Genomic DNA, 230,686 nt, shown 5'->3' on the forward strand with positions numbered 1-230,686 from the left:
CTTTCCTGCTGATTGGCTTGAGTGGACGTCTTGATAAACCTGATCGCGTGGCATTTGAATAAGTAGCAGTAAGTGCTTGCTTACAAAACCAGAAAGCGGTTTCTCAGTAATTGCGTTGAAAGTGTGACCTAAAATCCCTATAACAGTAGAACCAGTCCGTTTTCCGGGCTGGTTCATGTTATAGAGGTCGTATCCAAAAGTGCGAAAAAATACCTATGCCATGCGCTATGTTGCCGGAATGCCAGCGGAGAGAATTTTGCCTCCGGGGTCGTTTGCGAGCCTCAGCCAGGCATTGCCCGCTGGTACACCGTTAAGCAGTGATGAAAAAATTCGCGTACTGGTCTGGAATATCTTTAAACAACAACGTGCGGAATGGTTATCTGTACTGAAAAACTTTGGTAAGGATGCTCATCTGGTCCTCTTACAAGAGGCACAAACCACACCTGAGCTGGTCAGATTCGCAACGACGAACTATCTGGCCGCCGATCAGGTTCCGGCATTTGTTTTGCCGCAACACCCTTCTGGCGTGATGACTTTATCAGCCGCACATCCGGTGTATTGCTGCCCACTGCGTGAACGTGAGCCCATTCTGCGCCTGGCAAAATCGGCACTGGTGACGGTGTATCCATTGCCTGACACCCGCCTGTTGATGGTCGTTAATATTCACGCCGTGAACTTCAGTCTGGGTGTGGATGTGTATAGTAAGCAGTTACTTCCTATTGGCGATCAGATAGCGCACCACAGTGGGCCGATCATTATGGCAGGGGATTTCAATGCCTGGAGTCGTCCGCGCATGAATGCGCTGTATCGCTTCGCACGCGAAATGTCGCTGCGTGAAGTCCGTTTTAGTGATGACCAGCGTAAGAAAGCCTTCGGTCGTCCTCTCGATTTTGTCTTCTATCGTGGTTTGAGCGTGCATGATGCTTCTGTGCTGGTGACACGCGCCTCTGACCATAATCCTCTACTCGTCGAATTCAGTCCCGGCAAGCCTGATAAATAATGGTGTGTCAGGTCTGCCGTGGGGCAGGCCTGTGGTGGTGCTGCCCTTTATCTTTCAATCAACCAAAGGACAGTACAATGACAACACACTCCCATCACGACAATGTCGAAAAACAGTTTGGCTCGCAGGCCAGTGCTTACCTGAGCAGTGCTGTGCATGCGTCCGGACGAGATTTAGTTCGTCTGAGCGAAAGGCTCTCCGCAGTCCCTGAGGCGCACGTACTGGATTTAGGCTGCGGAGCAGGGCATGCAAGTTTTGCGGCGGCACAGCAGGTTGCTCAGGTCACCGCGTATGATTTATCCAGTCAGATGTTGGACGTTGTTGTGGCGGCGGCAAAAGCAAAAAGTCTGAACAACATCACCACACGCCAGGGATATGCTGAGTCATTACCTTTTGAGGATCGGTCGTTTGATGTTGTCATCAGCCGCTACTCTGCCCATCACTGGCACGATGTGGGGCAAGCGTTAAGAGAAGTGAGGCGCGTGCTGAAAGCCGGAGGTATCTTTATCATTATGGATGTTATGTCTCCGGGACATCCGGTGCGTGATATCTGGTTGCAAACGGTTGAAGCGCTGCGTGATACATCACATGTGCGTAATTATTCCTGCGGGGAGTGGTTATCGCTGACTGCGGAAGCTGGATTAATTTCACGCTCGTTAATTACTGACCGTTTGCCTCTGGAATTTAGCTCCTGGATTGCACGTATGCGCACACCTGAAGCATTGAGTCAGGCCATCAGGTTGTATCAGGAGAGCGCATCTGCGGAGGTAAAAGCCTACTTTGAATTGCAGGAAGATGGATCATTTACAAGCGACATGATTATGGCTGAAGTGCAGAAAGCAGGATAAATAAAAAAGGCACCGGGGGAATCGGTGCCTTTTTTTATATTCAGAGTCTGTAATCAGGAATCTGGCGTTGTGCTGTTTTTTACAAACAGCGTCAGTTGATCGCCGGGTCGCAGGTTGTCAGTACCATTATTCCAGCGCATCACATCTTTGATGTTCACGCCGTGACGTTTAGCGATACTGGACAGCGAATCACCCTTACGTACGCGATAGGTAATACTGTCGCTGTTGTTGGCAAGACGCTGTGCGCTGCTACCCGCACCCACTGTCAGATTCTGACCTACCTTCAGACCCGAACTACGCAGATTATTCCACTGCTGCAGATCTTTCGCCGTCACACCAAGGCGTGAGGCAATGCCTGAAAGGGTATCACCCGAACGAACCTTATAGCTACGGCTGCTGACTGATGAGGCATCCGCGATCAGCGTTGACTGAACGGCTGCGATCTCACCTGAGGCTAAAGACTCACGTAACTGTTCAGCGTGTTTCTGCGGAACCATTACATATTGCGGGCCATTTGCACCCAACGTAGAGCCTTTAACGCCAGCATTAAAGGTCTTAAGCTTGCTGACCGACATACCCGTCATATCAGCAACCTGTTGTATTTCAACTGGGCTGCTGAGACGAACACGCGCTAACGCACGACTTTCGTCTGGTGTTGGCAGTTGTACGCCATAGCGTTTGCTATTTTTGAGTATATCGCTCAAAGCCAGCATTTTCGGTACATAAAGCTTGGTTTCCTGAGGCAGAGAGAGCGACCAAAAATCGGTGGGTTTACCACGCGCTTTGTTCGTTTTCATTGCCTTCAGTACACGACCTTCACCGCTGTTATACGCAGCGACAGTTAACAACCAGTCGCCGTCAAACATCTTATTCAGACGTTGCATCATGTCGAGAGCGGCAGTCGTTGAAGCGACTACATCACGACGCGCATCGTAGCTGCGGGTCTGTTTCAATCCATAATTTCGCCCTGTGCTCGGAATGATCTGCCAAATGCCTGCGGCATTGGCACCAGACGTTGCGTGCGGGTCAAAAGCGCTCTCCACTATGGGTAGTAGTACCAGTTCCATGGGCATGTTACGTTTCTTAACTTGCCCTGCTATCCAGTACATATACGGCTCTGCCCGTAAAGTTACATCGTGGAGATAGCTCTTATTTCTCAAATACTTCTGTTTCTGTTCGCGAATCCGGTTGTTTTCCGGAATTCCCATCTTTAGCTCGTCGCCAATAGAGGCCCACAAGTCTTGATCCTGCGCGAATGATGTCCCATCGTCCATCCATCGCGCCTGACTTGTAAACTTCCCTGCTTCCCCTTGACCAGCTGCAGAAAGGCTCTGTGCGTGCTGTTGTACGTTGCTGCCATTTTGTGACTGGCAACCTACAAGCAGGACAGAGGCGAGTAATATCGCTTTTGCCTTCATGTGTGTGTCAATAGTTGCTTAAAAGACGAGCGATGATAACGGCGAATTTTTGAAAAGGCAACCCGGAATTATCGGAAGTTATCTTTCTTTGACCTTAACCATGCGAATCGTTCTTGAGGTTGTTGCAAATTTGTTTCTTTGTTTATTTTTTCAATTAAATCAATATCATTCGTTCTTAAAAATAAATTAATTTCCCGCTCTCTTTTCAGAATTCCTGGCAGTGTTTTTTGGTTTTTTGCACGTAACTCCTTCACTTTCAGGTAATAATCTTGAATCGCCCGATCGTCAGGTAAGATGCTCGCTGAAAACTTCATGTTTGCTAATGTATATTCATGTGCGCAACAAATGAGGGTGTCACCTGGGAGCGCATTAATCTTCTGAAAAGATTGATACATTTGTGCTGGTGTTCCTTCAAATAATCTTCCGCAACCGCCAGAAAACATCGTATCCCCGCAAAAAAGATAAGGTGTGCTGTAGAAACAAATATGTCCTGAAGTGTGACCGGGAGTGGCAAATACGGAAAAATCCCACCCGAGTATGAGGATGTTTTCGCCCTCTTTGACTACTTGCGTTGTCCCCTTATCTTGTGTTTCCGCCGGGCCGTATACCACAAGATGCGGAAATTGATCCCGCAGGTCCGGAACACCACCGACATGATCGTTATGGTGGTGCGTGAGGAGAATGGCTTCAGGCTGCCAGCCATTTTCCGCAATAGCGTTCAAGACAGGGGCAGACTCACCGGGATCGACAATGATGCACCGACGATCATCGTTAACTAAAACCCAGATGTAGTTGTCCTGAAAGGCAGGAATACTGATAAGATTCATATATTACCTCTTACAACGTGGCGGATGTGTTGATGAAACCGGCAAGGATACCTCAGACTGTCGCAGCACCGGAACGTTGGGCGGAATTGCCCTGGGGTGAATACTATCGCGAAGCGTTAGAGCAACAGCTTAAGCCCTGGTTCGCGAAAATGTATGGTTTTCACCTGCTTAAGATTGGCAATCTCAGCGCGGAAATCAACTCCGAAAGTTGTGCCATTTCTCATCAGGTTAATGCCTCTCTTGATGGCTCTCCTGTGCAGGTTAAGGCCGATCCGTTGCATTTGCCGTTTGCCGAAAAATCGGTTGATGCATGCCTGCTGGCGCATACATTACCCTGGTGCAGCGACCCGCATCGCCTGCTGAGGGAAGTTGATCGGGTGTTAATCGACGACGGCTGGCTAATCATCAGTGGCTTCAATCCGTTGAGCCTGATGGGGTTACGTAAACTTGTTCCTGTATTACGCCGCACGCCACCGTATAACAGCCGTATGTTTACTCTGATGCGCCAGCTAGACTGGCTGTCATTACTAAACTTTGAAGTGCTCTGCTATGGCGGCTTTCAGGTTGTGCCCTGGGCGCGTAAGGGGGGCGTTTTACTCAGTACGCATCTGCCAGCATTAGGCTGCATGCAGTTTATTGTGGCGCGTAAAAGAACAATTCCTCTTACGCTCAATCCGATGAAGCAGAGCAAATCAAAAACACAGATCCGCCAGACCGTAGGTGCAACGCGGCAATACAAAAAACCGTAATCAGGATTCGGGTTGATAACCCACGTCGTCCTGAACGGGATTAGACGCGGCAGCGCGAGCCAGTTCGTCGCAGCGTTCGTTTTCAGGATGACCGGCATGGCCTTTCACCCATTCCCATTTGATCTCGTGCTGACCAATAGCGGCGTCCAGGCGTTTCCAGAGATCGACATTCTTGACCGGTTTTTTATCTGCTGTTTTCCAGCCACGCTTTTTCCAGTTGTGGATCCACTGAGTAATCCCCTGGCGAACATACTGACTGTCAGTGCTCAATACCACGTCACAGTGTTCCTTTAAAGCTTCCAGTGCCACAATGGCAGCCATCAGCTCCATTCGGTTATTGGTCGTCAGGTGATAACCTTCGCTAAAGGTTTTTTCGTGCTGGCGATAGCGCATGATCGCGCCATATCCACCGGGGCCTGGGTTGCCGAGACATGATCCATCGGTGAAAATTTCTACCTGTTTACGCATCTCTGGTAGACTTCCTGTATTTGAAACGTTCAGTTAAACGATAAGTCTGACATAAATGACCGCTATGAGCACTGCAATTACACGCCAGATTGTCCTCGATACCGAAACCACCGGTATGAACCAGATCGGTGCGCACTACGAAGGGCACAAGATTATTGAGATCGGTGCTGTTGAAGTCGTGAACCGTCGTCTTACGGGGAACAATTTCCACGTATACCTCAAACCTGACCGGCTGGTGGATCCAGAGGCGTTTGGCGTTCACGGTATTGCTGATGAGTTCTTGCTTGATAAGCCGACATTTGCAGATGTGGCAGATGAATTCCTGGAATACATTACCGGCGCTGAGCTGGTCATCCATAATGCATCGTTTGATATCGGTTTTATGGACTATGAGTTCAGCAAGCTCAATCGTGGCATTCCTAAAACGAATACCTTTTGCAAAGTCACCGATAGTCTGGCGCTGGCCAGAAAGATGTTCCCCGGCAAGCGTAACAGCCTCGATGCGCTCTGCTCGCGTTATGAAATAGACAACACCAAACGTACGCTGCACGGCGCGTTACTCGATGCCCAGATTTTGGCTGATGTTTATCTGACCATGACGGGTGGGCAAACCTCCATGGCGTTTAGTATGGAAGGTGATACACAGCAGATGCAGGGTGATGCAGGAATTCAGCGTGTTGTGCGTCAGGCAAACCGTTTACGGGTGGTTTTAGCCAACGATGACGAAATGGCTGCACATGAATCACGTCTGGATCTGGTACAGAAGAAGGGCGGAAGCTGCCTATGGCGCGCATAATGCGCGCAGCAATGCGTGTAAAATCGCCGCTTGGGTGATTTTTACAGCAAACGATTCAAAACTTGAGAAAAAGCGTTGACGAGTTCAGAGGCAATCCGTAATATCCGCTTCGTTCCCAACGGAACACAATGTGGAGCGGTAGTTCAGTCGGTTAGAATACCTGCCTGTCACGCAGGGGGTCGCGGGTTCGAGTCCCGTCCGTTCCGCCACTATTCAGAAAGCCTGAATCAGAAATGATTCAGGCTTTCGTCGTTTTATGTCTCGCATATTCTTATACCCCTTTCTCCCCCTCCCTCAGTGTGTTAACAAAAAGTCAATTACAATAGTGCAATTAATTAACAACTGCGCAGTTTTGGTGCGTTATTTGCACTTTTGTTGTGCAAATAATCTCCGTTTGTCCTGGTTTGTCATTTCCTTGTGTAACAATTATGTAAAAATAATTCACTGTAAATCATCCAGTTATCCACCATTTTCGTGAAAGCTCACGAACCAATGAATTATTGGTTCATTAATTGCTTAATCATTAGGGCGATAAGTTATTAACTATATCTATAAATTATTGTTAATAAAAATAAAGTGATGATGAAAGCGAGCGAACCAATATGGAAAAACCGTCACGGTTTCTGGCAAATTCCAGCACTGCGCTTGAGCAATTGCGCGGCCTTATCAATCAGCACGAGTCAACACCAGGCATTCCGTTGCCCACTGAACGTGAGTTATCGGAAACTCTCGGCGTAGGACGACGTGAAGTTCGTCGTGCGCTGGACGTGCTGGAGGAAGAGGGCCGGATCTGGCGTAAACAGGGCAAAGGAACCTTTATTGGTCCTGCTGCTCCGGTGGAGCCGCTGGCACTTCAGGGGTTGGTACAACAAACCAATTTGCTGGAAGTGATGGAAGCTCGTCTACAGCTCGAACCCGGCTTAGCCCGGCTTGCGGCACTGCGTGCCACCAGGGAAAACCTCGCGCTCATGCAGCGCATGCTGGAACGCATTAATAAGGTCAGCCCGGATGACCGCGATCTGAATGAATTGTGGGATAGCGCCTTTCACCGTGCGATTGCAGAGGCCGCGGGTAATCGTCTGATGCTCGGTTTATTCGATGCCATCGACGCCGTCAGACGCGAGCCAGGCTGGCAGCACCTCCGTGAATTAGCGCGTACACCCGAGCGTGTTGATCACTACAACGACCATCACGAAAAAATCATGTCTGCGATCATCCATCGCCAGCCTAACGAAGCAGCGACCGCCATGCGCGAACACCTGCTAAGCCTGCAAGCAGCCTTAATTCAGGCTATTCATCTTGAGGACGATTTCACGTTATGACGACCATTCCGTTCAAGGAAGCGGCGCCGGTACTGCGCCTGCAAAACCTCAACGTAAAATTCGCAGGCTCGCCGGTAAGCGTACTGGATGGGATCTCGCTTGCCGTGAAAGGGGGCGAAACATTGGCGCTGGTAGGTGAATCTGGTTGTGGAAAGAGCATCACATCCTTAGCGCTGATGGGATTGCTACCTGCCAGCGCTCAGATCGTGAGTGGTGAAATGCAGTTTCGCCGTCACGATCTGCGCAAACTCTCCCCGCGGGAATATGCCGACCTCCGGGGTAATGAGCTGGCGATGATTTTTCAGGAACCGATGACCTCGCTGAACCCGGCATTTACGCTTGGCGATCAGCTCAGCGAGGCTGTAATGCGCCACCAGAATATGTCACGTAGTGATGCCATGACTGCCGCGCTGAACATTCTGGAAAAGGTCCAAATTCCGGCCGCCGGGATGCGCCTGAAATCTTACCCTCATCAACTCTCCGGCGGGATGCGCCAGCGTGTGATGATTGCGATGGCGCTCATTAACCGTCCCCGGCTGTTGATTGCTGATGAACCAACGACTGCACTCGATGTGACAATTCAGGCGCAAATTCTGGCTCTCCTCAATACGTTAAAGGAAGAGACAGGCACTGCGGTGTTGATGATCACACACGACTTAGGCGTCGTGGCAGAAGTGGCGCAACAGGTAGCGGTGATGTACGCAGGGCAGGTGGTTGAGCAGGGGAGTGTCGACGCTATCTTCGCCGATCCTCAGCACCCGTACACCATTGGTCTGATGGGCTCCATTCCTTCGCTTGGCGCGCGTAAAGGTCAGCTTTCGACCATTCCGGGCTCTGTCCCTCTGCCAGAATCCATGCCTAAAGGCTGTCGTTTCGCGACCCGCTGTCCCTTCGCACAGACGCGTTGCCATGATGAAAAACCGTCACTTAACACGCTTGGCGCTGGTCATCAGGTAGCCTGTTTCCGTGTGCCGCTGGAACAACATATTGCGCTGGGAGAAATCGCATGACTACGCCCATCCTTGAAGCTCACGACCTCAGTAAACTGTTTCCCGGCCCCAAAAAACTTTTTACCCCCGCCCGCTTTGTGACGGCGGTTGACAGGGTTTCGCTCTCTGTTATGCCAGGTGAAACGCTGGCGATTGTCGGCGAATCCGGTTCCGGAAAATCCACACTTGGTCGTTTGCTGCTGCGCTTGCTGGCGGCAAGTGAAGGACGCGTGTTTTATCAGGGCGAAGAGATCACCCATGCCTCGGGTGCGCGCCTGAATCAACTCCGGCGTGAACTGCAGATTATTTTTCAGGATCCGTTTGCCTCACTGAACCCGCGTATGACGGTAGAGCAAATTGTCGGCGAGCCGTTGTGGTTACACCAGAATATGAAAAAAGCAGACCGCCAGTATCGGGTTGCCGAACTGTTGAAAACAGTCGGGCTGCCTGCCGCCTGGGCTGGGCGCTATCCGCATGAGTTTTCTGGCGGTCAGCGCCAGCGTATCGGTATCGCGCGAGCTCTCGCTTCCGGCCCAAAACTGCTGCTGGGTGATGAGCCGGTCTCGGCGTTGGATGTGTCCGTACAGGCGCAGGTAGTGAATTTGCTGGAAAGCCTTAAACATCAACTGGGGCTGACGATGATTATCGTCGCGCATGGTCTTGCCGTTATTCGGCATATGAGCGACCGCGTTGCGGTGATGTACCTGGGGCAAATCGTTGAACTGGCAACCGTTGACGAAATTTTTGATGCGCCATTGCATCCTTATACCCAGGCACTTATCGCCTCTGCCCCGCAGATGCAGCCTGGTGCACAACGGGATACGCCTCTGTTGCAGGGCGATTTACCGAACCCTTCAAACCCGCCAACCGGATGTCGTTTCCACACACGCTGTCCCTATGTTTCTGATGAATGCCGCCAGGTTGAGCCAATCAATCAGGTGCTGGATGGCGGACGTCAGGTTGCCTGCCATCGCTGGCAGGAGATTAATCGCGATCGCAGTGTTATTCAGATAGCACCGCCCTCTGCCGCATTTCTGCGTCGCCGCGCGCTGTTTGAACACGCGGCATCTCACTCCTCCCTTCCTGCAAGGAACTCATGATAATGACAATGCGTAATTCTCTTTTGACCGTACTGGGAAGTGTTATGTTGCTGGGTGCGGCGTTGCCCGCGCATTCGGAAAGTGTGTTGCGAATTGGTCTGGGGGCCGACCCGGATATGCTCGATCCGCATCTGGCGCGGACCTATTATGGCCGTTTTGTCTTCGCGTCGCTGTGTGACAGGCTGGTGGATGTCGATGAACATCTGAACGTTGTCCCAGGGCTGGCGAAAGACTGGGCCTGGAGCGACGATGGCAAAACCCTGACCATGAATCTGCGCGAAGGCGTGACGTTCCACGACGGCGAAAAATTTGATGCAACCGCTGCCAAATACAACCTCGACCGCGCCCTGACCTTAAAAGGTTCATTGCGTAAAAGTGAAATCTCTTCAGTCGAGTCGGTGGATGTGACCGGCCCGATGCAGATTGCCTTGCACCTGAAAAACCCGGATGCCGCGTTGCTGATGCAGCTCACCGATCGTGCTGGAGCGATGATGGCCCCGGAAGCGGCGAAAAAGCCGGATTTTGCCGCGCATCCGGTCTGTTCCGGTCCGTACAAGTTCGACAGTCGCGTATCGCAGGACCGCATTGTTCTGAGTCGTTTTGACAACTACTGGAACAAAGACGCCTACCACTTTGACAAAATTATCTACCTGCCGATCCCGGATGCCTCTGTTCGTCTGGCTAACCTGCGTGCAGGCGATCTTGACCTGACCGAAGGCATTGCTGCAAGCGACGTGAAAACGGTGGAAGCAGACAGCAAGCTGGCGCTGGCGAAAGTGACGGGTCTGGGTTATCAGGGCATTACGTTCAATATCAATAACGGCCACGTCCCGGCTAACGACCCGTTCAAAGATGCCCGCGTTCGTGAGGCTTTCTCTCAGGCCATCGACCGCGATGCGCTTAACCAGGTGGTCTTCGAAGGGCTCTACACTCCTGCTAATCAGGCGTTTTCGACCGTGAGCCCTTACCACGTTAATGTTCCGGTTCCCGCGCGTGATGTGGAGAAAGCAAAAGCCCTCCTGAAACAAGCCGGTGTGACGACGCCACTGAACGTTAACTTACTGGTTCCGAATAACCCAACGTCGCAGCAGGTTGGCCAGGTGCTTCAGGCGATGGTGGCCGAAGCCGGGTTTAACCTCAATCTGCAAATGACAGAATTCGCCACGCTGCTCGATCGCCAGCAAAGCGGTGATTACCAACTGAGCTTCTCTGGCTGGTCTGGTCGCCCGGACCCGGATGGCAGCATCTACGGCTTCATCAACAGCAAAGGAACGCTGAACGATGGCCGCTACAGCAATGCGCAGGTGGACGAATGGCTGACGCAGGCGCGACTGAGCACGGACCCTGCTGCCCGTCAGCCGTTGTATGACAAGGTTGTTCAACAGCTGCAGACCGATATGCCTATCGCTTACCTCTACTTTGAACCGCGTATTTTTGGTCTGAACAAGAGTGTGCAGGGCTTTAAACCTTACCCGGATGGCATTGTGCGTCTGGCCGGTTTGACGCTGGCGAAATAAATAAAGGCGTGAGGAGAAACCATGCTGGAACTGATTTGCAAACGTCTGCTGCTGGCTATCCCGACACTGCTGCTGGTGAGCATGATGGTGTTTGGGCTGCAAAAACTGCTTCCCGGCGATCCGCTGATCGCCATGGCTGGAGAGGAGCGCGATCCGGCGGTGATTGCTCAACTGCGTGCGGAGCTAAACCTGGATGCGCCAATCCCCGTGCAGTATTTCCACTGGCTGACGCGTGCGTTGCAGGGCGATCTGGGCGTCTCCTTACGTACTCATGAACCCGTGACATCGCTGATTGCCAGCAAACTTCCGGTCACGATGGAGTTGTCGCTGCTGGCGATGATCATCGCCCTGGTGTTTGGTATCAGCATGGGCATTCTGGCGGCGGTGAATAAAAACAGCTGGGTTGATCACGGGGCAAACTTTGTTGCGATATCGGGGATCTCAATACCGCATTTTTGGCTTGGGATCCTGCTGATACTGGTCTTTTCGGTCAATTTGCAGTGGCTGCCTGCATCCGGTTACGTGCCGTTTAGCGAAGATCCTATCCAGAATTTGCGGACCCTGCTGCTGCCTGCTTCGGTGCTGGGAACAGGCCTGGCAGCGACGCTGATGCGCCATACGCGAGCCTCGATGATTGCGGTATTAAAAGCCGATTACATCCGTACCGCGCGTGCAAAAGGGCTGTTGCCTAAGGCCGTGATCTTAAAACACGCCTTTCGCAACGCACTTGTACCGGTCATCACGCTTACTACGCTGTTGTTTGGCGAGCTGCTGGGCGGGGCGGTATTGACCGAACAGGTTTTCACTATTCCAGGCTTTGGCAAGATGATCGTGGATTCCGTTTTTAACCGTGACTATGCCGTAGTGCAGGGCGTGGTACTGATCGTGGCGATCGGCTTCCTGCTCCTTAACCTGCTGGCTGACGTGCTGTACGTCCTCATCAACCCGAAAATGCGAGGCTAATCATGGCAGAACTGACCACTTCACATGTTGTGCCAGCACTACCGCACACGCAAAACCGGGTGCTGAAGAAATTCCTCGCCAACAAAAGCGCAGTGATTGGTGCGGTGGTGGTGGGCTTCTTTGTCCTGCTTGCATTACTTGCACCCTGGATTGCACCCTTTGATCCGGTGAAAGCCAACTTCCTTGCAGTGCGCAAACCCCCATCAGAAATGTACTGGTTCGGCACTGATGAACTGGGGAGAGATATCCTCTCCCGTATTGTCTGGGGGGCAAGAACGTCGCTGATGGCGGGCTGTATGTCGGTGGTGATTGCCGTTGTGATTGGTGTGCCATTAGGGCTGGTGGCCGGTTATTTCCAGAAAATGTGGGATGGTGTGATCTCTCGCTTTATCGAAGCGCTGCTGGCGTGCCCATTCCTGATCATGGCGATCGCGCTGGGGGCGTTTTTAGGCCCGAGCCTGACCAATGCAATGATCGCCATTGGTCTCTCTGCCATGCCGATCTTCGCTCGTCTGACGCGCGGCCAGGTGATCGCTATTCGTCATGAAGAGTACATCGATGGTGCGCGAGCGATTGGCTTGCCGGATCGCTGGATCATTCTGAAATACGTGCTGCCTAACGTGATGTCACCGATTCTGGTGCAGGCCACGCTTGCTATCGCGTCGGCAATTATTGCCGAAGCCAGCCTCTCATTCCTGGGGCTTGGCCAGCAGCCGCCGAATCCGTCCTGGGGCTCTATGCTCAACACCGCGAAAGGGTTTCTTGAGCAAGCGCCGTGGATGTCTGTTTTCCCCGGTATCGCCATCTTCCTGGCGGTACAAGGCTTTAATTTACTTGGTGACGGGCTGCGCGATGCGCTCGATCCGCGCCACGACTAAGGAGTCATGATGACCAAAGCGCTTGATTTTACCTCCGGTTACGATTCTCGACGCCCGCCGATGATGGGCCATAACGCGGTTGCTACCTCTCAGCCGCTGGCGGCGCAGGCGGGTATGCGGATGCTGCAATTGGGTGGGAATGCCGTTGATGCGGCTATCGCCACGGCTATGGTGCTGACGGTGGTTGAACCGACTGGCAACGGCATAGGCAGTGACGCTTTTGCCATTGTCTGGGATGGGGAAAAACTTCACGGGCTTAACGCTTCTGGTCGCTCTCCGGCGAGCTGGCATGCAGATCTGTTTGCCGGTAAAACGGTCATGCCAGAGCTGGGGTGGGACGCAGTGACCGTACCAGGTGCAGTTTCAGGCTGGGTCGCACTGGCTGAACGGTTTGGCACATTACCACTTACGACGCTTGCGCAGCCAGCGATTGACTATGCCCGCAACGGTTTCCCGGTCTCTCCGCTGATTGGTCATCTCTGGCAGCGTGGTTACAACAAGCTGAAAGATCAACCCGGGTTTAGCGCCTGTTTTGCTCCGGAAGGCCGTGCGCCGCGCGTGGGTGAAATCTTCCGTAACCCGGCTCAGGCCAACTCGCTGGAGCTGATCGCGAAAACCAACGGCGAAGCATTCTATCGGGGCGAGCTGGCACAAAAAATTGCTGCTTTCGCGAAAGAGCACGGGGCGCACCTGACGGCTGAGGATCTGGCAAATCATCGTGCGGAGTGGGTGGAGCTGTTGTCGCGCGACTTTGCGGGTGGTTCAGTTCAGGAGTTGCCTCCAAATGGTCAGGGGATTGCCACGCTGATTGCGCTCGGGATTCTGGAGCAGTGCGGCATTGAGAAGCATCATCCTGATTCTGTGCAAGCGCTACACCTTTCCATCGAAGCGATGAAGCTGGCGCTGGCCGATCTCGATCGCTATGTGGCGGATGAAGAGCATATGGAGTTTGCGGCGAAAGAATTGCTAAGTGATGCCTATCTGAAGTCACGGGCGGCGCTTATCGACCACGATAGCGCCTCTGATTTCACCTACGGATCTCCGACGCAAAGCGGCACTGTCTATCTTGCGGCTGCGGACGCGAGCGGTATGATGATCTCCTTTATTCAGTCGAACTATATGGGCTTTGGTTCAGGCGTGGTTGTCCCGGGGACGGGGATCAGCCTGCAAAACAGGGGTTGTGGTTTTGTGCTTGATCCAAAACACCCGAATGCTCTGGCAGGCAACAAACGCCCATTCCACACCATTATTCCAGGTTTTGCGATGGACGGTAACGGCAAGCCGCTGATGTCTTTCGGTGTGATGGGGGGGCCAATGCAGGCTCAGGGGCACATGCAGATGGCATTGCGTATTATGTTGCATGGGCAAAATCCGCAAGCGGCTATCGACGCCCCGCGCTGGCGCGTGGTGCAGGGCAGGGAAGTGATTGTTGAGTCTTCGTTTGATCGCAACACCATTGCGGCACTGCGTGAGCGCGGACATAAAATTGTAGTGGAAGATCCGTTGCAGGATTACAACTTCGGTGGTGCGCAGGTGATTTACCGTCTGCCGGAAGGGCATTACGTCGCCGCGACGGAAAGCCGCAAAGACGGGCAGGCATTAGTGAGTTAATGCTTTACCCGGCCCTCACTTTTTGGGAGAGGGCCGGGTGAGGGGAAACATTTATTCAATGCTAAACGGATCTGCATCCTGCCACGCAGGAAACTTCTCCCGATACTCTTTCAGCGCCGTCAGCGATATCTCAGCGTCAATGCGTGTTGCCTGATGTGGTTCTGCGGTGGCGATAATTTCGCCCTGCGGATTAATGACGCGGCTATCGCCACGGTAGTGATGCCCATTGCCGTCAGTTCCTACACGGTTACAACCCACCACATACGCCTGATTCTCAATAGCGCGTGCAACCAGCAGAGATTGCCAGTGGAGTGAACGCGGCGCAGGCCAGTTGGCGACATACAGCGCCAGATCGTAATCGTTGCGGTTGCGTGACCAGACCGGGAAGCGCAGGTCGTAGCAAACCAGCGGCAGAATGCGCCAGCCTCGCCACTCAAATACCACCCGCTCATTACCGGCTTCATAGTGATGATGCTCGTCGGCCATGCGGAACAGATGACGTTTATCGTAAAAATGCAACTGACCACCAGGCTCAACTAGCAAGAAACGGTTTACCGGCCCACGTTCGGTTTGCAGAGCGGCACTGCCAGCAATTAACGCATTAGTTTGCTGCGCTTTACTCTGCATCCAGGCGACAACCTCTGCCTGCGGCATCGACTGTTTTGCCGCTTCCATGGCAAACCCGGTAGTAAACATTTCAGGCAATACGATGACATCGCGCCCGGAGATACCTTCCAGCTGACGATCAAAGTGGCGCAGGTTAGCCGGGCCATCCATCCACACTAAAGGTTGTTGTAAAATCGTAATCTTCAAACCAGGCACAGTTAAGACTCCTCGCAGGACAGCTTTTTGACACTGTAGCACGATGGAAAAAGAAAATGTGGCAATAAAAAACCCCGCACGCGGCGGGGTTTGTAAGCGAGTGATGCATCAGGCTGCTTCAGGTTTACGGACCTTCTCCGGCAACTTTACCGGCTGTGTCGCCAGCTCGTCTGGTTCGAAATCATCCACATTAATGCTACGTAAACGGCTCTCTTCCGCTTTCACCAGGATAGCCGCTTCATCTTTATCGATGATACCGCCTGACAGGGCTTGTTTTGCCAGCGCATCCAGGCGTGTAAACGGCAGATTTTTGCCCAGTTGTTTACAGATTTTCTGGTGAATTGGGTCGGCAGCCATGACATCCAGCAGCGCCTCTTCCAGCAGACCTACCGGGTTATGCTCTGTTGGCGTCAGATACTGGCCTCGACCAATACGCGAGCGGGTTGCACTCGGGACTTGCAGGATCTTAGCCACTTTATGATCCAGTTTGTCAGACGGCGCCAGATGATGACGGCCGGTCGGGAAGATCACCACACGCAAAGCGCCAGCCACAAAGCGGTTCGGGAAGTTAGCCAGCAGGTCGTCAATAGCTTGTTCTGCCTTATGCATTGCATCCTGCACGCCCCAATGAACCAGCGGCAGATCGGCTTCCTGGCGGCCTTCATCGTCGTAACGTTTCAGGACCGCTGAGGCAAGGAAGACCTGACTTAATACATCGCCGAGACGGGCAGAGATACGCTCGCGACGCTTCAGGCTACCGCCAAGCACCGCCATTGAGACGTCAGACAGCAGCGCCAGGTTGGCGCTCAGACGGTTCAACTGTTGGTAGTAACGACGGGTTGCGTCGCCGGTTGGTGTTGCGCTGGTGCGGCCATTGGTCAGACCTAGCCAGAAACTACGCACTTTGTTGCTCCCGACATGCCCGATATGTTTGAACAGCAGTTTATCGAAGGCATCTACGTCGTTATTCTGCGCGGCAGCCATCTCTTCCAGCACATACGGATGGCAGCGAATCGCCCCCTGACCGAAGATCATCATGCTACGGGTCAGGATGTTTGCCCCTTCCACGGTGATAGCAATCGGTGAGCCTTGATAACCACGCGCCAGGAAGTTGCCCTCTCCGAGCATAATGCCTTTACCGCCCGCAATATCCATTGCGTCAATGATGGACTGCTGTGCACGGTGGGTACAGTGGTACTTCACAATCGCTGACAGCACAGCCGGTTTTTCACCCAGCATAATGCCGTAGGTGATAAGCGATGCGGCAGCATCCATCACGTAGGCGTTGCCTGCGATGCGTGCCAGTGGCTCTTCGATCCCTTCCATCTTACCGATCGAAATTTTGAACTGACGGCGGATATGAGCGTAAGCGCCAATCCCCATAGCGACAGATTTCAGGCCACCGGTGGAGTTTGACGGCAGCGTAATGCCACGGCCAACTGACAGACATTCCACCAGCATACGCCAGCCTTGACCGGCCATTTTCGGTCCACCGATGATGAAATCAATCGGCACAAAGATATCCTGGCCGCGTGTCGGACCGTTCTGGAACGGAACGTTCAGCGGGAAGTGGCGACGACCAATTTCAACGCCCGGTGTAGAGGTTGGGATCAGCGCACAGGTAATCCCTGGTTCTTCCTCACCACCCAACAGTTTTTCCGGATCCGAGAGTTTGAAGGCCAAACCCAGTACGGTCGCGATCGGGGCCAGCGTAATGTAGCGTTTGTTCCAGGTCAGGCGCATTCCCAATACCTGTTCGCCCTGCCAGTCGCCCATACAAACGACACCCGTATCCGGGATTGCACCCGCATCTGAACCGGCTTCCGGGCTGGTCAGTGCGAAGCAAGGGATCTCCAGACCACGAGCCAGACGTGGCAGATAGTGATCTTTTTGCTCTTTAGTACCGTAATGTTGCAGCAGTTCGCCCGGACCTAAAGAGTTCGGCACGCCGACGGTGATCGCCAGGATCCCGGAGACACCTGCCAGTTTTTGCAGGACGCGAGCCTGAGCGTAAGCGGAAAACTCCAGTCCGCCGTACTCTTTTTTAATGATCATCGCAAAGAAGCGATGCTCTTTTAAGAATGCCCACAGCTCTGGCGGCAGATCGGCCATTTCATGGGTGATCTGGAAGTCGTTTGCCATGCGGCACGCTTCTTCTACCGGACCATCGATGAATGTCTGTTCTTCTGCTGTCAGGCGCGGCTGCGGATAGTTGTGCAGTTTTTTCCAGTCTGGATTCCCCTGGAAAAGATCGCCTTCCCACCAGGTCGTGCCTGCATCAATCGCTTCTTTCTCCGTACGCGACATCGGAGGCATCACTTTACGGAAGCCCTTGAATACCGGTGCAGAAATCATCGATTTACGCATTGGCGCGAAGTTGAACGGCAAAAGAATGATTGCCAGCGGGACTAACAGCCAGATATTCCAGAGGCCAGCGACACCCAGCGCCGCTGTCCAGGCCAGCAAAATCAGGCTGCTCAGGAATAAACCTATGCGGTGATAAAACAACACACCGAGCAGAACAACGGTTGCGATAATGCTCAAAATCATCATAAAGAAAAGCTCCCTGTCTTGTAGGAGGTCTGACCACTTGTGATGATATGGTTGTAGTGGATGTTATTTCTTTTAGCAATGCGTTCACAAAATAATTACAACCTGGTTCACATTGTTCAGGTTTTTGCAGGCACGAAAAATCAAAACAGCAACAGATTCGGCAGGCTTTAACTTCTCGCCTTTGCCCCTATCCGGTACACTGCATAGTGTTATTTTCATTAATGCTGAAGGATTATCCTCATGTACCAGGATCTTATTCGTAACGAACTGAACGAAGCGGCGGAAACGCTGGCCAACTTTCTGAAAGATGATGCCAATATTCACGCTATTCAGCGCGCGGCGGTCCTGCTGGCAGACAGCTTCAAAGCCGGTGGTAAAGTGCTCTCCTGTGGTAATGGCGGTTCTCACTGTGACGCAATGCACTTCGCAGAAGAGCTGACCGGACGTTATCGCGAGAACCGCCCGGGCTACCCGGCGATTGCGATTTCTGATGTCAGCCACATCTCCTGCGTCAGCAACGATTTTGGTTACGACTACGTCTTCTCCCGTTACGTTGAAGCGGTTGGTCGTGAAGGTGACGTTCTGCTGGGTATCTCGACTTCTGGCAACTCTGGCAACGTGATTAAAGCGATTGCCGCTGCGCGTGAAAAAGGGATGAAAGTCATCACCCTGACCGGTAAAGATGGCGGTAAGATGGCCGGTACTGCGGATATCGAAATCCGTGTTCCGCATTTTGGCTACGCTGACCGCATTCAGGAAATTCACATCAAAGTGATCCATATCCTGATCCAGCTGATCGAAAAAGAGATGGTTAAGTAAGACTTCGCTGGGGGCATATTCCCAAGGGATTTCGAGTTGCACTGCGGTGTGGGAGCTTGCATCAGAGCGAAAACGGCCAACAAAAGTGCAACCTGAAAGACGACGGGAGTTGCCCTCGCTGTTGTGGAGGTGATGTATGTGCGAATTGCTCGGGATGAGCGCCAATGTGCCAACCGATATCTGCTTTAGTTTCACCGGGCTGGTGCAGCGCGGTGGGGGAACCGGGCCACATAAAGATGGCTGGGGAATAACCTTTTACGAGGGCAAAGGATGTCGCACGTTCAAAGATCCTCAGCCTAGCTTCAATTCACCCATCGCCAAACTGGTACAGGATTACCCGATAAAGTCCTGTTCTGTTGTTGCGCACATCCGGCAGGCGAATCGCGGAGAGGTGGCGCTGGAAAACACGCACCCGTTTACCCGCGAACTGTGGGGCCGTAACTGGACTTACGCCCATAACGGGCAACTCACAGGGTATAAGTCACTGGAGACGGGGAATTTCCGCCCGGTTGGTGAAACTGACAGTGAGAAAGCCTTTTGCTGGTTGCTGCATAAGCTGACAGAGCGTTACCCGCGCACGCCCGGCAATATGGCGGCGGTGTTTAAATACATCGCGTCTTTGGCGCTGGAGCTTCGCGAAAAGGGTGTATTCAACATGCTATTGTCGGATGGACGCTATGTGATGGCGTTTTGCTCGACGAATCTTTTCTGGATCACACGGCGTGCGCCGTTTGGGGTGGCGAAATTACTCGATCAGGATGTGGAAATTGATTTTCAGACAGAGACCACACCTAATGATGTGGTCACTCTGATTGCGACGCAGCCGCTGACGGGCAACGAAACCTGGCAGAAGATTATGCCAGGCGAGTGGGCGCTATTTTGTCTCGGGGACCGAATAGTTTGATGCCAGTTGTGGGTGGACAACTTCGTGGCTCAGCGGTTTGCTAACGATGTAACGTCCATCCGCAATTGAGACCACCGGCGGTTTACGCGTTTGCTCGAAGTAGTCATAACCCGGTTTTAACTGTTTCCAGAAATCCGCGTAGACGGAGTATTTATGACGCTGCATATTGGCATCGGTCATGCGGAACGGGTAGATACTGACCTGAACACTGGACTGGCCAAAGACTAATGCCCCGGTCACAAACTGGAAGATCTCATCAATACCGGTGTCTGTCATTGCGTAACAACCGATAGACACACAAGCCCCGTGGATCATCAGATATTTACCTTCATACCCATGAGCACGGTCATAGGCATTAGGGAAGCCGATGTTAATCGCTTTATAGAAACGGCTATCGGGTTTGAGCTGATTACGCTGAACGTTGTAAAACCCTTCCGGGCTTTTGAAATCGCCCTGGCGCTGTTTAGGCCCCAGTCCACCGGAATAGTTACAAATTTTGTAGCTATCAAGCAGTTGATATGTCTCGCCCATTTTCACAAATAGATCGAGAGTGCGCTCTTCCTTGAAGATTTGAATATAAACCGGTGATCCCATTAACTGCTGCTTATATTCTTTGCTGACCGGCGTTGTTGCACTATTGCTGCTAAGCAGCCCGGCAAACGATACGCACGGAATCAGAAGCATCGCAATGAACAATGCGATTTTACGCATACTACTAGTTCCTTGATAAAGCTAAAACCAACTTGCCAGGACGGCAAAAGAGACCCGAAATCAGAATTATCTGGATTAGGAGCGCTCACATTAGCACCGCCATAGATTTTCGCAAGCGCCAACCTTTGAGTTTACAAATTAGTTTTACGTTATAACCCATCAAGAAGACGCTGGCTCCAGGAACTTTGCGTAATAGCTCGCATTTTGGCGTCTGCTGGAGCGTATTCCCTGCCCCCGAAAGGGCGAAAATGTTACACTTTGCGCATCTTGGTTTGTTGTTCATGGATACTTGTTAACCCCATGTTTAGAATAAAAAAAGGACTTAACCTGCCGATCTCAGGCGTGCCGGAACAGCACATTTCGGCAGGCTGTAATATTCGTCATGTTGCGATACTGGGCGACGATTATGTGGGAATGCGGCCCTCCATGATGGTGCAGGAAGGGGATCGCGTCGTTAAAGGACAGGCGCTGTTTGAGGATAAAAAAAATCCCGGAGTGATGTTCACTGCGCCTGCCTGCGGCACAATCGTGGCGATTAACCGTGGTGAACGTCGTGTATTGCGGTCAGTTGTTATCCGTATTGAAGGCAACGAGCAGCGTGAGTTTGCCCGCTTTGACTCCGCAGATCTCGCAACACTTCCTCGGGACGTGGTGCAATCTCAGTTGCTGGTGTCCGGGTTGTGGACGGCATTACGAACGCGGCCCTTTAGCCAATCCCCGGTTCCCGGTTCTGTACCTGCAGCCATTTTTGTCACCGCCATTGATACCAACCCACTCAGTGCCGATCCGCAGCCGATAATCCTGAAGCAACGCCAGGCTTTTGACGCCGGGCTGACTCTGTTAACTCGTCTGACGGAAGGGAAAGTGCATGTCTGTCAGGCCAGCGGCGGCAAACTGGGCGGTCATCCACAAGGTCAGGTGACGTTCAATCAGTTTGCCGGCCCTCATCCGGCAGGGCTTGTCGGGACTCACATCCATTTTCTTGAACCGGTTAGCCTGACAAAACAGGTATGGCATCTTAATTACCAGGATGTGATTGCTATTGGCCATCTCTTTACGACAGGCGAGTTGCGCCCGGACCGCGTGATCGCCATTGGCGGCCCTCAGGCAGTTCACCCGCGACTGGTTCGCACGATTATGGGGGCGGACATTAATGAATTGCTGGCAACGGAGACGAAAGAGGGCGAAAACCGCCTGATTTCCGGCTCGGTGCTCAGTGGCAGGCATGCTGCTGGCGCAGTGGCATTCCTTGGGCGTTTTCATCTGCAGGTCAGTGTGGTGCAGGAAGGGCGAGATAAAGAGTTGTTTGGCTGGGTGATGCCGGGAGCGGAGAAATTTTCTATCACCCGTACAACACTGGGTCATTTTCTGCGTCACAGGCTGTTTAATTTTTCCACCAGCACACACGGTGGCGAGCGTGCAATGGTTCCCATTGGGAATTACGAGCGCGTTATGCCGCTCGATATTTTGCCAACCCCACTGCTGCGCGATTTGCTGGCCGGAGATACGGAAAGTGCGCAGGCATTGGGTTGTCTGGAGCTGGATGAAGAAGACCTGGCGCTCTGCACCTATGTATGTCCAGGAAAATATGAATATGGACCCGTATTGCGCGAGGTGTTAACCCGCATTGAGCAGGAAGGATAACTGATGGGCTTAAAACACCTCTTTGAAAAACTGGAGCCGCATTTTACGCAGGGCGGTAAGCTGGAAAAGTATTACCCGCTGTTTGAAGCAACCGTGACCATTTTCTACACGCCGGGGCAAGTCACAAAAGGGGCGGCGCATGTGCGCGACGCCATCGACCTCAAACGCATGATGATTCTGGTCTGGTTTGCGGTATTCCCGGCGATGTTCTGGGGAATGTATAACGTAGGGTTACAGACCATTCCGGCGTTACACCATCTTTATGATGCCCCACAGCTCGCGCAGGTGATTCAGTCAGACTGGCATTATCGTCTGGCGCAGTCGTTGGGTGTTAGCTTTGCCTCTGACGCCGGCTGGATCAGCATGATGACGCTCGGCGCGGTCTTTTTTCTGCCGATTTATCTCACGGTCTTTATTGTCGGGGGCTTCTGGGAAGTCCTGTTTGCCATTGTGCGCAAACACGAGATCAACGAAGGCTTCTTTGTCACCTCCATTCTTTTCGCCCTGATAGTGCCCCCGACACTACCATTGTGGCAGGCAGCGCTTGGGATCAGCTTTGGTGTGGTCATTGCCAAAGAGATATTCGGCGGGACCGGGCGTAACTTTCTTAACCCAGCTCTGGCTGGGCGTGCGTTTCTGTTCTTTGCTTATCCTGCGCAGATCTCCGGCGACCTGGTCTGGACGGCGGCAGACGGATTTTCAGGCGCGACGCCCCTCTCTCAGTGGGCTGCACACGGCGGTGAAACGCTGGTCAATAATGCGACAGGCCAGCCCGTCACCTGGTTTGATGCCTTTATAGGCAATATTCCTGGCTCTATCGGGGAAGTGTCCACGCTGATGATCCTGATTGGCGGAGCCATCATCTTGTTCGGACGCGTCGCTTCCTGGCGAATCGTTGCTGGCGTTATGCTCGGTATGGCGTTAACCGCGTCACTCTTTAATCTAATAGGCTCCAGCACTAACCCAATGTTCTCTATGCCGTGGTACTGGCATCTGGTTCTGGGCGGTTTTGCTTTTGGGATGATGTTTATGGCGACCGACCCCGTCTCGGCTTCATTTACCGACAAAGGGAAATGGTGCTACGGCGTGCTCATCGGCGTGATGTGTGTATTGATTCGTGTGGTCAACCCGGCTTATCCGGAAGGGATGATGTTGGCCATTTTGTTTGCCAACCTGTTTGCGCCGCTGTTCGATTATCTGGTAGTGCGCGCCAACATCAAGCGGAGGAAGGCGCGTGGCTGACATCAAAAATAACGATAGCATCGGCAAAACATTGCTGGTGGTACTGGTGCTTTGCCTGGTCTGTTCTGTCGTCGTTGCCGGCTCTGCCGTAGGGTTAAAACCTTTACAGCAAGAGCAACGCGCCCTGGATAAGCAACGCAATATTCTGGCGGTTGCCGGGCTTATGCGGGAGGGGATGAACGCTGATGACGTATCTAAAATCTTTGCTGAACGTATCTCGGCCCGCCTGGTGGATTTAAAAACGGGCATCTTGCTGGATAAAGATCCGGCGAAATTTAACCCGTCACAGGCATTAAAAGATCCGCAGATGAGTCAGGCGCTTGAAGCCGCACAAGATCCGGCAGGTATCAAACGGCGCGCTAACATTGCCGAAATATACCTGGTTCGCGATGAGCAAAAACGTGTTCAGGAGATGGTGCTTCCGGTCTATGGCAACGGATTATGGTCGGTAATGTACGCCTTTGTTGCGCTCGACACGGATGGCCGTACCGTAAAAGGCATTACGTATTACGACCACGGGGAAACTCCAGGCCTGGGGGGCGAGATTGAGAACCCAGGCTGGCGGGCACAGTTTGTCGGCAAGAAAGTCCTCGACGATAACGGGCAGCCTGCGTTGAAAGTGGTTAAAGGCGCCGCGCGTCCTGGCGATCAGTACGCGGTTGACGGGCTTTCCGGTGCAACTCTTACGTCAAACGGCGTGCAGCACAGTTTTGATTTCTGGATGGGGGAGCTGGGTTTTGGTCCCTTCCTGAAAAATGTACGTGAAGGAGCGTTGAACCATGGCTGATGTGGGCGAAATGAAAGAAGTTAAAAAGGTGCTGATTGGCCCATTATTTGCCAATAATCCGATAACCCTGCAGGTGCTTGGCGTCTGTTCTGCGCTGGCGGTGACGACCAAACTGGAAACGGCGTTGGTCATGACGGTGGCAGTAACACTGGTCACGGCGTTTTCCAGCATGTTTATCTCCATGATCCGCCATCACATTCCGAACAGTGTGAGGATCATTGTGCAGATGGCGATCATCGCCTCGCTGGTGATCGTGGTCGATCAGCTATTGCGTGCTTTTGCCTATGAGACTTCAAAGCAGCTGTCGGTATTTGTTGGTTTGATCATTACCAACTGTATTGTCATGGGGCGGGCTGAAGCTTGTGCCATGAAAATGCCGCCGCTTGCGAGCTTTATGGATGGTATCGGCAATGGCCTGGGGTACGGTGTGATTTTGCTGACAGTGGGGTTCCTGCGCGAGCTAATCGGCAGCGGCAAGCTGTTTGGTATCACCGTATTAGATACCGTACAAAATGGTGGCTGGTATCTGCCTAACGGGTTGTTCCTTCTGGCCCCGAGCGCATTTTTCATTATCGGTTTGCTGATTTGGGCAATTCGCACGCTGAAGCCTGAACAGCAGGAAAAGGAGTAACCGACAATGGCTCATTACCTGAGTTTATTTGTGCGCGCCGTATTTGTAGAAAACATGGCGCTCGCGTTCTTCCTTGGCATGTGTACATTTCTTGCCGTATCTAAAAAAGTGTCGACAGCCTTTGGTCTTGGCGTCGCTGTGACCGTTGTTCTCGGGTTATCTGTACCGATTAACAACCTGGTGTACAACGTTGTGCTGCGTGACGGTGCGTTGGTTGAAGGGGTCGATCTCAGCTTTCTTAACTTCATCACCTTCATCGGTGTGATTGCGGCGCTGGTTCAGATCCTTGAGATGATCCTCGACAGGTATTTCCCGTCACTTTATAACGCGCTGGGGATTTTCCTACCCTTGATTGCCGTGAACTGCGCCATCTTCGGCGGTGTATCATTCATGGTTCAGCGTGACTACAACTTTAGTGAATCCGTTGTGTATGGTTTTGGTTCTGGTATCGGCTGGATGCTGGCGATCGTAACCATGGCGGGGATCCGCGAAAAAATGAAATATGCCAATGTGCCGGCAGGCTTACGCGGCTTAGGGATCACCTTTATCACCACCGGATTAATGGCACTGGGTTTTATGTCCTTCTCCGGTGTGCAGCTATAAGGGCAAATAGATGGAAATTATTCTTGGCGTGGTGATGTTCACGCTCATTGTTCTGGTGCTTTCAGGACTCATTCTGGCGGCGCGTTCAAAGCTGGTGAATTCCGGAGATGTCATTATCGATATCAATAATGACCCGCAAAACCAGATCCGCACTCCGGCGGGTGATAAGCTACTGAATACCCTCTCAGGTAACGGGATTTTTGTCTCTTCGGCGTGCGGTGGTGGTGGCTCCTGCGGCCAGTGCCGCGTGACGGTAAAAGAGGGGGGCGGGGAAATCCTGCCGACTGAGCTGGCGCATATTACCCGACGTGAGGCAAAAGAGGGCTGTCGTCTGGCGTGTCAGGTTGCCGTCCGCCAGAACATGAAAATTGCGTTGCCGGAAGAGATCTTTGGCGTCAAAAAGTGGGAGTGCGAGGTTATCTCCAATGATAACAAAGCCACGTTTATCAAAGAGCTGAAGCTACGCGTGCCGGAAGGGGAAGATGTTCCATTCCGTGCCGGTGGCTACATCCAGATAGAGTGTCCGGCACATACCGTCGCGTATGCAGATTTCGACGTGCCGGACGAGTATCGTGCCGACTGGGACAAATTTAATCTCTTCCGTTTTGTTTCTGAGGTCAAAGAGCCGACGCTGCGCGCTTACTCTATGGCGAACTACCCGGATGAGAAGGGCATAATAATGCTTAACGTCCGTATCGCAACGCCGCCCCCGAATGTGCCAGATGCCCCGCCGGGCGTGATGTCATCTTATATCTGGTCACTGAAAGCAGGCGACAAAGTCACTATCTCCGGGCCGTTTGGTGAGTTCTTTGCTAAAGAGACTGACGCGGAAATGGTCTTTATTGGGGGTGGTGCGGGCATGGCTCCGATGCGCTCGCACATCTTTGACCAGCTTAAACGGCTTGGCAGCAAGCGTAAGATCAGCTTCTGGTACGGCGCACGCTCGCTGCGCGAGATGTTTTACGGCGAAGAATTTGAGCAACTGGCACGTGAAAATCCAAACTTTACCTTCCATGTGGCCCTGTCAGATCCGCAGCCGGAAGATAACTGGACGGGCTACACCGGCTTTATTCACAATGTTCTGTATGAACACTATCTGAAGCAGCATCCTGCACCTGAAGATTGTGAGTTCTATATGTGTGGTCCGCCAATGATGAATGCGGCAGTCATCAGGATGCTCGGTGAACTCGGCGTGGAAGATGAAAACATTATGCTGGATGATTTTGGAGGCTGATGATGTTGACGTTTCTGGCGACCTTCTCAATATTCGTGCTGGTGGTGTTCGGTATGTCTTTAGGCTGGCTCATCAAGCGAAAGAGTCTTCAGGGTAGCTGTGGCGGTATCTCTTCACTGGGGATAGACAAAGTCTGCGATTGTCCGGAACCGTGTGATGCTCGTAAAAAACGGATGGCGCGCGAAGCACGACGGATCCTGTAAATCGGCTCTGCTATGGGTCTACGATCCTGTAGGCCCGATAAATAACATCCAGCCCGGCAATTGCTGCGCTCACTTCTCAACTCTGATTTTTTTACTGTATACTTATCCAGTGATGAGTGAGGGTTTACTATGCGCAAAATAATCCATGTGGATATGGACTGCTTTTTTGCAGCAGTGGAGATGCGTGATAATCCCGCGTTGCGGGATATCCCTATTGCCATTGGCGGCAGCCGTGTGCAGCGTGGTGTCATCAGTACTGCCAACTATCCGGCTCGCAAATTTGGCGTGCGCAGTGCCATGCCAACGGCAATGGCGCTAAAACTCTGCCCTCATCTCACGCTTTTGCCTGGTCGTTTTGACGCTTACAAAGAGGCTTCTCAACATATCCGGGAGATCTTTTCTCGCTACACGTCCCTGATAGAACCGCTGTCGCTGGATGAAGCCTATCTTGATGTGACCGATAGCGTGCACTGCCACGGGTCCGCGACGCTGATGGCTCAAGAAATTCGGCAGACTATTTGTAATGAACTAAATCTGACGGCCTCTGCGGGCGTCGCGCCGGTTAAATTCCTTGCCAAAATTGCCTCAGATTTGAATAAACCAGATGGGCAGTATGTGATTACACCGGAAGAGGTTCCTGCGTTTTTGAAAACGCTGCCGCTGGGGAAAATACCCGGTGTCGGTAAAGTCTCTGCCGCAAAGCTGGAAAGCATGGGGCTGCGTACCTGCGAAGATGTTCAACGCAGTGACCTGGCAATGTTGCTCAAACGCTTCGGCAAGTTTGGTCGCGTGCTTTGGGAGCGCAGCCAGGGGATTGATGAGCGCAGTGTAAATAATGAACGTCTGCGCAAATCGGTGGGTGTCGAGCGGACACTGATTGAAGATATTCATGACTGGGTCGACTGCGAAATCATTATTACTGAACAACTCTACCCCGAACTGGAACGGCGCTTAGCCAAAGTAAAACCGGACCTGTTGATTGCCCGTCAGGGCATCAAACTGAAGTTTAACGATTTCCAGCAGACCACGCAGGAGCATGTCTGGCCGCGCCTGAATAAAGACGATCTCATCGCCACGGCAAAAAAAGCCTGGGAAGAGCGCAGGGGTGGACGAGGCGTTCGACTGGTAGGATTGCACGTTACGCTGCTGGATCCGCAACTTGAGCGGCAACTCGTTCTTGGGTTATAAAAAAGCCCGGTAGCATTATGCTTACCGGGCGGTATTTTCACCCTCTCTTTGTGGGAAAGGGCTGGTTGACGGAATTACTTAGCTGGAATGGCTTTCAGCAGCTCAGTCAGCAGCGTCCAGTAATGGCCAACGCTTTCGATATGAACTTGTTCATCCGGGGAGTGTGGTCCGGTAATGGTTGGCCCAATAGAGACCATGTCCATATCAGGATATGGTTTTTTGAACAGACCACATTCCAGACCCGCATGGATCACCTGGATGTTAGGCGTGCTGTTAAACAGACGCTGATAAGTTTCACGCACCAGCGCCATCACAGGAGAACTTGCATCCGGCTGCCAGCCTGGGTAGCTGCCTTTGGCGGAGGTTTTCGCACCGGACAGTTTGCCCAGTGATTCCAGCATGCTCACAACATACTCTTTACCGCTGTCGATCAGTGAACGGATCAGGCAGATGATTTCAGCACTGTCGTCGCTCATGGTCACTACGCCCACATTCAGGGAGGTTTCCACCACGCCTTTTGCGACGTCAGAGTTACGGATCACACCGTTTGGTGTCGCGTTCAGCAACTGCACAAAGCTGTCGCGAGACAGTGTGGTCAGCGCGGCTTTATCTGTCGACACTGATTCCAGAACCACGGTCAGGTTCTTCTCTTTAACAGCCAGTTCGTTTTTCAGGATATCCAGATAAACGCCGGAGAGGGTTTTTAACTCGTCCGCTTTTGCTGCCGGAACGGCGACGGTGGCGAATGCTTCGCGTGGGATAGCGTTACGCAGTGTACCGCCGTTGAAATCAACCAGACGCAGATCCAACTCAGTGGCATGGCCTGCCAGGAAGCGTGCCAGCAGTTTATTGGCATTGCCCAGGCCTAAGTGGATGTCACCACCAGAGTGACCGCCTTTCAGCCCTTTCAGCGTCAGCTTGAAAGTCTGGAAGCCCGCAGGAATGGCTTCACGAGAAAGCGGCAGGGTAGAGATAAAATCAATACCGCCTGCGCAACCCATGTAGATCTCACCTTCTTCTTCAGAGTCGGTGTTGATCAGAATATCTGCCTGCAACCAGTTTGCCTGCAGACCAAATGCACCATCCATACCAGCTTCTTCGGTCATGGTCAGCAGCACTTCCAGTGGGCCATGCTCAACGCTGTCATCAGCCAGCACGGCCAGGGCGGATGCCATACCGATACCGTTATCTGCACCCAGTGTGGTTCCGCGAGCTTTCACCCACTCGCCATCGATATACGGCTGAATAGGGTCTTTGGTGAAGTCATGAACGGTATCGTTATTTTTCTGTGGAACCATATCCAGGTGCGCTTGCAGCACAACCGGTTTACGGTTTTCCATACCTGCAGTTGCAGCCTTGCGAATCAGAATGTTGCCAACCTGGTCACGCTCAGTGTGCAGGCCTTTTTCCTTTGCCCAGCCAATAATATGTTCGGCAAGTTGTTCTTCGTGGTAGGACGGGTGAGGAATAGAACAGATTTTGGCAAAAATATCCCACAGTGGTTGTGGCGATAATTGAGACAGTTCAGACACGATAAGTCTCCTTGTCGATGCGCTGCAAAGATTCATGCAGGTCACAGGGTTAGCAGGTTAATAGTTACCACAAGACAGGCTTGCGAGATGCAACTGAGAATACCACTTTCTCTGGTTGCTGGTAGCATAAAGCATGTAAAAACTCAGCCCTGAGCCGCTAAACACTGGTTTTTAGTGCGTCAGATCTCTATAATCTCGCGCAACCTATTTCCCCCTTGAACACTTTTTAAGCCGTATACAAACAGGCTGGGACACTTCACATGAGCGAAAAATACGTCGTCACCTGGGACATGTTGCAGATTCATGCACGCAAACTGGCTGCGCGCCTGATGCCTTCCGAGCAGTGGAAAGGCATTATTGCCGTTAGCCGTGGTGGCCTGGTCCCCGGAGCGCTGCTGGCACGTGAGTTGGGTATTCGTCATGTCGATACCGTATGTATCTCCAGCTATGACCACGATAACCAACGTGAGCTGACCGTGCTGAAACGCGCTGAAGGCGACGGTGAAGGCTTCATCGTTATTGACGATCTGGTTGATACTGGTGGTACTGCCGTTGCGATTCGCGAAATGTATCCGAAAGCGCACTTCGTCACTATCTTCGCTAAACCGGCTGGCCGTCCGCTGGTGGATGATTATGTGATTGATATCCCACAGGATACCTGGATTGAACAGCCGTGGGATATGGGGGTTGTTTTCGTCCCGCCAATTTCTGCTCGCTAATTCCGCAGAGAAATTATTTTTAACGCCCAGTTCAACTGGGCGTTGTTTTTTTTAGCCTGTGCCGCGTTACAATAGCCTCTATATGTCGTATCCATGGAGGCAGCGAAATGACTCAGGCGAACCTTTCTGAGACCCTGTTCAAACCCCGTTTCAAGCACCCCGAAACGTCGACGCTGGTGCGTCGCTTTAATCATGGCTCGTTGCCCGATGTGCAGTCTGCGCTGGATGGTAAAAATGTGCCGCACTGGTATCGAATGATCAACCGCCTGATGTGGATCTGGCGCGGTATTGATCCTCGTGAAATCCTGGATGTACAGGCGCGCATCGTCATGAGCGAGGCCGATCGTACTGACAGTGAACTTTACGACACCGTGGTCGGTTATCGTGGTGGCAACTGGATTTATGAGTGGGCCAAACAGGCGATGCTCTGGCAGCAGAAAGCCAGCCAGGAAGAAAACGCCGTGTTGAGTGGCCAACACTGGCTGCATGCCTCTAATCTCTACAGTATTGCGGCTTATCCTCATCTTAAAGGCGACGAGCTGGCTGAACAGGCGCAGGCTCTGGCGAATCGTGCCTATGAAGAAGCGGCTCAACGCTTACCTGGTCGCATGCGTGAACTTGAGTTTACTATTCCAGGCGGCTCGTCCGTGACCGGGTTTCTGCACATGCCTGAGGGTGAAGGTCCGTTCCCTACGGTCCTGATGTGCGGCGGTCTGGACTCTCTACAAATCGACTATTACAGCCTTTATGAGCGCTATTTCGCACCAAAAGGGATCGCGATGCTGACGCTTGATATGCCATCCATTGGTTTCTCTTCTAAATGGAAGCTGACGCAGGATTCCAGCTTACTGCACCAGCATGCGCTGAAAGCACTGGAAAATATTCCGTGGGTCGACCATACGCGGGTGGCGGCCTTTGGCTTCCGTTTTGGCGCAAATGTTGCGGTGCGTCTGGCGTATCTGGAGTCGTCACGCCTGAAAGCCGTCGCCTGTCTTGGCCCCGTCGTTCATGCTCTGTTAAGCGAACCGGCTCAGCAGGCCAGTGTGCCGGAGATGTATCTGGATGTCCTGGCGAGTCGTCTTGGCATGCATGATGCATCAGATGAAGCGTTGCGCGTGGAACTCAATCGCTACTCTTTAAAAACGCAAGGTCTGCTGGGACGTCGTTGTCCTACGCCGATGCTGTCCGGTTTCTGGAAAAATGATCCTTTCAGTCCGGAGGAGGAGTCGCGCTTAATCACATCGTCATCTTCTGATGGCAAGCTGTTGGAGATACCGTTCAGTCCCGTATATCAGAATTTTGACAAAGCGTTAAAAGAGATTACGCGTTGGATCTATCAGAGACTGTGTTAATAGATTGCTAAATTTTGATGGTTTGGTAAAACAGTGGCTTCACAAAAGGAGATCGCAATGACGTTACCGAGTGGACACCCGAAAAGTAGACTGATTAAGAAGTTCATGGCTCTTGGCCCGTATATTCGAGAAGAGCAGTGTGAAGAGAATCGCTTTTTTTTCGACTGCCTGGCTGTATGCGTCAACGTGAAGCCTGCACCCGAAAAACGTGAGTTCTGGGGATGGTGGATGGAGATGGAAGCACAGGAAAAACGCTTCACCTACAGCTACCAGTTTGGGTTGTTCAATAAAGATGGCTACTGGCAATCGGCCACCATCAAAGACCAGGAAGTTATCGACCGTCTGGAACATACGTTGCGAGAGTTTCATGAAAAAGCGCAGGCATTACTGGCAAGCCTGGAACTGAAACTGGAGCCTGCAGACAACTTTTCCAGCGAATCGGTAAAACTGACGGCCTGATCGTCATCTTTTCTCCTTCTTCTTCCTTCGGGAGAGCACCGGAGTGAAGGCATAAGACCTCTCTCACTTCTCCGGTAAAAAAAAAGCCTGGCATGAATCGCCAGGCTTTTTTATTTGGACAACATTAGAACTGGTAAGTCATACCCAGTGCAACGATGTCATCGTTGCTCAGACCCAGTTTGTTGTCGTCATCCAGTTGGTTGATTTTATAATCAACAAACGCAGACATATTTTTGTTGAAATAATAGGTCGCGCCAACATCGATATATTTCACGAGATCCTGATCGCCGATACCTTCGATATCTTTGCCTTTAGACTGGACATAGCCCAGGGATGGACGCAGACCGAAGTCGAACTGGTATTGTGCAACCACTTCGAAGTTCTGTGCTTTATTCGCAAAGCCACCTGAAATAGGGGTCATGTTGCGGGTTTCAGAATACATTGTTGCCAGGTAAATATTGTTTGCGTCGTATTTCAGACCAGTTGCCCAGGCTTCTGCTTTGTCACCCTGACCACGAGTCAGCAGGTTCTGATCATTGGTACGGTCAGAGTTGGTGTACGCGCCGCTGATCGCGAAATCGCTGCCGCCGAAATCATAGGTCAGAGATGTACCAAAACCGTCACCGTTTTGTTTCTTCGCGTCACGGTTCTCGTTTTTGCCCTGATATTGCAGGGTCATGTCCAGGCCATCAATCGCGCCGAAGAAGTCGGTATTACGGTAGGTTGCCAGGCCGCTTGAACGTTTGGTCATGAAGTTGTCGGTCTGACCAGAAGAGTCACCGCCGAATTCCGGGAACATATCCGTCCAGGCTTCAACATCATACAGTGCGCCCAGGTTACGACCGTAGTCGAAGGAGCCGAAGTTTTTCAGTTTCAGGCCAGCAAATGCCAGACGGGTTTTCTGAGTAGAATCGCTTTCGGCTTTGTTGCCGGAAAATTCTGCTTCCCAGCGACCATAACCGGTCAGTTGATCGTTAATCTGCGTTTCGCCTTTAAAGCCGAAACGAACGTAAGTCTGGTCACCGTCTTTGGTGGCATCATCGCTGATGTAGTGCATTGCTTTTACTTTTCCGTACACGTCCAGTTTATTGCCGTCTTTATTATAAACTTCGGCCGCGTGAACAGATGCAGAAGCAACAACGCCCATTACCACTAATGCCAGAGTACTCTTTTTCATTTTCGATCCTGATTTTTTTAAACGCGCTAAAATTCGCTGAACGATAAGCTCATGCTTATGTCCCGTGAAAAAACAGGAAGGGTTTTAACGTTCTGGAATTAAAGTTTTATGACAATCTAAGAATTATTTTAAAAAACTGTGATTTATTATTTCAGTAATAAAACTGTCAAAATATGCCGCTACGCTTCCTGATCCCGCGCAATAAAGTGTTTCGCTTTGTGCTAAGGCAGTTGGCAACGAGGCTGACTCCTGCTAAAACGTCTGATTGACATCATTTTCCCTTATTGTTGAACGGCAGAGAATCATGAGTGACAGCCAGACGCTGGTGGTAAAACTCGGTACCAGTGTTTTAACAGGCGGATCGCGCCGCCTAAATCGCGCCCATATTGTTGAGCTTGTACGTCAGTGCGCTCAGTTGCATGCCGCAGGGCATCGCATTGTGATTGTAACGTCCGGAGCAATTGCCGCCGGTCGCGAGCACCTGGGATACCCCGAACTCCCCGCCACCATCGCTTCCAAACAGCTGCTGGCGGCTGTTGGTCAAAGCCGGCTCATTCAGTTGTGGGAACAGCTGTTTTCCATCTATGGCATCCACGTCGGGCAGATGCTGCTGACGCGCGCTGACATGGAAGACCGTGAACGCTTCCTGAATGCGCGCGATACGCTACGTGCGCTGCTGGACAACAATATTGTTCCCGTTATCAACGAAAACGACGCGGTCGCGACAGCGGAAATTAAAGTCGGTGATAACGACAATCTCTCAGCGCTGGCCGCGATTCTGGCGGGGGCTGACAAGTTGCTGCTTCTGACGGACCAGCAAGGGCTGTTTACCGCAGACCCACGTACGAATCCGCAAGCGGAGCTGATTAAAGATGTTCACGGCATTGATGATGCGTTGCGTGCCATTGCAGGCGACAGCGTGTCTGGCCTTGGTACGGGCGGTATGGGAACCAAACTGCAGGCGGCTGATGTGGCGTGCCGTGCGGGGATTGACACCGTTATTGCCGCAGGAAGCCGTCCTGGCGTAATTGGTGATGTGATGGAAGGAATCTCTGTGGGCACGCGGTTCCATGCGCAAGAGTCCCCACTTGAGAACCGTAAACGCTGGATCTTTGGCGCGCCACCGGCAGGCGAAATCACCGTGGATGAAGGGGCGACGGCCGCAATTCTGGAAAGAGGGAGTTCATTACTTCCAAAAGGAATTAAAAGCGTGACAGGCAACTTCTCCCGTGGTGAAGTGATTCGTATCTGTAATCTTGAAGGCCGCGATATTGCTCACGGTGTGAGCCGCTATAACAGCGATGCGCTACGCCGCATTGCAGGCCATCACTCGCAGCAAATCGACGCTATTCTGGGCTATGAATATGGCCCGGTTGCTGTTCATCGTGACGATATGATCATTCGCTAAGGAGCCAAAAATGCTGGAACAAATGGGTGCAGCGGCCAAAGCTGCCTCTTACAAGCTGGCGCTCCTTTCCAGCCGCGAGAAAAACCGTGTGCTGGAAAAAATCGCTGACTACCTGGAATCGCAGTCCACTGAGATTTTGCGTGCCAACGAGCAAGACTTAGCCGAGGCCCGTGCTAACGGTCTGAGTGAAGCTATGCTCGACCGTCTGGCGCTGACGCCTGCACGTCTTAAAGGCATTGCTGATGATGTTCGCCAGGTGTGCAACCTGGCCGATCCTGTTGGGCAGGTGATTGATGGCGGGCTGCTCGACAGCGGTTTACGTCTTGAGCGTCGTCGCGTTCCGCTGGGCGTTATTGGTGTGATTTATGAAGCCCGTCCGAATGTGACAGTCGATGTAGCCTCTTTGTGCCTGAAAACGGGTAACGCCGCCATCCTGCGTGGTGGTAAAGAGACATGGCGTACCAACGCCGCGACGGTGAACGTTATTCAGCAGGCGCTGGAAGAGTGTGGCTTACCGGCGGGTGCGGTTCAGGCAATTGAAAGCCCGGATCGTGCGTTGGTGAATGAAATGCTGCGCATGGATAAATACATCGACATGCTGATCCCGCGTGGCGGCGCAGGCTTACACAAATTATGCCGCGAGCAGTCAACCATTCCGGTGATCACCGGCGGTATCGGTGTGTGTCACATCGTGGTGGACGATACCGCAGAGATTGCCCCCGCACTGAAGATTATCGTTAACGCCAAAACTCAGCGTCCCAGCACCTGTAATACGGTGGAAACGCTGCTGGTGCATCAGGACATTGCGAATACTTTCCTGCCTGCATTGAGTAAACAGATGGCGGAGAGTGGCGTGACGTTACATGCGGACGCTAATGCATTGCCACTGTTGAAAGACGGCCCGGCGTCTGTTGTTCCAGTAAAAGCCGAACAATACGATGATGAGTTCCTGTCACTGGATTTGAACGTGAAGCTGGTTGCAGACCTGGATGACGCCATTGCGCACATCCGTGAACATGGTACACACCATTCCGACGCCATTCTGACCCGAACGCTGCGCAATGCTGATCGTTTTGTGAACGAAGTGGATTCTTCTGCCGTATACGTGAACGCCTCGACGCGCTTCACCGATGGTGGGCAGTTTGGCCTGGGGGCAGAAGTTGCTGTCAGTACTCAGAAGCTGCATGCGCGCGGTCCGATGGGCCTCGAAGCGCTGACTACCTACAAGTGGATCGGCTTCGGCGATGATACGATTCGTGCGTAAATAAATCGCGGGTGATGTAAAAGTAGGCACTTGATTCATAAGCCCATTGACGCATCACCCCGTTAGATCTACTCTCTTGCCCCGTGGTTACACTCGTAACCGGCCTCTCAGGGCCGATATAGCTCAGTTGGTAGAGCAGCGCATTCGTAATGCGAAGGTCGTAGGTTCGACTCCTATTATCGGCACCATAAAAATCAATGTGTTATAGTTTTCCATCTGCATGTAATCCTACGGTTTTCTCCCCCGCGTACTTACTGGCGTACTTATTTAACATGACATAGCTGCGTGCCATGTGCTCGCTCTCAAACAGATTCTGGCCTTACAGACGCTTTTTCATCTCGAGGGCTGGGTGAGGTTCAGTTGCTGTTTTAAGCACAACAGATAAATGTGTTACGTCTGACTCTCTGGACCGGGTGTCGTACCGGTGAAGTCTGCAATATGGCATGGAAGGATGTTGATCTTGAAAAAGGCACTATTCATCTGCGAGAAACTAAAACAGGGATAGAGCGTTACGTACAGTTATCTGATCAGGCTATCGACTTTCTCAAAGTACTACGCCTCACCTCCGATAAATACTCATTCCCTTCACAGGCGACTAAAAAGCCTATCCAGCAGAAGTACCTGACTGAAAACTCATGGCGTTTACGTGAAAGCGGTCAAATGCTTGATATACCTCATTGGACCCCTCACGATCTGCGTCGTACCGTTCGAACGGGATTATCTCGCCTGCAATGCCCAAATGAGGTTGCAGGTCTGGTCCGATTATCTGGATGATTTGAATAAACGTACATTCGGTCATCTGTAGTTTACGAGACGACGATAACTCAGTCCTTTGGATGCCCCTGCGAAGCAAAAACATGATCGACCAGAACAGAATAAGCACGTTTTCGGGGGACTGATTTTGCCCCCCTGGCGTCATCGACCGGTCTGACCGCTTTCCCTGAATATTTCACATTACCCTGGCATCAAATTTCATTTTCAGATTTTTTAAAAATGCTTTTGATGTAAACAATGCTTATTAATGCCTTATATTAATCTGGTTATTTCGTTTTAAGGCAGATGGTATCTTTGTGTAAGGAGTTATGTTGAAATGGAGTTTCGCCATCCGTTGCGGATGTTCTCGCCCACGTTTTTCCTTTTGTGTCTCTCAGGCGCGTTGCTGTGCGTACTGCCTTCCGCTCAGGCTTCGCCCGGCGACGAACAGTTTATCCTGCAGCAACAACGCCAGCAGGCGCTGGAGCAACAACTGACCCCTCCGGCTCCTGATGTGCGTCTCTCACCTCCCGTCAGCCCTGCCGGACAGATCCTCTTTCCAGTGGAAACACCCTGCTTTACTATCCATGACGTCACACTGACGGGACAGGCTGATTTTCCTCGGTGGTTGCCGCTGCAACGCCTGGCAAATCAGGCGGCGGGCCACTGTCTGGGCTCGCAGGGCATTAATCTGTTGATGAGTACACTTCAGAACCGGATGACTGCTCACGGCTGGACCACGTCGAGGGTACTGGCACCCGCCCAGGATGTAAAAAGCGGTCATCTTCGTCTGACGATTGTTCCCGGTAAAATCCGGCATGTGGAACTGACGCCCGACAGCAGTCGCTGGCTATGGCTGTACAGCGCCTTCCCGGCCTGTGATGGTCATTTGCTGGATTTACGCGATATAGAACAGGGACTGGAAAACCTGCAACGCCTGCCCACTGTGCAAGTGGAGATGGAAATAGTCCCCGCAGACCAGCCCGGCGAAAGCGATATCATTATTTCCCGTCAGCAGAGTAAATTCTGGCGTATTGGTATGTCGCTTGATGATTCCGGTACAACATCCACCGGGCGTTATCAGGGGGGGCTGACGCTTTCTCTGGATAACCCACTGGCGTTGAGCGATTTGTTCTGGTTTTCAGTAAGCCATGACTTGCAAACCGGGCACGGGAAAGGTAACCAAAACCTCAGTGCCCACTGGTCTGTACCCGTGGGATACTGGTCATTTGCTCTCATCGGTAGTGACTATGATTACCATCAAACAGTTGCCGGGTATTTTGAAGATTACCGCTACAGCGGTAAAAGTCAGAGTCTCACAGCACAGCTGAGCCGGGTACTGCACCGCAATAGCGCGCAAAAAACGACTGCATCGTTTGACGTACAATCCCGCACCACCCGCAACTATATCAATAACACTGAAGTGGAAGTACAGCGCCGCCATGTCTCCTCGTGGAAAGCGGGCCTTCAGCACCGACACTATATTGGCCCGGCCACGCTGGATGCGGGGATCAGCTACCAGCGAGGTACTCGCTGGTTCGGGGCACAACCCGCACCTGAGGAGTTTTTTGCTGAAGCCACTGCACTGAGCCGTATTCTGCGCACCGATGCCCGCCTGAGTCTGCCATTTTCTCTCGCCGAACAAGCCTTCCGCTTTGATACCGCATGGCAGCGCCAAACCAGTAACACGCCCCTCACACCTCAGGATCAGTTTTCCATTGGCGGGCGCTATACCGTGCGGGGCTTTGATGGTGAGCGCACACTCAGCGCTGACCGGGGCTGGCTGGTGCGCAATGACCTTTCGTGGCAAACCCCCTTGCAAGGGACAGAGTTTTATCTGGCAGCGGATTATGGCGAAGTGGGTGGCAAAGGCATCGAATATCTGACAGGAACTCATCTGGCTGGAGGTGCGGCAGGACTGCGGGGACAGATCTGGAAAATCGGCTACGACATGTTTGCAGGCGTGCCATTCTCCCGACCAGACGGTTTTAAAACCAGTCCAGCTACTTTTGGCTTTAGCCTGAATATGGATATCTGATCATGCGCTGTGGTGACTTTGTGGTACAGGCTCCGCTTATCCTTGGTGGACACGTTTCAGAAGCGGAGATACTGGCTGTGGATGCATTCCCCCATGCACCGGGATGCACCGTTGAGTGTTCTGCCTACGGTGCTATTACCGGTCATCAAGCGGCAGCAATATGTGCTGATTTCACAGGGTGAGCACCCCGTCTTCTTTCTGAGCTGGATGTGGTTGAGCGAGGAGTCAGAAGCGCGCTATCTCACCGAGCCCTCGGTAATGATAAGGGATGAGGACTGGTGCTGTGGTGATCGAATGTGGTTTCGGGATTTTATTGCTCCATTCGGGCACGCCGGCGCCATGAGTCGCCTTTTACGTGAAGAGATACTGCCTCATTACTGCGCCCGTTTTCTCTGGCACCGGGGCGAGTCAATTCGCCCTTGCATCAAAACCTTTCGCGGTAACCGTATTTCACGAGAGGTGTTCAGGGCATGGAAGTTGCGTTCTCTTCCTCCGACAGGATTACGTCAGTACTGATTCCTTCGCTTAACTGACTCCGCTAAATACACAAATAACAGAACGATAAATATCATAAAGGAATTGTACCCATGAACAGGCTTTTATACCGCATCGTTTTCAACAAGGCCCGCGGCATGCTGATGGTCGTTGCCGAAATCGCCCGCTCCTGTTCAGGGTCATCCCCCGCTTCCGGCATCGGTCATACCCATTCGCGCATGACGGGTAAACTCAGCGCTATCAGTTTCAGCCTGTGGCTGGCTGCCGGAGTCATTCAGCCGGTACAGGCGGCGATCATGGCAGACAAATCCGCCCCCGGTAACCAGCAACCTACGATCATCGGGACCGCCAACGGTACGCCGCAGGTCAATATCCAGACACCTTCTGCCGGTGGCGTGTCACGCAACACATACCGTCAGTTCGATGTTGACCAGAAGGGTGTGATTCTTAATAACTCCCGTCAGAACACGTCCACGCAACTCGGGGGCATGGTCTCCGCGAACCCGTGGCTGGCAAAAGGCGAAGCGAAAGTTATCCTCAATGAAATCAATGCGCGCGATCCGAGTAAACTGAACGGCTATATTGAAGTTGCCGGACAAAAAGCGCAGGTAGTGATTGCAAACCCCTCGGGGATCGCCTGTGACGGCTGTGGTTTTATCAATGCAGGGCGAACCACGTTGACCACGGGTTCTGTACAGATGCAAAACGGCAGTATCTCCGGGTATCAGGTTGATCACGGTGATATCGTGATCGGTGGCAAAGGAATGGATTCCACGCGTCAGGATCATACCGATATCATTGCCCGCGCAGTGAAGATCAATGCCGCCCTTCATGCAAATGACCTGAAGATCACTACCGGACGTAACCGGGTGGATGCGGCGCATGAACAGGTGACGGCTTCTGTAGATAACGGGGCGGCTAAACCCCTGTTTGCGCTGGATGTGTCGCAGGTTGGCGGAATGTACGCCGGTAAAATCCGCCTGCGTGGTACTGAAAAAGGTGTGGGTGTACGCAATGCCGGGCACATGGGGGCCGCCACCGGCGAAGTGAAAATCACTGCCGACGGGATGATTGAAAACAGCGGAACCCTCACCGCCAGAGGAGATACCACGCTTGCCAGCAACGCCAGTGTGAACAACAGCGGTGCCATTTGGTCGTCATCCGATGCAAATATCACGGCAACAGACCATGTACAAAACAGTGGTTCTGTCGCGGCCTCCCGCCATACACGCGTGAATGCGACGGGTATCACCAGCACAGCAGCCGCTACGCTAGCCTCGGGGATTACGTCAGAGGGGAAAATCGGCAACAGCGGCGATTTAACCCTTACCGCATCAGGACAGCTTGAAGCGCACGGTCTGAATGTCGCCGCTGGTGATATCCACGCATCAGGTCAGGGACTGGATGTGTCAGACAGTCGGACACAGGCGAAAAATATCACCCTGGATGCCAGGCAGCAAAATCTCAGCACTGCCGGGGCGCGACTCATTGCCGACGGTACACTGCAAGCTACCACGACCGGAACACACAATAACAACGGAGGTTTGCTGGCTGGCGATACACTGTCGCTGACGGCAAAACGTCTTCAGAACCATCGGGGACAGATTGTCCAGAGCGGCAAACAGACGCTGATACTGAACCATCAGGATGGTATTGATAACCGCGAGGGAAGGATTGCGGCAAATGCCACAGACCTGACGCTTCAGGCCAGCACAATTGACAACCGTGACGGTGAGATTACCCATGCAGGCAACGGTACACTGACCATTTCCTCAGCCGCCTTCACCGGAGACCAGGGGAGTATTGCCTCGTCCGGAGCGCTCACGCTGAAGGGACGTGACCTGGTGCTGGACGGCAGTTCCACCACCGCCGAGGGGATCCACATTGATGCGGATAATCTCTCACACCGTGACGGTCAATTGATACAGACTGGTCAGGAGACGATGGTACTGGATGTACGCCACGCTACCGATAACCGTGGCGGGCTGATCGCAGCAAACGGCAATGTTGCCCTTAACACCACGGGCCTTGATAACCGGCAAGGACAGATCCTGGCGGCTGAGTCGGGAAGTCTTGTGGTCAGCGCATCAGGACCGACCGACAACCGGGAAGGTGTTCTGGCCGCCGCAGACAACGTGACCGTGACCACGGGTCAACTGTACAACGATGACGGGCAAATCAGTGCGGAGAAGGGAAAAGCGCAACTGAGCAGCACCGGACTGCTGAGCAACACCAACGGGCAGATAGCGGCAAATGGCGCACTGGACATCACTGCGGGCGGTCTGGACTCACGGCAGGGATTGCTTTTCGGTGAAACGATGTCCCTGTCTCTGGATAACCAGCGACTGAACAACCTGGAAGGGGTCATCGCTGCGCGGAAAAATATCACTATCAGCAGCGGAGCGCTCAATAACACCGCCGGATTGATCCAGTCTGGTGGCGATATGCGTATCAATACGCACGGTTACACTCTCAATAATCGTGACTCGCAAACGGCGGGGATCATCAGTTTCGGAAAACTGGATGTGGCATCCGGAGCACTCGACAATCAGAACGGATTACTGGCTGGTGGCGGAGATACCACGCTCACCGGGGCTACGGTGGACAACCGTAATGGCGTACTGGCCTCCGAGGCTGACCTGTCGCTGGTGGCGCAAAGCACCGATAACCATCACGGTACAATCAGTGCCGCACTGGATCTGACCCTGACATTGGCGGGTGTGCTGAACAACCAGCAGGGTGTTGTCAGCTCGGGGAAAAATCTGACCCTCACCACCTCACAACTGGATAATCTGCAGGGAGTGCTCGTCTCCGGTGCTGATGCAACACTGACCAGCACTCAGACAAGCAACCAGCAGGGGCAGATTGCCGCCCTGGGAAATCTCATGCTCACCGGCCAGACGCTGGATAACAATAACGGAGGTCTGGTACAAAGCGGCGCCGATATGACACTGGCCATCGGGGATATCAGCAACCGCAACAGCGGCGACACAGGCGGCATGACCAGCGTGGGGAATATGCAGATAACCGCTACTACCCTGCTCAATGACCAGGGATTGCTGTTTAGCGGAAAACAGATCACGCTGGACACGGGTCGTTTCAGCAATATCGCAGGCACCCTTGTTGCGCAGGAACAGCTCAGACTTTCTACCCGCAGCGATATCGATAACCGGGAAGGTTTACTCCAGGGAAATGGAGTTATTGTTAACACGGGTGACCATCTATTGGATAACCAGGATGGCACGATTTACAGTCTGGCCGCCATGCAACTGGCAACAGCGGGGTTGAACAATCAGAACGGAACGCTCGGAGCCAAAAGCGATTTTACCCTGAATGCCTCATGGCTTGATAACAGTCTGGGGGGCCGTATCGTAGGTGAGCAGGCATCCACATTTACCGTAAACCGCCTTGATAACCGCAATGGTCAGATTCAGAGCGTCGGCGGTCTGCTGATTAATGCGGTACAGGGTGTGATTGATAACACGCTGGGGCTTATCCGCAGTGGCGCGACGCTCACGTTAAGCGCCGCCTCGCTGATAAACCGCGATACACTGGCTGCAGAAAAAGGAATTGAGGGACTGGACGTCGAGGTTAACGGCCAGACGCTGGATAACACAAACGGCATGCTCCTGTCCGGACAGAATCTGACCATCAAAAATGCCGGTACACTCAATAATACCCGTGGCGAACTCGCCGCAGGCGGTGCACTGTCGCTAGGGGGAACCGCGTTTAATCTGGTCAATACCGCTGGCGTGGCGAAAGCGGGAGAAAATGCTACCGTTCAGGCTGACCGTATTAGTGGTGACGGCCAGCTACTGTCCCTCGGAGATATGGTGCTAAGCAGCCGTCAGGATATTATCAATACCAGGGAGATCGTTGCCAATGGCAACCTCACCCTCACCACGCCGGGGCTGGTAAGCAACAGTGGAAAACTGCTGGCAGGCGCTAAACTCGACCTCACCTCCGACAACTTGTACAACAGTGCCGCCGGGGAGATTGCCGCGGGCTACACCTGGCTGACGGTTGCAAACACGCTGACGAACTACGGCCTGATTGACGGAAACTGGACACTTCTCAAAGCAGGAACACTGACCAATACTGGCACCGGACGTATCTATGGGGATTACGTCGGTATTCAGGCCAACACACTCAATAACCTGGCCGAAAACAGCATAGCGGCCACCATCGCCGGGCGCGAGCGCGTGGATATCGGTGCGGGTACTCTCAATAACCGCGACCATGCCCTGATTTACAGCGCCGGTGACATGGTTCTCGGTGGCAGACTGGATGCAAACGGGATAGCGACCGGTCAGGCTGGCGTGCTGAATAACCACAGCTCAACTATTGAGTCTGCCGGAAATATGTTGCTCTCTGTCGGGCAACTCAACAACATCAATGACCATTTCAGCACTGAGGTGGTCGGGGTCTCCTCAGAGACTCTCCACGAATATCAGCATAACGGCTCCCCGAACCGCTGGGATGCAAATGCGGAAGGCGTGTTTGTTGACAGGAACTCCTCTGACAGTCTGCTTAACCTGAATACCCCAGAAGATACCGGACATAACAATGATAATTTCTATGAATATCAGTACACCAGGACCATCGAAGAAGAGGTAGTAAAGGAAAGCGATCCGGGAAAAATCCTTTCGGGTGGACATTTGTCTATTAGTGCAGACCATGTGCTGAATGACAAAAGTCAGATCGTGGCTGGCGGGACGTTGGGTATCCTGGCCGATACCGTGGATAACGTGATGCCGGAAGGTCGTCGCTGGATAACGGATGAAGGTACGGTAACGCACTACTCGCGTAAGACCAGTAAAGGTTCAGATTCACAGCGCAAAAGCACATCTGACTATGTTCCCCCTGTGATAATTCAGAGTATCAGCCTGCACCCAGGCAGACTGGAGGGAAACAGCACCATTAACGGTAGCGGGTTTCAGCTCGATTCCGTGACGCCGCAGGGAACCTCCACCACCATCAATGATACCGAAAGCATTACCGCGGGCGTTAGCGGGCGTGATATCAGCGTCGCAGACATTTCATCCCGTCAGCCTGTGGTGTTGAAGCCGGGGCTGCAGTTTGAAGTTCCTGTGAGCGGTGGTGTTTCCGATGACAACAATCATCAGACGGTGGTTCGCATTACCGGGCCGAATACGCAATTACCGGACAACAGTCTGTTCAGAACCCACCCTGAACCTGGTTCGGCGTATCTGGTGGAAACCGATCCGCGTTTTACGAATAACAAACAGTGGCTTGGCAGCGACTACATGCAGAATGCGTTCTCCACGGATCACGACAACATGCACAAGCGTCTGGGTGACGGTTATTATGAGCAACGACTGGTTCGCGAACAAATTATAGCCCTGACAGGTGGACGCTACCTCGGCGATCACCGGGATGACGAAACACAGTTTAAAGCACTGATGGACGCAGGGATTTCGTTCGGCCAGAAATACAACCTGATTCCCGGCGTAGCACTAACCGCAGAGCAGATGAGCCTGCTCACTGACGATATGGTATGGCTGGTAAATACTCAGGTACAGCTTGCAGATGGAAGCTGGCAGACAGTCATGGTGCCACAAGTCTATGTCCGCGTGAAACCGGGGGATATTGACGGCTCAGGCGCCCTGCTGGGCGGGCAGAATGTGGTGATGAACCTCAACAACAACCTGGTGAACAGCGGTACTGTCAGTGGGCGCGAGGGGGTTCAGCTCAGCGCTGACAACATCACTAATAAAGCGGGCACTATCCAGGGGGCTGATGTCAGCCTTCAGGCACGGACCGATATCAATAATATTGGTGGAATCATCAACGGGAATAACTCGGTACTGGCAAGCGCCGGACGCGACATCAATGTCACGACCACCACCCGCAGTGCACAGAGCGTATCCGGGAATAACAGTTTTGAGCGCACCACTATTGAACGCATGGGTGGCATTTATGTTCAGGCGGATGACGGCAAACTCTCCCTCGCAGCAGGTCGGGACATCAGCCTTACCGGGGCGCAGGTGGTTAACAATGGTAAGAACAGTCAGACGGTACTGAGCGCAGAGCGCGACCTGAATTTGAATACTGTCGCCACATCCGCCAGCGATAACATCACCTGGGACAAAAATAACTGGCTGAAACAGTCCGCCACGCAGCATACCGGCAGTGAAGTCAGCGGCGCGGGTTCAGTGGTGATGGTGGCAGGCCAGGATGTGAATGCACAGGCTGCCACAGTGTCTGCCGGTAGCAGTCTTGGCGTCGGTGCGGGACGGGATATCAACATTACCGCGGCAACTGACAGCAGTGAATTTGAATCCAGACACAAATACACTGGCAGTAACGGGGCGTTCTCGAAAACCACGATCACCACACATGATATGGTGAATAGCGAAACCGCACAGGGTTCGGTGTTCAGCGGTGACAATGTGAAGATGCAGGCAGGGAATAATCTCCAGGTACAGGGCAGCCATATCGTTGCAGACAACGATGTTCAGCTTAAAGCCGGAAACGATCTGATCATCACCACCGCCGAAGAGCGCAGTGCTGAAAGCCACCAGAAGCGGAAGAAAACATCGGGCCTCTCGGGGACAGGCGGTATCGGCGTGACTTACGGTAGCCAGAGTCTGAAGGTGACTGATACAGCACAGAGTGTGGCGCAACGAGGTAGCACCGTGGGTTCCGTTAACGGCAATGTCACCCTCAGCGCGGGCAATGACCTGAAGGTAAAAGGCTCTGATTTGATCGCAGGCAACAACATGACTCTGGTGGGTAAAAACGTCAGTGTTATATCAGCAACAGAAAACAGTCGCCAGACACACGAAGTGGAACAAAAGAGTTCCGGCTTCACCCTGGCCCTTTCTGGCGCGGCGGGCAGCGCCGTTAACAGCGCGGTGCAGTCCGCAAATCAGGCAAAAGGGAGCGATAATGACCGTCTTGCAGCACTCCAGGGGGTAAAAGCGGCACTCTCCGGCATCCAGGCGTCACAGGCAGTCCGTATGGATGAGGCTCAGGGAGACCGGGCGTCCAATAACAATACCGTAGGCGTCAGCCTTTCTTATGGCAGCCAGTCGTCAAAATCCACCCAGACCAGCGAGCAGACCACAGCAAAAGGCAGCAGCCTGACTGCCGGGAATAATCTGGCCGTCATTGCTACCGGTTCCGGCCAGAAAGGCCAGGACGGCGACATTCTGATACAGGGCAGCCAGATCAACGCGGGTAATGATGTCCTTCTGTCTGCGAACCGTGATGTGAACCTGTTTTCGGCAGAAAACACCTCCAGGCTTGATGGTAAAAATGAAAGCAAGGGGGGCAGCGTAGGTTTGGGTATCGGTGCAGGTTCCGGCGGTTGGGGAATTAATGTCTCGGCCAGTGTCAATGCCGGTAAAGGCAGCGAAAAAGGCAACGGCACCACCCACACTGAAACCACCGTGGAAGCAGGCAACAACCTGACTATCAACAGCGGACGTGATGCAAATCTTATCGGGGCGCAAGTCAGCGGCGAGAGCGTGACGGCTGATATCGGGCGTGACCTGACCATCAGAAGTGAACAGGATTCCGACAGTTATCACAGCAAACAGCAGAACGTCAATGCAGGTGCCAGCTTCAATTTTGGTTCGATGACGGGCTCTGCCAGTGTTAACGCCAGCCGTGACAAAATGGACAGTAACTATAAGTCGGTTAATGAGCAGAGCAGGATAACCGCAGGCAGCGGCGGTTATGATATTAAGGTTGGGGGACATACCCAGCTTGACGGTGCGGTTATCGCCTCTTCAGCCACTGATGATAAGAACCGTCTGGATACCGGCACGCTGGGCTGGAGCGACATCCACAACGAAGCGGAATATAAGGTTGAACACCAGAGCGTCGGGATGAGTACCGGCGGCAGCATCGGCGGGCAGTTCGCCGGAAATATGGCAAACACCCTGCTCAGCGGCGGAAACAGCAGTGGCAGCGCTGAAGGCACCACCTCGTCGGCCATCAGCGGCGGTAACATTATTATCCGGGATAAAGAGAACCAGCAGCAGAACGTGGATGACCTGTCCCGTGACACGGCAAACGCCAACGGCAGTATCGGTCAGATATTTGATAAGGAAAAAGAGCAGCAGAAAATACAGGAATCGCAACTCATCAGCGACATTGGTACCCAGGTATCGGATATCGCCAGAACGGAAGATGTCATTTCAGCCTCACAGAAAGCCAGCGAAAAACGTCAGAACGCCTCACAGGAAGAACGTGATGCGGCAAAATCCGAATGGGAAAAAGCGCATCCGGGTAAAACGGTGACAGGCGCTGATATTGGTGAAGTGATTTACCAGAATGCCTATGCTGACGCAATGAAGGATGCCACCAATGGCACTGGCAGCCGTACCCAGCAGGCTATTCAGGCGGTGACGGCAGCAGTACAGGGTCTGGCCGGTGGTGATATGAATGCGGCCATTGCAGGTGCGGCAGCGCCGTATATTGCAGAAGTGATTGGGCATCAGTCCGGTCTTGAAGGTATGAGTAAAGTGGCGGCTCACGCAGTGGCAAATGCGGTACTGGCGTCCATGCAGGGGCAGAACGCGCTGGCGGGTGCGGCAGGTGCCGCCAGCGGTGAACTGACCGGGATGATAGCCCTGGAGATGTACGGTAAACCGCTCAGCGAACTGAGCGAGACAGAGAAACAGACCATCAGTGCACTGGCGACCATCGCATCCGGTATTGCCGGGGGACTGGCAGGCGACAGTACCTCATCGGCACTGGCCGGGGCCCTGTCAGGCAAGACGACGGTTGAGAATAACAGCCTGGCGCATGTTCTGGCTGCGATAGAAGCAAATAAGCCGGGAACAGTTGATTCATGGACAAAAGAACAGCAGGCTGCAATTAAAGAAGCATGTAGTGGTGGTACACCTGTATCATGTGAAACCGTAGTGGCTGCTATGGGCAGTGCTATGGTATGGCCATTTTTACCGGAAATGATGGCAACAACCAGTCTTGTTGGTGCCGGGGCCAATGCCGGTGTTGGTTATACCATCAACGGTGAAATAAATCTTAATGATGTTATTCTCGGATACTGGACGGGTTTATTCACAGCAAACACCGGAATTTGGGGAACTGTAGCTATAAATGCTGGTAGTGGCGCGACATCAAGTTACCTTAAAGGTGATGACCCGTGGAAAGGCGGGGTAATTAGTGGCGCGGCGTCTGGGGTCGGTTATGGTATCGGAAAAGTTACACAGAACTCCCTTGATAAAATTTTTAACCCGATGAAGCCTTGGAAAGACTGGCTTTGGACGGATGTCGGAATGGGTATATCGAAACCATTGCCGTTAGATCCGTTGCCTGGAATGTTTGGGAATGCAGGTTCCAGCTTGACTACAGAAATCATAAATGATCAAGCAGGTAAAGTTGATCTCAACAAATTGAAGGGAGAACAGAAATGACCTTCAAGGGATTGATTTTAATGTATATCATTCTTCTTTTGACAAGCGTTTTAGCCTTAAATATTTTTTCGCTGTTGGTATTTCTTGGCACAAGGATATTTTTCTGGTTTGCATTCAATGTACCATTTGAACTACCAAGTGATGATTTGATCAAATATTGTAAAGCATCGACCTTTGCTGGAGTGGTGATCGCAACGGGCTGTTGGTGGATTTATTACCAACGTTTCAGACGAAATTACAAGCGAAAGTAAAGAAAGGTCTGTAGGCCTACAGCTACAGTTGAAAAGAGCAGCAGAAGATGCAGGAATCGCAGCTCATCAGCGACATTGGTACCCAGGTATCGGATATCGCCAGAACGGAAGATGTCATTTCAGCCTCACAGAAAGCCAGCGAAAAACGTCAGAACGCCTCACAGGAAGAACGTGATGCGGCAAAATCCGAATGGGAAAAAGCGCATCCGGGTAAAACGGTGACAGACGCTGATATTGGTGAAGTGATTTACCAGAATGCCTATGCTGACGCAATGAAGGATGCCACCAATGGCACTGGCAGCCGTACCCAGCAGGCTATTCAGGCGGTGACGGCAGCAGTACAGGGTCTGGCCGGTGGTGATATGAATGCGGCCATTGCAGGTGCGGCAGCGCCGTATATTGCAGAAGTGATTGGGCATCAGTCCGGTCTTGAAGGTATGAGTAAAGTGGCGGCTCACGCAGTGGCAAATGCGGTACTGGCGTCCATGCAGGGGCAGAACGCGCTGGCGGGTGCGGCAGGTGCCGCCAGCGGTGAACTGACCGGGATGATAGCCCTGGAGATGTACGGTAAACCGCTCAGCGAACTGAGCGAGACAGAGAAACAGACCATCAGTGCACTGGCGACCATTGCATCCGGTATTGCCGGAGGACTTGCAGGCGACAGTACCTCATCGGCACTGGCCGGGGCACAGTCAGGCAAGACGACGGTTGAGAATAACTCGCTCAGTGTTGTGATGCAGGGTGGAAAACTGGCTGCGCAGGGCTGCATGAAAATATCTGCCTGTCGTGATCGGCTGGTTGCCAGTGGGCTTGGGGCTCTGCTGGGCGTCGGAGCATCCACATCGGCAATGGATGCGCTGTCGAATGATGAGAAGATGAACCTGATTTATGTGGCATCGCTCAATGATCCTGCACAGCTCAACCAATTAAATGATGCTCAGAAAGCCGCCTATGAGTCCCTGACGGGTAAGACGATCACCAGTACTGGTGGTACGCAGGTTATCAATCCGGGGCCGTCAAACACCGGTGGAGACCAGACTGTAACCGGAAATGTGCCTTCCAACACAGGGAATAACCAGTCTTCAGGTCAGGGGGTACCCAATACAGGTAACACTGATGGCAATCCTGATACTGGTGGCATTACTACGGTTACACCGATTCCGGAAGGCCCAAGTAAAGATGACTTGGCTTATCTGGCCCTTAAAGGCAAAGAGGCACAAGACGCCGCTCAAAATTTAGGGTTCGATCGCAGAATTCCACCACAGAAAGCACCATTTAATTCTCATGGTCAGCCCGTTTATTCTGACGGAAAAAACTATATCACTCCTGACATTGATAGCCATAATGTAACAAATGGTTGGAAAATGTTTGACCGTAAAGGGAATAGAATAGGAACGTATGATAGCAATCTGAACAGGATTAAGGATTAATATATGTTTGGTATTTTCCCTGACGACAATCCGATGAATATTGATGGTGAACTTGTATTGCCTGCTTCTATTGTTATAGATGAATTCACGGAAAAGATGAATATTCCCTTAACATACTGGAGTATAGAAGATTACAAGCTATCTTGGCTAAGATCTCTTGAAGAAGGATTGATAACTAAAAAGCATGCTACTTTAGCGGTATCAATGTATGAATCTAAAAGTGTTAATTTCATATTCACATGGCTTTTATATTTTCAGGGGGATAAGGTTTTTATACAAAATAAAATACTTTTTCTTGACGAATGTGACGGTTTTACTGCTATTAGGATTAATGATTTTGTAGAACCACGTTCTATTTACACTGAGGATGGTATCAAAATTTCTGAATGGATTACTGATTTAGACAGTGTGATCGATTTTTATAAGGCCCTTAGGCAGTGGAAGACATCCCGCTGATAGTTGATGAGATGTTTGTTCAGATGTCTGAAAAGTTACTTTAGTTTCGATTACTGACGCCCCAGAAGATCATTGGGATTGGCGGGGCGGTAGCGTGTTCGGGCGAAAAAGGTGCGTTGGGATAAAAAGTTGGTAGGCAGGAAGTACAGCGAAAAAAATGGCTGTAACTCACTGAAATAACAGGGATAAACCGGATGCATTGCAGCAACCTGTGTCGGAAAGAGTTGTTGTTGAGAATAATAACCTCGCTGCCGTGCTGGCAGCAGCCGAAAAACAAAAACCAGGTACTGTCGAAAAATGGGAACAGCAGACTCAGGAAGCAATTAAAGAAGCCTGTAGTGGCAATACTCCAGTATCCTGTGAGCTTGCTGTAGCTGGTCTGGGAACAGTAATGTCTGGTGGTGTTTTGCCGGGAGCAATGGTTGCATCAGGAGCGGTAAGTGCCAGTGCCGTGACTGTTGTTGATTTATGGCTTAATGGGGAAGTTGATCCTAAAAACGTGATTGCAGCCTACTGGGCTGGAGCTGTAACCAGAGATATGGGATTCAAAGGAACTGTAACTGTAAATGCTGCCAGTGGAGCAGTAACTAATTATCTGGATGGTAAGAATCCTTTCCTTTATGGAACGATCAGTGGCGTTGGTAGTGCTATCGGTTATGGTATTGGCAATAAAATACTCGCGCCTAAGTTGGATGAATTTTTCAATCCAACATGGAAAACATTGAACTGGGATGACATCGGCATGGGGATATCAAGACCAACGACGTTAAGCCCTATTCCTTCTATATCAGGAACATTTGGTGGTGGGCTATCAAGTGAATACATCAATGTCATAACCTCGCCTGATAAAAAAATAGATGAGGCTAATAAATGAGAAATAAGAAACGTAAATATGTCTTGGCTTTTTTTTTCATAACTATATCAATGGCTCTGACAGGAGCAATTGTTGTATCACTAACTCATGCCGTAGCTAAGCTATATCTCTTTTTTAATTCTGGCATACCTTTATTCTCTCATCTACCTGAGTTTTACAAAGGTATAAAGGCAGGTATGTTTGGCGGGGCCATAGCAGGTTTTGGGTGTTGGTGCATATATTTCTGGAATAGAAAAAAATAGGAAATTGCAAATGAAAATTAAGTTACTGGCAGTATTACCGTTATCACTAATGGTAAGTGAGATTGTAAGCATCCCGGTAAACCGGACCATTCACATTTAGAGATCTTCCGGCATACTGAATATGTCCCCGGAGGAGATCGCCATGCGCAAAGCCCGATTCACCGAACACCAGATCATCGCCGTTCTGAAGTCTGTCGAAGCCGGACGTACCGTCAAGGATGTCTGCCGCGAAGCCGGTATTTCCGAAGCCAGCTATTACAACTGGAAAGCGAAGTTCGGCGGTATGGAAGCCTCTGATATCAAAAAGATGAAGGACCTTGAGGATGAAAACCGCCGGCTGAAACAGATGTTTGCGGACCTGAGTCTCGAATGCCGCGCCCTGAAAGACGTTATTGAAAAAAAGCTTTAAAACCAGCGATAAAGCGTGAGCTGGTCAGCTATCTGACCGCACAGTTTGCCATGAGCTTACGTCAGGCCTGCAGGACGTTATCGCTGAGCAGGACGGTATTTCGTTATCAGCCGGATACGCGACGTGATGAGCCGGTGATTATGGCGCTGACCGTGGCGGCTGAACGCTATCCGCGATACGGATTTAAAAAGCTTTTTCAGATACTGCGCAGGCAGGGCAACGCCTGGAACCATAAAAGAGTTCACCGTATTTACTGCCTGCTGAAACTGACTTTTCGCCGTAAGGGAAAACAGCGCCTGCCGGTGCGCAATCCGGCTTCGCTGGCTACACCAGAGGCGATGAACCAGAGCGGGTCCATCGATTTTATGCACGATGCGCTGGTGTGTGGCAGACGTTTCAGGACCTTCAACGTGGTGGATGATTATAACCGGGAAGCGCTGGCGATCGAAATTGACCTGAATATCCCGGCGCAGCGGGTTGTCAGAGTGCTGGACAGGATCGTGGCAAACCGCGGATATCCGCTGAAGATGCGGATGGATAACGGTCCGGAGCGGGTCTTGCTGACGCTGGCACAATGGTCAGAAGAGCATGGTGTGATGCTGGAATTTATCAGGCCCGGCAAGCCAACACAGAATGCCTTTATCGAACGATTCAAGCGGACGTACCGGACAGAAATACTGGATTTTTATCTGTTCAGAACCCTGAACGAAGCACGTGAAATTACAGAGCGCTGGCTGGCTGAATATAACAGCGAGCGCCCCCATGAATCCCTGAATAACCTGACGCCGGAAGAATACCGGCTGATGGCTGAAACCCCGGAAATCTCAAAAAGTGCGTGGAACTAAAACGGGTGCGCTGACAAGTTGGCCTGGTTTTCAAAAAATATGTGGAACTCAAATCGGTCTATTTACAATCGATAATAGCCAGAATATTTTCCATATCCTGTTATTTACTGACAGGTTCCATATCATAGACATAGTCGCCAATCACCGCTTTGATTGAAAATCCTGCACCAATATCTCGGGTCATGACCACAGCCTCAGGCATATAAGAATAGGCATAGTGATAAGAATTACAGGTTAGCGTCCAGCCATTGGTTAACGGTATTTTTTTATCGTAATCACAGCCTTCGAAATCACCGTCTACTTTTGTCACTTTTGCTACGGTATAGCCTTCTAAATCAGACAGGTTGCTGCCTTCCAGGGCATACGATGTGGGGGATAATGTGATTAAAGCCAGGAAAGAAAAATACAGTCCCTTCATTTTATTCCCTTTATTGAAAGATAAGTTGCCGAAGAGGGGGATTATACTCTTCAGAGCAGGAGCCTGAAAGGCGTTCTGCCTGGTGTGAGTCTTTCCCTTTGAGGCAAACAACGGGTTTTAACCACCTGCGTTACTCTGCTGCAACCATTTCTTATACTCTCCAGGCCATTCCACGGTCTCTGTACCCGTTTTTCCCATCCCGAATCCATGCCCTCCGGTTGGGTAGCGATGCATTTCCACCGGCACACCATGTTTCTGACAGGCGTCATACATGATTAACGAATTATGTGGATCAGAACGTGGGTCATCTTTGGCCTGCACGATAAAACATGGCGGCGTCTGGGATGAGACGTAATGTTGCACTGACCACGCTGCTTCTTCTGAAGCCGTGGCGTGTGGCCCAACGAGGATCCGATGCGTTGAGGTATGGGTATAGGGTTTTTCAAGCGTGATAATCGGGTAGATCAGAGCTGTGCGATCCGCGCTGGCAGGTAATTCATCAATCGCATCCTGGGGCGTATAAGCGCGATAGTCAGGCCGCGTTGCTGCCATTCCCAGCAGATGCCCACCTGCTGAAAATCCCAGAACGCTTACTTGTTTCTCGCGCTGGCGGATAATTCGCAGTGCCCGTTGAGCGTCCTGTAGCGCCACCTGGTTTCCGTCATGCCAGCCTTCGCCTGGCAGTCGGTAGTGAAGAATATAGGCGGTATAACCTCTTGCGATAAGCCACCGGGCAGCAGGCAAAGCCTCTTTGCCATCCTGAATCTGTTTGTAGCCGCCCCCCGCGGCAATCAACACGCCGTGGCCGATGGGGGAGGAGGGGAGCAGAATGCTCAGGCCCGGAACGGTGATGTTCCGCAGTGCGCCAGAATGAGACTGAATCACCCTCCCTTCAGGCCCGCCGCCACCGGGTGGGGGTCCTTTCCACAACGGGATGTTTATGGGGGCTATGAGTCCGGTAGAGGCAAAGGAAAGCCGAGCCGTCGCCATTGTGGCGGCCAGACCCATCAAAAAGTGGCGGCGGTTCATGCTGAGATCTCCGGGAAAACACCCGGATCATTAAAGCAGTTAAGCGGGGAGGATGAAGAAGTGGTGTAAAACTGTTTCATACCTGGTCTTTGCCCCATTAATTTTTAGTGTTGCGGCAATGTTAACTTTCTACTAGTCTTTCCGCTTTCGGAGAAACACGATGTCTGTCACCGATACCCTTCTGGCTTACACATTCGCCGCCACGCTTTTGACACTCACTCCTGGTCTTGATACCGCATTAATCCTGCGTACCGCCGCCGCGGATGGCAGTAAAAAAGCGGTTCATGTGGCTCTGGGCATCGACACCGGCTGTTTTATCTGGGGAGCGTTGGTGGCGTTCGGGCTCGGCGCATTGCTGGCCGTTTCTGAAGTGGCTTACTCGCTGCTGAAATGGTGTGGCGCAGCCTATCTTTGCTGGCTGGGTCTTCAGCTACTGATCCGCCCGCGCCAGCAGTTCTCTCTCTCATCTGATGGCACTACACGGAGCAGTAACGGTTTTTTGCGTGGCATGCTGGGTAATGTCCTGAACCCGAAGATGGGCATTTTCTATGTCTCGTTTCTGCCGCAGTTTATTCCGGCAGGTCATTCCCCGTTTGCCTGGACCTTTTTGTTGGTCGGCATTCATGTGCTGATCGGCACTCTCTGGTCGCTGACGCTGATTATGGCGACCCGCTATGCGGCGGAGGTGCTAAAAAAACCGGCGGTGGTGAAGTGGATGGACAGAACCACCGGCGTGGTATTTCTGCTGTTTGCCGTCAGGCTGGCGATGAGCAAGCGATAAAAAACGCCACCCGTCGGGTGGCGTTGGCGCTTAACTTAGTTTTTGATTCCAGTGAGTTGAATCATATTGAAATAGTCTCCGACTCCGGCCTCCATCATGGAGACCATTATCTCCTGCGCCATGTCGCATTCCATAAAGTCATCCCAGGCCTGCTGGCAGGTGTCCATTTCGCGAACTGTGTTAAGCGTGATGCCCGGCTCTTTTTCCCAGCATGCTTTCCACCAGCGTAGGGGATAGAAATACCATTCCGGCGTCCAGAACGGTTTCACCACGTCGGGGAGGTTGTGCTCGTCGTATTCGCCGATAAACCCAGGTACAGCAACTGCCACATATCCGCCCGTTTTCAGAAATGGCAGCAATGTCGCCAGCATGGTGTTGTTACTGCCGAAATACTGGTATGCATCCACACTGATAATCAGATCAAAGTAGTTGTGGGCAAAAGGAATTGGCTTTGTGGCATCGACCCGGAGTGGGAATATTTGCCTGTCCAGTCCGAGTGCGGCGAAGCGCTCTGCATTTTCAGTGGGTGAGATCCACAAGTCGGCGGCGAAAACGGTCGCATCATATTTTTCCGCCAGCAGGACAGAAGAGATCCCTTTTCCGCAGCCGAGATCCAGAATACGCATCCCCGGCGTTATTGGAAGCGATGCGACCAGCTCTTCGGTGAGTCGCATCGCGTTTGGCCCCATCATGGTATCGCGCAAAAATGCGTGGTCATAATTGTCTGTGTAAGGTGTCTTCATCCCTGCTCCTTAGCGATTATCCAACTGGGCGCGAACGTTATTCAGCCCGGTGGTGTTGATGTGATAGGGCTGGCCGTTAACAGAGCGGATCAGCTTTTTGGTCCGGAGTTTTTTAAAGACGGCGAGTGAGCAATCGCTGAGCAGCAGCCCCTCACGGGTGTAGCACTCAACGGAGGTAATGCGGCCAGCGTTGTTGCGGACGTGCACAATGCGTCCACCTTTGGCGAGAACGTGTAAGGTACGTTGTTCCTGACGGGATAAATTCATACTGGAAAACCTGTTTCATCATCATGCGTAAAAACGAGCCCACACCAGCAGGTGTGTGCGTAAGGTTTAAGCGCAGCGATAACCAGTCCGTCCTGTGAAGGGCGGGATACTGATTATCTGATGATGACATTCTCCAGCATCAAAGCCTCGGTGAGTGTTGAAAAGCATTTACGAGGTGAATGTTATCACGTAAAAAATATGTGGAAATGAAATGGTCGGAAAAGTGTGACGTTGAACAGGCAGGCTTCTCTGTACAGAGAAGCCTGAGAAGTGTCTCAGGCTTCTGTCGTGTGGATCGGGAGTTTTGATTTTCGGCGCATCAGCACAAATACAGCAATACCCGCCAGCAGAATACCGGGCGCATCCTTACCCCGCCTCCAGCATGCCAAAGCTCACTATTCGTGAGCGACCCAGTTCTTTCGCCCGATAGAGTGCGACATCGGCTGCGCGCAGCAGGTTATCGCCCTGGGCGTGTTCTGGATAGCTGGCGATACCGATAGAAACATCAACAGGGCCAATCTCAGACAATCCATAGCGTAATGACAGTTCATGGACTCCGTTGTAAATCTCGGTCGCGCAGCGGTGGGCTTCTTCTTCATTGGCTCCGGACAGGAGAGCCAGGAACTCTTCGCCTCCGTAGCGGAAGGCCAGTCCACTGTTGTGAACGGCACGCTGCACAATCGTCGCCACGCTTTTGATGACCTGATCGCCTGCCTCGTGACCGAAGCGGTCATTGATGTTTTTGAAGTAGTCGATATCGATCATCAGACAGCTCACCGGTTCGTCATTCCGCATCGCCTGGCTCATTTGCGTGCGTAGCGTATCGTCCAGATGGTGGCGGTTTCGCAAGCCTGTTAACGGGTCGTATAAGGCTTTTTCCAGCAAGGCATCCCGCAGGCGCTGGTTGGCAAGAGCCAGGCCCAGAGCTTCAGCCATTAATTCCAGATACGCACGAGATGGAGCGGTTTCGGACGTAATACCCTGGAATGAAAGCAGCCCAATGGCCTCGCCTTGAGCGATTAGCGGTACGCACAATGATTGCCCCGAGCAGGATTCCGGCAGGTGATAGCAGGCAATATCGGGTGCTTCATTCGAGGGCGGATGGCTTTGCCCCCGACGTACAGCCCAGCAATCATCGGGATGGAACGGCGAGTCTTCACCTTGCGGTGAAAGCCATTGTGCAGCACAGCGCATCTGCCAGGGATCGTGGTCCAGAATATAGAGCTGTCCGGCAATGCCCGGTGCAATGTTAGGGGCAAACAGTTGCGCGACATTAATGACGTCCGTAAAAGATTCACAGCCCTGCAGGCGTTGTGTCATACGAGCCAACAGCTCGCGGATTGCCCAGTCGGCATCGCGTTCCTTTTCCAGCCGTTGTCGCACAAGTCCGTTTTCGCGAAAGATACGAATGGCCTGCGCCATGTCGCCGATCTCATCAATCTGGTTGAAATTAGGGGTTTCGACTGCGTAATCCTGTGAGGCGAGCCGGTGTACGACATCGCTCAGGCGGACAACCGGGCGCAGTACGCGGCGCTTGAGGATAAAACCCAGCACAAACAAAAACAGCAGGGCGGTTGCCCCTACCATGACTTCAGATAATGTACGCAGTGTTCTGGAGGTATTGGTTGCCTCTTCGACGGCAGCATGCGCGCGGCGATCCAGCAACTGGCGGAAATGGTCAATCTGGTTTTGTACCCGGTCCAGCTCTTGTTCATAGGGTTTACCGTACAGCAATTGAACGGCCCGGGTCTCTTCTCCACGGGCTATACTGGCTAAGGCTGTCTGCTGCTCATCCTGAAGTTCATCAATGACCTGTAGCCCTTCATGCAGCAACGCCAGCTCTTCACCTGTCGCCCCATTGTCCTTCAGTTTTGCCAGTCGATGTTCGATGGTCTTTAATGAGGTCTCTTTCTGGCGATACTCGGTAAGGACATCGGGATCTTTATTGACGACATAGAGCCGCGCAAGGTCGGAAAGCGCCCAGGCATCAGTTTCAACATCTTCGGTGAGTTGATCAAATACCTGCCGCTGTTCGACAGCTTTACGCTCAACATTGTCGGCGTTCGAGGCCATAAGCATGACGATACCTGAAGCGATCGTCAGACAAACGGTGGCTCCATAGGCCCAGTTCGTGATGGTGGCAATTCGCACCTGTTGGATCCTTCTACGACTTTTGTGGGATAGCGTTGTTAGAAATTATAGAAAATGTTTGATTTCTGGCGATAAAAAAAGGCGGCGTAGCGCCGCCTGGTGTGTTGTTTATCGTCACCGCTTCACAAATCTGGAGGATTTTTGCCTTCTTCAATAAATTCCTCATCAAGCCCATCAGCATTACCCGCATGATCTCGCCCGGAGAACAGATTCCAGCAGGCGATAAACAGCGCGGCAATCAGCGGCCCAATGACAAAACCATTGATGCCATAAATTTCCATGCCACCAAGTGTGGCGATCAGTATCAGATAATCCGGCATTTTGGTGTCTTTCCCTACCAACAGCGGGCGCAGAATATTGTCGACCAGGCCGACAATGATCACGAAGAAGCCCACAATGAAGAACCCTTGCCACAGCTGATGCGTCGCAAACAGGAAGATGGCCGCCGGAACCCAAATAATGGCGGAACCTACGGCAGGGACGAGGGAGAGAAATGCCATCAGCGCGCCCCACAGTATGCTGCCATCAATGCCCACGATAGAAAAAGCAATACCGCCCAGCGTTCCCTGAACCACAGCCACCACCGCAGTGCCTTTCACGGTGGCTCTGGATACCGCAACGAACTTGGCGAAGAGATGTTGTTTAGCAAAATCGGTCAGCGGCAGGGAATCGAGGATCTGCCGCACCAGGAAAGGGCCATCTTTCAACAAGAAGAACAGCAGGTACAACATAATGCCGAAGCTGATGGCAAAACCAAATGTCCCTTTGCCGATGAGAAACGCACTACCTGCAAGATATTGTCCGCCTTGCAGCGCCACGTCTGAGAGTTTTTTCTGGATTTGCGCGGTATTGTCCAGATCGTGTTTGATCAGGAAACTGCTCGCCCAGTCGGGAAGATGTGAAAGGAGGCTGGCAAACACTTCCGGGAACTGCGCGGTGTTTTGCTGCAGCTTGGTGTAAACCACGTTGAGCTCGAGCGCCAGCGACGAGAGGATCACCGTGAGCGGGATGAAAACAATCAGGCAGATAATCCCGATGGTTAACAGCGATGCCAGCCCGTTGCGGTCACCAAGTGCTGTACGCAGTCTGTTTTTCACCGGGTTAAAGATAACGGTCAGAATAGCGGCCCACAGAATGGCGGAAAAATAGGGTGCAAGTATGTCGAAGAATGCCCAGGTCACGAGGGCGAGAATGAAGATGAAAAAACCTTTGGTCAGTCCGTTAAATCGCATCAGTGAGTCCTGGTAACTGAGAAACAGTGTCGACTATAGAACTGTTTTGGGGAATTACCAACGCTATGAATCGGGATTGTTCATGATGGAGGACCCTCCGGGACAGGCGGCGCGTCCGCACCGCCGGGTCATTACGCCTGACGCAGCAGCGGCAATGTGGCCAGCAGATTTTTCAGGTTGAGGGCATCCCACGGCAGATGTTCGGCAATGCCAAGCCCGACAACATCCGCCGCACGATCGGCCTGGGCGATAACGGCTGCGGCTTCCGAAAGCGTCAGTTTCCCCCTGGCAACCCCGTCCCATTTTTCTGGCGTATCGTCCGGGCGGGCGAACATCACCGCCCGGAATTGCCGGAAGTCCAGCACATCCAGATCAAAATGGATCGCCAGGTGGGTGATCTTTTCTGCTTTTATCCATTCGGCAATAGCCTGGCTGCCTTCGCGGATCGCCTCTGGCGACACCGTTCGGATCCCTCTTTCGCGAATAAAATCAGCTTCATACGCATTCGGTGAATGAAGCCCGGCGATCATCACGTTGCTGGCCGGAACAGGACGTTTAACGCGATGCGTGAGATCGTGGTCTCCGTTCCCCATCAGTGCGCCCAGAATATGCGCATGGGCGTTAGCGTACTGCGCGGGGGTCATGACATCTGGATGGGTATCGATCCACAGGATGCCAAATCCTTCGCCGTAGCGCTCGCTGAGCCAGGAAAAGGGTTCCAGATCGATCAGGCAATCGCCGCCCAAAACGGTGATGCGCTCAGGCTGATGTTTCTTGATGAGTTGGGCCGCATTGTCCAGATCTTGCATCAATTTACTGCGGCCTAAAATGCCCTCTTCAACATCGGGCTGGACGGTTAAGGGTGTGACCGGAACGAGCTCTACGGGTGATGGGGTATCAGGTGCAAGCCATGCCAGCATCTGCGCGCCAAAGTGATATTCACGTAGATTACCGCCCAGCCAGAGGGGAAAAATAAGCCGCAGGCTCTTGTCATCATTAATGCTCATGGTGCTCTCCTTATGATTGTTCCACGCGTAAGCAGCGCGAGAAATCGGTTCAGGATAAAGCAACGGGACGTCGTCACAAGACGCAAAACCTGACATCATTGTTCACCAATATGGATAATCAGGTGATGAACATGAATCAACTTCTGGCGATGCGTGCGTTTGTGAAAGTGATCGACACTGATTCGTTCAGCCGGGCCGCCGGGCAACTAGGGATGCCGCGTTCGACGGTGAGTAAGCTGGTTACCGATCTTGAGCGTCATCTCGGGACAACGTTACTCCACCGGACTACCCGTTCTCTTGCCGTCACGCCTGAAGGAAAGGAGTACTACCAGGACGCGGTGCGACTGGTGGCCGATCTGGACAGGGCTGACAATGCGGTACGACGTAACAAAGACAGCCCCGGCGGTATGTTGCGCATAGATGTTCCTGCTGTGTTTGCGGAATCCCTGCTTATTCCGGCACTGGCTGATTTCCATCGTGAGTTTCCCGACATCGCCATTTCTCTTGGTGTGAACGACAGAACCATCAGCCTGGTTGGTGAGTCCGTAGACTGCGTGATCCGTATCGGAGAACTGCTCGATATGTCGATGGTGGGGCGTAAGCTTTTTGATATGGCGTTCGTGACCTGTGCCACTCCGGGTTACCTTGCGGATAAAGGTATGCCGGGTACACCGCCGGACTTACGCGTGGGGCATGAGCTGGTCGGGTATTTTTCCGCTGGAAGCGGGCGTCCAGAGGGGCTGACGTTTATTAAGGACGAACAGCGTTACTTCTACGAACGCTGCGCATTTTCCGCAAATGGCGGTAGTGGTTTTATCGCCATGATCCGCGCCGGGCTCGGGGTGGGTCAGCCGCTGCAATGCTATGTTGAAGATGATCTGAAAAACGGTCGCCTGGTGGCGGTGCTTGAAGAATGGCAGCGTCCATCCGTTCCCGTACATGTTCTTTACCCACCTAATCGCCATCAGAATGCGCGATTACAGGTGTTTATTGACTGGCTGATTGCGCGATTTCGTAAGCAGGCGTAGGGCACGATCGCGATGCGTATATCGGGAGCTGGCTTGCCTGGGGCAAGCCGGAAATCATGAATTTCACTCATAACCACATCCTATTTCCTGCTCATTATTCATTACCTCATCTCGTCTATCATACGCAGCCACGCACACACCCGACCGGAATGCTATGACCGCACCGAAAACCACTGGCTTACCTTTTATCCTGATCCTCAGCGCGTTGATGGCCTTCACTTCGCTCTCCACGGACATCTATCTTCCTGCCATGCCTGTAATGGCAGCGGAACTGCACGGAAACGTGGAACTGACCATCACCGGTTTTTTAATCGGCTTTGCGATTGCCCAGCTTATCTGGGGGCCGATTAGCGACCATCTGGGGCGCCGTATTCTACTGTTTATCGGTATGACGCTCTTTATCATTGGTTCGGCAGGCTGCGCGCTGGCGACCGATATTACTCACATTGTCTTCTGGCGTGTTTTTCAGGCGCTGGGAGCGTGTACGGGTCCGATGCTGGCAAGGGCGATGATCCGCGATCTGTTTAGCCGTACCCGCGCGGCACAAATGCTGTCAACGCTGGTGATTGTGATGGCGATTGCGCCGATTGCCGGGCCGCTTATTGGCGGTCAGCTGATTAAATTCAGTTCGTGGCATAGCATCTTCTGGCTGCTGGTGGTGATTGGCGCACTGATGTTTGCCTCGCTATGGTGGTTGCCGGAAACGCTGGCGGAGGATAAACGCGTCAAAGCGTCTTTCGTCGGGGCGTTCAGGAACTACGCGGCGCTGCTGCGTAACCGCGTATTTATGCGCTACACCCTGAGTCTGACCAGTTATTACGTGGCGGCCTACGCATTTATTACGGGATCGCCGTTTGTCTATATCCGCTATTACGGCGTTGAGCCTCAGCACTATGGCTGGCTGTTTGCCGTGAATATTGTCGGCGTGATGGGGATGAGCGTGGTTAACCGCAGGCTGGTGAGCCGTCATGCACTGGAAAGTCTGTTAAAGCATGCCACGCGGGTCGCGGCAGCAGCGGCTGTGCTCATGGCGGTCTGCGTCTGGCTGAAGATCGGCGGTATTGTGGCGATTGTGGTACTGGTGTTTATCTTCTTCGCCATGAACGGGATTGTCGCGGCGTCCTCAACGGCGGCGGCGCTGGATGCCGTTCCTGCCAATGCCGGTTCAGCATCGGCACTGATTGGTTCCCTGCAATATGGCAGCGGGATCATCTCTTCCCTGCTGCTGGCGACCTTAAGCGATGGCACTCCGTGGACGATGGCGTGGATCATCGCGATCTTTACCTTTGTCAGTATGCTGCTGGCTGCGAAAAAAGAATGAGCTGTGCTATGTTTTGATGTGTTTTTAACCACTTTCAGGATGCATACATGGAAAAGGTGTTTTCGGGTGGATGTTTGTGCGGAGCGATTCGGTTCACGGCAACCGGTGGGGGCAATGCGCATACCTGCTCATGCGATATGTGCCAGAAACAGACTGGAGCACAAACCGTGGTGTGGATTGAATTTGCGGCGCAAAACGTGCAATGGACGGGCGAGGGCGGTTGTCCGGCTACGTGGCGATCGTCTGGCTACTCCAGCCGTGCATTTTGTCCTGTCTGTGGGAGTTCACTGGGGGCAATTGATGATTCTCCAACCATTGCGCTGTTTTCCGGCGTTTTTGATGAGCCTGACCAGCCCGAGTTTGCCCCCCGGCATCACGCGTTCGACGATATGATGCCCGCATGGTGGCGGCATCACCTCTGCAACCTCTGATCGTATGATGCCGGTTGTGGCAGATCCCACTTTCGACTGACCGAGGTTCTTTGTCTCTCACGCCATGCTGTAAGTATCTGCTTGTGGAGGTGCTTATGGCCTGGCGACCCATTCTGTATGTCATTTTGACACCCCATCCCCAGCTCTCTACCCGGCGTGCCCGGTTGCGTCTGGTGCATGGCTAGCTTTTTATTAACAATCGCGGTATAACAGACCTTCTTTGGATGTTTAGATGTCCATACGTTTAGAAGGTAATATGCAAACACAACAAGAAAATGGGCAGCTTAAGCGCACCATGAAAACTCGCCACCTGATTATGCTTTCGCTGGGTGGCGTGATTGGCACAGGGTTATTTTTCAATACGGGTTACATCATTTCCACCACGGGCGCTGCGGGTACACTGCTGGCCTACCTGATTGGTGCGCTGGTCGTCTGGCTGGTCATGCAGTGTCTGGGCGAACTCTCCGTTGCGATGCCGGAAACCGGCGCGTTTCATGTCTATGCTGCCCGTTATCTTGGCCCGGCAACCGGATATACCGTCGCCTGGCTTTACTGGCTGACCTGGACGGTTGCTCTGGGATCGAGTTTTACCGCCGCCGGATTTTGCATGCAGTACTGGTTTCCGCATGTGCCTGTCTGGGTATGGTGCGTGGTGTTCTGCGTGGTGATTTTTGCGCTCAATGTAATTTCTACGCGCTTCTTCGCAGAAGGAGAATTCTGGTTCTCGCTGGTGAAAGTCATCACCATCATTGCCTTTATCATTCTGGGTGGTGCGGCCATTTTCGGGTTTATTCCCATGCAGGACGGTGCGCCTGCGCCGGGGCTGACAAACATCACCGCTGAAGGTTGGTTCCCGCATGGCGGTTTGCCGATCCTGATGACCATGGTTGCGGTGAACTTTGCCTTTTCCGGTACTGAGTTAATTGGTATTGCTGCCGGGGAAACAGAAAATCCGCACAAGGTTATTCCCGTCGCCATTCGAACCACCATTGCCCGGTTGATTATCTTCTTCATCGGCACGGTATTTGTGCTGGCTGCGCTGATCCCGATGCAGCAGGCGGGTGTGGAAAAAAGCCCGTTTGTACTGGTCTTTGAAAAAGTGGGGATCCCGTATGCGGCTGACATTTTCAACTTTGTGATCCTGACCGCGATCCTCTCGGCAGCCAACTCCGGTCTGTATGCTTCAGGCCGCATGCTGTGGTCACTTTCAAATGAGAAGACGCTGCCGCGCTGTTTTGCCCGTGTGAATAAAAACGGCGTCCCGCTGACAGCGATTTCGGTGAGTATGCTGGGTGGTGTCCTGGCGCTGTTTTCGAGCGTCATCGCGCCGGATACGGTGTTTGTCGCGCTGTCGGCGATTTCCGGCTTTGCGGTGGTTGCCGTGTGGATCAGTATTTGTGCGTCACATTTTATGTTCCGTCGTCGTCATGTGCAGTCGGGGCAGCCGGTGTCCGCTTTGCAATATCGTGCGCCGTGGTATCCGCTGGTTCCGGTTCTGGGCTTTATCCTCTGCGTGGTGGCCTGTGTTGGCCTTGCGTTTGACCCAAGCCAGAGAATCGCCCTTTACTGCGGGCTGCCGTTTGTGGCGCTGTGTTATGGTGCGTATTACCTGACCCGAAACCTGACAACGCAGGAGCCTGAACATGTCGCAGAATAATCCGCTTACCTCCATCCTTGAAACTCAGCCCTTTGTGGTGCTCGATGGTGCGATGGCAACGGAGCTGGAAGCGCGCGGTTGTAACCTTGCCGATAGCTTATGGTCCGCCAAAGTGTTGGTGGAAAACCCGGAGCTTATCCGGGAAGTGCACCTCGATTATTTCCGGGCCGGAGCCCAGGTGGCGATCACCGCCAGTTATCAGGCCACGCCAGCCGGTTTTGCTGCGCGAGGGCTGGATGAAGCACAATCTCGGGTGTTGATTAGCCGAAGCGTGGAGCTGGCGCGTAAGGCGCGCGAAGCGTATCTGGCGGAAAACCCGCACGCCGGAACGTTGCTGGTGGCGGGGTCTGTAGGGCCTTACGGCGCCTATCTGGCCGATGGTTCTGAGTACCGTGGCGACTACACCAGAACGGCGGATGAATTTAGCGTATTCCACCGTTCGCGCATCGAGGCGCTGCTGGATGCCGGTGTCGATCTGCTGGCCTGCGAAACGCTGCCGTCGTTCTCTGAAATCAGGGCGCTTGCTGCGCTGTTGGCTGAATATCCTCGTGCCCGCGCCTGGTTCTCGTTTACCCTGCATGATAGTGAACATCTGAGTGATGGCACGCCACTGCGCGAGGTGATTGCTGAGCTGGCGCATTATCCGCAGATTATTGCGCTCGGCATTAACTGTATCGCGCTGGAAAATACAACCGCAGCACTTAAGCACTTGCAAAGCCTCACCACGCTGCCACTGGTGGTCTATCCCAACTCGGGTGAGCACTACGATGCGATCACTAAAACCTGGCATCATCATGGTGAAGCATGCGATACCCTGGCGGGATATTTACCGCAGTGGATAGCCGCGGGAGCTAAATTGATTGGCGGATGTTGTCGCACCACGCCAAACGATATCGCTGAACTGAACGCGCTACGATGAGACATCGCCCTCTCCCACAGGGAGAGGGCAGCAAACTGCACAAAATTCACTATCCTTTCCTGCTTTTTATCTAAAAACGATTCGGTATTAGCGATTCTTTTTTATTCCTTTATCAAAAATCCTGCGCCAGAAATACTGCCTCCATAACAAGAGAGGGGAGCAGACAGTATGGCAATTTCATCGCGTATTACATTACTCGGCGCACTGGCGCTGTGGGCATTTCAGGCGCAGGCGGTGGATGTCACCGTTGCCTATCAAACTTCGGCTGAACCCGCGAAAGTGGCTCAGGCGGATAACACCTTTGCCAAAGAGAGTGGGGCGAAAGTCGACTGGCGTAAATTTGACAGTGGCGCGGCCATTGTCCGTGCGCTGGCCTCGGGTGACGTGCAGATTGGCAACCTGGGTTCAAGCCCACTGGCTGTTGCAGCAAGCCAGCAAGTGCCTATTGAGGTTTTCCTTCTGGCCTCGCAACTCGGCAATTCTGAAGCGCTGGTGGTGAAAAAGAACATCACTAAACCAGAAGATTTGATCGGCAAACGCATCGCTGTGCCGTTTATCTCAACAACCCATTACAGCCTGCTGGCGGCGCTGAAACACTGGGGCATCAAGCCGGGCCAGGTGCAAATTCTTAATCTGCAACCGCCTGCCATTATTGCCGCCTGGCAGCGTGGCGACATTGACGGGGCATATGTCTGGGCACCAGCCGTGAACGAGCTGGAAAAGGACGGAACTGTCCTGACTGATTCTGAAAAGGTCGGACAGTGGGGCGCACCTACGCTGGATGTGTGGGTTGTGCGTAAAGACTTTGCCGAAAAACACCCTGATGTAGTGAAAGCCTTTGCTAAAAGCGCAATTGATGCCCAACAACCTTACATCAGTAACCCGGATGCGTGGCTGAAACAGCCCGCTAACCTGGAAAAACTCTCGCGCCTGAGCGGTGTTCCAGAGGCGGATGTGCCGGGGCTGGTAAAAGGCAATACCTATCTCACGCCAGTACAGCAGGTACAACAGCTGACTGGACCTGTGAACAAAGCCATCGTCGATACAGCTACGTTCCTGAAAGAGCAGGGCAAAGTTCCTGCTGTGGCGGCGGATTATAGCCAGTACGTGACCGATCGCTTCGTTAAGTAACAGGAGGCTGTGATGCTGCAGATAACAAACCTGTACGCCGATTACGGCGGAAAACCAGCACTGGATGATATCAACCTGACGCTGGATAGCGGTGAGCTACTGGTGGTGCTGGGGCCGTCGGGCTGCGGCAAAACAACGCTGCTGAATCTGATTGCCGGGTTTGTGCCTTACCAACGTGGCAGCATCCTGCTGGAAGGAAAGCGTGTTGAAGGCCCTGGCGCGGAGCGTGGCGTGGTCTTTCAGAATGAAGGGCTATTGCCCTGGCGTAACGTCCAGGAAAACGTGGCGTTTGGCCTGCAACTGGCGGGGGTTGGGCGAGAGCAACGGCTCGACACGGCGCGACAGATGCTGAAAAAAGTGGGGCTGGAGGGGGCAGAAAAACGCTTTATCTGGCAACTTTCGGGTGGTCAGCGCCAGCGCGTGGGCATTGCCCGCGCGCTGGCGGCTAACCCGCAACTGTTACTTCTGGATGAGCCATTCGGTGCGCTGGATGCGTTTACCCGCGAGCAGATGCAGACGTTGCTCCTGCGTCTGTGGCATGAAACCGGCAAACAAGTGTTGCTGATCACCCATGACATCGAAGAAGCGGTGTTTATGGCGACCGAACTGGTGCTGTTGTCTCCGGGGCCGGGCCGTGTACTGGAGCGTCTGCCGCTCAATTTTGGCCGCCGCTATGTGGCAGGTGAACCGGTGCGCAGCATCAAATCGGATCCCTTGTTTATCGAACAGCGTGAATACGTCCTGAGCCGTGTGTTTGAGCAACGGGAGGCGTTCTCATGAGCATCGTCTTTAGCGAAAAAACGCGGCGTACGCGGTTTGCCTTACGCTGGCCTTTCTCCCGTCAGATAATGCTCAGCGTGTGTACGTTGCTGATACTGTTGGCGGTGTGGTGGGCCGTTGCGGCACAGCAATGGGTAAGCCCGCTGTTCCTGCCGCCGCCGGGACAGGTGCTGGCAAAACTGATAACCATCGCCAGCCCGCAAGGATTTATGGATGCCACGCTCTGGCAGCACCTGGCGGCAAGCCTGGCCCGTATTCTGGTGGCGCTGCTGGCTGCGGTAGTTGTCGGGATCCCGACAGGTATCGCGATGGGATTAAGCCCAACGGTACGCGGCATTCTTGATCCGCTGATTGAGCTTTATCGTCCGGTTCCGCCGCTGGCGTACCTGCCGCTGATGGTTATCTGGTTTGGCATTGGCGAAACCTCAAAAATTCTGCTGATTTATCTCGCGATTTTTGCCCCTGTCGCTATGTCTGCTCTGGCCGGGGTGAAGAGTGCACAGCAGGTGCGGCTCCGGGCGGCGCAGTCGCTTGGTGCTAGCCGGGCTCAGGTACTGTGGTTTGTGATTTTACCGGGGGCGTTGCCCGAGATTTTGACTGGATTACGGATTGGATTGGGCGTTGGCTGGTCGACGCTGGTGGCCGCTGAGCTGATTGCCGCGACGCGAGGACTGGGGTTTATGGTGCAGTCGGCGGGTGAATTTTTGGCGACTGATGTGGTACTGGCAGGGATTGCGGTGATTGCCGTGATTGCCTTTGGTTTAGAACTGGGGCTGCGTGCGCTACAGCGACGCCTGACACCCTGGCATGGAGAAATACAATGAGCGAACGACTGACCATTACCCCGTTGGGTCCCTTCATTGGTGCACAGGTTTCTGGCCTTGATGTCACCCGGCCATTGAGCGATAACCAGTTTGAACAGCTTTACCATGCGGTATTGCGTCATCAGGTGGTGTTCCTGCGTGAGCAGGCGATTACCCCGCAGCAACAGCGTGCGCTGGCGTTGCGCTTTGGTGATTTACATATTCACCCTGTCTATCCGCATGCGGAAGGGGTGGAAGAGATCATTGTCCTGGATACCCATAACGATAATCCACCGGATAATGACAACTGGCATACCGATGTGACCTTTATTGAAACACCGCCTGCTGGCGCGATTCTGGCGGCGAAAATATTGCCGGAAACAGGTGGCGATACGTTATGGACCAGTGGAATTGCGGCATTTGAAGCCTTGTCTGCCCCTTTCCAGGCGTTGCTCAGCGGGTTACGAGCAGAACACGACTTCAAAAAATCGTTCCAGGAATACAAGTACCGTAAAACCGAAGAGGAACATCAGCGCTGGCAGGAGGCTGTCGCGAAGCATCCGCCTCTGTTGCATCCGGTGGTGCGTACGCATCCTGTAACCGGTAAGCAGGCGCTCTTCGTGAACGAGGGTTTTACGACGCGGATTGTGGATGTGACGGAGAAGGAGAGTGATGCCCTTTTAGGCTTCCTGTTTGCGCATATTACGAAGCCGGAGTTTCAGGTGCGCTGGCGCTGGCAGGAGAACGATCTGGCGATTTGGGATAACCGAGTGACACAGCATTATGCGAATGCGGATTATCTGCCTCAGCGTCGCATTATGCAGCGGGCAACGATTCTTGGGGATAAGCCGTTTTACCGAGCACCCTGATCCCTCTCCTAAAAGAGGCGAGGGGATTGCCCGTCGCGCGGTTTTTACCCTCTCCCTTTTAGGGAGAGAGCAAGAGGTAGGGTTATAAATGCGCTTCAATATACCGCTGATAGCGGTTGGCTTTGAGGTAGCATAAATCCACCAGAACCAGCCCATCCACGCAGTTATTGAACGCCGGATCGCTGCCAAAATCGATGAATTGCACACCGCCCGGTTCACACAGTTCTGAATACTGCTTGTAGAGGGGCGGAATACCGCAGCCCAGATTACCGAGCAGCGATTTTAGCTTTGTCAGGTCATCCACATAATCGACGCCGCCAAATTGCGCCAGCACCTCCGGCAACGAGGCCGGGTATGGTTGACGGGATGCGGCAAAGGGGTGGCTGGCCGGGAACCACAGACGGTAAAACGCGACCAGCAGATCCCGCGCCGCAGGCGGTAATCCTCCGGAGATGGATACCGGACCGAAAAGGTAGCGGTAGTGGGGATAACGCGCCAGATAGGCCCCAATTCCTGACCACAGATAATCCAGACCACGGCGGCCCCAGTAGCGCGGCTGAATAAAGCTGCGTCCCAGTTCAATACCGTGCTCCAGAACATCCTGCATCTTGTCGTCATAATGGAACAGGCTGTAGCTGTAGAGGCCTTCCACACCACGGTGGGCAATCTGTCTGGCGGTCGGCATAAAACGGTAAGCGCCGACGATTTCCAGATCCTCTTCATCCCACAGGATCAGGTGCAGATAATCATCGTCGTAGCTGTCGGTATCGCGACGTTTTCCACTGCCTTCTGCCACGGCGCGAAACGCGATTTCCCGCAAGCGACCCAGTTCACGCAGCAGCGGTGCGTCTTCTTGTCCGTTGCGTTGCCACAGGTAAATGGTTTTTCCGTCGCCGGTTTTCCCCAGACATTCTGCCTGAGCCAGTTCACGGCGAAGCGTGGCCCGATCTTCAGGACGCGCGATGGCACATTCCGTTTTGAATATTCCCGGCAGGCCTTTGCCAAGGCGCATCACATGCTGGCGGCACTGCTCAGCCATTTCTCGCGGAGACAACGTGGTGCTAAACCAGCTATTCCACGCAATTTGCTGACCAATTTTAATCGGCAGTTGGCTGTGACGGCGGCGGAACATCTGCTGCATGAGCAGCAGCATGGAAAGCGTGGGCGATACCAGCGTGCTGGCGTAAAACAACGCGCTGTTATGTGCCTGAATATGCATGGGAAGCAGAGGGGCGCGGAGTTTACTGGCAAGTTTGATAAAGCCGGAATGCCATTTTTTATCGCGAATACCCCTGCGCGTGGGCCGTGACACTTCGCCAGCGGGGAAGAAAATCAGTACGCCTGCGTTTTGCAGGTGCTGTTCCATTTGCACCAGGGATGTTTTCGCTGTCTTACCGCCCATATTATCGACCGGTATAAACAGGGAACTAAGCGGTTCAAGGTGCGTGAGCATCCGGTTGGTCACCACTTTGATATCACGGCGTACGCGTGAAACGGCATACATCAGCGCCAGGCCGTCGAGGGTTCCGGTCGGGTGGTTAGCCATAATGACCAATGGGCCATGTTCGGGGATTTGTTCAAGATCGCGGGCGGAAATGGTGCAGAGAATATCGAGATGTTCCAGAACTTGTTCCACCATATCCAGCCCTTTCAGGTGGCGGTGGGTGGCTGCAAACTGCTGGAATTCTTCTTCGTAGAACAGTCTTTTTAACAGACTTTTTTGCCAGGGTGCAGGCCTCGCCTGAGGCCAAAGGTCATCGAGAACACTGTCGAGACTAAACATGGTAACTCCTCCTGCCGTCTTGCGAAGACAGTAGAAGGGGCAGATGTCGGTTGTATTGCAGTTTGGTGAAGTTATTGCGTGGCTTCCCTCTCCAGGAGGAGAGGGAAAGGGAGGAATTAACGCAGAATTTTCTTCTCGGCCAGATCCAGCGCGAAGTAGGTGAAGATCAGATCCGCCCCCGCGCGTTTGATTGCGCCCAGGCTTTCCAGAATCACTTTCTCTTCGTCGATCGCACCGGCTTGCGCCGCGAATTTGATCATCGCATATTCACCGCTCACCTGGTATGCGCCCAGCGGCAACTGGGTGCGTTCGCGGATGTCGCGCAGGATATCCAGATATGCGCCAGCCGGTTTGACCATCAGGCAATCGGCGCCCTGAGCTTCATCGAGCAGGGATTCGCGGATCGCCTCGCGGCGGTTCAGCGGGTTCATCTGATAGGTTTTGCGATCGCCTTTCAGCGCTGTGCCTGCGGCTTCACGGAACGGGCCGTAGAAGGAGGAGGCGAATTTGGTGGAGTAGGACATGATGGCGGTATCTGTGAAGCCCGCAGCATCCAGCGCCTGACGGATCGCCTGCACCTGGCCATCCATCGCGGCGGAAGGCGCGATGAAATCAGCGCCGGCAGCGGCGGCAACGACCGCCTGTTTGCCGAGGTTCAGCAGGGTGGCATCGTTATCTACGCCGTGGTCGCACAGCACACCACAGTGGCCGTGAGCGGTGTATTCGCAGAAACAGGTATCGGACATGACAATCATTTCCGGCACTGTCTCTTTGCAGATGCGCGACATGCGTGCCACCAGACCGTCTTCCTTCCAGGCATCGCTGCCGGTGGCATCAGTGTGGTGAGAGATGCCGAAGGTCATCACGGAGCGGATCCCGGCATTGGCAATGCGTTCGATCTCACGTGCCAGATGCTTTTCAGGAATGCGCATAACGCCGGGCATTGCATCGATGGCTTTGTAGTCATCGATCTCTTCTTCAACAAAAATCGGCAACACCAGATCGTTTAAGGTCAGTGTTGTCTCTTCAAACATAGCGCGCAGAGCCGGTGACTTGCGCAGGCGGCGGGGACGAGCAATTAAATCGGTCATGATATGCCTGACGTTTGAGGAACAAAGAAGGGCGCAGTGTACCTCAAATTTAACTGGGGTGTTTCGCAAAACAGGCGTTACACCCCAGACTTGTACGGTCAGGAAGCCGGGACAACCTGTGCTTTGTTGTCGCTCAGTTCGGCAACGAGGTTATTTATTCCGTCACTCATATTGACGAATCGGGTATTTGGCGAGCGTGTTACGACAACAAATGCGCCCACGTTTGATTGCGGGATCATCGCCATATAGGTAATGAATCCACCACCACCACCGGTTTTCTGAATAATGCCAGGGTGTCCATTTTTCGGTGCGAGGTAGACCCAGCCCATACCCAACGCATCGGCTTTACCCGGCACATCCATGCCCACCACACGGTGCAACTGACTGCGTTGGTAGATCAACGTCTGCATGCGGTCAGCCTGGTTGCTGCGAGAATAGAAATCAGACGAGAGGAACTGCTGCATCCAGCGCATCATGTCGCCAGGCGTGGAGTAAACACCACCACTCCCGATGGCCGCCAGTGTGTTGTTGCACGGGCTGGCCCCTTTTTCTGCCACCATCAGGCGTTTGCATTGGTCGGGTGAGGGGGTGAACGTCGTGTCTTTCATGCCCAGTGGGCGCGTGATTTGTTCTTCAAATAGCTGGGTATAGGGCTTGCCAGATGCCGTTGATAACGCATCAGCCAACAAATCAAACGCCAGGTTCGAATAGGACGCCTGTGAGCCTGGCGCGGTTTTCAGCGAGGCGGTGTTCAGATAGCTCCAGCGTTGTTCACGGGTCGGCCAGACGAAGACCGCTCTGTGCGCCGCTCCACCGGGTTGTTCACGAGGCAGGGCGCTAGTGTGGGTCGCCAGGTTTACCAGCGTAATCGGTGCTCCCTGATACGTTGGCACGCGAGTACCAGGTGGAGCGTACTTACTCAGGGGATCGTTGAGTTTCACCACGCCCTGGTCGAGCAACTTCACCAGCATTTCACTGGTCATTAACTTGGTTAATGACGCAATTCGAATGACCGAATCCAGTTGCGGATGAACATTACTTCCTGGGCGCGTTTCGCCAAAACTGCGAAAAACACGCTGGTTGCCGTCGATGACCACTAATGCCATGCCGGTTGCACCGCTGCCGTAGTAGATCAAATTTGCGTAGCGATCGGCAATATCAGAGGCAAAAGCAGGGGCTGTCAGCGGCTGGGCTGCCTGGACCGTGGATAGGCTTACCGCACACAGCGCGGCGAAAGAAAACAGACAACGTTTCAACGAAAAGCATCCATGAAGTGAATGAAGGAAGTAATGGGTATTTATACTACTAAACGGTGCGGTGCAATGGCCTGAATTGCATAACGATAGCGAGAAAAACGTAACCATGGGTAAATAAGAACAATTTCATTGTTCACCGCCTCCCATTTTGTGACATCGGGCTTATGATAGTCGTTTGTTTCGCTCAATTTTTCGGAGAAGGGTATGGCTGAGAAGCGTGTGGTTATGGTTATCGATATGCAACAGGGTGTCTTCGCGACCCCGCGTATTCAGCGCGAACAATGTGTTTCGCACATCAATCAACTCACGCAGGCCGCCGATATGGTTATTTTTATTCAGCATACCGAAACCGGAGGGCTGGAAGAGGGGAGTGACGGGTTTGCTCTGCTTCCTGAATTGCACCAGCCAGCAGGGGCATTTTACGTGACGAAGACGGCTTGTGATGCGTTTTATCACACTGCGCTTGAGGCACTGTTGCGCGAACAGGAGGTCGGTCAGTTTGTCATGTGCGGTTGTGCGACGGATTACTGTGTTGATGCCACTTTCAAGAACGGTGTCAGCCGTGGCTACCATATTACTGTCGCAGAAGATGCCCATACCACGGCAAACCGCCCGGCCGCAGAAGCCAAAACACTGATACAGCATTATAACGACGTCTGGCGCACTTTTATTGCACCGGATAATCCGCCTGTTGTGAAATCCACCGAAACAATTCTCGAAAACTGGAAAGCGAACTAATAATAAACCATTGGGTCTGACCCTTTTGCGCAGGCCAGATTGCGGGCCTGTGGCTGCATTTTCGTATGGCGATGTGTTGAACACAGCAACAGCCATAACTACAAGAAGGAAGCATTATGTTTACGTCTTTTTTCCCAAAACCGGGGCCATTTTTTCTCTCGGCGTTTATTTGGGCACTGATCGCGGTCATTTTCTGGCAGGCTGGTGGTGGCGTCTGGCTTGAGCACATCACAGGGGCCACGGGGGATGTGCCAATTAGCGCCGCCCGTTTCTGGTCGCTGAGTTATCTGCTGTTTTACGCCTATTACGTTGTGTGCGTGGGGCTGTTTGCACTTTTCTGGTTTACCTATTCGCCGCATCGCTGGCAGCGGTGGTCGGTTTTGGGCACGTCATTGATTATTTTTGTGACCTGGTTTTTGGTGGAAGTGAGCGTAGCGATTAACGCATGGTATGCGCCATTCTACGACCTGATTCAAAAGGCACTTAGCGCGCCTCACAAAGTGACGCTTGGAGAATTTTACAGCGGGTTAAATATTTTCCTCGGGATTGCAATGATCGCCGTAACCGTTGTTGTTTTGAATAACTTCTTTGTTAGCCACTATGTCTTCCGTTGGCGTACCGCCATGAACGAATACTATATGGATAACTGGCAAAAGTTACGCCATATCGAAGGGGCTTCTCAGCGTGTTCAGGAAGATACAATGCGTTTTTCTTCGACGGTTGAAGATATGGGCGTGAGTTTTCTGAATGCGGTTATGAAACTGATTGCTTTTTTACCGATACTGGTCACGTTGTCGGCTCATGTACCGGAACTTCCTGTCGTTGGCCATCTTCCTTATGGCCTTGTGATAGCGGCCCTTGTCTGGTCCATTATGGGAACCGGAATGTTAGCTGTTGTGGGGATTAAGCTCCCGGGACTGCAATTTAAGAACCAGCGCGTTGAGGCGGCATATCGTAAAGAACTTGTTTATGGGGAAGATGATCCGACGCGTGCGAGTCCGCCAACGGTTCAGGAGTTGTTCAAACATGTTCGTTTTAACTATTTTAAGCTCTACTTCCATTACACCTATTTTAACATTGCGCGCATCCTCTATTTGCAGGCGGATACGGTTTTCGGTTTAGTCCTGCTGTTTCCGTCCATTGTGGCAGGTACGATTACGCTGGGATTGATGACGCAAATCACGAATGTATTTGATCAGGTCAGAAGTTCATTCCAGTATTTAATCAACTCATGGACCACGTTGGTGGAACTGATGTCTATCTATAAACGTTTACGCAGTTTTGAGCGTGAACTGGATGGACAGGATCTGCAGGAAGTTACCAATACCTTAAGCTAATACAGGGAGTTGCTATGCTGTTTGTCGTACCGCGTGTGTTACCGTTGTCCTTGCTGGCCGCCATCGTGCTTGTGGGTTGTGCTGAGAAAGGAGCGGTTCCGCTCAAACAGGGGGAAAAACCGCTGGATGTGGCGAGTGTCGTACGGCAAAAAATGCCTGCCAGCGTGAAGGAACGCAATGCGTGGGCCGATGCGTTAGCGAAAACTTTTGAAAGCCAGAAGATTGCCCCCACCGAGGAGAATATCTGCTCGGTGCTGGCCGTCGCGCAACAGGAGTCTATGTACCAGGCCGATCCGGTCGTTTCCGGACTGAATAAAATCGCCTGGAAAGAGATCGACCGACGTGCCGGGACGATGCATATTCCGGTTTTCCTGGTGCATACCGCGCTCAAAATCACGTCGCCAAACGGCAAAACATACAGCGAACGTCTGGATACGGTGAAAACCGAGAAACAGCTGAGCGCAATTTTCGATGACTTTATTGATATGGTCCCGATGGGGCAGAAGCTGTTTGGTTCGCTGAACCCGGTACATACGGGCGGACCGATGCAGGTCAGTATTGCGTTTGCGGAAAAACATACCGACGGCTACCCGTGGAAGATTGATGATACGGTGCGCAAAGAGGTCTTCTCCTTGCGCGGTGGGCTCTGGTTTGGGACTTATCACCTGCTGAATTATCCGGCAAACTACAGCGCGCCATTGTACCGTTTCGCGGATTTTAATGCCGGATGGTACGCCAGTCGTAACGCCGCGTTCCAGAATGCGCTCAGTCGTGCCAGCGGTGTGAAACTGGCTCTGGACGGCGATCTGATTGCGTACGGTAGCAGTGAGGCAGGAACCACAGAGCTTGCGGTGCGTAAGCTTTCGGCAAAACTGGGAATGAGCAACAGCGATATTCGCCATCAGCTGGAAAAAGGCGATAGCCTGGCGTTTGAGAAAACGGATTTATACCAGCAGGTTTTCAGGCTGGCGGAACAGAAGAGCGGGAAAACATTGCCCAAAGAGGTTTTGCCTGGCATCCAACTGGAAAGCCCGAAGATAACGCGTAATCTTACCACGGCGTGGTTTGCAAAACGGGTGGATGATCGTCGGGCACGTTGTATGGCGCTGTAAGGGTAAGACTCAGGGATGACGTCGCCAGCGCAGCACCAGTGCGACAATGCCCAGAATCATACAACCCGCAATAAACGGAATGAGCCCAAATACGGTGGCCACACCAAACCCCATCTCTACCTGTGGTCGACCAGAATCCTGCACTTGCATCAGGTGTTCATACACGCCTGGAGCGTGCACCAGGATGTTGAGAAGCTGTGAACCCGCCCAGAAGCAGAACAGCACAAACAGGGCATAAGCAATGTTGCCTGCGGTGGAGGTTTTTGGTTGTTTGCCGCCAAAAATCGGCTTTGACAAGGTAAAATCAGCCATAAAGACCTCCCGATAATTCACTCTGTTCAGAAACGCGTCGTACAGGGTGAGTTTGACAGGTCATCACGTTTGTCAATATCAGAATCGTGGTAATTTGCGCTAAGGCATTCTCCTGGATTGCTGATTTCTGCATCACATCACAGTTTTTTGACTTAAGTGAAACTGTCTCGTATTTAAGAATTACCGCATCCGCCACAGACCTGATTATTAAACTGTGAGAGGATGTCTTTTTTTCTGTCGGAGTTGCCATGAAGCTGTCTGCCAAACTACGCCGTGACTGGCATTACTATGCTTTTGCCATTGGGCTGATATTTATTCTTAACGGTGTTGTGGGGCTGCTGGGATTTGAAGCAAAAGGCTGGCAAACCTATGCGGTTGGACTGGTGACCTGGGTAATCAGTTTCTGGTTGGCAGGATTCATTATCCGCCGCCGGCCTGAGGACACGACAGCGGATGAGGCGGAAACGGTGAAGAAAAGCGATTAACCGTTTACCGAGCTTTTGAGGGCGCTATCGGCGGCATGTCGTTCCAGCGCCAGTTCGATCAAGCGGGTGATCAGTGCCGGATAGCTAAGGCCGCTGGCCTGCCAGAGTTTCGGGTACATGCTGATATTCGTAAAGCCCGGCAGCGTATTGATTTCGTTGATCACCACGTCGTTTTCCGGGGTTAAAAACACGTCGACACGCGCCATACCTGAGCAGCCCAGTGCCTGATAGGCCTCAACGGCGATCGCCCGGATCTTGTCATTGATGACCGAATCGATGGCCGCAGGAACTACAACCTGAGCGCCTTTGTCATCAATGTACTTGGTATCGTAAGAGTAGAAATCGCTGTTTAACACCACTTCACCGCAGGTGCTCGCCTGTGGGAAATCGTTACCCAACACCGCACATTCAATTTCGCGCCCTTTGATGCCTTGCTCTACCACCACTTTATGGTCAAATTCAAACGCCAGGCGGACGGCTTCGGTAAACTGCGTTTCGTTTGTTACTTTGCTTACGCCCACGGAAGAACCCTGATTTGCAGGCTTAACAAACAGCGGCAGGCCTAACCGGGCGCTGATCTGGGCGAAGCTGTGCGTAGTGCGGTTAGCACGGGTGAGCGTGACAAAAGGTGCGATGTTCAGACCTGCGTCACGCAGCAGACGTTTGGTGACGTCTTTGTCCATGCAGGCGGCAGAGCCCAGTACATCGGAACCGACAAACGGCAGGTTAGCCATGCGCAACATACCCTGCAAAGATCCATCCTCTCCCAGTGTGCCGTGCACGATCGGGAAGATCACATCAATTTGAGCCAGCGTTTTCGCGTTACCAGCGTCGATGAACTGCCCCTGAGTCACGCCTGGAACGGTTGCCACGCTGATTTCAGATGGATTGAGGGCGATATGGGCCGGATCGTTCGCATTCAACAGATACTGGCTGGTATCGTTAACATGCCATTGGCCTTGTTTATCAATACCCAACAGAACAACCTCGAAGCGGTTTTTATCAATGGCATCGACGATATTTTTGGCCGACTGCAATGAAACTTCGTGTTCTGCTGATTTTCCCCCAAAGACAATTCCTACCCGCTGCTTTGCCATCTCACTCTCTTCCAGTATGACTAAAAGCCTATAACATACCACGATGCCATGCGGGTTTCGCGGCCTTCTGCCATAATGTTTTGGTGTGGTTTTTAAAGCATAATTCACCGCCCCTCAGAGGAAAGCTTGTGACATATTTCACAAATATGATGACTGGGAAGATAAAACACCAAAGTCATTCATGCCGCATCTCTGGCGCTACGTAAATGCACGTAACTTGCTAATCTGTGGACGAATTCGCCTAAAAATGAAGATTGCGTCAGGTCAGTTATGGAATCCTGGAAAGTTAACCTTATTTCGGTCTGGTTTGGTTGTTTTTTTACCGGACTCGCCATCAGCCAGATTTTACCCTTCTTGCCTTTGTATGTGGCGCAGTTAGGCGTCAGCTCACACGAGGCGTTGTCCATGTGGTCGGGTCTGACGTTCAGCGTGACATTTTTGGTCTCCGCAATCGTGTCGCCCATGTGGGGCAGCCTTGCCGATCGTAAAGGACGCAAGCTCATGCTGCTGCGTGCCTCGCTGGGAATGGCGGTGGCGATTCTTCTTCAGGCGTATGCGACGAATGTCTGGCAACTGTTTTTACTGCGTGGCCTGATGGGGCTGACATCCGGCTATATTCCCAATGCGATGGCCCTGGTGGCGTCACAGGTTCCACGCGAGAGGAGCGGTTGGGCACTCAGCACGCTTTCAACGGCACAGATTAGTGGCGTCATTGGTGGCCCGCTGATGGGGGGCTTCCTGGCTGACCATGTGGGTCTGCGCGCGGTATTTTTCATTACCGCCATGTTGCTGGTGATCAGTTTCCTGGTCACGCTATTTCTCATCAAAGAGGGAGGGCGTCCACCTGTCAGCAAATCTGAGCGCCTGAGCGGTAAGGCGGTCTTTGCATCGCTACCCTATCCGGGGCTGATGATCAGTCTCTTCGTGACCACGATGGTGATTCAACTCTGTAATGGCTCGGTGGGGCCCATTCTGGCGTTGTTTATTAAGTCGATGGAGCCGGACAGCAATAATATCGCCTTCCTCAGCGGGATGATTGCCGCAGTGCCTGGCGTATCCGCGCTTATTTCCGCACCGCGTCTGGGGAAACTGGGCGATCGCATCGGAACCGCCCGGATACTGATGGCCACGCTTATTTTTGCGGTGGTGCTGTTTTTTGCCATGTCGTTCGTCACCTCGCCACTTCAGCTTGGGGTGCTCCGGTTCTTGCTGGGGTTTGCCGATGGCGCAATGTTACCCGCAGTACAAACCCTGCTGGTTAAATATTCCAGCGATCAGGTCACAGGGCGTATCTTCGGATATAACCAATCATTTATGTATCTGGGAAATGTCGCGGGTCCGCTTATTGGTGCATCGGTTTCCGCGATGGCTGGCTTCCGGTGGGTCTTTGCCGCCACGGCAGTGGTAGTATTGCTGAATATTATTCAACTGGCTATTGCATTGCGCCGTCGCCAGCAAATAGCAGAGGCAAAGGCTGAACGTTAATATCCAGACCAATGCATTATATATTCTTATGGCCACTATGTTTTTATATAACAAAAAATGCAGTGGCTTTTTTAATGATTTTACCGGGTGTGTTGATGGGTTTTAATAATAGAAAAACGTTTCGCTGATAAGCGACGGCGAATATTTACACTGTAAAGTGTTTTTTGCATAAGATAATACCTTTCACCTCTTTGCATTGTTGATTCAGAGTGCTAAGTTCAGCAGAAATCCCATAAGGAAATAGCACGATGAAAAATCTCATTGCTGAGTTGCTGGTTAAGCTTGCACAAAAGGAAGAGGAGTCAAAAGAACTGGTTGCCCAGGTTGAGGCGTTGGAAATTGTTGTCACAGCGTTGCTGCGACAAATGGCGAAACAGGATCAACTGGCATTGATTCAAAGCATCGAGGGCGCGCTCGATGATGCCAGACCGGATTCTCAGGTTCCTGTTCAGGATACGGAGATGCTTCAGCAATACGTAAAAAAGCTATTAAGGCATCCTCGCAACTAAACCGTCATCGAACATAACGGCTTGTCATAGAAATGTCATGCAGGTTGCCTATAGTCGCTCTGTTTTATTTTTATGTATTTTTACATGGAGAAAGTAAATTGAAACAGAGCGCACTTTTCATCGCATTAATACCCCTGTTATTTACCCCTGTAATTCATGCTGAAACCACGAATACCAGTGTACTGGATAATCGTGCAGCACAGGGCGATATCACCCAGCCTGGTGGCGCACGCCGGTTATCAGAAGATCAAACGGCTGCAATTCGTGCATCACTGAATGACAAACCAGCAAAAAATATTATTTTGCTGATTGGTGATGGCATGGGGGATTCTGAAATTACCGCCGCGCGAAATTATGCCGAAGGGGCGGGTGGTTATTTTAAGGGTATTGATGCATTACCCCTTACCGGACAATACACGCATTACGCACTGGACAAAAAAACCGGTAAACCGGATTACGTGACGGACTCTGCCGCATCTGCAACGGCGTGGACAACCGGCGTGAAAACCTATAATGGCGCGCTGGGCGTAGACATTCACGAGAAAGATCATCAAACCATTCTGGAAATGGCAAAAGCGGCGGGGCTGGCAACCGGCAACGTCTCTACCGCGGAACTTCAGGATGCAACACCTGCAGCGCTTATCTCACATGTGACATCGCGTAAATGCTATGGCCCGTCTGTTACCAGCGAAAAATGTCCGACGAACGCCCTGGAAAAAGGAGGTAAAGGCTCTATTACTGAGCAGTTGCTGAATGCGCGTGCAGATGTGACTCTGGGCGGGGGCGCGAAAACCTTCGCAGAAACGGCCACGGCGGGTGACTGGCAGGGTAAAACGCTGCGTGAACAAGCCCAGGCTCGTGGTTATCAGATGGTGAGCGATGCCACCTCTCTGGCGGCTATCACTGAAGCAAATCAGGACAAACCTTTGCTGGGACTCTTCTCTGACGGCAACATGCCTGTGCGTTGGGAAGGCCCAAAAGCCTCTTACCACGGCAATATCGACAAGCCAGCGGTAACCTGCACACCTAACCCGAAACGTAACGACAGCGTACCGACGCTGGCGGCCATGACGGATAAAGCCATCTCCCTGTTGAGCAAGAGCGAAAAAGGCTTCTTCCTGCAGGTCGAAGGGGCATCAATCGATAAACAGGATCATGCGGCTAACCCATGTGGTCAGATTGGTGAAACGGTCGATCTGGATGAAGCTGTGCAGAAAGCGCTGGAATTTGCGAAGAAAGACGGCAATACCCTCGTGGTCGTTACGGCTGACCATGCGCATGCCAGCCAAATCATTCCTTCTGACACTAAAGCTCCGGGCCTGACACAGGCGCTGAATACCAAAGATGGTGCAGTGATGGTCATGAGCTATGGCAACTCTGAAGAAGAGTCAATGGAACATACCGGCACGCAATTGCGCATCGCGGCGTACGGCCCACATGCGGCAAACGTGGTAGGGCTGACCGATCAAACCGATCTGTTCTACACCATGAAAGCGGCTCTGGGACTGAAATAAGAGACTCACCCGGCGGAAATTATCCCTGCCGGGTGGTTTTTTCTCTGCCACGAACCAGACTTACAGTGAATCTTCACAAAAGGATGGTGCAATGAAAATAACATTACTGGTTACCCTGCTTTCTGGCATGTTTCTGATCTCTTCAGTACATGCTGCCGAAAAAACATTAACCCCTCAGCAGCAACGAATGACCACCTGCAATCAGCAGGCAACCGCCAAGACGCTAAAAGGGGATGCGCGTAAGACCTACATGAGCGATTGCCTGAAAAATAGTGCGTCGAAACCGGATGAGAAAAGCCTGACACCACAGCAGCAAAAAATGCGCGAATGTAATGCCCAGGCAACGGAGCAATCGCTCAAAGGTGACGATCGCAGCAAGTTTATGAGCGGCTGTCTGAAGAAAAAAGCGTAGTCCTAACGGGTGAGCGGGCGTTATGGCTCACCCGAAATTTCATACTTTCCCCGCCCCCTCTCTCTCTATAATTGGGAAAATGTTTCAGAATATTCCCAAAAATGATGAATGATGAAAACTTTTACAATAAAGAACGCATTCGGGAAGAGTGGCATCAAAACCTTTCTCAGGATGACTCCCACCGCTCCGGTATTCGATTTTCCCGGCGGGTGCGTCTCGCTCGGGTAACCGGTCTGGCCGCCATGTTTTTCCCCATTGCGGGAGTATTGGTCACCCATCTGATTCCCGGCGGATGGTGGTTATTTTTGGTGGGTTGGGCGTTTGTCTGGCCTCACCTGGCCTGGCAACTTTCCTGCCGTTCACCTGACTCCCACAGCACCGAAATAAATAACCTGAAACTCGATGCGATCATCGCAGGAATATGGATTGGGTTGATGGGCGTGAATGTACTGCCAGCCGTGGCACTGGTCATGATGATTGGCATGAACATGATGGGGTCTGGCGGTTTTCGGTTATTTGTCTGCGGGATCACGATGACCGTGATTTCAACCCTGGTGACGCTACAACTGACTGGCAGAGTTGTGGCGTTTATGCCAGACCCGCTGGCATGGTGGCTGACGTTGCCTGTGATGGTCCTGTACCCGATGCTGTTTGCATGGGTGAGCCATGAGACTGCGATTAGGCTTGCTGAACACAAACGCCATCTTGAACTGATGAGTACCCGCGATGGAATGACTGGTGTATTTAACCGTCGTCACTGGGAAACATTCTTACTGAAAGAATATGAAAATTGCCGCCGTAGCCACGGTGATGCGGCTATTTTACTTATCGATATCGACCACTTTAAGAGCATCAACGATACGTGGGGGCATGACGTCGGCGATGAAGCTATTATCGCCATTACTCGCCAGTTGCAAATGACTCTGCGCGCAGGTGATGTGATTGGACGCTTTGGTGGCGATGAGTTTGCCGTGATTATGTCCGGGACGCCGGCCGAAAAAGCGATTGCAGCGATGTCTCGTGTTCATGAACGACTGGAAAAATTGTCGCTTCCGAGCGCACCGCAAGAGCGGTTGCATATTAGTGTCGGAATTGCGCCGTGGGGACCGCAGTTCGGACATCATCGCGAATGGTTAAAAGCGGCGGATGTTGCCCTCTATAAAGCCAAGAATGCCGGACGTGGCCGCACTGAAGTGGCGGCATAACGTCCGGAGGTACATCTTAAGATTTACTGAGCTTTTCTGATTTTTCCATGCATTTTGCCATCGCTTCTATGACGGCTGCGCGGAACCCGCGCTCTTCAAGTACACGCACTGCTTCAATGGTTGTCCCGCCTGGTGAGCACACCATATCCTTCAGCTCACCCGGATGTTTACCGGTTTCCAGCACCATTTTGGCTGAACCCATTACTGCCTGGGCTGCAAATTTATAGGCCTGGGCTCGTGGCATACCGCCGAGAACCGCGGCATCAGCCATTGCTTCGAGAAACATGAAGACATAGGCTGGCGCCGATCCGCTCACACCCACAACCGGGTGGATCATTGCTTCAGCGATCACTTCAGCTTCGCCAAAGCAGCGGAAAATATTCAATACATCCGCCACGTCCTCTGGAGTGACCAATGCATTAGGCGTTACAGAGGTCATTCCTGCATTAACCAGCGATGGCGTATTCGGCATGGCGCGGACGATTTTACGATCGTGGCCTAATGCCCTGGCCAGTTGATCCAGTGTGACACCTGCCGCAATCGACACAACCAGCGTATCTTTGTTCAGACTTGAGGTCACTTCACTCAGGACTTTGATCATGATGTTAGGTTTGACTGCGCCAAAGACAATATCAGCAACCTGGGCGACTTCCTGTGCGCTTTCCGCAGCATTGATACCGTACTCATCGCGCAATGCGGCAACTTTATCGGGCGAGGGAGTATAGACCCAAATTTGTCCAGGCAGAACCTGTCCACTGGCAATGAGACCACCAAGAATGGCTTTTCCCATGTTGCCACAGCCAATAAAGCCGATTTTCTTCTCCATCATGTCTCTCCGTTATTATGCGTTGTTGTCTCTGATTGATAGCTTTATAGCTTAACAATGAAAAGCAGGCGACAATAGCAATCAATGTCATCATGAGGAGACAACATGGCAATTTGGGTAGATGCGGACGCGTGTCCGAATGTGATTAAAGAAATTTTATTTCGTGCGGCTGAGCGCGTACAGATGCCGTTAACGTTGGTTGCCAATCAGAACTTACGTGTACCACCTTCGAAGTTTATCCGTTCGATGCGTGTCCCTGCCGGGTTTGACGTCGCGGATAACGAAATTGTGCGCCTGTGCAGTCCAGAGGATTTGGTGATCACTGCGGATATCCCACTGGCGGCGGAAGTACTGGAGAAAGGCGCTGCGGCTTTGAATCCACGTGGTGAGCGCTATTCACCATCAACAATACGCCAGAAACTGACCATGCGTGATTTTATGGATACCCTGCGGGCCAGTGGTGTTCAAACAGGTGGGCCAGACAGTCTTTCTCAGCGAGACCGACAACTTTTTGCAGCGGAGCTGGATAAATGGCTGCTGGAAGTGAAACGTCGTACCGCGTAATGATAAGCATTGCTAAATTGTGGTACAGTGTGGCAACTGCAGGGTTGTCATTGAGTACCGCTTTGCAGTAAAGTTAGCGCAACATCTACTGCAATCATTTCTTTACAGTCTTCACGCCGTCCGGCATCAAGGGGAACACCTGGTTATGACCCAACCCATCTTTTTAGTTGGCCCCCGTGGCTGTGGGAAAACCACCGTTGGACTGGAACTGGCACGCGTGTGTCAAAGTCAGTTTGTCGATACCGACCACTGGCTGCAAACGCATGCTGGCGTTACCATTGCAGAGATTGTTGAAAAGGAAGGCTGGGAAAGTTTTCGTGCGCGTGAAACGGCCACGTTAGAAGCGGTCACTGCTCCTTCAACCATTATTGCGACCGGCGGCGGTATTATCCTTGCCGAATGTAATCGCCAGTTTATGCGCGAAAAAGGCGTTGTGATTTATCTCTGCGCTCCCGTACCTACGCTGGTTGAACGCCTGGAGGCATTTCCTGAAGAAGGGCAGCGCCCTACGTTAACCGGTAAGCCGATAAGTGAAGAAGTGAGTGACGTGCTGGCTGAACGCGATGCGCTATACCGCGAAGCGGCGCATCATGTGGTTGATGCTTCTCTGACACCTGAACAGGTTGTCCACTCGATTACCACGGCGTTACGCCTCGCCTGCGCCAGCTAGCTGGCGTCTATACTTATAGTTCAGCCCAACAGCCAGGATGAACTATGCCAAACAGACCTCCTTACCCACGTCATGCGCGCATTATTACTGTAGAAAAAGGTCATCCAGGGCATACCGTGACCTGGTTTCAATTGCGTGCGGACTATCCCACTCCGGATTCGCTTATCAGCGAACACGAGACTGAAAATGAAGCGCTGGATGCCAAACAGCGCTACGAAGATCCCGAAAAAATCTGAACGACATCTCAATCTGTCCATAACTGTGCCCAAATCACACTTTTCACTCATCGGGAATGTTAAGCAGGAGTTAATATTTAGTTATTACAGGTAGATTCGGACAGGCCCGCCGATCTTTACATTTCGGTGTACAGATCACCTGCTACGCTTTTGTGCTGTTTCGTTGAAAACATGAACTGTGCAGCGTAGTGAGCCTGTACCTGTGTGACAGCTGTGGTAGTGATGAAAGGCGATCAAAATGAAGGCGACGTTGGCGATCCTCACCATTGGTGTGGTCCCTGTAAGCGAAGTATTACCGCTCTTAACTGAGCATGTCTCTGAACAACAAATCACACATCTTAGCTTGCTGGGTAAGATGAGTCGGGAAGAGGTCATGGAAGACTACGCGCTTGAAGAGGGTGAGGACCCCCTACCGACGTTATTAAGTGACGGTAAACTGGCGAATGTGTCACGTCAGAAAATCGAGCGCTCACTTCAGGGGGTAATCGAAGTGCTCGATAATCAAGGGTATGACGTTATTTTACTGATGAGTACGGCCCCGATTCAGGGCCTGCTTGCGCGTAATGCGATTCTGCTGGAGCCCATGCGGATTATCCCGCCGCTGGTGGCTTCGATTGTCGATGGACATCAGGTGGGGGTCATTGTCCCAATAGAAGAGCTTCTGGATAATCAGGCCGCTAAATGGAGCGCCCTTGAGCGCACACCATCGTATGCACTGGCTAATCCAGTCGGGGGTAGTGAAGCAACGCTTATTGCCGCAGGGCAGGCATTGCTCGATCAGGGGGCTGATGTGTTGATACTGGACTGTCTCGGATTTCACCAGCGACATCGTGATTTATTGCAAAAAGCGCTGGATGTACCGGTCCTGTTATCCAACGTGCTGATGGCACGTCTGGCATCAGAATTACTGGCGTAATGATTTTGCGTGACAGGTTATGAGCATGGCCCCTATAGTGGATTTTTATCCAAAGATATAAGGGCCAGTTCATGCTTCAAAGTAACGAATACTTTTCCGGTAAAGTGAAATCCATTGGTTTTACCAGCAGCAGTACTGGCCGCGCCAGTGTTGGCGTAATGGCAGAAGGGGAATATACCTTTGGCACTGCGGAGCCTGAAGAGATGACGGTGGTAAGCGGTGCGCTGAATGTATTGCTGCCAGGTGAGACTGAATGGAAAGTGTATGCTGCCGGACAGGTGTTCAACGTACCTGGTCACAGTGAATTTCATTTGCAGGTTGCCGAGCCAACCTCGTATCTGTGCCGTTATCTGTAAGATTGTTCCCCTCTCCTTTACGGGAGAGGGGAACAGCGTTAGCGCTGCGCTTCCCCGCCTAAGCCTTCTACCAGACTCTGAATCAAGGCCGCCAGTTCGCCAGTCATCAGGATAAAGTCCGCGTCAAAGCGTTGGGCAAAATCTTCGCGGTCGATATCTTCGTTCTGGTCACGAAGTTCGTCGCAGAACTTCAGACGTTTCACGGAACCGTCGTCGCACATCACAAACTGGATGCGTTGCTGCCAGTCCAGTGCCAGTTTTGTGACGACTTTGCCTGCTTCAATGTGTACGGCTATTTCGTCGCTCACCAGATCCTGTTTTTTCGCGCGGATCACGCCGCCATCTTCAAGCAGAGCTTTCAACTCCGCTTCATCCAGCAACTGGAAGCCCTGGGCAGCACTGCCGCTACGTACCCACTCGGTCAGCGTCAGCTCAATAGGCGTTTCCATTGCCAGTGGGACCACGGGTAAAGAGCCGAGGCTTTTACGCAGCAGAGCCAGGGTGTCTTCTGCCTTCTTGGCACTGGCGCAGTCGACCATGATCAACCCGTTTACGGTGTCGATCCACATCATGGTTTGATTGAAACGGCTGAAGGCACGCGGCAGCAGCGAGTGCAGAACTTCATCTTTCAGCGAATCTTTTTCGGTTTTTTTCAGCTTACGACCCTGTTCGGCCTCCAGCTTGAAGATCTTCGCTTCGAGCGCCTGCTTAACCACCGGCGTTGGCAGGATTTTTTCTTCTTTACGGGCGCAGACGATGATTTGACCATTGGTCGTGTGGGTCAGAGCATCGCTTTGTGAACCCATCGGAGGAACCCAACCGGTTTTGGCCATATCCTGGCTACCGCAAGGGGTAAACGCATAAGCGGCTAACTGTTTTTCCATCTCTTCTGCGCTCAGCGAGACGTCGCGGCTGAGACGGTAAACCATCAAATTTTTGAACCACAGCATGATAATTTCCACGGCCTTGTCGTTAAATCAGCGGGCATGATAACGAATTGTCGCATCGCTTGCATTGCTAATCGGGTAGCTGGCTTCTACTCTGTTGATAATCAAAATAAAGAGGAGTGCCTTGTGCGTATTGGTATTGATTTAGGCGGAACCAAAACAGAAGTCATCGCACTGGGCGAGCAGGGGGAACAATGGTTTCGCCACCGCCTGCCAACACCGCGTGATGATTATCGGCAAACCATTGAAACCATCGCATCGCTTGTCGACATGGCAGAAAAAGCAACGGGGCAAACAGGCACTGTTGGGATGGGGATCCCCGGCTCTATTTCGCCTTACACGGGCGTGGTGAAAAATGCGAACTCTACCTGGCTTAATGGTCAGCCTTTTGATAAGGATTTAAGCGCTCGTCTTAACCGTGAAGTCCGTCTGGCCAATGATGCCAACTGTCTGGCCGTTTCTGAGGCCATTGATGGCGCAGCGGCGGGCGCGAAAACCGTGTTTGCCGTCATCATTGGTACGGGCTGTGGTGCGGGGGTGGCGTTTAATGGGCGCTCGCACATCGGGGGAAACGGTACTGCGGGTGAATGGGGGCATAACCCTTTGCCATGGCCGGATGACGATGAGCTGAAATATCGCGCTGAAGTGCCGTGTTACTGCGGTAAGCAGGGCTGCATTGAGACCTTCATCTCAGGAACCGGGTTTGCTACCGACTACCGTCGCCTGAGCGGTCATCCGCTGAAAGGCAGTGAAATCATGCATCTTGTTGGGGAAAACGATCCCATTGCAGAGCGTGCGTTAAGCCGTTATGAGATGCGTCTGGCGAAATCACTGGCACACGTAGTGAATATTCTGGATCCTGATGTGATTGTGTTGGGCGGTGGGATGAGTAACGTCGATCGTCTGTACACCACAGTACCGAATCTGGTGAAACAGTGGGTGTTCGGTGGAGAATGTGAAACGCCTATCCGCAAAGCGGTCCACGGAGATTCCAGCGGCGTGCGCGGCGCGGCGTGGTTGTGGCCGGAATAAAAGCAAAACGGCAACATTTTTATGCCCTCTCCCAAAGGGAGAGGGCCAGGGGGAGGGCTGCAGACCGAACAGATCTACCCCACCATCACTCCACCGAAAACGCTTTATCCAGCTTGCTGTAACCTAGTCCGTTGATTTTTTTCACTTTGATCTGCACCGGAATGCGCTCTTTCATCGCCTCCACATGGCTGATAACGCCGATGGTTTTCCCGGTGGCGTTTAAGGCATCCAGCGCATCCAGCGCGGTGTCCAGCGTTTCGCTATCCAGCGTGCCGAATCCTTCGTCAAGGAACAGCGAATCGATCCGCGTTTTGTGGCTGACCAAATCGGAGAGTGCCAGAGCCAGGGCAAGGCTCACGAGGAAGCTTTCCCCACCTGAAAGCGTGCGCGTATCGCGAACTGCATCTGCCTGCCAGGTATCAACCACTTCCAGCTCCAGTGCATCGCTGGCTTTACGTTGCAGCAGGTAGCGCCCGTGCAGGCGGTTGAGCTGCTGGTTAGCAAGCCACACCAGGTTATCCAGGGTCAGGCCCTGGGCGAACTTACGGAAGCGATCGCCTGTGCTGGAGCCAATCAGCGAATTCAGATAGCCCCAGTCGTCGGCAAGGTGAGCGGCCTCTTCAATCTGTTGCCGTAACGTTTGCTGATGCTGGCGGTTATCACTGTCCTGTTTCAGTTGCTGGCGAATTTCACCCTGGCGGGTAGTATTTTCGCGCAGGGTGAGTGCGATGTGTTGTAACTGCGCTTGTAGCGTGACGGTGTCAGATTCCAGCGCATCAGGGCGATGCTGCTGATGCTCATGCAGCTGCTGATTCGCCTGACTGGAAAGTGCGGTGGCTTGCTGGAGTTGGTTATCCAGGGTTTGTTTTAGCTGTTCCAGACGGCGCAGGATATCGTCATCAAGCAGTGCTGCCAGGAAAGCCTCCTGATTGGCAAATACGCTTGCCGTAAGCGCCGCCGAAAACTGTGCCTGAGCGTGTTGAAGGCGTTCGCTTTCCAGATTTTCCTGCTGTTGCAGCGTTGTTAGCTGGCTTTGCAAGGATACGCACGTATTGTGGATCTCGCGCCAGTTCTCCGGGATATCGGATTCTGCTTCAGCGCTATCCCTCTCAGGAAGCGTATCAAGCAGCGGCGTCAGGGCGTCGATACGCGCTTGTATTGCGTTTTGCTGAGTTAGTTTTTCCTGCCAGCACGCAAATTCGTTCTCACGTTCTGCCAGCCAGGACGTTTCTGTGCCTTCGGCGGGTGCGCTCAGTGAAAGGGGATGCAGAGCCGTTTCCAGCGTAAGGCGGGTTGCCTCAATCTGTTGCTGGCACTGACGTTTCTGCGCTTCCTGTTCGTTGAGCTGGTTTTGCAGCCCCAGACGCTGGCTCAGCAGATAAAGCTGGCGTTCAAAGTGCTCCTGCTCATCTATCCAGGAGGCGATATCATCCTGAATATTCAGTGTAATATTCAGGCTAGCGCACGCCTCTAACCACTCCTTAGTGAGCGCTTGCTCTTCCTGAGAAAGCGTCTGTAGCTCTTCCGTTTCACGCTGGATCTGGCTGGTCAGGGCATTTACCTGCCCGAGTATCAGCAACCCTTCTTCTTTCAGGGCTGCAACCTCTTTCTCCATCGCATCACGGCGGCGCTGGTTTTCGGAAAGCGCCAGTGCCTGGTATTGCGCCACTGCCGGATGTTCGGTTGAACCGCAGAGTGGGCAGGGTTTCCCGGCCTCTAGCCGCGCCCGGTGGCTTTCAAGATCTTTAATTGTCTCTTCGTGCTGACATAACGTTTTAAGATCCTGGTAATGCTGGTTTTTTTCTTTGAATTGTTGTCGGCGTTGCGCCAGGGTTTCGTTAAGTTTTGTCTGTTCCGTCTGTGCTTTTTGTACACTTTCGCTGTTGTGGGCAAGGCGTTTTTGCAGTGGCTGATAGCGGGCATGAAGCGTAGTCAGTCGCTGGCGCGCGGCGCGGGACTGCGTTTGCTGCTCCATAGCGGCCGCAACGTCATCGGCTGACAACGTGAGAGTGTTTTCCGGTAACTCAGCGAGCTTCCGACGCAACTCCGCGAGACGACTGGTGATTGTCGTTAGCTGGTTTTTATCGCGATTATGCTGGGAAAAATGTGCCCGCCAGCCAGCAATTTCCTGTCCCCACAACCGGAAACGGTCATGCTCTGCGAGCCACTGAGTGAGTACGTTTTGCTCAGCCAGCCCTTGTTCGCGCGCGCGCAGCGCGCCGTGACGAATACGCGCCCGCCGTGCCACAGTGGACTGTAAGCGAGCATTTACTTCGGTAATTTGCTGTTTTGTCTGAGCAAGGCGCGTGGCTTGTTCTTGCTGATGCGCCCAAAGGGGACGTAATTGCGCAGCAGGTTGCGCCAGTTGTCGTTTTTCCAGATCGGGTGCGGCATCGGCGAGGGCCTGTTGCGCCTGTTGCTGCATTGCCACCGCCCGCTGTTGTTCGCGTAAAAGCTCGTCGTTACGTGTAAGCCATTGAAACGCTTTCTGTTGGCTTTGCTGCTGCGCCAGCAGGGTTTTCTCTTCGTCTGTAAGTACCTGCAAACTGTCCAGCAACTGCTGCTGTTGCTCCTCGCTTAGCAGCACCACACCCGCGGCCTGCGCTTCACGCAATTCAAGCTCACTGCGCGCTGCTTTGTGTTTCTCAAATACCATTGCGGAAATCTGGCCGTAGATCTCTGTGCCGGTTAACTCTTCCAGTAATTCGGCGCGCTCTTTTGGTTTGGCGTTGAGGAAGGCTGCGAACTGGCCCTGAGAGAGCAACATTGATCGGGTGAAACGACCATAATCCAGCCCGGTCAGCGAGGCGGTCAAATCCAGTTTATCTTTCACTTTATCGGCGAGGATTTTACCATCTTCACACTGTGCCAGCTCGACGCGGGGCGCTTGTAAGTTTCCGTCTGGTTGATTCCGCGCGCGGTTCTGGCTCCAGAATGCGCGATAAGCCACACCTTTCACTTCAAACTCGACTTCCGCCAGACATTCAGCAGTATCACGTGTCATCAGGTCGTTTTGCGATTGTGACACGGTATTCAGACGAGGTGTTTCGTGGTACAGCGCCAGGCAGATGGCATCGAGAAGGGTCGTTTTCCCCGCTCCTGTTGCGCCAGTAATGGCAAACAGTCCGTTGCTGGCGAATGGTTCGGCGGTAAAGTCGATTTTCCACTCACCTTTCAGGGAGTTGAGGTTTTTGAGACGCAGGCTGAGAATTTTCATGCGTTTTCATCCTCGTCATTAAGCGCATGCAGGGTATGGGTGAACAGTTCGTTGAGCCGCGCTCGTTTTGCGTCGTCGATCTCTTCCTGAGATAAACGTCGTTCAAACACCTCTTCAACCCGGAGTTCACTGAGCGTTTCACGTTGTGCACTTTGCAGTATTTTCTCGCGCTGTTCGCGGCTGCGACGCACCAGCAAAACCTCTACCGGCAGGTCTTCCGTCAGCGCCTGAATCTTACGCTGCATATCATGCAGGTAGTCATCGGTAGTGATTTCAATATCGAGCCAGACGGCAGGATGCTGCGCCACGCCACGCCACTGTTCCAGTTGAGCGGTGATGGCCGCCAGATCGCCTTTCAGCACGGCCAGCGGCTGAGTCACAGGCACGTCCAGCGTCTCAACAGCGCTGAGTTTGCCGTCGGAAAAGCTCACCAGGTGTACGGACTTTGCTTTGCCTGTTTCATCGAAACTGAGCGAAATGGGAGAGCCGCAGTAGCGAATGTGTTCGCTGCCGCCAATCATCTGCGCCCGGTGAATGTGCCCAAGGGCAATATAATCGGCAGGGGGAAAGTTTTGCGCCGGGAAGGCGTCGAGTGTTCCGATATAAATATCACGTACAGCATCACTTTTGCTGGCTCCGACGGTGGTCAGATGCCCGGTTGCAATCACGGGAATAGCCTGTTCGCCGCGCAGTGCGCAAGCCTCAATGTATTGCTGGTGATAGTAGTCAGTGATGGCCTGTAATAAATGCTGCTGCTTTTCGCTGCCGGAAAACCCGGCCTGGCTTTGTACGATGTCGCGCGGGCGTAAAAAAGGAATCGGGCACAGCACCGCACCTGGCGTACCGTCGCGTTTTTTCAGGATCTGCGGAGCGTGTCCGGCGTTTGCGACGACGGTCGTGTTCAGAAATGCGAGGATATCTCGCGACTCGTTGAGTGTGGCGACCGAGTCATGATTACCAGCGACTATCACCAGATGGCAGCCTGTTCGCTGGAGATGCACCACAAAACGGTTGTAAAGTTCTCGCGCATAACTGGGTGGGGAACCTGTATCGAAAATATCGCCCGCCACGATGATCGCATCCACCTCATGTGACTGGGCTGTGTCCAGCAGCCAGTTCAGGAACGCTTCATGTTCAGCGGCGCGGCTTTTGCTGTAAAAGTTTTGACCCAGATGCCAGTCCGAGGTGTGAAGTATGCGCATAACAGATCCATGGCGAAAAAAGGAATGGGCGATTATAAACTTTCAGGAGCAGGAAAATAACCGCTGTAATAAAACAACAGTTTGCCATTTGTAGTGGTCATGTTTTTCATAAATCTGTCATAAATCTGACGCATAATGACGCCGCATTACAAACTTGTAACTTACATAAGACAGGGCAAAGTATGGCGAGACGTATTCTGGTCGTAGAAGATGAAGCACCTATTCGTGAAATGGTGTGCTTCGTGCTCGAACAAAATGGCTTTCAGCCGGTTGAAGCTGAAGATTATGACAGCGCGGTGAATCAGCTGAATGAACCCTGGCCCGATTTAATTCTGCTTGACTGGATGTTGCCTGGCGGCTCTGGTCTGCAGTTCATCAAACACATCAAACGTGAAGCGATGACGCGTGATATCCCGGTTGTGATGCTGACGGCGCGTGGTGAAGAGGAAGATCGCGTTCGTGGTCTTGAAACGGGGGCGGATGATTACATCACTAAACCGTTTTCGCCTAAAGAACTGGTGGCACGCATCAAAGCGGTAATGCGCCGCATTTCACCTATGGCAGTGGAAGAGGTGATTGAGATGCAGGGCTTAAGCCTGGATCCTACTTCGCACCGTGTCATGACAGGTGAAAATCCCCTTGATATGGGACCGACTGAATTCAAATTATTGCACTTCTTTATGACGCATCCAGAGCGAGTATACAGCCGTGAGCAGTTGCTGAATAACGTCTGGGGAACTAACGTGTATGTCGAAGACCGGACGGTCGATGTGCATATACGCCGCCTGCGTAAAGCGCTGGAGCATAGCGGCCACGATCGCATGGTGCAGACGGTCCGCGGCACGGGTTATCGTTTTTCGACCCGTTTCTGAACAATGACAGGAGTGTGACGCGTGCTGGAACGTCTGTCATGGAAAAGGCTCGTTTTTGAACTGATCTTATGTTGTATTCCGGCCTTCATTTTGGGGGCTATTGTGGGCCATCTGCCGTGGTTTTTGCTGGCGGCAGTGACTGGACTGTTGATCTGGCATTTCTGGAATTTACTGCGTCTTTCGTGGTGGTTGTGGGTAGACAGGAGTATGACTCCCCCGCCGGGAAGCGGAAGCTGGGAACCTCTGCTTTATGGTTTGCACCAGATGCAAATGCGCAATAAAAAGCGCCGCCGGGAACTGGGAAGCCTGATTAAACGCTTTCGTAGCGGCGCTGAGTCGCTACCGGATGCCGTGATTCTTACCACCGAAGAAGGGACGATCTTTTGGTGTAATGGCCTGGCGCAACAGCTGTTAGGCCTGCGCTGGCCGGATGATAATGGCCAGAACATCCTGAACCTTCTACGTTACCCGGAGTTCACGCTTTACCTGAAAAAGCGTGACTTTACTCGCCCGCACAACCTGAAACTGAACAATGGCCGACATCTAGAGATCCGCGTGATGCCTTACAGCGATCAGCAGTGGCTGATGGTGGCGCGTGATGTGACCCAGATGCACCAACTGGAAGGGGCGAGACGGAACTTCTTTGCTAACGTAAGCCATGAATTACGCACACCGCTGACCGTCCTTCAGGGCTATCTGGAAATGATGCAGGAGCAAACGCTGGAGGGCGCGCCACGTGAGAAAGCGCTGCACACCATGCGTGAGCAAACGCACCGGATGGAGGGTCTGGTAAAACAGCTTCTGACCTTGTCAAAAATTGAAGCTGCGCCCTCGCTGGCGCTGAATGATACGATCGACGTGCCGATGATGTTGCGTGTGGTGGAGCGTGAAGCGCAGACCTTAAGCCATAAAAAACACCAGTTGACCTTTGAGGTTGATAACACGCTGAAAGTGCTTGGCAGTGAAGATGAACTGCGGAGCGCCATCTCTAACCTGGTCTATAACGCGGTGAATCATACGCCGGAGGGAACGCACATTGTGGTGCGTTGGCAGCATCTCCCGACAGGCGCTGAATTTAGCGTTGAAGATAACGGTCCGGGGATTGCGCCGGAACACCTTCCACGTTTGACCGAGCGCTTCTACCGCGTGGACAAGGCACGCTCCCGGCAGACAGGGGGCAGTGGCCTGGGGCTGGCGATTGTAAAACATGCGGTCAATCACCATGAAAGCCGTCTTGATATTCAGAGCACGTTAGGGAAGGGGACTCGCTTCAGTTTCGTCATTCCGGAACGATTAATTGCCAAAAAGAGCGCCTGACAGCAGGTGTGTCATCCTTCCTTTCCACGGGTCAGCTTATGCTGGCCCGTATGCTTTGCGGTCAAGCGAAACACGAATGAATTTTATACGGCTGATGGTTTTTTGTTCGCATTATTAGCCATGAGTTTTTCTTATCGTTGGTGCATTGTTCCAGTTCGTTTTCTCATGTTGGCATATTATTCTGGTTTTACGATCCCTCCTTGCCTTTAAACGTTATAAGCGTTTAAATTGCCCCCCATATACTGTCATACCGACTGTATTTGCGTGGTAAATCGAAAAACTATTCTTCGCCACGCCAGGACGGGAGCATATCCCGCTGAAATTGAGCAAATTTTCCGCTGTATTGTCCCGTCAGGGATGGCGAAAATCTCAACGTTTTCAACACCACATCCACAGGCAGTAAGGTTCTATGACCCATCACTTAAAATCGCGTGACATTATCGCGCTGGGCTTTATGACATTTGCGCTGTTCGTTGGCGCAGGCAACATCATTTTCCCTCCAATGGTTGGCTTGCAGGCGGGTGAACACGTCTGGACGGCTGCGATTGGCTTCCTCGTGACCGCGGTAGGTTTACCAGTGCTAACGATTATTGCCCTGGCAAAAGTGGGTGGCGGCGTTGATAGCCTTAGCTCACCAATCGGTAAAGTGGCGGGTGTTTTGCTGGCGACCGTGTGCTACCTGGCCGTTGGACCACTGTTTGCTGCGCCACGTACTGCGACCGTCTCTTTTGAAGTGGGGATTGCACCGCTGACGGGTGACGGGGCGATGCCGCTGTTTATTTACAGCCTGGTCTATTTCGCGATTGTGATTCTGGTTTCCCTCTATCCTGGCAAACTGCTGGATACCGTGGGCAACTTCCTGGCACCGATGAAAATTGTTGCGCTGATCGTGCTGGCAGTCGCGGCCATTATCTGGCCAGCGGGCCCTATCAGTGATGCGATGGATGCCTATAAAAACGCAGCCTTCTCGAATGGTTTTGTGAACGGTTATCTGACCATGGATACGCTGGGCGCTATGGTCTTTGGTATCGTTATTGTTAACGCTGCGCGTTCCCGCGGGGTGACCGAAGCTCGCCTGCTGACGCGTTATACCATCTGGGCTGGTCTGATGGCGGGTGTTGGCCTGACACTGCTGTATCTGGCGCTGTTCCGTCTGGGTTCTGATAGCGCGACGCTGGTCGATCAGAATGCCAATGGCGCAGCTATCCTGCATGCTTACGTTCAGCACACCTTCGGTGGCGCGGGTAGCCTCCTGTTAGCGGTACTGATTTTCCTCGCGTGCCTGGTGACGGCGGTTGGCCTGACCTGTGCGTGTGCTGAGTTCTTTGCCCAGTATCTGCCTCTCTCTTACCGCACGCTGGTATTTATCCTTGGCGGCTTCTCGATGGCAGTGTCAAACCTGGGGCTGAGCCACTTGATCCAGATCTCCATTCCGGTGCTGACTGCCATTTATCCGCCGTGTATCGTGCTGGTTGTACTGAGCTTTACGCGTCCGTGGTGGAATAATTCATCCCGAATTATTGCGCCTGCTATGTTTATCAGCCTGCTTTTTGGTATCCTTGACGGGATTAAAGCATCAGCGATTGGCGGCATGCTGCCTGCCTGGACACAACGTCTGCCATTGTCTGAACAAGGCCTGGCATGGCTGATGCCTACCGTTGTTGCGCTGATTCTGGCTGTTATCTGGGATCGTGCTGCAGGGCGTCAGGTTACCTCTAACGCGCATTAATCAACGGCAACAAAATGTTTAACCACGGGGCTTAAGGCCCCGTGGTTTTTTGTTTTTTTCGAGTTGAATGGCAAGATTTAAATGGAAAGCACTAACAAACTCAAACGTGGGCTAAGTACCCGCCATATTCGCTTTATGGCGTTAGGCTCAGCGATTGGTACTGGCCTTTTTTATGGCTCGGCAGATGCCATTAAAATGGCCGGTCCGAGCGTCCTGCTGGCCTACATCATTGGCGGTATTGCGGCCTATATTATTATGCGTGCGCTGGGGGAGATGTCGGTTCATAACCCTTCCGCCAGCTCTTTCTCCCGCTATGCACAGGAAAACTTAGGCCCGCTCGCAGGTTACATCACAGGCTGGACTTACTGTTTTGAAATTCTGATTGTCGCAATCGCTGATGTGACGGCCTTTGGTATCTATATGGGCGTCTGGTTCCCCTTAGTACCACACTGGATATGGGTGTTGAGCGTGGTGTTGATCATTTGCGCCGTCAACCTGATGAGCGTGAAGGTTTTTGGTGAGCTGGAGTTCTGGTTCTCATTCTTTAAAGTCGCGACCATTATTATCATGATCGTGGCGGGCTTCGGCATCATCATCTGGGGTATCGGTAACGGTGGTCAGCCAACGGGGATCCATAACTTGTGGACCAATGGTGGCTTCTTCAGCAACGGCTGGCTTGGCATGGTGATGTCGCTGCAAATGGTGATGTTTGCTTACGGTGGGATCGAAATTATCGGGATCACTGCGGGTGAAGCGAAAGACCCTGAAAAATCGATTCCCCGCGCGATCAACTCTGTTCCAATGCGTATTCTGGTGTTCTATGTGGGTACGCTGTTTGTGATTATGTCCATTTACCCGTGGAACCAGGTCGGCACTAACGGTAGCCCATTCGTGTTGACGTTCCAGCATATGGGGATTGCGTTTGCAGCCAGTATTCTCAACTTTGTCGTTCTGACGGCGTCACTTTCTGCCATTAACAGCGACGTATTTGGTGTCGGTCGTATGCTGCACGGAATGGCCGAGCAGGGGAGCGCGCCGAAAGTATTCGCTAAAACCTCACGTCGCGGTACGCCGTGGGTCACTGTTCTGGTGATGACCATTGCGCTGTTGTTCTCGGTCTACCTGAACTACATCATGCCAGAGAACGTGTTCCTGGTGATTGCGTCACTGGCGACTTTCGCAACGGTGTGGGTGTGGATCATGATCCTGCTGTCGCAAATTGCCTTCCGTCGCCGTCTGCCCCCTGAAGAGGTGAAAGCGCTGAAATTTAAAGTGCCTGGCGGCATTACGACAACGGTTGTTGGTTTGATTTTCCTGGTCTTTATTATTGGCCTGATTGGCTATCATCCGGATACCCGCATTTCACTGTATGTCGGTTTCGCGTGGATTGTGTTGCTGCTGGCAGGGTGGGTGTTTAAATGCCGCCGCGATCGCCAGTTGGCTGAAGCACAGTAAAACAGAGTCCCCTCTCTCGTCGGGAGAGGGGCAGAGTGAGGCATCAGGGTGTATTGATGCCTCCTCCCCCGTCCTCCTCCCCCAATAAACCTCTTCATGATGAGCTAACCTTAACAACCCTGTGGCAAGGTGACGTCAATTTCATCAAAGGGGATTCGTGATGTTAAATGCCTGGCACCTTCCGGTTGCCCCATTTGTTAAGCAAAACAAAGACAACCTTGTGATTACGCTCTGGCTGGCGGGAGAAAATCAGCCTGAACGCGTGACGCTACGCGCCGAAATAGATAACGAAGAGACTGCGCTGAAGATGCACAAACAGCGCAGCCAACCGCAGCCGGGGATCACCGCGTGGCGGGCAAATATTGATTTACGCAGCGGGCAACCGCGCCGCCGTTACAGCTTCAAATTGCTGTGGAATAACCGTCAGCTGTGGTTTACCCCGCAAGGATTTAGCCGTTTCCCTCCGGCACGGCTGGAACAGTTTGCGGTCGATTACCCGGACAACGGCCCGCAGTGGGTTAACGATCAGGTCTTTTACCAGATTTTCCCTGACCGTTTTGCCCGCAGCCAGAAGCGTACTGCGCAGCAGGATGAGGTCTATTACCACCATGCGGCGGGCCACGATATTATCCTGAAAGAATGGGCTGAGCCGCTGACGGCCCAGGCGGGAGGATCGACGTTCTACGGTGGCGATCTCGACGGTATCAGTGAAAAACTTCCGTACCTGAAAAAGCTGGGCGTGACGGCGTTGTACCTGAACCCGGTGTTTAAAGCCCCGAGCGTACATAAATACGATACTGAAGACTATCGCCACGTTGATGAGCATTTTGGTGGCGATGAAGCCTTACTGCGCCTGCGTGAAAATACCAAAAACGAAGGGATGCGCCTGATTCTGGATGGTGTGTTTAACCACAGCGGTGACTCCCACGTCTGGTTCGACCGGCATAATCAGAGCATGGGGGGCGCATGCCATAACCCTGATTCTGCGCAGCGGGACTGGTACAGCTTTAACGACGATGGTCGCGCGCTCGACTGGCTGGGTTACGCCAGCCTGCCTAAGCTCGATTTTCAGTCACCTACGCTGGTGAAAGAGATCTATGGCGGCGAGGAGAGCATTGTGCGCCATTGGTTAAAAGCGCCATGGAGCATGGATGGCTGGCGTCTGGATGTGGTGCATATGCTTGGGGAAGCGGGTGGGGCGCGGAATAATATTCAGCACGTTGCCGGGATCACACGTTCAGCGAAAATGGCCCAGCCTGAAGCGTTTGTTTTTGGCGAGCACTTTGGCGATGCGCGTCAGTGGTTGCAGGCCGATGCGGAAGATGCGGCGATGAACTACCGGGGCTTTACCTTCCCGCTGTGGGGATTTCTCGCCAATACCGATATTTCTTACGATCCAAATCATATCGACGCCGAAACCTGCATGGCGTGGATGGATAACTACCGTGCCGGTTTGTCACATCAGCAGCAGTTGCGGATGTTTAACCAACTGGATAGCCACGATACTGCACGTTTTAAATCACTCCTCGGTAAGGATGTGGCGCGCTTGCCGCTGGCGGTGACCTGGCTCTTTACCTGGCCTGGGGTTCCATGCATTTACTACGGTGATGAAGTGGGGCTGGATGGAAACAATGATCCGTTCTGCCGCAAGACGTTCCCGTGGAAAACGGAACACCAGGACGAGAAGTTACTCAGTCTGTATCAACGTCTGGCGAAACTGCGTAAACAAAATCAGGCATTGCGCTACGGCGGCTGTCAGGTGGTTTACGCCCACGATAATGTGGTGGTCTTTGCCCGTGTCTATAACCAGCAGCGTGTGCTGGTTGCGATCAACCGGGGTGAAGCCTGTGAAGTGGTGCTGGATGGCTCTCCACTGCTCAATGTGAAAGCGTGGCAGTTGAAAGAGGGTAAAGGTTCGCTTCAGGACGGAATACTCTCATTACCCGCGATTTCTGCATCCATCTGGTTCGGTAATTAATCCTCTTCTGCAACGGGTACTTATGCCGGTTGCAGAATATTCCCCTAAGTTGTTCGGTTAAATTCAACAGAGGGGACAAATATCTTTAATATCCGCTCAATCAAATCTCGCTATACTCAATTTGCTTTATCAGTCAGGGCCCTTTCTCATATAGCACACAAAATCGTTGGCTTTTAACATATTGATTAAAAGGTACTTTTATGTCTATTCGTGAACTGATTGACCCGTCTAACTCCGCGTTAATTTTTATCGATCATCAGCCGCAAATGTCTTTTGGCGTGGCCAATATTGACCGCCAACTTCTTAAAAATAATACGGTTGCGCTGGCGAAAGCCGGCAAAATATTTAATGTGCCGGTTATCTACACGTCAGTAGAAACCAAAAGTTTCAGTGGCTATATCTGGCCGGAATTACTGGCCGTTCACCCTGATGTCAAACCTATCGAACGTACGTCGATGAACTCCTGGGAAGATGATGCGTTTGTTGCGGCAGTGAAAGCAACGGGCCGCAAAAAACTCATCATCTCGGCCCTGTGGACTGAAGTTTGCCTCACCTTTCCGGCGCTGATGGCACTGGACGAAGGTTTTGACGTCTATGTGGTGACGGATACGTCTGGCGGAACCTCAGTGGATGCCCACGAACGCGCTATTGATCGTATGGTACAGGCGGGTGCTGTACCCGTAACCTGGCAACAGGTTCTGCTTGAATATCAGCGTGACTGGTCACGAAAAGGCACTTATGACGCAGTCATGGATCTGGTGCGTGAGCACAGCGGGGCTTATGGGATGGGCGTTGATTATGCTTATACCCTTGTTCACGGTGCGCCAGAGCGTAAAGCGTAATCCTTTGGGGGCGAGGTTCTCTCGCCCATCAATGACCAGGAAATCCTTATGGCGCAAACATCACATGTGACGCTGGTGATCACACATACGTTACTTCCGGGGCAGGCCGGGCGATACGAACAGTGGCTGGGCAAGATTATGCCCATTGCCGCTGAGTTTCCCGGCCATCTTGGCGCGAACGTCATTCGTCCCTCCGGCGAACAGGACCTGTGGACGGTGATCATTCGCTTCGACACCATTGAGCATCTTTATGCCTGGACGCAATCAGACACGCGTACGGTGCTGGTTAAAGAGATCGAACCGTTGCTGGCAGAAGGCGATAAAACTGAAGTGCGTACGGAAGCTGCCTTCTGGTTTACTCCGCCAGAGGTCCATGTACGTAAGCCAAAGCAGTGGAAACAGTTTCTGATTACGCTGCTGGTTATTTTCCCCAGTACCAACGTTGTACCGCTGGTAACAGGCGCGCTGCTTCCTGGCCTGAAAGGTTCTTTATTGCTGCATTTGATTAACGATGCATCTGTGGTCGCGCTGGTGGTCTGGCTGTGGATGCCCATCGTGACCCGTCTGTTTGCCGGATGGCTTAAAAAAGCCTGATCTGGCGTGAAGGAGTTCGTTATGTCTCAAACTGCCACACTGATCTTAACCAAAGGTAAGGTCCATACGCTCGATCGTGAAATGCTGCAAACTGAAGCGGTTGCGATCGCCAACGGCAAGATCCTTGCGACCGGAAGCCACGATCGCATCATGAGTTATGCCGAGCAAGGCACACAGATTATTGATTTGCAGGGAAGTACGGTGATCCCCGGTCTCAACGATTCGCATCTGCACCTGATTCGCGGCGGGCTGAATTATAACCTTGAGCTACGTTGGGAAGGTGTGCCCTCGCTGTCGGATGCGCTGCGTATGCTAAAAGATCAGGCCGATCGTACGCCGTCGCCGCAGTGGGTTCGTGTGGTGGGGGGCTGGAGTGAATTCCAGTTTGCCGAACGCCGGATGCCAACCATTGAAGAACTCAATGAAGCTGCGCCAGATACCCCGGTGTTTGTTCTCCATCTGTACGATCGTGCACTGCTTAACCGCGCAGCGCTGAAAGCGGTAGGTTACACCAAAGAAACGCCAAACCCGGCAGGGGGAGAGATCGTTCGGGATAATAACGGTAATCCAACCGGGATGCTGATTGCTAAACCGAATGCGATGATCCTCTATTCTACGCTGGCGAAAGGGCCGAAATTGCCACTTGAGCAGCAGGTAAACTCCACGCGACAGTTTATGCGAGAGCTGAACCGTCTGGGGCTGACCAGCGCCATTGACGCAGGTGGCGGTTTCCAGAATTACCCGGAAGATTACGAGATCATCGAGGAACTGCATGTAAAAGAGCAGATGACGATCCGCATTGCCTACAACCTTTTCACCCAGCGACCAAAACAGGAACTGGAGGATTTTGAGCGCTGGACCGATATGCTCAAGCCAGGCCAGGGGACCGATTTCTATCGGGCTAACGGCGCGGGTGAAATGCTGGTCTTTTCAGCTGCAGATTTTGAAGATTTTCTCCAGCCTCGTCCGGATTTACCCGAGGGGATGGAAGACGAGCTGGAACGCGTGGTTCGTCATCTGGTCGAGCATCGCTGGCCGTTCCGTCTGCATGCGACTTATGATGAATCCATCAGCCGAATGTTGGACGTGTTCGAGAAGGTAAACCGTGACATTCCGTTTAATGGTCTGCACTGGTTCTTTGATCATGCGGAGACCATCACCGAGCGCAATATCGAGCGTGTCAAAGCGTTGGGCGGCGGGATTGCAGTACAACACCGTATGGCTTTCCAGGGGGAGTATTTTGTCGACCGCTACGGTAAAGAGGCGGTGAAACATACTCCGCCGGTTGCCAAAATGCTGGAACTGGATGTGCCGGTCGGTTTAGGTACTGATGCTACCCGCGTGGCGAGCTATAACCCGTGGACGGCGCTCTACTGGCTGGTTTCAGGACGCACTGTCGGCGGACTGACAATGTATGACGATAATAACCGTCTGCCGCGTGATGTGGCGCTTGAACTGTGGACCGCAGGCAGCGCCTGGTTCTCCAGTGAACAGGGCAAAAAAGGGCGCATCGTGGAAGGGCAACTTGCCGATTTGGTGGTGCTCTCGAAAGATTTCTTCAGCGTGCCAGAAGAGGAGATCAAAGGCATTGAGTCGGTGCTGACGGTGGTAGATGGCAAAGTCGTGTATGCTGCAGGGCACTTTAGCCCACTTGCTCCGCCGCCGATCCCGGTATTGCCTGAGTGGTCTCCGGTCGTGAAGGTTCCGGGGCATTACCGTTCAGCGCCGCCAGCGGCCAGTAAAGTGGGCGCGGTGGTACAGATGCATCAGTGCATTGGCAGTTGCGGTGTGCATGGCCACGCGCATGGCATTGCGCGTCAGTCGGATATTCCGGTGTCGGATGAGCAGGCGTTCTGGGGTGTGCTGGGATGTTCGTGTTTCGCGTTTTAAATTAAAAAGGCCCGCATTAGCGGGCCTTTCTCGTCAACCGGCCGATTACAGGCTGGATACGTTCTCGGACAGGTATTTAGCCACGCCGTCTGGAGACGCGTTCATGCCTTCTTTGCCTTTTTCCCACTGAGCCGGGCACACTTCACCGTGCTCTTCGTGGAACTGCAGCGCATCAACCATACGCAGCATTTCGTCGATGTTACGACCCAGTGGTAGATCGTTCACCACCTGGTGACGAACGATGCCGTTAGCATCGATCAGGAAAGAACCGCGCAGTGCAACGCCAGCGTCCGGATGTTCGATACCGTAAGCCTGTTGAACTTCACGTTTGATGTCCGCAACCATTGCGTATTTCACCGCACCGATGCCGCCTTTGTCGACAGGGGTGTTACGCCATGCGTTGTGTACAAATTCAGAGTCGAAGGAAACACCCACAACTTCAACGCCACGTTTCTGGAATTCTTCGTAACGTTTGTCGAAAGCGATCAGTTCAGATGGGCAAACGAAAGTGAAGTCCATTGGCCAGAAGAACAGAACGGTCGCTTTACCGTTGGTGTGCTGTTTGAAATTGAAATTTTCAACGATTTCACCGTTGCCCAGAACTGCTGCAGCTGTAAAATCCGGAGCCGGACGAGTTACCAGAACCATATGATTCTCCTGTAGATACTAAGGTTATTTGGAACGCAACGCGAGCCAGTATAGAGAGTGTCAGACAGTAAGACAAAGAGGTGGTGACAATCGTTCCGCCAGCTTTTACCTATCAATGCCCTTTCTATACGCAAAATCCTTCAAGTTGCATCACGGCGGTACGTCCGGGGATCCCCTGGAGCTTACGTAGCTCAAGGACTGGGTGAGCGGACGTAGCCTGAAGGATGAAGCGTATTTAAAGTTGTTTGTTTTTCGCCTGTGCCATCATGCGCGGATAAAACTGCCAGAAGCGGGTCTCCAGCGCGTCATAATGGGTGTCCAGATCGTGCCAGGAATCGCGCAGGGCATCCAGACGCGGGCGGCGACTGGCCATGCCGTTGAGTACCCGCTGAATAAACGCCATCTCGCGATACCGCTCGAGCCAGCGCTCGGACCATAAATAGTCGTTCAGATTCACAAAGCGCGGCGGCGAGTCCGGCAAAATCGTGGCGATCTGCGAATGGGCATAGTGGACGAACTCAGGTAAAGGCAGGTCGGGTGACACGGCTTCCCAGTGCCGCGACAAAAAGTGATCCCACATAACATCCAGCGTAATGGGGGCAACCCGGCGTGTTTCGGGGCGAAACCACGCTTTCGCTTCGTTCACTTCAGGCAGATTGTCGGTCAGTACATCGATCCGGCGATGCATGAAAATCCCTTCGACCACTTCAGCAGGATAGTCATCTGCGGGATTACCGCGCACAAAATCGGCCAGCAAATTGCCGGAAAGAGAGCTGTTAGCAAGATGTGCGAGATGCAGGTGAGCGAGAAAATTCATGCGTTTTATTTGTCCAGATACGGCTAGTTGTTGCAGCAAAGGGGCGTGAGCACTAGACTATGCCGCCTGTTTTTAAGTCACGAGTATACGTCATGCGCGTCGCCGATTTCTCCTTTGAACTACCTGAAAACCTGATTGCTCACTATCCACAACCAGAGCGCAGCAGTTGCCGCTTACTGTCGCTGGACGGGCCAACGGGCGCGCTGACGCACGGTACTTTCACCGATTTGCTCGACAAGCTCAACCCTGGCGATCTGCTGGTCTTTAACAATACCCGCGTGATCCCGGCGCGCCTGTTTGGCCGTAAAGCCAGCGGCGGCAAGATTGAAGTGCTGGTCGAACGTATGCTCGATGATAAACGTATTCTGGCACACATTCGCGCCTCTAAAGCGCCGAAGCCAGGTGCAGAACTGCTGCTGGGCGACGACGAGAGCATCAAGGCGACCATGACCGCGCGTCATGATGCACTGTTTGAAGTGGAATTTAACGATGAACGCCCGGTACTGGATATTCTGAACGCCATTGGCCATATGCCGCTGCCACCGTATATCGACCGTCCAGATGAAGATGCTGATCGCGAACTTTATCAAACCGTTTACAGCGAGAAGCCAGGCGCAGTAGCTGCACCAACGGCGGGCTTGCATTTCGATGAACCCCTGCTGGCGGCGCTTCGAGAGAAAGGCATTGAAATGGCGTTTGTGACGCTTCACGTCGGCGCGGGCACGTTCCAGCCGGTGCGGGTAGATAGTATCGAAGACCACATAATGCACTCTGAATATGCTGAAGTGCCGCAAGAGGTGGTGGATGCTGTGCTGGCGGCGAAAGCCCGTGGCAGCCGTGTCATAGCTGTCGGTACGACCTCTGTGCGTTCGCTGGAGAGCGCGGCGCAGGCGGCGAAAACCGATCTTATTGAACCTTTCTTTGGCGATACGCAGATCTTTATTTTCCCAGGATATCAATACAACGTCATTGACGCTCTGGTCACCAATTTCCATCTGCCTGAATCGACTCTGATTATGCTGGTTTCCGCGTTTGCCGGGTATCAACATACAATGAATGCCTACAAGGCTGCGGTAGAACAAAATTATCGCTTTTTTAGCTACGGGGACGCGATGTTTATCACGTACAATCCGCAGGCTTTGAATGAGCGTGTCGGGGAATAAGTCCGCGACACCGTTTTACAACGTTGGACTGTTTTTCTGACGTCGGAGAAAAAATGAAATTTGAACTTGATACCACCGATGGCCGCGCGCGTCGCGGTCGCCTGGTGTTTGATCGCGGTGTGGTTGAAACGCCCGCGTTTATGCCTGTAGGCACTTACGGCACAGTCAAAGGCATGACGCCGGAAGAAGTGGAAGCCACTGGCGCACAGATTATCCTGGGTAATACCTTCCACCTGTGGCTGCGTCCGGGCCAGGAGATCATGAAGTTGCACGGCGACCTGCATGACTTCATGCAGTGGAAAGGCCCAATCCTGACCGACTCCGGCGGTTTCCAGGTGTTCAGCCTGGGTGACATCCGCAAGATCACCGAGAAGGGTGTGCATTTCCGTAACCCGATCAACGGCGATCCGATTTTCCTCGATCCTGAAAAATCCATGGAGATTCAGTACGATCTCGGCTCCGATATCGTGATGATCTTCGATGAGTGTACGCCATACCCGGCTGACTGGGATTACGCAAAACGTTCTATGGAGATGTCTCTGCGCTGGGCGCAACGCAGTCGTGACCGTTTTGACTCTCTTGAGAACAAAAACGCACTGTTCGGCATTATCCAGGGCAGTGTTTACGAAGATTTACGTGATATCTCTGTTAAAGGTCTGGTAGAGATAGGTTTTGATGGCTACGCTGTCGGCGGTTTGGCGGTGGGTGAGCCAAAGGAAGACATGCACCGTATTCTGGAACATGTGTGCCCGCAAATCCCGGCCGACAAACCACGATACCTGATGGGCGTGGGTAAACCGGAAGACCTGGTTGAGGGTGTGCGTCGCGGTATCGATATGTTCGACTGCGTGATGCCAACCCGTAATGCCCGTAACGGACATCTGTTTGTTACCGATGGCGTGGTGAAAATCCGTAACGCGAAGCATAAAAGTGATACCAGTCCGCTCGATGCCGAGTGTGATTGCTATACCTGTCGTCACTATTCTCGCGCGTATTTGCATCATCTTGACCGTTGCAATGAGATTTTAGGCGCGCGTCTCAATACTATTCATAACCTTCGTTATTATCAGCGCTTAATGGCTGGTTTACGTAAGGCTATCGAAGAGGGTAAATTAGAGAGCTTCGTGACCGATTTCTACCAACGTCAGGGTCGAACTGTTCCACCTTTGAACGTTGATTAATTTTAATAATGAGGGAATTTGAATGAGCTTTTTTATTTCTGATGCGGTAGCAGCAACAGGTGCTCCGGCGCAGGGCAGCCCGATGTCTCTGATTCTGATGCTGGTTGTGTTCGGTCTGATCTTCTACTTCATGATCCTGCGCCCACAGCAGAAACGCACCAAAGAGCACAAAAATCTGATGAGCTCCATCGCAAAAGGCGATGAAGTGCTGACCAATGGCGGTCTGGTTGGTCGCGTGACGAAAGTAGCTGAAACTGGCTATATCTCTATCGCGCTGAACGATACCACTGAAGTGGTTATCAAACGTGACTTCGTAGCTGCCGTTCTGCCGAAAGGCACTATGAAGGCGCTGTAATCCCAACTTTTCCCAAAGGGAACTGCCGTGTTAAACCGTTATCCTTTGTGGAAGTACATCATGCTGGTCGTCGTGATTCTCGTCGGCCTGCTGTACGCGCTTCCCAACCTGTATGGTGAGGATCCGGCCGTTCAAATCACTGGCGCGCGCGGTGTCGCCGCCAGTGAGCAAACGCTGATCCAGGTCCAGAAAACGTTACAAGAAGAAAAAATTACCGCTAAGTCTGTGGCACTGGAAGAGGGCGCAATTCTTGCTCGCTTCGACACCACCGACACGCAACTCCGCGCGCGTGAAGCGCTGATGGGCGTGCTGGGTGATAAGTATGTCGTGGCGCTGAACCTTGCTCCTGCAACCCCGCGTTGGCTGGCTGCACTGAATGCAGAGCCAATGAAACTTGGTCTTGACCTGCGTGGTGGTGTTCACTTCCTGATGGAAGTGGATATGGATACTGCTCTGGGCAAACTGCAGGAACAGAATATCGACGGCCTGCGTAGCGATCTGCGTGAAAAAGGCATCGCATACACTACCGTGCGTAAAGAAGATAACTACGGCATGAGCATCACGTTCCGCGACAGCGCGGCACGCGATCAGGCTGTTACTTACCTGTCTCAACGCCATCGTGATCTGGTTATCACTTCTCAGGGCAGTAATCAGCTGCGCGCGGTGATGACGGATGCGCGTCTGAGCGAAGCGCGTGAATATGCGGTTCAACAGAACATCAATATTCTGCGTAACCGTGTAAACCAACTGGGTGTGGCTGAGCCGCTGGTACAGCGTCAGGGTGCTGACCGTATCGTGGTTGAGCTGCCTGGTATCCAGGACACTGCGCGTGCGAAAGAGATTCTCGGTGCGACTGCAACGCTGGAATTCCGTCTGGTAAACAGCAATGTTGATCAGTCTGCTGCTGCCTCTGGCCGTATTCCAGGTGACTCTGAAGTGAAACAGACGCGTGAAGGCCAGCCTGTTGTGCTGTACAAACGCGTGATCCTGACCGGTGACCACATCACCGATTCCACTTCAAGCCAGGATGAGTACAACCAGCCGCAGGTTAACATTTCGCTGGATAGTGCGGGTGGTAACATCATGTCTAACTTCACCAAGGACAATATCGGTAAACCGATGGCGACCCTGTTTGTGGAGTACAAAGACAGCGGTAAGAAAGATGCCAATGGCCGCGCGGTTCTGGTGAAGGAAGAAGAGGTGATTAACATCGCCAACATCCAGTCTCGTCTGGGTAACAGCTTCCGTATCACGGGGATCAGCAACCCGAATGAAGCGCGTCAGCTTTCGCTGCTTCTGCGTGCTGGTGCATTGATTGCACCAATTCAGATTGTTGAAGAACGTACGATTGGTCCAACCCTGGGTATGCAGAACATCAAGCAGGGTCTGGAAGCCTGTCTGGCCGGTCTGGTAGTGTCTATCCTCTTCATGATCTTCTTCTACAAGAAGTTCGGTCTGATTGCGACCTCTGCGCTGGTGGCGAACCTGGTCCTGATTATCGGCATTATGTCCCTGCTGCCAGGGGCGACTCTGACTATGCCGGGTATTGCGGGTATCGTGCTAACCCTTGCGGTGGCAGTCGACGCCAACGTACTGATAAACGAGCGTATCAAAGAAGAACTGAGTAACGGTCGTTCTGTGCAGCAGGCGATCGAAGAAGGCTACAAAGGCGCGTTCAGCTCAATCTTTGATGCGAACGTAACAACACTGATTAAGGTTCTTATCCTGTATGCAGTGGGTACTGGCGCGATCAAAGGCTTTGCGATTACAACCGGTATCGGTGTCGCGACGTCGATGTTTACCGCTATTGTCGGCACCCGTGCCATCGTGAACCTGCTGTACGGCGGCAAGCGCGTTAAAAAGCTGTCTATCTGAGGAGTGCGTTGTGGCACAGGAATATACTGTTGAACAATTAAACCACGGCCGTAAAGTCTGGGACTTTATGCGCTGGGACTACTGGGCCTTCGGCATTTCAGGTTTTCTGCTGATTTTGTCCATCGTCATTATGGGTGTGAAAGGTTTTAACTGGGGTCTCGATTTCACCGGCGGTACGGTGATTGAGATTACGCTGGAAAAACCGGTCGATATGGACCAGATGCGTCTGTCGCTGCAGAAAGCGGGCTTTGAAGAGCCGCTGTTGCAGAACTTCGGCAGCAGCCGTGACATCATGGTGCGTATGCCTCCCGTCCACGATGCCAATGGCAGCCAGGAGTTGGGGAGCAAGGTCGTTAACGTGATTAACGAAACGACCAGCCAACATGCACTGGTTAAGCGAATTGAGTTTGTGGGGCCAAGCGTCGGTGCAGATCTTGCGCAGACGGGGGCGATGGCGCTGATGGCTGCGCTGATCTCCATCCTGGTTTACGTCGGTTTCCGCTTCGAGTGGCGACTGGCGGCAGGTGTTGTCATTGCACTGGCGCACGACGTGGTGATCACCATGGGCGTACTGTCACTGTTCCATATTGAGATTGACCTGACCATTGTGGCATCGCTGATGTCGGTTATCGGTTACTCACTGAACGACAGTATCGTGGTATCGGACCGTATTCGTGAAAACTTCCGTAAGATCCGTCGCGGTACGCCGTACGAAATCTTTAACGTATCGTTAACCCAAACGCTGCACCGTACATTGATCACGTCCGGTACGACCTTAATGGTTATCCTGATGCTGTATCTCTTCGGCGGCCCGGTTCTGGAAGGCTTCTCGCTGACCATGTTGATTGGTGTGTCTATCGGTACGGCGTCGTCTATTTACGTCGCGTCGGCACTGGCACTGAAACTCGGCATGAAGCGCGAACACTTGCTCCAGCAGAAAGTCGAAAAAGAAGGGGCGGATCAGCCGTCTATTCTGCCATAAGCAGACATCTGCTCAGTGAACTGAAATCCCGGTCAACAGACCGGGATTTTTTTGTCTGTATCTGGCAAACACTCCTGACAGTATGCTGTCAGGAGCCCTGTCATACACTCCTTCTGAACCCAAACAACTGTCAGGAGGATGTATGAAAAACGTCATTAACTGGTTTGAAATTCCGGTCACAGATATGGATCGCGCCATTAAATTTTACGAACCAGTGATGCAGGTATCGCTACGTCGCGAGAAAATGGATTGTGCCGAGCTGGCGGTTTTCCCGCATGAAGACCCGGCCACGGGTGGTGCGCTGGCAAAATTTGATGGTATTACACCGTCGCATCAGGGCGCTATTATTTACCTGCATACGGACAACCTGGCGGCTACGCTCGATCGTGTCGTATCCGCGGGTGGCAAGTGTGTCTTTGGCCCGCTGGAACTGCCGCAGGGGATTGGCACTATCGCGCTGTTTACCGATAGCGAAGATAATCGTCTTGGCCTTCATCAACCTGCCTGATACCCGGAGAATGTATGACCCGACGCGCTGACCGATTGTTTCAGATTGTGCAGATCCTGAGAGGCAGGAGACTGACAACGGCAGCGCATCTGGCGGACAGACTGAATGTGTCCGAACGTACTGTCTACCGTGATATCCGGGATTTATCGCTCTCGGGTGTGCCTGTTGAAGGGGAAGCCGGGAGTGGTTATCGGCTGATGTCGGGTTTTGATTTACCTCCTCTGATGCTGACAAACCGGGAGTCAGAGGCGTTGATTGTGGCGATCCGCCTGCTCAAAACCTGGGGCGGGGAATCTCTGTCACGCGAGCTTGAATCGGCTCAGGAAAAAGTGCTGGCGATCCTGCCGGAGGAGAGTCGCCGTAAGGCGGAGCAGACACGGCTGTTTGCTCCGGATATGGGGACTCAATTGCATTCAAAAAGCAACTTTGATGTGATCCATCAGGCCATTGCTTCCCAGCAAGTTTTGGCGCTGCATTATCGGGACGAGAGTGGTCAGCTGTCGTGGCGTGATGTTCAGCCCCTGGGCATGTTTTTCTGGGGAGAGCACTGGTTGCTGGTTGCATGGTGTGAACGTCGTGACGATTACCGTTGCTTCCGACTCGACCGGTGTTTGAATATCGCGGTGACGGACAGGCGATTTAGCGAGAGTACAGAGCGGTCTCTGGCTGATTTTCTGCGAAAAGTTAAGCAATAAAAAAGCCAGCATTACGCTGGCTTTTTTATTTGCGTCCTCTCCCGGGGGGAGAGGACGGGTGAGGCGTTAAGCCGCGAAACCCAGGTGCAAATTAGAAGTTGTAACCGACAACCAGGTAACCACCCCAGCCGGTAGATTTCACGCTGAAATCGCCGTTGCCGAAGTTCAGGCTTGCATCATCGTTCCACTGGCCACCGTTGTGCCAGTAACGTGCAACGACAGAATAGTGCCAGTGATCGTAGTTCAGTGCCAGAATGTGGCTGGACGCAATTGAGTTATTCGTACGCGCTTTCTTGCCGTTCAGGTCACGGAAGTCTTCGTTACCCAGATCGGAACCCCAGTCAAAGTTGGTGAAACCGATGTAGCTCAGGTTACCGCCCCACAGTTGGGTGATTGGCACGAAGTATTTCACTTTGAAACGGTAGCCATCCCACTCATTTTCGTTCGCTGCGCCGTAGTTCTGCCATTGGTATTTTGCATACACGTTCATGGACAGGCTCATTGGCAGACCGGTGTCGATGTCAGTACCCAGACCCATGTACCAGGTGCTCTGACGACCAGATGCGTTGCGGCCCATGTCGTAGATGTAGTTGTTTGCGATATACCACTCTTTGAACGGACCGAAGCTCAGGTCAGCACCGGTCAGTTTGTCGATAGAGAAGCGCGGTTCGATTTCCATAAACAGCGGAGAACCGTGGTTCCAAATACCTTTTGCATCGGTATTACCACCAAAGAACACTGGGGCATCCATATAGCCGTAGAAATCAAACCAGTCTTTCTTGGCGAAGGCTTCATATTCCAGATAGGTATCGTTGCGCAGCAGTGGTCCAAAACGGGTGTGGTAGCTACCTACCACGTTGACGCTCTGATGCCACCAGTCTGACAGATACTGAGGTTGATCCTTTTCCGCTGCGTTAACAGTGAAAGAGGAGGAAAGTGCGAGTACTGCTCCGGCTGCAAGTAATGTTTTTTTCATAATCATGCCACTGATTGAATTTCCCTTCCGGGAGTGAAAAATGCGCGATTTGCGTTTCAAAATATTTCGTATTTCTGCGGAGCCTATTATAGGAATCCTTGCTCACAAAAATATGTGTTGTTTCACATATCTCTCACACACGTAATCGATTGCGTTCACGTTTGCGTACTTTAAACGGCAGGGATTGTAACGGCAATCATTTATGTTGCCAATCTTTGCGGGATGTAAATGTCAGCGGAGTAACATCGCACTCCGCTTTTTAGGTGGGTTACTGTGTGACGGGCTGAATATCGTGGATGCGGACAAAACCTAACTGTTCGGGTGTAATGCCCGTCAACTGCAACGGAATATCGACATCGCTCGGCGCTAACACGCTTGCTGGTGCATTGATCAACTGGCTTTTAACATTCACTTCCTGGTAGCTGTCCGTCGTGCCCTGAATCTGGCCCCATTCGACCGTACCGCTGAAGGCGGGTAATGGATCGTTGGATTCACCCTGAATGCGCAATGTTACCCGTGTACCATCGGCGTTGGCTGCAACGTTGATGAGCGACATACGCAATGTTCCGATCTGACTGTTCAGACGAGCAGGTGTGTTTGAGCCAGGCAGCAGGTACACACCACTGCTTGATTTTGCATTCAGTGCATTTTGCTGGGTGATCTTGACCGTTTCCTTGTTCAGCTTGTCCATTGCGGCATTGAGCGTATTGACGCTTTGTTTCATCTGACGAACTTCGGTTTGCTGAGCACAGGCACTCAGGGTGAAGAGACTTCCCACCAGGAGAATTCTTAGGTAACGTCTTGTCATTGCGTTTATTTCCTTGAAACTACGGATTGTTGTAATGGTAGACGGCATCTTACCGTCTGGCATAGATCCTTTGTCTCAAAAAACCTCTTCCTTTGTTGTCAGCCCAGTTCAGGGTAAAATAGCGGGAAGTTAACCAGATAGTCAGGACACCGTATGCATTGCCCATTCTGCTCCGCTGTGGATACCAAAGTAATCGACTCTCGTCTTGTGGGTGAGGGGTCATCCGTACGTCGCCGTCGGCAGTGTCTGGTGTGCAACGAACGTTTCACCACCTTTGAGGTGGCGGAACTGGTGATGCCACGTGTCGTCAAAAGTAACGATGTACGTGAGCCCTTCAACGAAGAAAAACTGCGCCGCGGGATGCTAAAAGCACTGGAAAAACGGCCAGTCAGCGCAGATGACGTTGAAATGGCGCTGAATCACATTAAATCGCACCTGCGGGGAACCGGCGAACGCGAAGTGCCCAGTAAAATGATTGGCAATCTGGTGATGGAACAGCTGAAAAAGCTCGATAAAGTTGCCTATATCCGCTTCGCTTCTGTGTACCGCAGTTTCGAAGATATCAAAGAGTTTGGCGAAGAGATCGCCCGCTTACAGGATTAAGCTCATGCAGGATGAGATTTACATGGCGCGAGCGCTCAAACTGGCGCAGCGCGGGCGTTTTACCACACACCCTAATCCGAATGTTGGCTGCGTGATTGTCAAAGACGGTGAAATTGTGGGGGAGGGTTTTCACTACCGCGCAGGTGAACCTCATGCTGAAGTGCATGCCTTGCGCATGGCTGGTGAAAAGGCGCGTGGCGCAACGGCTTACGTTACGCTTGAACCTTGCAGTCACCACGGCCGCACGCCACCCTGTTGCGACGCATTGATTGCAGCGGGCGTTTCACGAGTCGTCGCGGCAATGCAGGATCCTAATCCGCAAGTTGCAGGGCGCGGACTGTATCGTCTTCAACAACAGGGAATTGACGTTAGCCACGGCCTGATGATGAACGATGCGGAAGCCATCAATAAAGGTTTCCTGAAGCGTATGAGAACAGGTTTCCCTTATATCCAGTTGAAACTCGGTGCATCTCTGGATGGGCGCACGGCCATGGCGAGCGGTGAAAGCCAATGGATTACGTCTCCGCAGTCAAGGCGCGATGTGCAACGTCTGCGCGCGCAAAGCCATGCTATTCTCACCAGCAGTGAAACAGTTCTGGCGGATGATCCGGCGATGACCGTGCGTTGGGATGAGCTGAATGCCGATACCCAGGCGCTCTATCCGCAGGAAAACCTGCGTCAGCCACTGCGTATTGTGATTGATAGCCAGAACCGTGTGACACCTGAGCACCGTATTGTGCAACAACCCAGCGAAACCTGGTTTGCCCGTACAACGGAGGACGACCGTTCGTGGCCGGAAGGTGTGCGCAACATCATGGTTCCTGAACACAATGGTCATCTCGATTTGGTCGTGCTGATGATGCTGCTTGGCAAACAACAGGTGAACAGCATCTGGGTGGAAGCCGGTCCTACGCTGGCGGGAGCGCTGCTCCAGGCCGGGCTGGTGGATGAACTGATTGTCTACGTTGCGCCTACACTGTTAGGTAGCGATGCGCGTGGCCTGTTTGTACTGCCAGGGCTTGAAAAACTGGCCGATGCCCCACAACTCAAATTTAGCGAGATACGCCCGGTTGGCCCGGATGTCTGCCTCCATTTAACGACAGCGTAATTGCTCCTGAAATAGGGAAGCAGTGCGCAAAGTATTATGATAAAATCCGCCCCCCTGCGGGGCCAAATGAACCCGTAAAGGAAGAGTATGAACATTATTGAAGCTGCTGTAGCTACCCCGGACGCTCGCGTCGCCATCACCATTGCGCGTTTCAACAACTTCATCAACGACAGCCTGCTGGAAGGTGCGATTGACGCTCTGAAACGTATCGGCCAGGTAAAAGATGACAACATTACCGTTGTATGGGTTCCCGGTGCATACGAACTGCCTCTGGCAGCCGGTGCGCTGGCGAAAACCGGCAAATACGACGCGGTGATTGCACTGGGTACTGTTATTCGTGGCGGCACTGCGCACTTCGAATACGTTGCGGGCGGTGCAAGCAATGGTCTGGCGCATGTTGCACAGGATGCTGAAATTCCTGTCGCGTTTGGCGTGCTGACCACTGAAAGTATTGAACAAGCTATCGAACGTGCTGGCACTAAAGCCGGTAACAAAGGTGCAGAAGCTGCACTGACTGCACTTGAAATGATCAATGTATTGAAAGCCATCAAGGCCTGATTTTTTGTAAGGGGAATTCCGTGAAACCTGCTGCTCGTCGCCGCGCCCGTGAATGTGCCGTCCAGGCACTTTACTCCTGGCAGTTGTCCCAGAACGACATCGCTGATGTTGAATACCAGTTCCTGTCTGAACAAGACGTTAAAGACGTTGATGTTCTGTACTTCCGTGAACTGCTGTCGGGAGTGGCGACTAATAGCGCGTATCTCGATGGTCTGATGAAACCTTATCTGTCTCGCCTGCTCGAAGAGCTGGGTCAGGTAGAAAAAGCAGTGTTGCGCATTGCGCTGTTTGAACTGTCTAAACGTGATGATGTGCCATACAAAGTGGCGATCAACGAAGCTATCGAACTGGCAAAAACCTTCGGTGCTGAAGACAGCCACAAATTTGTTAACGGCGTGCTGGATAAAGCCGCACCTGCGATCCGTCCCCACAAAAAGTGATCCGCAAACCGGAGTGTTGCATTGCATAACGTGCGGTGCAGCTCCGGTTTTTTCTTTATATTTGCTGAGGCATAACGTATGGCATGCGGCGAATTCTCCCTGATTGCCCGTTATTTTGACCGTGTCAGAACTTCTCGTCTGGATGTTGAAACCGGCATTGGCGATGACTGCGCACTTCTCAATATTCCTGAAAAACAGACGCTGGCGATCAGTACCGATACCTTAGTATGCGGGCGTCATTTCCTGCCGGATATTGATCCTGCCGATCTGGCATATAAAGCACTGGCGGTGAATGTGAGCGATCTGGCAGCGATGGGCGCCGATCCTGCGTGGTTAACGCTGGCGTTAACGTTGCCGAGTGTTGACGAAACCTGGCTCGAAACCTTCAGCGATGCGCTGTTCGAGCAGCTAAATTACTACGATATGCAACTGATTGGTGGTGATACGACTGCCGGTCCACTGTCTATGACACTCGCGATCCACGGTTATGTGCCGGTCGGGCGCGCCCTGAAACGCTCAGGCGCGAAACCCGGTGACTGGATTTATGTGACCGGTACGCCCGGTGACAGCGCGGCTGGTCTGGCGATTTTGCAGGATCGTTTAACCGTCAGTGATGCGGATGATGCGGCCTATCTGATTAAGCGTCACTTGCGCCCGACCCCGCGTATTTTGCACGGGCAGGCACTGCGCGAACGTGCGAGTTCAGCTATCGACCTCTCTGATGGTTTGATCTCCGATCTCGGTCATATCCTGAAAGCCAGTGGTGTAGGCGCTCGCGTTGATCTTGATACCTTCCCGCTTTCAGAACAGATGCGTAAGCACGTTGCGCCTGAGCAGGCGCTGCGCTGGGCACTTTCTGGCGGTGAAGATTACGAACTGTGCTTTACCGTTCCGGAATTACACCGCGGTACGCTGGATGTGGCGCTGGGAAATCTCGGTGCACCATTTACCTGTATTGGTCAGATCCTGCCGGAAAGCGAAGGAATGCAGTTTGTACAGGATGGCGCATCGGTGACGCTCGACTGGAAAGGGTACGATCACTTCGCGTGATACATTCAGTTCCCTCTCCCAGGGGGCTGAGGGATCCCAAAAAAAACCGTGTACGGACAGCCCCCTCTCTTTTTAGGGGAGAGGGCATCAGTCCGCATATTTTATTTAAATCCCACAACCGGATGCTGTTCGTACGGCGTTTCAAGTTCGGTAATCTGCTCCGGGGTCAGCGTTAAATCCACCGCATTCAGCAGCTCATCCAGTTGTTCCTCGCGGGATGTACCGATAATTGGGGCTGCGATCCCGCGTTTGCTAAGTAGCCACGCCAGTGCAACCTGCGCACGCGTTGCCCCTGTATCGTCAGCAATATTTGCTAAGCGTTCGGCAATCAGTGCGTCACTGGTCTCTGTCGCGTTGTACAGTGTCTTGCCAAATTCATCAGATACCGAACGGGCAGTGGTTTCTCCCCAGGGGCGCGTTAATCGGCCCCGTGCCAGTGGGCTCCATGGGATCACCGCCACATTTTTCTCATAGCAGAGCGGCAGCATCTCGCGTTCCTCTTCACGGTAGATAAGGTTGTAGTGATCCTGCATAGTGACAAATTGTGCCCAACCGTTCCGGGCTTGCAGATTTAGTGCGGAAGCAAACTGGGATGCATGCATAGATGACGCACCGATGTAACGCGCTTTACCCGCTTTAACGACATCGTTTAGCACTTCCAGCGTTTCTTCTATAGGCGTGTTGTAGTCCCAGCGATGGATTTGTAGCAGATCGACATAATCCATGTTCAGACGCCTGAGGCTGTCGTCAATGGAACGCAGGATCTGTGCACGAGAAAGGCCTTCAGGCAAGTCACCCACCTGGTGGTAAACTTTGGTGGCAACGACAACATTTTCACGACGGGCAAAATCGCGCAGAGCGCGGCCCACGATCTCCTCGCTGCTGCCATCGGAGTAACTATTGGCGGTATCAAAGAAGTTAATGCCACCGTCGATGGCATGTTTGATGATGAGGCGGCTGCTCTCTTCCGGCAGTGTCCAGGCGTGGTTGCCCCGGTCAGGCTCGCCAAATGTCATGCAGCCCAGGCAAAGCCGGGAAACCTTAAGGTCTGTTTTTCCTAATGTATTGTATTGCATGGTTCCACTCCTGCTGTTTTAAACATTACGTTTAAGCATAGCAGGAGCGGAAGAGGGGAGGTTTAGGCCAGCCAGGTGCGAATTTTAGCTTCGATACCTACTGCATCCAGGCCAATGCCTGCGCGGGCTTCATCCTGTGTGCCTTGCGGGATGAAATGATCCGGCAGGCCAAGGTTTAGCACGGGAACGGCTTTGCGGTGTGCCATCAGTACCTCGTTAACGCCGCTACCAGCACCCCCCATGATGGCGTTTTCTTCAAGCGTTACCAGCACATCATGACCTTCTGCCATGCTCAGAATCAGGGATTCATCGAGGGGCTTCACAAAGCGCATATCCACCAGTGTCGCATTTAGCGCTTCGGCGACTTTAGCGGCTTCCGGCATCAATGTGCCGAAATTGAGGATAGCCACTTTTTCTCCGCGACGTTTGACCAGCCCTTTCCCAATCGCCATTTTTTCCAGAGGCTGAAGTTCAATGCCCACCGCATTGCCGCGCGGATAGCGTACTGCACTTGGGCCATCCTGATAGTGGTAGCCGGTAAACAGCATCTGGCGACATTCGTTTTCGTCGCTCGGCGTCATGATCACCATGTCCGGGATGCAGCGCAGGAAAGAGAGATCAAATGCGCCCTGATGTGTTTGACCGTCGGCTCCTACAATCCCTGCACGGTCGATAGCAAACAGCACCGGCAGTTTCTGGATGGCGACGTCGTGGATCACCTGATCATAGGCGCGTTGCAGGAACGTGGAGTAAATTGCGACGACAGGCTTATAACCGCCGATTGCCAGACCCGCTGCGAATGTCACCGCGTGCTGCTCGGCGATCGCGACGTCAAAATACTGATCGGGATATTTTCTGGAAAACTCCACCATGCCAGAACCTTCACGCATGGCCGGAGTGATCGCCATCAGCTTGTTATCTTTGGCTGCGGTTTCGCACAGCCAGTCACCGAAGATTTTTGAATAGCTCGGCATACCACCGCTACTTTTCGGTAGACAACCGCTGGTCGGGTCAAATTTGGGTACGGCGTGGAAAGTAATGGGGTCTTTTTCTGCTGGCTCGTAGCCACGCCCTTTCTTGGTCATGATATGCAAGAACTGCGGGCCTTTCAGGTCACGCATGTTTTTCAGCGTGGTGATAAGCCCCAGTACGTCATGGCCATCTACCGGGCCAATATAGTTGAAACCCAGTTCCTCAAAGAGTGTGCCTGGTACAACCATACCTTTGATATGTTCTTCGGTACGTTTAAGCAGCTCTTTAATTGGCGGTACGCCGGAGAAGACTTTTTTTCCGCCTTCCCGCAGGCTGGAATAGAGCTTGCCAGAGAGCAGTTGAGCCAGATGGTTATTTAGCGCTCCGACGTTTTCAGAGATCGACATCTCGTTATCGTTAAGGATAACCAGCATATCGGGCTTGATATCCCCCGCATGGTTCATCGCCTCGAAGGCCATTCCAGCAGTGATTGCACCGTCGCCAATGACGCACACGGTGCGACGCTGTTTGTTTTCTTTCTCTGCTGCAACAGCGATACCGATTCCGGCAGAAATAGAGGTTGAAGAGTGACCGACGCTCAGGACATCAAATTCACTCTCTCCGCGCCATGGGAATGGGTGCAAGCCGCCTTTCTGGCGAATCGTTCCGATTTTATCGCGACGTCCAGTCAGAATTTTGTGCGGATATGCCTGGTGGCCTACGTCCCAGATTAGCCTGTCGAACGGCGTGTTATAGACGTAATGCAGCGCCACGGTCAGCTCCACCGTGCCAAGCCCGGAGGCAAAGTGCCCACTGGAGCGGCTTACGCTGTCGAGAAGGTATCGACGCAGTTCATCGCACAGCTTCGGCAGGCTCTCTTTCGGCAACAGGCGTAACTCCTGGGTGGAGTCAACTAACGCCAGTGTCGGGTGTTTGGCAATATCAAAACTCATCAAAGGCTCATCGAGATAGTGTGTTTATTTATCACGCTGGATTATATAGTCCGCTAGCGCTTCCAGTGCCGAGGTATCCAGTGATTGTGCGGCCAGTTGGTTCAGAGACTGGCGGGCATCGTCAATCAGGTCCCGGGCTTTACGCTGGGCTTGCTCAAGACCCAGCAGGGCGGGATAGGTGCTTTTGCCAAGTTGCTGATCTGCACCCTGGCGTTTACCCAATGTTGCAGTATCGCCCACCACATCCAGAATGTCATCCTGAACCTGGAATGCCAGACCGATACTTTCTGCGTATCTGTCCAGAATCGGCAGGGTTTTGCGCCCGCGTTCACCTGCGCTCAGTGCGCCCAGACGAACGGCTGCACGGATTAAAGCGCCCGTTTTATGACGGTGGATACGCTCAAGCTGTTCCAGATTAACCTGACGTCCTTCGGCATCCAGATCCAGCGCCTGTCCGCCGCACATGCCAGCAATACCACTGGCCATTGCCAGTTCGGAAACCATCGCCAGGCGATCGTGACAATCGACTTCAGCCATTGGTGCATCGCTTAAAATCGAAAAGGCCAGCGTTTGCAGAGCATCACCCGCCAGAATGGCATTGGCTTCGCCAAACTTAATGTGGCAGGTGGGTTGCCCGCGACGGAGATCGTCGTCATCCATCGCCGGTAAGTCATCATGGATCAGTGAATATGCATGGATACATTCAACGGCCGCCGCTGGGGCATCCAGCGTACTATTGCTGATGCCAAACATGTTGCCAGTCGCATAGACCAGGAATGGACGCAGGCGTTTACCGCCTAAGAGTGCGCCATACTGCATGGCTTCAACCAGTGGAGTGTTCTGAAAAGGTTGTGGTTCGATAAAACGACGTAACGCGTCGTTAGCACGCTCAACGCACGCCTGAAGCTGTGTGGAAAAATCCATTTACTCGGCGTCCGGTGTGAAAGGTGTGGTCGCGGCAGCTTCACTCTCAGAGAGCAGGATCTGCACGCGCTGTTCCGCTTGTTGGAGTTTGACCTGACCCTGACGCGCAAGCTGCACGCCACGTTCAAATTCATTGAGGGCTTCTTCCAGCGGTAAGTCACCGCTCTCAAGCCGGGTTACGATTTGCTCCAGTTCACTCAGTGCAGTTTCGAAACTGGCTGGTGCGTCATTTTTCTTCGGCATAGTGAATTTTGACTCTCATATTTTCAGCCCTGTCATGGTAACGGACTCGGGCGGATAAGCAAATAACGCGCAATGTGCACAGGATCCGCGCGATGGTGGTATACTTGCGCGCCTGGATGCAGCCACGGGTGTGGGCTGCTGTACACGTTATCTTTCAAGTTGCCTTTGCGTTGGCTACGTCTGCTTATCCCAGTGACTTATTTGAGTAAGCTCCTGGGGAGGCTCAGACCTGCCGCCTTGATGCAACGTGAATGATTGTTGTGTATATATCTTTTTCCATCACAAGCCTTAGCTGGCTTGCTAACGAAACATTGCCGCCATGAAGTTTATCATTAAATTGTTCCCAGAAATCACCATCAAAAGCCAATCTGTGCGTTTGCGCTTTATTAAAATTCTGACCGGGAACATTCGTAACGTTCTTAAGCATTACGACGAAACGCTTGCCGTTGTTCGTCACTGGGATCACGTTGAAGTGCGCGCCAAAGACGAAAATAAACGTCTGGATATCCGCGATGCGCTGACCCGTATTCCAGGTATTCACCATATCCTGGAAGTGGAAGATGTCCCTTTCACTTCGCTGCACAATATCTTCGAGAAAGCGCTGGAGCAGTATCGTGACCAGATCGAAGGGAAAAGTTTCTGCGTGCGTGCTAAACGTCGCGGTAAACATGAGTTCAGCTCGATTGAGGTTGAGCGTTATGTTGGTGGTGGTTTAAACCAGCACGTTGAGTCAGCGCGTGTGAAATTGACCAATCCGGACGTGACCGTCAATCTGGAAATCGAAAACGATCGCCTGCTGCTGGTTAAAGGCCGGTATGAAGGTATTGGCGGCTTCCCAATCGGAACGCAGGAAGACGTGCTGTCGCTGATTTCGGGTGGCTTTGACTCCGGTGTGTCCAGCTATATGCTGATGCGTCGCGGTTGCCGCGTGCATTACTGCTTCTTTAACCTGGGTGGTGCGGCACACGAAATCGGTGTTCGCCAGGTGGCGCATTATCTGTGGAACCGTTTTGGCAGTTCGCATCGCGTGCGCTTTGTTGCTGTTAACTTTGAACCTGTGGTGGGCGAAATCCTCGAAAAAGTGGATGACGGCCAGATGGGGGTGGTGCTGAAACGCATGATGGTGCGTGCAGCATCGAAAGTTGCAGAGCGTTATGGTGTTCAGGCACTGGTGACTGGCGAAGCGCTGGGCCAGGTATCCAGCCAGACACTGACTAACCTGCGTCTTATCGACAATGTTTCTGATACGCTGATCCTGCGTCCACTGATCTCTCACGACAAAGAGCACATCATCGATCTTGCGCGTGAAATCGGGACGGAAGATTTTGCCCGCACCATGCCGGAATATTGCGGTGTGATCTCGAAAAGCCCAACAGTGAAGGCGGTGAAGGCGAAGATCGAAGCAGAAGAAGAACATTTCGATTTTGCGATCCTTGATAAAGTGGTGGCTGAAGCGACCAACGTTGATATCCGCGAAATCGCTCAGCAGACCGATCAGGAAGTGGTTGAAGTCGAAACGGTGAACGGTTTTGGTGCGAACGATGTCATCCTGGATATTCGTTCCATTGACGAGCAGGATGCGAAGCCGCTGAAAGTCGAAGGCGTTGATGTGGTGTCTCTGCCTTTCTACAAACTGAGCACTGCATTTGGCGATCTCGATAAGAGCAAAACCTATTTGCTGTGGTGTGAGCGTGGAGTGATGAGTCGCCTGCAGGCGCTCTATCTGCGTGAGCAGGGCTTTACGAATGTGAAGGTATATCGCCCATAGCAGAGAGCGATAATCGTAAAAACGGCAACCCTGAGTTGCCGTTTTGCTTTTATTCGTAGTAGTTATAAATTCCCGCCGCCATCACTAGCGATGATGCGACTTCATGGGCTTTTTCACGCCCAACCAGCAAATCGATTATCTTCAGCGCAAAATCGATCGAAGTGCCTGGTCCCTGACTGGTGAGCAGGTTCACACGTGGATCCCAGACTATACGCTTATCAACCCACTGATCTTCAGGAATACGATCCTTCAATGTGGGGAAGCCTGTCATATTACCAACGGGGAAGAGATTGTGAGGAACCAGTACGGTTCCTGCCGCTGCACAGATTGCCGCGACGATACGCCCGGAGAGATGAAATTGTCTGACAGTCTCAACCAGAAGCGGGCTATCGCGGAAACATTCCGCCCCTTTCAGGCCTCCAGGGAGCACAATAATGTCATAGTCGCCATCGGCTACCTCTACCAGAGGGGCATCAGCGAGGATCTTAACCCCACGCGAGCAGGTGATTGTCAGATTACCGTCGCTGGCGACGCTGGCGGTTGTCACTTTAATGCCACCACGTACCATTAGATCAATGGTGGTGACAGCTTCCATTTCTTCGCTACCAGGGGCGAGGCATACCAGTGCCGACGCGCTCATACTCACTCTCCTTACGTTTAACCATGTCATACAAACGGGCGTTTTCCGGCACGCTTATACCGTGGGCGCGGGCGCGTTTTAACAGATAGCCGGTGATATAGTCGATCTCGGTATGCCGCAATGCGCGGACGTCCTGTAGCATCGAAGAGATATTTTCTGCCGTACTATCAATAACCTGCTCGACATAATAACGTATATCGTCTGCCGATGTGTGCAAGCCTTCGCGTTCAATGACACTGGCGACTTCAGCACACAGCACAGCCACTTCCTGCGGGTGATTCTTCAGCTCACCGTTCGGGCAGTTCCACAGTGCTGTTAAGGGGTTAATCACGCAGTTGACTGCCAGCTTGCGCCATAGCTGAGGGCGTATATTGTTGTGCCAGGCGACGTCCGGCAGCACGTTTTGCAGAATGTCCGCCAGGTAACTGTAATCACCATCCTGCTCACGGGCAGGGCCTATATGCGTCACACCGCTGGCGACATGGACGATGATATTGCCATCACGTCGTGCGGCGTGGGTTGTGGTCGCCATCAACAGCGGCTGAGGTATGCTCTTTAGCTCATCAATCGTCCCCATACCGTTGTGCAGCAGCAAAATGGGTGCTGTGTGGGGAAGGTGAGCGGCCAGTGCTTTTACCGCATCAGAGACTTGCCACGCTTTCAGCGTGACCAGCAGCAGATCGCTTTGTGCCAGAAAATCGGGATCGTTGGCGGTGAGCGATTCATTGAAGATACTGCCATCTTCATCAATCAGGTTTACACTGCAATACGGCTGTGGAACGCGTAGCCAGCCTTGTACCTCGTGTCCATGTTTGCACAGTGCGGTAAGCCAGAGCTGACCAAGCGCGCCGCATCCGAGCACAGTAATTTTCATTGTTCCTCCTCACCTGCAACTGCGCCAGGTGTTACGGCCTAAGTATAGCGCCGTCCGCTAAGCTTCTGTTGAGTTATGCCTCGTTGCGGGTATTATGCAACGCAATAAAAGTGAAGGGAGAAGAAAAGATGCCATCTTTCGATATTGTTTCTGAAGTTGATATCCAGGAAGTCCGCAACGGCGTTGATAACGCAAGCCGCGAAGTTGAATCACGTTTCGATTTTCGTGGTGTAGAGGCGACTTTTGAGCTGAACGATGCAAATAAAACGATCAAAGTACTGAGCGAGTCTGATTTTCAGGTAAATCAGTTGCTGGATATTCTGCGTGCAAAGCTGTTAAAACGCGGCATTGAAGGGACATCCCTTGATGTACCAGAAGAGTTCGTGCACAGCGGTAAAACCTGGTTTGTTGAAGCTAAGCTGAAGCAAGGCATTGAAAGCGCGATGCAGAAGAAAATCGTGAAGCTTATCAAAGACAGTAAGCTGAAGGTGCAGGCCCAGATTCAGGGTGAAGAGATTCGCGTAACGGGTAAATCCCGCGATGATCTGCAAGGTGTGATGGCGCTGGTGCGTGGCGGCGATCTGGGACAACCGTTCCAGTTTAAAAACTTCCGCGATTAAAATAAAAAAGCCCGGTTAAACCGGGCTTTTTTTACGCTTTTAGCGCCTGTTCTACTTCAAAGCGGTTTGTCACTTTGCTGTCTATTTTGACATAAGCGCTACGTTCATCCTGGACGATAAGTACTTCGTTCACGCCTTCTTTCTCTTCCAGACGTTGCTTCAGTCCGTCGTTAATTTCTACATCATCCGGGATTTCGACACGCAGACTACTGACATAGCGAGGCTCTTTCATGGTGCTGGAAACCAGCAGCCAGACCGTGGCCAGTAGTGCTCCTGCCAGGAATACGGTTTGCGAATCGAATAATCCATCAACCCAGCCGCCCAGTGCGCCACCGATCGCCACACCAATGAACTGGCTGGTGGAATAAATCCCCATTGCTGTGCCTTTGTAACCTGCCGGTGACTCTTTGCTGATCAGCGACGGCAATAGAGCTTCCATCAGGTTAAATGCCAGGAAGAACAACTGTACACCGGCCACCAGTTCCCAAAAGTGTGGACCAGATCCCCACAGAACGATCTCAGCGATGAGCAGTACAGCCACGCATCCGATGAAGACGCGTTTCATTCGGCGTTTCACTTCGGCGTAGATGATGAACGGCACAACAGAGACGAAGGAAATCAGCATCGTCACCAGATAAATTTTCCAGTGTTCGGCGGCAGGAAAGCCAGCAGCAGCCAGTTGGCCTGGCAGGGCGACAAACGTCGACATCAGCAGAATGTGCAGACACATGATGCCAAAGTTCAGCTTCAGCAGGCGGGGCTCCACAAGGACTTTGCTAAAGCAGCCTTTCACCATGCCGGATTCGCGGTTAAGTACGTGGTTTTTACTGTCCGGTACGACCCACAGTGTCAAGGCAATACCGATGGTTGCGAGCACCGCAATCATCCAGAACAGGGCGTGTAGACCAAGCGTATGCGTAATAATCGGGCCGAGAACCATCGCAATGGCAAAGGTCACGCCGAAGCTCACGCCAATGAATGCCATTGCTTTAGTACGATTTTGTTCGCGGGTTAAATCCGATAACAGCGCCATGACCGCAGCGGCAATCGCGCCGGAGCCTTGCAGGGCGCGGCCAAGAATAATACCCCAGATCGAATGGGAGAGGGCGGCTATCACACTGCCCAGCACAAAGACCAGTAGTCCACCGACGATCAGCGGTTTGCGACCGACACGGTCAGAAAGTAGGCCGAATGGGATTTGGAACACCGCCTGCGCCAGACCGTAGATACCGATCGCCAGACCAATCAGTGCTTCGCTGGCTCCCTGCAGCGCCATACCGTACGTGGTCAGAACAGGCAGGACCATAAACATCCCAAGCATCCGTAGCGAGAAGACAGTCCCTAAGCCCCAGGTCGCGCGAAGCTCGCCTGGCGTCATTTTATAATCGTTCATTACCACCTCAGTTCAAAAGCAGGCCATAGTGTAGTGCGGGGAAGGGGCGGGGTAAATAAAGGGTTATTTAACAAATATTACATGCGTTATGAATAAAATCAGTGAATAAAAAAGGGCGCCGAAGCACCCTTTTATTCACCTGGCGTGACTTACCAGACGTATGTCAGCAGGCTGTGTGAATCTGGAACCATAAAGTCTACGGACATCATGACGGACAGAGAGGTGATAGCAACAATCGAGAACACAAACAGTTTGCGCGCCCAGACTTTGTCATCTTCCACTTTGTAACCGCGCAGCGCCATACCGAGCCACCAGACGCTCACTGCAGCCGCGACAACCAGATATTTGTATCCAGCGTAGCCGCCCAGAGAGAGCATCAGTGTCGCCACAGCAAAGGCGATGATGTACAGCGTGATGTGGTTCTTGGCCACAGAGATGCCTTTCACAACCGGCAGAACCGGAATATTCGCTGCCTGATAATCCTTAAAGCGGAAAATCGCGATGGCGTAGGAGTGCGGCATCTGCCACAGGCTAAAGATAGCCAGCAGGATGAGCGCACCACTGTCGAATTCGTTCGTGACAGCACAGTAGCCAATCACTGGCGGCGCAGCGCCAGAGAGAGAACCGATCAACGTACCGTAGACGGAGTGCCGTTTCATATACAGGCTGTAGACACCCACATAGACCACGAACCCCATCACCCCCAGCCAGCAGGCCAGAGGGTTAGCACCAAACCACAACAGCATGAAGCCAGCAATACCCAACAAGGTGGCATACACCAGCGAGACACCTGGAGACATCAGGCCTTTAACCAGCACCCGATTCTTGGTCCTCTCCATCTTGCGATCGATATCCCTGTCGATGTAGTTGTTAAATACACAACCGGACGCCACGACCAGTGAGACCCCAATCAGCGTGAAAACGAAAAGGGTATAGTCGATGCTGCCTTTAGAGGCCAGCAGGAACCCTCCGATCACGGAGATCAGGTTACCAAAGATGATGCCTGGTTTCGTTACTTGCAGGTATTGCTTAAACATACTCGCCGCTCTTAGTGAACCATCATGTTGTAGTTGAGGTTCCACATAATCCAGATGGAACCGACTACAAGGATAGCGATGATAATCACGGTAAAGACAAAGGCCGTCATATTCCAGCCTTCATCGGACTTGGTGTTCATGTGCAGGAAGCAAACCAGATGCACCAGAATCTGTACCACTGCGGTGACCAGGACCGTACCCAGAATTGCCGCGTGAGAAGCAGAACCGCTCATCACCATCCAGAACGGGATTACCGTCAGGATGATCGACAGGATGAAACCTGTCATGTAGGTTTTTACGCTACCGTGGGAAGCGCCATGATCGTTTGAATGACTCATTACATCGCCCCCATCAGATACACTACAGAGAACACACAGATCCACACAACGTCCAGGAAGTGCCAGAACAGGCTCAGGCACATGATACGTGTACGGTTAGTGTTGGTCAGGCCGCGACGGGATACCTGGAACATCAGTACCGCCATCCAGATCAGACCCGAGGTTACGTGCAGACCGTGAGTACCGACCAGCGCGAAGAACGCAGACAGGAAGCCACTACGATCCGGGCCGAAGCCTTCCATAATCAGGTGATGGAATTCATAGATTTCCATCCCGATAAATCCAGCACCGAACAACCAGGTCAACGCCAGCCAGGAAACAACCTGGTTTTTGTTGTTTTTGTACATGGCGATAGCTGCCATGCCGTAGGTGATGGAGCTGAACAACAGCAGAGCGGTTTCAACCAGAACAAACGGCAGTTCAAAGATGTCCTTACCGGCCGGGCCGCCCGCTGTGCCGTTCACCAGAACGGCATAGGTTGCGAACAGACAGCAGAACAAAATGCAGTCGCTCATCAGGTAGATCCAGAAACCGAATACCTTCGTCGGTCCTGTATCGTGGTGCGCATGGTCATGCGCATGGGCAGTTGAGTGCGCCAAAGTATCAGTTGCCATTTTTCAGCCCCGCTTTAGAAATCTCATCGAAATGCTGGTTTTCCAGTTTTTCGACTTCACGGACTGGTACGTAGTAGTCCACGTCCTCGTCAAAGCTCTTCACAATCCAGCTGATGATGACGCCAGCGAAGCTAGCGATCGCAAGCCACCAGATGTGCCAGATCATTGCGAAACCAAATACCGTTGCGAACGCAGCAATAACAATCCCTGCACCGCTGTTTTTCGGCATGTGGATCTCTTCGTAATGCTCAGGTTGCTTGTACGCTTCACCTTTCTCTTTCATTTCCCAGAATGCATCACGCTCGTGAACGTGTGGCACAATGGCAAAGTTATAGAATGGAGGTGGGGAAGAGGTTGCCCACTCCAGCGTACGGCCGCCCCACGGGTCACCGGTCAGGTCGCGGTTCTGTTCGCGGTCGCGAATAGAAACGTAGAACTGAATCAGCTGACACGCGATACCACAGGCGATCAGCACTGCACCACATGCTGCAACAACCAGCATTGGGTGGAACTGCGGATCAATCTGTTGGCTCAGGCGACGAGTCATGCCCATGAAGCCCAGCACGTACAGCGGCATAAATGCGACGAAGAAGCCGATGATCCAGAACCAGAACGCGCGTTTGCCCCATGCTTCGTTAAGCGTGAAGCCGAACGCTTTTGGCCACCAGTAGGTTACGCCTGCGAAGCAACCGAAGACGACACCGCCGATAATGACGTTATGGAAGTGCGCAATCAGGAACAGGCTGTTGTGCAGTACGAAGTCAGCACCTGGTACTGCCAGCAGTACGCCGGTCATCCCACCTACAGAGAAGGTAACGATGAAGCCGATGGTCCACAGCATTGCTGAGTGGAACACGATGCGACCCTGATACATGGTGAACAACCAGTTGAAGATCTTCACCCCTGTCGGGATGGCGATAATCATGGTGGTAATACCGAAGAAGGCGTTTACGTTTGCACCCGCACCCATGGTGAAGAAGTGGTGCAGCCAAACGATAAACGACAGAACGGTAATACACACGGTTGCCCACACCAGCGAGGTGTAACCAAACAGACGCTTACGCGAGAAGGTCGCTGCGATTTCGGAGAACACACCGAAGACCGGCAGAACCAGAATATACACTTCCGGGTGGCCCCAGGCCCAAATCAGGTTGATGTACATCATCATGTTGCCACCCATTTCATTGGTAAAGAAATGAGTGCCCAGGTAGCGGTCCAGGGTCAGCAGCGCGACGGTGACAGTCAGAATTGGGAAGGAGGCAATAATCAGGATGTTGGCGCACAGAGATGCCCAGGTAAATACTGGCATCTTGAACATCGTCATGCCAGGGGCACGCATCTTGATAATGGTCACGAAGAAGTTAATACCGGTCAGGGTTGTACCAATACCGGAGAGCTGAACCGCCCAAATCCAGTAGTCGACACCAACGCCAGGACTGTATTCAATTCCCGAAAGCGGCGGATAGGCCAGCCAACCAGTCTGTGCGAATTCACCTACGCCCAGAGAAAGGTTAACCAGGATGACGCCGACAACCGTAAACCAGAAGCTCAGGTTGTTCAGGAACGGGAACGCAACATCACGCGCACCAATCTGCAGCGGGACAACAACGTTCATCAGACCAATAACCAGCGGCATCGCCACGAAGAAGATCATGATAACGCCGTGAGCGGTAAAGATCTGATCGTAGTGGTGCGGTGGCAGGAAGCCAGCTTCACCTGCCGAGGCAAGAACCTGCTGGCTACGCATCATGATCGCATCCGCAAAGCCACGAATTAACATGACGATACCGACGATGCAGTACATGATGCCGAGTTTTTTGTGGTCGACCGAAGTCAGCCACTCGTTCCACAGGTAGCTCCACTTACCAAAGTAAGTGATTAAGGCCAGTAAGGCCGCACCACCGATGATAATGGCAGCCACCGTAACCACGATAATGGGTTCGTGGTAGGGCACTGCATCCAGTGTCAATTTTCCGAACATTTTCTTCCTCGGCCCCTTAGTGAGCGGTTTCCGCGTGGCTCATGTCCATGCCTTCCATACCTTCGTGCGCGCTGTGCTCGCCTTCAGGTTGGGTCATGTTCATGCTCTTGCCGTGATCCATAAATTTGCCAACAACGTCTTTGAACAAATCAGGTTTCACGTTAGAGAAGTACTCCACCTTGTTGTATTCGCTAGGTGCAGCCACTTTGTCGAACGCCGCCATGTCAGACATGGTGTTCTGTGACTGTTTCGCTGTAGCAACCCATTGGTCGAAAGCGGCACGGTCCGGCGTAGCGATAGCTTTGAACTTCATACCAGAGAAGCCCTTGCCGCTATAGCTGGCGGAGATACCATCGTAGGTGCCTGCTTCATTCGCGATCAGATGCAGGTTCGTTTGCATACCGGCCATCGCGTAAATCTGGCTACCCAGACGCGGGATGAAGAAGGAGTTCATCACGGAGTTGGACGTCACTTTGAACTGAACCGGAGTGTTCGCCGGGAAGGCGATTTCATTCACGGTAGCAATGCCTTGTTCCGGGTAGATGAAGAACCATTTCCAGTCCATGGAGACCACTTCGATGGTAATCGGTTTTTCATCGTGAACCAGCGGTTTGCTTGGCTCAAGCGCGTGAGTGGTTTTCCATGTCAGTACGGCAAGGAACAGGATGATCAGAATTGGCACTGTCCAGACCACAGCTTCCACTTTATTGGAGTGTGACCAGTTAGGGCTATACTTCGCATCTTTATTGCTCGCACGGTACTTCCAGGCGAAACCAACAGCCATCAAAACGGCAGGAATAACCACAATCATCATCAGGCCAAAAGCCGTCAGAATCAGTGAGCGTTGTTCCAGTCCAATCTGTCCTTTGGGGTCAAGTAGTGCAGAATTACAGCCACTGAGTAATACAGTACCTGCTAATAATGACAACCATCCCAAACTTTTATTGTATTTCCTGAGTCTCATTTAACGACCTCAATTCCACGGAGTCTGGTGGCGTTTAAAGTGTGGGGGCATTTTACGGGAAGGTTACATTACTGTAAACATCATTAGGGCTGTGTCAGGAAGGTGTTACTGGGTTCTGCCGCACATGTCACATGTGTTGCAAATTATGTCGTTTTTTAAGGTGAAAGTCCCATGGGACGGGCATTATAACGAAAGGAATCTCAAGCATACCCTAAAAGGGGCAATTGGTATAACCATTGTCAAAAATACACAAATAATTAACAATTAAGCATCAATAAAAAGACAATTAAAAAACGAATATTCAATCTTTCCGGTGCTGAATCGTTTAATGAAAAATAGCTTACTAAAGCAGGCTCCAATAATTTCCAAATATTATTGCGCACGAAACAACAAATATTTTTTTATCGGATGGCGGTTATTTCACCGTTATAATTTCGCATGGTGATTACAACGGGAAATAACCTTTCGCTTTTTACTTCATGCCATCGGCGTTTTACGCAACGCCAGAAAATCGAGAGTGCCACCTGTCAGAATGCCAATGATGGCCAGCAGAGCGCCAATGTCCAGCAGCAGCGAGGAGAAAGGCAGTTCTGCGGAGGCTGTCGCGTTGATCGTCAGCACGACAAGCCACAACGCCAGCGCCACACAACCCATCATCAACAGACGCAGCGCAAAACGATAGGCACGTTGATATTCTGTCCGCGGTATAAAGTGTTCCGTTTTCTGCGTATATTCCAGTGTATGGCGACAAACCAGCAATAATACTATTCCTGGCACTGCTGCAACGACAGAAAAGAGATAAAACGTAGGCCAGCCATGTGCTTCAACAAACCAGCCTGCAATCGGGCCAACATAAACACGACCCACCGCTGAAAGTGCAGAGAGCAAAGCAAACTGGGTGGCGGAAAATGATTTATTACAGAGGGTCATCAGCAGCGCGACAAACGCTGCAGTTCCCATGCCGCCACACAGGTTTTCAAAGAAAACGGCGGCGGCCATGCTGATCATATGTTTGTCTGTGACAGACAACAGCCAGTAACCTGCGTTAGAGATCCCCTGCAAAATGCCAAAGATCAGCAGTGCGCGGAATAGCGACAGGCGCTGCATTAGCACGCCGCCGTAAAGTGCTCCCACGATAGTTGCAAAGAGACCCAGCGTTTTATTCACAACCCCCACTTCCCCGGCATCAAATCCGACACCGCGAATAAGAAAAGTGGTCGTCAGGCTCATGGCAAATGCATCACCCAGCTTATACATCACAATAAGCAGTAAAATCAGCCAGGCATTGTTACGGCCAAAAAAGTCCCGCAGTGGTTCAGCAACAGCCTGCTCCAGTGACCGTGGCACGGGAATAACATCGCTGGGTTCGGGAGCGAAAAAGGTGGCGATAATACAAGGAATCAGCAGGATGGCCATCAGCCAGTACATCCCCTGCCAGCCGAGGTATCTGTCGGCCAGCCAGAGAGCCAGGCCACCAGAGACCAACATCCCCAGACGATACCCCAGCACGCTAATTGCCGCTCCCGCACCGCGTTCTTCCGCAGGCAATACGTCCGTTTTCCAGGCATCAAATACGATATCCTGCGATGCTGAACAAAAGGCAATGACTACAGCAAGCGCCGCCATCCAGCGCAATTGCGTCGAAGGTTCAAGGAATCCCATTGCAGCGATGGCCAGCAGTAACAGAATTTGCGTCATCACTAACCAGCCACGACGACGCCCCAAAAACGGTGGCGTGTAGCGGTCCATAACGGGTGACCACAGGAACTTGAAGACGTAAGCCTGGCCGACGAGGGAGAAGAACCCAATGGTTTTAAGATCGATATTCTCGACGGTCATCCAGGCTTGTAATGTGCCGGAGGTGAGCGCGAGAGGTAAGCCGGAGGCAAAACCAAGGATCAGCAGAATGGCTGATTTAGGTTGCTGAAAAATGCGTAAGTAGTGACTGGACATGTTTTCTTAAGGCTGACCCGGCGAAGCGCCGGGTCAGAAAGCAGGATTAACGAGCGTTCTGCTTGATAAAGTCGTGGATGCTGGTGTCTTGCGCCATATCAGAGATGGTGTCGGTCAGCACACTGTTAACCGCGTTAGCAATATTCTTGTTGGTTGCCTGGAAAGCACCTTCAACAGAGTAGCTGGCACGATAATTTTTCGTCATTTTGTTGCCGTTCTTCGCGGTGGCGATGATAGCGATATCGGCTTTGGTCGAGATGTTGTAGCGCACGTTGCCCTGGGAAACGTCTGCATACAGGTTGTTCACGATGATTTGTAGATCAACCGCACCGCTTGGGCCAACCATATAACCGCGAGAGGTCATCTGTTTTTCCAGAACTTCTTGCAGCAGGAAACGCAGGTCGCGGGAGGCGGTCAGTGTCACTTGTTGGTTATCACGCACCACTTTTGCGAGCGCCTGATCCTGACGCTGATCTGCACCGTTAATGCTCACGGTAACGCCCATCAGGCTGGGGTCTTGCTGTGGCAGTGTGATCTTAGGTGACACATCAATCGTCGTTGGCGGGGTTGCGCAACCGGCCAGCATAAAAAGTGCTACCAACGGAAAGAAGATTTTTTTTAACATTTTCGGGTTCTCAACGAATCGTAAGCATTAGAGATAAAAATTGCCGCCATCATAACATCGCTAACGGCGAGGGGAAGTGGTCAACGCATGTAAATTCATCGCCTTGTCCGAAATCCGACCAGTTCATCTATTTTCTCAACGTATCAGAGCTAAAACGTATGAGGCTCATAGTGAACTTCATTCGTTTGGATGAGAAAATCAGACGAACGCTAAATATTTGTTGTCTTGTTGTAATGGAAACGGTAAAAGCGGCTAACATTTAAAGGGATGGGTGACATCTTAGCGTTGTCGGAGGAGTAATTTCATGATGATACGTGAGCAGATAGAAGATAAATTAAGGGCTGCGTTCAATCCCGTGTTCCTCGAAGTCGTCGACGAGAGCTATCGTCATAACGTACCGGCAGGGTCTGAAAGCCATTTTAAAGTTGTTTTGGTCAGCGATCGCTTCGCAGGAGAACGTTTTCTTAACCGACATCGTATGATTTACAGTACGTTGACGGCGGAACTTTCGACGACTGTGCACGCGCTGGCGTTACACACTTATACCATCAAAGAATGGGAAGGATTGCAGGATACGGTTTTCGCCTCCCCGGCATGCCGTGGTGCGGGCAGCATCGCCTGAAAATCGTATTTGCAACCGCTGGAGTTTTTCCAGTATGTTGCATACAGATTACGTCAAAGCGGCCTCCGGGCCGTTTTGTTTTGTCTGAGTTTTGAGCGGATGGTGCGTTTTTAAGGCTAAAAATAGCCTTAAATTGTGAAAAAAGCCGCAGCAACATGCCCCAACCGTTCTCGACTCACCTAAGTGATGCCGCTATAATGCCGCGTCTTAATGAATGTCTTCGGGATGATTCTGGCGACAGGGAATGTGATTCTGCTAAATATAGAGAGCATCCCGGTATTGCAAGGCAAATTCAGAGTTGACCGAGCACTATGATTTTTTTGAGGTAACAAGATGCAAGTTTCAGTTGAAACCACTCAAGGCCTTGGCCGCCGTGTAACGATTACTATCGCTGCTGACAGCATCGAAAACGCTGTGAAAAGCGAGCTGGTCAACGTAGCAAAAAAAGTACGTATCGACGGCTTCCGTAAAGGTAAAGTCCCGATGAATGTTGTTGCTCAGCGTTATGGCGCGTCTGTTCGCCAGGACGTTCTGGGTGAGCTGATGAGCCGCAACTTCATTGACGCGATCATCAAAGAAAAAATCAATCCAGCTGGCGCACCGAACTATGTTCCGGGCGAATACAAACTGGGTGAAGACTTCACCTACTCTGTAGAGTTTGAAGTGTATCCAGAAGTTGAGCTGAAAGGTCTGGAAACTATTGAAGTTGAAAAACCCGTTGTTTCCGTGACTGACGAAGACGTGGACGGCATGCTGGATACTCTGCGCAAGCAGCAGGCGACCTGGAAAGATAAAGAAGGCGCTGTTGATGCAGAAGACCGCGTAACTATCGACTTCACCGGCTCTGTAGATGGCGAAGAGTTCGAAGGTGGCAAAGCGTCTGACTTCGTACTGGCAATGGGCCAGGGTCGTATGATCCCAGGTTTCGAAGACGGCATTAAAGGCCGTAAAGCGGGCGAAGAATTCACCATCGACGTGACCTTCCCTGAAGAATATCACGCTGAAAACCTGAAAGGTAAAGCAGCGAAGTTCGTCATCAACCTGAAGAAAGTTGAAGAGCGCGAACTGCCAGAACTGACTGAAGAATTCATCAAACGTTTCGGCGTGGAAGATGGTTCCGTAGCAGGCCTGCGTGCTGAAGTTCGTAAAAACATGGAGCGCGAGCTGAATGGTGCTGTGCGTAACCGTGTGAAATCTCAGGCGATCGAAGGCCTGGTGAAAGCGAACGAAATCGATGTTCCCGCTGCACTGATCGACAGCGAAATCGACGTACTGCGCCGTCAGGCTGCACAGCGTTTCGGTGGCAACCAGCAGCAAGCGATGGAGCTGCCGCGTGAACTGTTCGAAGAGCAGGCTAAACGCCGCGTTGTTGTGGGTCTGCTGCTGGGCGAAGTGATTCGTACCCACGAACTGCAGGCTGACGAAGAGCGTGTGAAAGGTCTGATCGAAGAAATGGCTTCAGCTTACGAAGATCCGTCTGAAGTTGTTGAGTTCTATGGTAAAAACAAAGAACTGATGGACAACATGCGTAACGTGGCACTGGAAGAACAGGCTGTTGAAGCGGTACTGGCGAAAGCTAAAGTGTCCGAGAAAGCAACTTCCTTCAACGAACTGATGAACCAGCAGGCGTAATTTCGCCCAACGGTTTAAAGTTTGAACAAAAACCCGTTGCCTTTTGGCGGCGGGTTTTTTTTATCGCAGCAATAGCCCTGGAAGAGTGCTAAAAGGCCCTTTCAGTGTTAGCGTAACAACAAAACATTGTTATGCTTGAAATAGGGCGATACGAACCCCATAAGTGTGTAATCACGATGAATGAGACTGGCTGATAATCCGTCCATAAGGTTACAATCAGTACAGCAGGTGTTTTCAATTTTGATCCAGGAGACGGAAATGTCATACAGTGGCGAACGAGATAACTTTGCACCCCATATGGCTCTGGTGCCAATGGTTATTGAACAGACCTCCCGTGGTGAGCGTTCTTTTGATATCTATTCCCGTCTGCTCAAGGAACGCGTTATCTTTCTGACCGGCCAGGTGGAAGACCACATGGCTAACCTGATCGTGGCGCAGATGCTGTTTCTGGAAGCGGAAAACCCAGAGAAAGACATTTACCTGTATATTAACTCGCCGGGTGGCGTAATCACGGCTGGTATGTCTATCTATGACACCATGCAATTCATCAAGCCTGATGTGAGCACCATTTGTATGGGGCAGGCCGCGTCCATGGGGGCCTTCTTGTTAACTGCAGGGGCAAAAGGTAAGCGCTTCTGTTTGCCAAACTCCCGCGTGATGATTCACCAACCGCTGGGCGGATATCAGGGGCAGGCGACAGATATTGAAATCCACGCCCGCGAAATCCTGAAAGTAAAAGCGCGCATGAATGAACTTATGGCGCAGCATACGGGTCAATCTCTTGAGCAGATCGAGCGCGACACCGAGCGCGATCGCTTCCTCTCTGCACCAGAGGCAGTTGAGTACGGTTTAGTCGACTCCGTTTTGACCCATCGTAATTGATGCCCACGGCGCAAGTGTGCCGCTATACTAAGGTAGGGCGGTACGCTGCTTGATAGCAAGCAGCTTGCGTCTGAGAATGGCATTTGCGTCGTCATGTGCGGCACAAAGAACTTAAAAAGAGGTTTTGACTCATGACAGATAAACGCAAAGATGGTTCGGGCAAACTGCTGTACTGCTCTTTTTGCGGCAAAAGCCAGCATGAAGTGCGTAAACTGATTGCCGGGCCGTCCGTGTATATCTGCGACGAATGTGTCGATTTATGTAATGACATCATTCGCGAAGAGATTAAAGAAGTCGCGCCTCACCGTGAGCGTAGCGCGTTACCGACCCCGCATGAGATTCGTCATCATCTTGACGACTATGTTATCGGTCAGGAACAGGCTAAAAAAGTGCTGGCGGTGGCGGTATATAACCACTACAAGCGTCTGCGCAATGGCGATACCAGCAATGGCGTAGAACTGGGTAAAAGTAACATTCTGCTGATTGGCCCGACGGGTTCCGGTAAAACGCTGCTGGCTGAGACCCTGGCACGCCTGCTGGACGTTCCGTTTACCATGGCGGATGCGACAACACTGACCGAAGCCGGTTATGTGGGTGAAGACGTAGAAAACATCATTCAGAAGCTGTTGCAGAAGTGCGATTACGATGTGCAGAAAGCGCAGCGCGGTATCGTGTACATCGATGAGATCGACAAGATTTCCCGCAAATCGGATAACCCATCTATTACCCGTGATGTTTCCGGTGAAGGTGTTCAGCAGGCACTGCTGAAGCTGATTGAAGGTACAGTGGCGGCAGTTCCTCCTCAGGGTGGACGTAAACACCCGCAGCAGGAGTTTTTACAGGTTGATACCTCTAAAATCCTGTTTATTTGTGGTGGCGCATTTGCCGGCCTGGATAAGGTGATCTCACATCGCGTGGAAACCGGCTCCGGTATTGGTTTTGGCGCAACGGTGAAAGCGACGTCTGAGAAACCGAACGAAGGCGAATTGCTGTCACAGGTTGAGCCGGAAGATCTGATCAAATTTGGCCTGATTCCTGAGTTCATCGGCCGTCTGCCTGTTGTGGCAACGCTGAATGAACTGAGTGAAGATGCGCTGATTCAGATCCTGAAAGAGCCGAAAAATGCGCTGACTAAGCAGTATCAGGCACTGTTTAACCTCGAAGGTGTAGATCTGGAATTCCGCGATGAAGCACTGGATGCTATTGCCAAAAAAGCGATGGCGCGTAAAACCGGTGCTCGTGGCTTGCGTTCCATCGTAGAAGCCGCTCTTCTTGACACCATGTACGATTTACCGTCCATGGAAGATGTCGAGAAAGTAGTTATCGACGAGTCTGTGATTGGTGGCCAGTCTAAGCCACTGTTGATTTATGGTAAGCCGGAAGCGCAACAAGCATCTGGTGAATAATTAGCCAAATCATACAAGCAGTTAATCAAAAAGGGGGGATTTTATCCCCCCTTTACTTTTTCCGTATTCATGGCGTTGAATGTGTGGGAAACATCCCCATATACTGGTTACATGTTAATGGTTGCGTGAAGCACAGTCGTGCAACCTGATTACCTGGCGGACACTAAACTAAGAGAGAGCTCTATGAATCCTGAGCGTTCTGAACGCATTGAAATCCCCGTATTGCCGTTGCGCGATGTGGTGGTTTATCCGCACATGGTCATACCCTTATTTGTAGGGCGGGAAAAATCTATCCGTTGCCTTGAAGCCGCCATGGATCATGATAAAAAAATCATGCTGGTTGCGCAGAAAGAAGCATCAACGGATGAGCCGGGTGTAAACGATCTTTTCACCGTCGGGACCGTGGCCTCTATTTTACAAATGCTGAAGCTGCCTGATGGCACTGTCAAAGTGCTAGTAGAAGGCTTGCAGCGTGCGCGTATTACCACTCTGTCTGATAATGGCGAACATTTCTCTGCGAAGGCAGAGTACCTTGATTCTCCGCAGCTTGATGAGCGTGAGCAGGAAGTGCTTGTGCGCACCGCGATTAGCCAGTTTGAAGGCTATATCAAGCTGAACAAGAAAATCCCACCAGAAGTGCTGACGTCGCTTAACAGCATCGACGATCCTGCGCGTCTGGCGGATACCATCGCTGCACACATGCCGCTGAAGTTGGCTGACAAACAGTCTGTGCTGGAAATGTCCGACGTAAATGAACGTCTGGAATATCTGATGGCGATGATGGAATCCGAAATCGATCTGTTGCAGGTTGAGAAGCGTATTCGCAACCGCGTGAAAAAGCAGATGGAGAAATCCCAGCGTGAGTACTATCTGAATGAGCAAATGAAAGCGATTCAGAAAGAACTCGGTGAGATGGATGATGCCCCGGACGAAAACGAAGCGCTGAAGCGTAAGATCGATGCGGCGAAGATGCCGAAAGAGGCCAAAGAGAAAGCTGAAGCAGAATTGCAGAAGCTGAAAATGATGTCTCCGATGTCGGCAGAAGCGACCGTTGTGCGTGGCTATATCGAGTGGATGGTTCAGGTTCCGTGGAATGCCCGTAGCAAGGTCAAGAAAGACCTGCGTCAGGCACAGGAAATCCTCGATACTGACCATTATGGCCTGGAACGTGTCAAAGACCGTATTCTTGAATACCTTGCGGTTCAGAGCCGTGTGAACAAACTGAAAGGTCCAATCCTGTGCCTGGTAGGGCCTCCAGGGGTGGGTAAAACCTCGCTGGGTCAGTCCATTGCCAAAGCGACCGGACGTAAGTACATCCGTATGGCGCTGGGCGGCGTACGCGATGAAGCGGAAATCCGCGGTCACCGCCGTACGTACATTGGTTCTATGCCGGGTAAACTGATCCAGAAAATGGCAAAAGTGGGCGTTAAAAACCCATTATTCCTGCTCGATGAGATCGACAAAATGTCTTCAGACATGCGTGGCGATCCGGCGTCAGCCTTGCTTGAGGTATTGGATCCAGAGCAGAACGTAGCTTTCAGCGATCACTATCTGGAAGTGGACTACGATCTGAGCGACGTCATGTTCGTTGCAACGTCAAATTCCATGAATATTCCGGCGCCACTGCTGGATCGTATGGAAGTGATCCGTTTGTCCGGTTACACGGAAGATGAAAAGCTGAACATCGCTAAACGCCATCTGCTGTCGAAACAGATCGAGCGTAATGCACTGAAAGAAAGCGAGATTACAGTAGACGATAGTGCAATCATCAGCATCATTCGCTACTACACGCGTGAAGCGGGCGTTCGTAGCCTGGAACGTGAAATTTCAAAATTGTGCCGTAAAGCGGTTAAACAACTGCTGTTGGATAAAACCCTTAAGCACATTGAGATCAACGGTGACAACCTACACGAATACCTGGGCGTTCAGCGTTTCGACTACGGTCGTGCGGATAACGAAAACCGCGTGGGCCAGGTAACTGGTCTGGCATGGACGGAAGTAGGTGGCGATCTGCTGACCATCGAAACCGCCTGTGTTCCAGGTAAAGGTAAACTGACCTACACCGGTTCTCTGGGTGAAGTGATGCAGGAGTCCATTCAGGCAGCGCTGACAGTGGTGCGCGCGCGCGCGGAAAAACTGGGTATCAACCCGGACTTTTACGAAAAACGCGACATCCACGTTCACGTTCCTGAAGGTGCGACGCCGAAAGACGGTCCAAGTGCCGGTATTGCAATGTGTACTGCGCTGGTGTCTTGTTTGACGGGTAACCCGGTACGTGCTGATGTGGCGATGACCGGTGAAATTACCTTGCGTGGACTGGTATTGCCTATCGGTGGTCTGAAGGAAAAACTGCTCGCGGCACATCGTGGAGGAATCAAAACGGTATTGATTCCTCATGAGAACAAGCGCGATCTGGAAGAGATCCCGGACAATGTTATTGCCGATTTGGAGATCCATCCGGTGAAACGCATTGAGGAAGTTCTTACTCTTGCATTACAGAATGAACCTTCTGGAATGCAGGTTGTAACCGCAAAATAGTGACCTCGCGCAAAGAGCGTCAATAAAAACAAGGCTGGTAAGTCATTTCGGACTTGCCAGCCTTTTTTTGTATAGCTAATTTAGATTGCTGATTGGGTTAGCCATCAACAACGGGTGTTGTAAGGTCATGGCAGGCCTGATATAACTGCTGCGCGGTCGCGTTGTGAAGGATTCAGGCGCGATATAAATTATAAAGAGAGGAAGAGAAGAGTGAATAAATCTCAACTGATTGACAAAATTGCTGCGGGTGCTGATATTTCTAAAGCTGCAGCTGGACGTGCGTTAGATGCTTTAATTGCTTCTGTTACTGAATCTCTGCAAGCTGGGGATGACGTTGCGCTGGTAGGTTTCGGTACTTTTGCTGTTAAAGAGCGTGCTGCCCGTACTGGCCGCAACCCTCAGACCGGTAAAGAGATCACCATTGCTGCCGCTAAAGTACCTGGTTTCCGTGCAGGTAAAGCGCTGAAAGACGCAGTGAACTGATAGCTTTCTCGCTTCAGGGAAGCCGAAAAAGTACAAGGGCGCATCATTTGATGTGCCTTTTTTGTTTGTCCAGGCCTGATTTGTGCGAGTTTATGCGAGTTGTGGGCTGACAATTGCCCCGGTTTCTTGTCACAATACGTCTTTACGCGCGACGGTCAGGATTTTCCGTCAGCGTCAGGTAACCAGTCACCTACAGCGGAGTGTTGTTACACCATGATGGACAGCTTACGCACGGCTGCTAACAGTCTCGTGCTCAAGATTATTTTCGGTATCATTATCGTGTCGTTCATATTGACCGGCGTGAGTAGTTACCTGATCGGCGGTAGCAGCAACTACGCCGCAAAAGTGAATGGCCAGGAAATCAGCCGCGGGCAGTTCGAGAACGCCTTTGCTGGTGAACGTAATCGTATGCAGCAACAGCTGGGCGATCAGTTCTCTGAGCTGGCAGCGAACGAAGGCTACATGAAAACGCTGCGTCAGCAAACGTTGAACCGCCTTATCGATGAAGCGCTCCTGGACCAGTATGCTAAACACCTGGGCTTAGGCATCAGTGATGAGCAGGTCAAAAATGCCATCTTCGCCACTCAGGCATTCCAGTCTAACGGTAAATTCGATAACACCCGTTACAACGCCATCGTGAACCAGATGGGCATGACGGCTGATCAATACGCACAGGCGCTGCGCAATCAACTGACGACCCAACAGCTCATCAATGCTGTTGTGGGGACTGATTTTATGCTCAAAGGCGAAACGGACGAACTGGCTGCGCTGGTGGCTCAGCAGCGTGTTGTTCGTGAAGCAACGCTTGATGTAGATGCTCTGGCTGCTAAGCAACAGGTCAGTGATGCGGAAGTTAACGCTTACTACGAGCAGAACAAGAGTAATTTTGTTGCGCCGGAGCAGTTCCGCGTGAGCTATATCAAACTTGATGCAGCTGCGTTACAGGAAACGGCATCAGACGCAGATATCCAGTCTTACTACGACCAGCATCAGGATCAATTCACGCAACCCCAGCGTAATCGTTACAGCGTCATCCAGACCAAAACGGAAGATGATGCAAAAGCGGTTCTGGATGAGCTTTCAAAAGGGGCTGATTTTGCAACCGTAGCAAAAGCAAAATCCACTGATATTATCTCGGCAAAAAATGGCGGAGATATGGGGTGGCTGGAAGATGGCACGACGCCAGATGAGCTGAAAAATGCGGGCCTGAAAGAGAAAGGCCAACTGTCAGGTGTGATCAAATCCTCCGTCGGTTTCCTGGTTGCGCGCCTGGACGATATTGAAGCCGCAAAAACCAAGCCTCTGGCTGACGTTCGTGATGATATCGCGGCTAAAGTGAAGCAGGAAAAAGCACTGGATGCGTTCTATGCGCTGCAGCAAAAAGTGAGCGATGCCGCCAGCAATGATAATGAATCACTTGCAGGGGCAGAGCAGGTTGCTGGTGTGAAAGCCGTTGAAACGGGCTGGTTCGGTCACGACAACCTGCCGGAAGAGCTGAATTTCAAACCCGTTTCTGACGCCATCTTTAATGGTGGGCTGGTGGGCGAGAATGGCACTCCGGGCAGCAACTCTGACATCATTACCGTAGATGGCGATCGTGCCTTCATACTGCGCGTGAGCGAGCACAAAGCTGAGTCTGTAAAACCGCTGACCGAAGTGAAAGATCAGGTTATTGCACTGGTTAAACATAACAAAGCGGAACAGCAGGCAAAACTGGATGCTGAGAAAGTTCTGGCTGAGTTGAAAGCCGGTAAGGGCGATGATGCGCTGAAAGCAGTAGGCCTGAGTTTCGGGGAAGCGAAAACGCTGAGCCGTACGGGACAAGATCCTGTTAGCCAGGCTGCATTTAGCCTGGGGCTGCCAGCGAAGGGCAAACCGAGCTTTGGTATTGCCAGCGATATGAAAGGCAATGTTGTCCTGTTGGCCCTGGACGAAGTAAAAGCGGGCACAATGCCAGAAGAGCAGAAAAAAGCCATGGTTCAGGGGATTACCCAGAACAATGCCCAAATTGCTTTCGAGGCGATGATGAGCAACCTGCGCAAAGAAGCCAAAATTAAACTGGGTGACATTATTACCCAGCAGTAATCATTACGTGTCTGCTCGCAGATTTTCGTAACGCTCTGCAATATCTAAAGGCCGCTTTCGCGGCCTTTTCCATTTCTTCAATCTGCTGTTTGTCCCCGTTTCGTGGTATGGCTATCGTTGTGTGGCTGTCAACAAACAAGGAGATAACAGCATGAAACATGGAATTAAAGCCCTCATTATTGCTCTGACTATCACCAGCACTGGCTTCGTACAACCAGCATTTGCAGCGGTATCAGTGGCAAAAACACAATCAGTCCAGACAAAAGCCGAGCCTGCCGCAAATGCACAGGCGTCAGTGCAAGCAAAAGCGGTGGAGGGGGGGAATCATAGTGAAGACGAAGGAACCCGGGTCAGCATTAACTCTGCCTCGGCTGAGGATCTCGCTCGAGCTATGAATGGTGTGGGGCTCAAGAAGGCGCAGGCTATTGTCAGTTACCGTGATGAGTACGGCCCCTTTAAAACGATTGACGATCTTAAACACGTGCCAGGAATGGGCAGTTCGCTGGTTGAGCGCAACCTCGCACGCCTGACGTTGTAATCGCGTAATAACTTGCACAGTGGCAAAAATTTGCCAGGATAGAGAGGTCATACCAGTTATGACCTCTAATCCTATAACAACAGTAAAGGCTATTGCGCTATGCAGACAAAAATCAAAGTACGTGGTTATCACCTGGATGTGTACCAACATGTCAATAACGCCCGCTATCTCGAGTTTCTTGAAGAGGCGCGTTGGGATGGACTGGAAAACAGCGAAAGCTTTCAGTGGCTGACCGCACACAACATCGCGTTTGTGGTCGCAAATATCAATATCAACTATCGCCGTCCGGCGGTATTGGGCGATCTGCTTACGGTCACAAGCCAGGTGCAGCAGCTTAACGGAAAAAGTGGTGTGCTCAGTCAGGTGGTTACGCTGGAGCCTGAAGGACAAGTGGTGGCTGATGCATTGATTACCTTTGTCTGTCTTGATCTCAAAACCCAAAAAGCGTTGCCACTGGAAGGGGCGTTACGCGAAAAGCTGGAGCAGATCATCGTCTAACATTTTGTCTTTTATAAAAGATAAATATCATTTTCAGGGATAGAGCGATAAACAGGGATAACGTCGTTGAGCGTTACCGGACCCGGGACGGAAAGATCTCGTTTACGGGCAGGTTGAAAAAGATGAGTCGTAAGGATCCGGATGTGAGTCTCGGATCCTTGTGCGAGTTGACTGTGCAGAAAAGGGGAATCAGCAGCGGCGCAGAATCCTGCCAGATAACGGTAATCCGACGCTGATGGACGTCACCTGTGCTGCCAGCGTAAAACGGTTCGACAGCACGGCTAAATAAGACGGCTACTGCAAGCCCGTCTTTTTCTTCATGACGGTCATCACCGCCGCTTTATCTGCCAGATAGTGATTAAGGCCATTAGCCCGCAGATTACAGGCAGCACATTGACCGCAACCATCACCTTTGATGCCGTTATAGCAGGTCAGGGTTTCAGCGCGGACTACATCCAGTTTGCCCCAGTAGTCTGCCAGTGCCCAGGTCTCTGCTTTATCAAGCCACATTAACGGTGTTTCAAAGCGGATATCTTTCGCCATTCCAAGATTGACGGCGTGATTCAGCGCTTTGACGAACTCATCGCGGCAGTCCGGGTAGCCTGAGAAATCTGTCTCACAGACGCCCGTAATGATGGCTTCGGCTTTTACCTGATAGGCATAGATAGCGGTCAGGGTCAGGAAAAGGATATTGCGCCCCGGTACAAAGGTATTGGGGATCCCGCTGGCATCGGGTTCGTAATCTGGAACCGGAATACTGTCACGTGTGAGGCTGCTCACCGCCAGTTCATTTAACAGCGTAACATCCAGTACCTTGTGCGCACGTGCGCCCAGTTTCAGCGCCAGTTCGCGGGCAACGTCGATTTCAGCACGATGACGCTGACCATAATCAAACGTGACACAGTGCACTTCATCATATTGATGCAATGCCTGAATCAGGCAGGTAGTGGAATCTTGTCCTCCGCTGAACACGACGACGGCACGTTTCATAAATAGTCTCAACAGTAACGGTAAAAACGCCATGTTACCGCCTGACTACGACGGCGACCAGCTTCTTCACGATTTGGGCGCCGGAAGCCAGGCTTCTGTAAAATCAAACCAGCCGCGGGTGTTCAGCCGTATGCCATTGACTCCCGGCGGGGCGCTTATTTGATACTGATAGTTGAAAAGTGGGGTTAACACAGCACTTTCCATGAGTCGGGTAAAAATCGCTTTGAGCCCGGCTTGCCGGGCATGTTCATCGGACTGTGTTTGTACTGCATCCAGTGTGGCCTGTAAGTGAGCAAGCTGAGGGGCACTTAGCAGGTACGGCCAGAGAGCATCGCAGCGAAGCCACTGCTCAAGGGTATACTCCGGTGCTTCGCCTATAAGCCTGTCTCCCATCATGATATCTGCGTCAGCCAGTTTCTGGCAGCCATCCCAGGTCTTGGCATCGTGAAAAACCACCGTAAGCTGACAGCCTTGCTGTGCAAAGTAATGTTGTAGCTGGTTCGCCATGGTATGTAACTCCACGGGCAGGTGATAAACCAGCGTCAATTTCTCAGGAAGAGGAATGTCGGATACTTCCGGCCACTGGGGGATCTGCCAGCCAGGAAGGAGTTCCTGCGTTGGGGTGATAAGCCCTTCTTCCAGGGGAAGGGTGTGCAGAAGTGTGGTCCGATGGATGATGTTAATCAGCCGTCTGGCCTGAATTTCACTGAGAGTCGGGCTTTGCTTCAGGGTGAGATAACAAAAACCCAGGCTGGTGCTATTACTGACCAGGCGTAGGCTGGCAAGCTCATCCGGCTCGCCAATGGCAATCTGAACCGGATGCCGGCAACTGGTTCCCAGACCTTGCTCGAAGAGTTGCGGGGTGATCCAGTACTCAATGGCTTTCAGCAACGGGTGGCTAAGATGGTATTGCTCGTGGCTTTCGAGACGCACCAGATCGGGCTCAAACACAGTGAGTCTGAAGGGGCCGCTTCCAGTAAACGGTTGTTCTGGATGAACAAGACGGCTGCCATAGCTTGCCAGTCGGTGCGCCAGCCAGTAATCCGGTTGATGTAATACAAAGGTCAGACATTGTGGGTGAGTGACCTCGATGTGTTGGACACTGTTAAACAACTGGCGCAGGGCTGGCAGGGTAAAAAGTGCGACCAGGCTGGCGCGCAATTGGTCCGTTTCAACTTTGTCGCCATTGTGCCAGTGCAGGGTTGAACGAATGTAGAAATGCCAGCGTAATCCCTCTGAGGACACCTCCCAGTGATGGGCAAGATCGCCTGTGGGCTCACTGCTGTTACCGTGGAAGCGCGTCAGACCGGAGAACACATGCCCGACCAGATGTTGCTCCGCGCGTCCGGGTAAAAAGCCCGGCTTGAGTGGTTCGAGTGGACGATAGTAGGGAATGCGTAGCGTGGGTGTATCGTTTTGCCAGTGACCGCCAAGAAAGGGATGCAGCAACGCACGCAATGCCTGTGGTGCAAGCTGCGCCAGCTCAAGCGCATTGTGCTGTTGCCCACTTTTGAGCGCCTCTTCCATCATGCCATTACGCAGTGATTCCGGCGTAACATGAAACGTGAGTTCGCCTCTTTTCCCACGCCCGGATTGAGCATGCCAGCTTAACCAGCCAGCCTCCTGCGCCTGACGCAGCAATGTACGTATATGCCGCTCGCTGCAAAAACAACGGCTGGCAAGCTCGCTAACGGTGACCTGTTGTGGCGCACCAGAAGAGGGTTGCCACAGGCGTTGATATTGGTTGAGGCGGTTAAGCTGGCGCATGATAAACCCGGAACAATTATTGTCATCTATTCACTATTACTTCCGTATATCTCAGGCAATACTGTTGCACAAGTTAACCGCATCACACTTTCGGGAGTAATCATGGCTCGGCTGGCTGCATTTGATATGGACGGCACTCTGTTAATGCCGGATCACCGTTTAGGGGATAAGACGCTAAACACCCTGAAGCGCTTGCACGAACGTGATATCACGCTGACGTTTGCCACGGGTCGCCATGTACTGGAGATGCGTCATCTGCTTGGTGCGCTCTCACTGGATGCTTTTCTCATTACCGGCAACGGAACGCGTATTCACTCTGTTGAAGGCGATGTACTACACCGGCAGGATCTTGACCCGGAAGTTGCGGATTTGGTTTTGCATAGCACCTGGGATACCCAGGCCAGCCTCCACGTGTTTAACGATTCGGGTTGGTTCACGGGGCTCGATATTCCTGAATTACTGCACGCGCACGTCTACAGCGGTTTCAAATACCAGTTAACCGATTTGCGTCGCATCCCGGCGCACACTGTCACCAAAATCTGTTTTTGCGGCGCTCACGACGACCTGTGTCGTTTACGTGTTCAGCTTAATGACGTGCTGGGTAGTCGTGCGCATCTGACTTTCTCCGCAGTGGATTGTCTGGAAGTGCTGCCCGTAGGGTGCAACAAAGGTTCTGCCCTGACCGTGTTGAGCGGCCATCTGGGCTTTACCATGCAGGATTGTATGGCGTTTGGCGATGCCATGAATGACCGCGAAATGCTGGGTAGCGTTGGTCGTGGTTTGATTATGGGGAATGCGATGCCGCAACTGAAAGCGGAGCTGCCTCATCTGCCAGTTATCGGACACTGTCGTAATGAAGCCGTGTCCCATTTTTTGACGCATTGGCTGGACAATAACAACCTCCCATATTCCCCCGAATAGTGAGACCCTTCCAGCAAGCCAGACTTCGGTCTGGCTTTTTTTATTTCACCAGCTGTGCAATCTGTACTTTCCACGGCCCGATATCGCCAATATTCGCCTGTACCCACTCCGTATTGTAATAGGTGTCGAGGTAACGCTCGCCGCTGTCACACAGCAAAGTGACGATAGAGCCAGTGCGGCCTTCTTCCCGCATGCGTGCGGCCAGTTGCAGCGCGCCCCACATATTCGTTCCGGTCGACGCACCGACTTTGCGGCCAAGCTGTGTCTCCAGCCAGTGCGCCGTTGCCACACTTGCAGCATCCGGCACGCGAAGCATCTCATCCACCACATCAGGAATAAATGATGGCTCTACGCGCGGACGGCCAATACCTTCAATTTTACTGCCCACTTGACTGCGAAGGGCCGCATCACGGGTTTGCCAGTAGTCGAGGAAGACGGAATTCTGTGGGTCAACCACCATCAGTTGAGTGTCGTAACCCTGACAACGGATATAGCGGCCGATGGTGGCGGATGTTCCGCCTGTTCCTGCACTCATCACAACATATGATGGGACAGGATGTGGCTCATGGGTCATCTGACGGAAAATACTGTCGGCAATATTGTTGTTGCCACGCCAGTCGGTGGCTCGCTCGGCGAAGGTAAACTGGTCCATATAGTGGCCGTTCAGTTCGCGAGCCAGCATCTCGGAGGCGGCGTAAATTTCGCAGGCGCTTTCTACAAAATGGCAACGTCCGCCGTAAAATTCGATCTGTTCAATTTTACGTTTTGCGGTACAGGCAGGCATCACGGCGATAAATGGCAGGCCAAGCAGGCGTGCGAAGTACGCTTCCGACACGGCGGTAGAACCGGATGAAGACTCGATAATTGTCGTCCCCTCTTTAATCCAGCCGTTACACAAACCGTATAAAAATAGCGAACGCGCCAGGCGATGCTTCAGGCTGCCGGTTGGGTGGGTGCTTTCATCCTTCAGATAGAGCTGAATACCGGCAAAACCCGGCAGGGCAAGGCGAATCAGATGAGTATCAGCCGATCGTTGATAGTCGGCATTGATTTCGCTGATGGCATGTTTGACCCAGGTGCTATTCATCGTGTTTATCCGTTTGTCATTTTGTGCCCAGCATAGCGAAAAGCACAGAAAAAATTGTTGCTATCTGGCCTTTAAAATAGAATGTAAGGAGAAAATTTTTCTCTGTGAGGTGGGTATGTTAGATAAAATTGACCGCAAACTGCTTTCATTGCTGCAAAATGACTGCACCCTCTCTTTGCAGGCTCTCGCGGATGCCGTTAATCTGACCACCACACCTTGCTGGAAGCGCCTCAAGAAGCTGGAAGATGACGGCATTTTACTGGGGCGCGTTGCGTTGCTGGATCCAGAAAAACTGGGGCTTGGACTGACGGCGTTTGTTCTGATAAAAACGCAGCACCACAGCAGCGACTGGTATTGCCGCTTCGTGACGGTGGTGTCAGACATGCCGGAAGTGCTCGGTTTTTGGCGCATGGCCGGGGAATATGATTACCTGATGCGCGTGCAGGTGGCCGATATGAAGCGGTACGATGACTTTTACAAGCGGCTGGTGAACAGTGTTCCGGGTTTGTCAGATGTCACCTCGAGTTTCGCCATGGAACAGATTAAGTACACCACAGCATTACCCATTGAATAAATTGAACAACTTACCGGCGTGGCCGGAGTTATACCTTCAGGAAAATACCGCGTGCGATTATTTGCCCAACTAAGCTGGTACTTTCGTCGGGAATGGCAACGCTATCTCGGCGCAGTGGCCCTGCTTATTATCATTGCCATCCTGCAGTTGATCCCGCCTAAAGTGGTGGGATATGTCGTCGATGGCGTCACGGAACAGCATTACACCACCGCACGGGTGTTGATGTGGGTGGGCACGTTGGTGCTGACCGCCGTTGTTGTTTACCTGTTGCGCTATGTCTGGCGTGTGTTGTTATTTGGTGCGTCCTACCAATTAGCCGTTGAGCTACGCGAAGATTTTTATCGCCAGTTGAGCCGCCAGCATCCGGAGTTTTATCTTCGTCATCGCACGGGCGATCTCATTGCCCGTGCCACCAACGATGTTGACCGTGTAGTGTTTGCCGCCGGGGAAGGAGTATTAACACTGGTCGACTCCCTGGTGATGGGATGCGCGGTATTGATTGTGATGTCCACTCAAATCAGCTGGCAACTGACGTTGCTGGCACTGCTCCCAATGCCCATTATGGCGTTGGCGATCAATCGTTACGGTGAAAAACTGCATGAGCGCTTCAAGCTGGCGCAGGCGGCTTTTTCATCACTGAACGACCGTACTCAGGAAAGTATGACCAGTATTCGCATGATCAAAGCATTCGGTCTTGAGGACCGGCAGTCGGCGCTGTTTGCTGCTGATGCCGCCGATACGGGTGCGAAAAACATGCGGGTAGCGCGCATTGATGCGCGGTTCGATCCGACAATTTATATTGCCATTGGCATGGCTAACCTGCTGGCGATTGGTGGCGGGAGCTGGATGGTGGTGCAGGGCTCAATGACGCTCGGTCAGCTAACCAGTTTCGCGATGTACCTTGGGTTGATGATTTGGCCGATGCTGGCACTCGCATGGATGTTTAACATTGTTGAGCGCGGGAGTGCAGCTTACAGCCGTATCCGCGACATGCTGGCCGAAGCTCCGGTTGTTAACGACGGCAGCGAATCCGTTCCGGAAGGGCGTGGAGTTATAAAAGCGGACATTCGCGCTTTCGCCTATCCGCAAACCGCGCATCCGGTACTGGAGAACGTCAATTTTACGTTGCAACCGGGCCAGATGCTGGGCATTTGTGGTCCGACGGGCGCCGGGAAAAGTACGGTGTTGTCCCTGATTCAGCGTCATTTTGATGTGGGACAAGGGGATATTCGGTTCCACAATATTCCATTGACGAACCTTCTGCTGGATGGCTGGCGTAGCCGTCTGGCCGTGGTCAGCCAGACACCATTTTTATTCTCTGACACTGTCGCTAACAATATTGCCCTCGGTCACCCTGCGGCGACGCAGGAAGAGATTGAACATGTGGCGCGCTTAGCCAGCGTCCATGAGGACATTCTGCGTCTGCCACAGGGTTATGACACTGAAGTCGGCGAGCGTGGCGTAATGTTATCCGGTGGTCAAAAACAACGTATTTCAATTGCCCGCGCACTGTTGCTGAACGCCGAAATCCTGATCCTTGATGATGCACTTTCGGCTGTTGATGGCCGTACGGAGCATCAAATCCTGCATAACCTGCGCCAGTGGGGAGAAGGTCGGACGGTGATCATCAGTGCGCATCGTCTTTCGGCGCTGACGGAAGCTAACGAAATACTGGTGATGCAGCACGGGCATATTGCTCAGCGTGGGCAGCATGATCAGCTTGCGGAACAACCGGGCTGGTATCGCGATATGTACCGCTATCAGCAACTGGAAGCGGCGCTGGATGATGCGCCAGAGCTGAATGAGGAGTCCGCAGATGCGTAACTTTGGACAGCTGTGGCCCACTTTGAAGCGCCTGCTGGCTTATGGCTCACCGTGGCGAAAACCCCTGTCTATTGCGGTGGTGATGCTCTGGATCGCGGCGATTGCTGAAGTGACTGGCCCGCTGCTTATTAGCTATTTCATCGATAATATGGTCGCCAAACGATATCTGCCATTAGGGCTGGTGGCCGGTCTGGGCGTTGCTTACGTTGGATTGCAATTGCTGGCGGCCTCGCTGCATTACGCGCAGTCATTGCTCTTTAACCGGGCTGCTGTCGGCGTAGTGCAACAGCTCCGTACTGATGTGATGGATGCTGCGCTGCGCCAGCCGCTGAGTGAGTTCGATACGCAGCCTGTCGGACAGGTGATCTCGCGGGTGACGAATGATACTGAAGTTATTCGCGATCTCTACGTCACCGTGGTGGCAACGGTACTGCGTAGCGCAGCGTTGATTGGCGCGATGTTGGTAGCGATGTTCAGCCTCGACTGGCGCATGGCGCTGGTGGCGATCACTATCTTCCCGGCCGTCATGATTGTGATGATTATCTATCAGCGTTACAGCACGCCCATTGTTCGCCGCGTGCGGGCCTACCTGGCGGATATTAATGATGGTTTTAACGAAGTCATTAATGGTATGAGCGTTATCCAGCAGTTCCGTCAGCAGGCGCGGTTTGGGGAGCGGATGGGAGAGGCCAGTCGCTCTCACTATATGGCACGTATGCAAACGCTGCGGCTGGATGGCTTCTTGTTGCGTCCACTGTTGAGCCTCTTTTCGGCGCTGGTACTCTGCGGCCTGCTGATGCTGTTCGGCTTCACGTCGGGCGGAACGATTGAAGTGGGGGTGTTGTATGCCTTTATTAGCTACCTGGGGCGCCTTAACGAACCGCTGATTGAACTCACGACGCAGCAATCTATGTTGCAGCAGGCAGTTGTTGCGGGCGAGCGCGTTTTTGAACTGATGGACCGTCCTCGCCAGACCTACGGTAATGATGATCGTAGCCTGCAAAGCGGCGCAATCGCGTTTGATAATGTCTCCTTTGCTTATCGTGAAGATCGGCTGGTTTTGCAGGACATCAGCCTCGATGTCCCGTCACGTGGTTTCGTGGCGCTGGTCGGGCATACCGGTAGCGGGAAAAGTACACTCGCCAGTTTGTTGATGGGGTATTACCCGCTCACAAAAGGTGAAATCCGTCTGGATGGACGACCTCTCTCGACCCTAAGTCACGATGTATTACGTAAAGGCGTTGCGATGGTTCAGCAGGATCCCGTTGTGTTGGCTGACACGTTTTATGCAAACGTAACGCTGGGGCGACCGTTTACCGAAGCGCAAGTCTGGGACGTGCTGGAAAAAGTACAGTTGGCTGATCTGGCGCGAGGGCTGAGCGAGGGGATCAACACCAAACTGGGTGAACAGGGTAATAACCTGTCCGTTGGGCAGAAACAGCTATTGGCCCTGGCGCGAGTCCTGATTGAGACACCGCAGATCCTGATCCTGGATGAAGCGACGGCGAGTATTGATTCCGGCACGGAGCAGGCGATCCAGCAAGCGCTTGCCGCGGTGCGAGACCATACGACATTGGTGGTAATTGCGCACCGGCTTTCGACGATCGTTGATGCGGATACCATTCTGGTGCTACATCGTGGCCAGGCCGTTGAGCGTGGGACACACAGGCAGTTGCTGGAAGCGAAAGGGCGTTACTGGCAGATGTACCAGCTCCAGCTGGCGGGTGAAGAACTGGCTGCCAGCGCGCGCGAAGAAGAGACATTAAGCGCCTGATGCACCAAAATCAGGCAACACACTAACAGTCACTGCTGTTGGTGCAAAACATAAACGCACCTTGCACTGTCATGGTGCGTTTTTTTTCACCGGTTCTTATTCTGCGGGATTTTGCCCCTTTTTAGTCCTGCTTTTCCCCTTCATACATGGGCCTGGCATCTAAATTTTCATTTTTTCTCATTCTGGCACACCCCTTGCAATATCTCATACGTGTTAGCTGCGGCCATTACCGAATTCTGACTGGAGGGGATATATGAAGCTGGTTACGGTGGTAATCAAACCATTCAAACTTGAAGACGTTCGCGAAGCGCTCTCTTCAATGGGTATTCAGGGGCTGACGGTCACCGAAGTGAAAGGCTTTGGTCGTCAGAAGGGTCATGCTGAGCTGTACCGTGGTGCGGAATACAGCGTCAACTTCCTGCCAAAAGTGAAGATTGATGTGGCTATCGCTGACGATCAGCTTGATGAAGTGATTGATGTAGTCAGCAAAGCGGCCTACACCGGCAAAATTGGCGACGGCAAAATATTCGTTGCCGAGTTGCAGCGCGTCATTCGCATCCGTACGGGTGAAGCTGACGAAGCGGCACTGTAAGTAACTCCTGGCACACAGTGATAGGGATCGAGAAAATGAAGAAAGCAACAATCAAAACGGGTCTGGGGTCGCTGGCACTGCTGCCGGGCCTGGCGATGGCGGCCCCTGCGGTGGTAGACAAAGCCGATAACGCCTTTATGATGATCTGCACCGCACTGGTGCTGTTCATGACTATTCCGGGTATTGCACTGTTTTACGGCGGCCTGATCCGCGGTAAAAACGTCCTCTCCATGCTAACGCAGGTCGCAGTGACATTCGCGCTGGTGTGTGTGTTGTGGGTGGTATACGGCTACTCACTGGCGTTCGGTGAAGGCAATGCCTTCTTCGGCAACTTTAACTGGGTAATGCTTAAGAATATCGAGCTGACCGCCTTGATGGGCAGCTTCTATCAGTACATCCACGTTGCTTTCCAGGGCTCTTTTGCCTGTATTACGGTGGGACTGATTGTTGGTGCGCTGGCCGAGCGTATTCGTTTCTCCGCGGTGCTGATTTTCGTGGTGGTTTGGCTGACGCTTTCTTATGTGCCGATTGCACATATGGTCTGGGGTGGCGGTCTGTTGGCCTCTCACGGCGCGCTGGACTTTGCGGGCGGTACGGTTGTGCACATTAACGCGGCCGTTGCGGGTCTTGTGGGCGCATACCTGATTGGCAAACGTGTGGGCTTTGGTAAAGAAGCCTTCAAACCGCACAACCTGCCAATGGTGTTTACCGGCACAGCTATTCTCTACTTCGGCTGGTTCGGCTTCAACGCCGGTTCAGCAAGTGCAGCGAACGAAATTGCCGCTCTGGCCTTTGTGAACACCGTTATTGCAACGGCGGGCGCTATTCTCTCCTGGGTATTTGGTGAGTGGGTTGTTCGCGGTAAACCTTCACTACTGGGCGCATGTTCTGGTGCGATTGCGGGCCTGGTCGGTATCACTCCAGCCTGTGGTTATGTCGGTGTCGGCGGCGCGTTGCTGGTCGGTATCGTGTCTGGTCTGGCCGGTCTGTGGGGGGTTACAGCCCTGAAACGTGTTCTGCGCGTTGATGACCCTTGCGATGTGTTTGGTGTTCACGGTGTGTGCGGTATCATCGGCTGTATCATGACAGGTATCTTTGCGGCGAAATCACTGGGTGGTGTGGGCTACGCAGAGGGTGTCACCATGGCTCACCAGGTTCTGGTGCAACTCGAAAGTATCGCCATCACGGTAGTGTGGTCTGGTGTGGTTGCGTTCATTGGTTACAAACTGGCGGACATGACCGTTGGACTGCGTGTCCCGGAAGAGCAGGAACGCGAAGGTCTGGATGTCAACAGCCATGGCGAGAATGCCTATAACGCCTGATTGCAATGAGTTTCTCCTGTAGCAAGTAGCAAGAAAAAGCCTCCCATTGGGAGGCTTTTTTTATCCTCTCGTGTGAGAGAGCATCAGTCTTCGCGAGGCAGGGTTAACCCCGATTACGCATAACGCCTTCCTGAACCGTCGAGGCCACCAGTACGCCATCTTGCGTATAGAATTCACCGCGGACAAACCCGCGAGCGCTGGATGCAGAGGTGCTCTCAACGCTGTAAAGCAGCCACTCATTCATATCAAACGGACGATGGAACCACATGGAGTGATCGATAGTGGCGACTTGCATACCTTTCTCCAGGAACCCGACACCATGCGGCTGAAGAGCAACCGGGAGGAAGTTAAAGTCAGAGGCATAACCCAGCAGGTACTGGTGAACACGAAAGTCCGCAGGCACAGTACCGTTTGCACGCATCCACACCTGGCGTTTTGGTTCAGCCGTGTGGCCTTTCATCGGGTTATGGAACTCGACCGGGCGGATCTCCAGCGGTTTATCGCAAAGGAATTTCTCTTTCATCTGAGGCGGCAGAAGATGCGTCAGTGCGCGCGCAATATCCGTTTCGGATTTCAGGTCATCCGGTGCTGGCGCAGGAGGCATCTCTTTTTGGTGTTCATAACCCGTCTCAGGAGCCTGGAAGGAAGCGGTCATGTAAAAAATCGGCTTACCATGCTGTATTGCTGACACCCGGCGCGCGCTAAAACTGTTGCCATCACGCAGTACCTCAACGTCGTAAACAATCGGTTTAGCGCTGTCTCCTGGACGCAGGAAATAGCTGTGAAACGAGTGCACCAGACGGTCTGCAGGCACGGTCTCTTTAGCTGCGTAGAGTGCTTGCCCCACGACTTGTCCACCGAAAACCTGCCGTAATCCCAGGTCTTCGCTTTGCCCGCGAAAGAGTCCTTCCTCTATTTTTTCCAGATTCAGTAATGTCAGCAGATTGTTTAGTGCCAGACTCATAGTTGTCCTCAATATAAACGCCGTAGCGAAAGATAAGCAGAGTATAACGCAGAAATGAAAGTGGTCCGATGGGTAGAATAATCTGAATATCAAGCCAAAATTAGGCATTAATAGGTGATGTGTGCCACACTTGTTTACGTTATCTAAATGTTAACGACATCGGATGGGATCGATCCCGTCGATGCATTGATGATAAGGAGACTTCAATGAAACTCGTGCACATGTTAAGTGGTTTAGCGGTAGCGGTTGCCCTGTCTGCCTGTGCAGGTAAAAGTGCCGACACCCAGACGCCAGCGCCAAACCCGTATACTGCGGATGCTCTTGGGCAGCAAGCCACTCAGCAGCCAAGTGTTTCTGGTACGGTATGGATCCGTCAGAAAGTAGCCTTACCGCCTGATGCGGTGTTAACCGTTACCCTGTCAGATGCTTCCCTGGCTGACGCGCCATCCAAAGTGCTGTCACAGAAAGCCGTTCGTACTGAAGGAAAGCAAGCCCCGTTCAGCTTTGCGCTTCCGTATAACCCCGCAGAGATTCAGCCTAATGCGCGGATCTTGCTGAGTGCGGCGGTGACCATCAACGGTAAATTGACCTTTATTACCGATACGGTGCAGGAAGTGATTAACCACGGTGGGACGAAGGCAGACCTGAGTCTGGTTCCAGTTCAACAAACTGCAGTACCTGCAGCCACACAGCCTTAAGTGCTCTCTCTCAGTGCCCTCTCCAGCAGGAGAGGGCATCCGTTCTAGTAAACCCAGCGATATTTCTGTAAATCGATCTTCCCTGAGCCTGAAACCTGTACCCCTTCGGTGAGCAACGCCTGACGCTGACGTTGTAAATCCGGCCCTGTGAGGGAGATGGTTCCATGACGATTCACCACCCGATACCAGGGGAGCGTACTGCCTTCTGGTAAACGCTTAAGTACGCCGCCGACCTGTCGGGCCGCGCGTGGTGAGCCCGCCAGGCGTGCAACGTCACCGTAAGTGGTGACAAATCCCTCGGGAATAGAGGCCACAATTTGCCATACGCGTTGCGGGAAAGTGTCGTGTTCGTCCATTTATTGCTCCTGCCGGGACTTTTCAAGCCGGATATCTCCCTCACCGACATCCTGTGCATGTTTCCAGCCCAGGCGACGGTAAAATCCCGCTGCTCGTGTGTTTTTACCGGTTTCAAGCCAGATAAGCGGGTTGTCCCTGAACAGAGCCTGTTCCGCAGCGTGTACCAGTTTTTTCCCCAGGCCTTGCCCTTCATAGTGAGGAAGAACGAATGCCGCAAACAGACAACCATCTTCAGGAAGGATCATTGAAAACCCGACAACATGCTGATTCTCGGTAGCGACCCAGGCGCATTCTGACGCCTCAATCATGCTACAAACGGTTGCTTCCGTTATTCCGAGCGCTTGCATCTCTTCATATGTCATGGCGTTTTCGGTCACCGACGTACGGACAGCGAACAATCCCGGAACATCTTCAGGCATGGCTGGTCTAATTTTGAGTATCATCGTCGTCTCTTCCTTGTGCGATCTGCAATGTGAAACGGAGATAATACCTGATAGATCGCGCACTTTGCGCAATAAACCATCATACGGTCGCGGTTAACTTGCAATTGCGATCCTGTGCAGGGATAATGCGCCAGCGCGTTGGTTAACAACGCTCTCAATGGGGGCTCTGTTGGTTCTCCCGCAACACTACTCTGTTTACCAGGTCAGATCCGGAAGGAAGCAGCCAAGGCAGATGACGTGTGTGCCGGGATGTAGCTGGCAGGGCCCCCACCCATTTGTGCTCTCCTTGACGTTTCCTACGCTTCGTACGACCTGTACCTCTCTACGCCAACGACCTTATTCCACAGTAATCAAAAGGTAATAAGCGTGATATGTAATATATCATTCATCCAGATGAAATATTTTTGTCATAAACCTGTAATAATAGACTGGCATTTTATTATTGGGCATTTTCTCCTTGTTATAAGTAAAAAATATATATCTGGATTACAATGTTAACTTCGTGTATTAAATAAAGAACTTATTCCGAAGGGATGTGACGATCATGGTTACTGCGGTATTAAACGTTAAAATTGATGAAGCGCTAAAAGAAAGACTTCGCCATTACGCAGAAGTGAATAATGAGAATTTAAGCGTAACCACCGAGAAATTGCTGCTGTTGGCATTTGAAACAGTAGAAGAGGCGGGAGTATCGGAAGAGGATATTGATAATCAGCATACGGAAGAAGAGAGCGTAACTCCTTTTACTCCTAAAGAAATCAAAGCTCTACGTAAACTTCTGAAGAAGAGAAAATGAAACAACAACTGTCGACCGCCAACGACTACAAAGAGGCCTGCGATCTGCTTCGTTCGGGCTATGTGAAACATGTACGTCTTGGCTGGAATGTAGGAAGTGATGAGTTCTTTCGTATTGCGTCTGACTGGTGTGATACCGGTGCAAAAATAAAGAAAGAAGGTGAAAGTTTCGTTATTTCACTTAAGGGTTTTCCCATACCTCCTCAGCACTAAGCACTGACCTGTGAAAACTGCTGACTGCATGCATTACAGTCAGCAGTTTTTATTGTTTTTTTTCGCGAAATTATATGTGATTTTTATCACAATCATTATGCAAGTAATTAATATTGCAGCTTCTGATTTTTAATCTCCTGCCCATTACACCAGACTCTTTTTTACTGCCGGTGTGTTTTTATTTAGCGCGGCCCATAAGGGTTTGATTCTCATCAGTGCGCTTTCAAGCTCATCGGGCTCCAGTGAAAAGGGCATGCGTAAATAGCGGTCAAACGCCCCCGACAAACCAAAACGAGTGCCTGTGCCAAGATTGATCCCCAGCGTCTCAGCCCTGGCCGCAAGCTGTGTTGCCACCATTCCGGGCAATTCAACCCAGAACGACAGTCCACCTTCCGGCTCCCTGAACGCCCATTCCGGGAAATGTTCATGCAAAAGCTTACTGCAACGGTGACGGCGTTCACTCAGCATGTTCCGGCGCGCGGGCAGAAAATCGTGGCTATTCTCGATAAGCCAGCGTGTTGCCAGTTGTTCCAGAAGAGGAGAGCCAAGATCGAGGGTGTCGCGCGTTTGAGCCAGCGTGGCAATGGTTCTTGATGAAGCGCGGATCCAGCCAAGACGCAGCCCGCCCCAGAAGCTTTTCCCTGCGGAACCTAACGTGATGATGGATGCTTCAGGATTGAACGATGCCAGTGGCGGCGGCGGCGGGGAATCAAACCAGAGATCGACCATGGTTTCATCCACCACCAGCGTGGTACGGGTCTGAGCGGCGATGTCGGCTATTGTTTTACGGGTCTCACTCTCCATACAACGTCCCGTGGGGTTATGGAAATCTGGCATCAGATAGGCCAGACGCGGTGCGGTTTGTGCGAGCGTTGCGGCAAAACCATCTGTGTCCCAGCCCGTCTCGGGAAGTGCGACCCCCACTGGGCGACATAGCGCCCCCTGAATGGCGGCAATCGCCAATGGATAGGTTGGATGATCGACGACGACGCGATCGCCGGGGCCGGTCATCATTCGCAAAACCAGTGCAAAACCACTCACTGCGCCATTCACTACCATGACTTCATCTGCCCTGGTGGGAAGCTCGCGTGCGGTATAACGTGCGGCAATCGCTTCACGCAGCGCGATCAAACCCAGTTGGTCGTACCCGGTCAGGGAAAGATGCGGCGTGATTGCCGTCAGGGCATGAGTATACGCCTGGTGAATTTCAGGCCCGGCGTTGAGCGCGGCAGTAGAGAGATCCAGTGCCGCGCTGGCTGCTGAGAGTGTTGGGACGGCACGGGCATCGGGCAGTATCACGCGTGACCCGCTCCCGTGGCGGCTCTCCAGATACCCTTCTTCACGCAGGTGAGCCAGAGCCGTGCTGATGGTGGTCCGGCTCAGGTCCAGAGCTGAAGCCAGTTCCCGCTCTCCAGGCAAGCGCGTATCAAGTGCCAGTCTGCCGTCAAGAATTAACAGACGTACCGCATCTGCCAGTTGACGCCAGAGTGGCGTTCGGGATGGCGTTTGCTGCCAGTGACCTAATAAACGAACCAATGACTGACTACCAAAACGACGTGATGACATATGCAGTCCACTATTTAGAAACTGGACATTAATCATAAGACCATTTTCACCGAAGATGAAAGCCTGGATAACAGGAGAATAAAAAATGCTACGTCGCTTATTACAGCTTTACATCGGGTTGGTGCTCTATGGCCTTTCGACCGCCATGTTCGTTCGGGCGGATCTGGGGGCCGATCCGTGGAATGTGTTTCATCTGGGGGTAGCGAAACTGCTGGCCATGGATATTGGCACGGTCATGATTTTGACCGGGGCAGTGGTCCTTCTGTTCTGGATCCCGCTGCGTCAGCGTCCAGGGCTTGGGACGATCAGTAACGTGATTGTGCTGGGGTTGGCTGCGGATGCCTCGCTGGCGCTGATGCCTGAACTCACTTCCTTACCGGTACGTATTGCGCTGTTGATATCGGCTGTAATGGTGAATGCTATTGCGACGGGGATGTATATCGGGGCTGGGTTTGGCGCGGGCCCGCGAGATGGCCTGATGACGGGTATTCATGCGCGAATGGGGTGGTCGGTACGAAGTGTACGCACAGCAATTGAGGTCTCTGTGTTGCTGATCGGCTGTGTTCTGGGCGGAACATTCGGAGTAGGGACTGTGTTGTATGCGCTGACTATCGGGCCGCTAATTCAGCTCTGCTTACCGTGGTTTCGTCAAAAACCGCAGGTCATTGACGTTCCAGAGCCTGAGCGTGTTGTTTAATTCCGCGAAGCGCTCACATGTATTCGTATGCTGTCTGTGCCAGAATAAGGGAAATCCCCCTTTGCGATGCCCGAAAGCATGAAAGCTATCACTCTTTATGACGTAGCCCTCCTCGCGGGGGTCTCTTACCAGACCGTTTCGCGCGTGATTAACGATGCGGAGCATGTCTCTGCTCGTACACGGGAAAAGGTGCAGAAAGCGATGGCGGAACTGCACTATGTTCCTAACCGTGGTGCACAACAGCTGGCAGGAAAACGCACCCGAACGCTGGGGTTGATGACAACCGATCTGGCCTTGCATGCCCCTTCGCAAATCGTCTCTGCGGTTAAATCCCGCGCGGTAGAAAAAGGGGCGAGCGTATTAATCTCCATGGTGGAGAATGCCTGGCAGTGTCAGGCTGCTTTGCAGGAGCTGCTTGCCCAGCGTGTTGAGGCGTTGCTGGTGAATGTTCCACTTGACGATGCGCATGCAGAGCAGTTGCAGGCGCTGGCATCACCTGTTCCGATCTTGTTCCTGGACGTTTCTCCTGGTGCACAGGTGCACAGTCTGGTTTTCAGCGCGGAACAAGGCGCAGCACTGGGGGCGGAGCATTTGCTCTCTCTGGGGCATCAGCGTATTGCGTTACTCTGTGGGCCTGAAAGTTCGGTGTCCGCCCGTGCGCGGTTGGCGGGGTGGCAGGAGACACTCACCCAGGCTGGACTTGAGCCTGTCGCGGTAGTGAAAGGCGACTGGAGCGCCGCGTCCGGGTATGAAAAAGGTCATCAGATTTTATCGGGTGCAGTGCAGCCAGATGCCATTCTGGTCGCGAACGACCAAATGGCACTGGGTGTGATGCGGGCCTGCGCGGAAAAGGGGATTGCAATACCTGGGCAGATATCAATTGTCGGTTTTGATGACACGGCGGACAGCGCCTGGTTTACGCCCCCTCTCACAACGATTCGGCAGGCATTTCGTGAGGCTGGCGAGCAAAGTGTTGAGTGGCTGTTAGCCCCTGTAAGCGCCGGTGAACTCTGGCAGAAGCAGCTTCCCGTTACCCTGATTACACGACATTCCAGTGCACGCCATATTCCCCGTCAGGCTGACCGTGAGGATCTTGCCCGGCAGTTGAGAGCGCTGGCATTGCTGGCGGAACAGTTGGCGCGAGAATAATACTTTTGTGATCTGACTCGCTTCGCGGTAATCAGACGCTTTACCACAAGGTTTTGCCAGGGCATGTTGATTTAAATTGTGAGCGCTTCGCAAAGAGGTTGAAATGTCTGCCACTCCCCCGCTGATCCTCAGCACACTGTTAGCCCGTCGGGACTGGGAAAATCCCGGTGTGACACAATGGAATCGTCTGGCCGCCCATGCACCATTTCACAGCTGGCGCGATGAAGCGTCCGCAAGAGAGGATGTACCTTCGCAAAGCAGGCGGTCGCTTAACGGGGACTGGCTTTTCAGCTTCTTTTCTGCACCAGAGCACGTTCCGCAGGCATGGACTGAAGAGGATTGCTCCGACGCGATCCCTATGCCTGTCCCGTCGAACTGGCAGATGCAGGGTTTTGATACCCCAATCTATACCAACGTCACTTATCCAATTGCTGTTAACCCACCGTATGTTCCGGCAGAAAATCCAACGGGTTGTTACTCGCTCACATTTGAGATGGACGATTCGTGGCTGGAGAGTGGGCAAACCCGTATTGTGTTTGACGGGGTGAACTCTGCTTTTTATCTGTGGTGTAACGGTCAGTGGATGGGATATTCCCAGGACAGTCGCCTGCCTGCCGAGTTTGATCTTAGTGCGGTGCTACGGCCGGGCCAGAACCGCCTGGCCATCATGGTATTGCGCTGGTGTGACGGCAGCTATCTTGAAGATCAGGATATGTGGCGCATGAGCGGTATATTCCGTGATGTGACGCTGCTGCATAAACCTGAGACACAAATTACGGATTATCACGTTGTAACAGAACTGAATGCTGAGCTGGATCGTGCGACGCTGAAGGTTGATGTGGCGCTTGCGGGCACTGATTATGCCGGATGCGAGGTGGCACTGACTTTGTGGCGTAACGGTGAGAAATGCGCCAGTGCCAGTGAGCGGCCGGGATCGGTCATTATCGATGAGCGTGGTCGCTGGGCCGAGCGCTTAACGGTATCAATGCCGGTTACTGCGCCCGAATTGTGGAGTGCCGAAACGCCCGCTTTGTACCGGCTGACAATCGCGCTAATCAACGAGCAGGGTCGCGTACTGGAATATGAAGCTTGCGATGTGGGATTCCGGCGTGTGGAGATCCGTAATGGCTTGCTGAAGCTCAATGGTAAGCCGTTACTGATCCGGGGAGTGAACCGTCATGAGCATCATCCTGAAAATGGACAGGTGATGGATGAAGTCACAATGCGCCGCGATATTGAACTGATGAAGCAGCATAACTTTAACGCTGTGCGTTGTTCGCATTATCCGAACCATCCTCTGTGGTACACCCTGTGCGATCGCTATGGGGTGTATGTCGTGGATGAGGCCAATATCGAGACTCACGGTATGGTTCCAATGAGCCGTCTGGCGGACGACCCTCGTTGGTTGCCTGCCATGAGTGAGCGCGTTACCCGTATGGTGCAACGCGACCGCAATCATCCCTCCATTATCATCTGGTCACTAGGGAATGAATCTGGCCACGGTGCGAACCACGATGCCCTTTATCGCTGGCTGAAAACGACCGACCCGACCCGGCCTGTACAGTATGAAGGTGGCGGGGCAAATACCGCAGCCACTGATATTGTTTGCCCGATGTACGCCCGTGTCGATCAGGACCAGCCGTTCCCGGCAGTACCAAAATGGTCAATTAAGAAATGGATTGGTTTGCCTGATGAGACGCGACCGCTGATTTTATGTGAATACGCTCATGCTATGGGCAACAGCTTTGGCGGGTTCGCGAAGTACTGGGATGCATTTCGTAGCCATCCCCGTTTGCAGGGTGGGTTTGTCTGGGACTGGGTGGATCAGGCGCTGACGAAGAAAGATGAAAATGGCAATACATTTTGGGCGTATGGCGGTGATTTTGGCGATAAACCGAACGACCGCCAGTTTTGCCTGAATGGGCTGGTTTTCCCCGATCGAACTCCGCATCCGGCTTTATTCGAGGCACAGCGCGCTCAGCAATTCTTTACCTTCGCGCTGGTGAGCACGTCGCCGCTGGTCATTGACGTTCAGAGTGATTTTCTGTTCCGTCATACTGACAATGAGCATCTCAACTGGTCGATTTCGCGGGACGGAACGTTACTGGCAAGCGGAAATGTCGCGCTCTCAATTGCGCCGCAAGACAGGCAACGTCTTGAGATTGCTGCGCCAGAGCTGGCAGCAGAACCTGGAGAGATTTGGCTCAATGTGGAGATACTCCAGCCGCAGGCGACACCGTGGTCATCCGTAAACCATCGCTGCGCATGGGATCAATGGCCACTTCCAGCACCGTTATTTGTTGCTCCTGTGGTATCTGCTGGTATCGCGCCGGTGCTGACCGGGCATGATCATACTCTGGAGATCCGCCATCAGAATCAGCGCTGGCAGTTCGATCGTGCGTCAGGAAACCTGGTGCAATGGTGGAAGGATGGCGCTGAAACGCTACTCTCGCCGCTGACGGATAACCTCACGCGTGCGCCACTGGATAATGATATCGGCGTAAGTGAGTCGACACGCATCGACCCGAATGCGTGGGTTGAACGCTGGAAAGCGGCTGGAATGTATGATGTGTCCTCACGGATGCTGTTGTGCGAAGGGGAGCAACATGCCAGTGAAGTGGTTGTGACGACACTGCATGCCTGGGAACACCAGGGTAGGGTGCTGTTTCTGAGCCGTAAAGCCTGGCGGGTTGACAGCAATGGCGTATTGCATGGAGAGGTACAGGTTGAGATTGCTTCAGATATCCCGGAGCCAGCGCGTATTGGCTTAAGCTGTCAGCTCGCGCAAGTGCCAGATGCTGTGCACTGGCTTGGTTTAGGGCCGCATGAAAACTATCCGGACAGAAAACTTGCAGCCCAGCAGGGGCGATGGACGTTACCGCTGGAGGCGATGCATACTCCGTACATCTTCCCAACGGAAAACGGCCTGCGCTGCGATACCCGGGAGCTTGCGTTTGGTGCTCATCAGTTGCAGGGGCATTTCCATTTCTCCCTGAGCCGCTATAGCCAACAGCAGTTGCGTGATACCACTCACCGCCATTTGCTGCGCGAAGAGCCGGGTTGTTGGCTCAATCTTGATGCGTTCCATATGGGCGTGGGCGGGGATGATTCCTGGAGCCCGAGTGTGTCGCCAGAATTTATCCTGCAGACCCGGCAGCTACGCTATGCATTCAGTTGGTCGCAGAATTAAATTCCTTTCCTGTAACAGAGGCGGCCACGCAGGTGGCCGCACTGATTAACGTGGAATTCCTGTCAAACCGTGCAAGCTCATATAAATTCCTACCAGCGTGATTAACGCAACGGAGATCCACGGTGCTTTTCGCGAAAACTCACTGAACCCTGGCCAGCGTTTCGTTGCATGTTTGAGACTCAGTGCGGCAATCGCGCCGGAGGCAACCAGCGTTAGTGCCAGCCCGATACTGAAGCTGAACACCAGTGTTGCGCCGAGTGCGAAGTGTTTCAGTTGCAGGCAGATCAGCAATACCGTGATGGATGCCGGGCAGGGGATAAGTCCTCCGGTCAGGCCGAACATGGCGATCTGCCCGGTTGTTACGTTTTGTCCGCTGAATCGGTGGTTAATGTCCTGAGCATGCGCGCGTTGGTGGGCGTCCTGCCACTCTTCTTCGACGAGTGGGTGTGCATGATCGTGCTGGTGATCATGGTCATGGTCATGGTCATGTTCATGATGATCGTGTGGTTGGCTCGCTTTCCAGGTCCGCCATGCCATCCATAGGGCGATCACAATAATCAACATCCCGGATATAAGCTGGAACCAGGGTTCAGAGGTGTTTGCATCCCATCCCCGACCAAACCACAAACCCGCCATGGCAATGATCCACACCACTGCGGTGTGAGAAAAGGTGGCTGCCAGCCCGAGAAGGATCGCTTGCCTGAGCGTGCCGCGAATAGCCACGATAAACGCTGCCATCATGGTTTTTGAATGGCCAGGCTCAAGGCCATGTAGTGCGCCGAGCAGGATTGCGCTGGGCACAAACAGCCATGCGTTGCCTTGTTGCAGGAGAGAAGTGAAATCGGTCATTGGACGTTCCAGGGAAGGAAAAAGTGCATCGATACTACTCCCCCCCAGTAGTTTAATACTACCCCCCAGTAGAAAAATACTCAGAGGGAGTAGAGCATGGTATGCTTCAGAAGCAAAAATAAGAGGAATACTGAGATGTCACATACGGTTCGCCACAAGAAGATGTTATTGACTCGGCTGAAGAAAATTCAGGGGCAGAGCACTGCGCTTGAAAAAATGCTCAATAGCGATCATGAGTGTGCGGATGTACTGCAGCAACTGGCGGCGATCCGCGGTGCGGTGAACGGGATGATGATGCAGGTGATCGAAGGGCATTTAACCGATCATGTGGTAAAAGAACCCGAAGAAGATCAGCGCGAAGCCGATCTTGGCGTGGTATTGCAGGTGATCAAATCCTATCTCAAGTAAGGCGCAAACCTTACTCTGGATCGAGGTTGTGTTCGGCCCACAGAATGAATTCTACTTTTGGCAGCGCCTTGCTGAAAAACCAGCCTTGTCCGTACTGCACACCATGACGGCGCAGCCAGGTGAGCTGGCCTTCTGTTTCAATCCCCTCAGCAACCATCGCCAGATTCAGTGATTTCGCCATTTCGATAATATGCGGGGTCACATTCTTGTACTCCAGCGCATCTACAAAGGATTTATCAATCTTCAGCGTGTCGACATCTAAATCCTGAAGATAACTCAGGCTGGAATAACCCGTACCGAAATCGTCGATGTAAATGGCGTGGCCTGAACGACGAAACGCGGCAATCGCTGGCGCACTGACTTTGGGATCGGCAAAACCCCGTTCCGTTAATTCCAGCGCGATTTGCTGAGGAGAGATTTGCCAGCGATTCAGCAGTTGGCTCAGTAGTGGGGGAAGCTTGCCGGAAGTCAGATCGTCTGGCGAAAGGTTAATGGAAATATGGTGCTCAGGATGAAGATGCAACCAGTTACCCATATCCTCAAAGACTTTTTCAATCACCAACTGGGTGAGTTGTGACGTTAACCCCGACTGTTCTGCCAGTGGCACAAAAATATCGGGTGACAAGTTACTGCCATCTGGCTGTGGCCAACGCGCCAAAGCTTCTGCCCCTACCACTCTCCCACTGTTCAGGGCCAGGATTGGCTGATAATGCACGACGATATCACGGTTGTTAATCGCATCGAGCAGGCGGTTACGCGGAGACTGTATGTGGCGCAATATCCTCAATACAAAGATCGCAGCAAGCAGGCTGATCAGTGTGCCAAACGGAAGCCAGAAGAGAAGTTGCTGATGCCAGTCTTTATCCAGAGGTTGTAATGTTGCCCAGGCGACTACGGTAAAGCCCAGGTCGGGAACGGACCTTGTAATATACATTGAGCCGTTATATTGCAGACGCGAGATGTCCCTGTTTTTCAGGAGATTGAGGACATTCGGATCAAGCGCTGTACTGCTGGCGAAAACGAGATTATTGGTGTGACCAATCAGGGCTGCATCAACAGGCAGTGCGCCAAATGGTATCACGTCTACCAGAGACGCGGGATCAATCATGACCAGGTAATGCCCCCTGCCCAGTGCGGTCATATAGTGATTAAAGCCGATATCATTTTGCGGGGTAAGCCAGGCGCTGTAGCCATCTTTGGTGATGCGCATTGCTGGCGGAAAAGGGAGGGCATGGCTGGTTTGTTCCAGCGAAGAACAAACAGGTTTCAGGTTGTCGACATAGATAACTTCCTGGACATAACGCCATGAGAACGCTACCCGGCGCATTTCCCGCAAATGATCATGACTACAAGGAATGGCCTTGTAAGCCTGTAATTGCGCCAGTGCCTCTTTTGCCTGCTGAACAACTCTGTCGGTGCGGATCAACACACGAGATGAATAGTTATCTAGCGCATCAATAAATTTTTCTTCCGCCTGGCGATGCGCTAACCACACACTGAGACAAATCGGTATTAGTACTGCAAAGATCAATATTCCGGTAATCAGGCTGACTAAATGTCGGGTTCTCATGCCACTGTTTCCTTTCTCAAATGCCTGCTCCAGGGCACGGAGTCAACTCGCCGGAGTCAAAATATTTAATTGTGGAATGATACAGTTATAGCATGTGGCACGCGTTGATCTGATTCCGGTTACGGTGAATAAGAAAAAACGCCAGCACGCACTCCAGTTAGCGGGGGTTGTTTTTGCCGGATGACTCAGATATTATTTTGTTATGTTATAACAAAACACGAAGAGTCTGCGATGAAACCTGATATCCACCCAGCCTATCGCACGGTTGTCTTCCATGACACCAGTGCAAATGAATACTTTAAAGTCGGCTCAACCATTAAGACCGACCGGGAGATCGAACTCGATGGTGAGACGTATCCGTATATCACCATTGAAGTGTCGTCAAAATCACATCCGTACTATACCGGTAAGCAGAAAACCTTCTCGACAGAAGGCAGTGCTGCACGCTTCCGCCAGCGTTTTGGTGGCTTTATTAACGCGAAACGGAGCTAACCATGCAGGTTCTTAACTCACTGCGCAGTGCAAAACAGCGTCACCCGGATTGCCAGATAGTCAAACGCAAGGGACGCCTGTACGTCATTTGTAAATCTAACCCGCGTTTTAAAGCGGTGCAGGGACGCAAGAAAAGACGTTAATTAATTACTTCACGCCAACTTTCCAGGGATCTTATCTGCTTGCCGTCGGCGGTAAAATTGTCGGGGGCAAGCCAGTTCTGAAAGGCATATTCTAATGTTTGCCACTCGCTATCAATGATTGAAAACCAGTCGGTATCCCGGTTATGCCCTTTAATGACCAGTGCCTGACGAAAACGCCCTTCATACTGAAAGCCCAGACGCAGCGCTGCGCGACGCGAAGGCTCGTTCAGGCTATTGCATTTCCATTCATAGCGACGGTAACCCAATGTTTCGAACACATATCGCATCAGCAGATATTGTGCCTCTGTCGACATTGGCGTCCGGCTCAGTAACGGCGAAAAATGCACATGGCCAACCTCAACAACCCCGTTTTTAGGATCGATACGCATCAATGCGAGTGACCCCACCGGGGAGTCAGTCTGATTGTCGATCACGGCAAAATGAATGGGGTCGGATAAGTGGCAAACGCTTTCGACCCATTTCGTGAATTCACTGACTGTGGTATCGGGTTCACGTAACAACCATGTCCAGCTTCGCGTATCTTCTGCCTGTTGGTAGGCCGAAAACAGCGCTTCAGCATGTTCCACGCGCAATGGCTCAAGGCGACAATAATGACCATCGAGTTCCACACGAGAAGGGTGTGGTCGTGGCTGCCAGTCGTTAAGTGCTTTCCCTACGGGCTGACCAAACTGATTGAATGTGTTCATGTTAATTTCCGTGATGGTGTGAAGAATTTCAGAGTAGGGAAGAAGTGGTTCCTTAAAAAGAACCACTAAGGTATGTTTTTGTAGTACCACGGAGGAAAGCATGAACATACCCGGTGATGCGCTTTTTGCATTGATTGGCAGCGCGCTACAAAACCGCGGCGAAGAGACTCGCCAGCGTGCACTCTATCTTGCTCTGCGAGAAGCCATTCTGCATGGACGGTTGCAGGCAGACTGCCGATTACCGGGATCACGCGTACTTGCACAGCAGTTATCTCTCTCCCGCAACACCGTGAATGCAGCCCTGGAGCAACTCACGCTTGAGGGATATTTATTACGCAGTCGACAGGGCACGCGGGTAGCGCAGTTGGCGCATCAAAACATCGCGCAGAATTTACTGGAGCCTGTGGTGACACTGGCAAAACGGGTGGCGACACTGCCAGCACCGACCCCACGTGGAACACCCGTTCCGGCCTTCACGCCAGGCACGCCTGCCATCAACTATTTCCCTTTGCCGCTCTGGCGGCGTTTGTACGATCGCGTTCTGCGGGAGGAGGGAAGCGCATTGTTAGGCTATGGTGACCCTGCAGGGGAATACACATTACGTGAAGCTATTGCTCGTCATCTGGCGCTATCACGCGGCATCGACTGTGATGCCAGCCAGATCGTGATTACGGAAGGTGCGCTGGAGGGGGTGAAACTGTGTACTCAACTGCTGAGTGAGCCAGGGGATGTTGCCTGGATTGAAGACCCAGGTTATGCCGGCGCTAAAAGTGCTTTTTCGCAATCCAGCCTGACGATGCTGGGAATGCCTGTTGATGATGAAGGAATGTGCTGGGACGAGAAAAATGTGGCATCTCCGGCACTTATTTTTACTTCTCCATCCCACCAGTTTCCGTATGGAAGCGTACTCAGCGCTCGCCGGAGGCTGGGATTACTGGAGGTAGCCCAGCAGAATAAAGCCTGGATAATTGAAGATGACTACGACAGTGAATTTCGTTACAGCGGTGAGCCGGTTCCCGCCATGCTGGGGATGATAAAGAATGCGCCGGTGGTTTATCTGGGGACATTCAGCAAAACGTTGTTTCCGTCACTGCGCATCGGTTTCATGGTATTCCCGCCCGCGCTGGCGAAGGCCGTACAACCGGCCATTGGCTCACTGCTTCGCGGAGGGCACAGGGCTGAACAGCGGACGCTGGCGCTGTTTATTGAAGAGGGGCACTATGCGCGGCATCTTGCTGCTATGCGTCGGTTGTATCGTAAACGCTATCGGCAACTGCGTGAGATTCTCAGCTCTGAGCTCAGGATTGCTCATCGTGTTTTGGCGGGAGAAGGCGGGATGCATTTGACAGTTGCCATCGAAGGAATTGATGACAAAGCTGTTGTGCAACATGCAAAGGCATTTCAACTCGCACCCGCTGCACTGAGCGGGTACTACTTTGATGAGAAGCAACGGCAAACCGGCCTGGTATTGGGGTACGGTAATACCTCTGCCTCTCAGTTCGCCCCAGGGATAAGGCGATTGCAAGCCATTATTACGCAGCTACTGGGCGGGAAAGCGTAAAGACATCGTAAAACGATAACTCCCCTTTGGTTGACACCATTTTCTGCAATTTCTCTTTTTGCCCGTCGTCAACCGAGGGTGAATGCATAATGCTGTCGATAAGGTCAGATGGCACATAACGGGTGTTATACCATTCGCCGTTATAGCAAACGCGAAAATCAAGTACGTCGATATCTTCGTAACGGTAGCGCGGATGCACGTCGAAAAAGAAAAAGGCATTAAAGACGACAAACAGCACAACAAGTAGCCAGACGGAGTCGGCCAGCGTTTCGGATTGCAGCATCACGACCAGTGTTGCAAGCCAGGCGGCGTACATCGCAACAAACAGCCCAGGATGTTTGCGGATAAAGCTAATGCTAAAGCGCGGGCGATTGTCGCGCTTTTCGCGGGTGTTAAGATCATCGATGGTTGCGGTGAGCAGGCGCTGTATCTCTGTCATTTTATGCCTTCATGAATTTTGCAAAATACAGGGGGGATCTGCCTATTTTAAGAAACTGGGTCGGGTGAAAAAAGTAACAGTTACGCGTTGAAAGATCATAACAGTTACTGATCTCATCTTTTACAGTGTTTTGATGATCTTAGCCGGATTGCCGCCCACCACCGCATCCGATGGCACATCTTTGGTGACAACCGCGCCAGAAGCGACAACAACGTTATCTCCGATGGTAACGCCAGGGTTGATCACTGCGCGTCCGCCAATCCAGACATTATTCCCGATGGTGACCGGTTTGCCAAACTCAACGCCGCTATTACGTTCAGCTGCATCCAGGGGATGTGTGGCGGTATAGATATGAACGCCTGGTGCGAGCATACAGTTATCACCAATATGAATAGGACACACATCAAGCATTACGCAGTCAAAGTTAGCGTAGAATTCTTTTCCGAGAAAGATGTTATAGCCGTAATCGCAACGAAAGCTCGGTTCTATATAAGCACCTTCGCTTTGTCCCAGAAGTTCAGCCAGTAATAGCTGGCGTTCTTTTTTATCGTCCGGAGCGGTATGGTTATAGCGGTGAATCAAATGGCGGGCGCGTAAACGCTCTGCCCGTAACGTCTCATCACCGGGGCGGTAATGTTCACCTGCAATCATCTTTTGCTTTTCTTCACTCATGGCAACCTCACTGGTTCGGTTTATGACCTCAGAGTAAAGTGCTCCTGTCAAAAAGGGAACGTTCCCAAATTGCTGATGTGATTACTGTCACAACATTGTTGCTTAAGGGTTCATTTAACTCGGGGACCTGTCTGTCACACAGGGAGTGTAATGCGAAAGGTGAATTCAGCTTAGAAACTGCAGCACAGCCATTACAATCAATCCTCACGGATTAACGAACAAATTTCCACACAGAAGAAGGGATTTTGTCATAAAGCTTATTCATTGTTAACTCGGCAAGACGGTGGTCAGCTGCTGAATAAAATACCGCCAGTTCGTTATCGGACAGCTCGTATTTATTTTTTTCAATAACACGTTCGAGCGTGTCAATTGACTGACAACGTCTTAAGCGCATCAAATAATCGATCTTGGTTAATGGTTTATCAGACATAAATTCACCTTAGTCATTGTAATAATTTTAACAGGAGAGGCTAACAGGGTTAGCTCTACTCACGTTGACGAAACAGCGGAATAGCCGGTTTCCCGATTTACGCCATTTTTGCAAATCCTGCGCGTTAATGCCGTAGCTGCTGAACAACATAAAAGTGTCATCCAGGTATTCGTCAATTTGCTCAATCAGTTTATTATCTTCATTGTACTTAATTTTATAATTAAGTGCGAAGGTTGCTATATGCTCTATCAGCTCATTCAGCTGTAAATTGATGGCAGACGTCGGGTCATTAACCCAGCCATGGTTGCTTTCATCAAGATTGGCAAGGCAGTCATGGTACAAGGTTTCGCAGAGAAATTTCAACTGCGCGATATCATGCCTTTTTGGCGAGTACTCGTCCATAGCGCATCCCCTTTTGAGTGATTTCTTACTCACCGAGCATCAATGTCGGGATGGATACAACATACTTAGCCGCAACGGGTGCTGTTTTCCTGATATCTCTAACTATAAGCCACTCTGATCAAGATTTCACCGCGCTATTACGAAAAATTACAATTAAAAAGCCACGTTGCGAATTGTTACGCAATTATCTGTCAAAAGTATGGCGATGTTATCTTAATCCACCCTTATTTTTTACCGTGTCCTTACGATTCATTGAGTTAGCCATAACCTTCAAATGAAGTGTAGATTCAGGTCTTCAGGTCTCATATCAAAATAACTAGGAATATTCCTAATAACTTATGGGGGGAAATGAAATTAAAAAAACCATAAGTTCGTCGATTGAGTTAACGGATAAATATGGTATGTCTTATTACAATGGCAGAAAATAAATAAACCGACAATAAGCGTATTTTATGATTTTTACAGTGGAATGAAAAAGGCCGCTAATGCGGCCTTTTTATAGGGTGAAACCGGTATCAGTGGTGTTCTACTGAGTGATTATGCTCAACATCTTCACTTTTCCGGCTGAAGCGGCGGCGGACCACCACGAAGAACACCGGAACGAAGAAGATAGCGAGTACAGTCGCGGTAACCATCCCACCCATTACGCCTGTACCAACGGCATTCTGTGCACCGGAGCCTGCGCCAGAGCTGATTACCAGCGGCAGAACCCCAAGGATGAACGCCAGCGACGTCATCAGGATAGGGCGCAGACGCATACGAACAGCTTCCAGCGTCGCTTCAATCAGGCCCTTGCCTTCTTTGTCCATCAGATCTTTGGCGAATTCAACGATAAGTATCGCGTTCTTCGCCGACAAGCCAATGGTTGTCAGCAGGCCCACCTGGAAGTAGACGTCGTTCGTCAGACCACGGAACGTTGCTGCAAGCAGCGCACCGATAACCCCTAACGGAACAACCAGCATAACCGAGAACGGAATTGACCAGCTCTCATACAATGCTGCCAGACACAGGAAGACCACAATCAGCGAGATCGCATACAGGGCTGGGGCCTGGTTACCAGATAAACGTTCCTGGTAAGACATTCCCGTCCAGTCATAGCCGATCCCGGCAGGCAGTTTGCTTGCCAGCTCTTCCATCAGGTTCATGGCTTCACCGGTACTTCTGCCTGGTGCTGCCTGACCGAGGATTTCCATCGATGGCAGGCCGTTATAGCGTTCCAGACGAGGTGAACCGTATTCCCAATGAGAAGTCGAGAAGGCGGCGAACGGAACCATCTGACCATTACTGCCACGCACGTACCAGTTATTGATGTCGTTCGGCAACATACGGTATTGGGCTTCGGACATCACGTATACTTTCTTCACGCGACCGCGGTCGATGAAGTCGTTGACGTAACTACCGCCCCAGGCAGCGCCCAGCGTGGTATTGATATCACTAATGGAAACGCCCAATGCCTGCGCTTTTTCCTGATCGATATCGATCTTGTATTGCGGGGTATCTTCCAGACCGTTTGGACGAACACCGACCAGCAGGTCAGGGTGTTTTGCCACTTCACCAAACAGTTGGTTACGCGCTTGCGTCAGTTTTTCGTGACCCAGACCCGCCTGGTCGATCAGCTGGAAGTCAAAACCGGTTGCTGTACCCAGTTCAACAATCGCTGGCAGGTTAAAGGCGAACACCATCGCATCTTTAATCTGCGAGAAGGTTCCCATTGCACGACCAGTGATCGCTTCGACTTTGTTCTCTGAGCCTGGGCGTTCGCTCCAGTCTTTCAGGGAGACGAAGGCAATACCGGTGTTCTGACCACGACCTGCAAAACCAAAGCCGTTAACCGCAAACACGGATTCAACGTTAGCTTTTTCTTTCGTCAGGTAGTAATTGGTCACTTCATCCAGCACTTTCTGGGTACGTTCTTGCGATGCACCCGCCGGAAGCTGCGCCATGGTCAGGAATACGCCCTGGTCTTCATCTGGCAGGAATGAACTTGGCAGACGAACGAACAGATAAGCCATGCCGACCACGATGATGATGTAGAGCAGCAGATAACGACCGGTGCTGCGCAGGATATTGCCTACGCTGTCGGTGTAATGGTGCGTGCTCTTATCAAACATGCGGTTAAACCAGCCGAAGAAGCCTTTCTTACCTTCACCATGATCGCCTTTCGCGATCGGTTTCAGCATGGTGGCACACAGCGCTGGGGTCAGAATTAACGCAACCAGTACGGACAGTGCCATTGCCGACACGATGGTAATGGAGAACTGACGGTAAATCGCACCGGTTGACCCCCCAAAGAAGGCCATCGGGATGAATACCGCAGACAGCACCATCGCAATACCCACCAATGCGCCCTGGATCTGGCCCATTGATTTACGCGTGGCTTCTTTCGGCGGTAGCCCTTCTTCTGACATGACACGCTCGACGTTTTCCACCACCACGATGGCGTCATCGACGAGCAAGCCTATCGCCAGGACCATCCCGAACATCGTCAGGGTGTTTATCGAGAAGCCAAAGGCCGCCAGAATGGCAAATGTCCCCAGCAAGACAACCGGAACCGCGATGGTTGGAATCAACGTCGCGCGGAAGTTTTGCAGGAACAGATACATGACCAGGAAGACCAGGATGATCGCTTCTGCCAGCGTTTTCACCACTTCGTGAATAGAGATTTTCACGAACGGTGTGGTGTCGTATGGATAAACGATTTTCAGGCCGGACGGGAAGAAAGGTTCCATTTTCTTCAGTTCAGCACGAATAGCGGTCGCCGTATCCAGGGCGTTTGCACCCGTCGCCAGTTTAATACCCAGACCGGATGCTGGTTTACCGTTAAACTTCGCAATGATGTCGTAGTTTTCGCCACCCAGTTCCACTTTCGCGACGTCACGCAGGCGAACCTGTGAACCATCCTGATTCACTTTCAGCAGAATTTTACTGAATTCATCCGCTGAGGTCAGACGCGTTTGCGCGATAATCGAGGCGTTAAGTTGCTGGCCTTTCACCGGCGGCGTACCGCCTAACTGACCGGCTGCAACCTGGGCGTTCTGCGCTTTAATTGCGCTGATCACGTCAACAGGCGTTAACTGGAAGTTATTAAGCTTATTCGGGTCCATCCAGATACGCATAGCGTACTGAGAACCAAACAGCTGAACGTCACCTACACCAGAAGTACGACTAATGGCGTCCTTCATGTTTGCGCCGACGTAGTCAGAAATATCTTCCTGCGTCATTGTGCCGTTGGTGTTGATAACGCCGACAACCATCAGGAAGCTACTGGACGATTTCTCGACGCTCACACCCTGCTGTTGTACTTCCTGCGGCAGCAATGGCATCGCCAGCTGCAGTTTGTTCTGCACCTGTACCTGCGCGATATCCGCATCTGTACCTGACTGGAAGGTCAGGGTGATTTGGACTGTACCGGTTGAGTCACTGTTTGAGGACATGTACATCAGGTTATCGATACCGTTCATGTTCTGTTCGATAACCTGAGTAACGGTATCCTGCACCGTTTTAGCATCCGCCCCAGGGTAGGTTGCGGTGATCGAAACAGCCGGAGGCGCAATCGTCGGATATTGCGCTACGGGCAGTTTCAGGATCGCCAGACCCCCTGCGAGCATGATGATAATGGCAATCACCCACGCAAATATGGGGCGATCGATAAAGAAATTAGGCATGTCTTAACGGCTCCTGTTTAAGTTAAGACTTGGTTTGTTCTGACTGGCCATCAGCTGCGGCTTGTTGTTTATTGTCAGAAGCGACTTCCTGTGCTTTTACCTGCGCGCCAGGACGTACTTTTTGCAAACCAGTAACAATCACGCGATCGCCATCTTTCAGACCTTCCGTCACCAGCCACTTATCGCCAATCGCCTGCGATGCAGTGATATTACGTGTTTCGACTTTGTCATCAGCACCCACAACCAGCGCACTCGCATCGCCACGCGGCGTACGGGTTACACCCTGTTGAGGAACCAAAAGTGCGGTTGGGTTAGTCCCTTCTTCCAGGCGTGCGCGAACAAACATACCTGGCAACAACGTGTGGTCAGGGTTAGGGAAAATCGCACGTAAGGTGATGGAACCCGTGGTCTGATCGACAGTAACGTCAGAAAACTCCAGCGTGCCTGACTGCGGGAACTTGATACCGTCATTGGTAACGAGTTCCACTTTGGCTTTACCGTTTTCTTGTTTCAGCGTGCCATTCGCCAGCTCTTGTTTCAGACGCAGGAAATCGTTGCTGGATTGGGTTACGTCAACGTAGATCGGGTCAAGCTGCTGCACGGTTGCCAGCGCAGTGGCTTGTCCGTTCTGGACTAATGCGCCTTCAGTTACCGCAGATTTACCAATACGGCCGCTGATAGGCGAGGTCACTTTGGTATAAGCCAGGTTAATTCGAGCAGTTTCAACCGCAGCTTTTGCAGCGACGACGGCAGCATTGGCCTGTTGTGCATCAGCCACTGCAGTGTCGTAATCCTGTTGGCTGATATACTGCGTGCCCAGCAGTTTTTTGTAGCGATTGAGCGTCAGTTGCGAAATTTTGGCTGCAGCTTCTGCTTTCGCCAGATCGCCCTTAGCACTCTCATAAGCGGCCTGATAGGTTGCTGGATCAATCTGATACAGAGAAACACCCGCCTGAATATCACCACCCTCGGTGAAGTTACGTTTCAGGATAATGCCACTGACCTGAGGACGAACTTCAGCAACGCGGTAAGCACTTGTACGGCCTGGTAATTCTGTTGTTATCTGGAGAGGTTCGGTTTTGAGCGTCACGACACCAACTTCTGGCATCTGCTGCGCTCCTTGTTGAGCCTGTTTCTCATCACATCCTGTAAGCGCTAAGCCGCCTGAGAGCATCAGAACGATCGCCAGAGGCGTTAACCCTCTGTTTTTGTTCATATGTAAACCTCGAGTGTCCGATTTCAAATTGATCAATGGATCAAATGTCCAAAAACCCATTGCTGCGTTTATATTATCGTCATGCTATGGTACATACATTCATAAATGTATGTAAATCTGACTCCTGTAAAATCACTGACGTATGGCACGAAAAACCAAACAACAAGCGCTTGAAACCCGGCAACACATACTCGATGTGGCTATGCGTTTGTTCTCTCAGCAGGGCGTCTCATCAACCTCGTTGGCACAGATTGCTCAGGCCGCAGGCGTCACGCGGGGAGCGATTTACTGGCATTTCAAAGACAAGTCAGACTTATTTAGTGAAATTTGGGAGCTTTCAGAGTCCAGTATTGGTGATCTAGAGACTGAGTATCGGGCAAAATTCCCCGACGATCCACTCTCAGTTCTAAGAGAAATATTAGTATATATCCTTGAAGCTACAGTTGTTGAAGAGCGTCGCCGCCTGATGATGGAAATCATTTTCCATAAATGCGAGTTTGTCGGAGAAATGGCAGTGGTACAGCAGGCACAACGAAGCCTCTGTCTGGAAAGCTATGACCGTATCGAGTTGACGCTTAACCAGTGTATTCAGGCAAAAATGTTACCGGCAAATCTTCTGACACGGAGAACCGCAATCCTGATGCGTAGCTACATTTCGGGTCTGATGGAGAACTGGCTATTTGCCCCGCAGTCGTTCGACCTGAAACAGGAAGCACGCAATTATGTCGAGATTTTGCTCGAAATGTGTCAGTTTTGCCCAACTTTGCGCAGTGGGCCGACGCCTCTTCCTGCTTAAACCTGGCCAGGAATTATCCAGGACGTTTCTGTTCACGCTATTCTGCTCAGGGCTGACATGATATTCTTCGCGCACGACTATTCTCGGTCATCTTCTCACATCACATTCATGAATATGCAGCACTACACTCGATCGCAACACATTGTTTTTGCATTTCTTTTCTCCATGCTGTTTTTCTTTGCTACAGCGTCTGTTTCCTATGCTCGCGCGGATAATGCCAATGATATTCCAACGCGGGCTGACGTTCAGTCGCAGCTTGATGCCCTGAATAAACAGAAAAATTTGTCGGCTCAGGAAAAACTGATTCAGCAGGATTTGACAGAAACGCTTGAAACGCTAGATAAAATTGACCGGGTGAAAGCCGAAACGGCGCAGCTTCGTCAGAAAGTCACTCAAGCGCCAGACACTATGCGCAAGGCGATGGATGCGCTCAGTGGGCTGAGCGACGTTGATAATGATGATGAAACCCGCAAAACGCTGGCGACACTCTCGTTGCGCCAACTGGAGTCACGAGTCACCCAATCACTCGACGATTTGCAGACGGCTCAGGCCGATCTGGCAACCTACAACAGCCAGCTCGTGTCACTGCAAACCCAGCCTGAGCGTGTGCAAAACGCGATGTATGCTGCGTCTCAGCAATTACAGCAAATCCGTAATCGTCTGAATGGTACGAGCGTGGGAGAAGGGGCTTTACGTCCCACTCAGCAGACATTGTTGCAGATCCAGCAAACGTTGCTTAACGCACAAATAGAACAGCAACGTAAGAGCCTGGAAGGCAATACGGTGTTGCAGGATACGTTGCAAAAACAGCGTGATTACGTCACGGCTAACATTAATCGCCTTGAGCACCAGCTTCAGCTGTTGCAGGAGGCGGTAAACAGTAAACGTCTTACGCTGACGGAAAAAACGGCTCAGGAAGCCGTGTCGCCGGACGAGACAGCGCGTATTCAGGCTAATCCACTGGTTAAGCAGGAGCTTGATGTTAACCATCAACTCAGCCAGCGCCTGATTCAGGCAACAGAAAGCGGTAACACGCTGGTCCAGCAAAATATCAAAGTGAAAAACTGGCTGGATCGCGCGCTACAGGCTGAACGTAACATTAAAGAGCAGATTGCCGTCCTGAAAGGCAGTCTCCTGCTGTCACGTATTCTCTACCAGCAACAACAGACGCTGCCATCCGCGGATGAGCTGGAAGATATGACCAATCGTATTGCCGATTTACGTCTGGAACAATTTGACGTAAACCAGCAACGTGACACGCTTTTCCAGAGTGATACCTTTGTGGCCAAACTGGAAGAAGGCCACTCCAGCGAAGTGAACAGCGAAGTTCACGATGCATTGTTGCAGGTGGTCGATATGCGCCGTGAGCTGCTCGACCAGCTCAACAAACAGCTTGGCAACCAGCTGATGATGGCGATTAACCTGCAGATCAATCAGCAGCAGTTAGTCAGTGTGTCTAAAAACCTGCAAGAGATCCTGACTCAGCAAATCTTCTGGGTGAACAGTAACAAACCTATGGACTGGGACTGGATTAAATCTTTCCCGGAAACCCTGAAATCCCAGATCAAGAGTATGAAAATTACCGTGAACTGGGAGAAAGCCTGGCCTGCGGTCATGATCGCTTTCCTTGCTGGTTTACCGCTCCTGCTGATTGCCGGGTTAATCCGCTGGCGACTTGGTTGGCTGAAGCAATACCAGGCGAAGCTGGCCCATGACGTGGGACAACTGCGTAACGACAGCCAGCTCCATACGCCGAAAGCGATTTTAATCGACCTGATTCGCGCATTGCCGGTATGTCTGATTATTTTGGCTGTTGGCCTGATTCTGCTGACGATGCAACTCAACATCAGCGATCTGTTATGGGCATTCAGCAAAAAACTGGCGCTGTTCTGGCTGGTGTTCGGCCTGTGCTGGAAGGTACTGGAAAAAGATGGCGTGGCGGTACGGCATTTCAACATGCCAGAACAGCTGACCAGCCACTGGCGTCGCCAGATTGTGCGCATCAGCCTGGCGCTGCTGCCGTTGCATTTCTGGTCTGTGGTGGCAGAACTCTCCCCTCTGCATCTGATGGACGATGTGTTGGGACAACTGGTTATCCTGCTTAACCTGCTGCTTATTGCCGTCCTGATGTGGCCAATGTGCCGCGATAGCTGGCGCGATAAAGAGTCGCACAATATTCGTCTGATCACCGTTACCGTACTGGCGATTATTCCGCTGGCGCTGATGGTGCTTACCGCAACCGGTTATTTCTACACAACGCTGCGCTTGTCCGGTCGCTGGATTGAAACCGTCTATCTGGTGATCATCTGGAATCTGTTGTATCAGACCGTGCTCCGTGGCTTGAGTGTGGCTGCTCGCCGTATTGCCTATCGCCGAGCCCTGGCTCGTCGCCAGAATATGGTGAAAGAGGGGGCTGAAGGCGCAGAACCTCAGGAAGAGCCGACGATCGCGCTTGAGCAGGTTAACCAGCAAACGTTGCGTATTACCATGCTGGTGATGGTGGCGTTGTTCGGTGTGATGTTCTGGGCAATCTGGTCGGATTTAATTACCGTTTTCGCCTATCTTGACAGCATTACTCTGTGGCAATACAGCGGCACTGAAGCGGGGGCGGCTGTGATGAAAAGCGTCACAATGGGCAGTTTGCTCTTTGCGCTTGTTTCATCGATGGTCGCCTGGGCTTTGATTCGCAACTTGCCGGGCTTGCTGGAAGTGCTGGTGCTTTCTCGCCTGAATATGCGCCAGGGCTCGTCTTATGCGATCACGACTATCCTGAACTATGTGATTCTGGTCGCCGGCGCCATGACGGTCTTCGGTTCGCTGGGCGTATCCTGGGACAAACTGCAGTGGCTGGCCGCCGCGCTCTCTGTTGGTCTCGGTTTTGGTTTGCAGGAAATCTTCGGGAACTTCGTCTCCGGCCTGATTATTCTGTTCGAACGCCCGGTGCGTATCGGCGATACGGTCACCATCGGGACATTCTCTGGCACGGTCAGTAAGATCCGTATTCGTGCCACGACTATTACCGATTTTGACCGCAAAGAGGTCATCATTCCGAACAAAGCATTCGTCACCGAACGTCTGATCAACTGGTCGTTGTCTGATACCGTGACCCGCGTGGTGATCCGCCTGGGGGTGGCCTATGGATCGGATCTGGATAAAGTGAAAGAGGTCTTACTGCAGGCGGCGCAAGAGCACCCGAAAGTGATGCACGATCCTGCGCCATCGGTCTTCTTCACCACGTTTGGTGCAAGTACGCTGGATCATGAGTTACGGCTGTACGTGCGTGAACTGCGCGATCGCAGTTATGCGGTGGACGAACTTAACCGGACGATTGATCGCCTGTGTCGCGAAAATAACATCAACATCGCCTTCAACCAGCTCGAAGTACACCTGCGTAATGAGAAGGGTGATGAGCATACAGAAGTGAAACGCGACATTAAGGGTGATGACCCTCAGCCTAACGCTCTCTCATAAAGGGAGATGAGGAGCGTCAGGTGCGGGCTGGAGCGACTTTCTCCCTCTCCCTTAGGGAGAGAGGGGGGGAGGGCGTTTCCCTTCGAAATCCCGCTTCACAATTTCCAGCGCTTTTAGCACCGTTTCAACCGGGATTTCATGCTGCTCCAGCAGCATGATCAAATCAACGGCCAGTTTGACTTCATCTGGGGCATTTTCCAGCGACATCTGTGCTCCTTTTAGCGGGTCAGGCGTTCTATCACGCGTTCTATCTCATCCAGGGCCTGGCGGCAACGGGTGAGGCGTCCTTCCAGCGCGGCAATTTCCCGCATTAATAACTGCTGTTCTTCCAGTGTTTCAGCGGCATTGAGCCGTTTTTCGCGCTCACGTTTCATGTCAAAAAGACGGCGTTCAAACTCCTGGTTTTCAAGACGTTTACGCTGCCATTTTCGCACGCCTGGTGATGCATTATCCCAGGTACGTAGCGGCCAGGCGCTCATTTCGCGATGCAGGGCCGTCATCTGCTGGATAAGATGGTCTGCCAGCCAGGCGACCTGTTCCTGCTGTGCATTGGCGACGGCATGACGCAGCTCTTCAAGATTACCCTGCGTTTCATCAAGATAATCTTTTATCCGCGTACTGCGGGTTCGAAACAACTGGCGGTCAAAGCGCGGTTTCAGCGTCGCATGCGCCATCAGCGGTGTTGCCTGTTCGCGCAGCGCAGTTAGCTGATTTTGCAGGGTCTCTAAAAGCAAGGCTGTTTTCAATGCGCTCTCCAGTGGTAAAGTAGCCGTTCAGTTTGATAACGATTCGCATTATGCAGCGTATTATTTTAATCATCATTGGCTGGCTTGCGGTAGTGCTCGGCACGCTGGGTGTGGTTTTGCCATTACTGCCTACGACGCCCTTTATTTTGCTGGCGGCGTGGTGCTTTGCCCGCTCATCTCCGCGATTTCACCACTGGCTCATGTATCGCTCATGGTTTGGTGGGTATCTGCGCCATTGGCAACAATACCGGGCGATGCCGCCAGGCGCAAAGCCACGCGCTATTGGCGTGATACTGATTACCTTTGCGATCTCGCTCTGGCTGGTGAAAATGATGTGGGTTCGAATCCTGCTGCTGGTCATTTTAACCTGCCTGCTTATCTTTATGTGGCGGATCCCCGTCGTTGATGAAAAGCAACAAAAGCACTGAAGCATCATGAAGGCTGTTGCAATTCTTGCGCGCAGCCAGTAAATTCGACCGTTTTCGAGCACAGGTGCGCCTGGTTAAAGGTTAATCAATTGTTACCTTTGGCCGACTCTATATGCGCGCTGTGAGTCACACTGTTTCATTTAGGCACAAACCGATGACCGCAACTGCACAGCAGCTTGAATATCTTAAAAACAGCATCAAAAGCATCCAGGATTATCCGAAGCCTGGCATTCTTTTCCGTGATGTCACCAGCTTGCTGGAAGACCCAAAAGCGTACGCGCTCAGCATTGAACTGCTGGTTGAGCGTTATAAAAACGCCGGGATCACCAAAGTAGTAGGTACGGAAGCGCGTGGCTTCCTGTTTGGCGCACCGGTGGCGCTGGCGATGGGCGTGGGTTTTGTACCAGTACGTAAACCGCGCAAACTGCCACGTGAAACGATTGCCGAAAGCTACGAGCTGGAATACGGTACCGATCAGCTTGAAATTCACGTTGATGCGATCAAACCAGGCGATAAAGTGCTGGTGGTTGACGATCTGCTGGCAACTGGCGGTACGATTGAAGCGACGGTTAAGCTGATCCGTCGTCTGGGTGGTGAAGTGACCGACGCGGCATTCATCATCAATCTGTTTGATCTGGGTGGCGAGCAGCGCCTGGAAAAACAGGGCATTACCAGCTACAGCCTGGTGCCATTCCCGGGACACTAATCCCGGTTTTCACAACCTCGCTCAATGGGTGAGGTTGTGATAGCATTCCCCTCCATAAATTCACCTTCCAGCGTTGCAGAGCCTGCCCATGAGTTATCAGGTGTTAGCCCGTAAATGGCGACCACAAACCTTTGCTGACGTTGTCGGTCAGGAACATGTGCTGACTGCCCTGGCGAACGGCTTGTCGCTAGGACGCATCCATCACGCCTATCTTTTTTCCGGCACTCGCGGCGTCGGTAAGACCTCTATTGCCCGTTTGCTGGCAAAGGGACTGAATTGCGAAACCGGGATCACGGCCACCCCCTGTGGTGTCTGTGATAACTGCCGTGAAATCGAGCAGGGGCGGTTTGTCGATCTGATTGAAATCGATGCCGCCTCGCGGACAAAAGTCGAAGATACGCGCGATCTGCTGGATAACGTGCAGTACGCGCCAGCGCGTGGTCGCTTTAAGGTCTATCTGATCGATGAAGTGCACATGCTATCGCGTCACAGCTTCAATGCCCTGCTGAAAACGCTGGAAGAGCCGCCTGCGCATGTGAAATTCCTGCTGGCGACAACCGATCCGCAAAAGCTGCCGGTCACTATTCTGTCACGCTGCCTGCAGTTCCATCTCAAGGCGTTAGACGTGGAACAGATCCGCGCGCAGCTGGAACATATTCTGGATGAAGAGAAGATTGTTCATGAGCCGCGTGCGCTGCAGTTACTGGCACGTGCAGCCGATGGCAGTCTTCGTGATGCATTAAGCCTCACCGACCAGGCTATCGCCAGTGGCGACGGTAAGCTCTCAACGGAAGCGGTCAGCACCATGCTGGGCACGCTGGATGATGACCAGGCTCTGTCATTAATCGAAGCGGTCATTGAGGCTAACGGCGAGCGGGTGATGTCGCTGGTCAATGCGGCGGCGGCACGTGGCGTTGAGTGGGAAGCGCTGCTGGTGGAAATGCTCAGTCTGCTGCACCGTGTAGCGATGCTGCAGCTTTCTCCTTCGGCGATTGGCGCTGATATGGTGGCGATTGAGCAACGGATGCGCGAACTTGCCCGCATCGTTCCACCGACTGACGTACAGCTTTACTACCAAACCTTGTTGATTGGCCGCAAAGAACTTCCGTATGCGCCCGATCGCCGGATGGGGGTTGAAATGACCCTGCTGCGCGCCCTGGCGTTCCATCCGCGCATGCCGTTGCCAGAGCCTGAAGCCCCGCTGCACGCGTTTGTTCCCACTGCGCCACAGGCCGTGATGACATCAGCACCGGTTCCGCCGCCACAATCTTCGCCGCCGCCGCGGCAGGACGTACCGCTGTCGGATGCCACCAGTTCGGTGCTTGCCGCACGAAGCCAGTTGCAACGTGCGCAGGGAGCAACCAAACCAAAAAAGAGTGAACCGGCAGCGCCAGGAAGAGCGCGGCCGGTAAATAACGCCGCGCTTGAACGACTGGCATCGGTTACGGAGCGCGTACAGTCGCGTCCTGCACCGTCCGCGCTTGAGCAAAAAGCCCCGGCGAAGAAAGAGGCATATCGCTGGAAAGCAACCACCATTACCGAAGAGGTAAAGGAAGAGGTTGCTACGCCAAAAGCGTTAAAAAAAGCGCTGGAGCATGAAAAAACGCCTGAGCTGGCGGCAAAGCTCGCGGAAGAATCGATTGAGCGTGATGCCTGGGCCGCTGAAGTCAGCAAACTGCAGTTACCGAAGCTGGTGGAGCAAGTTGCGCTCAATGCCTGGAAAGAGCAGGAAGGGGAGCAGATCCGCCTGCATTTGCGATCGAGCCAGCGCCACCTTAATTCCCCTGGTGCGCAAAAAGTCCTCTCTGAGGCGCTCGCCACATTACAGGGTTCACCGGTTGAATTGACTATCATTGAAGATGATAATCCGGCGGTGCGTACGCCACTGGAATGGCGTCAGGCCATTTATGAAGAGAAGCTCGCGCAGGCGCGTGAGTCGATTATCGCGGATAACAACATCCAGACATTACGTCGGTTTTTCGATGCTGATTTGGATGAAGAGAGTATCCGGCCCATTTGACCGTGAGTCTGACTGACGGTTGTAATCATTAAACGTGAAAGAAGAGAGAAGCCTATGTTCGGTGGTAAAGGCGGTCTGGGTGGCCTGATGAAGCAGGCTCAGCAGATGCAAGAAAAAATGCAGAAAATGCAGGAAGAAATCGCTCAGCTGGAAGTGACTGGCGAATCCGGTGCGGGTCTGGTGAAAGTGACCATCAACGGTGCGCATAACTGCCGTCGCGTAGAGATCGATCCAAGCCTGCTCGAAGATGACAAAGAGATGCTGGAAGATCTGGTTGCGGCTGCATTTAACGATGCTGCGCGCCGTATCGACGAAACGCAGAAAGAGAAAATGGCCTCTGTTTCCAGCGGTATGCAACTGCCGCCGGGCTTCAAGATGCCATTCTGATGCAAACCAGTCCGCTGCTCACGCAGTTAATGGAAGCGCTGCGCTGCTTGCCGGGTGTTGGCCCGAAGTCGGCGCAACGCATGGCGTTTACGCTATTGCAGCGCGACCGCAGCGGTGGGATGCGCCTGGCGCAGGCATTGACCCGCGCCATGTCAGAAATTGGCCACTGTGCGGATTGCCGTACGTTTACCGAGCAGGATGTGTGTAACATTTGCTCGAATCCGCGCCGCCAGGAAAACGGTCAGATTTGCGTGGTAGAGAGTCCTGCGGATATCTACGCCATCGAACAGACCGGGCAGTTTTCAGGGCGTTACTTCGTGCTGATGGGCCACCTCTCTCCGCTGGATGGGATTGGTCCCGCTGACATCGGTCTTGATCGCCTTGAACAGCGCCTTGAGTCCGAGTCACTCACGGAAGTGATCCTTGCCACTAACCCAACGGTGGAAGGCGAAGCGACGGCGAACTATATTGCTGAGCTTTGCGGGCAATATGGTGTCGAAGCGAGTCGTATCGCCCACGGCGTGCCAGTCGGTGGCGAGCTGGAGATGGTCGACGGTACTACGCTGTCGCACTCTTTGGCTGGGCGTCACAAGATTATTTTCTGACCAAACGGAGGCTGCATTCGCGGCCTCCGCTTGAAATTCTCACCGTTTATCCCCATCTCTCCCTCAACGTTTTAAAACCCCATTAAATGGCATTGTTGAGGTCGACTTAAGATGAAAGGACAAGAAACCCGTGGTTTCCAGTCAGAAGTAAAACAGCTTCTGCACCTGATGATCCATTCCCTTTATTCCAATAAAGAAATTTTCCTGCGTGAGCTGATTTCCAACGCCTCCGATGCGGCGGACAAGCTGCGTTTCCGCGCGCTGTCCAACCCGGATCTGTACGAAGGTGACGGCGAGTTGCGTGTGCGCGTCTCTTTTAATAAAGAGAACCGTACCCTGACCATCGCCGATAACGGTATCGGTATGAATCGCGATGAAGTGATCGATCACCTCGGTACGATTGCAAAATCGGGAACCAAATCGTTCCTCGAATCCATGGGGTCCGATCAGGCAAAAGACAGCCAGCTTATCGGTCAGTTCGGTGTTGGCTTCTATTCCGCGTTTATCGTGGCAGATAAAGTTACCGTTCGTACCCGTGCGGCAGGCGATAGCGCTGAAAATGGCGTGTTCTGGGAATCTCACGGTGAAGGCGAATATACCGTTGATGATATTACCAAAGCCGATCGCGGAACCGAGATCACCCTGCACCTGCGTGAAGGCGAAGACGATTTCCTGAATGACTGGCGTGTTCGCTCCATCATCAGCAAATATTCTGACCACATTGCGCTGCCGGTTGAGATCGAAAAACAGGAAGAGAAAGACGGCGAAACCGTGGTCTCCTGGGAGAAGATCAATAAGGCTCAGGCCCTGTGGACGCGCAACAAGTCTGAAATCAAAGACGATGAATATAACGAATTCTACAAGCATATTGCTCACGACTTTACCGACCCGCTGACCTGGAGCCACAACCGTGTGGAAGGTAAGCAGGAGTACACCAGCCTGCTGTACATCCCGGCACAAGCGCCATGGGACATGTGGAACCGCGATCATAAACACGGCCTGAAGCTGTATGTGCAACGTGTGTTCATCATGGATGATGCTGAGCAGTTCATGCCGAACTACCTGCGCTTCACCCGCGGTCTGATCGACTCTAACGATCTGCCGCTGAACGTTTCTCGTGAAATTTTGCAGGACAGCTCCGTTACCCGCAATCTGCGAAACGCACTGACCAAACGTACCCTGCAGATGCTGGAAAAACTGGCAAAAGACGATGCGGAAAAATACCAGACCTTCTGGAAACAGTTCGGCCTGGTGCTGAAAGAAGGTCCGGCAGAAGACACTGCGAACGTTGAAGCCATTGCGAAACTGTTGCGCTTTGCCTCTACGCATACGGACTCTTCCGAGCAGACGGTGTCGCTGGAAGAGTATGTCTCCCGCATGAAAGAAGGGCAGGAGAAGATCTACTACATCACTGCAGACAGCTATGCTGCAGCGAAGAGCAGCCCGCATCTGGAACTGTTGCGCAAGAAAGGCATCGAAGTCCTGCTGCTGTCTGACCGCATCGACGAGTGGATGATGAACTACCTGACCGAGTTCGACGGTAAGGCGTTCCAGTCTGTGGCAAAAGCCGACGAATCCATCGACAAGCTGGCCGATGAAGTGGATGAAAGCGCGAAAGAAGCCGAGAAGGCGCTGGAGCCGTTCGTTGAGCGTGTGAAAACCTTGCTGGGCGATCGTGTGAAAGAAGTGCGTTTCACGCACCGTTTGACCGACACGCCGGCTATCGTGACCACTGACGCGGACGAAATGGGTACGCAGATGGCGAAACTGTTTGCCGCTGCAGGCCAGGCAATGCCGGAAGTGAAATACATTTTCGAGCTGAACCCGGATCACCCGCTGGTGAAACGTGCGGCTGATACGCAGGATGAAAGCCGCTTTGCCGAGTGGGTTGAGCTGCTGCTGGATCAGTCTCTGCTGGCCGAGCGTGGCACGCTGGAAGATCCTAACCTGTTTATTAAACGTGTGAATGCGCTGCTGCTGGCGTAATTAAACATCTCCCCCCACCAGACACCCTCTCCCTTACAGGGAGAGGGTGTCTGGGTTCCTTCTCTCCTGTGGAGAGAAGGGCAGGGTGAGGGGAAAACTCTGCACTATCCCAAATAATCTCCCTCGTTAACCGTTTCAGCCGTCCCGCCTTCCTTGAGCCAGATCCGTTCTGGTGGTATTGTTTAGCGCTTTTGAAAAATTGAACCAACTTTTGAGGGGATTTTCGCAATGCGTATTATTCTGCTTGGCGCTCCGGGCGCGGGTAAAGGAACTCAGGCTCAGTTCATCATGGAGAAATACGGTATTCCGCAAATCTCTACCGGTGACATGCTGCGTGCCGCTGTTAAATCTGGCTCCGAGCTGGGCAAACAAGCAAAAGACATCATGGACGCGGGCAAACTGGTGACTGACGAACTGGTTATCGCACTGGTAAAAGAACGCATCACTCAGGAAGATTGCCGCAACGGTTTCCTGCTGGATGGCTTCCCGCGTACTATTCCGCAGGCTGATGCCATGAAAGAAGCCGGTATCAACGTGGATTACGTACTGGAATTCGATGTACCGGACGAACTGATCGTTGACCGCATCATCGGTCGTCGCGTGCACGCCGCATCTGGCCGCGTTTACCACATCAAATTCAACCCACCTAAGGTTGAAGGCAAAGACGATGTGACCGGCGAAGAGCTGACCACCCGTAAAGACGATCAGGAAGAGACTGTGCGTAAGCGCCTGGTGGAATATCATCAGATGACTGCTCCGCTGATCGGCTATTACTCGAAAGAAGCGCAGGCGGGTAACACCCGTTATGCGAAAGTTGACGGCACTAAACCTGTCGCTGACGTACGTGCAGAGCTGGAAAAAATTCTCGGCTAATTGCACCTCTCTCACCCAGGTCCTCTGGGTGAGAGGAATTCTCATCTCACCTATCACAACAATGGGTTTCGTTTAAACGCATTTCCGCTACAATTGACAACCATTCAAATGGTTAAGAGGCGTGAATGAGTCAGGCGAAAACCGGTATCTTGCTTGCCAATCTGGGTACTCCAGAAGCACCTACTCCTGCGGCAGTAAAACGTTACCTGCGACAATTTTTAAGCGACCCACGCGTCGTGGATACACCAAGAGCGTTATGGTGGCCGTTACTGCGCGGTGTCATTCTGCCTGTTCGTTCCCCGCGAGTTGCTAAGCTGTATCAGTCTGTCTGGATGGAAGAGGGCTCTCCGCTGATGGTTTACAGCCGTCGCCAGGAAAAAGCCCTGGCTGCCCGGCTGCCTGATATGCCGGTTGCATTAGGGATGAGCTACGGTACGCCGTCGCTGGAAAGTGCGGTCGAAGAGTTGCTGGCACAGAACGTCGATCACATTGTGGTGCTGGCGCTTTATCCGCAATACTCTTGCTCCACGGTGGCTGCCGTCTGGGATGAACTGGCGCGCATTCTCGCCACTCGTCGCCGTATTCCGGGCGTGACCTTTATTCGTGACTACGCCGATAACGACATGTACATCAAAGCGCTCGCCAGCAGCGTTCGCGCCTCGTTTGAAAAACATGGCGAGCCGGATCTGCTGCTGCTCTCTTATCACGGTATTCCGCAGCGTTACGCTGATGAAGGTGATGACTATCCGCAGCGCTGCCGTGATACCACCCGTGAGCTTGTCTCCGTGCTGGGGCTACCGCCCGAAAAGGTGATGATGACCTTCCAGTCACGTTTTGGCCGTGAACCCTGGCTGACGCCGTATACTGATGAAACGCTAAAAATGTTGGGCGAGAAGGGCGTTAAGCATGTTCAGGTGATGTCGCCGGGCTTTTCTGCGGACTGTCTGGAAACGCTGGAAGAGATCGCTGTGCAGAACCGGGAGTTCTTCATTAAGGCGGGGGGGGTGAAATACGAATACATTCCGGCGCTTAATGATAATCCTGAACATATCGATATGATGGTGTCGCTGGTCAAAAACAGCCACTGATCGCGCTAAAGGCCGGGTTTGTGCTACCATTTCCGGCCCATCATTCATTCATAGCCCAGACCATGAAATTTCCCGGTAAACGCAAATCTAAACACTACTTTCCCGTCAACGCCCGCGATCCGCTGTTGCAACAAATCCAGCCTGAAAACGAAACCAGTGCTGCATGGGTGGTTGGTATTGATCAGACTCTGGTGGATATTGAAGCCAAAGTGGACGATGCGTTTGTTGCGCGTTACGGTCTGAGCGCCGGGCACTCGCTGGTGATTGAAGACGATGTCGCAGAAGCCTTATATCAGGAACTGGTTCGTGAAAATCTGATCACCCACCAGTTTGCCGGCGGTACTATCGGCAATACCATGCATAACTACTCGGTGCTGGCCGATGACCGTTCCGTACTGCTCGGCGTGATGTGCAGCAATATTGAGATTGGTGGCTATGCTTACCGTTATCTGTGTAACACCTCCAGCCGTACCGATCTGAACTATCTTCAGGGGGTCGACGGGCCGATTGGCCGCTGCTTTACGCTAATCAGTGATTCCGGCGAGCGCACCTTTGCTATCAGCCCTGGGCACATGAATAAGCTGCGCGCGGACAGCATTCCGGAAGAGGTGATCGCAGGTGCTTCTGCGCTGGTACTGACCTCGTATCTGGTGCGTTGTAAACCGGGTGAACCGATGCCTGAAGCCACCATGAAAGCCATTGAGTACGCGAAGAAGTACAATGTGCCGGTGGTGCTGACGCTGGGGACGAAATTCGTGATTGCCGATAACCCTGAGTGGTGGCAGTCCTTCCTGAAAGAACATGTTTCTATTCTGGCGATGAACGAAGAAGAAGCCGAAGCACTTACCGGTGAAAGCGATCCGCTGTTGGCCTCTGACAAAGCGCTGGATTGGGTTGATCTGGTACTGTGCACCGCAGGCCCGGTGGGGCTCTACATGGCGGGCTTTACGGAAGAAGAGAGCAAACGTAAAACGCAGCATCCGCTGCTGCCTGGTGCGATTGCTGAATTCAACCAGTATGAGTTCAGCCGCGCCATGCGTCACAAGGACTGCATCAACCCGCGGCGTATTTTCTCCCACATTGCGCCCTACATGGGAGGGCCGGAGAAGATCATGAATACCAACGGCGCGGGGGACGGAGCGCTGGCGGCGTTACTGCACGATATTACAGCGAATGCCTACCACAAAAGTAATGTTCCGAACTCCAGCAAGCATAAGTTCAGTTGGCTGACTTACTCGTCTCTGGCGCAGGTATGCAAATACGCGAACCGCGTGAGTTACCAGGTGCTGAATCAGCATTCACCGCGTCTGACGCGTGGCTTGCCTGAAAGAGAAGACAGCCTGGAAGAGTCGTACTGGGATCGTTAATCGTTAAAAAAACCTCTCGGCCCCTCCCCACAAGGGGCAGGGCGAGAGGCTCAGACCGCTTGTATTAACCTGTCACCACCTCTGCAACTGGCGGCCTCTCCAGCAACGCCAGCATAGTATTTGCAATTTCACGCTCGCCCATGACCACCTGATTAGCACCACGTTCGGTAATGTACTCCACCTCATCGTCATAGTGCGCGCGTGCGATGATTTCGATATGTGGGTATTTTTCTCGAGCCGTGGCGACAATTTCTCCGGCTTCGTAGCCGTTCGGAATAGTCAGCAGCAGCCAGCGGGCACAGTCCAGGTGAGCCAGATTCATAATTTCTTCGTTTGCAGCATTACCCAGGACTGCACGGATCCCGCGCTCACGCAGTTCATCGACACGGGTACGTGAGGTTTCAATCACCACCAGGGGAATGCCCTGCGCCATTAACTTCTCACCAAGCAAGCTGCCCACGCGGCCAAAACCGACCAGCAGTGCGTGGTTGCAAATATCCACCGGGATCTGTTTCTCTTCTTCGATGGCTTCTTCCAGCGTCTGCTCTTCCAGCGTTTCGGTTTTATCGAGGTATTTTTCCAGCAAGGCAAACAGCACCGGGTTCAGCATAATCGAGAGGATCGCCCCTGCCAGCACCAGGTTCTGCCCGGCCTGAGGCAGCAGGTTCAGGGCCATACCCAGGCCTGCCAGGATAAAGGCGAATTCACCAATCTGTGCCAGACTGGCCGCAATGGTAAGCGCGGTACGCGGCGAGTGCCCAAACAGACGGACCAGGAAGAAGGCGGCAACCGACTTACCAAAGATGATAATCGCCAGTGTGCCCAGAACAGCCAGCGGCTGCTCAATCAAAATCAACGGGTCGAACAGCATGCCAACGGAGACAAAGAACAGTACTGCAAATGCATCCCGCAGCGGCAAAGTGTCGTGCGCGGCACGGTGGCTCAGCTCAGACTCGTTAAGCACCATCCCGGCGAAGAATGCGCCAAGGGCGAAGGAGACGTCGAACAGTTCCACTGCACCAAATGCGATACCCAGCGCCAGCGCCAGGACGGAAAGCGTAAACAGCTCGCGTGAACCCGTTGCCGCACTGCGGGACATGATCCACGGAACCAGACGGCGTCCTACCAGCATCATGATGGCGATAAAGGCCACCACTTTACCGATGGTGATACTCATATCCAGCGCCAGAGAGGCAAAACCAACGTTATCTTTTTCAATCATTCCGGCGACGGCAGGAAGCAGTACCAGCGTCAGCACCATCACCAGATCTTCAACAATCAACCAGCCAATCGCGATTTGCCCGCGCTGGCTGTCGATGAGCTGTCTCTCCTCAAGCGCGCGCAGTAGCACCACGGTACTGGCGGTTGAGAGACAGAGACCAAAGACGATACCGGTCATAATTGACCAGCCAAGCAGTGCGGAAAGCGCCATCCCCAGTAACGTCGCCACCCCTATCTGGGCGATCGCGCCTGGTATGGCGATAGACTTTACCGCCATCAGATCCTTTAAGGAAAAATGCAGGCCTACGCCAAACATCAGCAGAATCACGCCTAATTCCGCCAGCTCCGGAGCCAGTTTGGTATCCGCCACAAAACCTGGCGTAAAAGGACCCGCCAGCACACCCGCTAATAAATAGCCCACAAGAGGAGAAATACGCAGTTTATTGGCAATCATGCCGAGGATAAAAGCGAGCACAAGTCCACCAACAATGGTGGTGATAAGCGGTGTGGCGTGATGCATTCCGTCTCCTTTCGTGGTGGGGTGTTCCATTTTTGGCGAAAAACCAAAAAGCCGAGTAATAGTTTATGACAATTTTCACCATTATGTTTATGAATAATTGTTGAAGTTTGAATAAAACAGCAATATGCGTGAAAAAAAGCAAATTTTGACAAGTTCATAAGAAAGAGTGAGAGCAAACCCTTATGGCATCAGGTGGGAAGGTCGCCAAAGTTTTACTTTGGCGACCGATAAATCACGCTTTATGACGATTGTCAGGCAGGAATATGGTCAACATACCAAGGAGAGGAAGGAAAGCGCAGATTTTGTAGACCAGGAAGATACTGGTGTGATCCGCAACCATCCCTAACACCGCTGCACCAAGGCCGCCCATGCCGAAGGCAAACCCGAAAAAGAGCCCGGAAACCATACCGATACGCCCAGGGAGTAGCTCCTGGGCATAGACCAGAATGGCGGAAAAGGCCGATGCAAGGATAAAACCAATGATCACGGTTAAAATGCCCGTCCATTCAAGGCTTGCGTACGGCAAAATGAGCGTGAAAGGGGCAACACCGAGGATAGAGCCCCAAATAACATATTTACGCCCTATCTTATCGCCAACAGGCCCACCAATCACAGTACCTGCGGCGACAGCAAACAAGAAAGCAAACAGATGAATTTGAGCATTTTGTACCGATAATCCGAATTTTTGCATCAGATAAAAGGTGTAATAGCTACTGATGCTCGCCATATAGAAGTATTTTGAGAAAATCAGTACCAGCAGCACGGATACCGCCAGGATAACCTTATTTCGCGGCAGGGGATTGATAATCTTCGCTTTAGGTTTGCCCTTATTCACACGATGTTGAGCAGCATACCAGCGGCTGATTTGCGCCAGTACGACAATCGCCAGCAGCGCAGCGAGCACAAACCACGCGACATTTCCCTTACCATACGGCGCGATGATCACCGCAGCCAGCAACGGGCCGAGCGAGCTACCAAAATTGCCCCCAACCTGGAACAAAGATTGCGCCAGTCCGTGGCGTCCACCTGACGCCATTCGCGCCACGCGGGAGGATTCCGGGTGGAACACCGAAGAGCCTGTACCGACCAGCGCAGCGGCGACCAGCACGGCCTCAAAGCTTCCCGCCATTGCCAGCAGTACCAGCCCACTTAAGGTAAAGCACATGCCAATAGGCAGTGACCACGGCATTGGGTATTTGTCTGTCCAGTAGCCGACGACCGGTTGCAGCAGCGAAGAGGCCAGCTGGAAGGTCAGGGTGATCATCCCGATTTGCACGAAGGTTAATGAAAATTCGGACTGCAGCAGCGGATAGATAGCCAGGATTAATGACTGGATCATGTCGTTGAGCAGATGGGAAAGACTGATTGCACCTAACACTTTAAATGAAGTGCGCGGTTTCGGCGGCGACGCCGGAGCGCCCTGAACGGACTGGGTTGATTCACTGATTGCCATAAATACCACGTCGTTTTGTTATTAGAAATGCAGGGTGTAATTATTATCCAACTAACATACCTGTCCGTGAGATTTGAAGAAAGTCGCGATTCTGAAAACATATTTGTCTATTCTTGTGAGTCACTGTAATTTTTGCGTTTGTCTATGGGTCAGGGAGAGAAGAGATGAAGTTAATGAAGCGTGGCGTCGCGCTGGCGCTAATTGCTGCGTGGGGGCTGACAAGCCTGCCTGCACAGGCGTATGAAAAAGATAAAACCTACAAAATCACCATTCTGCATACTAACGATCATCATGGTCATTTCTGGCGCAGCGAATACGGTGAATACGGTCTTTCAGCACAAAAAACGCTGGTGGATGGTATTCGCAAAGAGGTGGCTGCAGAAGGCGGTAGCGTGCTGCTGTTATCCGGTGGGGATATCAATACGGGTGTACCTGAATCAGATTTGCAGGATGCTGAACCCGACTTTCGTGGCATGAATTTAATTGGCTACGACGCGATGGCCGTCGGTAACCATGAGTTTGATAACCCACTGACCGTTTTGCGTCAGCAGGAAAAATGGGCCAAATTCCCGCTATTGTCCGCCAATATTTACCAAAAAAGCACAGGTGAACGTCTGTTTAAACCCTGGGCATTGTTTAAGCGCCAGGATCTGAAAATCGCCGTGATCGGTTTAACCACGGACGATACGGCAAAAATTGGTAATCCGGAATATTTTACCGATATCGAATTCCGTAAACCGGCAGATGAAGCGAAGCTGGTGATTCAGGAACTGAATCAAAACGAAAAACCGGATGTCATTATCGCCGCTACCCATATGGGCCACTACGATAACGGCGAACATGGCTCCAATGCTCCGGGGGATGTGGAGATGGCTCGCAGCCTGCCTGCTGGCTCTCTGGCAATGATTGTGGGGGGGCACTCACAAGATCCGGTCTGTATGGCATCAGAGAATAAAAAGCAGGTGGATTACGTTCCGGGTACGCCGTGTGCGCCAGACCGTCAGAATGGGATCTGGATTGTCCAGGCCCACGAATGGGGTAAATATGTGGGGCGCGCAGACTTTGAATTTCGCAACGGCGAGATGAAACTGGTGCATTACCAGCTGATCCCCGTCAACCTGAAGAAGAAAGTGACTTACGCAGATGGAAAAAGTGAGCGCGTACTTTATACCCCAGAAATTGCGGAAAACCAGCAGATGCTCTCCTTGCTGACGCCATTCCAGAACAAGGGCAAAGCGCAACTGGATGTGAAAATCGGCACACTGAATGGCCGCCTTGAAGGCGATCGCAGTAAAGTTCGTTTTGTGCAGACCAATATGGGTCACCTGGTGTTGGCGGCACAAATGGCGCGAACCAGTGCGGACTTTGCGGTGATGAGCGGTGGGGGCATTCGTGACTCGATTGAAGGCGGGAATATCACCTATAAAGATGTGCTGAAGGTACAGCCGTTTGGCAACGTGGTGGTCTATGTCGATATGAACGGGAAAGACGTTACCGACTATCTGACCGCTGTGGCACAAATGAAGCCGGACTCCGGGGCCTATCCGCAGTTCGCGAACGTCAGTTTTACGGCGAAGGACGGCAAGCTCAACGACCTGAAAATTAAAGGTGAGCCGGTGGATCCTGCTAAAACCTACCGTATGGCGACGCTGAGCTTTAACGCCACGGGCGGTGATGGATATCCGCACATCGACACCAAACCGGGGTATGTGAATACCGGATTTATTGATGCGGAGGTGCTGAAGCAGTTTATTCAGCAGAATTCGCCGATTGACGTGAATGCTTATGAGCCGAAAGGTGAGGTGAGCTGGCAATAACCACGCTATTTTGTTCGCGGACAGTGCCCGGAATTTTCACGTACTCTGTGTACGCTCCGGTTCCTGTCCGCGTCCAGACTGTCTTCACTAATAACGCGCTCTCCGGGAAATAACTAATCCCTACGCGCGATATCGGCAAATTTGGCATCGAGTATTTTGGCGAGATCGCTTGCTGCCAGTTCGATATCCAGCCCACGCTTTCCACCAGAAATATAGATGGTGGCAAATTCCTGAGAAGGCGCGTCAATCAGTGTCGGCAGACGTTTTTTCTGCCCCAGAGGACTGATCCCACCTACCAGGTAGCCTGTCGTGCGTTGCGCAACCATCGGGTCGGCCATATCGACCTTTTTTGCGCCAAGTGCTTTAGCGACTTTCTTCAGATCGAGTTGTCCGGCAACGGGCGTGACGGCAACAGCGAGGTGTTTCATATCCCCGTTTACCGCAACCAGCAGCGTTTTGTAGACCTGATCGGCATTCAGCCCCAGTTTGCGCACCACCTCGTCACCAAAGTTTGTCTCGTTTGGATCGTGATCGTAGGTGTGAATGTGGAAGGAAATGTTGTTTTTTTCGAGTAATTTAACGGCGGGAGTCATAGCTATCCTTCTTACGACAGACAATTAATGTGCAGAGCATACGCCTGACGTTTGTCTAAAAAATAGCACCATCTTGCGCAATAGTATTGGCAGTGATGGTCACTTTGAGCGACAATCGGCTCAACCGAAGGTCTCCTTCGGCATAATAATAACGATGAAATTCCTCTTTGACGGGCCAATAGAAATATTGGCCATTTTTTTACATCAACAGTGACGGCAAATTCCCTTCTCCGTACAAATGCAGTGCGCCAACCGCAACAACATAATTCCCCGCAGGCAGGGCATGAAGCGTGTGTCGCCAGGCCAGGTTGCGTTCGTTCATCAGGACATCATACAACGACTGGCTGAAGGTTGCGGGTAATTCTGGCTTACCGTTTGTTGGGGGCGTATCAAGCCACCAACTCACCATGACCTGCAATAAACGTGCGTTAGTGTGCCAGTGGGTCAGGGTGTCATCCAGCAGCAGCAGGCCGTCTTCCGGCAACTGACGCAATAGCGCGACCTGGCTCTGCGCCCCTTCCAGTTCAATGATTGGCAGGTTGCGCGCCCGGGCGGCATTCAGCAACTGATAATCAACCCCGTATTCGCCCCGCAACCCCAGCCGTTGCGCTTGTGTCGCCTGAAGCACCATAGCGATTTGCCACAAAGGCTGTGTTTCCAGCATGGAGATCGATAGTCCCAGTTCATCAGCGACGCGTTCCAGTTCAACACGCTGTGTATCGTTCAGGCGCTCACTCAGCGGTGGGGGAAGATCCAGGTCCGCAAACGGTGATTCACTGCCGGAGATATCGGCTTCGACAACCAGGGCGTCGGCTTTGCGCAACAATTTGAGCAAGGGAGGCGGCAGCGGCGACATATCACGAGTCCCCATATGAATGCTGCCCACCAGATGCAGATGTTGCCCGCCAGGCAGGTTAATATCCATTCCAGGCCAGGCGTAACGACGCGGGAATCGTGCGCGAAACGATGCTTTTATACGTTGAAACAGACTCATACGCGCTCCATGAATGGAAAAATTCATGCTAGCGCGTAGGAGAAGAAGGTTCAATCTTTCGGTTTAAACCGCAGTAAACGGTTTGCGTTACTGACCACGGTGATAGAGGAGAGCGCCATTGCCGCGCCAGCGACGACCGGATTGAGCAATGTCCCGGTCAGAGGCCACAGGATCCCTGCGGCAATCGGGATGCCAAGCGAGTTATAGACAAAGGCGCCCAACAAGTTTTGCTTCATGTTACGTAACGTTGCTTTGGAAATAGCCAGTGCATCTGCAACCCCCATCAGGCTGTGACGCATCAGAGTAATGGCAGCCGTTTCAATGGCCACATCGCTGCCACCGCCCATGGCGATGCCGACGTCAGCCTGTGCCAGCGCTGGAGCGTCATTGATGCCATCACCGACCATCGCCACCTGGTGACCCTGGCGTTGCAATGACTTAATGGCGTCGGCTTTACCATCGGGCAACACGCCTGCAATCACCTCATCAATGCCCGCTTCTTTGGCAATGGCATTGGCCGTGGTTGGATTATCACCCGTCAGCATCACCAGACGGTAGCCTGCGCGGTGCAAACGCTTCAGAGCTTTCACGCTGTCCTGGCGTAACGGATCGCGAATGGCGAACAGGGCTGCCGCCTTACCATTAACCGCCAGCAAAACGGGAGTCGCACCCTGCGCAGCCTGATTTTTGAGGACATCGTCCAGGGCCGCGGTATCAATGCCATTTTCATTCAGCAACGCCTGATTACCCAGCAGCAGTGTGTATCCTTCGGCTTCCCCACTAACGCCCAATCCGCGCAGGGTACGGAAGTTGCTTACCTGTGGAAGGTTAGACTCGTTCGCTTTATCGAGAATGGCGCGAGCCAGTGGATGGCTGGAACCTTGCTCCAGAGCAGCCGCAAGACGCAATGCCTCTGCTTCAGAAAGATCAATCGTGTTGACGGCCACAACCTGCGGTTTGCCTTCTGTCAGTGTGCCGGTTTTATCAAAAACGACGGTATCAAGCGTACTGGCGCGTTGCAGGGCGTCCGCATCACGAACCAGAACGCCAAACTCGGCGGCACGCCCGACGCCGGAGATAATCGACATTGGCGTGGCCAGCCCTAACGCGCAAGGGCAGGCGATAATCAGTACCGTGGTTGCAATTACCAGCGTGTAGACAATCTGCGGCGCAGGGCCGAAGACATACCAGATGGCCGCACTCAGCAGCGCAATGCCCACCACGACAGGGACAAAAATAGCGGAAATCTTATCGGCAAGCTGGCCGATCTCCGGCTTACTGCTTTGTGCCTGACGAACCATACGAATAATGCGCGACAGCGTGGTGTAGCTGCCCACGGCACTGGCGCGAAACAGCACGCTGCCGTCCTGCATAACCGTACCGGCGTGGACCGCATCCCCTTGTGTTTTTTGCTGTGGGATGGGCTCCCCGGTCAGCATGGCTTCATCAAGCCAGGCTTCGCCCTGGGTGATTTCACCGTCGACGGGGACGCGATCTCCCGTGGTCAGACGCAGCGTCATGCCGGGCTGAACCTCTGCCAGCGGCACGGTTTTCTCACCGTCTTCAGTTACGACACGGGCAGACGGTGGGGTTAAGTCGAGCAGGCGTTCCAGCGCTTTTGATGAGCGCTGGCGTGCGCGGGCTTCAAGCATATGGCCCAGGTTAATCAGGCCGATGATCATCGCGCTGGCTTCATAATAAAGGTGACGCGCTTCCATCGGGAACCACTGCGGCCAGACGTTAACGCTCATCGAGTATAACCATGCAGCACCCGTTCCCAGTGCGACCAGTGTATCCATGGTGGCGGTGCGATTTTTCAGGCTCTTCCAGGCACTGGCATAGAAATGACCGCCGGCGAAAACCATCACGCCAAGAGTCATCAAACCAATCACCAGCCACAGCGTGCGGTTGTGCTCGGTGACCATCATGTTGTCACCCATCATCCCCCACACCATCACCGGAATACCGACCAGCAGTGCGACAATTGCCTGCCAGCGGAAGCGTTTCATGGTGGCGACGGCTGTTTCCTGCTGACGTTCGCGGCGTTTGAGGTCATCTTCGATAGCCTCTGCGCCATAGCCTGCTTTTTCGACCGCCTGAACTAAATCTGCTGCAGAGGCACTGCCCATCACAAGCGCAGTACGCTCCGCAAGATTGACCCGTGCCTGTGCGACGCCGGGTACGGCCTGCAATGCATTCTGTACCCTGGAGACACAGCTGGCGCAGCTCATGCCGTTGATCAACAACTGTTGGCTGTCATCAATATCATCAGCTACCGGAAGCTCAGAAGGGGCCGCTGTCAGTGCTTCCGACGGGAGTGATGACTCTGCCAGCGGTTTAGCCTTTGGGTGGCTCAGCTCCGCTCCATAACCGGCTTGCTTGATGGTGTCGATAAGTGCATCGGCACTGGCGCTACCGGTAATTGCAGCGTGATCGATAGTGACATCTGCGCTCTCCACATCAGGGCGCTGTTCCAGGCTTTCTTTGACACGTTTGACACAGTGGCCGCAGGAGAGGCCATCCAGTGTCAGATCAATAGTGTGAGACATAACAAAACTCCCGTATAATGCGTTGGTCAGTTATTGACCGACATAATGTTTTTACCTGACAGTTATGAAGGTTAAACCTTCCATCAAGGGGAAGGTCAAGGGGGAAATGTGAATATCAGCGACGTTGCGAAAAAAACAGGGTTAACCAGCAAAGCGATTCGCTTTTATGAAGAAAAAGGGTTGGTGACGCCGCCACTGCGTAGCGAAAATGGCTACCGTAGCTATACGCAACTGCATCTTGATGAACTGACGTTACTCCGTCAGGCAAGGCAGGTGGGGTTCAATCTTGAAGAATGCGGTGAGCTGGTTCATCTGTTCAACGATCCAAAACGCCATAGCGCTGACGTGAAAAAACGCACGCTGGAGAAGGTGGCAGAGATCGAACGCCATATCACAGAGTTGCAGGCTATGCGTGAACAACTGCTGGGGCTGGCAGATTCATGCCCTGGAGATGACAGCGCCGATTGCCCGATAATCGACAATCTTTCCGGCTGCTGCCATCGTAAGGCAAATGCTTAGCAGGCTTTGACCCGCAGCGTAATGCCTTCTACGGCAATGACCTCGACGTGTGTGCCTGCGCTGAGGTCATCATCGGCCACCACTGGCCATGAACTATCACCTACGCGCATATGCCCACGCCCGTTAACCAGTGCTGTGTCCAGCGTAAAACGTTTGCCGATGATCTGCTGTCCACGCTGGTTGAGTCTGGCGTCTGCGGGTTTTTGCTCTTTCACCTGCCGATTCAGCCAGCGCCACCATAACCAGGCCGCTGCCAGGGTGAGTACGGCGAACAATGCGCCTTGCCATTCCCAGCCAAACGGCAACAGCCAGACTAAAAGCCCGGTGATCACCGCAGCCACACCGCTCCAGAGCAGGTAACCATTCCCCCCCAACATTTCAGCTGCCAGCAGAAGCCCCCCGAGGCTCAGCCAGAATGCATGCGGATGTGCGACAATCAGCTCGATCATTTTTTACGCTCGTTTCCACTGTCTTTGATCAGTTCAGCGATCCCGGCAATAGACCCCATCAGGCTGCTGGCATCCAGCGGCATCATCACCACTTTGCTGTTATTCGCAGAGCCAATCTCTTTCAGGGCATCAGTATATTTTTGCGCGACAAAGTAGTTAACCGCCTGGATATCGCCCGCAGCAATAGCCTCGGAAACCATTTGGGTAGCACGCGCTTCGGCTTCAGCAGAACGTTCACGCGCTTCAGCCTGTAAGAATGCCGACTGACGATCGCCTTCAGCTTTCAGTATCTGCGACTGTTTTTCCCCTTCAGCTTTCAGGATCTCAGCCTGGCGCACTCCTTCGGCTTCAAGGATATAGGCGCGTTTGGTTCGTTCGGCTTTCATCTGCGCGTTCATGGAGGCGATAAGTTCTGCGGGTGGACGCACATCGCGGATCTCAATACGGGTGACTTTAATACCCCACGGATTGGTCGCTTCGTCGACAATATGCAGCAGGCGGGTGTTGATGCTGTCGCGTTGAGAGAGCATTTCGTCCAGCTCCATAGAACCGAGAACGGTACGGATATTCGTCATTGTCAGGTTGACGATAGCCAGTTCCAGATTGCTCACTTCATACGCCGCTTTAGGGGCGTCGATGACCTGGATAAAGCAGACAGCATCAATGGTAACGTTGGCGTTATCCTTGGAGATGATTTCCTGGGATGGAATATCCAGCACCTGTTCCATCATATTGATCTTTCGGCCTATTCTGTCCATGAAGGGGACAATAATACTTAAGCCCGGCTGCAAGGTATTGGTGTAACGGCCAAAGCGTTCAACGGTCCATTGATAACCTTGAGGGACGATTTTGACACCTGCACCAACAATCACCAGCGCAACGAAAATAAGGACGGGAATAACAATGAGCATAAAAACCTCCTGTTTTGCATGCCGTGAGAAGATAAATATTGTGTGTGTTGTATGTCAGTATATCGGCTAATGGCTGGAAATTCGCCCCTGTAAAGAGGGGGGCGATAGGCCATGTTGTCCTTATTCTGATGATTCAGCGTTCAGGAGGAGTATAAGAAAAGTCAGTGATAAACGACTCGTCTGCCTCGGCGATCGCCCGGGATAAACCCTGATAATATTTTTCGAGTCCCAGGGCCTCAATTTGTCGGATCTGCTCGCGAATGGGGGCGCAAAACAGTAGCGCATTTCCCGCTTCCACGCGTTTGTTATTTGGCGGCAAATCGCCTGCGATGGCTTTAAACCAGGTTCTGATCCCTTGTTTTAACGCTTGTGGCGCTTTGGCTAGATTATTGATGCCTGTGAGTACCTGTAAGGTTGGGAACTGGTCGGCAAAAACCGCCTCTTTCATGCGTTCAAAGAATTGACGGAACAGTTCAAATGAACCCAGATCGACAATTTTGGGCTTGGTGGTTTTGCCCTTCTTATTGCCGAGATTGCTGGTCGTTGCAGGGACCGTTGGTACAACCCCCGTTTTATGTAGATCCAGTCCAAACAGTAAGTTGCAATGTGCGCGGCGCTCTTTAAGTGGAAAGGACATTAAGACATCAACAAATTCTGTGGCGTGAACGTCGGCGAGTTTATGGTTAATGAGCCACTGAGAACGTGCAAACTCGGCAGGGGAAACGAACCAATCCGGAACGTCGCTAAAACGCCTTGATTTTCCTTTACTGTCAAATTCAATAAAATGTGCGCCGTTATCAAAGGCAAACCGGCAATTCTTAAAGCTGCTAATGGTGGTATTAACGATCAACGCTTTTTTGACGAAATCGACAACCTCTGCACCTATGACAAAACGCGTGAGTTCCGAAGAATTGATGACTTCCATTAATGTTTCTACAGTAGGAACACCAGGTTTAAGTGAAGAGAACTCATAAAAAATATGTGTCATGCTGGATACTTCCTGTAGGGATAGGAATGACTATTTATCTGCGAAAATACTAACATTACTCATTGTCGGAGGCTATTCGCGCCACACCATATCGCTGTGGTACGATCACAAATAATGAATTTCATGTCAGTATGTTCAGGTGTGATAGATGTTTTACTGGCCGTTTTCCATAAGGGCACTGGGCTATCTCTTTCCTGAATCATTGCATTAACGTTACTTAAGTGAGACTGCCTGATGGATATGAAAAGGAAAATGGCGTTTAAGTCTTGAATAAGTCTTTGTGGCAGGTGTGGGTACTGGAAAAAATATGAACGACAAACAGGTCATTTTGCATATCAAGGATGTTGGATATCGTGTGGGCAAAAACACGATCCTGCAGCACGTCGATTTTTGCCTTTCACCGGGTGAATTTAAACTGATAACCGGCCCTTCGGGGTGCGGAAAAAGCACACTTCTTAAGATCATCGCCTCTTTGCTCAGCCCAACTGAGGGAACAATTCTCTTTGAAGGGAAAGATATTGCCACGCTTTCCCCGGAAAATTACCGCCAGCAGGTCTCCTATTGCGTGCAAACACCTTCTCTGTTTGGTGAGACGGTTTATGACAATCTGATCTTCCCGTGGCAACTGCGCGCTAAATCGCCCGAGCCAGAAAGACTGATTGCCGATCTGGAGCGATTTGGCTTGCCGTCGGACACATTGACGAAGTCTGTTACTGAGTTGTCTGGCGGGGAAAAACAGCGCGTCTCATTAATTCGCAACCTGCAGTTTTTACCGAAGGTGCTGCTGCTGGACGAAATCACCAGTGCATTGGATGACAACAATAAGCGCAATGTAAATGACATCATCCACCGCTACGCCCGTGAGCAAAACATCGCTGTGCTCTGGGTGACGCACGATTCAAACGAAATTACCCATGCGGATGATGTAATTACACTTCAGCCGCAGGGCGGGAAAATGCAGGAGGCGAACCGTGGGTGAGCATAATATAACCAACGAATCTCTGGCGCTGTCGATGGTGCTGGTGTTGGTGGCGATTGTGGTGAGTCATCGTGAGAAGCTGGGGCTGGAAAAAGACATTTTGTGGAGTATCTGCCGGGCGGTGATTCAGCTCATCATCGTTGGTTACGTGCTGAAGTACATATTCAACGTCAATCACGCGGTACTGACGCTGCTGATGGTGCTCTTTATTTGCTTTAATGCGGCCTGGAATGCGCAGAAGCGCAGCAAGTATATCGATAAAGCATTTATCTCTTCATTTATCGCCATCACCACAGGAACCGCGCTGACACTGGCCGTGTTGGTACTGTCCGGCTCAATTGAGTTTACCCCCATGCAGGTGATCCCCATCTCCGGGATGATTGCCGGTAACGCGATGGTCGCGGTGGGGTTGTGCTACAACAATCTGGGGCAACGTTTCAGCAGTGAGCAGCAGCAACTCCAGGAGAAGCTAAGCCTGGGGGCGACACCCAAAGTGGCTTCAGCACGGCTTATCCGCGACAGCATTCGTTCCTCGCTGATCCCAACGGTGGATTCGGCGAAAACGGTTGGTCTGGTGAGTTTACCGGGAATGATGTCGGGGCTGATTTTTGCCGGGATCGATCCGGTAAAAGCGATTAAGTATCAGATTATGGTGACGTTTATGCTGCTCTCTACGGCCAGCCTGTCGACCATTATTGCCTGCTATTTAACCTATCGGAAGTTCTATAACTCGCGGCATCAACTGGTGGTGACGCAGTTGAAAAAAACAGACTGATCGTCGGTTTTTAACGCCCGGTAGCGTAGCGCCGCCGGGCTTTTTTTATCAATAGAGCAGGGCGTACAGTTGACGACGGTATGTCGACGCCAGTGCATCGCCTGTACCAAGCGCAGCCAGGATCTCCTGGAACATCTTACGAGCCTGACCATCGGCTGCCGCCAAATCTTTCTTCAGGTGGCTGAACAACAACTCCAGCGCCTCTTCGTTGCGACCAACCTGATGCAGTTGCAGCGCCAGTTGGCTCGCCAGTGCAGCGTCATCCGGCTTGTCAGCAACCTGTTGCTGCAAAAGCTGAATTTCCGGTGTATCCGCGGCCTGTTTCAACAGCTCAATTTGCGCTACCAGTCCCTGATAACGCGTATCCTGATCCTGCATTGGGATCGTCTTCAGCACAGCTTCGGCATCGTCAGAACGGTGCAGCGCAATCTGCGTTTCCGCGAGCAACAGGCCAATCTGGCTATCCTGGTTCGACAACTGCCAGGCGTCTTTCAGCAGCGGCAGCGCTTCGTCGTGTTTGCCTTCCTGCATCAGTGCGAGTGCCTGCTGTGCTTTCAGCTCCTCTTCGCGCGGCAGTACTTTGTCCAGCAGGGCGCGGATCGCTTCTTCAGGTTGTGGGCCCTGGAAGCCATCAACAGGCTGACCATTCTGGAACACATAAACGGTTGGAATGGCTCGCAGACCAAACTGTGAAGCCACCATCTGCTCGGCATCACAGTCCAGTTTTGCCAGGATGAATTGACCATTGTACTGAGCGGCAAGACGTTCCAGCACGGGTGTCAGCTCCAGACAGTGCTGGCTACGTTCAGACCAGAAATAGAACAGCACGGGTTTTGTCATCGACTGTTCAAGCGTCTGATGCAGGTTCGCTTCGGTAATGTTGACAATATTCTGTACGGACATACGGCATTCTCAGTTATCAGTTTGATAAGTACATGGGGGTAAGGCGTGACGCTTCAACTCACCCGCGTAAAATTTTATCCATCATGCGGCCGGGTAACAGGCGCTTTAACAGGCTGACGGCATGGGTCACCAGTGTGACCGGATAACGCAATTTTGGACGTTCACTCTCAAAAGCATGTCGTACTTTGGCGACAACCGCCTCTGGCCCCAGGGTAAAACGTGCCGCAATGCCGGGATTTTCTACCGGGTTATCGGACTGAGTCTGGTTGACGTTGTCCGTAAAGCGCGTGCGGATAGGGCCTGGCTCTATCAGGCTCACTTTGATACCGCTATGGCGTAACTCCATGCGTAATGCATCAGACCAGGCTTCCAGCGCATATTTACTGGCGGCGTAAGCGCCACGACCCGGCGTTGAAATTAATCCCATCACGGAGGAGGTCATCACGATACGTCCTTCACCGTGCGGCAGCATGGCGGGCAGCAGGCGCATAGTGAGCTGATGCACGCCAAAGAAGTTGGCGGAAAACTGTTGCTCCAGTTGTTCACGGGAGATGGTCTGAAGTGGGCCGTACACGCCGAAACCGGCATTATTGAACAGGCCGAACAAACAGTTGTTGGTCAGCGCTATCACTTCATCGGCGGCACGTTCAATGCTTTCCGGGGAATCCAGATCCAGTAATACGCCCGTAAAACCCATGCCGTTCATGCGGTCGACGTCTTCGGGTTTACGGCAAGCGGCCAGTACCCAAAATCCCTGGCGTTTTAATTCAAGGGCGCTTTCAAGGCCAATTCCGCTGGAACATCCTGTTATTAAGACCGATTTTTGCATAACTTTACCTGTCAGGATCTCCACTGGATTAAGAGTCATGTTTAACTAAGGGAGCCAGTCGTGTCGCCATCCAGTCGGCAATAAACGGCTGAGCATCGCGATTGGGGTGAATACCATCGTCTTGCATCCATTGGGGTTTCAGATAGACCTCTTCCATGAAAAATGGCAGCAGCGGAATATCAAACTCTTTGGCAAGCTTAGGGTAGATCGCGCTAAAGGCTTCATTATACCGACGACCATAGTTGGCGGGCAGACGAATTTGCATGAGCAGCGGTTTTGCATTCGCCGCCTTAATATCCTGCAATATGGTGCGTAGCGTTTGTTCCGTTTGTTGTGGCTGGAAGCCGCGTAGCCCATCGTTACCACCTAACTCGACCAGCACCCAGCGCGGTTGATGTTGTTTGAGTAATGCAGGCAGACGTGACAACCCCTGTTGCGAGGTATCGCCGCTAATACTGCCGTTGACGACCGGTGTTTTTGCCTGCCATTTATCATTCAGCAGTGCAGGCCACGCCGCGTTGGCGGCCATCCGATAGCCCGCACTCAGGCTGTCGCCCAGAACGAGAATTGTGTCCGCAGCCGCCGCGCGGAAAGTCATCAGAATCAAAAACAGGAAGGGCAAATGCCAGCGGAAAACATTGTTGAAGTTCATCGTCTTAAGAAGTCCGTCGGTCAGGGTGAACACCAGCTTTCCATCCTCACCGGAGTTGAACTCGTTGTCAAACGCGCTGAAACCATCGCGCTGATAGGCGAATCCGGTTCCGGGAAATCCACCCTGCTGGCGATTCTGGCCGGTCTGGATGACGGCAGTAGCGGAGAGGTCAACCTGGTCGGCCAGCCGCTGCACTCGCTTGATGAAGAGGCGCGTGCCGCACTGCGTGCCAGACATATTGGGTTTGTCTTTCAGTCATTTATGCTGATCCCTACCCTCAACGCGCAGGAAAACGTAGAGTTGCCGGGCCTGCTACGCGGTGAAAATACCCGCCAGAGCCGCGATCACGCCAAAGCATTGCTGGAACAACTGGGTCTGGGAAAACGTCTTGACCATCTTCCGGCGCAGCTTTCCGGCGGTGAGCAACAGCGCGTCGCGCTGGCGCGGGCCTTCAATGGCCGCCCTGAGGTGCTGTTTGCCGATGAGCCAACCGGCAATCTTGACCGTCAGACGGGAGATAAAATTGCCGATCTGCTCTTTTCACTGAACCGTGAGCACGGCACAACGTTGATTCTGGTGACTCACGATCCACAACTGGCGGCGCGTTGCGATCGCCGTCTGCGGCTGGTGAACGGTCTTTTGCAGGAGGAAGCATGATCGCCCGCTGGTTCTGGCGCGAATGGCGCTCACCCTCGCTGCTGATTGTCTGGCTGGCGTTGAGCCTGGCGGTGGCATGCGTGCTGGCGCTTGGTAGCGTCAGCGATCGCATGGAGAAGGGCTTAAGCCAGCAAAGCCGTGAGTTTATGGCGGGAGATCGGGCGCTGCAAAGCTCGCGGGAAGTGCCGCAAGCCTGGATAACCGAGGCCAGCAAGCAGGGACTGAAAGTGAGCGAGCAGCTCAGTTTCCAGACCATGACATTTGCGGGTGATATGCCACAACTGGCCAGCGTTAAAGCTGTCGATAATATCTACCCGATGTATGGCGAACTGCAAACCAGCCCGCCGGGTCTAAAACCTGAACCCGGCACGGTGCTGCTGGCTCCCCGCTTGATGGCCTTACTGAACCTGAAAACGGGCGATAACATTGACGTCGGCGATGCCACGCTGAAAATTGCCGGTGAAGTGGTTCAGGAGCCCGACTCTGGTTTTAATCCGTTCCAGCTTGCGCCGCGTTTGCTGATGAACACGGCTGACGTTGCGAAAACCAATGCGGTACAGCCAGGAAGCCGCGTGACCTGGCGCTATAAATTTGGCGGTACGCCTGCACAGCTTGAATCTTATGAAAAATGGCTGTTGCCGCAGCTTAAACCGGAACACCGCTGGTACGGGCTGGAACAGGATGAGGGCGCGCTCGGCAAATCGCTTGAACGTTCTCAGCAGTTCCTGCTGCTCTCGGCACTGTTAACACTGCTGCTGGCGGTGGCCGCGGTGGCCGTTGCTATGGGACACTATTGCCGCAGCCGCTATGACCTGGTGGCAATCCTCAAAACGCTCGGTGCGGGCAGGGTGCAGCTACGTAAGCTGATTGTCGGCCAGTGGTTGATGGTGCTGGCGCTCTCGGCGGTTACTGGTGGGGCGATGGGGCTGTTGTTCGAAAATGTGCTAATGGTGTTGCTTAAACCCGTTTTGCCTGCGGCTCTCCCCCCGGCCAGCCTGTGGCCGTGGCTCTGGGCCATTGGAGCAATGGTGGTGATTTCACTGTTGGTGGGGTTGCGTCCTTATCGCCTGCTCCTGGCGACACAACCTCTGCGTGTTCTCCGCCGTGATGTGGTGGCGAACGTCTGGCCGCTGAAGTTTTATCTGCCCATTATTGTGGCTGTTTCGGTAGGGCTTCTGGCCTGGTTGATGGGCGGCAGCACGCTGCTGTGGGCTGTTCTGGCGGGCGCTGTCGTGCTGGCGCTGCTGTGTGGCGTGCTGGGCTGGATGCTGCTTAATGTGCTGAAAGGGCTGACGGTGAAATCGCTGCCTGTGCGTCTGGCAATCAATCGTTTATTGCGTCAGCCCTGGTCAACCCTGAGCCAGCTTTCGGCATTTTCCCTGTCGTTTATGCTGCTGGCACTGTTGCTGGTATTGCGGGGGGATTTGCTGGAGCGCTGGCAACAGCAACTCCCACCGGAGAGCCCGAACTACTTTCTGATCAACATTGCGCCCGAGCAGGTGACACCGCTGAAGGCGTTTCTCTCTGAGCACCAGATTGTGCCGGAGTCGTTCTATCCGATTGTTCGCGCGCGTCTGACGCAAATCAACGGCCAGACAACGGAGGGAAATCAGGATGAATCGCTCAACCGTGAGCTGAACCTGACCTGGCAGAGTCAGCGTCCGGATCATAACCCGATTACCGCCGGAACCTGGCCGCCAAAAGCAGGGGAGGTCTCGATGGAAGAGGGGCTGGCGAAGCGGCTGAATGTCGGGCTGGGCGACAAGGTGACGTTCACCGGAGATACGCAAGACTTTAGCGCCACAGTCACGAGCCTGCGTAAGGTCGACTGGGAAAGTTTACGTCCGAACTTCTTCTTTATTTTCCCGGAAGGGGCGCTGGACGGGCAACCTCAGAGCTGGCTTACCAGTTTCCGTTGGGAGAACGGCAATGGCATGTTGACGCAGCTTAACCGTGAATTCCCGACGGTGAGTTTGCTCGATATTGGGGCGATCCTGAAACAGGTAGGACAGGTGCTGGATCAGGTGAGTCGCGCCCTGGAGGTGATGGTTGTTCTGGTGACGATTTGCGGGGGGCTATTACTGTTGGCGCAGGTTCAGGTCGGGATGCGTCAGCGCCATCAGGAACTGGTGGTGTATCGCACACTGGGTGCGGGTAAACGCCTGCTGCGCGCCACCTTGTGGTGTGAATTCGCCCTGTTGGGACTGGTGGCAGGTCTGGTCGCGGCCATTGGCGCAGAAACGGCGCTGGCAGTACTGCAAACCAGAGTGTTTGACTTCCCGTGGGAGCCTGACTGGCGGCTCTGGTTTACCTTGCCAATCTGTGGTGCGGTGTTGTTGTCGCTGTGCGGCGGCTGGCTTGGCATCCGGCTCTTAAAAGGCAAGGCGCTGTTCCGCCAGTTTGTGAGTTAATTCCCATCCGTGATGATTGCGCGCCGGTTTATATACTGGTGCGTAATCATTTAGTAGCACAAATAGGTAATACCTCTACTTTTAGTAGCACAAATCATTAAAAACCCGCCCACACAGCCATATTATTTCCAGTTAATATTCACCTGCTAAATATTTAGCAGCGTGTCTATCAAGGAAATATAATGACTATAAAAAAAACAGCGCTGGCGACAACGATCGGCGCAGCAGTGGCATTGACGTCTTTCGCATCCCAGGCGGAACTCACTGTTCTTAAACAAGATCCCCAGGCAGGTAACCCGCTGAGCCGTCTGAACTTCACCGTTGGCGGCAGTATTCGTCCTCAGTTCAACATGATGACGGGCGATGGCGACAAAGGCTCCTACAAACGTAACGGTTTCGACGGCGGTACGCGTTTCCGTTTCGCAGCAGATTACTATCTGTTTGATGACATCAGCTGGGTAAGCTACTACGAGCTGGGTGTGAACATTCCTGCGCTGTTCGACTGGGATAACCACTATGCAGAAGGCGCAAACAACACTTCCCGTCGTATGCTGTACACCGGTCTGAAAAGCGATACCTGGGGTACGCTGACCTTCGGTCAACAGAACAGCGTTTACTACGATGTGGTGGGTGCGAAAACTGATATCTGGGACTACGACATGATTGGCCAGGCATCAGCTAACGGTATCAACGGCGACTACGACGGGACTTACCGTTCACGCCAGATGCTGAAATATAAGAAAACGGTAGGCGATGCAGACATCTATGCATCCTATCTGTTTGAAGACAGCGAATACCTGCCAGGCAATGGCCTGCGTTACAAACGTAAAGGCGGTGGTTCACTGGGTCTGGATTATCACCTGACCGATGATCTGACCTGGGGCGCAGCATGGAACTACACCCGCGCAGATATGCGTAACCCTGAAAACGGCGACAGCAAAACCTATGATCAGAACATCGTAGGTACTGCGTTGAGCTGGACACCAGATAACTGGACCTTCTCTGCTGGCGGCGGCTGGTATCAGAACTTCATGACCACCAAAAAAGTCTCAACGAATAACTACTTTGCTGGTGACGCATGGGGTATTGAATACTTCGCAGGTTACAAATTCCCAATCGGTCAGTATGCGGTTAAATCCATCCAGCCTTACTTCATGGGTGACCGTATCGAATATGCGAACGGTCGTAACTACCAGCGCATCGATAACGGCGTAGGTATCAGCTTCCAGCTGGATTACGGTTTCCGTGTGGATTACGAACACGTATTCACCTCCAGCACCGACGATCTGGGCGATATGAACCTGGTCCGTCTGCGTTACGACTTCTGATCCTGACCCTCTCCCTAAAAGGGAGAGGAAAGTCCTGCAGGCCGGATAAGCGTGAGCGCTTTCCGGCCTTTTTTATGTGCGATCGCCTTTCCCGAAGTATTGCTCTCTATTCCTGAAATTCGCATATCCCTTCTTCAGTACATTCAAAGACATATTCAGCAATATCATGAAATAATTTCAAGGACAGAGGTGTGCGATCTGTGTCATGTTAATGAATAACTGCGTCGCATCGTACGGCGCACCGCACACGCAACACAGCTTTGAAAGGGAGATGTTATGGGATTGCGCCACACACTTCGCGCCGCAGCCGCTGCGCTTTTACTGGTCTGCGGTTTGCAGGCTGCCCACGCTAACAGCGATCCACACACCATCGTGTTTGGTGTCGCACCAGGCCCGTATGGAGACATGGTCAAGCAGGCGATTGCGCCGTCTCTCAAAGAGAAAGGGTACAAGGTTGTGGTACGTGAGTTTAGCGACTACGTACAGCCAAATATGGCGCTGTCTAACGGCAGTATTGATGCCAACCTGTTCCAGCATTCACTCTATTTCGATAAATTTACCGCGGATAAAGGGCTGAAGCTGACGAAATTGCTGAGCGTACCGACAGCAGGAATGGGTTTCTACTCTCGCCAGATCAAAAGCCTGGATGAGTTGAAAAAGGGCGACATAATCACACTCTCAAATGATCCGACTAATCTGGCTCGCGGTCTGCGTTTCCTGCAGTCGCTGGGTCTTATCACCATCAAAGACAATATTGACCCAACGAAAGCCTCTGAGCGTGATATTGCCAGCAACCCGAAAGGTCTGGTCTTTAAGCCACTTGAAGCCGCGCAATTACCGCGTACGCTGGATGGCGTGACCGCTTCGCTGGTAAACGGTAACTTTGCGATCGCCGCAGGGCTGAAACTCTCCAGCGCGATTGCACAGGAACATCTCGACGAAAATCTGAAAAATATCATTGCAGTACGCAGCGAAGATGCGGATAAGCCTTTCGCGAAAGATATTGTCGAGGTCGTGAAGTCTCCGGCTTATCGCGCGGTCATCGACGATCCTAATAACGTGTACAACGCATTCCAGAAACCAGACTGGATGACGGCAAAGTAAGTATCACGCCGGTGTATAACAGGGCAGCAACGGCTGCCCTTTTGGCATTTCTGAGGTAGTCATGATTGAGTTAGACAAGGTGTGCGTCGATTTCCAGACAGGACGTGGGCCTTCCACCCGCGCGGTATCAGACGTCAGTCTGCGTATTGCCGCAGGGGAAATTTTCGGTATTGTTGGCACGAGCGGGGCAGGCAAAAGCACATTGCTGAGAACCCTGAATGCGCTTCAGCGTCCATGTTCTGGCAGCGTCAGTATCAACGGTGTGGAAATCTCTGCGCTGGATGGCGCTAACCTGCGCAAAGCGCGCCAGCGTATCGGGATGATTTTCCAGCATTTCAACCTGATGCATACCCGTACCGTGGCGCAGAACGTTGCGTTTAGCCTGAAGGCGGCGGGATGGGAATCCAGCAACATCGCGCCGCGCGTGGCGGAGATCCTGGCTCTTGTGGGGCTAAGCGATAAAGCCAGCCGCTATCCGGCACAACTGAGCGGCGGGCAAAAACAGCGCGTGGGAATTGCGCGCGCGATCGCGAATCATCCGGATGTCTTACTGTGTGACGAACCAACCTCGGCGCTGGATCTCGAAACCTCTGCCACCATTCTGGCGTTGCTGAAGCAGATCAACCAGCAGATGGGGATCACGATCGTACTGATCACCCATGAAATGAATGTGATTAAATCGATTTGCGATCGTGTGGCGGTCATGTCCGGCGGTGAAGTTGTGGAACTGGGAGATGTTTTCGACGTCTTCGCACACCCGCAGCACCCGTTTACACAGCAGCTGGTATCACACACCCTGAACCTGACCTTGCCGGAGCGTTTGCAGCAGCATCTGCCGGGTCAGTTGCTCAAGATTCTGTTTATTGGCGATTCAGCCGAGCAGCCGGTTTTGTCTGAGGTGGCGGTGAAATTTGGTGTGGCGGTGAATATCCTGCACGGCAAAATTGAATATATTGGCGAGCGTGCGCTGGGCATTCTGGTGGTGCAACTGACTGCGCCGCACAATCCGCCAGCCGTGGACGCGGCTGTCGAGCATATCCGCATTCGTACCGCGCAGGTGGAGGTGATCCGTGGATGATTTACTGGCCGATCTGGGTCTGGCGTTTAACGAAACCTTCCAGATGCTGAGCATCTCAACGGTGCTGGCGATTGTTGGCGGGTTGCCACTGGGCTTTCTGATCTTCGTTACCGACAGAAACCTGTTCTGGCAAAACCGGGCGGTCTATCTGGTGAGTTCGGTGCTGGTGAACATCATTCGCTCTGTGCCATTTGTGATTTTACTGGTGCTGTTGCTGCCGTTAACGCAGTTCCTGCTGGGGAATACCATTGGGCCGATTGCGGCATCCGTTCCCCTTTCTGTCGCCGCTATCGCCTTTTATGCCCGGCTGGTGGACAGCGCCTTGCGGGAGGTTGATAAAGGGATTATTGAAGCCGCAGAAGCATTCGGTGCAAGCCCGATGCGAATCATCTGCACGGTACTCTTGCCTGAAGCGAGTGCCGGATTGCTGCGCGGATTAACCATTACGCTGGTGAGCCTGATTGGTTATTCCGCGATGGCAGGGATTGTCGGCGGGGGGGGCGTCGGGGATCTGGCGATCCGCTACGGCTATTACCGGTATGAAACCCAGGTGATGGTGGTGACGGTTATCGCGCTGATTGTGTTGGTACAGATTGTTCAGATGGTTGGCGACTGGCTGGCGAAACGCGCCGACAAGCGCGACAGGCACTGAATATCAGGCCGCCAGCCAGGCGGCCACGTCGTTAAACGAGCCCCGAAAAACAATGTTGTTGGTTTTTTTCTCAAGCTGATAACGGTACATCGGGTCGTAATAGTCATTGAGCAGTGGCGCAAGCCAGGCATAGTGCGCCTCGGTACGGCCTGTGCGCTGCTGCTCGATGAGTGCGTCGTCTAGCCGTGCGCTCAGGTCAGCAAAACGCTGTAGCCCCAGGCGGCGGCGAATGGCAAACAGGCCGTGATGCAGGTAGTCGCTATACGCTGTCCAGCCAGCCTCTTCGCCATATGCGGAGGAAAATGCCTGCCACATGCGTTCGAAATACTCTTCACGCAGGCGTTCAAGGCGGATGTCGAACGGGTCTTCCACCACGACGATTGATGACTGCACCATGCGATCGCGCAAACACTCTGGCAGATGGTTAGAACCAATCATCCGGCCTTCATCTTCCAGCACCCAGCGTGCAGCATCTTTTTTTAACAGCGCCACTGCCAGCTGGTTTTCAAAACTCGCCTGCGACAGTTGCGGTGTCAGGGTGCGGCCAAACGACGAGCCCCGGTGATGGGCCAGCCCTTCCAGATCGATGCCGTCAACATGTTGCTTCACCAGCAGGGTTTTACCGCTACCGGTACAACCGCCAATCAGCACCATGGGTTTTTGCGTTTGCTCCTGCGTTACCTGAATGGCGGCCTGACGCAGGGCCTTATAACCTCCTGCAATCAGCGGGTAATGCACACCGGCTTCTTTCAGCCATGCCTGGGTAATATGCGAACGCTGACCGCCCCGTGCGCAGCAGAGATATCCGTCAGGATTCGCCAGACAGGCATCGCGCCAGGCGCTGATTCTGCTCTCACGGAGTTCCCCCTGAACCAGACTGTGGCCGAGAGCGAGGGCTGCTTCTGGTCCCTGGCGTTTATAGCATGTACCCACGGCGGCACGCTCGTCGTCGTTCATTAAGGGCAGATTGATTGCAGCGGGCATCGCACCCTGCGTAAATTCGATCGGCGCGCGAACGTCGATTAAAGGGGTATCGGATGCGAGGATCGCGCGATAGTCCGTTCCATCGTTCATGGTTCTTCCAGAAGAAAACTGAGCAACAATGGGCGGGAATTTTACGCCGGGGAAGGGGAAGATCAACTTACCCGTCATAATTCACGTTTCAAATGCGTTGGCTGCGCTCGTTCACCCCAGTCACGTATTTATTACGTTCCTGGGGAGCCACTCGCTTGTCGCCTTACTGAAACGCGAATTATGAGGGTAAGCGAACTATTTAAGCTTTGATTGAGCCCAGACAATACCGCTGGCGTACTCTGGCGGCAGCAGCGGGATAATGGCTTCCAGCGTAGCGCTCAGACGACCCGTGTCGATATCGTTCAGATTAAGGTGACCCACTTTCCGGCCTGGACGTACCTCTTTGTCGTACCAGTGCAGGTGTACCAGCGGTAACTTGAGCCAGTCATAATTCAGATCGGTTCCAATCAGGTTAATCATCACTGAGGGGCTATTTACCACCGGCTGTGGCAGCGGCAGGTCAGTAATGGCGCGCAGATGCAGCTCAAACTGACTGATGGATGCGCCATTTTGCGTCCAGTGGCCGCTGTTGTGTACACGTGGCGCCAGTTCGTTGATCAGCAGACCGGCGGGAGTGATAAAGCACTCCATTGCCATGACACCGACGTAACCCAGCTCATGCATGATGGCAGAGAGCATCTCTTCTGCCTGCGTTTGCTGTGCCGCATTGGCTTGCGGGAAGGCAACGCTGGTGCGCAGAATACCGTCCTGATGCAGGTTATGGGTCAGCGGATAGAACACGGTGCTGCCATCGTGGGCGCGCGCGCCTACCAGAGACACCTCGCCGCTAAAGTTGATGCCTTGCTCAACGATGCACTCGCCGTAGCAGTCGTCCGGGAGTTCGGCGGTTTCGTTCTCGCGTAAACGCCATTGACCGCGACCGTCATAGCCACCGACACGGCGCTTTACGATCGCCAGCTTGCCCAGCATGGCAAAAACGTCATTCCAGTCACTTTTGTCAGCCAGCAATTGCCACGGTGCGGTTGCCAGGCCTAATTTGTCGAACAGCTGCTTTTGCGTCAGACGGTCGGCAATGATTGGGAAGACATCGCGGTTAACGAAGGCATTGTGGCGTGCCAGTTCACGCGTCAGGGCGGTTTCCGGCCAGCGCTCGATCTCGGCGGTGATCACGCTTTGCTGAAAGGGAACGGCTTCGGGTTCGGCATCCAGTCCGACAGGCCAGACGGTAATGCCCAGTGGTTCACCGGCCTGACGTAGCATACGGCCGAGCTGGCCGTTACCGAGGACGCAAACCTGTTTCATGCCGCACCTCGTGGATCCGGGTTATCCAGCACGTCATCGGTCTGGGCTTTACGCCAGTCCAGCAGACGCTGATGCAATGCTTTGTCGCGCGTGGCGAGGATTTGGGCCGCCAGTAGGGCGGAGTTTGCCGCACCCGCTTTACCAATGGCCAGCGTACCAACCGGGATCCCGCGTGGCATCTGAACGATGGAGTAAAGGCTATCAACACCGCTTAATGCAGCGCTCTGCACGGGAACACCCAATACCGGAACCAGTGTTTTGGCGGCAATCATGCCTGGCAGGTGTGCTGCACCGCCAGCACCGGCAATGATCACTTCGTAGCCGTTCGCTTCTGCACTTTCGGCAAAGCTGAACAGCTTGTCAGGTGTACGGTGTGCGGAAACCACTTCAACGTGGTGAGGAACATCCAGGATTTCGAAGATTTCGGCGGCGAACTGCATGGTAGCCCAGTCGCTTTTGGACCCCATCACGATGGCGACACGCGCCGGATTATTGCGGGAAGACATGCGTCTTAAAACTCCTGTGGTGCGAAACACACTGCGTTGAGGGCACAGAGAATAGCATGTAATACAGGCAAGGAAAACGGTTGCGCGGTGAATGTTAGGGCGGAGTTGTCTTCTTTCCAATATAAAACTGACCGCAGTTGGGCGGTCAGTTCGGCTTGGGCTTATGCGGTTTTTACAGGAGATTGCCTGCAGTCAGGCTCTCTTTTTCGAAGGCGCGACTGACATCAATATGGTTCTGCACTGTGGTGTCAATATTCGAGCCTGCTTCAGGGGTAGAGAAGCGATGCTCTGCCGCTATCGCGCCAGTGGACAGGACTGCGGTCAGAAGCAGGGTGCTCACGATGCTGATGTTTTTCATTTTCCGTTCCTTACTCATCGTATTGTCGCTGTCGCGGGTCTGTTTACTGGCGGCACGGCAATCAGGCGTCTTATTTAGTCAGTTCTGCAGTCATGTGAACACGGTTGTTGAACTGGGCACTGGTGATTTTGTAAGACGCACCTTGTTCAGCAGCCTGGGCCGCAATTTTCGCTTCTGCACGGTCAAGCGTTGAGCCAGTCGCGCTGACGCTTTGAGCGAAAGAACCGAAAGAGATCAGAGAAAGAGTGGCAACTGCAACGAAAGTTTTGATGGATTTCATGGTCGTATTCCTTAAGTGTTTTGTCTGTGTTAGGGCCGTGTTGCCCTGATGTGATAAATAATAAGCCGACCACGGGGTGATTAAAATCGAAACAATTTGCGGATGTTATTCAGAAAAATAGAATGATTATTGACGGGGATGTGAAGCCGGTTTAGAACGGAAAGGCGATCAACTCAACGCCGTCTGGCGAGACTTTTACCATCGAGCCTTCGTTGTGCCAGGCACCTAACACGACACGGTGGGCTGGTTCGCCATTCGTTGTCAGAGTGTGTACATCTGGTCGATGGGTATGGCCGTGGATCAGCCACTGAACATGGTGTTTTTCCATTACGTCGACAACGGCCTGAGCATTCACATCCATTATCGCCATCGATTTGCTGCTGTTGGAGGCTTTGCTGCCTGCGCGCATTTTGGCGGCGATACGGTTACGAATAAACAGCGGCAGGGCCAGGAACAGCGTTTGGATCCACGGGGTATGGACTTTGGCGCGAAACGCCTGGTAGCCGGTATCGTCGGTGCAGAGTGTATCACCATGCATGATCAGTACCTTGCGGCCATAGAGGTCGAGCACCTGCTCTTCCGGCAGTAATGTCATACCGCTTTCACGGGCGTAGCGTGTGCCGATCAGAAAATCACGGTTACCGTGAATGAAGTAGCAAGGGACACCGGAATCGACCAGTGCTTTGATGGCGGCAGCCATTTCACGGTGGAGAGGATTGGGATCATCGTCGCCGATCCAGGCTTCAAACAGGTCGCCCAGAATATAGAGTGCGTCGGCGGTTTGCGCTTCACCGCGCAAAAAACGCAGAAAACCGGCGGTGATCGCCGGTTCTTCTGTTTGCAGATGCAAATCTGCAATAAAGAGTGTCGCCACGAATTACTCGCTGACGGTCACGCTTGTAATCACAACGTCTTCTTTAGGAACGTCCTGGTGCATACCGCTGCGGCCAGTAGAAACGCTTTTGATCTTATCAACAACGTCCATACCTTCAACCACTTCTGCGAATACGCAATAGCCCCAACCCTGCAGGCTTTCGCCAGAGAAGTTCAGGAAGTCGTTGTCAGCCACGTTGATGAAGAACTGTGCGGTTGCAGAGTGCGGCGCCTGAGTACGCGCCATTGCCAGCGTACCACGGGTGTTTTTCAGGCCGTTGTTCGCTTCGTTTTTGATCGCTTCTTTGGTTTCTTTCTGGTTCATGCCCGGTTCGAAACCGCCACCCTGGATCATAAAGCCGTTGATCACACGGTGGAAAATTGTGTTGTTGTAGAAACCTTCGCGGCAGTAGTCCAGGAAGTTTTTAACTGTTTCAGGCGCTTTGTCATCAAAGGTTTTGATTACGATATCGCCATGATTAGTGTGGAAAGTAACCATTTTTGCATCCTGTTCCGTTATTGTGGTGCGTCGACCCGTGTTCGAGTCACATATAGGGGCTTGTTATAGCATAACCACAGGATGCGATCACCTTGCATTGTGTGCTGCTTCAGGTTTGAATTACGGGTAGAATACCCGGTTTTCGTCCACACACGTGTTTACATGGAATCTTCGATGTTAAAAATCTTTAATACAATGACGCGCCAAAAAGAGGAATTTAAACCTATCCATGCCGGGGAAGTTGGCATGTACGTGTGTGGTATTACGGTTTACGATCTCTGTCATATCGGCCATGGCCGTACCTTTGTTGCCTTTGACGTTGTTTCGCGCTACCTGCGTTTCCTGGGCTACAACCTGAAGTACGTCCGCAATATCACCGATATCGACGACAAAATCATTAAGCGTGCTAATGAAAACGGCGAAAGCTTTGTCGCGCTGGTGGATCGTATGATCGTGGAAATGCACAACGATTTTGATGCGTTAAATATTCTGCGCCCGGACAGTGAACCGCGTGCGACCCACCATATTCACGAAATTATCGACATCACCGAAAAGCTGATTGAACGTGGTCATGCCTATGTTGCAGATAACGGCGACGTGATGTTCTCCGTGCCGACCGATCCGGCGTATGGCCAGTTATCCCGTCAGGATCTGGATCAACTGCAGGCCGGTGCGCGTGTCGATGTGGTCGACGTGAAACGTAATCCGATGGACTTTGTCCTGTGGAAGATGTCCAAAGAGGGCGAACCAAGCTGGCCATCCCCGTGGGGTGAAGGGCGTCCAGGCTGGCACATCGAGTGTTCTGCGATGAACTGCAAACAGCTGGGTAAACATTTCGATATTCACGGTGGCGGCTCTGACCTGATGTTCCCGCACCACGAAAACGAAATCGCGCAGTCTACCTGTGCCCACGGTGGCGAGTACGTTAACTACTGGATGCACTCCGGAATGGTGATGGTTGACCGTGAGAAGATGTCCAAATCGCTGGATAACTTCTTTACCGTGCGTGACGTGCTGAAATATTACGATGCGGAAACGGTGCGTTATTTCCTGATGTCTGGTCACTACCGTAGCCAGTTGAACTACAGCGAAGAGAACCTGAAGCAGGCACGCTCCGCTCTGGAGCGCCTCTACACTGCGCTGCGCGGTACGGATAAATCGGCTGCACCGGCGGGTGGCGAGGTCTTTGAAGCGAGGTTTGTGGAGGTGATGAATGATGATTTCAATACCCCGGAAGCCTACTCCGTATTGTTCGACATGGCGCGTGAAGTAAACCGTCTGAAGTCTGAAGATATGGCGGCGGCAAACGCGCTGGCCTCTCATCTGCGTAAGCTTTCTGCCGTTCTGGGTCTACTGGAGCAGGAGCCGGACGTGTTCCTGCAAAGCGGTGCTCAGGCGGATGAGGGTGAAGTCGCGGAGATCGAAGCCCTGATTAAGGCACGTCTGGAAGCGCGTCAGGCGAAAGACTGGGCGGCGGCAGATGCGGCGCGTAACCGTCTGACTGAGATGGGCATTATTCTGGAAGACGGCCCGCAGGGAACCACCTGGCGTCGTAAGTAATTTTCCCCTCATCCTGACCCTCTCTCTTTGGGGGAGGGGGCAAATACGAAAAACGGCAACCTGAGTTGCCGTTTTGCTTTTATCTCCGCTTCCACCATAACAGCCCCATCAACACGCCCCCCGGCAGCCAGACCCACAGTAATTCAGAGATAATCACTTGATGCCCGTACGGCGTGGCATAACGCGACAGGGCAAATGGCGCGACTTTAATCACCTGCCACGGCGCGAAGAACCGTTCATCTGACCACGGCCAAAGCCAGCCGACCCCTTTGCCGCCTGTCGTCACCGAATCGAGTAAGCTGTGAGAGAGCAGTGAGACCGTCAAAAACAGCCAGCAGCGCATTAGCCCGGCTCTGAACCACCGTCGACCGACCAGGACACAGAGAATTGGCACGATGAACGCAAACAACAACGAATGCGTAAACCCGCGATGGCCGAAAATATTGCCGTAGGCCACACCGAATTTAAACGCCAGAACATCGGCATCCGGCAGCATGGCAAGGACAATTCCGGCAAAAAGTAAACGAGGAGGGATCACTTTAGTGCCCAGGCCTAAGCCCAGACAAAGTGGTACAGCGGCGTGGGTGATAATGGTCGGCATCGTAATAATCCATGGTAAATCATGGAAATATAGCAGTTAATCGGCCTGGGTAACGCGTAGCTAAATCTGAAATTATGCGGATTCCCGTGCGATAAGCTGCCCGGAAAGCGTAATTCGCTGGGTTTGCAGTTCTGGCTCTTTCAGTTTACGAATCATCAGCCCGGCAGCCTGGCGGCCGGTCTCTTCACTGGCTGAAGAGACGTAGGTGAACGACGGAGAGGTGAGATTAACATGCAGCATATCTTCAAAGCCCACCAGTGCGACCTGTTGCGTTAAAAACACATCTTTCCCGACGGTGCGCCCCACATGATGGATCCCGGAAATGGAGCCGATCATCGCATCTGGTGAATGGCAAAGCAGGGCGGTGATGGTGTTGTTTTTCTCCAGCAACTGACGTGTCGCCAAACCTGCAGCCTGGGTGTCGTCGCTACAGGCCGGGGCTGACTCTTCACGATTAACCAGGCCGTATTGTGCCATTGCGCTACGAAAACCGAGCAGGCGCTGTTCGCGAATAAGGCAGCCTTCACGTCCACCAATGTAGGCAATATTGCGGTGACCGCGTTCAATAAGGTAACGGGTTGCCAGGCTTGCGGCCTGGCGGTTATCACGCATCACCAGATTGCAGGGCTCATTCAGCAGGGACTGTGAGACGGCAACCAGAGGTAACGGGCATTCACGGATTTGTGCGGGTAGAGAGGATGTGCGCGTATCCGAGGCCAGATAAATGACGCCAGCCACCCCTTGCTGTTTAAACGAGAGCAGGCAGCGTTCAAGATGTTCGTGGTCGTTAAGCGGTTGACCGAGAAAAACCATAAACCCTTGTTTTTCTAGCTCCTGCACGATGCTTGCCATCACCTTAATGGAGAAGCTGTCGCTGAAATCACGCAGGATAAGGCCGATAAGATTGGAGGTATTGGCGCGAAGATTCGCGGCGGCGACGTTGTGAACATACCCGAGCGTATTGATGGCAGCATGGACTTTCTCAATGGTCGCTTCTGAGATTTTCCCTTTCTGGCGGAGTACCAGCGATACGGTAGATACCGATACGCCAGCCTGCTTTGCGACATCAATAATGCTGACTTTCTTCAAAACCGCTCCCTGAAATTTACCGATTATCAGCCAGATAAGACAACGTCTCCCAGAGTACAGGAGACGTGTCAGTCCGGCATCTTATTATTTGCCGATCATGGTGGACATGGTTTGGGCGATAAACTGTGCTCTGGCTCCAAATATTACCTGGATGCCGTTGTCCCCGACAAAGACCACGCCGCGTGCGCCAAGACCGTTCAGACCATCCTTATCCACCTCATCGCTTTTTGCCACTTCAAGGCGCAAGCGAGTGATGCACGAGCCCACGGAGTCGATGTTCTTCGCGCCACCCAGCAGAGTGATAATCTCGGTCGCAATTTCGGTGTCGGTTTTATCGTCCGTGGTGGTGGTGACTTCAGTACGGCCCGGCGTTTTAACATCGAAACGGCGAATGACGTAGCGGAAGGTGAAGTAGTAAATCAGCGCCATCGGGATACCGATAATGACCGCGTTCAGGAAGTTGGTTTGATAGCCATTAAATGATGGCAGGATCCCAAACGACAGGTAGTCGATAAACCCGGCAGAGAACGATTTTGCAATGTGCGCATGCAGCAGGTACATCGTCATGTAGGCCAGGCCGGCCATAATGGCGTTAAAGACGTACAGGATTGGCGCAACAAAAATAAAGGTGAACTCGACTGGTTCGGTAATGCCTGTCAGGAAGCAGGTTAATGCTGCGGAGAACAGAATGCCGAAGGCGATCTTTTTGTTTTTGGTGTGAGCTTCGTGATACATCGCAAGGCATGCCGCAGGCAGTGCAAACAGCATCAGCGGGAACTCACCCTGCATGAACTTACCGGCATTCTGGTAGGTATCGCTGCTGAAGGATTTTGTCCCTTCTTCCAGCATTTTGAACCAGATAGTCTGGTCGCCATGGATCACCTGGCCTGCCTGGGTGGTGTAGTCGCCAAACGAGTACCAGAACGAAGGATACCAGATGTGGTGCAGGCCAAGCGGGATGAGTGCGCGTTCAACCAGACCGAAGATAAAGGTCGATGCGGCCTGATTATCTCCGTTAACAATAACGGAAAGCGCATCGATACCCGCCTGGATGTGTTGCCAGACGTAGGGCAGCAGCAGACCAAGAACGAAGGATAAAAAAGCGGTGGCAATGGCGACAAAACGTTTACCCGAGAAGAAGCCGAGGAATTCCGGCAACTGCATGGTGTGGAAACGGTTGTAGCACCACGCGGCGAGAATACCGCAAATCAGACCGCCGAAAACGCCCATCTGTAAGGTGGGGATCCCCACGACCATCGCGTATTTTCCACCCTGGGAAGCCATCTCTGGCGTGATGCTGAGCACCGTTCCGATGGTGATGTTTGTGACAAAAACCGACACCGCAGCGGAGAGTGCGGCGATACCGGATTCCGATGCCAGACCCACAGCAGAGCCGATAGCGAACAGCATCGGCAGGTTATCAAAAATGACGCCACCCGCGTTCATCATCAGTGGCAGATGGAATTTATCCCCGAAGGCCAACAGCAGACCTGCAGCAGGAAGGAGTGAAATTGGCAGCATTAATGCGCGACCAATCATCGATAACTTTGACAACGATTTAACAAACCCTGATATCAGACTCATGCTGATTTCCCCCGAGTAGCGCCTTTAATTGGCGCTGTTATTGTAAGTATAACGTTTTAGTAGAACGTTCTACTTATCGTGAGGAAAGTGTGAAATTCGTGCAACTAAATTTTCACTTTTCAACAGATGAAATAGTGATTTTTTGAAGTTGATCGATAATTAACCGCGATGGAAATAGGGAGATTTGTCGGGAGTAGGAGGGGGATTCCCCTCTCTCCCCAAAGGGGCGAGAGAAAAAGGGCCTGATGCGAGGGAGAGTAAAAATAGCGCTGAACAGTCCCCTCTCCCTGTGGGAGAGGGAGCAGACGACTTACGCCGTCACCGTCACACTCTGACCTTCAAAACTCACGGTCTGCCCCGCGACGATCTTGCAACGTTTACGGGTTTCAACCGCACCGTCCACTTTAACCAGACCATCAGCAATGGCGATTTTGGCCTGTGCGCCACTCTCGCTCCAGCCTTCCAGTTTTAGCAGATCGCACAACTCAACGTGCGGGTGTTTACCTAATGCAAATGTGGACATCTTACGCTTCCTCTACGTCGTGATACTCTTCGCATGCCTGCAAAGTATTTTGAATCAGGGTTGCCACGGTCATTGGACCTACACCGCCCGGAACCGGAGTGATGTAGGATGCGCGTGCTGCGGCATCTTCAAACACCACGTCGCCAACCACTTTGCCGCTTTCAAGACGGTTAATGCCCACGTCCACAACAATTGCGCCTTCTTTGATCCACTCACCAGGGATAAAGCCGGGTTTACCCACTGCGACGATCAGCAGATCGGCGTTCTCAACATGGTGACGCAGGTTTTTCGTAAAGCGGTGGGTCACGGTCGTGGTGCAACCTGCCAGCAGAAGCTCCATGCTCATGGGACGGCCAACGATATTAGACGCGCCAATCACCACGGCATTCAGGCCATAGGTATCAATGTTGTAGCGCTCCAGCAGGGTAACAATGCCGCGCGGAGTGCATGGGCGCAGACGTGGCGCGCGCTGGCACAGACGGCCAACGTTATACGGATGGAAACCATCCACGTCTTTATCAGGCGCAATACGTTCAAGGACCTTCACGTTGTCGATGCCAGCAGGCAGAGGCAACTGCACCAGAATACCGTCGATTTCTTTATCGGCATTCAGGGTGTCAATCAGCTCAAGCAGTTCTGCTTCGCTGGTGGTTTCTGGCAAATCGTATGAGCGGGAGACGAACCCCACTTCTTCGCACGCTTTGCGTTTGCTGCCGACATAAATCTGCGATGCCGGGTTGCTGCCGACCAGCACAACAGCTAACCCTGGTGCACGAAGTCCAGCCGCTTTTCGCGCCTTCACTTTTTCCGCGACTTCAGAGCGCACCTGCTGCGCAATCGTTTTACCGTCAATAATCTTTGCTGCCATCAGAGAGAGGATTCCGTCTGTAACGTTTGAAAGGGGGATTGCCTATATTTTGTCAGAAGCGAGCGCCGCTGTCAGTCACCCATTGCGAGATTTCCACATTGGCCCCTTTGCTGATGGCATAAACCCTTTTTTATGTGTGGGCGTTTTCTTAGTGGGAATTAGGATGTAACCAGGAGATATCACAGTGTTTGGACATATTTTTATATTTATTGTTGCGCTACTTTATCTCTCCTGAAATAAGCCTTCAATTAATTGATTGAACGTATTTCTTATTCCCGATTATCGCGGGAAGGGCTTTCTACATTTTAAAGGAATAGACATGAAACTCAGCAATATTGCTTCAACCGTTATTGCGGCCCTGGTGCTGGCCGCTGGTGCTGCACACGCAGAAGATCCTGTAACACCGGTTTATGTTAATGGCGGAACGGTACATTTTAAAGGTGAATTGGTTAACGCAGCATGTTCTGTGAATACTGAGTCTTCCGATCAAATTGTTAATCTCGGTCAATACCGTACGGCGAAATTCACCAAAGTTGGTGACACGACCTCGAATATTCCTTTCAACATCGTACTGAATGACTGTGATCCGCTGGTAGCGAAAACTGCAGCCGTAGCCTTTACCGGTCAGATTGATCCAACTGACAAAACGTTGTTGGCAGTAACGTCCGGCAGCAACGACAACACAGCAAAAGGTGTTGGTATCGAGATCCTCGATAACAAATCCAGCACGCTGACCCCGGATGGCGCGTCCTTCTCCGCGGCGCAGAGCCTGATTCAGGGGACGAACACCCTGAGCTTTACCGCACGTTATAAATCCACTGCAGCCACCACTGAACCTGGCATGGCTAACGCGGATGCAACCTTCGTAATGAAATACGAATAAGCCTTTTCCACAGGGATGTTTCCGGCCTCAGGGAGGAGGCCACTTTCACGCTAAAGCTGAGAATGAAAGATGATCAGGAAAAGGATGCTGCTGGCACTCGCGTTTGCACCATCAGTGATGGCACACACTGTCATCGTGGATGGCGGGCAGGTTCATATCAGAGGCGAACTGGTCAATGGCGGTTGCGCTGTGGCGTCTGACAGCCAACATATGCGGGTCGAAATGGGACAGTACCGGACCAATTCGTTTTCTGGCGTGGGGAGTTTTTCTACGGTCAATGTCCCTTTTGCCATACGGTTGGTGGATTGCAGCATGGATGTCTCACGCAGCGTGGGGATCCAGTTTCAGGGCGTAACGCCAGCGGAAGATCCACAGGTCTTTATCGCGACATCGCGGGCGGGAGAGGCCCCGGTAAACAGTGGCGTCGGGCTGGCCCTTTTTGACGAACAGCAACGGCAGATTATCCCAAATACGGCCCCGACGAGCACATTACCGCTAGAAACGAGCGAGCTTGCTTTTCATTTTAGCGCCCGTTATCGGGCGATTTCCGAACATCTTGTACCGGGCAATATTCAGTCTGATGTCTGGTTTACATTGATTTATCCATAACGCCGTACACACCCGCGAACATATTATTAAAGGTATTGTAGTGATGAACGCCATGTTTAAATCAGGCCTGATCTTCTCTCTTATTTTGATGCTTTTTTCTCTGCCGGCCAGTGCGTCCGGTGGTATTGCGCTGGGCGCAACACGCGTTATTTATCCGGCGGAAGCGAAACAAACATCGCTGGCGATTACAAACAGCAATAAGCAGGAACGTTATTTAATTAACGCCTGGATCGAAAACGATCGTGGTGAAAAAGAAAAAAGCTTCGTTGTTACGCCGCCGCTGTTTGTCAGTGAACCTGACAGCGAAAATACGCTGCGTATTATTTATACAGGCGCACCACTGCCCACCGATCGCGAGTCCCTCTTCTGGATGAATGTGAAAGCGATCCCATCAGTGAATAAGGCCACACTGGAAGGAAAAAACGTCCTGCAACTGGCTATTTTGTCGCGCATTAAGCTGTTCGTTCGTCCTAATAACCTGGCGATGCCGCCGGAAGAGGCGCTCTCTCAGTTACGCTTTGAACGAACGGGGGATCACCTGAAGGTGAGTAATGCTTCTCCGTATTATGTGACGCTGGTTAATCTGCAACTGGGTGGGCAGAAGCTGGATAACCTGATGATTGCCCCTAAAAATTCGGCGCAGCAACGCCTCCCGGCGGCTGCGGGCGGCACGCTTTCCTGGCAGAGTGTGAATGACTATGGGGCGATCACCCCGGCGCGCCGCGTCAGCCTGTAAGCAGAGCCTGGTAATGAACACTCAATGGCGTTACTGCCCGGTAGCTCTGGCTTTGATGACAACGCTCTGGCCGTTTAACGGGTGGAGCGAAAGCTACTTTAATCCTGCGTTTTTATCAGACGACACCGCGAGCGT

Annotated in this window: 212 protein-coding genes, 2 tRNA genes, 1 other RNA gene, 4 pseudogenes and 1 other annotated feature (2 of these 220 running past the window's edge); of the genes and pseudogenes, 136 read left to right on the top strand and 83 right to left on the bottom strand. The window is 52.4% G+C overall.

Annotation, left to right across the window (positions count from 1 at the left end):
* The 3 genes from HV346_RS04325 to HV346_RS04335 all read left to right on the top strand — a co-directional run.
* Positions 1 to 62, top strand: the 3' end of a protein-coding gene (locus tag HV346_RS04325; protein WP_181622349.1) for an MFS transporter. It extends 1,114 nt beyond the left edge of the window; only the last 62 of its 1,176 coding nucleotides appear in the window; its start codon lies beyond the left edge, outside the window; its stop codon occupies positions 60 to 62.
* A gap of 137 nt (positions 63 to 199) precedes the next feature.
* Complete coding sequence (locus HV346_RS04330) at positions 200 to 1,000, top strand: endonuclease/exonuclease/phosphatase family protein (RefSeq protein WP_042320745.1); 801 nt, start codon at positions 200 to 202, stop codon at positions 998 to 1,000.
* 77 nt (positions 1,001 to 1,077) lie between these two features.
* The gene (locus HV346_RS04335; RefSeq protein WP_181622350.1) at positions 1,078 to 1,848 is read left to right on the top strand and encodes a class I SAM-dependent methyltransferase; all 771 of its coding nucleotides are present in this window, start codon (positions 1,078 to 1,080) and stop codon (positions 1,846 to 1,848) included.
* A gap of 53 nt (positions 1,849 to 1,901) precedes the next feature.
* On the opposite strand, the gene mltD is transcribed toward HV346_RS04335, so the two are convergent.
* A complete protein-coding gene (gene mltD / locus HV346_RS04340) occupies positions 1,902 to 3,266 on the bottom strand; it encodes a murein transglycosylase D (protein WP_181622351.1) in 1,365 nt (454 codons plus the stop codon).
* Between the two features lie 68 nt (positions 3,267 to 3,334).
* Positions 3,335 to 4,093 carry a hydroxyacylglutathione hydrolase gene (gene gloB / locus HV346_RS04345; RefSeq protein WP_181622352.1) on the bottom strand — a complete coding sequence of 253 codons (759 nt, stop codon included), beginning with the start codon at positions 4,091 to 4,093 and terminating at the stop codon, positions 3,335 to 3,337.
* A gap of 32 nt (positions 4,094 to 4,125) precedes the next feature.
* Between gloB and HV346_RS04350 the strand changes: the two genes are divergently transcribed.
* Entirely contained in the window at positions 4,126 to 4,842 is a 717-nt protein-coding gene (locus tag HV346_RS04350) for a class I SAM-dependent methyltransferase (protein WP_181622353.1), read from the top strand.
* On the opposite strand, the gene rnhA is transcribed toward HV346_RS04350, so the two are convergent.
* A complete protein-coding gene (gene rnhA, locus HV346_RS04355; RefSeq protein ID WP_181622354.1) occupies positions 4,843 to 5,310 on the bottom strand; it encodes a ribonuclease HI in 468 nt (155 codons plus the stop codon). It abuts the gene before it with no gap.
* 64 nt (positions 5,311 to 5,374) lie between these two features.
* Here rnhA and dnaQ point away from each other — a divergent pair, with 64 nt between their 5' ends.
* From dnaQ to HV346_RS04400, 9 genes are all read left to right on the top strand, one after another.
* Positions 5,375 to 6,106, top strand: a complete 732-nt coding sequence (gene dnaQ, locus HV346_RS04360) for a DNA polymerase III subunit epsilon (protein ID WP_220131481.1) — start codon at positions 5,375 to 5,377, stop codon at positions 6,104 to 6,106.
* A 132-nt stretch (positions 6,107 to 6,238) separates the two neighbouring features.
* Positions 6,239 to 6,315, top strand: a tRNA-Asp gene (locus tag HV346_RS04365).
* A gap of 393 nt (positions 6,316 to 6,708) precedes the next feature.
* Positions 6,709 to 7,428, top strand: coding sequence for an FCD domain-containing protein (locus HV346_RS04370; RefSeq protein WP_181622356.1), 720 nt, complete (start codon positions 6,709 to 6,711; stop codon positions 7,426 to 7,428).
* Positions 7,425 to 8,438 (top strand): ABC transporter ATP-binding protein, encoded by a 1,014-nt coding sequence (locus HV346_RS04375; RefSeq protein WP_181622357.1) that lies wholly within the window; start codon positions 7,425 to 7,427, stop codon positions 8,436 to 8,438. The genes HV346_RS04370 and HV346_RS04375 overlap by 4 nt, the downstream gene beginning before the upstream one ends.
* A complete protein-coding gene (locus HV346_RS04380) occupies positions 8,435 to 9,517 on the top strand; it encodes an oligopeptide/dipeptide ABC transporter ATP-binding protein (RefSeq protein ID WP_181622358.1) in 1,083 nt (360 codons plus the stop codon). The genes HV346_RS04375 and HV346_RS04380 overlap by 4 nt, the downstream gene beginning before the upstream one ends.
* A gap of 2 nt (positions 9,518 to 9,519) precedes the next feature.
* Positions 9,520 to 11,034, top strand: coding sequence for an ABC transporter substrate-binding protein (locus tag HV346_RS04385; RefSeq protein WP_181622359.1), 1,515 nt, complete (start codon positions 9,520 to 9,522; stop codon positions 11,032 to 11,034).
* A gap of 21 nt (positions 11,035 to 11,055) precedes the next feature.
* Positions 11,056 to 11,997 (top strand): ABC transporter permease, encoded by a 942-nt coding sequence (locus tag HV346_RS04390; RefSeq protein WP_181622360.1) that lies wholly within the window; start codon positions 11,056 to 11,058, stop codon positions 11,995 to 11,997.
* 2 nt (positions 11,998 to 11,999) lie between these two features.
* Positions 12,000 to 12,875, top strand: a complete 876-nt coding sequence (locus HV346_RS04395; protein ID WP_181622361.1) for an ABC transporter permease — start codon at positions 12,000 to 12,002, stop codon at positions 12,873 to 12,875.
* Between the two features lie 9 nt (positions 12,876 to 12,884).
* The gene (locus HV346_RS04400) at positions 12,885 to 14,486 is read left to right on the top strand and encodes a gamma-glutamyltransferase family protein (RefSeq protein WP_181623695.1); all 1,602 of its coding nucleotides are present in this window, start codon (positions 12,885 to 12,887) and stop codon (positions 14,484 to 14,486) included.
* Positions 14,487 to 14,537: 51 nt separating this feature from the next.
* Here HV346_RS04400 and HV346_RS04405 read toward each other — a convergent pair whose 3' ends face one another.
* On the bottom strand, positions 14,538 to 15,308 hold the full coding sequence (locus tag HV346_RS04405) for an amidohydrolase (protein ID WP_181622362.1): 771 nt from the start codon (positions 15,306 to 15,308) through the stop codon (positions 14,538 to 14,540).
* A 108-nt stretch (positions 15,309 to 15,416) separates the two neighbouring features.
* Positions 15,417 to 17,861: an acyl-CoA dehydrogenase FadE gene (gene fadE, locus HV346_RS04410; RefSeq protein ID WP_181622363.1), complete on the bottom strand. Its 2,445-nt coding sequence runs from the start codon at positions 17,859 to 17,861 to the stop codon at positions 15,417 to 15,419.
* A gap of 240 nt (positions 17,862 to 18,101) precedes the next feature.
* On the opposite strand from fadE, the gene lpcA reads away from it, so the two are divergent.
* Both lpcA and HV346_RS04420 read left to right on the top strand, forming a co-directional pair.
* Entirely contained in the window at positions 18,102 to 18,680 is a 579-nt protein-coding gene (gene lpcA / locus HV346_RS04415; protein WP_028017728.1) for a D-sedoheptulose 7-phosphate isomerase, read from the top strand.
* A gap of 136 nt (positions 18,681 to 18,816) precedes the next feature.
* A complete protein-coding gene (locus HV346_RS04420) occupies positions 18,817 to 19,584 on the top strand; it encodes a class II glutamine amidotransferase (RefSeq protein ID WP_181622364.1) in 768 nt (255 codons plus the stop codon).
* Here HV346_RS04420 and dpaA read toward each other — a convergent pair.
* Positions 19,555 to 20,295 carry a peptidoglycan meso-diaminopimelic acid protein amidase gene (dpaA, locus tag HV346_RS04425; protein ID WP_181622365.1) on the bottom strand — a complete coding sequence of 247 codons (741 nt, stop codon included), beginning with the start codon at positions 20,293 to 20,295 and terminating at the stop codon, positions 19,555 to 19,557. The two genes, HV346_RS04420 and dpaA, sit on opposite strands and share 30 nt — an antisense overlap.
* A gap of 300 nt (positions 20,296 to 20,595) precedes the next feature.
* Between dpaA and HV346_RS04430 the strand changes: the two genes are divergently transcribed.
* From HV346_RS04430 to dinB, 8 genes are all read left to right on the top strand, one after another.
* Entirely contained in the window at positions 20,596 to 21,939 is a 1,344-nt protein-coding gene (locus HV346_RS04430; protein ID WP_181622366.1) for a Na(+)-translocating NADH-quinone reductase subunit A, read from the top strand.
* 3 nt (positions 21,940 to 21,942) lie between these two features.
* Entirely contained in the window at positions 21,943 to 23,181 is a 1,239-nt protein-coding gene (locus tag HV346_RS04435) for an NADH:ubiquinone reductase (Na(+)-transporting) subunit B (RefSeq protein WP_181622367.1), read from the top strand.
* Positions 23,174 to 23,968, top strand: a complete 795-nt coding sequence (locus HV346_RS04440) for a Na(+)-translocating NADH-quinone reductase subunit C (RefSeq protein WP_181622368.1) — start codon at positions 23,174 to 23,176, stop codon at positions 23,966 to 23,968. The genes HV346_RS04435 and HV346_RS04440 overlap by 8 nt, the downstream gene beginning before the upstream one ends.
* Positions 23,961 to 24,599, top strand: a complete 639-nt coding sequence (locus tag HV346_RS04445; protein ID WP_181622369.1) for an NADH:ubiquinone reductase (Na(+)-transporting) subunit D — start codon at positions 23,961 to 23,963, stop codon at positions 24,597 to 24,599. Before HV346_RS04440 ends, HV346_RS04445 begins: the two co-directional genes overlap by 8 nt.
* A gap of 6 nt (positions 24,600 to 24,605) precedes the next feature.
* Complete coding sequence (gene nqrE / locus HV346_RS04450; protein ID WP_181622370.1) at positions 24,606 to 25,202, top strand: NADH:ubiquinone reductase (Na(+)-transporting) subunit E; 597 nt, start codon at positions 24,606 to 24,608, stop codon at positions 25,200 to 25,202.
* A 10-nt stretch (positions 25,203 to 25,212) separates the two neighbouring features.
* A complete protein-coding gene (nqrF, locus tag HV346_RS04455) occupies positions 25,213 to 26,436 on the top strand; it encodes an NADH:ubiquinone reductase (Na(+)-transporting) subunit F (protein ID WP_181622371.1) in 1,224 nt (407 codons plus the stop codon).
* On the top strand, positions 26,436 to 26,639 hold the full coding sequence (nqrM, locus tag HV346_RS04460; protein WP_181622372.1) for a (Na+)-NQR maturation NqrM: 204 nt from the start codon (positions 26,436 to 26,438) through the stop codon (positions 26,637 to 26,639). The genes nqrF and nqrM overlap by 1 nt, the downstream gene beginning before the upstream one ends.
* A gap of 129 nt (positions 26,640 to 26,768) precedes the next feature.
* On the top strand, positions 26,769 to 27,827 hold the full coding sequence (gene dinB, locus HV346_RS04465) for a DNA polymerase IV (RefSeq protein ID WP_181622373.1): 1,059 nt from the start codon (positions 26,769 to 26,771) through the stop codon (positions 27,825 to 27,827).
* Between the two features lie 74 nt (positions 27,828 to 27,901).
* Here the strand turns inward: dinB and pepD are convergent, their stop codons facing one another.
* On the bottom strand, positions 27,902 to 29,359 hold the full coding sequence (gene pepD / locus HV346_RS04470) for a cytosol nonspecific dipeptidase (RefSeq protein ID WP_181622374.1): 1,458 nt from the start codon (positions 29,357 to 29,359) through the stop codon (positions 27,902 to 27,904).
* Positions 29,360 to 29,619: 260 nt separating this feature from the next.
* On the opposite strand from pepD, the gene gpt reads away from it, so the two are divergent.
* The 3 genes from gpt (at position 29,620) to crl (ending at position 31,889) form a co-directional block, all read left to right on the top strand.
* Positions 29,620 to 30,078 carry a xanthine phosphoribosyltransferase gene (gene gpt / locus HV346_RS04475; RefSeq protein WP_181622375.1) on the top strand — a complete coding sequence of 153 codons (459 nt, stop codon included), beginning with the start codon at positions 29,620 to 29,622 and terminating at the stop codon, positions 30,076 to 30,078.
* Between the two features lie 107 nt (positions 30,079 to 30,185).
* Entirely contained in the window at positions 30,186 to 31,430 is a 1,245-nt protein-coding gene (frsA, locus tag HV346_RS04480; RefSeq protein ID WP_181622376.1) for an esterase FrsA, read from the top strand.
* A gap of 57 nt (positions 31,431 to 31,487) precedes the next feature.
* Positions 31,488 to 31,889, top strand: coding sequence for a sigma factor-binding protein Crl (gene crl, locus HV346_RS04485; RefSeq protein WP_181622377.1), 402 nt, complete (start codon positions 31,488 to 31,490; stop codon positions 31,887 to 31,889).
* 124 nt (positions 31,890 to 32,013) lie between these two features.
* Here crl and phoE read toward each other — a convergent pair whose 3' ends face one another.
* On the bottom strand, positions 32,014 to 33,066 hold the full coding sequence (gene phoE / locus HV346_RS04490) for a phosphoporin PhoE (RefSeq protein WP_181622378.1): 1,053 nt from the start codon (positions 33,064 to 33,066) through the stop codon (positions 32,014 to 32,016).
* Positions 33,067 to 33,370: 304 nt separating this feature from the next.
* On the opposite strand from phoE, the gene proB reads away from it, so the two are divergent.
* The 11 genes and pseudogenes from proB (at position 33,371) to HV346_RS04545 (ending at position 52,941) form a co-directional block, all read left to right on the top strand.
* Positions 33,371 to 34,474 carry a glutamate 5-kinase gene (proB, locus tag HV346_RS04495; RefSeq protein ID WP_181622379.1) on the top strand — a complete coding sequence of 368 codons (1,104 nt, stop codon included), beginning with the start codon at positions 33,371 to 33,373 and terminating at the stop codon, positions 34,472 to 34,474.
* A gap of 10 nt (positions 34,475 to 34,484) precedes the next feature.
* Entirely contained in the window at positions 34,485 to 35,738 is a 1,254-nt protein-coding gene (proA, locus tag HV346_RS04500) for a glutamate-5-semialdehyde dehydrogenase (protein WP_181622380.1), read from the top strand.
* 112 nt (positions 35,739 to 35,850) lie between these two features.
* Positions 35,851 to 35,926, top strand: a tRNA-Thr gene (locus tag HV346_RS04505).
* A gap of 196 nt (positions 35,927 to 36,122) precedes the next feature.
* Positions 36,123 to 36,488: pseudogene (locus tag HV346_RS04510) on the top strand (tyrosine-type recombinase/integrase); the annotation flags it as partial.
* A gap of 340 nt (positions 36,489 to 36,828) precedes the next feature.
* On the top strand, positions 36,829 to 38,529 hold the full coding sequence (locus tag HV346_RS04515; RefSeq protein ID WP_249415129.1) for a ShlB/FhaC/HecB family hemolysin secretion/activation protein: 1,701 nt from the start codon (positions 36,829 to 36,831) through the stop codon (positions 38,527 to 38,529).
* A 2-nt stretch (positions 38,530 to 38,531) separates the two neighbouring features.
* A pseudogene (locus tag HV346_RS04520) lies at positions 38,532 to 39,045 on the top strand (toxin-activating lysine-acyltransferase).
* 71 nt (positions 39,046 to 39,116) lie between these two features.
* Positions 39,117 to 48,434, top strand: a complete 9,318-nt coding sequence (locus HV346_RS04525) for a hemagglutinin repeat-containing protein (protein WP_181622381.1) — start codon at positions 39,117 to 39,119, stop codon at positions 48,432 to 48,434.
* A gap of 298 nt (positions 48,435 to 48,732) precedes the next feature.
* Positions 48,733 to 50,115 (top strand): VENN motif pre-toxin domain-containing protein, encoded by a 1,383-nt coding sequence (locus HV346_RS04530; protein WP_181622382.1) that lies wholly within the window; start codon positions 48,733 to 48,735, stop codon positions 50,113 to 50,115.
* A gap of 3 nt (positions 50,116 to 50,118) precedes the next feature.
* A complete protein-coding gene (locus tag HV346_RS04535) occupies positions 50,119 to 50,571 on the top strand; it encodes a hypothetical protein (RefSeq protein ID WP_181622383.1) in 453 nt (150 codons plus the stop codon).
* A gap of 199 nt (positions 50,572 to 50,770) precedes the next feature.
* Positions 50,771 to 51,445: a hypothetical protein gene (locus HV346_RS04540; RefSeq protein ID WP_181622384.1), complete on the top strand. Its 675-nt coding sequence runs from the start codon at positions 50,771 to 50,773 to the stop codon at positions 51,443 to 51,445.
* A 384-nt stretch (positions 51,446 to 51,829) separates the two neighbouring features.
* Positions 51,830 to 52,941, top strand: a protein-coding gene (locus HV346_RS04545; protein ID WP_181622385.1) for an IS3 family transposase whose coding sequence is annotated in 2 segments (ribosomal slippage) — positions 51,830 to 52,091 and positions 52,091 to 52,941 — 1,113 coding nt in all. Because the reading frame shifts where the segments join, the coding sequence is not laid out codon by codon here.
* Between the two features lie 100 nt (positions 52,942 to 53,041).
* On the opposite strand, the gene HV346_RS04550 is transcribed toward HV346_RS04545, so the two are convergent.
* Both HV346_RS04550 and HV346_RS04555 read right to left on the bottom strand, forming a co-directional pair.
* Entirely contained in the window at positions 53,042 to 53,359 is a 318-nt protein-coding gene (locus tag HV346_RS04550; RefSeq protein ID WP_181622386.1) for a hypothetical protein, read from the bottom strand.
* A gap of 117 nt (positions 53,360 to 53,476) precedes the next feature.
* Positions 53,477 to 54,388, bottom strand: coding sequence for an alpha/beta hydrolase (locus HV346_RS04555; RefSeq protein WP_181622387.1), 912 nt, complete (start codon positions 54,386 to 54,388; stop codon positions 53,477 to 53,479).
* Between the two features lie 160 nt (positions 54,389 to 54,548).
* Here HV346_RS04555 and HV346_RS04560 point away from each other — a divergent pair, with 160 nt between their 5' ends.
* The gene (locus HV346_RS04560) at positions 54,549 to 55,169 is read left to right on the top strand and encodes a LysE family translocator (RefSeq protein WP_181622388.1); all 621 of its coding nucleotides are present in this window, start codon (positions 54,549 to 54,551) and stop codon (positions 55,167 to 55,169) included.
* 35 nt (positions 55,170 to 55,204) lie between these two features.
* Here HV346_RS04560 and HV346_RS04565 read toward each other — a convergent pair whose 3' ends face one another.
* The 5 genes from HV346_RS04565 to HV346_RS04585 form a co-directional block, all read right to left on the bottom strand.
* Positions 55,205 to 55,912: a methyltransferase domain-containing protein gene (locus HV346_RS04565; RefSeq protein ID WP_181622389.1), complete on the bottom strand. Its 708-nt coding sequence runs from the start codon at positions 55,910 to 55,912 to the stop codon at positions 55,205 to 55,207.
* Between the two features lie 9 nt (positions 55,913 to 55,921).
* The gene (locus tag HV346_RS04570; protein ID WP_181622390.1) at positions 55,922 to 56,179 is read right to left on the bottom strand and encodes a YjhX family toxin; all 258 of its coding nucleotides are present in this window, start codon (positions 56,177 to 56,179) and stop codon (positions 55,922 to 55,924) included.
* Positions 56,180 to 56,545: 366 nt separating this feature from the next.
* Positions 56,546 to 58,330, bottom strand: coding sequence for a diguanylate cyclase (locus tag HV346_RS04575; RefSeq protein WP_181622391.1), 1,785 nt, complete (start codon positions 58,328 to 58,330; stop codon positions 56,546 to 56,548).
* Between the two features lie 122 nt (positions 58,331 to 58,452).
* On the bottom strand, positions 58,453 to 59,562 hold the full coding sequence (locus HV346_RS04580; protein WP_181622392.1) for an AI-2E family transporter: 1,110 nt from the start codon (positions 59,560 to 59,562) through the stop codon (positions 58,453 to 58,455).
* A 131-nt stretch (positions 59,563 to 59,693) separates the two neighbouring features.
* Entirely contained in the window at positions 59,694 to 60,569 is an 876-nt protein-coding gene (locus HV346_RS04585) for an arginase family protein (protein WP_181622393.1), read from the bottom strand.
* 131 nt (positions 60,570 to 60,700) lie between these two features.
* On the opposite strand from HV346_RS04585, the gene HV346_RS04590 reads away from it, so the two are divergent.
* The 9 genes from HV346_RS04590 (at position 60,701) to tauD (ending at position 69,508) form a co-directional block, all read left to right on the top strand.
* Positions 60,701 to 61,597 (top strand): LysR family transcriptional regulator, encoded by an 897-nt coding sequence (locus HV346_RS04590; protein WP_181622394.1) that lies wholly within the window; start codon positions 60,701 to 60,703, stop codon positions 61,595 to 61,597.
* 154 nt (positions 61,598 to 61,751) lie between these two features.
* The gene (locus tag HV346_RS04595; protein ID WP_181622395.1) at positions 61,752 to 62,918 is read left to right on the top strand and encodes a multidrug effflux MFS transporter; all 1,167 of its coding nucleotides are present in this window, start codon (positions 61,752 to 61,754) and stop codon (positions 62,916 to 62,918) included.
* A gap of 47 nt (positions 62,919 to 62,965) precedes the next feature.
* Entirely contained in the window at positions 62,966 to 63,349 is a 384-nt protein-coding gene (locus tag HV346_RS04600) for a GFA family protein (RefSeq protein WP_181622396.1), read from the top strand.
* Positions 63,350 to 63,605: 256 nt separating this feature from the next.
* Positions 63,606 to 65,006, top strand: coding sequence for an S-methylmethionine permease (mmuP, locus tag HV346_RS04605; RefSeq protein ID WP_181622397.1), 1,401 nt, complete (start codon positions 63,606 to 63,608; stop codon positions 65,004 to 65,006).
* Entirely contained in the window at positions 64,993 to 65,925 is a 933-nt protein-coding gene (gene mmuM, locus HV346_RS04610) for a homocysteine S-methyltransferase (RefSeq protein WP_181622398.1), read from the top strand. The genes mmuP and mmuM overlap by 14 nt, the downstream gene beginning before the upstream one ends.
* Positions 65,926 to 66,093: 168 nt before the next feature.
* Entirely contained in the window at positions 66,094 to 67,056 is a 963-nt protein-coding gene (gene tauA, locus HV346_RS04615; RefSeq protein ID WP_181622399.1) for a taurine ABC transporter substrate-binding protein, read from the top strand.
* Positions 67,057 to 67,068: 12 nt separating this feature from the next.
* The gene (tauB, locus tag HV346_RS04620) at positions 67,069 to 67,836 is read left to right on the top strand and encodes a taurine ABC transporter ATP-binding subunit (protein WP_181622400.1); all 768 of its coding nucleotides are present in this window, start codon (positions 67,069 to 67,071) and stop codon (positions 67,834 to 67,836) included.
* A complete protein-coding gene (gene tauC, locus HV346_RS04625) occupies positions 67,833 to 68,660 on the top strand; it encodes a taurine ABC transporter permease TauC (RefSeq protein ID WP_181622401.1) in 828 nt (275 codons plus the stop codon). The genes tauB and tauC overlap by 4 nt, the downstream gene beginning before the upstream one ends.
* Positions 68,657 to 69,508, top strand: coding sequence for a taurine dioxygenase (tauD, locus tag HV346_RS04630; protein ID WP_181622402.1), 852 nt, complete (start codon positions 68,657 to 68,659; stop codon positions 69,506 to 69,508). The genes tauC and tauD overlap by 4 nt, the downstream gene beginning before the upstream one ends.
* 82 nt (positions 69,509 to 69,590) lie before the next feature.
* Here the strand turns inward: tauD and HV346_RS04635 are convergent, their stop codons facing one another.
* The 3 genes from HV346_RS04635 to ampH form a co-directional block, all read right to left on the bottom strand.
* Positions 69,591 to 71,291 carry a GNAT family N-acyltransferase gene (locus tag HV346_RS04635; protein ID WP_181622403.1) on the bottom strand — a complete coding sequence of 567 codons (1,701 nt, stop codon included), beginning with the start codon at positions 71,289 to 71,291 and terminating at the stop codon, positions 69,591 to 69,593.
* Between the two features lie 116 nt (positions 71,292 to 71,407).
* A complete protein-coding gene (gene hemB / locus HV346_RS04640; protein ID WP_181622404.1) occupies positions 71,408 to 72,382 on the bottom strand; it encodes a porphobilinogen synthase in 975 nt (324 codons plus the stop codon).
* 98 nt (positions 72,383 to 72,480) lie between these two features.
* A complete protein-coding gene (ampH, locus tag HV346_RS04645; protein ID WP_181622405.1) occupies positions 72,481 to 73,638 on the bottom strand; it encodes a D-alanyl-D-alanine-carboxypeptidase/endopeptidase AmpH in 1,158 nt (385 codons plus the stop codon).
* A 204-nt stretch (positions 73,639 to 73,842) separates the two neighbouring features.
* Here ampH and HV346_RS04650 point away from each other — a divergent pair, with 204 nt between their 5' ends.
* The 3 genes from HV346_RS04650 to HV346_RS04660 all read left to right on the top strand — a co-directional run bounded on the left by HV346_RS04650 (position 73,843) and on the right by HV346_RS04660 (position 76,825).
* On the top strand, positions 73,843 to 74,376 hold the full coding sequence (locus HV346_RS04650; RefSeq protein WP_181622406.1) for an isochorismatase family protein: 534 nt from the start codon (positions 73,843 to 73,845) through the stop codon (positions 74,374 to 74,376).
* 116 nt (positions 74,377 to 74,492) lie between these two features.
* Positions 74,493 to 75,713 carry a peptide antibiotic transporter SbmA gene (gene sbmA, locus HV346_RS04655; RefSeq protein ID WP_181622407.1) on the top strand — a complete coding sequence of 407 codons (1,221 nt, stop codon included), beginning with the start codon at positions 74,493 to 74,495 and terminating at the stop codon, positions 75,711 to 75,713.
* A gap of 14 nt (positions 75,714 to 75,727) precedes the next feature.
* Positions 75,728 to 76,825 (top strand): DUF1615 domain-containing protein, encoded by a 1,098-nt coding sequence (locus HV346_RS04660; protein ID WP_181622408.1) that lies wholly within the window; start codon positions 75,728 to 75,730, stop codon positions 76,823 to 76,825.
* A 9-nt stretch (positions 76,826 to 76,834) separates the two neighbouring features.
* Here HV346_RS04660 and HV346_RS04665 read toward each other — a convergent pair whose 3' ends face one another.
* Entirely contained in the window at positions 76,835 to 77,137 is a 303-nt protein-coding gene (locus tag HV346_RS04665) for a DUF2755 family protein (RefSeq protein ID WP_181622409.1), read from the bottom strand.
* A 248-nt stretch (positions 77,138 to 77,385) separates the two neighbouring features.
* On the opposite strand from HV346_RS04665, the gene HV346_RS04670 reads away from it, so the two are divergent.
* Entirely contained in the window at positions 77,386 to 77,622 is a 237-nt protein-coding gene (locus HV346_RS04670; protein ID WP_181622410.1) for a DUF2754 domain-containing protein, read from the top strand.
* On the opposite strand, the gene ddlA is transcribed toward HV346_RS04670, so the two are convergent.
* Entirely contained in the window at positions 77,619 to 78,719 is a 1,101-nt protein-coding gene (gene ddlA, locus HV346_RS04675) for a D-alanine--D-alanine ligase (RefSeq protein ID WP_181622411.1), read from the bottom strand. The genes HV346_RS04670 and ddlA overlap by 4 nt on opposite strands.
* Positions 78,720 to 78,989: 270 nt before the next feature.
* Here ddlA and HV346_RS04680 point away from each other — a divergent pair, with 270 nt between their 5' ends.
* The 5 genes from HV346_RS04680 (at position 78,990) to adrA (ending at position 83,844) form a co-directional block, all read left to right on the top strand.
* Positions 78,990 to 80,204 carry a multidrug efflux MFS transporter gene (locus tag HV346_RS04680; RefSeq protein ID WP_181622412.1) on the top strand — a complete coding sequence of 405 codons (1,215 nt, stop codon included), beginning with the start codon at positions 78,990 to 78,992 and terminating at the stop codon, positions 80,202 to 80,204.
* Between the two features lie 248 nt (positions 80,205 to 80,452).
* Positions 80,453 to 80,713, top strand: a complete 261-nt coding sequence (iraP, locus tag HV346_RS04685) for an anti-adapter protein IraP (RefSeq protein ID WP_181622413.1) — start codon at positions 80,453 to 80,455, stop codon at positions 80,711 to 80,713.
* Positions 80,714 to 80,811: 98 nt separating this feature from the next.
* On the top strand, positions 80,812 to 82,227 hold the full coding sequence (phoA, locus tag HV346_RS04690) for an alkaline phosphatase (protein WP_181622414.1): 1,416 nt from the start codon (positions 80,812 to 80,814) through the stop codon (positions 82,225 to 82,227).
* 91 nt (positions 82,228 to 82,318) lie between these two features.
* Positions 82,319 to 82,639, top strand: a complete 321-nt coding sequence (gene psiF, locus HV346_RS04695) for a phosphate starvation-inducible protein PsiF (protein ID WP_181622415.1) — start codon at positions 82,319 to 82,321, stop codon at positions 82,637 to 82,639.
* A 101-nt stretch (positions 82,640 to 82,740) separates the two neighbouring features.
* Entirely contained in the window at positions 82,741 to 83,844 is a 1,104-nt protein-coding gene (gene adrA / locus HV346_RS04700; protein ID WP_181622416.1) for a diguanylate cyclase AdrA, read from the top strand.
* 16 nt (positions 83,845 to 83,860) lie between these two features.
* On the opposite strand, the gene proC is transcribed toward adrA, so the two are convergent.
* Complete coding sequence (gene proC, locus HV346_RS04705; protein WP_181623697.1) at positions 83,861 to 84,670, bottom strand: pyrroline-5-carboxylate reductase; 810 nt, start codon at positions 84,668 to 84,670, stop codon at positions 83,861 to 83,863.
* A 105-nt stretch (positions 84,671 to 84,775) separates the two neighbouring features.
* Here proC and HV346_RS04710 point away from each other — a divergent pair, with 105 nt between their 5' ends.
* The 5 genes from HV346_RS04710 (at position 84,776) to ppnP (ending at position 87,412) form a co-directional block, all read left to right on the top strand.
* Positions 84,776 to 85,234 carry a YaiI/YqxD family protein gene (locus HV346_RS04710; RefSeq protein WP_181622417.1) on the top strand — a complete coding sequence of 153 codons (459 nt, stop codon included), beginning with the start codon at positions 84,776 to 84,778 and terminating at the stop codon, positions 85,232 to 85,234.
* 145 nt (positions 85,235 to 85,379) lie between these two features.
* On the top strand, positions 85,380 to 85,904 hold the full coding sequence (aroL, locus tag HV346_RS04715) for a shikimate kinase AroL (RefSeq protein ID WP_181622418.1): 525 nt from the start codon (positions 85,380 to 85,382) through the stop codon (positions 85,902 to 85,904).
* Between the two features lie 44 nt (positions 85,905 to 85,948).
* Positions 85,949 to 86,140, top strand: a complete 192-nt coding sequence (locus HV346_RS04720; protein ID WP_181622419.1) for a YaiA family protein — start codon at positions 85,949 to 85,951, stop codon at positions 86,138 to 86,140.
* Between the two features lie 238 nt (positions 86,141 to 86,378).
* The gene (locus tag HV346_RS04725; RefSeq protein WP_181622420.1) at positions 86,379 to 87,056 is read left to right on the top strand and encodes an AroM family protein; all 678 of its coding nucleotides are present in this window, start codon (positions 86,379 to 86,381) and stop codon (positions 87,054 to 87,056) included.
* Positions 87,057 to 87,127: 71 nt separating this feature from the next.
* Positions 87,128 to 87,412: a pyrimidine/purine nucleoside phosphorylase gene (ppnP, locus tag HV346_RS04730; protein WP_181622421.1), complete on the top strand. Its 285-nt coding sequence runs from the start codon at positions 87,128 to 87,130 to the stop codon at positions 87,410 to 87,412.
* A gap of 38 nt (positions 87,413 to 87,450) precedes the next feature.
* Here the strand turns inward: ppnP and rdgC are convergent, their stop codons facing one another.
* Positions 87,451 to 88,362 (bottom strand): recombination-associated protein RdgC, encoded by a 912-nt coding sequence (gene rdgC, locus HV346_RS04735; RefSeq protein ID WP_181622422.1) that lies wholly within the window; start codon positions 88,360 to 88,362, stop codon positions 87,451 to 87,453.
* Positions 88,363 to 88,485: 123 nt separating this feature from the next.
* Between rdgC and mak the strand changes: the two genes are divergently transcribed.
* Positions 88,486 to 89,391 carry a fructokinase gene (gene mak, locus HV346_RS04740; protein ID WP_181622423.1) on the top strand — a complete coding sequence of 302 codons (906 nt, stop codon included), beginning with the start codon at positions 88,486 to 88,488 and terminating at the stop codon, positions 89,389 to 89,391.
* A gap of 85 nt (positions 89,392 to 89,476) precedes the next feature.
* Here the strand turns inward: mak and sbcC are convergent, their stop codons facing one another.
* Complete coding sequence (gene sbcC, locus HV346_RS04745; protein ID WP_181622424.1) at positions 89,477 to 92,608, bottom strand: exonuclease subunit SbcC; 3,132 nt, start codon at positions 92,606 to 92,608, stop codon at positions 89,477 to 89,479.
* The gene (gene sbcD / locus HV346_RS04750) at positions 92,605 to 93,810 is read right to left on the bottom strand and encodes an exonuclease subunit SbcD (RefSeq protein ID WP_181622425.1); all 1,206 of its coding nucleotides are present in this window, start codon (positions 93,808 to 93,810) and stop codon (positions 92,605 to 92,607) included. The genes sbcC and sbcD overlap by 4 nt, the downstream gene beginning before the upstream one ends.
* A gap of 182 nt (positions 93,811 to 93,992) precedes the next feature.
* Between sbcD and phoB the strand changes: the two genes are divergently transcribed.
* The 8 genes from phoB to HV346_RS04790 all read left to right on the top strand — a co-directional run bounded on the left by phoB (position 93,993) and on the right by HV346_RS04790 (position 104,487).
* Positions 93,993 to 94,682: a phosphate response regulator transcription factor PhoB gene (gene phoB / locus HV346_RS04755; protein WP_095280962.1), complete on the top strand. Its 690-nt coding sequence runs from the start codon at positions 93,993 to 93,995 to the stop codon at positions 94,680 to 94,682.
* A gap of 21 nt (positions 94,683 to 94,703) precedes the next feature.
* On the top strand, positions 94,704 to 95,999 hold the full coding sequence (gene phoR, locus HV346_RS04760; RefSeq protein WP_181622426.1) for a phosphate regulon sensor histidine kinase PhoR: 1,296 nt from the start codon (positions 94,704 to 94,706) through the stop codon (positions 95,997 to 95,999).
* Positions 96,000 to 96,408: 409 nt separating this feature from the next.
* Positions 96,409 to 97,728, top strand: a complete 1,320-nt coding sequence (gene brnQ / locus HV346_RS04765; protein ID WP_181622427.1) for a branched-chain amino acid transporter carrier protein BrnQ — start codon at positions 96,409 to 96,411, stop codon at positions 97,726 to 97,728.
* A gap of 81 nt (positions 97,729 to 97,809) precedes the next feature.
* Positions 97,810 to 99,183: a proline-specific permease ProY gene (gene proY, locus HV346_RS04770; protein ID WP_181622428.1), complete on the top strand. Its 1,374-nt coding sequence runs from the start codon at positions 97,810 to 97,812 to the stop codon at positions 99,181 to 99,183.
* Between the two features lie 160 nt (positions 99,184 to 99,343).
* A complete protein-coding gene (gene malZ, locus HV346_RS04775; RefSeq protein ID WP_181622429.1) occupies positions 99,344 to 101,161 on the top strand; it encodes a maltodextrin glucosidase in 1,818 nt (605 codons plus the stop codon).
* A 200-nt stretch (positions 101,162 to 101,361) separates the two neighbouring features.
* A complete protein-coding gene (locus HV346_RS04780; protein ID WP_181622430.1) occupies positions 101,362 to 102,003 on the top strand; it encodes a hydrolase in 642 nt (213 codons plus the stop codon).
* A gap of 48 nt (positions 102,004 to 102,051) precedes the next feature.
* The gene (locus HV346_RS04785; protein WP_181622431.1) at positions 102,052 to 102,597 is read left to right on the top strand and encodes an antibiotic biosynthesis monooxygenase; all 546 of its coding nucleotides are present in this window, start codon (positions 102,052 to 102,054) and stop codon (positions 102,595 to 102,597) included.
* A 21-nt stretch (positions 102,598 to 102,618) separates the two neighbouring features.
* Positions 102,619 to 104,487 carry an amidohydrolase gene (locus tag HV346_RS04790; protein ID WP_181622432.1) on the top strand — a complete coding sequence of 623 codons (1,869 nt, stop codon included), beginning with the start codon at positions 102,619 to 102,621 and terminating at the stop codon, positions 104,485 to 104,487.
* Positions 104,488 to 104,532: 45 nt separating this feature from the next.
* On the opposite strand, the gene HV346_RS04795 is transcribed toward HV346_RS04790, so the two are convergent.
* Together HV346_RS04795 and acpH are read right to left on the bottom strand one after the other, a co-directional pair.
* On the bottom strand, positions 104,533 to 105,135 hold the full coding sequence (locus HV346_RS04795; protein WP_181622433.1) for a peroxiredoxin: 603 nt from the start codon (positions 105,133 to 105,135) through the stop codon (positions 104,533 to 104,535).
* A 235-nt stretch (positions 105,136 to 105,370) separates the two neighbouring features.
* Complete coding sequence (gene acpH, locus HV346_RS04800) at positions 105,371 to 105,952, bottom strand: ACP phosphodiesterase (protein WP_181622434.1); 582 nt, start codon at positions 105,950 to 105,952, stop codon at positions 105,371 to 105,373.
* A 92-nt stretch (positions 105,953 to 106,044) separates the two neighbouring features.
* Here acpH and queA point away from each other — a divergent pair, with 92 nt between their 5' ends.
* The 7 genes from queA (at position 106,045) to HV346_RS04835 (ending at position 112,711) form a co-directional block, all read left to right on the top strand.
* Positions 106,045 to 107,115, top strand: coding sequence for a tRNA preQ1(34) S-adenosylmethionine ribosyltransferase-isomerase QueA (queA, locus tag HV346_RS04805; RefSeq protein ID WP_181622435.1), 1,071 nt, complete (start codon positions 106,045 to 106,047; stop codon positions 107,113 to 107,115).
* 53 nt (positions 107,116 to 107,168) lie between these two features.
* On the top strand, positions 107,169 to 108,296 hold the full coding sequence (tgt, locus tag HV346_RS04810) for a tRNA guanosine(34) transglycosylase Tgt (RefSeq protein ID WP_181622436.1): 1,128 nt from the start codon (positions 107,169 to 107,171) through the stop codon (positions 108,294 to 108,296).
* 22 nt (positions 108,297 to 108,318) lie between these two features.
* Complete coding sequence (yajC, locus tag HV346_RS04815; RefSeq protein WP_052283894.1) at positions 108,319 to 108,651, top strand: preprotein translocase subunit YajC; 333 nt, start codon at positions 108,319 to 108,321, stop codon at positions 108,649 to 108,651.
* A 27-nt stretch (positions 108,652 to 108,678) separates the two neighbouring features.
* Positions 108,679 to 110,526: a protein translocase subunit SecD gene (gene secD, locus HV346_RS04820; RefSeq protein WP_181622437.1), complete on the top strand. Its 1,848-nt coding sequence runs from the start codon at positions 108,679 to 108,681 to the stop codon at positions 110,524 to 110,526.
* A 10-nt stretch (positions 110,527 to 110,536) separates the two neighbouring features.
* Positions 110,537 to 111,508, top strand: a complete 972-nt coding sequence (gene secF, locus HV346_RS04825) for a protein translocase subunit SecF (protein ID WP_181622438.1) — start codon at positions 110,537 to 110,539, stop codon at positions 111,506 to 111,508.
* Positions 111,509 to 111,650: 142 nt separating this feature from the next.
* Positions 111,651 to 112,016 (top strand): VOC family protein, encoded by a 366-nt coding sequence (locus HV346_RS04830; RefSeq protein ID WP_181622439.1) that lies wholly within the window; start codon positions 111,651 to 111,653, stop codon positions 112,014 to 112,016.
* A 14-nt stretch (positions 112,017 to 112,030) separates the two neighbouring features.
* Positions 112,031 to 112,711: a YafY family protein gene (locus tag HV346_RS04835; RefSeq protein WP_181622440.1), complete on the top strand. Its 681-nt coding sequence runs from the start codon at positions 112,031 to 112,033 to the stop codon at positions 112,709 to 112,711.
* Positions 112,712 to 112,802: 91 nt separating this feature from the next.
* Here the strand turns inward: HV346_RS04835 and HV346_RS04840 are convergent, their stop codons facing one another.
* Entirely contained in the window at positions 112,803 to 113,687 is an 885-nt protein-coding gene (locus tag HV346_RS04840) for a nucleoside-specific channel-forming protein Tsx (protein ID WP_181622441.1), read from the bottom strand.
* Positions 113,688 to 113,955: 268 nt separating this feature from the next.
* Positions 113,956 to 114,495: a DUF3251 domain-containing protein gene (locus tag HV346_RS04845; RefSeq protein WP_181622442.1), complete on the bottom strand. Its 540-nt coding sequence runs from the start codon at positions 114,493 to 114,495 to the stop codon at positions 113,956 to 113,958.
* Positions 114,496 to 114,648: 153 nt separating this feature from the next.
* Here HV346_RS04845 and nrdR point away from each other — a divergent pair, with 153 nt between their 5' ends.
* The 5 genes from nrdR to thiL all read left to right on the top strand — a co-directional run bounded on the left by nrdR (position 114,649) and on the right by thiL (position 118,254).
* Positions 114,649 to 115,098, top strand: a complete 450-nt coding sequence (nrdR, locus tag HV346_RS04850) for a transcriptional regulator NrdR (RefSeq protein WP_064325018.1) — start codon at positions 114,649 to 114,651, stop codon at positions 115,096 to 115,098.
* A 4-nt stretch (positions 115,099 to 115,102) separates the two neighbouring features.
* Positions 115,103 to 116,206, top strand: coding sequence for a bifunctional diaminohydroxyphosphoribosylaminopyrimidine deaminase/5-amino-6-(5-phosphoribosylamino)uracil reductase RibD (gene ribD, locus HV346_RS04855; protein ID WP_181622443.1), 1,104 nt, complete (start codon positions 115,103 to 115,105; stop codon positions 116,204 to 116,206).
* An 87-nt stretch (positions 116,207 to 116,293) separates the two neighbouring features.
* The gene (ribE, locus tag HV346_RS04860) at positions 116,294 to 116,764 is read left to right on the top strand and encodes a 6,7-dimethyl-8-ribityllumazine synthase (protein WP_006176874.1); all 471 of its coding nucleotides are present in this window, start codon (positions 116,294 to 116,296) and stop codon (positions 116,762 to 116,764) included.
* Positions 116,765 to 116,784: 20 nt separating this feature from the next.
* Positions 116,785 to 117,204: a transcription antitermination factor NusB gene (nusB, locus tag HV346_RS04865; protein WP_006809908.1), complete on the top strand. Its 420-nt coding sequence runs from the start codon at positions 116,785 to 116,787 to the stop codon at positions 117,202 to 117,204.
* A gap of 78 nt (positions 117,205 to 117,282) precedes the next feature.
* Positions 117,283 to 118,254, top strand: a complete 972-nt coding sequence (gene thiL, locus HV346_RS04870; RefSeq protein ID WP_181622444.1) for a thiamine-phosphate kinase — start codon at positions 117,283 to 117,285, stop codon at positions 118,252 to 118,254.
* Positions 118,255 to 118,355: 101 nt separating this feature from the next.
* Here the strand turns inward: thiL and HV346_RS04875 are convergent, their stop codons facing one another.
* The 4 genes from HV346_RS04875 to xseB form a co-directional block, all read right to left on the bottom strand.
* A complete protein-coding gene (locus tag HV346_RS04875; RefSeq protein WP_181622445.1) occupies positions 118,356 to 119,330 on the bottom strand; it encodes an aldo/keto reductase in 975 nt (324 codons plus the stop codon).
* A gap of 62 nt (positions 119,331 to 119,392) precedes the next feature.
* Positions 119,393 to 121,255: a 1-deoxy-D-xylulose-5-phosphate synthase gene (gene dxs, locus HV346_RS04880; protein WP_181622446.1), complete on the bottom strand. Its 1,863-nt coding sequence runs from the start codon at positions 121,253 to 121,255 to the stop codon at positions 119,393 to 119,395.
* A gap of 24 nt (positions 121,256 to 121,279) precedes the next feature.
* A complete protein-coding gene (gene ispA / locus HV346_RS04885) occupies positions 121,280 to 122,179 on the bottom strand; it encodes a (2E,6E)-farnesyl diphosphate synthase (RefSeq protein ID WP_181622447.1) in 900 nt (299 codons plus the stop codon).
* Complete coding sequence (xseB, locus tag HV346_RS04890) at positions 122,180 to 122,422, bottom strand: exodeoxyribonuclease VII small subunit (protein WP_181622448.1); 243 nt, start codon at positions 122,420 to 122,422, stop codon at positions 122,180 to 122,182.
* A gap of 319 nt (positions 122,423 to 122,741) precedes the next feature.
* Between xseB and thiI the strand changes: the two genes are divergently transcribed.
* On the top strand, positions 122,742 to 124,190 hold the full coding sequence (thiI, locus tag HV346_RS04895) for a tRNA uracil 4-sulfurtransferase ThiI (protein ID WP_181622449.1): 1,449 nt from the start codon (positions 122,742 to 122,744) through the stop codon (positions 124,188 to 124,190).
* 49 nt (positions 124,191 to 124,239) lie between these two features.
* Here the strand turns inward: thiI and yajL are convergent, their stop codons facing one another.
* Complete coding sequence (yajL, locus tag HV346_RS04900; protein WP_181622450.1) at positions 124,240 to 124,830, bottom strand: protein deglycase YajL; 591 nt, start codon at positions 124,828 to 124,830, stop codon at positions 124,240 to 124,242.
* A complete protein-coding gene (panE, locus tag HV346_RS04905) occupies positions 124,793 to 125,704 on the bottom strand; it encodes a 2-dehydropantoate 2-reductase (RefSeq protein ID WP_181622451.1) in 912 nt (303 codons plus the stop codon). Before panE ends, yajL begins: the two co-directional genes overlap by 38 nt.
* Positions 125,705 to 125,832: 128 nt before the next feature.
* Here panE and HV346_RS04910 point away from each other — a divergent pair, with 128 nt between their 5' ends.
* Positions 125,833 to 126,324, top strand: a complete 492-nt coding sequence (locus HV346_RS04910) for a YajQ family cyclic di-GMP-binding protein (protein ID WP_181622452.1) — start codon at positions 125,833 to 125,835, stop codon at positions 126,322 to 126,324.
* Between the two features lie 31 nt (positions 126,325 to 126,355).
* Here HV346_RS04910 and HV346_RS04915 read toward each other — a convergent pair whose 3' ends face one another.
* The 8 genes from HV346_RS04915 to HV346_RS04950 all read right to left on the bottom strand — a co-directional run bounded on the left by HV346_RS04915 (position 126,356) and on the right by HV346_RS04950 (position 135,229).
* Positions 126,356 to 127,717, bottom strand: a complete 1,362-nt coding sequence (locus tag HV346_RS04915) for an MFS transporter (RefSeq protein ID WP_181622453.1) — start codon at positions 127,715 to 127,717, stop codon at positions 126,356 to 126,358.
* A gap of 149 nt (positions 127,718 to 127,866) precedes the next feature.
* Positions 127,867 to 128,754 (bottom strand): heme o synthase, encoded by an 888-nt coding sequence (gene cyoE, locus HV346_RS04920; protein WP_181622454.1) that lies wholly within the window; start codon positions 128,752 to 128,754, stop codon positions 127,867 to 127,869.
* Between the two features lie 11 nt (positions 128,755 to 128,765).
* Positions 128,766 to 129,092, bottom strand: a complete 327-nt coding sequence (locus HV346_RS04925; protein ID WP_181622455.1) for a cytochrome o ubiquinol oxidase subunit IV — start codon at positions 129,090 to 129,092, stop codon at positions 128,766 to 128,768.
* Positions 129,092 to 129,706: a cytochrome o ubiquinol oxidase subunit III gene (locus tag HV346_RS04930; RefSeq protein ID WP_181622456.1), complete on the bottom strand. Its 615-nt coding sequence runs from the start codon at positions 129,704 to 129,706 to the stop codon at positions 129,092 to 129,094. Before HV346_RS04930 ends, HV346_RS04925 begins: the two co-directional genes overlap by 1 nt.
* Positions 129,696 to 131,687: a cytochrome o ubiquinol oxidase subunit I gene (cyoB, locus tag HV346_RS04935; protein ID WP_181622457.1), complete on the bottom strand. Its 1,992-nt coding sequence runs from the start codon at positions 131,685 to 131,687 to the stop codon at positions 129,696 to 129,698. Before cyoB ends, HV346_RS04930 begins: the two co-directional genes overlap by 11 nt.
* Positions 131,688 to 131,703: 16 nt before the next feature.
* Positions 131,704 to 132,651 (bottom strand): cytochrome o ubiquinol oxidase subunit II, encoded by a 948-nt coding sequence (cyoA, locus tag HV346_RS04940; RefSeq protein ID WP_181622458.1) that lies wholly within the window; start codon positions 132,649 to 132,651, stop codon positions 131,704 to 131,706.
* A gap of 477 nt (positions 132,652 to 133,128) precedes the next feature.
* A complete protein-coding gene (ampG, locus tag HV346_RS04945) occupies positions 133,129 to 134,604 on the bottom strand; it encodes a muropeptide MFS transporter AmpG (RefSeq protein WP_181622459.1) in 1,476 nt (491 codons plus the stop codon).
* Positions 134,605 to 134,650: 46 nt separating this feature from the next.
* Complete coding sequence (locus HV346_RS04950) at positions 134,651 to 135,229, bottom strand: lipoprotein (RefSeq protein ID WP_181622460.1); 579 nt, start codon at positions 135,227 to 135,229, stop codon at positions 134,651 to 134,653.
* 304 nt (positions 135,230 to 135,533) lie between these two features.
* Here HV346_RS04950 and bolA point away from each other — a divergent pair, with 304 nt between their 5' ends.
* The 9 genes from bolA to HV346_RS04995 all read left to right on the top strand — a co-directional run bounded on the left by bolA (position 135,534) and on the right by HV346_RS04995 (position 145,913).
* Positions 135,534 to 135,851 (top strand): transcriptional regulator BolA, encoded by a 318-nt coding sequence (bolA, locus tag HV346_RS04955; RefSeq protein WP_181622461.1) that lies wholly within the window; start codon positions 135,534 to 135,536, stop codon positions 135,849 to 135,851.
* Between the two features lie 333 nt (positions 135,852 to 136,184).
* Complete coding sequence (tig, locus tag HV346_RS04960) at positions 136,185 to 137,483, top strand: trigger factor (protein WP_181622462.1); 1,299 nt, start codon at positions 136,185 to 136,187, stop codon at positions 137,481 to 137,483.
* A 258-nt stretch (positions 137,484 to 137,741) separates the two neighbouring features.
* Positions 137,742 to 138,365 carry an ATP-dependent Clp endopeptidase proteolytic subunit ClpP gene (clpP, locus tag HV346_RS04965; protein ID WP_014069126.1) on the top strand — a complete coding sequence of 208 codons (624 nt, stop codon included), beginning with the start codon at positions 137,742 to 137,744 and terminating at the stop codon, positions 138,363 to 138,365.
* 131 nt (positions 138,366 to 138,496) lie between these two features.
* A complete protein-coding gene (gene clpX, locus HV346_RS04970; protein WP_064325057.1) occupies positions 138,497 to 139,771 on the top strand; it encodes an ATP-dependent protease ATP-binding subunit ClpX in 1,275 nt (424 codons plus the stop codon).
* Positions 139,772 to 139,954: 183 nt separating this feature from the next.
* Positions 139,955 to 142,309: an endopeptidase La gene (lon, locus tag HV346_RS04975; RefSeq protein ID WP_181622463.1), complete on the top strand. Its 2,355-nt coding sequence runs from the start codon at positions 139,955 to 139,957 to the stop codon at positions 142,307 to 142,309.
* A gap of 210 nt (positions 142,310 to 142,519) precedes the next feature.
* Positions 142,520 to 142,792 (top strand): nucleoid-associated protein HU-beta, encoded by a 273-nt coding sequence (hupB, locus tag HV346_RS04980; protein WP_002444653.1) that lies wholly within the window; start codon positions 142,520 to 142,522, stop codon positions 142,790 to 142,792.
* A gap of 213 nt (positions 142,793 to 143,005) precedes the next feature.
* Entirely contained in the window at positions 143,006 to 144,877 is a 1,872-nt protein-coding gene (gene ppiD / locus HV346_RS04985) for a peptidylprolyl isomerase (protein WP_181622464.1), read from the top strand.
* Positions 144,878 to 145,028: 151 nt separating this feature from the next.
* Entirely contained in the window at positions 145,029 to 145,415 is a 387-nt protein-coding gene (locus HV346_RS04990; protein WP_181622465.1) for a helix-hairpin-helix domain-containing protein, read from the top strand.
* 99 nt (positions 145,416 to 145,514) lie between these two features.
* Positions 145,515 to 145,913 (top strand): YbgC/FadM family acyl-CoA thioesterase, encoded by a 399-nt coding sequence (locus HV346_RS04995; protein WP_181622466.1) that lies wholly within the window; start codon positions 145,515 to 145,517, stop codon positions 145,911 to 145,913.
* Positions 145,914 to 146,207: 294 nt separating this feature from the next.
* Here the strand turns inward: HV346_RS04995 and queC are convergent, their stop codons facing one another.
* Together queC and HV346_RS05005 are read right to left on the bottom strand one after the other, a co-directional pair.
* Complete coding sequence (queC, locus tag HV346_RS05000) at positions 146,208 to 146,903, bottom strand: 7-cyano-7-deazaguanine synthase QueC (protein ID WP_181623698.1); 696 nt, start codon at positions 146,901 to 146,903, stop codon at positions 146,208 to 146,210.
* Between the two features lie 66 nt (positions 146,904 to 146,969).
* Complete coding sequence (locus tag HV346_RS05005) at positions 146,970 to 148,670, bottom strand: SgrR family transcriptional regulator (RefSeq protein ID WP_181622467.1); 1,701 nt, start codon at positions 148,668 to 148,670, stop codon at positions 146,970 to 146,972.
* A 102-nt stretch (positions 148,671 to 148,772) separates the two neighbouring features.
* Between HV346_RS05005 and cof the strand changes: the two genes are divergently transcribed.
* On the top strand, positions 148,773 to 149,591 hold the full coding sequence (gene cof / locus HV346_RS05010; protein WP_181622468.1) for an HMP-PP phosphatase: 819 nt from the start codon (positions 148,773 to 148,775) through the stop codon (positions 149,589 to 149,591).
* Between the two features lie 40 nt (positions 149,592 to 149,631).
* On the opposite strand, the gene HV346_RS05015 is transcribed toward cof, so the two are convergent.
* Positions 149,632 to 150,678 carry a PLP-dependent cysteine synthase family protein gene (locus HV346_RS05015; protein ID WP_181622469.1) on the bottom strand — a complete coding sequence of 349 codons (1,047 nt, stop codon included), beginning with the start codon at positions 150,676 to 150,678 and terminating at the stop codon, positions 149,632 to 149,634.
* Positions 150,679 to 150,793: 115 nt separating this feature from the next.
* Between HV346_RS05015 and HV346_RS05020 the strand changes: the two genes are divergently transcribed.
* The 5 genes from HV346_RS05020 to amtB all read left to right on the top strand — a co-directional run bounded on the left by HV346_RS05020 (position 150,794) and on the right by amtB (position 156,764).
* Positions 150,794 to 151,252 (top strand): Lrp/AsnC family transcriptional regulator, encoded by a 459-nt coding sequence (locus tag HV346_RS05020; protein ID WP_181622470.1) that lies wholly within the window; start codon positions 150,794 to 150,796, stop codon positions 151,250 to 151,252.
* A 51-nt stretch (positions 151,253 to 151,303) separates the two neighbouring features.
* A complete protein-coding gene (locus HV346_RS05025; RefSeq protein WP_181622471.1) occupies positions 151,304 to 153,076 on the top strand; it encodes a SmdA family multidrug ABC transporter permease/ATP-binding protein in 1,773 nt (590 codons plus the stop codon).
* Positions 153,069 to 154,850: a SmdB family multidrug efflux ABC transporter permease/ATP-binding protein gene (locus HV346_RS05030; protein ID WP_181622472.1), complete on the top strand. Its 1,782-nt coding sequence runs from the start codon at positions 153,069 to 153,071 to the stop codon at positions 154,848 to 154,850. Before HV346_RS05025 ends, HV346_RS05030 begins: the two co-directional genes overlap by 8 nt.
* A gap of 253 nt (positions 154,851 to 155,103) precedes the next feature.
* Positions 155,104 to 155,442: a P-II family nitrogen regulator gene (glnK, locus tag HV346_RS05035; protein ID WP_012016323.1), complete on the top strand. Its 339-nt coding sequence runs from the start codon at positions 155,104 to 155,106 to the stop codon at positions 155,440 to 155,442.
* Positions 155,443 to 155,477: 35 nt separating this feature from the next.
* Entirely contained in the window at positions 155,478 to 156,764 is a 1,287-nt protein-coding gene (amtB, locus tag HV346_RS05040; protein WP_181622473.1) for an ammonium transporter AmtB, read from the top strand.
* A gap of 103 nt (positions 156,765 to 156,867) precedes the next feature.
* Here amtB and tesB read toward each other — a convergent pair whose 3' ends face one another.
* A complete protein-coding gene (gene tesB / locus HV346_RS05045) occupies positions 156,868 to 157,728 on the bottom strand; it encodes an acyl-CoA thioesterase II (RefSeq protein WP_181622474.1) in 861 nt (286 codons plus the stop codon).
* Between the two features lie 206 nt (positions 157,729 to 157,934).
* Here tesB and HV346_RS05050 point away from each other — a divergent pair, with 206 nt between their 5' ends.
* Complete coding sequence (locus tag HV346_RS05050) at positions 157,935 to 158,426, top strand: YbaY family lipoprotein (protein ID WP_181622475.1); 492 nt, start codon at positions 157,935 to 157,937, stop codon at positions 158,424 to 158,426.
* A gap of 44 nt (positions 158,427 to 158,470) precedes the next feature.
* On the opposite strand, the pseudogene HV346_RS05055 reads toward HV346_RS05050, so the two are convergent.
* Positions 158,471 to 158,832, bottom strand: a pseudogene (locus tag HV346_RS05055) (MGMT family protein).
* A gap of 52 nt (positions 158,833 to 158,884) precedes the next feature.
* Positions 158,885 to 159,226, bottom strand: a pseudogene (locus HV346_RS23520) (GNAT family N-acetyltransferase); the annotation flags it as partial.
* Between the two features lie 167 nt (positions 159,227 to 159,393).
* Here HV346_RS23520 and ffs point away from each other — a divergent pair.
* The 3 genes from ffs to HV346_RS05075 all read left to right on the top strand — a co-directional run bounded on the left by ffs (position 159,394) and on the right by HV346_RS05075 (position 160,234).
* Positions 159,394 to 159,490, top strand: an RNA gene (gene ffs, locus HV346_RS05065) — signal recognition particle sRNA small type.
* Between the two features lie 280 nt (positions 159,491 to 159,770).
* Entirely contained in the window at positions 159,771 to 160,022 is a 252-nt protein-coding gene (locus HV346_RS05070; RefSeq protein ID WP_181622478.1) for a hypothetical protein, read from the top strand.
* Positions 160,019 to 160,234 (top strand): hypothetical protein, encoded by a 216-nt coding sequence (locus tag HV346_RS05075; protein WP_166717255.1) that lies wholly within the window; start codon positions 160,019 to 160,021, stop codon positions 160,232 to 160,234. Before HV346_RS05070 ends, HV346_RS05075 begins: the two co-directional genes overlap by 4 nt.
* A 144-nt stretch (positions 160,235 to 160,378) precedes the next feature.
* Here the strand turns inward: HV346_RS05075 and HV346_RS05080 are convergent, their stop codons facing one another.
* A complete protein-coding gene (locus HV346_RS05080) occupies positions 160,379 to 161,800 on the bottom strand; it encodes a PLP-dependent aminotransferase family protein (protein ID WP_181622479.1) in 1,422 nt (473 codons plus the stop codon).
* A gap of 85 nt (positions 161,801 to 161,885) precedes the next feature.
* On the opposite strand from HV346_RS05080, the gene HV346_RS05085 reads away from it, so the two are divergent.
* The 3 genes from HV346_RS05085 (at position 161,886) to HV346_RS05095 (ending at position 166,836) form a co-directional block, all read left to right on the top strand.
* Complete coding sequence (locus HV346_RS05085) at positions 161,886 to 162,497, top strand: hypothetical protein (protein ID WP_181622480.1); 612 nt, start codon at positions 161,886 to 161,888, stop codon at positions 162,495 to 162,497.
* 78 nt (positions 162,498 to 162,575) lie between these two features.
* Positions 162,576 to 163,646 (top strand): LacI family DNA-binding transcriptional regulator, encoded by a 1,071-nt coding sequence (locus tag HV346_RS05090; RefSeq protein ID WP_181622481.1) that lies wholly within the window; start codon positions 162,576 to 162,578, stop codon positions 163,644 to 163,646.
* A 103-nt stretch (positions 163,647 to 163,749) separates the two neighbouring features.
* Positions 163,750 to 166,836, top strand: a complete 3,087-nt coding sequence (locus tag HV346_RS05095; RefSeq protein WP_181622482.1) for a beta-galactosidase — start codon at positions 163,750 to 163,752, stop codon at positions 166,834 to 166,836.
* A 45-nt stretch (positions 166,837 to 166,881) separates the two neighbouring features.
* Here the strand turns inward: HV346_RS05095 and HV346_RS05100 are convergent, their stop codons facing one another.
* Positions 166,882 to 167,685, bottom strand: a complete 804-nt coding sequence (locus HV346_RS05100) for a nickel/cobalt efflux protein RcnA (protein WP_181622483.1) — start codon at positions 167,683 to 167,685, stop codon at positions 166,882 to 166,884.
* 135 nt (positions 167,686 to 167,820) lie between these two features.
* Here HV346_RS05100 and HV346_RS05105 point away from each other — a divergent pair, with 135 nt between their 5' ends.
* Entirely contained in the window at positions 167,821 to 168,093 is a 273-nt protein-coding gene (locus tag HV346_RS05105; RefSeq protein WP_181622484.1) for a metal/formaldehyde-sensitive transcriptional repressor, read from the top strand.
* Positions 168,094 to 168,103: 10 nt separating this feature from the next.
* Here HV346_RS05105 and HV346_RS05110 read toward each other — a convergent pair whose 3' ends face one another.
* The gene (locus HV346_RS05110; RefSeq protein ID WP_181622485.1) at positions 168,104 to 169,663 is read right to left on the bottom strand and encodes an EAL domain-containing protein; all 1,560 of its coding nucleotides are present in this window, start codon (positions 169,661 to 169,663) and stop codon (positions 168,104 to 168,106) included.
* Between the two features lie 231 nt (positions 169,664 to 169,894).
* On the opposite strand from HV346_RS05110, the gene HV346_RS05115 reads away from it, so the two are divergent.
* Entirely contained in the window at positions 169,895 to 170,155 is a 261-nt protein-coding gene (locus HV346_RS05115) for a type B 50S ribosomal protein L31 (protein WP_181622486.1), read from the top strand.
* Between the two features lie 2 nt (positions 170,156 to 170,157).
* Entirely contained in the window at positions 170,158 to 170,298 is a 141-nt protein-coding gene (gene ykgO, locus HV346_RS05120) for a type B 50S ribosomal protein L36 (RefSeq protein ID WP_003859006.1), read from the top strand.
* On the opposite strand, the gene HV346_RS05125 is transcribed toward ykgO, so the two are convergent.
* Positions 170,295 to 171,005, bottom strand: coding sequence for a GNAT family protein (locus HV346_RS05125; RefSeq protein WP_181622487.1), 711 nt, complete (start codon positions 171,003 to 171,005; stop codon positions 170,295 to 170,297). The genes ykgO and HV346_RS05125 overlap by 4 nt on opposite strands.
* 100 nt (positions 171,006 to 171,105) lie before the next feature.
* Here HV346_RS05125 and HV346_RS05130 point away from each other — a divergent pair, with 100 nt between their 5' ends.
* The gene (locus HV346_RS05130) at positions 171,106 to 172,566 is read left to right on the top strand and encodes a PLP-dependent aminotransferase family protein (RefSeq protein WP_181622488.1); all 1,461 of its coding nucleotides are present in this window, start codon (positions 171,106 to 171,108) and stop codon (positions 172,564 to 172,566) included.
* Here HV346_RS05130 and HV346_RS05135 read toward each other — a convergent pair.
* The 6 genes from HV346_RS05135 to acrA all read right to left on the bottom strand — a co-directional run bounded on the left by HV346_RS05135 (position 172,538) and on the right by acrA (position 179,390).
* Entirely contained in the window at positions 172,538 to 173,005 is a 468-nt protein-coding gene (locus HV346_RS05135; protein WP_181622489.1) for a YlaC family protein, read from the bottom strand. The two genes, HV346_RS05130 and HV346_RS05135, sit on opposite strands and share 29 nt — an antisense overlap.
* Positions 173,006 to 173,125: 120 nt before the next feature.
* Entirely contained in the window at positions 173,126 to 173,677 is a 552-nt protein-coding gene (gene maa / locus HV346_RS05140; RefSeq protein WP_181622490.1) for a maltose O-acetyltransferase, read from the bottom strand.
* 211 nt (positions 173,678 to 173,888) lie between these two features.
* The gene (locus HV346_RS05145) at positions 173,889 to 174,107 is read right to left on the bottom strand and encodes an HHA domain-containing protein (RefSeq protein ID WP_181622491.1); all 219 of its coding nucleotides are present in this window, start codon (positions 174,105 to 174,107) and stop codon (positions 173,889 to 173,891) included.
* A 27-nt stretch (positions 174,108 to 174,134) separates the two neighbouring features.
* Positions 174,135 to 174,509, bottom strand: coding sequence for an Hha toxicity modulator TomB (gene tomB, locus HV346_RS05150; protein ID WP_181622492.1), 375 nt, complete (start codon positions 174,507 to 174,509; stop codon positions 174,135 to 174,137).
* A 515-nt stretch (positions 174,510 to 175,024) separates the two neighbouring features.
* Complete coding sequence (gene acrB, locus HV346_RS05155; RefSeq protein WP_181622493.1) at positions 175,025 to 178,174, bottom strand: multidrug efflux RND transporter permease subunit AcrB; 3,150 nt, start codon at positions 178,172 to 178,174, stop codon at positions 175,025 to 175,027.
* Positions 178,175 to 178,196: 22 nt separating this feature from the next.
* Positions 178,197 to 179,390, bottom strand: a complete 1,194-nt coding sequence (gene acrA, locus HV346_RS05160) for a multidrug efflux RND transporter periplasmic adaptor subunit AcrA (protein ID WP_181622494.1) — start codon at positions 179,388 to 179,390, stop codon at positions 178,197 to 178,199.
* A 142-nt stretch (positions 179,391 to 179,532) separates the two neighbouring features.
* Between acrA and acrR the strand changes: the two genes are divergently transcribed.
* Entirely contained in the window at positions 179,533 to 180,186 is a 654-nt protein-coding gene (acrR, locus tag HV346_RS05165; protein WP_181622495.1) for a multidrug efflux transporter transcriptional repressor AcrR, read from the top strand.
* 114 nt (positions 180,187 to 180,300) lie between these two features.
* Positions 180,301 to 183,657 carry a mechanosensitive channel MscK gene (gene mscK / locus HV346_RS05170; protein ID WP_181622496.1) on the top strand — a complete coding sequence of 1,119 codons (3,357 nt, stop codon included), beginning with the start codon at positions 180,301 to 180,303 and terminating at the stop codon, positions 183,655 to 183,657.
* 51 nt (positions 183,658 to 183,708) lie between these two features.
* Here the strand turns inward: mscK and rsmS are convergent, their stop codons facing one another.
* Both rsmS and priC read right to left on the bottom strand, forming a co-directional pair.
* Entirely contained in the window at positions 183,709 to 183,864 is a 156-nt protein-coding gene (gene rsmS / locus HV346_RS05175) for a pleiotropic regulatory protein RsmS (RefSeq protein WP_181622497.1), read from the bottom strand.
* Positions 183,865 to 183,875: 11 nt separating this feature from the next.
* Positions 183,876 to 184,403 carry a primosomal replication protein N'' gene (priC, locus tag HV346_RS05180; RefSeq protein WP_181622498.1) on the bottom strand — a complete coding sequence of 176 codons (528 nt, stop codon included), beginning with the start codon at positions 184,401 to 184,403 and terminating at the stop codon, positions 183,876 to 183,878.
* A 50-nt stretch (positions 184,404 to 184,453) separates the two neighbouring features.
* Between priC and HV346_RS05185 the strand changes: the two genes are divergently transcribed.
* From HV346_RS05185 to HV346_RS05225, 9 genes are all read left to right on the top strand, one after another.
* Entirely contained in the window at positions 184,454 to 184,831 is a 378-nt protein-coding gene (locus HV346_RS05185; protein WP_181622499.1) for a DUF454 family protein, read from the top strand.
* A 154-nt stretch (positions 184,832 to 184,985) separates the two neighbouring features.
* Entirely contained in the window at positions 184,986 to 185,537 is a 552-nt protein-coding gene (gene apt / locus HV346_RS05190) for an adenine phosphoribosyltransferase (RefSeq protein ID WP_000127359.1), read from the top strand.
* An 88-nt stretch (positions 185,538 to 185,625) separates the two neighbouring features.
* Entirely contained in the window at positions 185,626 to 187,557 is a 1,932-nt protein-coding gene (gene dnaX / locus HV346_RS05195; RefSeq protein WP_181622500.1) for a DNA polymerase III subunit gamma/tau, read from the top strand.
* Positions 186,887 to 186,951, top strand: a sequence feature (DnaX frameshifting element). It overlaps the preceding gene by 65 nt.
* Before the next feature lie 54 nt (positions 187,558 to 187,611).
* On the top strand, positions 187,612 to 187,944 hold the full coding sequence (locus tag HV346_RS05200; RefSeq protein WP_003858972.1) for a YbaB/EbfC family nucleoid-associated protein: 333 nt from the start codon (positions 187,612 to 187,614) through the stop codon (positions 187,942 to 187,944).
* Positions 187,944 to 188,549, top strand: a complete 606-nt coding sequence (gene recR, locus HV346_RS05205) for a recombination mediator RecR (RefSeq protein ID WP_181622501.1) — start codon at positions 187,944 to 187,946, stop codon at positions 188,547 to 188,549. Before HV346_RS05200 ends, recR begins: the two co-directional genes overlap by 1 nt.
* Before the next feature lie 111 nt (positions 188,550 to 188,660).
* On the top strand, positions 188,661 to 190,535 hold the full coding sequence (gene htpG / locus HV346_RS05210) for a molecular chaperone HtpG (RefSeq protein WP_181622502.1): 1,875 nt from the start codon (positions 188,661 to 188,663) through the stop codon (positions 190,533 to 190,535).
* A 228-nt stretch (positions 190,536 to 190,763) separates the two neighbouring features.
* Complete coding sequence (gene adk, locus HV346_RS05215) at positions 190,764 to 191,408, top strand: adenylate kinase (RefSeq protein ID WP_181622503.1); 645 nt, start codon at positions 190,764 to 190,766, stop codon at positions 191,406 to 191,408.
* Positions 191,409 to 191,533: 125 nt separating this feature from the next.
* Positions 191,534 to 192,496: a ferrochelatase gene (gene hemH, locus HV346_RS05220; RefSeq protein WP_181622504.1), complete on the top strand. Its 963-nt coding sequence runs from the start codon at positions 191,534 to 191,536 to the stop codon at positions 192,494 to 192,496.
* Between the two features lie 62 nt (positions 192,497 to 192,558).
* Positions 192,559 to 193,863 carry an inosine/guanosine kinase gene (locus HV346_RS05225; RefSeq protein WP_181622505.1) on the top strand — a complete coding sequence of 435 codons (1,305 nt, stop codon included), beginning with the start codon at positions 192,559 to 192,561 and terminating at the stop codon, positions 193,861 to 193,863.
* Between the two features lie 64 nt (positions 193,864 to 193,927).
* On the opposite strand, the gene ybaL is transcribed toward HV346_RS05225, so the two are convergent.
* Both ybaL and HV346_RS05235 read right to left on the bottom strand, forming a co-directional pair.
* Positions 193,928 to 195,604, bottom strand: a complete 1,677-nt coding sequence (gene ybaL, locus HV346_RS05230) for a YbaL family putative K(+) efflux transporter (protein ID WP_181622506.1) — start codon at positions 195,602 to 195,604, stop codon at positions 193,928 to 193,930.
* A gap of 232 nt (positions 195,605 to 195,836) precedes the next feature.
* Positions 195,837 to 197,057: an MFS transporter gene (locus HV346_RS05235; RefSeq protein ID WP_181622507.1), complete on the bottom strand. Its 1,221-nt coding sequence runs from the start codon at positions 197,055 to 197,057 to the stop codon at positions 195,837 to 195,839.
* Positions 197,058 to 197,221: 164 nt separating this feature from the next.
* Here HV346_RS05235 and ushA point away from each other — a divergent pair, with 164 nt between their 5' ends.
* Positions 197,222 to 198,874: a bifunctional UDP-sugar hydrolase/5'-nucleotidase UshA gene (gene ushA / locus HV346_RS05240; RefSeq protein ID WP_181622508.1), complete on the top strand. Its 1,653-nt coding sequence runs from the start codon at positions 197,222 to 197,224 to the stop codon at positions 198,872 to 198,874.
* A gap of 113 nt (positions 198,875 to 198,987) precedes the next feature.
* Here the strand turns inward: ushA and ybaK are convergent, their stop codons facing one another.
* The 3 genes from ybaK to copA form a co-directional block, all read right to left on the bottom strand.
* Positions 198,988 to 199,467 (bottom strand): Cys-tRNA(Pro)/Cys-tRNA(Cys) deacylase YbaK, encoded by a 480-nt coding sequence (ybaK, locus tag HV346_RS05245; RefSeq protein ID WP_181622509.1) that lies wholly within the window; start codon positions 199,465 to 199,467, stop codon positions 198,988 to 198,990.
* 199 nt (positions 199,468 to 199,666) lie between these two features.
* The gene (locus HV346_RS05250) at positions 199,667 to 200,461 is read right to left on the bottom strand and encodes a TraB/GumN family protein (protein WP_181622510.1); all 795 of its coding nucleotides are present in this window, start codon (positions 200,459 to 200,461) and stop codon (positions 199,667 to 199,669) included.
* A gap of 50 nt (positions 200,462 to 200,511) precedes the next feature.
* Positions 200,512 to 203,010 carry a copper-exporting P-type ATPase CopA gene (copA, locus tag HV346_RS05255; RefSeq protein ID WP_181622511.1) on the bottom strand — a complete coding sequence of 833 codons (2,499 nt, stop codon included), beginning with the start codon at positions 203,008 to 203,010 and terminating at the stop codon, positions 200,512 to 200,514.
* Between the two features lie 108 nt (positions 203,011 to 203,118).
* Between copA and cueR the strand changes: the two genes are divergently transcribed.
* Entirely contained in the window at positions 203,119 to 203,529 is a 411-nt protein-coding gene (gene cueR, locus HV346_RS05260) for a Cu(I)-responsive transcriptional regulator (RefSeq protein ID WP_181622512.1), read from the top strand.
* Here the strand turns inward: cueR and HV346_RS05265 are convergent.
* The 3 genes from HV346_RS05265 to HV346_RS05275 form a co-directional block, all read right to left on the bottom strand.
* A complete protein-coding gene (locus HV346_RS05265) occupies positions 203,526 to 203,978 on the bottom strand; it encodes an NfeD family protein (protein ID WP_181622513.1) in 453 nt (150 codons plus the stop codon). The two genes, cueR and HV346_RS05265, sit on opposite strands and share 4 nt — an antisense overlap.
* Entirely contained in the window at positions 203,975 to 204,889 is a 915-nt protein-coding gene (locus HV346_RS05270) for an SPFH domain-containing protein (protein ID WP_181622514.1), read from the bottom strand. The genes HV346_RS05265 and HV346_RS05270 overlap by 4 nt, the downstream gene beginning before the upstream one ends.
* Positions 204,890 to 205,022: 133 nt before the next feature.
* Entirely contained in the window at positions 205,023 to 205,877 is an 855-nt protein-coding gene (locus HV346_RS05275) for a hypothetical protein (protein WP_181622515.1), read from the bottom strand.
* Positions 205,878 to 206,184: 307 nt separating this feature from the next.
* Here HV346_RS05275 and fetA point away from each other — a divergent pair, with 307 nt between their 5' ends.
* The gene (gene fetA / locus HV346_RS05280; protein ID WP_181622516.1) at positions 206,185 to 206,856 is read left to right on the top strand and encodes an iron ABC transporter ATP-binding protein FetA; all 672 of its coding nucleotides are present in this window, start codon (positions 206,185 to 206,187) and stop codon (positions 206,854 to 206,856) included.
* On the top strand, positions 206,849 to 207,631 hold the full coding sequence (fetB, locus tag HV346_RS05285) for an iron export ABC transporter permease subunit FetB (RefSeq protein ID WP_181622517.1): 783 nt from the start codon (positions 206,849 to 206,851) through the stop codon (positions 207,629 to 207,631). Before fetA ends, fetB begins: the two co-directional genes overlap by 8 nt.
* Positions 207,632 to 207,679: 48 nt before the next feature.
* Here fetB and HV346_RS05290 read toward each other — a convergent pair whose 3' ends face one another.
* The 3 genes from HV346_RS05290 to tesA are packed head-to-tail and all read right to left on the bottom strand — an operon-like array spanning position 207,680 to position 210,015.
* Entirely contained in the window at positions 207,680 to 208,534 is an 855-nt protein-coding gene (locus HV346_RS05290) for a co-chaperone YbbN (protein ID WP_181622518.1), read from the bottom strand.
* Between the two features lie 58 nt (positions 208,535 to 208,592).
* On the bottom strand, positions 208,593 to 209,363 hold the full coding sequence (locus tag HV346_RS05295) for an SDR family oxidoreductase (RefSeq protein WP_220131482.1): 771 nt from the start codon (positions 209,361 to 209,363) through the stop codon (positions 208,593 to 208,595).
* A 28-nt stretch (positions 209,364 to 209,391) separates the two neighbouring features.
* Positions 209,392 to 210,015: a multifunctional acyl-CoA thioesterase I/protease I/lysophospholipase L1 gene (gene tesA, locus HV346_RS05300; RefSeq protein ID WP_181622520.1), complete on the bottom strand. Its 624-nt coding sequence runs from the start codon at positions 210,013 to 210,015 to the stop codon at positions 209,392 to 209,394.
* On the opposite strand from tesA, the gene ybbA reads away from it, so the two are divergent.
* The 6 genes from ybbA to HV346_RS05330 all read left to right on the top strand — a co-directional run bounded on the left by ybbA (position 209,986) and on the right by HV346_RS05330 (position 217,245).
* A complete protein-coding gene (gene ybbA, locus HV346_RS05305) occupies positions 209,986 to 210,672 on the top strand; it encodes a putative ABC transporter ATP-binding protein YbbA (protein WP_181622521.1) in 687 nt (228 codons plus the stop codon). The genes tesA and ybbA overlap by 30 nt on opposite strands.
* Positions 210,669 to 213,083 carry a putative ABC transporter permease subunit YbbP gene (gene ybbP / locus HV346_RS05310; protein ID WP_181622522.1) on the top strand — a complete coding sequence of 805 codons (2,415 nt, stop codon included), beginning with the start codon at positions 210,669 to 210,671 and terminating at the stop codon, positions 213,081 to 213,083. Before ybbA ends, ybbP begins: the two co-directional genes overlap by 4 nt.
* 182 nt (positions 213,084 to 213,265) lie before the next feature.
* A complete protein-coding gene (locus tag HV346_RS05315; protein WP_181622523.1) occupies positions 213,266 to 214,411 on the top strand; it encodes a porin in 1,146 nt (381 codons plus the stop codon).
* Positions 214,412 to 214,687: 276 nt separating this feature from the next.
* Entirely contained in the window at positions 214,688 to 215,515 is an 828-nt protein-coding gene (locus HV346_RS05320) for a MetQ/NlpA family ABC transporter substrate-binding protein (protein WP_181622524.1), read from the top strand.
* A gap of 61 nt (positions 215,516 to 215,576) precedes the next feature.
* Positions 215,577 to 216,593, top strand: coding sequence for a virulence-associated ABC transporter ATP-binding protein SfbB (gene sfbB, locus HV346_RS05325; RefSeq protein WP_181622525.1), 1,017 nt, complete (start codon positions 215,577 to 215,579; stop codon positions 216,591 to 216,593).
* Positions 216,586 to 217,245 (top strand): methionine ABC transporter permease, encoded by a 660-nt coding sequence (locus tag HV346_RS05330; RefSeq protein ID WP_181622526.1) that lies wholly within the window; start codon positions 216,586 to 216,588, stop codon positions 217,243 to 217,245. The genes sfbB and HV346_RS05330 overlap by 8 nt, the downstream gene beginning before the upstream one ends.
* A 3-nt stretch (positions 217,246 to 217,248) precedes the next feature.
* Here the strand turns inward: HV346_RS05330 and mnmH are convergent, their stop codons facing one another.
* The 7 genes from mnmH to ppiB form a co-directional block, all read right to left on the bottom strand.
* On the bottom strand, positions 217,249 to 218,319 hold the full coding sequence (gene mnmH / locus HV346_RS05335) for a tRNA 2-selenouridine(34) synthase MnmH (RefSeq protein WP_181622527.1): 1,071 nt from the start codon (positions 218,317 to 218,319) through the stop codon (positions 217,249 to 217,251).
* A 195-nt stretch (positions 218,320 to 218,514) separates the two neighbouring features.
* Positions 218,515 to 219,582: a 5-(carboxyamino)imidazole ribonucleotide synthase gene (gene purK / locus HV346_RS05340; protein WP_181622528.1), complete on the bottom strand. Its 1,068-nt coding sequence runs from the start codon at positions 219,580 to 219,582 to the stop codon at positions 218,515 to 218,517.
* The gene (gene purE, locus HV346_RS05345) at positions 219,579 to 220,088 is read right to left on the bottom strand and encodes a 5-(carboxyamino)imidazole ribonucleotide mutase (protein WP_181622529.1); all 510 of its coding nucleotides are present in this window, start codon (positions 220,086 to 220,088) and stop codon (positions 219,579 to 219,581) included. Before purE ends, purK begins: the two co-directional genes overlap by 4 nt.
* A 172-nt stretch (positions 220,089 to 220,260) precedes the next feature.
* Positions 220,261 to 220,446 carry a hypothetical protein gene (locus tag HV346_RS05350; RefSeq protein ID WP_181622530.1) on the bottom strand — a complete coding sequence of 62 codons (186 nt, stop codon included), beginning with the start codon at positions 220,444 to 220,446 and terminating at the stop codon, positions 220,261 to 220,263.
* Positions 220,447 to 220,516: 70 nt separating this feature from the next.
* Positions 220,517 to 220,726, bottom strand: coding sequence for a YdgH/BhsA/McbA-like domain containing protein (locus HV346_RS05355; protein WP_181622531.1), 210 nt, complete (start codon positions 220,724 to 220,726; stop codon positions 220,517 to 220,519).
* 151 nt (positions 220,727 to 220,877) lie between these two features.
* Complete coding sequence (gene lpxH, locus HV346_RS05360) at positions 220,878 to 221,600, bottom strand: UDP-2,3-diacylglucosamine diphosphatase (protein WP_181622532.1); 723 nt, start codon at positions 221,598 to 221,600, stop codon at positions 220,878 to 220,880.
* Between the two features lie 3 nt (positions 221,601 to 221,603).
* The gene (gene ppiB / locus HV346_RS05365) at positions 221,604 to 222,098 is read right to left on the bottom strand and encodes a peptidylprolyl isomerase B (protein WP_181622533.1); all 495 of its coding nucleotides are present in this window, start codon (positions 222,096 to 222,098) and stop codon (positions 221,604 to 221,606) included.
* A 174-nt stretch (positions 222,099 to 222,272) separates the two neighbouring features.
* On the opposite strand from ppiB, the gene cysS reads away from it, so the two are divergent.
* A complete protein-coding gene (gene cysS / locus HV346_RS05370; protein ID WP_181622534.1) occupies positions 222,273 to 223,658 on the top strand; it encodes a cysteine--tRNA ligase in 1,386 nt (461 codons plus the stop codon).
* A 79-nt stretch (positions 223,659 to 223,737) separates the two neighbouring features.
* Here the strand turns inward: cysS and HV346_RS05375 are convergent, their stop codons facing one another.
* The 5 genes from HV346_RS05375 to folD form a co-directional block, all read right to left on the bottom strand.
* Positions 223,738 to 224,259 carry a metal-dependent hydrolase gene (locus HV346_RS05375; protein ID WP_181622535.1) on the bottom strand — a complete coding sequence of 174 codons (522 nt, stop codon included), beginning with the start codon at positions 224,257 to 224,259 and terminating at the stop codon, positions 223,738 to 223,740.
* Between the two features lie 72 nt (positions 224,260 to 224,331).
* Positions 224,332 to 225,348, bottom strand: a complete 1,017-nt coding sequence (gene malI, locus HV346_RS05380; protein ID WP_181622536.1) for a Mal regulon transcriptional regulator MalI — start codon at positions 225,346 to 225,348, stop codon at positions 224,332 to 224,334.
* An 84-nt stretch (positions 225,349 to 225,432) separates the two neighbouring features.
* Positions 225,433 to 226,932, bottom strand: a complete 1,500-nt coding sequence (locus HV346_RS05385; protein ID WP_181622537.1) for a PTS transporter subunit EIIC — start codon at positions 226,930 to 226,932, stop codon at positions 225,433 to 225,435.
* A gap of 310 nt (positions 226,933 to 227,242) precedes the next feature.
* Positions 227,243 to 227,455: a ribosome-associated protein YbcJ gene (ybcJ, locus tag HV346_RS05390; protein WP_181622538.1), complete on the bottom strand. Its 213-nt coding sequence runs from the start codon at positions 227,453 to 227,455 to the stop codon at positions 227,243 to 227,245.
* Position 227,456: 1 nt separating this feature from the next.
* Positions 227,457 to 228,323: a bifunctional methylenetetrahydrofolate dehydrogenase/methenyltetrahydrofolate cyclohydrolase FolD gene (gene folD, locus HV346_RS05395; RefSeq protein ID WP_181622539.1), complete on the bottom strand. Its 867-nt coding sequence runs from the start codon at positions 228,321 to 228,323 to the stop codon at positions 227,457 to 227,459.
* A 319-nt stretch (positions 228,324 to 228,642) separates the two neighbouring features.
* On the opposite strand from folD, the gene fimA reads away from it, so the two are divergent.
* The 4 genes from fimA to HV346_RS05415 form a co-directional block, all read left to right on the top strand.
* Positions 228,643 to 229,206, top strand: coding sequence for a type 1 fimbrial major subunit FimA (fimA, locus tag HV346_RS05400; RefSeq protein WP_181622540.1), 564 nt, complete (start codon positions 228,643 to 228,645; stop codon positions 229,204 to 229,206).
* Between the two features lie 69 nt (positions 229,207 to 229,275).
* Entirely contained in the window at positions 229,276 to 229,815 is a 540-nt protein-coding gene (gene fimI / locus HV346_RS05405) for a type 1 fimbrial protein subunit FimI (RefSeq protein ID WP_181622541.1), read from the top strand.
* 43 nt (positions 229,816 to 229,858) lie between these two features.
* Complete coding sequence (fimC, locus tag HV346_RS05410; protein ID WP_275943327.1) at positions 229,859 to 230,551, top strand: type 1 fimbria chaperone FimC; 693 nt, start codon at positions 229,859 to 229,861, stop codon at positions 230,549 to 230,551.
* Between the two features lie 13 nt (positions 230,552 to 230,564).
* Positions 230,565 to 230,686, top strand: partial view of a fimbrial biogenesis usher protein gene (locus HV346_RS05415; RefSeq protein ID WP_181622542.1) — the 5' portion only. It continues 2,440 nt past the right edge of the window; only the first 122 of its 2,562 coding nucleotides appear in the window; its start codon is at positions 230,565 to 230,567; its stop codon lies beyond the right edge, outside the window.

It is taken from the genome of Enterobacter sp. RHBSTW-00994 (assembly GCF_013782625.1).
Lineage (GTDB): Bacteria > Pseudomonadota > Gammaproteobacteria > Enterobacterales > Enterobacteriaceae > Enterobacter.

Coding starts and splice junctions, on each gene's coding strand:
- xseB (WP_181622448.1), bottom strand. CDS start 122,422: ATGCCGAAGAAAAATGACGCACCAGCCAGTTTCGAAACTGCACTGAGT.
- cyoB (WP_181622457.1), bottom strand. CDS start 131,687: ATGTTCGGAAAATTGACACTGGATGCAGTGCCCTACCACGAACCCATT.
- HV346_RS04925 (WP_181622455.1), bottom strand. CDS start 129,092: ATGAGTCATTCAAACGATCATGGCGCTTCCCACGGTAGCGTAAAAACC.
- HV346_RS05110 (WP_181622485.1), bottom strand. CDS start 169,663: ATGAGAACCCGACATTTAGTCAGCCTGATTACCGGAATATTGATCTTT.
- ampG (WP_181622459.1), bottom strand. CDS start 134,604: ATGTCCAGTCACTACTTACGCATTTTTCAGCAACCTAAATCAGCCATT.
- tgt (WP_181622436.1), top strand. CDS start 107,169: ATGAAATTTGAACTTGATACCACCGATGGCCGCGCGCGTCGCGGTCGC.
- lpcA (WP_028017728.1), top strand. CDS start 18,102: ATGTACCAGGATCTTATTCGTAACGAACTGAACGAAGCGGCGGAAACG.
- ppiD (WP_181622464.1), top strand. CDS start 143,006: ATGATGGACAGCTTACGCACGGCTGCTAACAGTCTCGTGCTCAAGATT.
- thiL (WP_181622444.1), top strand. CDS start 117,283: ATGGCATGCGGCGAATTCTCCCTGATTGCCCGTTATTTTGACCGTGTC.
- HV346_RS04375 (WP_181622357.1), top strand. CDS start 7,425: ATGACGACCATTCCGTTCAAGGAAGCGGCGCCGGTACTGCGCCTGCAA.
- clpX (WP_064325057.1), top strand. CDS start 138,497: ATGACAGATAAACGCAAAGATGGTTCGGGCAAACTGCTGTACTGCTCT.
- acpH (WP_181622434.1), bottom strand. CDS start 105,952: ATGAATTTTCTCGCTCACCTGCATCTCGCACATCTTGCTAACAGCTCT.
- HV346_RS04535 (WP_181622383.1), top strand. CDS start 50,119: ATGTTTGGTATTTTCCCTGACGACAATCCGATGAATATTGATGGTGAA.
- HV346_RS04910 (WP_181622452.1), top strand. CDS start 125,833: ATGCCATCTTTCGATATTGTTTCTGAAGTTGATATCCAGGAAGTCCGC.
- ybcJ (WP_181622538.1), bottom strand. CDS start 227,455: ATGTCCACATTTGCATTAGGTAAACACCCGCACGTTGAGTTGTGCGAT.
- HV346_RS04950 (WP_181622460.1), bottom strand. CDS start 135,229: ATGTTAAAAAAAATCTTCTTTCCGTTGGTAGCACTTTTTATGCTGGCC.
- dpaA (WP_181622365.1), bottom strand. CDS start 20,295: ATGCGTAAAATCGCATTGTTCATTGCGATGCTTCTGATTCCGTGCGTA.
- HV346_RS04845 (WP_181622442.1), bottom strand. CDS start 114,495: ATGACAAGACGTTACCTAAGAATTCTCCTGGTGGGAAGTCTCTTCACC.
- HV346_RS04600 (WP_181622396.1), top strand. CDS start 62,966: ATGGAAAAGGTGTTTTCGGGTGGATGTTTGTGCGGAGCGATTCGGTTC.
- dnaQ (WP_220131481.1), top strand. CDS start 5,375: ATGAGCACTGCAATTACACGCCAGATTGTCCTCGATACCGAAACCACC.
- HV346_RS04525 (WP_181622381.1), top strand. CDS start 39,117: ATGAACAGGCTTTTATACCGCATCGTTTTCAACAAGGCCCGCGGCATG.
- HV346_RS04515 (WP_249415129.1), top strand. CDS start 36,829: ATGGAGTTTCGCCATCCGTTGCGGATGTTCTCGCCCACGTTTTTCCTT.
- ykgO (WP_003859006.1), top strand. CDS start 170,158: ATGCAGGTTCTTAACTCACTGCGCAGTGCAAAACAGCGTCACCCGGAT.
- ribE (WP_006176874.1), top strand. CDS start 116,294: ATGAACATTATTGAAGCTGCTGTAGCTACCCCGGACGCTCGCGTCGCC.
- HV346_RS05115 (WP_181622486.1), top strand. CDS start 169,895: ATGAAACCTGATATCCACCCAGCCTATCGCACGGTTGTCTTCCATGAC.
- HV346_RS04710 (WP_181622417.1), top strand. CDS start 84,776: ATGGCAATTTGGGTAGATGCGGACGCGTGTCCGAATGTGATTAAAGAA.
- HV346_RS05225 (WP_181622505.1), top strand. CDS start 192,559: ATGAAATTTCCCGGTAAACGCAAATCTAAACACTACTTTCCCGTCAAC.
- HV346_RS05145 (WP_181622491.1), bottom strand. CDS start 174,107: ATGTCTGATAAACCATTAACCAAGATCGATTATTTGATGCGCTTAAGA.
- bolA (WP_181622461.1), top strand. CDS start 135,534: ATGATGATACGTGAGCAGATAGAAGATAAATTAAGGGCTGCGTTCAAT.
- tauB (WP_181622400.1), top strand. CDS start 67,069: ATGCTGCAGATAACAAACCTGTACGCCGATTACGGCGGAAAACCAGCA.
- HV346_RS04435 (WP_181622367.1), top strand. CDS start 21,943: ATGGGCTTAAAACACCTCTTTGAAAAACTGGAGCCGCATTTTACGCAG.
- HV346_RS05315 (WP_181622523.1), top strand. CDS start 213,266: ATGACTATAAAAAAAACAGCGCTGGCGACAACGATCGGCGCAGCAGTG.
- HV346_RS04785 (WP_181622431.1), top strand. CDS start 102,052: ATGGCGCAAACATCACATGTGACGCTGGTGATCACACATACGTTACTT.
- HV346_RS05385 (WP_181622537.1), bottom strand. CDS start 226,932: ATGAGTCTGATATCAGGGTTTGTTAAATCGTTGTCAAAGTTATCGATG.
- nqrE (WP_181622370.1), top strand. CDS start 24,606: ATGGCTCATTACCTGAGTTTATTTGTGCGCGCCGTATTTGTAGAAAAC.
- HV346_RS05265 (WP_181622513.1), bottom strand. CDS start 203,978: ATGATCGAGCTGATTGTCGCACATCCGCATGCATTCTGGCTGAGCCTC.
- HV346_RS04335 (WP_181622350.1), top strand. CDS start 1,078: ATGACAACACACTCCCATCACGACAATGTCGAAAAACAGTTTGGCTCG.
- fetA (WP_181622516.1), top strand. CDS start 206,185: ATGAACGACAAACAGGTCATTTTGCATATCAAGGATGTTGGATATCGT.
- sfbB (WP_181622525.1), top strand. CDS start 215,577: ATGATTGAGTTAGACAAGGTGTGCGTCGATTTCCAGACAGGACGTGGG.
- HV346_RS04390 (WP_181622360.1), top strand. CDS start 11,056: ATGCTGGAACTGATTTGCAAACGTCTGCTGCTGGCTATCCCGACACTG.
- sbmA (WP_181622407.1), top strand. CDS start 74,493: ATGTTTACGTCTTTTTTCCCAAAACCGGGGCCATTTTTTCTCTCGGCG.
- proY (WP_181622428.1), top strand. CDS start 97,810: ATGGAAAGCACTAACAAACTCAAACGTGGGCTAAGTACCCGCCATATT.
- sbcC (WP_181622424.1), bottom strand. CDS start 92,608: ATGAAAATTCTCAGCCTGCGTCTCAAAAACCTCAACTCCCTGAAAGGT.
- mnmH (WP_181622527.1), bottom strand. CDS start 218,319: ATGAACGATGGAACGGACTATCGCGCGATCCTCGCATCCGATACCCCT.
- mmuP (WP_181622397.1), top strand. CDS start 63,606: ATGCAAACACAACAAGAAAATGGGCAGCTTAAGCGCACCATGAAAACT.
- HV346_RS04560 (WP_181622388.1), top strand. CDS start 54,549: ATGTCTGTCACCGATACCCTTCTGGCTTACACATTCGCCGCCACGCTT.
- nrdR (WP_064325018.1), top strand. CDS start 114,649: ATGCATTGCCCATTCTGCTCCGCTGTGGATACCAAAGTAATCGACTCT.
- HV346_RS04790 (WP_181622432.1), top strand. CDS start 102,619: ATGTCTCAAACTGCCACACTGATCTTAACCAAAGGTAAGGTCCATACG.
- ybaK (WP_181622509.1), bottom strand. CDS start 199,467: ATGACTCCCGCCGTTAAATTACTCGAAAAAAACAACATTTCCTTCCAC.
- HV346_RS04555 (WP_181622387.1), bottom strand. CDS start 54,388: ATGAACCGCCGCCACTTTTTGATGGGTCTGGCCGCCACAATGGCGACG.
- HV346_RS04550 (WP_181622386.1), bottom strand. CDS start 53,359: ATGAAGGGACTGTATTTTTCTTTCCTGGCTTTAATCACATTATCCCCC.
- acrB (WP_181622493.1), bottom strand. CDS start 178,174: ATGCCTAATTTCTTTATCGATCGCCCCATATTTGCGTGGGTGATTGCC.
- proA (WP_181622380.1), top strand. CDS start 34,485: ATGCTGGAACAAATGGGTGCAGCGGCCAAAGCTGCCTCTTACAAGCTG.
- HV346_RS05015 (WP_181622469.1), bottom strand. CDS start 150,678: ATGAATAGCACCTGGGTCAAACATGCCATCAGCGAAATCAATGCCGAC.
- HV346_RS05250 (WP_181622510.1), bottom strand. CDS start 200,461: ATGAGTCTGTTTCAACGTATAAAAGCATCGTTTCGCGCACGATTCCCG.
- ybbA (WP_181622521.1), top strand. CDS start 209,986: ATGCCAGCGGAAAACATTGTTGAAGTTCATCGTCTTAAGAAGTCCGTC.
- queC (WP_181623698.1), bottom strand. CDS start 146,903: ATGAAACGTGCCGTCGTCGTGTTCAGCGGAGGACAAGATTCCACTACC.
- HV346_RS05135 (WP_181622489.1), bottom strand. CDS start 173,005: ATGACAGAGATACAGCGCCTGCTCACCGCAACCATCGATGATCTTAAC.
- crl (WP_181622377.1), top strand. CDS start 31,488: ATGACGTTACCGAGTGGACACCCGAAAAGTAGACTGATTAAGAAGTTC.
- HV346_RS05080 (WP_181622479.1), bottom strand. CDS start 161,800: ATGTCATCACGTCGTTTTGGTAGTCAGTCATTGGTTCGTTTATTAGGT.
- purK (WP_181622528.1), bottom strand. CDS start 219,582: ATGAAACAGGTTTGCGTCCTCGGTAACGGCCAGCTCGGCCGTATGCTA.
- tesB (WP_181622474.1), bottom strand. CDS start 157,728: ATGAGTCTGGCACTAAACAATCTGCTGACATTACTGAATCTGGAAAAA.
- HV346_RS05005 (WP_181622467.1), bottom strand. CDS start 148,670: ATGCGCCAGCTTAACCGCCTCAACCAATATCAACGCCTGTGGCAACCC.
- aroL (WP_181622418.1), top strand. CDS start 85,380: ATGACCCAACCCATCTTTTTAGTTGGCCCCCGTGGCTGTGGGAAAACC.
- HV346_RS04585 (WP_181622393.1), bottom strand. CDS start 60,569: ATGAGCATTAATGATGACAAGAGCCTGCGGCTTATTTTTCCCCTCTGG.
- recR (WP_181622501.1), top strand. CDS start 187,944: ATGCAAACCAGTCCGCTGCTCACGCAGTTAATGGAAGCGCTGCGCTGC.
- phoB (WP_095280962.1), top strand. CDS start 93,993: ATGGCGAGACGTATTCTGGTCGTAGAAGATGAAGCACCTATTCGTGAA.
- HV346_RS05275 (WP_181622515.1), bottom strand. CDS start 205,877: ATGACACATATTTTTTATGAGTTCTCTTCACTTAAACCTGGTGTTCCT.
- gloB (WP_181622352.1), bottom strand. CDS start 4,093: ATGAATCTTATCAGTATTCCTGCCTTTCAGGACAACTACATCTGGGTT.
- ribD (WP_181622443.1), top strand. CDS start 115,103: ATGCAGGATGAGATTTACATGGCGCGAGCGCTCAAACTGGCGCAGCGC.
- HV346_RS05320 (WP_181622524.1), top strand. CDS start 214,688: ATGGGATTGCGCCACACACTTCGCGCCGCAGCCGCTGCGCTTTTACTG.
- HV346_RS04370 (WP_181622356.1), top strand. CDS start 6,709: ATGGAAAAACCGTCACGGTTTCTGGCAAATTCCAGCACTGCGCTTGAG.
- sbcD (WP_181622425.1), bottom strand. CDS start 93,810: ATGCGCATACTTCACACCTCGGACTGGCATCTGGGTCAAAACTTTTAC.
- HV346_RS04795 (WP_181622433.1), bottom strand. CDS start 105,135: ATGGTTCTGGTAACTCGTCCGGCTCCGGATTTTACAGCTGCAGCAGTT.
- cof (WP_181622468.1), top strand. CDS start 148,773: ATGGCTCGGCTGGCTGCATTTGATATGGACGGCACTCTGTTAATGCCG.
- phoE (WP_181622378.1), bottom strand. CDS start 33,066: ATGAAAAAGAGTACTCTGGCATTAGTGGTAATGGGCGTTGTTGCTTCT.
- HV346_RS05130 (WP_181622488.1), top strand. CDS start 171,106: ATGAACATACCCGGTGATGCGCTTTTTGCATTGATTGGCAGCGCGCTA.
- HV346_RS04670 (WP_181622410.1), top strand. CDS start 77,386: ATGAAGCTGTCTGCCAAACTACGCCGTGACTGGCATTACTATGCTTTT.
- HV346_RS04380 (WP_181622358.1), top strand. CDS start 8,435: ATGACTACGCCCATCCTTGAAGCTCACGACCTCAGTAAACTGTTTCCC.
- proB (WP_181622379.1), top strand. CDS start 33,371: ATGAGTGACAGCCAGACGCTGGTGGTAAAACTCGGTACCAGTGTTTTA.
- rsmS (WP_181622497.1), bottom strand. CDS start 183,864: ATGTCGCTGGAAAATGCCCCAGATGAAGTCAAACTGGCCGTTGATTTG.
- HV346_RS04385 (WP_181622359.1), top strand. CDS start 9,520: ATGACAATGCGTAATTCTCTTTTGACCGTACTGGGAAGTGTTATGTTG.
- cyoA (WP_181622458.1), bottom strand. CDS start 132,651: ATGAGACTCAGGAAATACAATAAAAGTTTGGGATGGTTGTCATTATTA.
- lon (WP_181622463.1), top strand. CDS start 139,955: ATGAATCCTGAGCGTTCTGAACGCATTGAAATCCCCGTATTGCCGTTG.
- HV346_RS05020 (WP_181622470.1), top strand. CDS start 150,794: ATGTTAGATAAAATTGACCGCAAACTGCTTTCATTGCTGCAAAATGAC.
- hemH (WP_181622504.1), top strand. CDS start 191,534: ATGAGTCAGGCGAAAACCGGTATCTTGCTTGCCAATCTGGGTACTCCA.
- dnaX (WP_181622500.1), top strand. CDS start 185,626: ATGAGTTATCAGGTGTTAGCCCGTAAATGGCGACCACAAACCTTTGCT.
- panE (WP_181622451.1), bottom strand. CDS start 125,704: ATGAAAATTACTGTGCTCGGATGCGGCGCGCTTGGTCAGCTCTGGCTT.
- fimI (WP_181622541.1), top strand. CDS start 229,276: ATGATCAGGAAAAGGATGCTGCTGGCACTCGCGTTTGCACCATCAGTG.
- tomB (WP_181622492.1), bottom strand. CDS start 174,509: ATGGACGAGTACTCGCCAAAAAGGCATGATATCGCGCAGTTGAAATTT.
- tauD (WP_181622402.1), top strand. CDS start 68,657: ATGAGCGAACGACTGACCATTACCCCGTTGGGTCCCTTCATTGGTGCA.
- HV346_RS05030 (WP_181622472.1), top strand. CDS start 153,069: ATGCGTAACTTTGGACAGCTGTGGCCCACTTTGAAGCGCCTGCTGGCT.
- yajC (WP_052283894.1), top strand. CDS start 108,319: ATGAGCTTTTTTATTTCTGATGCGGTAGCAGCAACAGGTGCTCCGGCG.
- HV346_RS05185 (WP_181622499.1), top strand. CDS start 184,454: ATGCAGCGTATTATTTTAATCATCATTGGCTGGCTTGCGGTAGTGCTC.
- acrR (WP_181622495.1), top strand. CDS start 179,533: ATGGCACGAAAAACCAAACAACAAGCGCTTGAAACCCGGCAACACATA.
- fadE (WP_181622363.1), bottom strand. CDS start 17,861: ATGATGATTTTGAGCATTATCGCAACCGTTGTTCTGCTCGGTGTGTTG.
- HV346_RS04995 (WP_181622466.1), top strand. CDS start 145,515: ATGCAGACAAAAATCAAAGTACGTGGTTATCACCTGGATGTGTACCAA.
- HV346_RS04395 (WP_181622361.1), top strand. CDS start 12,000: ATGGCAGAACTGACCACTTCACATGTTGTGCCAGCACTACCGCACACG.
- hemB (WP_181622404.1), bottom strand. CDS start 72,382: ATGACCGATTTAATTGCTCGTCCCCGCCGCCTGCGCAAGTCACCGGCT.
- ddlA (WP_181622411.1), bottom strand. CDS start 78,719: ATGGCAAAGCAGCGGGTAGGAATTGTCTTTGGGGGAAAATCAGCAGAA.
- HV346_RS04580 (WP_181622392.1), bottom strand. CDS start 59,562: ATGCGATTTAACGGACTGACCAAAGGTTTTTTCATCTTCATTCTCGCC.
- proC (WP_181623697.1), bottom strand. CDS start 84,670: ATGGAGAAGAAAATCGGCTTTATTGGCTGTGGCAACATGGGAAAAGCC.
- tesA (WP_181622520.1), bottom strand. CDS start 210,015: ATGAACTTCAACAATGTTTTCCGCTGGCATTTGCCCTTCCTGTTTTTG.
- thiI (WP_181622449.1), top strand. CDS start 122,742: ATGAAGTTTATCATTAAATTGTTCCCAGAAATCACCATCAAAAGCCAA.
- HV346_RS04565 (WP_181622389.1), bottom strand. CDS start 55,912: ATGAAGACACCTTACACAGACAATTATGACCACGCATTTTTGCGCGAT.
- HV346_RS05070 (WP_181622478.1), top strand. CDS start 159,771: ATGGTTACTGCGGTATTAAACGTTAAAATTGATGAAGCGCTAAAAGAA.
- purE (WP_181622529.1), bottom strand. CDS start 220,088: ATGTCTTCCCGCAATAATCCGGCGCGTGTCGCCATCGTGATGGGGTCC.
- HV346_RS05090 (WP_181622481.1), top strand. CDS start 162,576: ATGAAAGCTATCACTCTTTATGACGTAGCCCTCCTCGCGGGGGTCTCT.
- HV346_RS05235 (WP_181622507.1), bottom strand. CDS start 197,057: ATGGCAATCAGTGAATCAACCCAGTCCGTTCAGGGCGCTCCGGCGTCG.
- malZ (WP_181622429.1), top strand. CDS start 99,344: ATGTTAAATGCCTGGCACCTTCCGGTTGCCCCATTTGTTAAGCAAAAC.
- HV346_RS05075 (WP_166717255.1), top strand. CDS start 160,019: ATGAAACAACAACTGTCGACCGCCAACGACTACAAAGAGGCCTGCGAT.
- HV346_RS05085 (WP_181622480.1), top strand. CDS start 161,886: ATGCTACGTCGCTTATTACAGCTTTACATCGGGTTGGTGCTCTATGGC.
- HV346_RS04530 (WP_181622382.1), top strand. CDS start 48,733: ATGCAGGAATCGCAGCTCATCAGCGACATTGGTACCCAGGTATCGGAT.
- rdgC (WP_181622422.1), bottom strand. CDS start 88,362: ATGCTGTGGTTCAAAAATTTGATGGTTTACCGTCTCAGCCGCGACGTC.
- yajL (WP_181622450.1), bottom strand. CDS start 124,830: ATGAGCGCGTCGGCACTGGTATGCCTCGCCCCTGGTAGCGAAGAAATG.
- HV346_RS04830 (WP_181622439.1), top strand. CDS start 111,651: ATGAAAAACGTCATTAACTGGTTTGAAATTCCGGTCACAGATATGGAT.
- apt (WP_000127359.1), top strand. CDS start 184,986: ATGACCGCAACTGCACAGCAGCTTGAATATCTTAAAAACAGCATCAAA.
- HV346_RS04590 (WP_181622394.1), top strand. CDS start 60,701: ATGAATCAACTTCTGGCGATGCGTGCGTTTGTGAAAGTGATCGACACT.
- clpP (WP_014069126.1), top strand. CDS start 137,742: ATGTCATACAGTGGCGAACGAGATAACTTTGCACCCCATATGGCTCTG.
- psiF (WP_181622415.1), top strand. CDS start 82,319: ATGAAAATAACATTACTGGTTACCCTGCTTTCTGGCATGTTTCTGATC.
- copA (WP_181622511.1), bottom strand. CDS start 203,010: ATGTCTCACACTATTGATCTGACACTGGATGGCCTCTCCTGCGGCCAC.
- fimC (WP_275943327.1), top strand. CDS start 229,859: ATGAACGCCATGTTTAAATCAGGCCTGATCTTCTCTCTTATTTTGATG.
- adrA (WP_181622416.1), top strand. CDS start 82,741: ATGATGAATGATGAAAACTTTTACAATAAAGAACGCATTCGGGAAGAG.
- tauA (WP_181622399.1), top strand. CDS start 66,094: ATGGCAATTTCATCGCGTATTACATTACTCGGCGCACTGGCGCTGTGG.
- HV346_RS05350 (WP_181622530.1), bottom strand. CDS start 220,446: ATGAAAAACATCAGCATCGTGAGCACCCTGCTTCTGACCGCAGTCCTG.
- HV346_RS05355 (WP_181622531.1), bottom strand. CDS start 220,726: ATGAAATCCATCAAAACTTTCGTTGCAGTTGCCACTCTTTCTCTGATC.
- HV346_RS05050 (WP_181622475.1), top strand. CDS start 157,935: ATGAAACTCGTGCACATGTTAAGTGGTTTAGCGGTAGCGGTTGCCCTG.
- HV346_RS04570 (WP_181622390.1), bottom strand. CDS start 56,179: ATGAATTTATCCCGTCAGGAACAACGTACCTTACACGTTCTCGCCAAA.
- HV346_RS05295 (WP_220131482.1), bottom strand. CDS start 209,363: ATGCAAAAATCGGTCTTAATAACAGGATGTTCCAGCGGAATTGGCCTT.
- tig (WP_181622462.1), top strand. CDS start 136,185: ATGCAAGTTTCAGTTGAAACCACTCAAGGCCTTGGCCGCCGTGTAACG.
- amtB (WP_181622473.1), top strand. CDS start 155,478: ATGAAGAAAGCAACAATCAAAACGGGTCTGGGGTCGCTGGCACTGCTG.
- rnhA (WP_181622354.1), bottom strand. CDS start 5,310: ATGCGTAAACAGGTAGAAATTTTCACCGATGGATCATGTCTCGGCAAC.
- mmuM (WP_181622398.1), top strand. CDS start 64,993: ATGTCGCAGAATAATCCGCTTACCTCCATCCTTGAAACTCAGCCCTTT.
- fimA (WP_181622540.1), top strand. CDS start 228,643: ATGAAACTCAGCAATATTGCTTCAACCGTTATTGCGGCCCTGGTGCTG.
- tauC (WP_181622401.1), top strand. CDS start 67,833: ATGAGCATCGTCTTTAGCGAAAAAACGCGGCGTACGCGGTTTGCCTTA.
- HV346_RS04780 (WP_181622430.1), top strand. CDS start 101,362: ATGTCTATTCGTGAACTGATTGACCCGTCTAACTCCGCGTTAATTTTT.
- maa (WP_181622490.1), bottom strand. CDS start 173,677: ATGAGTGAAGAAAAGCAAAAGATGATTGCAGGTGAACATTACCGCCCC.
- HV346_RS04990 (WP_181622465.1), top strand. CDS start 145,029: ATGAAACATGGAATTAAAGCCCTCATTATTGCTCTGACTATCACCAGC.
- HV346_RS04635 (WP_181622403.1), bottom strand. CDS start 71,291: ATGTTTAGTCTCGACAGTGTTCTCGATGACCTTTGGCCTCAGGCGAGG.
- HV346_RS04840 (WP_181622441.1), bottom strand. CDS start 113,687: ATGAAAAAAACATTACTTGCAGCCGGAGCAGTACTCGCACTTTCCTCC.
- HV346_RS04720 (WP_181622419.1), top strand. CDS start 85,949: ATGCCAAACAGACCTCCTTACCCACGTCATGCGCGCATTATTACTGTA.
- queA (WP_181622435.1), top strand. CDS start 106,045: ATGCGCGTCGCCGATTTCTCCTTTGAACTACCTGAAAACCTGATTGCT.
- ppnP (WP_181622421.1), top strand. CDS start 87,128: ATGCTTCAAAGTAACGAATACTTTTCCGGTAAAGTGAAATCCATTGGT.
- mltD (WP_181622351.1), bottom strand. CDS start 3,266: ATGAAGGCAAAAGCGATATTACTCGCCTCTGTCCTGCTTGTAGGTTGC.
- HV346_RS04680 (WP_181622412.1), top strand. CDS start 78,990: ATGGAATCCTGGAAAGTTAACCTTATTTCGGTCTGGTTTGGTTGTTTT.
- HV346_RS05125 (WP_181622487.1), bottom strand. CDS start 171,005: ATGAACACATTCAATCAGTTTGGTCAGCCCGTAGGGAAAGCACTTAAC.
- HV346_RS04350 (WP_181622353.1), top strand. CDS start 4,126: ATGAAACCGGCAAGGATACCTCAGACTGTCGCAGCACCGGAACGTTGG.
- HV346_RS05200 (WP_003858972.1), top strand. CDS start 187,612: ATGTTCGGTGGTAAAGGCGGTCTGGGTGGCCTGATGAAGCAGGCTCAG.
- HV346_RS04725 (WP_181622420.1), top strand. CDS start 86,379: ATGAAGGCGACGTTGGCGATCCTCACCATTGGTGTGGTCCCTGTAAGC.
- gpt (WP_181622375.1), top strand. CDS start 29,620: ATGAGCGAAAAATACGTCGTCACCTGGGACATGTTGCAGATTCATGCA.
- HV346_RS04650 (WP_181622406.1), top strand. CDS start 73,843: ATGGCTGAGAAGCGTGTGGTTATGGTTATCGATATGCAACAGGGTGTC.
- HV346_RS05100 (WP_181622483.1), bottom strand. CDS start 167,685: ATGACCGATTTCACTTCTCTCCTGCAACAAGGCAACGCATGGCTGTTT.
- HV346_RS04915 (WP_181622453.1), bottom strand. CDS start 127,717: ATGAACGATTATAAAATGACGCCAGGCGAGCTTCGCGCGACCTGGGGC.
- dinB (WP_181622373.1), top strand. CDS start 26,769: ATGCGCAAAATAATCCATGTGGATATGGACTGCTTTTTTGCAGCAGTG.
- adk (WP_181622503.1), top strand. CDS start 190,764: ATGCGTATTATTCTGCTTGGCGCTCCGGGCGCGGGTAAAGGAACTCAG.
- HV346_RS05290 (WP_181622518.1), bottom strand. CDS start 208,534: ATGTCCGTACAGAATATTGTCAACATTACCGAAGCGAACCTGCATCAG.
- ushA (WP_181622508.1), top strand. CDS start 197,222: ATGAAGTTAATGAAGCGTGGCGTCGCGCTGGCGCTAATTGCTGCGTGG.
- dxs (WP_181622446.1), bottom strand. CDS start 121,255: ATGAGTTTTGATATTGCCAAACACCCGACACTGGCGTTAGTTGACTCC.
- iraP (WP_181622413.1), top strand. CDS start 80,453: ATGAAAAATCTCATTGCTGAGTTGCTGGTTAAGCTTGCACAAAAGGAA.
- nqrF (WP_181622371.1), top strand. CDS start 25,213: ATGGAAATTATTCTTGGCGTGGTGATGTTCACGCTCATTGTTCTGGTG.
- acrA (WP_181622494.1), bottom strand. CDS start 179,390: ATGAACAAAAACAGAGGGTTAACGCCTCTGGCGATCGTTCTGATGCTC.
- HV346_RS04400 (WP_181623695.1), top strand. CDS start 12,885: ATGACCAAAGCGCTTGATTTTACCTCCGGTTACGATTCTCGACGCCCG.
- HV346_RS04930 (WP_181622456.1), bottom strand. CDS start 129,706: ATGGCAACTGATACTTTGGCGCACTCAACTGCCCATGCGCATGACCAT.
- mscK (WP_181622496.1), top strand. CDS start 180,301: ATGCAGCACTACACTCGATCGCAACACATTGTTTTTGCATTTCTTTTC.
- htpG (WP_181622502.1), top strand. CDS start 188,661: ATGAAAGGACAAGAAACCCGTGGTTTCCAGTCAGAAGTAAAACAGCTT.
- HV346_RS05375 (WP_181622535.1), bottom strand. CDS start 224,259: ATGCCGACCATTATCACCCACGCCGCTGTACCACTTTGTCTGGGCTTA.
- brnQ (WP_181622427.1), top strand. CDS start 96,409: ATGACCCATCACTTAAAATCGCGTGACATTATCGCGCTGGGCTTTATG.
- HV346_RS05095 (WP_181622482.1), top strand. CDS start 163,750: ATGTCTGCCACTCCCCCGCTGATCCTCAGCACACTGTTAGCCCGTCGG.
- nqrM (WP_181622372.1), top strand. CDS start 26,436: ATGATGTTGACGTTTCTGGCGACCTTCTCAATATTCGTGCTGGTGGTG.
- glnK (WP_012016323.1), top strand. CDS start 155,104: ATGAAGCTGGTTACGGTGGTAATCAAACCATTCAAACTTGAAGACGTT.
- folD (WP_181622539.1), bottom strand. CDS start 228,323: ATGGCAGCAAAGATTATTGACGGTAAAACGATTGCGCAGCAGGTGCGC.
- cyoE (WP_181622454.1), bottom strand. CDS start 128,754: ATGTTTAAGCAATACCTGCAAGTAACGAAACCAGGCATCATCTTTGGT.
- HV346_RS04595 (WP_181622395.1), top strand. CDS start 61,752: ATGACCGCACCGAAAACCACTGGCTTACCTTTTATCCTGATCCTCAGC.
- HV346_RS04875 (WP_181622445.1), bottom strand. CDS start 119,330: ATGCAATACAATACATTAGGAAAAACAGACCTTAAGGTTTCCCGGCTT.
- cysS (WP_181622534.1), top strand. CDS start 222,273: ATGTTAAAAATCTTTAATACAATGACGCGCCAAAAAGAGGAATTTAAA.
- HV346_RS04660 (WP_181622408.1), top strand. CDS start 75,728: ATGCTGTTTGTCGTACCGCGTGTGTTACCGTTGTCCTTGCTGGCCGCC.
- HV346_RS04445 (WP_181622369.1), top strand. CDS start 23,961: ATGGCTGATGTGGGCGAAATGAAAGAAGTTAAAAAGGTGCTGATTGGC.
- ybaL (WP_181622506.1), bottom strand. CDS start 195,604: ATGCATCACGCCACACCGCTTATCACCACCATTGTTGGTGGACTTGTG.
- HV346_RS04665 (WP_181622409.1), bottom strand. CDS start 77,137: ATGGCTGATTTTACCTTGTCAAAGCCGATTTTTGGCGGCAAACAACCA.
- ybbP (WP_181622522.1), top strand. CDS start 210,669: ATGATCGCCCGCTGGTTCTGGCGCGAATGGCGCTCACCCTCGCTGCTG.
- HV346_RS04835 (WP_181622440.1), top strand. CDS start 112,031: ATGACCCGACGCGCTGACCGATTGTTTCAGATTGTGCAGATCCTGAGA.
- ppiB (WP_181622533.1), bottom strand. CDS start 222,098: ATGGTTACTTTCCACACTAATCATGGCGATATCGTAATCAAAACCTTT.
- ispA (WP_181622447.1), bottom strand. CDS start 122,179: ATGGATTTTTCCACACAGCTTCAGGCGTGCGTTGAGCGTGCTAACGAC.
- HV346_RS04420 (WP_181622364.1), top strand. CDS start 18,817: ATGTGCGAATTGCTCGGGATGAGCGCCAATGTGCCAACCGATATCTGC.
- HV346_RS05270 (WP_181622514.1), bottom strand. CDS start 204,889: ATGCTCATTGTTATTCCCGTCCTTATTTTCGTTGCGCTGGTGATTGTT.
- HV346_RS04430 (WP_181622366.1), top strand. CDS start 20,596: ATGTTTAGAATAAAAAAAGGACTTAACCTGCCGATCTCAGGCGTGCCG.
- HV346_RS05105 (WP_181622484.1), top strand. CDS start 167,821: ATGTCACATACGGTTCGCCACAAGAAGATGTTATTGACTCGGCTGAAG.
- frsA (WP_181622376.1), top strand. CDS start 30,186: ATGACTCAGGCGAACCTTTCTGAGACCCTGTTCAAACCCCGTTTCAAG.